The 227,646-nt window shown below is 68.1% G+C and carries 207 protein-coding genes, 3 tRNA genes and 3 pseudogenes (1 of these 213 only partly in view); 97 read left to right on the top strand and 116 right to left on the bottom strand.

Going from position 1 to position 227,646, the window contains the following annotated elements; all coding sequences use genetic code 11:
- On the bottom strand, positions 1-206 hold the start of the coding sequence (gene secA, locus Q1B08_RS10230; RefSeq protein WP_299817824.1) for a preprotein translocase subunit SecA. Its footprint begins 2,497 nt before the window's first position; the window shows 206 of its 2,703 coding nt (coding positions 1-206); its start codon is at positions 204-206; its stop codon lies beyond the left edge, outside the window.
- 182 nt (positions 207-388) lie between these two features.
- Between secA and Q1B08_RS10225 the strand changes: the two genes are divergently transcribed.
- The 4 genes from Q1B08_RS10225 to Q1B08_RS10210 all read left to right on the top strand — a co-directional run bounded on the left by Q1B08_RS10225 (position 389) and on the right by Q1B08_RS10210 (position 3,232).
- Positions 389-1,213, top strand: a complete 825-nt coding sequence (locus Q1B08_RS10225) for a peptidylprolyl isomerase (protein ID WP_299817821.1) — start codon at positions 389-391, stop codon at positions 1,211-1,213.
- A 3-nt stretch (positions 1,214-1,216) separates the two neighbouring features.
- The gene (argJ, locus tag Q1B08_RS10220; RefSeq protein WP_299817819.1) at positions 1,217-2,569 is read left to right on the top strand and encodes a bifunctional glutamate N-acetyltransferase/amino-acid acetyltransferase ArgJ; all 1,353 of its coding nucleotides are present in this window, start codon (positions 1,217-1,219) and stop codon (positions 2,567-2,569) included.
- A 22-nt stretch (positions 2,570-2,591) separates the two neighbouring features.
- Positions 2,592-2,990, top strand: coding sequence for a (deoxy)nucleoside triphosphate pyrophosphohydrolase (locus Q1B08_RS10215; RefSeq protein ID WP_299817857.1), 399 nt, complete (start codon positions 2,592-2,594; stop codon positions 2,988-2,990).
- 113 nt (positions 2,991-3,103) lie between these two features.
- A complete protein-coding gene (locus tag Q1B08_RS10210; RefSeq protein WP_299817816.1) occupies positions 3,104-3,232 on the top strand; it encodes a hypothetical protein in 129 nt (42 codons plus the stop codon).
- A 25-nt stretch (positions 3,233-3,257) separates the two neighbouring features.
- On the opposite strand, the gene hemH is transcribed toward Q1B08_RS10210, so the two are convergent.
- Both hemH and Q1B08_RS10200 read right to left on the bottom strand, forming a co-directional pair.
- Positions 3,258-4,301, bottom strand: a complete 1,044-nt coding sequence (gene hemH, locus Q1B08_RS10205) for a ferrochelatase (RefSeq protein WP_299817854.1) — start codon at positions 4,299-4,301, stop codon at positions 3,258-3,260.
- Positions 4,302-4,306: 5 nt separating this feature from the next.
- Entirely contained in the window at positions 4,307-5,137 is an 831-nt protein-coding gene (locus Q1B08_RS10200) for a methyltransferase domain-containing protein (RefSeq protein WP_299817813.1), read from the bottom strand.
- Between Q1B08_RS10200 and Q1B08_RS10195 the strand changes: the two genes are divergently transcribed.
- The 3 genes from Q1B08_RS10195 (at position 5,136) to Q1B08_RS10185 (ending at position 6,745) form a co-directional block, all read left to right on the top strand.
- Positions 5,136-5,894, top strand: a complete 759-nt coding sequence (locus Q1B08_RS10195; RefSeq protein ID WP_299817810.1) for a ComF family protein — start codon at positions 5,136-5,138, stop codon at positions 5,892-5,894. The genes Q1B08_RS10200 and Q1B08_RS10195 overlap by 2 nt on opposite strands.
- Before the next feature lie 37 nt (positions 5,895-5,931).
- Complete coding sequence (gene grxC / locus Q1B08_RS10190; protein WP_299817807.1) at positions 5,932-6,189, top strand: glutaredoxin 3; 258 nt, start codon at positions 5,932-5,934, stop codon at positions 6,187-6,189.
- A 103-nt stretch (positions 6,190-6,292) separates the two neighbouring features.
- Positions 6,293-6,745 carry a MarR family transcriptional regulator gene (locus Q1B08_RS10185; protein ID WP_299817804.1) on the top strand — a complete coding sequence of 151 codons (453 nt, stop codon included), beginning with the start codon at positions 6,293-6,295 and terminating at the stop codon, positions 6,743-6,745.
- A 13-nt stretch (positions 6,746-6,758) separates the two neighbouring features.
- Here Q1B08_RS10185 and Q1B08_RS10180 read toward each other — a convergent pair whose 3' ends face one another.
- Both Q1B08_RS10180 and Q1B08_RS10175 read right to left on the bottom strand, forming a co-directional pair.
- A complete protein-coding gene (locus tag Q1B08_RS10180; RefSeq protein WP_299817801.1) occupies positions 6,759-7,904 on the bottom strand; it encodes an MFS transporter in 1,146 nt (381 codons plus the stop codon).
- A gap of 95 nt (positions 7,905-7,999) precedes the next feature.
- Positions 8,000-8,749 (bottom strand): NYN domain-containing protein, encoded by a 750-nt coding sequence (locus Q1B08_RS10175; protein WP_299817799.1) that lies wholly within the window; start codon positions 8,747-8,749, stop codon positions 8,000-8,002.
- An 87-nt stretch (positions 8,750-8,836) separates the two neighbouring features.
- Here Q1B08_RS10175 and Q1B08_RS10170 point away from each other — a divergent pair, with 87 nt between their 5' ends.
- Complete coding sequence (locus Q1B08_RS10170; protein WP_299817775.1) at positions 8,837-9,076, top strand: I78 family peptidase inhibitor; 240 nt, start codon at positions 8,837-8,839, stop codon at positions 9,074-9,076.
- On the opposite strand, the gene Q1B08_RS10165 is transcribed toward Q1B08_RS10170, so the two are convergent.
- Entirely contained in the window at positions 9,073-10,587 is a 1,515-nt protein-coding gene (locus Q1B08_RS10165) for an FAD-dependent oxidoreductase (protein WP_299817770.1), read from the bottom strand. The genes Q1B08_RS10170 and Q1B08_RS10165 overlap by 4 nt on opposite strands.
- A gap of 157 nt (positions 10,588-10,744) precedes the next feature.
- Between Q1B08_RS10165 and rimP the strand changes: the two genes are divergently transcribed.
- Genes rimP through infB form a run of 4 tightly spaced genes read left to right on the top strand, consistent with a single transcriptional unit; the run spans position 10,745 to position 16,196 of the window.
- Positions 10,745-11,329: a ribosome maturation factor RimP gene (rimP, locus tag Q1B08_RS10160; protein ID WP_299817765.1), complete on the top strand. Its 585-nt coding sequence runs from the start codon at positions 10,745-10,747 to the stop codon at positions 11,327-11,329.
- A 2-nt stretch (positions 11,330-11,331) separates the two neighbouring features.
- On the top strand, positions 11,332-13,098 hold the full coding sequence (nusA, locus tag Q1B08_RS10155; protein WP_299817762.1) for a transcription termination factor NusA: 1,767 nt from the start codon (positions 11,332-11,334) through the stop codon (positions 13,096-13,098).
- Between the two features lie 15 nt (positions 13,099-13,113).
- The gene (locus Q1B08_RS10150) at positions 13,114-13,746 is read left to right on the top strand and encodes an RNA-binding protein (RefSeq protein ID WP_299817759.1); all 633 of its coding nucleotides are present in this window, start codon (positions 13,114-13,116) and stop codon (positions 13,744-13,746) included.
- Complete coding sequence (gene infB, locus Q1B08_RS10145) at positions 13,743-16,196, top strand: translation initiation factor IF-2 (protein WP_299817756.1); 2,454 nt, start codon at positions 13,743-13,745, stop codon at positions 16,194-16,196. The genes Q1B08_RS10150 and infB overlap by 4 nt, the downstream gene beginning before the upstream one ends.
- A 1,419-nt stretch (positions 16,197-17,615) precedes the next feature.
- On the opposite strand, the gene Q1B08_RS10140 is transcribed toward infB, so the two are convergent.
- The 7 genes from Q1B08_RS10140 to dapF form a co-directional block, all read right to left on the bottom strand.
- A complete protein-coding gene (locus tag Q1B08_RS10140) occupies positions 17,616-18,383 on the bottom strand; it encodes a cytochrome c1 (protein ID WP_299817852.1) in 768 nt (255 codons plus the stop codon).
- Positions 18,384-18,437: 54 nt separating this feature from the next.
- A complete protein-coding gene (locus tag Q1B08_RS10135; RefSeq protein WP_299817753.1) occupies positions 18,438-19,799 on the bottom strand; it encodes a cytochrome b N-terminal domain-containing protein in 1,362 nt (453 codons plus the stop codon).
- Positions 19,800-19,811: 12 nt separating this feature from the next.
- Entirely contained in the window at positions 19,812-20,399 is a 588-nt protein-coding gene (gene petA, locus Q1B08_RS10130; RefSeq protein WP_299817750.1) for a ubiquinol-cytochrome c reductase iron-sulfur subunit, read from the bottom strand.
- A 155-nt stretch (positions 20,400-20,554) separates the two neighbouring features.
- Positions 20,555-20,992, bottom strand: coding sequence for a GNAT family N-acetyltransferase (locus Q1B08_RS10125; RefSeq protein WP_299817747.1), 438 nt, complete (start codon positions 20,990-20,992; stop codon positions 20,555-20,557).
- Positions 20,989-21,588, bottom strand: a complete 600-nt coding sequence (locus Q1B08_RS10120; RefSeq protein ID WP_299817743.1) for a glutathione S-transferase family protein — start codon at positions 21,586-21,588, stop codon at positions 20,989-20,991. The genes Q1B08_RS10125 and Q1B08_RS10120 overlap by 4 nt, the downstream gene beginning before the upstream one ends.
- An 80-nt stretch (positions 21,589-21,668) precedes the next feature.
- Entirely contained in the window at positions 21,669-22,919 is a 1,251-nt protein-coding gene (mtaB, locus tag Q1B08_RS10115; RefSeq protein WP_299817740.1) for a tRNA (N(6)-L-threonylcarbamoyladenosine(37)-C(2))-methylthiotransferase MtaB, read from the bottom strand.
- Positions 22,916-23,737, bottom strand: a complete 822-nt coding sequence (dapF, locus tag Q1B08_RS10110; protein ID WP_299817737.1) for a diaminopimelate epimerase — start codon at positions 23,735-23,737, stop codon at positions 22,916-22,918. Before dapF ends, mtaB begins: the two co-directional genes overlap by 4 nt.
- An 84-nt stretch (positions 23,738-23,821) precedes the next feature.
- On the opposite strand from dapF, the gene Q1B08_RS10105 reads away from it, so the two are divergent.
- Positions 23,822-23,897 (top strand) — tRNA-Lys (locus Q1B08_RS10105).
- A 27-nt stretch (positions 23,898-23,924) separates the two neighbouring features.
- On the opposite strand, the gene Q1B08_RS10100 is transcribed toward Q1B08_RS10105, so the two are convergent.
- A complete protein-coding gene (locus Q1B08_RS10100) occupies positions 23,925-24,515 on the bottom strand; it encodes a lytic transglycosylase domain-containing protein (RefSeq protein WP_366140000.1) in 591 nt (196 codons plus the stop codon).
- A gap of 122 nt (positions 24,516-24,637) precedes the next feature.
- Between Q1B08_RS10100 and Q1B08_RS10095 the strand changes: the two genes are divergently transcribed.
- The gene (locus Q1B08_RS10095) at positions 24,638-25,507 is read left to right on the top strand and encodes a lysophospholipid acyltransferase family protein (protein WP_299817734.1); all 870 of its coding nucleotides are present in this window, start codon (positions 24,638-24,640) and stop codon (positions 25,505-25,507) included.
- Positions 25,508-25,532: 25 nt separating this feature from the next.
- Complete coding sequence (locus tag Q1B08_RS10090) at positions 25,533-26,933, top strand: L-serine ammonia-lyase (RefSeq protein ID WP_299817731.1); 1,401 nt, start codon at positions 25,533-25,535, stop codon at positions 26,931-26,933.
- Positions 26,934-27,054: 121 nt separating this feature from the next.
- Here Q1B08_RS10090 and Q1B08_RS10085 read toward each other — a convergent pair whose 3' ends face one another.
- The 5 genes from Q1B08_RS10085 to Q1B08_RS10065 form a co-directional block, all read right to left on the bottom strand.
- Positions 27,055-27,606 carry a class I SAM-dependent methyltransferase gene (locus Q1B08_RS10085; protein WP_299817728.1) on the bottom strand — a complete coding sequence of 184 codons (552 nt, stop codon included), beginning with the start codon at positions 27,604-27,606 and terminating at the stop codon, positions 27,055-27,057.
- Positions 27,607-27,616: 10 nt separating this feature from the next.
- Positions 27,617-29,155, bottom strand: a complete 1,539-nt coding sequence (locus Q1B08_RS10080; RefSeq protein ID WP_299817725.1) for a glycosyltransferase family 2 protein — start codon at positions 29,153-29,155, stop codon at positions 27,617-27,619.
- Positions 29,152-30,303 carry a GSCFA domain-containing protein gene (locus Q1B08_RS10075; protein ID WP_299817722.1) on the bottom strand — a complete coding sequence of 384 codons (1,152 nt, stop codon included), beginning with the start codon at positions 30,301-30,303 and terminating at the stop codon, positions 29,152-29,154. The genes Q1B08_RS10080 and Q1B08_RS10075 overlap by 4 nt, the downstream gene beginning before the upstream one ends.
- Positions 30,304-30,306: 3 nt before the next feature.
- A complete protein-coding gene (locus Q1B08_RS10070; RefSeq protein ID WP_299817719.1) occupies positions 30,307-30,951 on the bottom strand; it encodes an FkbM family methyltransferase in 645 nt (214 codons plus the stop codon).
- Between the two features lie 72 nt (positions 30,952-31,023).
- Complete coding sequence (locus tag Q1B08_RS10065) at positions 31,024-32,043, bottom strand: LacI family DNA-binding transcriptional regulator (protein ID WP_299817716.1); 1,020 nt, start codon at positions 32,041-32,043, stop codon at positions 31,024-31,026.
- Positions 32,044-32,137: 94 nt separating this feature from the next.
- On the opposite strand from Q1B08_RS10065, the gene Q1B08_RS10060 reads away from it, so the two are divergent.
- From Q1B08_RS10060 to Q1B08_RS10040, 5 genes are all read left to right on the top strand, one after another.
- A tRNA-Arg gene (locus Q1B08_RS10060) sits at positions 32,138-32,214 on the top strand.
- A 444-nt stretch (positions 32,215-32,658) separates the two neighbouring features.
- Positions 32,659-33,084: a hypothetical protein gene (locus Q1B08_RS10055; RefSeq protein WP_366139999.1), complete on the top strand. Its 426-nt coding sequence runs from the start codon at positions 32,659-32,661 to the stop codon at positions 33,082-33,084.
- Positions 33,085-33,115: 31 nt separating this feature from the next.
- Positions 33,116-33,754: an ATP-binding cassette domain-containing protein gene (locus Q1B08_RS10050; protein WP_299817713.1), complete on the top strand. Its 639-nt coding sequence runs from the start codon at positions 33,116-33,118 to the stop codon at positions 33,752-33,754.
- Positions 33,747-35,060 carry an ABC transporter permease gene (locus Q1B08_RS10045; RefSeq protein WP_299817710.1) on the top strand — a complete coding sequence of 438 codons (1,314 nt, stop codon included), beginning with the start codon at positions 33,747-33,749 and terminating at the stop codon, positions 35,058-35,060. Before Q1B08_RS10050 ends, Q1B08_RS10045 begins: the two co-directional genes overlap by 8 nt.
- 71 nt (positions 35,061-35,131) lie before the next feature.
- A complete protein-coding gene (locus Q1B08_RS10040; protein WP_299817707.1) occupies positions 35,132-36,037 on the top strand; it encodes a CHAD domain-containing protein in 906 nt (301 codons plus the stop codon).
- 5 nt (positions 36,038-36,042) lie between these two features.
- Here Q1B08_RS10040 and Q1B08_RS10035 read toward each other — a convergent pair whose 3' ends face one another.
- Positions 36,043-36,510, bottom strand: coding sequence for a CYTH domain-containing protein (locus Q1B08_RS10035; protein WP_299817705.1), 468 nt, complete (start codon positions 36,508-36,510; stop codon positions 36,043-36,045).
- A 444-nt stretch (positions 36,511-36,954) separates the two neighbouring features.
- Here Q1B08_RS10035 and Q1B08_RS10030 point away from each other — a divergent pair, with 444 nt between their 5' ends.
- Together Q1B08_RS10030 and Q1B08_RS10025 are read left to right on the top strand one after the other, a co-directional pair.
- Entirely contained in the window at positions 36,955-37,338 is a 384-nt protein-coding gene (locus Q1B08_RS10030) for a hypothetical protein (RefSeq protein WP_299817846.1), read from the top strand.
- Positions 37,339-37,424: 86 nt separating this feature from the next.
- Entirely contained in the window at positions 37,425-38,081 is a 657-nt protein-coding gene (locus Q1B08_RS10025) for a hypothetical protein (RefSeq protein ID WP_299817702.1), read from the top strand.
- Here the strand turns inward: Q1B08_RS10025 and hpnE are convergent.
- Genes hpnE through Q1B08_RS10010 form a run of 3 tightly spaced genes read right to left on the bottom strand, consistent with a single transcriptional unit; the run spans position 37,980 to position 40,966 of the window.
- The gene (gene hpnE, locus Q1B08_RS10020) at positions 37,980-39,230 is read right to left on the bottom strand and encodes a hydroxysqualene dehydroxylase HpnE (protein WP_299817699.1); all 1,251 of its coding nucleotides are present in this window, start codon (positions 39,228-39,230) and stop codon (positions 37,980-37,982) included. The two genes, Q1B08_RS10025 and hpnE, sit on opposite strands and share 102 nt — an antisense overlap.
- Positions 39,231-40,097, bottom strand: coding sequence for a squalene/phytoene synthase family protein (locus Q1B08_RS10015; protein WP_299817696.1), 867 nt, complete (start codon positions 40,095-40,097; stop codon positions 39,231-39,233).
- On the bottom strand, positions 40,094-40,966 hold the full coding sequence (locus tag Q1B08_RS10010; protein ID WP_299817693.1) for a squalene/phytoene synthase family protein: 873 nt from the start codon (positions 40,964-40,966) through the stop codon (positions 40,094-40,096). Before Q1B08_RS10010 ends, Q1B08_RS10015 begins: the two co-directional genes overlap by 4 nt.
- Positions 40,967-41,194: 228 nt before the next feature.
- Here Q1B08_RS10010 and crtI (Q1B08_RS10005) point away from each other — a divergent pair, with 228 nt between their 5' ends.
- From crtI (Q1B08_RS10005) to Q1B08_RS09980, 6 genes are all read left to right on the top strand, one after another.
- On the top strand, positions 41,195-42,763 hold the full coding sequence (gene crtI / locus Q1B08_RS10005; RefSeq protein ID WP_299817690.1) for a phytoene desaturase family protein: 1,569 nt from the start codon (positions 41,195-41,197) through the stop codon (positions 42,761-42,763).
- On the top strand, positions 42,760-44,271 hold the full coding sequence (gene crtI / locus Q1B08_RS10000) for a phytoene desaturase family protein (protein ID WP_299817687.1): 1,512 nt from the start codon (positions 42,760-42,762) through the stop codon (positions 44,269-44,271). The genes crtI (Q1B08_RS10005) and crtI (Q1B08_RS10000) overlap by 4 nt, the downstream gene beginning before the upstream one ends.
- Positions 44,258-45,055, top strand: a complete 798-nt coding sequence (locus tag Q1B08_RS09995; RefSeq protein WP_299817684.1) for a lysophospholipid acyltransferase family protein — start codon at positions 44,258-44,260, stop codon at positions 45,053-45,055. Before crtI (Q1B08_RS10000) ends, Q1B08_RS09995 begins: the two co-directional genes overlap by 14 nt.
- A 10-nt stretch (positions 45,056-45,065) precedes the next feature.
- Positions 45,066-46,205 carry a glycosyltransferase family 2 protein gene (locus Q1B08_RS09990; RefSeq protein WP_299817681.1) on the top strand — a complete coding sequence of 380 codons (1,140 nt, stop codon included), beginning with the start codon at positions 45,066-45,068 and terminating at the stop codon, positions 46,203-46,205.
- Positions 46,202-47,572, top strand: coding sequence for an aldehyde dehydrogenase family protein (locus Q1B08_RS09985; protein WP_299817679.1), 1,371 nt, complete (start codon positions 46,202-46,204; stop codon positions 47,570-47,572). Before Q1B08_RS09990 ends, Q1B08_RS09985 begins: the two co-directional genes overlap by 4 nt.
- A gap of 176 nt (positions 47,573-47,748) precedes the next feature.
- Positions 47,749-47,907, top strand: a complete 159-nt coding sequence (locus Q1B08_RS09980) for a hypothetical protein (protein ID WP_299817676.1) — start codon at positions 47,749-47,751, stop codon at positions 47,905-47,907.
- Positions 47,908-47,922: 15 nt separating this feature from the next.
- On the opposite strand, the gene Q1B08_RS09975 is transcribed toward Q1B08_RS09980, so the two are convergent.
- The 9 genes from Q1B08_RS09975 to Q1B08_RS09935 all read right to left on the bottom strand — a co-directional run bounded on the left by Q1B08_RS09975 (position 47,923) and on the right by Q1B08_RS09935 (position 57,691).
- A complete protein-coding gene (locus Q1B08_RS09975; protein ID WP_299817673.1) occupies positions 47,923-49,614 on the bottom strand; it encodes an ABC transporter ATP-binding protein in 1,692 nt (563 codons plus the stop codon).
- 4 nt (positions 49,615-49,618) lie between these two features.
- The gene (locus Q1B08_RS09970; protein WP_299817670.1) at positions 49,619-50,680 is read right to left on the bottom strand and encodes an ABC transporter permease; all 1,062 of its coding nucleotides are present in this window, start codon (positions 50,678-50,680) and stop codon (positions 49,619-49,621) included.
- Positions 50,681-50,690: 10 nt separating this feature from the next.
- The gene (locus Q1B08_RS09965; RefSeq protein WP_299817667.1) at positions 50,691-51,647 is read right to left on the bottom strand and encodes an ABC transporter permease; all 957 of its coding nucleotides are present in this window, start codon (positions 51,645-51,647) and stop codon (positions 50,691-50,693) included.
- A gap of 105 nt (positions 51,648-51,752) precedes the next feature.
- Positions 51,753-53,360, bottom strand: a complete 1,608-nt coding sequence (locus Q1B08_RS09960) for an ABC transporter substrate-binding protein (RefSeq protein ID WP_299817665.1) — start codon at positions 53,358-53,360, stop codon at positions 51,753-51,755.
- 225 nt (positions 53,361-53,585) lie between these two features.
- Positions 53,586-55,319 (bottom strand): ABC transporter ATP-binding protein, encoded by a 1,734-nt coding sequence (locus Q1B08_RS09955; protein WP_299817843.1) that lies wholly within the window; start codon positions 55,317-55,319, stop codon positions 53,586-53,588.
- A 132-nt stretch (positions 55,320-55,451) separates the two neighbouring features.
- Positions 55,452-56,381 carry a Stealth CR1 domain-containing protein gene (locus tag Q1B08_RS09950; RefSeq protein ID WP_299817663.1) on the bottom strand — a complete coding sequence of 310 codons (930 nt, stop codon included), beginning with the start codon at positions 56,379-56,381 and terminating at the stop codon, positions 55,452-55,454.
- On the bottom strand, positions 56,378-56,713 hold the full coding sequence (locus tag Q1B08_RS09945) for a hypothetical protein (protein ID WP_299817661.1): 336 nt from the start codon (positions 56,711-56,713) through the stop codon (positions 56,378-56,380). The genes Q1B08_RS09950 and Q1B08_RS09945 overlap by 4 nt, the downstream gene beginning before the upstream one ends.
- A gap of 17 nt (positions 56,714-56,730) precedes the next feature.
- Positions 56,731-57,432 (bottom strand): hypothetical protein, encoded by a 702-nt coding sequence (locus Q1B08_RS09940; RefSeq protein WP_299817659.1) that lies wholly within the window; start codon positions 57,430-57,432, stop codon positions 56,731-56,733.
- On the bottom strand, positions 57,404-57,691 hold the full coding sequence (locus tag Q1B08_RS09935) for a hypothetical protein (protein WP_299817657.1): 288 nt from the start codon (positions 57,689-57,691) through the stop codon (positions 57,404-57,406). The genes Q1B08_RS09940 and Q1B08_RS09935 overlap by 29 nt, the downstream gene beginning before the upstream one ends.
- Before the next feature lie 144 nt (positions 57,692-57,835).
- On the opposite strand from Q1B08_RS09935, the gene Q1B08_RS09930 reads away from it, so the two are divergent.
- The 3 genes from Q1B08_RS09930 to Q1B08_RS09920 all read left to right on the top strand — a co-directional run bounded on the left by Q1B08_RS09930 (position 57,836) and on the right by Q1B08_RS09920 (position 60,272).
- The gene (locus Q1B08_RS09930; protein WP_299817655.1) at positions 57,836-58,381 is read left to right on the top strand and encodes a hypothetical protein; all 546 of its coding nucleotides are present in this window, start codon (positions 57,836-57,838) and stop codon (positions 58,379-58,381) included.
- Positions 58,382-58,430: 49 nt separating this feature from the next.
- The gene (locus Q1B08_RS09925) at positions 58,431-59,054 is read left to right on the top strand and encodes a ribonuclease HII (RefSeq protein ID WP_299817653.1); all 624 of its coding nucleotides are present in this window, start codon (positions 58,431-58,433) and stop codon (positions 59,052-59,054) included.
- A gap of 111 nt (positions 59,055-59,165) precedes the next feature.
- Entirely contained in the window at positions 59,166-60,272 is a 1,107-nt protein-coding gene (locus tag Q1B08_RS09920; protein ID WP_299817651.1) for a site-specific DNA-methyltransferase, read from the top strand.
- 102 nt (positions 60,273-60,374) lie between these two features.
- Here the strand turns inward: Q1B08_RS09920 and radC are convergent, their stop codons facing one another.
- The 3 genes from radC to Q1B08_RS09905 form a co-directional block, all read right to left on the bottom strand.
- Positions 60,375-61,070, bottom strand: a complete 696-nt coding sequence (gene radC / locus Q1B08_RS09915; RefSeq protein ID WP_299817840.1) for a DNA repair protein RadC — start codon at positions 61,068-61,070, stop codon at positions 60,375-60,377.
- 452 nt (positions 61,071-61,522) lie between these two features.
- The gene (locus Q1B08_RS09910) at positions 61,523-61,711 is read right to left on the bottom strand and encodes a ferrochelatase (RefSeq protein WP_299817649.1); all 189 of its coding nucleotides are present in this window, start codon (positions 61,709-61,711) and stop codon (positions 61,523-61,525) included.
- Positions 61,712-61,864: 153 nt separating this feature from the next.
- On the bottom strand, positions 61,865-62,452 hold the full coding sequence (locus tag Q1B08_RS09905; protein WP_299817647.1) for a L,D-transpeptidase family protein: 588 nt from the start codon (positions 62,450-62,452) through the stop codon (positions 61,865-61,867).
- A gap of 195 nt (positions 62,453-62,647) precedes the next feature.
- On the opposite strand from Q1B08_RS09905, the gene Q1B08_RS09900 reads away from it, so the two are divergent.
- Positions 62,648-63,163 (top strand): CAP domain-containing protein, encoded by a 516-nt coding sequence (locus tag Q1B08_RS09900; RefSeq protein WP_299817645.1) that lies wholly within the window; start codon positions 62,648-62,650, stop codon positions 63,161-63,163.
- A 133-nt stretch (positions 63,164-63,296) separates the two neighbouring features.
- Here Q1B08_RS09900 and Q1B08_RS09895 read toward each other — a convergent pair whose 3' ends face one another.
- From Q1B08_RS09895 to Q1B08_RS09855, 9 genes are all read right to left on the bottom strand, one after another.
- The gene (locus Q1B08_RS09895; protein ID WP_299817644.1) at positions 63,297-63,800 is read right to left on the bottom strand and encodes a L,D-transpeptidase family protein; all 504 of its coding nucleotides are present in this window, start codon (positions 63,798-63,800) and stop codon (positions 63,297-63,299) included.
- 85 nt (positions 63,801-63,885) lie between these two features.
- On the bottom strand, positions 63,886-64,749 hold the full coding sequence (locus Q1B08_RS09890) for an SDR family oxidoreductase (RefSeq protein ID WP_299817642.1): 864 nt from the start codon (positions 64,747-64,749) through the stop codon (positions 63,886-63,888).
- The gene (gene queG, locus Q1B08_RS09885; protein WP_299817640.1) at positions 64,746-65,762 is read right to left on the bottom strand and encodes a tRNA epoxyqueuosine(34) reductase QueG; all 1,017 of its coding nucleotides are present in this window, start codon (positions 65,760-65,762) and stop codon (positions 64,746-64,748) included. Before queG ends, Q1B08_RS09890 begins: the two co-directional genes overlap by 4 nt.
- Positions 65,763-65,778: 16 nt before the next feature.
- Positions 65,779-66,444, bottom strand: a complete 666-nt coding sequence (locus tag Q1B08_RS09880) for a glutathione S-transferase family protein (protein WP_299817836.1) — start codon at positions 66,442-66,444, stop codon at positions 65,779-65,781.
- Between the two features lie 32 nt (positions 66,445-66,476).
- Positions 66,477-67,214: a monofunctional biosynthetic peptidoglycan transglycosylase gene (mtgA, locus tag Q1B08_RS09875; RefSeq protein WP_299817638.1), complete on the bottom strand. Its 738-nt coding sequence runs from the start codon at positions 67,212-67,214 to the stop codon at positions 66,477-66,479.
- Between the two features lie 126 nt (positions 67,215-67,340).
- Positions 67,341-71,879 carry a glutamate synthase large subunit gene (gene gltB / locus Q1B08_RS09870; protein WP_299817636.1) on the bottom strand — a complete coding sequence of 1,513 codons (4,539 nt, stop codon included), beginning with the start codon at positions 71,877-71,879 and terminating at the stop codon, positions 67,341-67,343.
- On the bottom strand, positions 71,876-72,313 hold the full coding sequence (locus Q1B08_RS09865; RefSeq protein WP_299817634.1) for a GFA family protein: 438 nt from the start codon (positions 72,311-72,313) through the stop codon (positions 71,876-71,878). Before Q1B08_RS09865 ends, gltB begins: the two co-directional genes overlap by 4 nt.
- Positions 72,310-73,029 carry a hypothetical protein gene (locus Q1B08_RS09860; RefSeq protein WP_299817633.1) on the bottom strand — a complete coding sequence of 240 codons (720 nt, stop codon included), beginning with the start codon at positions 73,027-73,029 and terminating at the stop codon, positions 72,310-72,312. The genes Q1B08_RS09865 and Q1B08_RS09860 overlap by 4 nt, the downstream gene beginning before the upstream one ends.
- A gap of 209 nt (positions 73,030-73,238) precedes the next feature.
- A complete protein-coding gene (locus Q1B08_RS09855) occupies positions 73,239-74,774 on the bottom strand; it encodes an NAD(P)-dependent oxidoreductase (RefSeq protein WP_299817631.1) in 1,536 nt (511 codons plus the stop codon).
- Between the two features lie 209 nt (positions 74,775-74,983).
- Between Q1B08_RS09855 and Q1B08_RS09850 the strand changes: the two genes are divergently transcribed.
- Complete coding sequence (locus Q1B08_RS09850; RefSeq protein ID WP_299817629.1) at positions 74,984-75,784, top strand: undecaprenyl-diphosphate phosphatase; 801 nt, start codon at positions 74,984-74,986, stop codon at positions 75,782-75,784.
- On the opposite strand, the gene Q1B08_RS09845 is transcribed toward Q1B08_RS09850, so the two are convergent.
- Entirely contained in the window at positions 75,779-76,765 is a 987-nt protein-coding gene (locus tag Q1B08_RS09845; RefSeq protein WP_299817627.1) for a complex I NDUFA9 subunit family protein, read from the bottom strand. The two genes, Q1B08_RS09850 and Q1B08_RS09845, sit on opposite strands and share 6 nt — an antisense overlap.
- Positions 76,766-76,895: 130 nt before the next feature.
- Between Q1B08_RS09845 and Q1B08_RS09840 the strand changes: the two genes are divergently transcribed.
- Positions 76,896-76,982, top strand: a tRNA-Leu gene (locus Q1B08_RS09840).
- A 30-nt stretch (positions 76,983-77,012) separates the two neighbouring features.
- Here Q1B08_RS09840 and Q1B08_RS09835 read toward each other — a convergent pair.
- From Q1B08_RS09835 to Q1B08_RS09825, 3 genes are read right to left on the bottom strand one after another with little or no spacing between them, the layout of a single operon-like run.
- On the bottom strand, positions 77,013-77,834 hold the full coding sequence (locus Q1B08_RS09835; protein WP_299817625.1) for an amidohydrolase family protein: 822 nt from the start codon (positions 77,832-77,834) through the stop codon (positions 77,013-77,015).
- Positions 77,831-78,262, bottom strand: a complete 432-nt coding sequence (locus Q1B08_RS09830; RefSeq protein WP_299817623.1) for an RbsD/FucU domain-containing protein — start codon at positions 78,260-78,262, stop codon at positions 77,831-77,833. The genes Q1B08_RS09835 and Q1B08_RS09830 overlap by 4 nt, the downstream gene beginning before the upstream one ends.
- On the bottom strand, positions 78,252-79,301 hold the full coding sequence (locus tag Q1B08_RS09825) for an aldo/keto reductase (protein ID WP_299817833.1): 1,050 nt from the start codon (positions 79,299-79,301) through the stop codon (positions 78,252-78,254). Before Q1B08_RS09825 ends, Q1B08_RS09830 begins: the two co-directional genes overlap by 11 nt.
- A 97-nt stretch (positions 79,302-79,398) precedes the next feature.
- Here Q1B08_RS09825 and Q1B08_RS09820 point away from each other — a divergent pair, with 97 nt between their 5' ends.
- The 5 genes from Q1B08_RS09820 to Q1B08_RS09800 all read left to right on the top strand — a co-directional run bounded on the left by Q1B08_RS09820 (position 79,399) and on the right by Q1B08_RS09800 (position 87,670).
- Positions 79,399-80,991 (top strand): sugar ABC transporter ATP-binding protein, encoded by a 1,593-nt coding sequence (locus Q1B08_RS09820; RefSeq protein WP_299817621.1) that lies wholly within the window; start codon positions 79,399-79,401, stop codon positions 80,989-80,991.
- Positions 80,988-81,995, top strand: a complete 1,008-nt coding sequence (locus Q1B08_RS09815; RefSeq protein ID WP_299817619.1) for an ABC transporter permease — start codon at positions 80,988-80,990, stop codon at positions 81,993-81,995. The genes Q1B08_RS09820 and Q1B08_RS09815 overlap by 4 nt, the downstream gene beginning before the upstream one ends.
- 32 nt (positions 81,996-82,027) lie before the next feature.
- On the top strand, positions 82,028-82,969 hold the full coding sequence (locus Q1B08_RS09810; RefSeq protein WP_299817617.1) for an ABC transporter substrate-binding protein: 942 nt from the start codon (positions 82,028-82,030) through the stop codon (positions 82,967-82,969).
- 252 nt (positions 82,970-83,221) lie between these two features.
- Positions 83,222-84,529: an efflux RND transporter periplasmic adaptor subunit gene (locus Q1B08_RS09805; RefSeq protein WP_299817615.1), complete on the top strand. Its 1,308-nt coding sequence runs from the start codon at positions 83,222-83,224 to the stop codon at positions 84,527-84,529.
- 3 nt (positions 84,530-84,532) lie between these two features.
- The gene (locus Q1B08_RS09800) at positions 84,533-87,670 is read left to right on the top strand and encodes an efflux RND transporter permease subunit (RefSeq protein ID WP_299817613.1); all 3,138 of its coding nucleotides are present in this window, start codon (positions 84,533-84,535) and stop codon (positions 87,668-87,670) included.
- A 446-nt stretch (positions 87,671-88,116) separates the two neighbouring features.
- Here Q1B08_RS09800 and ligD read toward each other — a convergent pair whose 3' ends face one another.
- The 6 genes from ligD to Q1B08_RS09770 form a co-directional block, all read right to left on the bottom strand.
- Positions 88,117-90,534 (bottom strand): DNA ligase D, encoded by a 2,418-nt coding sequence (ligD, locus tag Q1B08_RS09795; protein WP_299817611.1) that lies wholly within the window; start codon positions 90,532-90,534, stop codon positions 88,117-88,119.
- Position 90,535: 1 nt separating this feature from the next.
- Positions 90,536-91,396: a Ku protein gene (locus tag Q1B08_RS09790; protein ID WP_299817609.1), complete on the bottom strand. Its 861-nt coding sequence runs from the start codon at positions 91,394-91,396 to the stop codon at positions 90,536-90,538.
- 74 nt (positions 91,397-91,470) lie between these two features.
- Complete coding sequence (locus Q1B08_RS09785) at positions 91,471-91,593, bottom strand: hypothetical protein (protein WP_299817607.1); 123 nt, start codon at positions 91,591-91,593, stop codon at positions 91,471-91,473.
- Positions 91,590-92,342, bottom strand: a complete 753-nt coding sequence (locus Q1B08_RS09780) for an SDR family oxidoreductase (RefSeq protein WP_299817604.1) — start codon at positions 92,340-92,342, stop codon at positions 91,590-91,592. Before Q1B08_RS09780 ends, Q1B08_RS09785 begins: the two co-directional genes overlap by 4 nt.
- Before the next feature lie 301 nt (positions 92,343-92,643).
- Positions 92,644-94,284, bottom strand: a complete 1,641-nt coding sequence (locus Q1B08_RS09775; RefSeq protein WP_299817602.1) for an alpha-amylase family protein — start codon at positions 94,282-94,284, stop codon at positions 92,644-92,646.
- Between the two features lie 9 nt (positions 94,285-94,293).
- A complete protein-coding gene (locus Q1B08_RS09770) occupies positions 94,294-95,946 on the bottom strand; it encodes an alpha-glucosidase (RefSeq protein WP_299817600.1) in 1,653 nt (550 codons plus the stop codon).
- Positions 95,947-96,127: 181 nt separating this feature from the next.
- On the opposite strand from Q1B08_RS09770, the gene Q1B08_RS09765 reads away from it, so the two are divergent.
- Both Q1B08_RS09765 and Q1B08_RS09760 read left to right on the top strand, forming a co-directional pair.
- Positions 96,128-96,874 (top strand): SDR family NAD(P)-dependent oxidoreductase, encoded by a 747-nt coding sequence (locus Q1B08_RS09765; RefSeq protein WP_299817598.1) that lies wholly within the window; start codon positions 96,128-96,130, stop codon positions 96,872-96,874.
- A 276-nt stretch (positions 96,875-97,150) separates the two neighbouring features.
- Positions 97,151-98,089: an SMP-30/gluconolactonase/LRE family protein gene (locus Q1B08_RS09760; RefSeq protein ID WP_299817596.1), complete on the top strand. Its 939-nt coding sequence runs from the start codon at positions 97,151-97,153 to the stop codon at positions 98,087-98,089.
- A gap of 63 nt (positions 98,090-98,152) precedes the next feature.
- Here Q1B08_RS09760 and Q1B08_RS09755 read toward each other — a convergent pair whose 3' ends face one another.
- Complete coding sequence (locus Q1B08_RS09755; protein ID WP_299817594.1) at positions 98,153-98,935, bottom strand: IclR family transcriptional regulator; 783 nt, start codon at positions 98,933-98,935, stop codon at positions 98,153-98,155.
- A gap of 13 nt (positions 98,936-98,948) precedes the next feature.
- Positions 98,949-99,682, bottom strand: a pseudogene (locus Q1B08_RS09750) (TRAP transporter large permease subunit); the annotation flags it as partial.
- A 175-nt stretch (positions 99,683-99,857) separates the two neighbouring features.
- Here Q1B08_RS09750 and Q1B08_RS09745 point away from each other — a divergent pair.
- From Q1B08_RS09745 to Q1B08_RS09650, 20 genes and pseudogenes are all read left to right on the top strand, one after another.
- A pseudogene (locus Q1B08_RS09745) lies at positions 99,858-101,489 on the top strand (GMC family oxidoreductase N-terminal domain-containing protein).
- A 200-nt stretch (positions 101,490-101,689) separates the two neighbouring features.
- The gene (locus tag Q1B08_RS09740) at positions 101,690-102,679 is read left to right on the top strand and encodes an ester cyclase (RefSeq protein WP_299817592.1); all 990 of its coding nucleotides are present in this window, start codon (positions 101,690-101,692) and stop codon (positions 102,677-102,679) included.
- Between the two features lie 258 nt (positions 102,680-102,937).
- Positions 102,938-104,176: an extracellular solute-binding protein gene (locus Q1B08_RS09735; RefSeq protein WP_299817590.1), complete on the top strand. Its 1,239-nt coding sequence runs from the start codon at positions 102,938-102,940 to the stop codon at positions 104,174-104,176.
- Between the two features lie 82 nt (positions 104,177-104,258).
- Entirely contained in the window at positions 104,259-105,287 is a 1,029-nt protein-coding gene (locus Q1B08_RS09730) for a sugar ABC transporter permease (RefSeq protein WP_299817588.1), read from the top strand.
- Positions 105,288-105,300: 13 nt separating this feature from the next.
- Positions 105,301-106,182: a carbohydrate ABC transporter permease gene (locus Q1B08_RS09725; protein ID WP_299817586.1), complete on the top strand. Its 882-nt coding sequence runs from the start codon at positions 105,301-105,303 to the stop codon at positions 106,180-106,182.
- Positions 106,183-106,190: 8 nt separating this feature from the next.
- Positions 106,191-107,243: a sn-glycerol-3-phosphate ABC transporter ATP-binding protein UgpC gene (ugpC, locus tag Q1B08_RS09720; RefSeq protein ID WP_299817584.1), complete on the top strand. Its 1,053-nt coding sequence runs from the start codon at positions 106,191-106,193 to the stop codon at positions 107,241-107,243.
- A 163-nt stretch (positions 107,244-107,406) separates the two neighbouring features.
- Entirely contained in the window at positions 107,407-107,529 is a 123-nt protein-coding gene (locus tag Q1B08_RS09715) for a hypothetical protein (RefSeq protein WP_299817582.1), read from the top strand.
- A 201-nt stretch (positions 107,530-107,730) separates the two neighbouring features.
- Complete coding sequence (locus Q1B08_RS09710; protein ID WP_299817580.1) at positions 107,731-108,747, top strand: tripartite tricarboxylate transporter substrate binding protein; 1,017 nt, start codon at positions 107,731-107,733, stop codon at positions 108,745-108,747.
- A gap of 68 nt (positions 108,748-108,815) precedes the next feature.
- Entirely contained in the window at positions 108,816-109,301 is a 486-nt protein-coding gene (locus Q1B08_RS09705; RefSeq protein ID WP_299817578.1) for a tripartite tricarboxylate transporter TctB family protein, read from the top strand.
- Positions 109,298-110,821 (top strand): tripartite tricarboxylate transporter permease, encoded by a 1,524-nt coding sequence (locus Q1B08_RS09700; RefSeq protein WP_299817576.1) that lies wholly within the window; start codon positions 109,298-109,300, stop codon positions 110,819-110,821. Before Q1B08_RS09705 ends, Q1B08_RS09700 begins: the two co-directional genes overlap by 4 nt.
- 119 nt (positions 110,822-110,940) lie before the next feature.
- Positions 110,941-112,101 carry a Gfo/Idh/MocA family oxidoreductase gene (locus Q1B08_RS09695; RefSeq protein WP_299817574.1) on the top strand — a complete coding sequence of 387 codons (1,161 nt, stop codon included), beginning with the start codon at positions 110,941-110,943 and terminating at the stop codon, positions 112,099-112,101.
- A complete protein-coding gene (locus tag Q1B08_RS09690; protein ID WP_299817572.1) occupies positions 112,098-113,243 on the top strand; it encodes a dihydrodipicolinate synthase family protein in 1,146 nt (381 codons plus the stop codon). The genes Q1B08_RS09695 and Q1B08_RS09690 overlap by 4 nt, the downstream gene beginning before the upstream one ends.
- Positions 113,240-114,067 (top strand): sugar phosphate isomerase/epimerase family protein, encoded by an 828-nt coding sequence (locus Q1B08_RS09685; protein ID WP_299817570.1) that lies wholly within the window; start codon positions 113,240-113,242, stop codon positions 114,065-114,067. The genes Q1B08_RS09690 and Q1B08_RS09685 overlap by 4 nt, the downstream gene beginning before the upstream one ends.
- Before the next feature lie 81 nt (positions 114,068-114,148).
- Complete coding sequence (locus tag Q1B08_RS09680) at positions 114,149-114,796, top strand: TetR family transcriptional regulator (RefSeq protein ID WP_299817568.1); 648 nt, start codon at positions 114,149-114,151, stop codon at positions 114,794-114,796.
- 95 nt (positions 114,797-114,891) lie between these two features.
- On the top strand, positions 114,892-115,506 hold the full coding sequence (locus tag Q1B08_RS09675) for a ribonuclease D (RefSeq protein ID WP_299817566.1): 615 nt from the start codon (positions 114,892-114,894) through the stop codon (positions 115,504-115,506).
- Between the two features lie 13 nt (positions 115,507-115,519).
- Positions 115,520-116,134: an LPS export ABC transporter periplasmic protein LptC gene (gene lptC / locus Q1B08_RS09670; protein WP_299817564.1), complete on the top strand. Its 615-nt coding sequence runs from the start codon at positions 115,520-115,522 to the stop codon at positions 116,132-116,134.
- Between the two features lie 13 nt (positions 116,135-116,147).
- Entirely contained in the window at positions 116,148-116,624 is a 477-nt protein-coding gene (gene lptA / locus Q1B08_RS09665) for a lipopolysaccharide transport periplasmic protein LptA (protein ID WP_299817562.1), read from the top strand.
- Entirely contained in the window at positions 116,621-117,367 is a 747-nt protein-coding gene (gene lptB, locus Q1B08_RS09660) for an LPS export ABC transporter ATP-binding protein (RefSeq protein WP_299817560.1), read from the top strand. The genes lptA and lptB overlap by 4 nt, the downstream gene beginning before the upstream one ends.
- 112 nt (positions 117,368-117,479) lie before the next feature.
- A complete protein-coding gene (gene raiA / locus Q1B08_RS09655; RefSeq protein ID WP_299817558.1) occupies positions 117,480-118,058 on the top strand; it encodes a ribosome-associated translation inhibitor RaiA in 579 nt (192 codons plus the stop codon).
- Positions 118,059-118,094: 36 nt separating this feature from the next.
- Complete coding sequence (locus Q1B08_RS09650; RefSeq protein WP_299817556.1) at positions 118,095-118,559, top strand: PTS sugar transporter subunit IIA; 465 nt, start codon at positions 118,095-118,097, stop codon at positions 118,557-118,559.
- A gap of 7 nt (positions 118,560-118,566) precedes the next feature.
- Here the strand turns inward: Q1B08_RS09650 and Q1B08_RS09645 are convergent, their stop codons facing one another.
- From Q1B08_RS09645 to cysQ, 6 genes are all read right to left on the bottom strand, one after another.
- On the bottom strand, positions 118,567-119,940 hold the full coding sequence (locus tag Q1B08_RS09645; protein WP_299817554.1) for a nodulation protein NodH: 1,374 nt from the start codon (positions 119,938-119,940) through the stop codon (positions 118,567-118,569).
- Complete coding sequence (locus Q1B08_RS09640; protein WP_299817552.1) at positions 119,930-121,615, bottom strand: beta-1,6-N-acetylglucosaminyltransferase; 1,686 nt, start codon at positions 121,613-121,615, stop codon at positions 119,930-119,932. Before Q1B08_RS09640 ends, Q1B08_RS09645 begins: the two co-directional genes overlap by 11 nt.
- Positions 121,612-122,622 (bottom strand): glycosyltransferase family 2 protein, encoded by a 1,011-nt coding sequence (locus Q1B08_RS09635; protein WP_299817550.1) that lies wholly within the window; start codon positions 122,620-122,622, stop codon positions 121,612-121,614. The genes Q1B08_RS09640 and Q1B08_RS09635 overlap by 4 nt, the downstream gene beginning before the upstream one ends.
- 133 nt (positions 122,623-122,755) lie before the next feature.
- The gene (locus Q1B08_RS09630) at positions 122,756-123,772 is read right to left on the bottom strand and encodes a glycosyltransferase family 2 protein (protein WP_299817548.1); all 1,017 of its coding nucleotides are present in this window, start codon (positions 123,770-123,772) and stop codon (positions 122,756-122,758) included.
- A 6-nt stretch (positions 123,773-123,778) separates the two neighbouring features.
- Positions 123,779-124,666: a UTP--glucose-1-phosphate uridylyltransferase GalU gene (gene galU / locus Q1B08_RS09625; protein WP_299817545.1), complete on the bottom strand. Its 888-nt coding sequence runs from the start codon at positions 124,664-124,666 to the stop codon at positions 123,779-123,781.
- Positions 124,667-124,687: 21 nt separating this feature from the next.
- Positions 124,688-125,485 (bottom strand): 3'(2'),5'-bisphosphate nucleotidase CysQ, encoded by a 798-nt coding sequence (gene cysQ, locus Q1B08_RS09620; RefSeq protein ID WP_299817543.1) that lies wholly within the window; start codon positions 125,483-125,485, stop codon positions 124,688-124,690.
- A gap of 89 nt (positions 125,486-125,574) precedes the next feature.
- Between cysQ and Q1B08_RS09615 the strand changes: the two genes are divergently transcribed.
- A complete protein-coding gene (locus Q1B08_RS09615; protein WP_299817541.1) occupies positions 125,575-126,390 on the top strand; it encodes an ABC transporter permease in 816 nt (271 codons plus the stop codon).
- 7 nt (positions 126,391-126,397) lie between these two features.
- On the opposite strand, the gene Q1B08_RS09610 is transcribed toward Q1B08_RS09615, so the two are convergent.
- Positions 126,398-127,009 carry an alpha-ketoglutarate-dependent dioxygenase AlkB gene (locus Q1B08_RS09610; RefSeq protein ID WP_299817539.1) on the bottom strand — a complete coding sequence of 204 codons (612 nt, stop codon included), beginning with the start codon at positions 127,007-127,009 and terminating at the stop codon, positions 126,398-126,400.
- A gap of 168 nt (positions 127,010-127,177) precedes the next feature.
- On the opposite strand from Q1B08_RS09610, the gene dnaK reads away from it, so the two are divergent.
- Positions 127,178-129,094: a molecular chaperone DnaK gene (gene dnaK / locus Q1B08_RS09605; protein WP_299817537.1), complete on the top strand. Its 1,917-nt coding sequence runs from the start codon at positions 127,178-127,180 to the stop codon at positions 129,092-129,094.
- A 70-nt stretch (positions 129,095-129,164) separates the two neighbouring features.
- Positions 129,165-130,325, top strand: a complete 1,161-nt coding sequence (gene dnaJ / locus Q1B08_RS09600) for a molecular chaperone DnaJ (protein WP_299817535.1) — start codon at positions 129,165-129,167, stop codon at positions 130,323-130,325.
- Positions 130,326-130,744: 419 nt separating this feature from the next.
- Here the strand turns inward: dnaJ and Q1B08_RS09595 are convergent, their stop codons facing one another.
- A complete protein-coding gene (locus tag Q1B08_RS09595; RefSeq protein ID WP_299817533.1) occupies positions 130,745-131,800 on the bottom strand; it encodes a PHB depolymerase family esterase in 1,056 nt (351 codons plus the stop codon).
- 181 nt (positions 131,801-131,981) lie between these two features.
- On the opposite strand from Q1B08_RS09595, the gene mutS reads away from it, so the two are divergent.
- Positions 131,982-134,606: a DNA mismatch repair protein MutS gene (gene mutS, locus Q1B08_RS09590; protein WP_299817531.1), complete on the top strand. Its 2,625-nt coding sequence runs from the start codon at positions 131,982-131,984 to the stop codon at positions 134,604-134,606.
- Here the strand turns inward: mutS and Q1B08_RS09585 are convergent.
- Together Q1B08_RS09585 and hrcA are read right to left on the bottom strand one after the other, a co-directional pair.
- Positions 134,583-135,155, bottom strand: coding sequence for a nucleotide exchange factor GrpE (locus Q1B08_RS09585; RefSeq protein WP_299817529.1), 573 nt, complete (start codon positions 135,153-135,155; stop codon positions 134,583-134,585). The genes mutS and Q1B08_RS09585 overlap by 24 nt on opposite strands.
- A gap of 9 nt (positions 135,156-135,164) precedes the next feature.
- A complete protein-coding gene (gene hrcA / locus Q1B08_RS09580) occupies positions 135,165-136,229 on the bottom strand; it encodes a heat-inducible transcriptional repressor HrcA (protein WP_299817527.1) in 1,065 nt (354 codons plus the stop codon).
- Between the two features lie 128 nt (positions 136,230-136,357).
- Between hrcA and rph the strand changes: the two genes are divergently transcribed.
- From rph to hemW, 3 genes are all read left to right on the top strand, one after another.
- Positions 136,358-137,071, top strand: coding sequence for a ribonuclease PH (gene rph / locus Q1B08_RS09575; RefSeq protein ID WP_299817525.1), 714 nt, complete (start codon positions 136,358-136,360; stop codon positions 137,069-137,071).
- The gene (locus Q1B08_RS09570; RefSeq protein WP_299817523.1) at positions 137,068-137,688 is read left to right on the top strand and encodes a non-canonical purine NTP pyrophosphatase; all 621 of its coding nucleotides are present in this window, start codon (positions 137,068-137,070) and stop codon (positions 137,686-137,688) included. The genes rph and Q1B08_RS09570 overlap by 4 nt, the downstream gene beginning before the upstream one ends.
- Before the next feature lie 84 nt (positions 137,689-137,772).
- Positions 137,773-138,924, top strand: a complete 1,152-nt coding sequence (gene hemW, locus Q1B08_RS09565; protein ID WP_299817522.1) for a radical SAM family heme chaperone HemW — start codon at positions 137,773-137,775, stop codon at positions 138,922-138,924.
- Here hemW and Q1B08_RS09560 read toward each other — a convergent pair.
- From Q1B08_RS09560 to hemJ, 7 genes are all read right to left on the bottom strand, one after another.
- Positions 138,916-139,818, bottom strand: coding sequence for a ParB/RepB/Spo0J family partition protein (locus Q1B08_RS09560; RefSeq protein ID WP_299817521.1), 903 nt, complete (start codon positions 139,816-139,818; stop codon positions 138,916-138,918). The genes hemW and Q1B08_RS09560 overlap by 9 nt on opposite strands.
- Entirely contained in the window at positions 139,811-140,599 is a 789-nt protein-coding gene (locus Q1B08_RS09555) for a ParA family protein (RefSeq protein ID WP_299817520.1), read from the bottom strand. Before Q1B08_RS09555 ends, Q1B08_RS09560 begins: the two co-directional genes overlap by 8 nt.
- Positions 140,589-141,200 (bottom strand): 16S rRNA (guanine(527)-N(7))-methyltransferase RsmG, encoded by a 612-nt coding sequence (gene rsmG, locus Q1B08_RS09550; RefSeq protein WP_299817519.1) that lies wholly within the window; start codon positions 141,198-141,200, stop codon positions 140,589-140,591. The genes Q1B08_RS09555 and rsmG overlap by 11 nt, the downstream gene beginning before the upstream one ends.
- Entirely contained in the window at positions 141,190-143,043 is a 1,854-nt protein-coding gene (gene mnmG, locus Q1B08_RS09545; RefSeq protein ID WP_299817518.1) for a tRNA uridine-5-carboxymethylaminomethyl(34) synthesis enzyme MnmG, read from the bottom strand. The genes rsmG and mnmG overlap by 11 nt, the downstream gene beginning before the upstream one ends.
- A gap of 11 nt (positions 143,044-143,054) precedes the next feature.
- Positions 143,055-144,341: a tRNA uridine-5-carboxymethylaminomethyl(34) synthesis GTPase MnmE gene (mnmE, locus tag Q1B08_RS09540; RefSeq protein ID WP_299817516.1), complete on the bottom strand. Its 1,287-nt coding sequence runs from the start codon at positions 144,339-144,341 to the stop codon at positions 143,055-143,057.
- A 10-nt stretch (positions 144,342-144,351) separates the two neighbouring features.
- On the bottom strand, positions 144,352-145,665 hold the full coding sequence (rho, locus tag Q1B08_RS09535) for a transcription termination factor Rho (RefSeq protein ID WP_299817514.1): 1,314 nt from the start codon (positions 145,663-145,665) through the stop codon (positions 144,352-144,354).
- Between the two features lie 137 nt (positions 145,666-145,802).
- A complete protein-coding gene (gene hemJ / locus Q1B08_RS09530; RefSeq protein ID WP_299817512.1) occupies positions 145,803-146,240 on the bottom strand; it encodes a protoporphyrinogen oxidase HemJ in 438 nt (145 codons plus the stop codon).
- 390 nt (positions 146,241-146,630) lie between these two features.
- Between hemJ and Q1B08_RS09525 the strand changes: the two genes are divergently transcribed.
- The 4 genes from Q1B08_RS09525 to dnaQ are packed head-to-tail and all read left to right on the top strand — an operon-like array spanning position 146,631 to position 149,264.
- Positions 146,631-147,212 carry a nucleoside triphosphate pyrophosphatase gene (locus tag Q1B08_RS09525; protein WP_299817510.1) on the top strand — a complete coding sequence of 194 codons (582 nt, stop codon included), beginning with the start codon at positions 146,631-146,633 and terminating at the stop codon, positions 147,210-147,212.
- Complete coding sequence (locus Q1B08_RS09520) at positions 147,209-148,024, top strand: shikimate dehydrogenase (protein ID WP_299817508.1); 816 nt, start codon at positions 147,209-147,211, stop codon at positions 148,022-148,024. The genes Q1B08_RS09525 and Q1B08_RS09520 overlap by 4 nt, the downstream gene beginning before the upstream one ends.
- Positions 148,021-148,587, top strand: a complete 567-nt coding sequence (gene coaE / locus Q1B08_RS09515) for a dephospho-CoA kinase (protein ID WP_299817506.1) — start codon at positions 148,021-148,023, stop codon at positions 148,585-148,587. Before Q1B08_RS09520 ends, coaE begins: the two co-directional genes overlap by 4 nt.
- On the top strand, positions 148,584-149,264 hold the full coding sequence (dnaQ, locus tag Q1B08_RS09510; protein WP_299817504.1) for a DNA polymerase III subunit epsilon: 681 nt from the start codon (positions 148,584-148,586) through the stop codon (positions 149,262-149,264). Before coaE ends, dnaQ begins: the two co-directional genes overlap by 4 nt.
- A gap of 1 nt (position 149,265) precedes the next feature.
- Here the strand turns inward: dnaQ and secB are convergent, their stop codons facing one another.
- Both secB and htpX read right to left on the bottom strand, forming a co-directional pair.
- The gene (gene secB, locus Q1B08_RS09505) at positions 149,266-149,811 is read right to left on the bottom strand and encodes a protein-export chaperone SecB (RefSeq protein ID WP_299817502.1); all 546 of its coding nucleotides are present in this window, start codon (positions 149,809-149,811) and stop codon (positions 149,266-149,268) included.
- A gap of 140 nt (positions 149,812-149,951) precedes the next feature.
- Complete coding sequence (gene htpX, locus Q1B08_RS09500; protein ID WP_299817500.1) at positions 149,952-150,923, bottom strand: zinc metalloprotease HtpX; 972 nt, start codon at positions 150,921-150,923, stop codon at positions 149,952-149,954.
- Positions 150,924-151,123: 200 nt separating this feature from the next.
- Between htpX and Q1B08_RS09495 the strand changes: the two genes are divergently transcribed.
- Positions 151,124-151,993 carry a DMT family transporter gene (locus Q1B08_RS09495; protein ID WP_299817830.1) on the top strand — a complete coding sequence of 290 codons (870 nt, stop codon included), beginning with the start codon at positions 151,124-151,126 and terminating at the stop codon, positions 151,991-151,993.
- Between the two features lie 72 nt (positions 151,994-152,065).
- On the opposite strand, the gene Q1B08_RS09490 is transcribed toward Q1B08_RS09495, so the two are convergent.
- From Q1B08_RS09490 to Q1B08_RS09480, 3 genes are all read right to left on the bottom strand, one after another.
- Entirely contained in the window at positions 152,066-153,892 is a 1,827-nt protein-coding gene (locus tag Q1B08_RS09490) for a DEAD/DEAH box helicase (RefSeq protein WP_299817498.1), read from the bottom strand.
- A 40-nt stretch (positions 153,893-153,932) separates the two neighbouring features.
- Positions 153,933-155,225, bottom strand: coding sequence for a sorbosone dehydrogenase family protein (locus Q1B08_RS09485; RefSeq protein ID WP_299817496.1), 1,293 nt, complete (start codon positions 155,223-155,225; stop codon positions 153,933-153,935).
- 246 nt (positions 155,226-155,471) lie between these two features.
- On the bottom strand, positions 155,472-156,857 hold the full coding sequence (locus Q1B08_RS09480) for an aspartate aminotransferase family protein (RefSeq protein ID WP_299817494.1): 1,386 nt from the start codon (positions 156,855-156,857) through the stop codon (positions 155,472-155,474).
- Positions 156,858-157,448: 591 nt separating this feature from the next.
- On the opposite strand from Q1B08_RS09480, the gene Q1B08_RS09475 reads away from it, so the two are divergent.
- From Q1B08_RS09475 to Q1B08_RS09450, 6 genes are all read left to right on the top strand, one after another.
- Positions 157,449-158,660 (top strand): spore photoproduct lyase family protein, encoded by a 1,212-nt coding sequence (locus Q1B08_RS09475; protein WP_299817492.1) that lies wholly within the window; start codon positions 157,449-157,451, stop codon positions 158,658-158,660.
- A gap of 502 nt (positions 158,661-159,162) precedes the next feature.
- The gene (locus tag Q1B08_RS09470) at positions 159,163-159,885 is read left to right on the top strand and encodes an SRPBCC family protein (RefSeq protein ID WP_299817490.1); all 723 of its coding nucleotides are present in this window, start codon (positions 159,163-159,165) and stop codon (positions 159,883-159,885) included.
- A gap of 1 nt (position 159,886) precedes the next feature.
- A complete protein-coding gene (locus tag Q1B08_RS09465; RefSeq protein WP_299817488.1) occupies positions 159,887-161,080 on the top strand; it encodes a zinc-dependent alcohol dehydrogenase in 1,194 nt (397 codons plus the stop codon).
- Between the two features lies 1 nt (position 161,081).
- The gene (locus Q1B08_RS09460) at positions 161,082-161,876 is read left to right on the top strand and encodes an SDR family NAD(P)-dependent oxidoreductase (RefSeq protein WP_299817486.1); all 795 of its coding nucleotides are present in this window, start codon (positions 161,082-161,084) and stop codon (positions 161,874-161,876) included.
- Positions 161,877-162,053: 177 nt separating this feature from the next.
- A complete protein-coding gene (locus tag Q1B08_RS09455; RefSeq protein ID WP_299817484.1) occupies positions 162,054-162,611 on the top strand; it encodes a methanogen output domain 1-containing protein in 558 nt (185 codons plus the stop codon).
- Between the two features lie 31 nt (positions 162,612-162,642).
- Positions 162,643-163,719: a sensor histidine kinase gene (locus Q1B08_RS09450; RefSeq protein WP_299817482.1), complete on the top strand. Its 1,077-nt coding sequence runs from the start codon at positions 162,643-162,645 to the stop codon at positions 163,717-163,719.
- A 70-nt stretch (positions 163,720-163,789) separates the two neighbouring features.
- Here Q1B08_RS09450 and Q1B08_RS09445 read toward each other — a convergent pair whose 3' ends face one another.
- From Q1B08_RS09445 to coxB, 7 genes are all read right to left on the bottom strand, one after another.
- A complete protein-coding gene (locus Q1B08_RS09445; protein ID WP_299817480.1) occupies positions 163,790-164,827 on the bottom strand; it encodes a sodium:calcium antiporter in 1,038 nt (345 codons plus the stop codon).
- A 10-nt stretch (positions 164,828-164,837) separates the two neighbouring features.
- On the bottom strand, positions 164,838-167,375 hold the full coding sequence (locus Q1B08_RS09440) for an NAD-dependent epimerase/dehydratase family protein (protein WP_299817478.1): 2,538 nt from the start codon (positions 167,373-167,375) through the stop codon (positions 164,838-164,840).
- Positions 167,376-167,458: 83 nt separating this feature from the next.
- Entirely contained in the window at positions 167,459-168,505 is a 1,047-nt protein-coding gene (locus Q1B08_RS09435) for a c-type cytochrome (protein WP_299817476.1), read from the bottom strand.
- Positions 168,502-169,068: a cytochrome c oxidase assembly protein gene (locus Q1B08_RS09430; RefSeq protein WP_299817474.1), complete on the bottom strand. Its 567-nt coding sequence runs from the start codon at positions 169,066-169,068 to the stop codon at positions 168,502-168,504. Before Q1B08_RS09430 ends, Q1B08_RS09435 begins: the two co-directional genes overlap by 4 nt.
- Entirely contained in the window at positions 169,065-169,511 is a 447-nt protein-coding gene (locus tag Q1B08_RS09425; protein ID WP_299817472.1) for a hypothetical protein, read from the bottom strand. Before Q1B08_RS09425 ends, Q1B08_RS09430 begins: the two co-directional genes overlap by 4 nt.
- Positions 169,508-172,081: a cytochrome c oxidase subunit I gene (ctaD, locus tag Q1B08_RS09420; RefSeq protein WP_299817470.1), complete on the bottom strand. Its 2,574-nt coding sequence runs from the start codon at positions 172,079-172,081 to the stop codon at positions 169,508-169,510. The genes Q1B08_RS09425 and ctaD overlap by 4 nt, the downstream gene beginning before the upstream one ends.
- Positions 172,078-173,127 carry a cytochrome c oxidase subunit II gene (gene coxB, locus Q1B08_RS09415; protein ID WP_299817468.1) on the bottom strand — a complete coding sequence of 350 codons (1,050 nt, stop codon included), beginning with the start codon at positions 173,125-173,127 and terminating at the stop codon, positions 172,078-172,080. Before coxB ends, ctaD begins: the two co-directional genes overlap by 4 nt.
- A gap of 224 nt (positions 173,128-173,351) precedes the next feature.
- Here coxB and Q1B08_RS09410 point away from each other — a divergent pair, with 224 nt between their 5' ends.
- Both Q1B08_RS09410 and Q1B08_RS09405 read left to right on the top strand, forming a co-directional pair.
- Positions 173,352-174,851, top strand: a complete 1,500-nt coding sequence (locus Q1B08_RS09410; RefSeq protein WP_299817466.1) for a CoA-acylating methylmalonate-semialdehyde dehydrogenase — start codon at positions 173,352-173,354, stop codon at positions 174,849-174,851.
- 166 nt (positions 174,852-175,017) lie between these two features.
- Positions 175,018-176,190 carry a hypothetical protein gene (locus tag Q1B08_RS09405; protein WP_299817464.1) on the top strand — a complete coding sequence of 391 codons (1,173 nt, stop codon included), beginning with the start codon at positions 175,018-175,020 and terminating at the stop codon, positions 176,188-176,190.
- A gap of 28 nt (positions 176,191-176,218) precedes the next feature.
- Here the strand turns inward: Q1B08_RS09405 and ugpC (Q1B08_RS09400) are convergent, their stop codons facing one another.
- The 4 genes from ugpC (Q1B08_RS09400) to Q1B08_RS09385 are packed head-to-tail and all read right to left on the bottom strand — an operon-like array spanning position 176,219 to position 180,643.
- Positions 176,219-177,274: a sn-glycerol-3-phosphate ABC transporter ATP-binding protein UgpC gene (gene ugpC, locus Q1B08_RS09400; RefSeq protein ID WP_299817462.1), complete on the bottom strand. Its 1,056-nt coding sequence runs from the start codon at positions 177,272-177,274 to the stop codon at positions 176,219-176,221.
- An 8-nt stretch (positions 177,275-177,282) separates the two neighbouring features.
- The gene (locus Q1B08_RS09395; RefSeq protein WP_299817460.1) at positions 177,283-178,338 is read right to left on the bottom strand and encodes a carbohydrate ABC transporter permease; all 1,056 of its coding nucleotides are present in this window, start codon (positions 178,336-178,338) and stop codon (positions 177,283-177,285) included.
- Positions 178,335-179,345, bottom strand: a complete 1,011-nt coding sequence (locus Q1B08_RS09390; RefSeq protein WP_299817458.1) for a sugar ABC transporter permease — start codon at positions 179,343-179,345, stop codon at positions 178,335-178,337. The genes Q1B08_RS09395 and Q1B08_RS09390 overlap by 4 nt, the downstream gene beginning before the upstream one ends.
- An 8-nt stretch (positions 179,346-179,353) precedes the next feature.
- Positions 179,354-180,643, bottom strand: a complete 1,290-nt coding sequence (locus tag Q1B08_RS09385; RefSeq protein ID WP_299817456.1) for an ABC transporter substrate-binding protein — start codon at positions 180,641-180,643, stop codon at positions 179,354-179,356.
- A gap of 301 nt (positions 180,644-180,944) precedes the next feature.
- Here Q1B08_RS09385 and Q1B08_RS09380 point away from each other — a divergent pair, with 301 nt between their 5' ends.
- Together Q1B08_RS09380 and Q1B08_RS09375 are read left to right on the top strand one after the other, a co-directional pair.
- Complete coding sequence (locus tag Q1B08_RS09380; protein WP_299817454.1) at positions 180,945-182,114, top strand: FAD-dependent oxidoreductase; 1,170 nt, start codon at positions 180,945-180,947, stop codon at positions 182,112-182,114.
- Positions 182,115-182,306: 192 nt separating this feature from the next.
- Positions 182,307-183,421: pseudogene (locus Q1B08_RS09375) on the top strand (M24 family metallopeptidase).
- A 330-nt stretch (positions 183,422-183,751) separates the two neighbouring features.
- Here the strand turns inward: Q1B08_RS09375 and Q1B08_RS09370 are convergent.
- The 4 genes from Q1B08_RS09370 to Q1B08_RS09355 form a co-directional block, all read right to left on the bottom strand.
- A complete protein-coding gene (locus Q1B08_RS09370; protein WP_299817452.1) occupies positions 183,752-184,603 on the bottom strand; it encodes an ABC transporter permease in 852 nt (283 codons plus the stop codon).
- Between the two features lie 9 nt (positions 184,604-184,612).
- Positions 184,613-186,316: an ABC transporter permease gene (locus tag Q1B08_RS09365; RefSeq protein ID WP_299817450.1), complete on the bottom strand. Its 1,704-nt coding sequence runs from the start codon at positions 186,314-186,316 to the stop codon at positions 184,613-184,615.
- Positions 186,317-186,373: 57 nt separating this feature from the next.
- A complete protein-coding gene (locus Q1B08_RS09360; protein WP_299817447.1) occupies positions 186,374-187,486 on the bottom strand; it encodes an extracellular solute-binding protein in 1,113 nt (370 codons plus the stop codon).
- Between the two features lie 79 nt (positions 187,487-187,565).
- Entirely contained in the window at positions 187,566-188,657 is a 1,092-nt protein-coding gene (locus tag Q1B08_RS09355; RefSeq protein ID WP_299817445.1) for an ABC transporter ATP-binding protein, read from the bottom strand.
- A gap of 235 nt (positions 188,658-188,892) precedes the next feature.
- Here Q1B08_RS09355 and Q1B08_RS22015 point away from each other — a divergent pair, with 235 nt between their 5' ends.
- The 4 genes from Q1B08_RS22015 to Q1B08_RS09330 are packed head-to-tail and all read left to right on the top strand — an operon-like array spanning position 188,893 to position 192,684.
- On the top strand, positions 188,893-189,903 hold the full coding sequence (locus Q1B08_RS22015; protein WP_366140002.1) for an ABC transporter ATP-binding protein: 1,011 nt from the start codon (positions 188,893-188,895) through the stop codon (positions 189,901-189,903).
- Positions 189,900-190,811 (top strand): ABC transporter permease, encoded by a 912-nt coding sequence (locus Q1B08_RS09340; protein ID WP_299817443.1) that lies wholly within the window; start codon positions 189,900-189,902, stop codon positions 190,809-190,811. The genes Q1B08_RS22015 and Q1B08_RS09340 overlap by 4 nt, the downstream gene beginning before the upstream one ends.
- Positions 190,808-191,614, top strand: coding sequence for an ABC transporter permease (locus tag Q1B08_RS09335; protein WP_299817441.1), 807 nt, complete (start codon positions 190,808-190,810; stop codon positions 191,612-191,614). Before Q1B08_RS09340 ends, Q1B08_RS09335 begins: the two co-directional genes overlap by 4 nt.
- Positions 191,615-191,664: 50 nt before the next feature.
- Complete coding sequence (locus Q1B08_RS09330) at positions 191,665-192,684, top strand: extracellular solute-binding protein (protein ID WP_299817439.1); 1,020 nt, start codon at positions 191,665-191,667, stop codon at positions 192,682-192,684.
- 90 nt (positions 192,685-192,774) lie between these two features.
- Here Q1B08_RS09330 and Q1B08_RS09325 read toward each other — a convergent pair whose 3' ends face one another.
- Positions 192,775-193,044, bottom strand: coding sequence for a hypothetical protein (locus Q1B08_RS09325; RefSeq protein WP_299817437.1), 270 nt, complete (start codon positions 193,042-193,044; stop codon positions 192,775-192,777).
- Positions 193,045-193,076: 32 nt separating this feature from the next.
- A complete protein-coding gene (locus Q1B08_RS09320; RefSeq protein WP_299817435.1) occupies positions 193,077-194,105 on the bottom strand; it encodes a glycosyltransferase in 1,029 nt (342 codons plus the stop codon).
- A 221-nt stretch (positions 194,106-194,326) separates the two neighbouring features.
- On the opposite strand from Q1B08_RS09320, the gene Q1B08_RS09315 reads away from it, so the two are divergent.
- The gene (locus Q1B08_RS09315) at positions 194,327-195,112 is read left to right on the top strand and encodes a ZIP family metal transporter (protein ID WP_299817433.1); all 786 of its coding nucleotides are present in this window, start codon (positions 194,327-194,329) and stop codon (positions 195,110-195,112) included.
- Positions 195,113-195,119: 7 nt separating this feature from the next.
- Here the strand turns inward: Q1B08_RS09315 and Q1B08_RS09310 are convergent, their stop codons facing one another.
- From Q1B08_RS09310 to Q1B08_RS09285, 6 genes are all read right to left on the bottom strand, one after another.
- The gene (locus tag Q1B08_RS09310; RefSeq protein WP_299817432.1) at positions 195,120-195,623 is read right to left on the bottom strand and encodes a 2'-5' RNA ligase family protein; all 504 of its coding nucleotides are present in this window, start codon (positions 195,621-195,623) and stop codon (positions 195,120-195,122) included.
- Positions 195,624-196,075: 452 nt separating this feature from the next.
- Positions 196,076-197,044: an L-histidine N(alpha)-methyltransferase gene (gene egtD / locus Q1B08_RS09305; RefSeq protein WP_299817431.1), complete on the bottom strand. Its 969-nt coding sequence runs from the start codon at positions 197,042-197,044 to the stop codon at positions 196,076-196,078.
- Positions 197,041-198,303, bottom strand: a complete 1,263-nt coding sequence (egtB, locus tag Q1B08_RS09300) for an ergothioneine biosynthesis protein EgtB (protein ID WP_299817429.1) — start codon at positions 198,301-198,303, stop codon at positions 197,041-197,043. Before egtB ends, egtD begins: the two co-directional genes overlap by 4 nt.
- A 291-nt stretch (positions 198,304-198,594) precedes the next feature.
- Positions 198,595-199,143 (bottom strand): DUF1190 domain-containing protein, encoded by a 549-nt coding sequence (locus tag Q1B08_RS09295; RefSeq protein WP_299817427.1) that lies wholly within the window; start codon positions 199,141-199,143, stop codon positions 198,595-198,597.
- A gap of 19 nt (positions 199,144-199,162) precedes the next feature.
- Entirely contained in the window at positions 199,163-200,365 is a 1,203-nt protein-coding gene (locus Q1B08_RS09290) for a glutathionylspermidine synthase family protein (protein WP_299817426.1), read from the bottom strand.
- Positions 200,366-200,436: 71 nt separating this feature from the next.
- The gene (locus Q1B08_RS09285) at positions 200,437-200,847 is read right to left on the bottom strand and encodes a DUF2141 domain-containing protein (protein WP_299817424.1); all 411 of its coding nucleotides are present in this window, start codon (positions 200,845-200,847) and stop codon (positions 200,437-200,439) included.
- 209 nt (positions 200,848-201,056) lie between these two features.
- Here Q1B08_RS09285 and Q1B08_RS09280 point away from each other — a divergent pair, with 209 nt between their 5' ends.
- A complete protein-coding gene (locus Q1B08_RS09280; RefSeq protein ID WP_299817423.1) occupies positions 201,057-201,959 on the top strand; it encodes a DNA/RNA non-specific endonuclease in 903 nt (300 codons plus the stop codon).
- A gap of 177 nt (positions 201,960-202,136) precedes the next feature.
- Here the strand turns inward: Q1B08_RS09280 and Q1B08_RS09275 are convergent, their stop codons facing one another.
- From Q1B08_RS09275 to Q1B08_RS09235, 9 genes are all read right to left on the bottom strand, one after another.
- Positions 202,137-203,639, bottom strand: coding sequence for an amidase family protein (locus Q1B08_RS09275; RefSeq protein ID WP_299817421.1), 1,503 nt, complete (start codon positions 203,637-203,639; stop codon positions 202,137-202,139).
- On the bottom strand, positions 203,636-205,222 hold the full coding sequence (locus Q1B08_RS09270; protein WP_299817419.1) for a gamma-glutamyltransferase: 1,587 nt from the start codon (positions 205,220-205,222) through the stop codon (positions 203,636-203,638). The genes Q1B08_RS09275 and Q1B08_RS09270 overlap by 4 nt, the downstream gene beginning before the upstream one ends.
- Entirely contained in the window at positions 205,222-206,361 is a 1,140-nt protein-coding gene (locus Q1B08_RS09265; RefSeq protein ID WP_299817417.1) for a M20/M25/M40 family metallo-hydrolase, read from the bottom strand. Before Q1B08_RS09265 ends, Q1B08_RS09270 begins: the two co-directional genes overlap by 1 nt.
- Positions 206,362-206,428: 67 nt before the next feature.
- Positions 206,429-207,607 (bottom strand): M20 aminoacylase family protein, encoded by a 1,179-nt coding sequence (locus Q1B08_RS09260; RefSeq protein ID WP_299817415.1) that lies wholly within the window; start codon positions 207,605-207,607, stop codon positions 206,429-206,431.
- Complete coding sequence (locus Q1B08_RS09255) at positions 207,604-209,286, bottom strand: ABC transporter ATP-binding protein (RefSeq protein WP_299817413.1); 1,683 nt, start codon at positions 209,284-209,286, stop codon at positions 207,604-207,606. Before Q1B08_RS09255 ends, Q1B08_RS09260 begins: the two co-directional genes overlap by 4 nt.
- A gap of 1 nt (position 209,287) precedes the next feature.
- Positions 209,288-210,175 carry an ABC transporter permease gene (locus tag Q1B08_RS09250; RefSeq protein WP_299817411.1) on the bottom strand — a complete coding sequence of 296 codons (888 nt, stop codon included), beginning with the start codon at positions 210,173-210,175 and terminating at the stop codon, positions 209,288-209,290.
- 1 nt (position 210,176) lies between these two features.
- The gene (locus Q1B08_RS09245) at positions 210,177-211,118 is read right to left on the bottom strand and encodes an ABC transporter permease (RefSeq protein WP_299817409.1); all 942 of its coding nucleotides are present in this window, start codon (positions 211,116-211,118) and stop codon (positions 210,177-210,179) included.
- 70 nt (positions 211,119-211,188) lie between these two features.
- Positions 211,189-212,799, bottom strand: coding sequence for an ABC transporter substrate-binding protein (locus Q1B08_RS09240; RefSeq protein ID WP_299817407.1), 1,611 nt, complete (start codon positions 212,797-212,799; stop codon positions 211,189-211,191).
- Entirely contained in the window at positions 212,796-214,370 is a 1,575-nt protein-coding gene (locus Q1B08_RS09235) for a M81 family metallopeptidase (protein WP_299817405.1), read from the bottom strand. Before Q1B08_RS09235 ends, Q1B08_RS09240 begins: the two co-directional genes overlap by 4 nt.
- Before the next feature lie 122 nt (positions 214,371-214,492).
- Between Q1B08_RS09235 and Q1B08_RS09230 the strand changes: the two genes are divergently transcribed.
- Positions 214,493-215,305: an IclR family transcriptional regulator gene (locus Q1B08_RS09230; RefSeq protein WP_299817403.1), complete on the top strand. Its 813-nt coding sequence runs from the start codon at positions 214,493-214,495 to the stop codon at positions 215,303-215,305.
- Between the two features lie 42 nt (positions 215,306-215,347).
- Here the strand turns inward: Q1B08_RS09230 and Q1B08_RS09225 are convergent, their stop codons facing one another.
- Complete coding sequence (locus Q1B08_RS09225; RefSeq protein WP_299817401.1) at positions 215,348-215,818, bottom strand: FxsA family protein; 471 nt, start codon at positions 215,816-215,818, stop codon at positions 215,348-215,350.
- A gap of 101 nt (positions 215,819-215,919) precedes the next feature.
- Here Q1B08_RS09225 and Q1B08_RS09220 point away from each other — a divergent pair, with 101 nt between their 5' ends.
- The 3 genes from Q1B08_RS09220 to Q1B08_RS09210 are packed head-to-tail and all read left to right on the top strand — an operon-like array spanning position 215,920 to position 218,052.
- Positions 215,920-216,579, top strand: a complete 660-nt coding sequence (locus tag Q1B08_RS09220; RefSeq protein WP_299817399.1) for a Tim44/TimA family putative adaptor protein — start codon at positions 215,920-215,922, stop codon at positions 216,577-216,579.
- Between the two features lies 1 nt (position 216,580).
- Positions 216,581-217,471, top strand: a complete 891-nt coding sequence (locus Q1B08_RS09215; RefSeq protein WP_299817397.1) for an MltA domain-containing protein — start codon at positions 216,581-216,583, stop codon at positions 217,469-217,471.
- Entirely contained in the window at positions 217,468-218,052 is a 585-nt protein-coding gene (locus Q1B08_RS09210; RefSeq protein ID WP_299817395.1) for a Smr/MutS family protein, read from the top strand. Before Q1B08_RS09215 ends, Q1B08_RS09210 begins: the two co-directional genes overlap by 4 nt.
- Here Q1B08_RS09210 and Q1B08_RS09205 read toward each other — a convergent pair.
- From Q1B08_RS09205 to idi, 4 genes are all read right to left on the bottom strand, one after another.
- Positions 218,020-219,270 carry an MFS transporter gene (locus Q1B08_RS09205; protein ID WP_299817393.1) on the bottom strand — a complete coding sequence of 417 codons (1,251 nt, stop codon included), beginning with the start codon at positions 219,268-219,270 and terminating at the stop codon, positions 218,020-218,022. The genes Q1B08_RS09210 and Q1B08_RS09205 overlap by 33 nt on opposite strands.
- A complete protein-coding gene (gene hslU / locus Q1B08_RS09200; RefSeq protein WP_299817391.1) occupies positions 219,267-220,568 on the bottom strand; it encodes an ATP-dependent protease ATPase subunit HslU in 1,302 nt (433 codons plus the stop codon). Before hslU ends, Q1B08_RS09205 begins: the two co-directional genes overlap by 4 nt.
- 66 nt (positions 220,569-220,634) lie before the next feature.
- Entirely contained in the window at positions 220,635-221,183 is a 549-nt protein-coding gene (gene hslV, locus Q1B08_RS09195; RefSeq protein WP_299817389.1) for an ATP-dependent protease subunit HslV, read from the bottom strand.
- Positions 221,184-221,196: 13 nt separating this feature from the next.
- Positions 221,197-221,763, bottom strand: a complete 567-nt coding sequence (gene idi, locus Q1B08_RS09190) for an isopentenyl-diphosphate delta-isomerase (protein ID WP_299817387.1) — start codon at positions 221,761-221,763, stop codon at positions 221,197-221,199.
- A gap of 249 nt (positions 221,764-222,012) precedes the next feature.
- Here idi and Q1B08_RS09185 point away from each other — a divergent pair, with 249 nt between their 5' ends.
- Together Q1B08_RS09185 and Q1B08_RS09180 are read left to right on the top strand one after the other, a co-directional pair.
- On the top strand, positions 222,013-223,362 hold the full coding sequence (locus Q1B08_RS09185) for an FAD-dependent oxidoreductase (RefSeq protein WP_299817385.1): 1,350 nt from the start codon (positions 222,013-222,015) through the stop codon (positions 223,360-223,362).
- Between the two features lie 2 nt (positions 223,363-223,364).
- Entirely contained in the window at positions 223,365-223,823 is a 459-nt protein-coding gene (locus Q1B08_RS09180) for a TspO/MBR family protein (protein WP_299817383.1), read from the top strand.
- A gap of 553 nt (positions 223,824-224,376) precedes the next feature.
- On the opposite strand, the gene Q1B08_RS09175 is transcribed toward Q1B08_RS09180, so the two are convergent.
- Positions 224,377-225,708 carry a dicarboxylate/amino acid:cation symporter gene (locus Q1B08_RS09175; protein WP_299817381.1) on the bottom strand — a complete coding sequence of 444 codons (1,332 nt, stop codon included), beginning with the start codon at positions 225,706-225,708 and terminating at the stop codon, positions 224,377-224,379.
- 144 nt (positions 225,709-225,852) lie between these two features.
- Here Q1B08_RS09175 and aroC point away from each other — a divergent pair, with 144 nt between their 5' ends.
- Both aroC and Q1B08_RS09165 read left to right on the top strand, forming a co-directional pair.
- Positions 225,853-226,956: a chorismate synthase gene (aroC, locus tag Q1B08_RS09170; protein WP_299817379.1), complete on the top strand. Its 1,104-nt coding sequence runs from the start codon at positions 225,853-225,855 to the stop codon at positions 226,954-226,956.
- A gap of 121 nt (positions 226,957-227,077) precedes the next feature.
- Positions 227,078-227,646, top strand: a 569-nt coding sequence (locus tag Q1B08_RS09165) for a CAP domain-containing protein (protein WP_299817377.1), incomplete at its 3' end; no start/stop codon positions are given.

Genomic DNA, 227,646 nt, shown 5'->3' with positions numbered 1-227,646 from the left:
GCCTCGGGCAGAAGGTCGTCGAGGCTTTCGCCCCCCTTCGCCCGCGTCTTCAGCGCGTCCGTCCGCGCGACGATCTCCTCGTCCGACAGCGCCTCGAACTCGGGTTCCAGAGCGTTGACGCGCTCGACGATCTTCAGCGTCGTCTTGACCTTCCGGTCGTTCGGCGTGCCGAAGACCTTCTTCGCGATTGCACCAAGTCCCAGCATGTCCGTCCTGTCCTCGCGCCCTTGCCGACCGCGGGAAGGCCCCATATCAGAGGGGTAAATCACGGGGAGGGCGCGGTCAAAATTCGTCTTGGCCGCACTTAAGACCCGCCCCGACGGGTGTCAACGAACGCCCATTGGGACGCCATGACTGTCTGGCTCGAGGGAGCCTGAAAGGAAATCCGATGAAACATCTCCTGACCGGCGCCGCGATCGCGATGGCGCTTGCCACGCCGCTGAAGGCGCAGGACGCGTCTACCGTTCTCGCCACCGTGAACGGCACCGACATCACGCTCGGCCACCTCGTCGCGCTCCGCGCCCGCCTGCCCGAGCAATACCAGCAGATGCCCGACGAGGCGCTGTATCAGGGCATGCTGGAGCAGATCATCCAGCAGCAGGCCCTCATGGATGCCTCCGAGACCACGGAGACCGACCGGCTCGCCGTGGACAACGAGACGCGTGGCCTCCTCGCCAATCGCGCGATGGAGCGCATCGCGGCGGAGCCCGTGGACGACGCCGCCGTGCAGGACGCCTACGATGCGCAGTTCGGCGACGCCGAGGGCGGCACGGAATACAATGCCAGCCACATCCTCGTGGAAACCGAGGAGGAGGCGCAGGCCATCGCCGAGGAGGTCCGCGGCGGCGCCGACTTCGCCGAGGTCGCCCGCGAGCGTTCCACCGGCCCGTCCGGCCCGAACGGGGGCGAGCTCGGCTGGTTCGGCGCCGGCATGATGGTGCCCGAGTTCGAGGAGGCCGTCGCCGGCATGGAGCCCGGCTCGGTCAGCGATCCGGTCCAGACGCAGTTCGGCTGGCACGTCATCCGCCTCAACGAGACGCGGCAGCAGGAGGCGCCGAGCCTCGACGAGGTCCGCGCCGAGCTCGAGGCGCAGGTCCAGGGCCAGCGGCTGCAGGAGGAGGTGGCCCGCCTCGTCTCCGAGGCCGACGTGACCCGCACCGAGCAGGAGATCGACCCCTCCCTGATCCGGGATGACTCGCTTCTGGAGAACTGAGCGATGGGGAAGTCCGGCAAGAAAGACACGGATTCCGGGAAGGAGTCGAAGGCCAAGGGGTCGAAGAAAAAGCTCAAGGCCAGGGTGAAGGAGCTGGAGGCGCGGCTCGACGCGCCGAAAGGCCCGCTCGTCTCCCCGCTCGCGCCGGACTTCCCCGACCTGCCCGCCATCGACGGCGTGCGTTTCGCGACCGCCAAAGCGGGCGTGAAGTACAAGGACCGCACCGACGTCATGCTGGTCGAGATCGAGGCCGGGGCCTCGGTCGTCGGCATGTTCACCCGCTCGGCCACCCGGTCGGGCGCGGTGCTCGATTGCCAGAGCAAGCTCAAGTCGCGCGACGCCTCGGGCGGCTGGGCGATCCTCGTCAATTCCGGCAACGCCAACGCCTTCACCGGCGCGGCGGGAACGGAATCGGTCGCGGCGGTCTGCAAGGGCGTGAGCCAGGCCCTCGGCCTGCCCGCCAGCCGCGTCCTGACGGCCTCGACCGGCGTGATCGGACAGCCGCTGCCGCACGACCGCATCGTCGATGTCCTTCCTGACATGGCGGGACGGCTCGATCCGAACGGCATGGCCGGGGCCGCCGAGGCGATCATGACGACCGACACCTTTCCGAAGGGGGCCGCCCGGACGGTGGAGATCGACGGGACCGCCGTCAGGATCGCCGGCATCGCCAAGGGCTCCGGCATGATCGCGCCGGACATGGCCACGATGCTCGCCTACGTCTTCACCGACGCGAAGGTGAGCGAGCGGACCCTGCAATCGATGGTCAGGGACATCACCTCCCGGACCTTCAACGCCGTCACCGTGGACAGCGACACCTCCACCTCCGACAGCCTGATCGTCGCGGCGACGGGCAAGGCCGACCATGCGGAGATCGCCTCGGCCCGCACGGCCGCCGGGCATGCCTTCAAGACCGCGCTGCACGAGGTCATGCACGACCTCGCGCTTCAGCTCGTCATGGACGGCGAAGGCGCGACCAAGCTGCTGGAGGTCCGCGTGACCGGCGCCGCCAACGGGCCGGATGCCCGCCGCGTCGCCTCCGCCATCGCCAACTCGCCGCTGGTCAAGACCGCCGTCGCGGGCGAGGATCCGAACTGGGGCCGCGTCGTCATGGCCGTCGGCAAATCCGGCGCGAAGGCCGAACGGGACCGGCTGACCATCCGCTTCGGCGAGATCACGGTGGCCGAAGAGGGACAGGTCGCCCGGACCTACACGGAGGAAGCGGGCGTCTCCTACATGAAGCGCGACCGGATCACGCTGTCGGTCGATCTGGGTCTGGGCGACGCGGAGGATACGATGTGGACCTGCGACCTGACCTATCGCTACATCGAGATCAACGCCGATTACCGATCCTGACGCCCCGATGACGGCATCGTCCGTGAAGGTCGTCCTCGTCTCCGCCGTCGCGCTGGTCGACCCCGACGGCCGCGTGCTTCTGGCGCAACGGCCGCCGGGCAAGTCCATGGCCGGCCTGTGGGAGTTCCCGGGCGGCAAGGTCGAACCCGGCGAGACGCCCGAGGCGGCCCTGATCCGCGAATTGCAGGAGGAGCTCGGGATCGACACCTGGGCCTCCTGCCTGGCCCCGCTCACCTTCGCGTCGCATGCCTACGAGACGTTCCACCTGCTCATGCCGCTCTTCGTGTGCCGAAAATGGCACGGTCGGCCCGCGGCGCGGGAAGAGCAGGTCCTGAAATGGGTACGCCCCGGAAATCTCAAAGATTTCCCCATGCCGCCCGCCGACGTGCCGCTCGTCCCGGTGTTGCGCGATTGGCTCTGAATCACAAATTGTCACGCAAAGTTATGCCCGGTTAGGGACGAATTAACTTTCATGCCCAATGCTGATGCGTAGGTTCGGAGTTCTGGAACCGGCTCGTTCATGAGGGACGCATCATGTTGAAGACCATCATCATCGGAAATCACCTTTCGATCCAGGGAAGGTTCGTGAAGATGCTGCAGGACGGGCTCTGCCAGGTTCGCGTCGGCACCCGCACCTTCACGGGGCGCCTCATCAGCGCCTGATCCATCCGGGGGACCTCGGTCGGGCTCAGATCCAGCCCGACAGGTTCTCCGCCACGATCTCCGCCAGCGCGTCCACATGCGCGGCGTCGTCGTTGAGGCAGGGAATGTAGGCAAAGCGCTCGCCGCCGGCCTCCTCGAAGCTTTCCCGGATCTCCTCGTTGATTTCCTCCAGCGTCTCGATGCAGTCGGCCGAGAACGCGGGCGCGATCACCGCGATCCTCCGCTTTCCCGCCTCTGCCAGCCGCGCGACCTCCTCCACGGTGTAGGGCTTGAGCCACTCCTCCGGCCCGAAACGGGACTGGAAGGTGGTCGTGATCCGGTCCTCGCCCCAGCCCAGCCGCTCGCGCAGCAGCCGCGTCGTCCTCCGGCACTGGCAATGGTAGGGGTCGCCCTCCATCAGGTAGCGCTTCGGCAGCCCGTGATAGGAACACACGAGGATGTCCGGCTCGAACTCCGCGGCGGCATAGGCCCGCTCGACCGACGCGGCGAGCGCGTCGATGTAGCGCGGATCGTCGAAATAGGGCGCCACGGTGCGCGCGGCCGGCTGCCATTTCAGCTTCATCAGACCCCGGAAGAACTGGTCGTTCGCGGTCGCCGTGGTCGCGCCGGCATATTGCGGGTAGAGCGGGAAGAACAGGATGCGTTCGCAGCCCGCCGCCTGCATCTCGCGCACGCGGTCGATGGTCGAGGGCTTGCCGTAGCGCATCGCGTAATCGACCACGACGCGGTCGCCGAAACGCGCCCGCATGCGCTCGGCCATGGCGGCGGTCTGCGCCTTGGTGATCGTGGCGAGCGGGCTCTCGTTCGCCTCCCTGTTCCAGATCGAGGCGTAGGCCTTGCCGGACCGGGATGGCCGCGTCGACAGGATCACGCCCTGCAGCAGCGGCTGCCAGATGAGGGGCGAGTAGTCGATCACCCGCCGGTCGCTCAGGAACTCGCTCAGGTAGCGACGCATGGGCCAGTAGCTCGTGCCTTCGGGCGTGCCGAGATTGGCGAGCAGGATCCCCACCTTGCCGGTCCGGATCGGCGGATGGTCCGCCGGGGCATGCGGCAGGGGCCGCGTCTCCATCTTGTTCACCGCTTCGTCTCCAGTTCGGGTACGGCCAGGGCATCCGCCAGCCGCGTCCGCGCCGATCCCGGACGGAGCGGCTTCTGTTGCGTGTCGGACGGCGCCCATCCCGTGAGGAACAGCATCTGGAACGTGGCCGAGATGCCGTCCGCGTCGGGAAAGGCGTCGCGATAAAGCGCATCGGCCCGCGCGAACATCGCCCGCGGCGCCGTCGCCCGGTGACGGGCGGCGAGCGCGTTGGCCTCCCCCATCGCGCGAAGGTCGCCCGCCAGATGCCGCAGATCCCGGTAGCGCACCCGGAGCGTGGACACGTCCGCCACCGGCAGGGCCAGCCCCGCCCGCCCCAGCAGCGCGCCGAGCTCGCGGATCTCGCCCATCGGCGCGACGCGGGGGCTCATCCCGCCCGCGACCTCCGCCTCCGCCTGTCCGAGCACGGCGCGCAGCTCCGCGAGCGTTTCGCCGCCCAGCATCGCCACGAGGAGCAGCCCGTCCTCCCGAAGCGTCCGGCGGCACTGGATGAGCTGGCCCACCGGATCGTCGGCCCAATGCAGGCACATCGCGTGGATCACGAGGTCGTGCGCGCCGGGCGCGAGGTCCAGCACCTCCGCCTCCGGCACGACCCGCGCGCCGGGAACCGCGTCCCGCCAGAGTTCGGGATGCGCGGTCACGATCGCGGGCGCCGTAAACGACCTGTTAACGTCTTTCAGTCTCTCCTGCACCTCGTCCATCGCCGCCTCGTGCAGGAACCAGGCGGACCCGTCCGCGCGGGCGCGATGCAGGGCGAGGGCGGTGCGATCAGTCAGGGGCGGCTGCGACATGCCCGGGAGATAGGCCATGGCCACGGTGATGCAAAGGGCGGGTCCGGTCCTGCGGGCGGGCGCCAGGGTCGCAGGGACGCTGCGTCAGGCGCTGTATCCGGCGACCTGCATGATGTGCGACGCGCGGGTGGATCTGCCGGGCGCGATGTGCCCCGCCTGCTGGACCGATACGCCGTTCCTGTCGGGGGCCTGCTGCGACCTTTGCGCCGTTCCGCTGCCCGGTCAGGACACGGCGGCGCGCTGCGACGAATGCCTCCGCGTGCCGCGCCCCTGGGACGAGGCGCGCGCGGCGATCCTCTACGGCGGGACCGGCCGCAGGCTGGTGCTCGCGCTCAAGCATGGCGACCGGACGGAGCTGGCCCGGGGCGCGGGCCGCTGGATGGCCCGCCGGGCCGGCGATCTGCTGTCGTCCGACACCGTGATCGCGCCGGTCCCCGTCCATCGCTGGCGCCTGCTCCGGCGGCGCTACAACCAGGCGGCGCTTCTCGCGATGGAGGTGGCGCGCCAGTCGGACGGGATCTTCGCGCCGATGACGCTGGTGCGCCACCGGCACACGCCCATGCAGGACCACCGTTCCGTGACCGACCGCGCAGCCAATGTCGCCGGCGCCATCGCGCTCGGCCCGATGGCCGAGGTGGAGGGCCGCCACGTCGCGCTGGTCGACGACGTGTACACGACCGGCGCCACGCTCACCGCCTGCGCCGGGGCGTTGCGGCTGGGCGGCGCGCGCCGGATCACCGTTCTCGCACTGGCCCGCGTTGCGAAGGGGCGGTGAAGGCCTATAACGCGAGGGGAACCCTCGGAGTCCCGCCATGAAGCCTGTCGACGTCTACACGCAACCCTTCTGCGGCTTCTGCACCGCCGCGATACGCCTGCTCGCGACCAAGGGCGCCCCGGTCACGGAGATCGACCTCGGCCGGCACCCGGACCGCCGGGCCGAGATGAAGCAGCGCGCGAACGGCGCCCATACCACGCCCCAGATCTTCGTGGGCGATCACCATGTCGGCGGCTGCGACGACCTTTACGCGCTGGAACGCACGGGCAAGCTCGACGCGCTGCTCGACGGCTGATGGCCGCCGGCCCGTCGCGACCCGCACGCCGGGGCGATCCGGCCCCGCCTCGATCCGCCCGCACGGCCCCGGACCGGTCCGTCGCGCGGGGCGTCGTCGGCCCGTGAGCGACGATGCCGAAAAGCTCGCCGTCGCCCTCTTCTCCGAGATGCTCACGGCCGATCAGCTCGTCCGCGCCCGCCTGCGCAGCGCGCTGCCGAAGGGGATGGAGCTGTCGCATTTCATCGTGCTGAACTACCTCGCCCAGCACCGGGAGGAGCGCAGCCCGGCGGAGCTCGCCCGCCTGTTCCACCTGACCCGGGGGGCGCTGACGAACACGCTGAACCGTCTGGAATGGGCGGGGTACATCCATGTCCGCCCGGACTGGGACGATGCCCGGCGCAAGCGGGTCGCCATCTCCCCCGCCGGCCAGACCGCGCGGGAGGCGGCGCTGGCCGCGATCCGCCCGATCATGACAGAGGCCGTCCGCGAGATCGGCCTCGCCCGCACCCGCGCCGCCATCCCCGTGCTGCGCGAGATGCGGGTCCAGTTCGGCACGCGGGAGGGGGAGGACTAGCGCCCCGCCGCCCCTATCTCCGCATGAACCCCTCGTAGGCCGCGAGCAGCAGCAGCGTCGCCGCGAAGATCGCCACCCCGATCACGTCGAGCCCGAGCTCGTCGGCGAGGAGCCCCAGCGTCGCCGTCACGACCGCGCCCCCGAGGCCCGCCGCGGCGATCTGGTAGCCGATGGCGCTGTCGGCGTGGTCGCGGCCGACGCGGCCGGGCGTCAGGCTGATGAGCGAAGCGAAGATCGGCGCGAGCGAGAACCCCATCAGCATCAGTCCGGCGAGCGACAGGGCGGGCGTGCCCAGCCAGAACAGGAGCGCCCCGAGGACGCTCGCCGCGATGCAGGCCCGCAGCGTCGCCACCAGCGGCAGGCGGTCGGCGACAAAGCCGAACAGCACGCGCCCGACCATCAGGCTCCCCCAGTAGAGGGTGACGAAAAGTCCCGCTATCGTCTCATCGACGCCGCGCTCCTGCGTCAGCAACGAATAGCTCCATGTCGCCGTGGCGAGCTCGACGCCGCTGTAGAGGAAGAACAGCCCCATCCCCAGCCAGACGACCGGGCGTCGCAACGTCTCCACCGACCCGGCGGAGGCGAGGGGCGCCGTGTCTTCCACCTCGACCGGCCGCCAGCGGTCGCGCGTCACGAGGAAAGTGATCGCCAACGCGATCTGCGCGCAACCGACGATGGCGTAGCTCCAGCGCCAGATCAGGCCCGAGCTCAGCACGCCCGTCACGATCAGCGGCCCGAGCGTCGTGCCGAGCCCGAAAAACGCATGCAGCCAGTTCAGGACGCGCGCCGAGAAATGTACCGCCCCGTAGGCGTTCAGTCCTGCGTCGATCGCCCCGCCGCCGAGACCCGCGAGGAACGCGGCGAACAGGAGGACCGGCCAGACCGGCGCCGCCGCGACGAGGAGGAGCGCCGTGGCGGCCGCGCCCGTCGAAAGCGTCAGCAGCGCGCCGAGCGACACGTGCCGCAGGACCGCCCCGCTCACGAAGCTCGACAGCAGATAGCCCGCCGTCGCGAACCCGACGAACAGGCCGAGCGCGTCGAGCGGCAGGCCGAAGCTGTCCCGCATGGAGGGCCACGACACGCCAAGGAGGCCGTCCGGCAGGCCGAGGCTGACGAAGGCCAGAAAGGCGAGCAGCGCCACGAGGGTGCGTCTGGACATGGCTGGCCTGTCGATGGGGGAGAGCGATGCCGTCCCACGGCTGTGCCACAGCCGTAACACAGCCGTAACACGGCCGTAACACGCGGCGGACGGCGTCAGTCCCGGCGCCGCACCATGACCTGCGTGCCGTCCATCCGCGTCTCCAGCCGCTTGATTTCGCCCACAAGATCCGAAAGCTTGCGCTTGCCGTAGGTGCGCGTGTCGAAGTCCGGCATCTCCGCCATGATCTGGCTGCCGAGCGCGCCCATCGCGTACCACTCGTCGTCCTGATCCATCCGCTCCATCGCCCGCAGGATCAGCGGCAGCGCGTCGAGCGGCAGCCGCTTGGTCGGCGCGTCCTTCTGCGCCGCCGGCTCGTCGACGAGGTTCTCGATCAGGATAAAGCGATTGCAGACATTCCTGAGCGATTCCGGGGCCTTGCCCTCGCCGATCCCGATCACGTCGAGCCCTTCCTCGCGGATGCGGGAGGCCAGCCGCGTGAAGTCGCTGTCGGAGGAGACGAGCACGAAGCCGTCGAACCGGCCCGAATGGAGGATGTCCATCGCGTCGATCACGAGGCCGATGTCAGAGGCGTTCTTGCCCTTGGTGTTCGCCGTTTCCTGATGCGCGACGAGGCCAAGCTCCAGCACCTTATCCGCCCAGCTCCGAAGATGCCCGCCCGACCAGTCGCCGTAGACCCGCCTGAGCGCCGGTTCGCCCAGTCCGGTGATCTCCTTCAGGATCGCCTCGGCGTATTTCGCCGGAATGTTGTCGGCATCGATCAGCACGGCAAGGAGGGCGCGGTCCCGCGCGGGCCCCGAGCGGCTCCTCCGACCTGCCGGACCGTCGGCGGCGTCCCTTCGCATCGTGAATTCCTTTCGTTTCTGCGTCGCCGCATCGTGACGACGCGGCAGGGTCATTGCAATCCGCGCCGGGGCGGGAAATCGTTCATCATGAACCGCGCGCTGCTGATCCCGATCGCCATTCTGCCGGCCTGTCAGGAGGACGGTGGCTGCGGCGCGGAGGGGTATGCCGATCTGATCGGCCGGCCCGTCGCGGCGATCACCCTGCCCGCCGACCTGCCGCACCGGGTGGTGGGACCGGACGACATGGTGACGATGGACCACCGCCCGGACCGGCTGAATATTCGCACCGATGCGGACGGCACGGTCGTTCTGCTGGCGTGCGGCTAGGCCGGCAGCGGCCCGCCCGCGGCCTTCATGTCGAGATGCAGCCGTGCGAGATCCGCGTCCCGCCCCGCGCCGACGGCGGCCATGATCCGCCCGTTCTTGACGTAGCGCGCGAGGAAGGCCTCGGCCGGGTCGCCGTCGAAGAAGACGTCGTCCCATCCCTCCGCATGGCCCACATAGCGATATTGCCGGCCGAGCGCCGTCCAGAAGAAGGGGATGTCGTCCGGCGCGGCGGGTTTGCCCAGCATGGCGCGGGCGGCGCGGATGCCGTGCTGGCGGGCGACGCGCCAATGCTCGATCCGGGCCGGACCGAAGGGCGTCGGCGCAACTGCGCAGTCGCCGCCGACAAAGACGCCGTCGAGGCCGGGCACCGAAAGGTCGGTCGCGACCGTAACCGCGCCGTTCTCCTCGCGCGGCAGACCCTCGATCGCGCCGGTGGCCGGGCAGACCCCGACGGCCAGGAGGACGAGGTCGGCCTCGCGCCTCGTGCCGTCCTCGAGCGCGACGCCCGTGGCGCGGTCCGTCCCCTCGATCCGCGCGACATTCGCGCCGGTCTGGACGCGCACACCCTTCGCCTCGAGCTCGGCCGCGATCGCGCGGCCGATCCGCTCGCCCAGGACCTTCGCGAGCGGCACGGCGCCGCGGACGACCACCGTGACGTCGATCCCGCGCTTGGCGAGCGAGAGCGCCGCCTCCAGTCCGATGAATCCGCCCCCGACGAGGACGGCCTTCGACGCTCCGGCGGCGGCCCCGGCGATGCGCTGTCCATCCTCGGCGGAGCGTAAGGTGTGGACGCCGGGCAGGTCGGCGCCGGGCAGGTCGGGCCTGATGGGCGCCCCGCCCGGGGCAAGGAACACCGCGTCGAAGGCGTGCCGGCCGCCATCCTCCAGCACGACGAAATTACCTTCGATCGCCGAAGCCGTCCCGGCGATTCGCGTCACGTCGCGTGCCGCGAGCGCGTCGGCGGCCTCGAGCGTCAGCGCATCGACGCTCTTGCCGCCCGCCAGCACCGCCTTGGAAAGCGCCGTGCGGTCGTAGGGCGCGCGGGTTTCGGGGGAGATCATCTCGACCTGCCCCTCGAAGCCCTGCTCGCGCAGGGCGAGGGCGCAGGCCTCCCCCGCCGCGCCGCTGCCGACGACGACGAAACGCCGCGGGTCGAGGCCGCGCCGCGCATGAACGGGAAGCGGATGCGGCGCGACCTCGTCGTCGGGCACGTCGACCCAGACGCGCCCGTCCTCCACCGTCACGTCATAGCGCCGCAGGTCGCCATGCCCCGGCGGTTGCGCCTGCTGTCCGGTCCGCGTGTCGAAACAGGCGTGGTGGAAGGCGCAAATGAGGGTGCCGTCCCGCACCACCCCCTTCGACAAGGGCAGCCCGAGATGGGGGCAGGCATGGGTGAACGCCCGGACCGCGTCGCCCTCCCGGACGAGCACGAGGTCGGTCTCCCCGGCACTGGCCTTGACGGGCGTGTCCTCCGGAATGTCGCCAAGCGCGGCGGTGTCGAAGCGGGGCATGGGCACTCTCCTGCGGATGGGTCGCGGATCAATCCCCCCATCCGCTTGCATGTTCCCGGTCCCCTCCCTATATGACTTCTCAACAGCGGCGCCCCGCCGGGCTCCACCGGGAAAGATCGACGGGCCGCGCGCCCGTTTTTTTGTGTCTGGAAATGTCATGTCCGACCTCATCGCCAAGACCGCGCTGGACAAGCGTCTGGCCGAGATCGTCGACCCCATCATCGAGGATATGGGGTTCGAGCTCGTGCGCCTGCGCCTGATGTCTGGCAGGACGCCGACGTTGCAGATCATGGCCGACAGGCCCGGAGGCGGAATCGAGGTCGACGATCTGGCGCGGATCAGCACCGACCTGTCCGCGAATCTCGATGTGGAGGATCCGATCGACGGGGAATACACGCTCGAGGTATCGAGCCCGGGCATCGACCGGCCACTGACGCGGCTGAAGGATTTCGACATCTGGTCCGGCTACGAGGCCCGGCTCGAGACGACGGAGCTGATCGACGGGCAGCGGCGCTTCAAGGGCATGCTGCAGGGCATCGAGGGCAGCGAGGTCCTTGTCGAGATCGAGCGCGGGACCGAGACGCCGACGATCGGGCTCGAGTTCGAATGGCTGTCGGATGCCAAGCTCATCCTGACCGACGAGCTGATCCGCGAAGTGTTGAACGCCCGCAAGGACAAGGGTCAGATCGACGAGGCCCGGTTCGACGAAGTGACGACTTTCATGGACGGTGAGGAAGACTGAGAATGGCCATCACATCCGCAAACCAGCTCGAGCTGCTGCAGACCGCCGAGGCTGTCGCGCGCGAGAAGATGATCGACCCCGCCCTCGTGATCGAGGCGATGGAGGAGAGCCTCGCTCGGGCCGCGAAGTCGCGCTACGGCTCGGAGATGGACATCCGCGTGTCGATCGACCGCAAGACCGGCCGCGCCACGTTCACCCGCGTCCGCACCGTCGTCGACGAGGATCTGCTCGAGAACGAGAAGTCCGAGTCCACCGCCCAGGGCGCGGCCAGTGCCGTCGCCGTCGCCCGGCCGAACTTTTTCGTCACCCGCGCCAAGTCCACCACGATCGACGAGGAGGGCGTGAGCCACACCCGCGACGTGCATGCGTTCCACCTGCGCAGGCCGACTGATGCCGACCGCGGCCGGATGGACAATGTGGACCAGTCGCGCGCCCCCGAGGAAGGCGACATGCTGGTCGACATCGTTCCGCCCGTCGACATGGGCCGGATCGCCGCGCAATCCGCCAAGCAGGTCATCCTGCAAAAGGTCCGCGAGGCCGAGCGCGACAAGCAGTTCGAGGAATACAAGGACCGTGTCGGCACAATCATCAACGTGGCCGTCAGGCGCGAGGAATACGGCAACCTCATCGTCGACCTGAACCCCGGCGAGGGCGTGCTGCGCCGCAACGACAAGATCGGCCGCGAGAGCTACCGCCCCGGCGACCGCATCCGCGTTTACATCAAGGACGTGCGCCGCGAGGTGCGCGGCCCGCAGATCTTCCTCAGCCGCACTGCGCCTGAGTTCATGGAAGAGCTGTTCAAGATGGAGGTGCCGGAGATCTACGACGGCGTCATCGAGATCAAGGCCTGCGCCCGCGATCCGGGGTCGCGGGCCAAGATCGCGGTGATTTCCTACGACAGCTCGATCGACCCGGTCGGTGCCTGCGTCGGCATGCGCGGCTCGCGCGTGCAGGCCGTCGTCAACGAGCTACAGGGCGAGAAGATCGACATCATCCCCTGGAACGACGACGCGCCGACGTTCCTCGTCAACGCGTTGCAGCCCGCCGAGGTGACGAAGGTCGTCCTCGACGAGGAAGCTGAACGGATCGAGGTGGTCGTCCCCGAGGAGCAGCTCTCGCTCGCCATCGGCCGGCGCGGACAGAACGTGCGTCTCGCATCGCAGCTCACCGGGCTCGACATCGACATCCTCACCGAGGAGGAGGAGTCGAAACGCCGGCAAGCCGAATTCGAGGAGCGCACGAAGCTCTTCATGGACACGCTCGACCTCGACGAGTTCTTCGCCCAGCTGCTGGTGTCCGAGGGGTTCACCAATCTGGAGGAGGTCGCCTATGTCGATCTCGACGAGCTTCTGGTGATCGACGGCGTCGACGAAGGCACGGCGGAGGAGCTTCAGGCCCGCGCCCGCGACTACATCGAAGCGCAGAACGCCAAGGCGCTGGAGACGGCGCGCGAGAACGGCCTGCAGGACGATCTCGCCAATTTCGAGGGACTGTCGCCGCAGATGCTCGAGGTGTTGACCACCGACGGCGTGAAGACGCTCGAGGAGTTCGCGACCTGCGCCGACTGGGAGCTGGCCGGCGGCTGGACGATGCAGAACGGCGAGCGCGTGAAGGACGACGGCCTGCTCGAGAAGTTCGACGTCTCGCTGGAGGAAGCGCAGGATCTGATCATGACCGCCCGCGTCATGCTGGGCTGGGTCTCGCCGGAGGACGTGGTCGGCTCCAGCGAGGACGACGCCGAGCCCCAGCCCGAGGAGGCCGGGGCGTGACCGCCCCGGATTCGCTTGAGCCGCGGGGGCCGAAACAAGTCGCGCGACGAACCTGAACGTCGCTGCATCGTAACGGGCGAGACCGGTCCGAAGTCCGGTTTCGTGCGCTTCGTCGTGGGACCGGAGGACGTGATCTTTCCGGATGTGACCGGCAAGCTGCCAGGGCGCGGAATCTACGTGTCCGCGGACCGGGGGGTCTTGGAAAAGGCCGTCGCGAAGCGCATGTTCTCGAAGGGCGCGAAAAAACAGGTACGCATTCCCGAGGATCTGGTCGATCAGGTCGAGGCCGGCCTTCTGAAGCGTCTTCAGGACGCGATCGCCATCGCCCGCAAGGCGGGACGCGCGGTCGCGGGCTACGAGAAGGTCAAGGCAATGCTCGACCGGGAGGAGGCGCGGGTCCTCCTGCAGGCGACCGACGGATCGGAGCGCGGCAAGGGCAAGCTGTCGACGCCGCAGGGCGGAAAATGGATCGGCTTCCTGACCGCCGACGAGCTCGGCCAGGCCTTCGGGCGCGACCGCGTGATACACGCTGCGGTGGCATCTGGAACCTTGGCGCAGCGTATTGTAGAGGAAGCCGCGAGGCTTCAGGGCATGAGACACACAGAAGGCGGCATTCCGGCCGCCGAGAGGGAATCGAAGAACGCATGAGCGATCAGGACGGCAAGAAACCACTTGGCCTAGGCGGCGGTTCGAGAAGCGGAACCGTGAAGCAGAGCTTTGCGCGCGGACGCACGAACAACGTCGTCGTCGAGACCAAGCGCAAGCGCGTGCAGGTGCCGAAGCCCGGCGCCCAGAGCGCCGCCGCGGTGAACGCCCAGGGCGGCCGCCAAACCAGCACCACCGATGCGGAGATGGACCGCCGTCTCCGGGCACTGCAGGCCGCCAAGGCCCGCGAGGCCGAGGACAACGAGCGCCGCGCCGCCGAGGAGCGGGCCCGCGAGGAAGAGCGCAACCGTCGCCGCGCCGAGATCGAGGCCAAGGAGCGCGAGGAGCGCGAGCGGGCGGAGCTTGCCCGCCAGCGCGCCGAGGAGGACGAACGCCGTCAGCGCGAGGCCGTCGAGGCCAAGACGCGCCCCGCCGAGCCGACGCCCGCGCCGGCGGCCGCGGAACCGCGACAGCGCAATCTCGGACCCGATGCGCGCCCCGGCCGCACCGATGCCCCCCGCAAGCGGGACGACGATTCAGGCAAGCCTCGCGGCTCCGACCGCCGTGTCGGCAAGCTCACCGTGAACCAGGCGCTCGCCGGTGGTGAAGGCGGTCGGCAACGCAGCCTCGCGTCCATGCGCCGCAAGCAGGAGCGTCAACGCCGCAGCGGCGGCGGCGCGCAGCAGGAGAAGGTCACGCGCACGGTGCAGCTTCCCGAGACGATCGTCGTCTCCGAGCTCGCCAACCGCATGACCGAGCGGGTTGCCGCGGTCGTGAAGGCTCTGATGCAGAACGGCATGATGGTCACGCAGAACCAAGTGATCGACGCCGACACGGCGGAACTCATCATCGAGGAATTCGGCCACCGGGTGCAGCGCGTCTCCGAGGCGGATGTGGAACAGGTCATCGACCAAGTCGAGGACAAGGCCGAGGATCTGCAGCCGCGCGCGCCGGTCGTCACCATCATGGGCCATGTCGACCACGGCAAGACCTCGCTTCTGGACGCGATCCGCAAGACCAAAGTCGTGTCCGGTGAGGCAGGCGGCATCACGCAGCATATCGGTGCCTATCAGGTCGCCGTCGGCGATACGAAGCTGTCCTTCCTCGACACGCCCGGTCACGCCGCCTTCACCTCCATGCGTGCCCGCGGCGCGCAGGTGACGGACATCGTGGTTCTGGTCGTGGCCGCCGATGACGCGGTCATGCCGCAGACGATCGAGGCCATCAATCACGCCAAGGCCGCTGGGGTCCCGATGATTGTGGCGATCAACAAGATGGACAAGCAGGGTGCGGATTCGAACCGCGTGCGGACCGAACTGCTTCAGCACGAGGTCGTCGTGGAGGAAATGTCCGGCGACGTGCAGGACGTTGAGGTGTCCGCCCAGACCGGAAAGGGTCTCGATGGGCTTTTGGAGGCGATCGCGCTGCAGGCGGAGATCCTCGAGCTGAAGGCCAACCCGAACCGGGCGGCCCAGGGGGCGGTGATCGAGGCGCGGCTCGACGTGGGACGCGGTCCGGTCGCGACCGTCCTCGTTCAGAACGGCACGCTCCGCCGGGGCGACATCTTTGTCGTGGGCGAACAATGGGGCAAGGTCCGCGCGCTGGTCGACGATCAGGGCAACCGCGTGGACGAGGCCGGGCCGTCGGTCCCCGTGGAGGTCTTGGGCCTCAACGGGACGCCCGAAGCGGGCGACGTGTTGAACGTCGTCGAAACCGAGGCGCAGGCCCGCGAGATCGCCGAATACCGGGAGCATGCCGCCAAGGACAAGCGTGCCGCCGCGGGTGCCGCGACCACCCTCGACCAGCTCATGGCCAAAGCCAAGGAGGATCAGGGCGTCAGCGAACTGCCGATCCTCGTCAAGGCTGATGTGCAGGGTTCGGCCGAAGCGATCATGCAGGCGATGGAGAAGGTCGGCAACGAGGAGGTCCGCGTCCGCGTGCTTCATTCGGGCGTGGGCGCGATCACCGAGAGCGACATCACCCTTGCGGAGGCCTCCAAGGCGCCGGTCATCGGGTTCAACGTTCGCGCCAACGCGCCGGCGCGCGCGGCGGCCAACCAGAAGGGCGTGGAGATCCGGTACTACTCGGTGATCTACGACCTCGTGGACGATGTGAAGCAGGCGGCGTCCGGTCTTCTCTCTGCGGAGATCAAGGAGACCTTCATCGGCTACGCCGAGATCCGGGAGGTCTTCCGCGTTACCGGCGTCGGCAACGTGGCGGGTTGCCTTGTCACCGAGGGAGTCGCGCGGCGCTCCGCCGGCGTGCGTCTGTTGCGCGACAACGTCGTTGTGCATGAGGGCACGCTGAAGACACTGAAGCGATTCAAGGACGAGGTCCGTGAGGTCCAGTCCGGTCAGGAATGCGGCATGGCGTTCGAGAACTACGACGATGTTCGTCCGGGCGACGTGATCGAGATTTTCGAGCGCGAGGAGGTCGAGCGCAGGCTCGACTAATGCCTGCCTTGCCGGAGCACGACGAAGGGCCCCTTGAGGGCCCTTTTTCGTGTCCGTGCCCTACTGCGGCGGGTGCGCCGTGAAGACCGCGCGCGTCCGACCGGATCTCTCAGGGCGTGGCCGGGCCCCGATCGACGGGTTCGTCGCGGCTGCGTCAGTTCGGCCTGCTCCCGCAAGCTGAACGCAATGGGGCCAGCGCCTCTACCCATCTGGGGCGGTCGACCAGCACGGCGTTCGCGATCTCCCACGCCGTCGACGCAAGCCGACGTCACAGAAGGACGAGAAGCTCTTACAAGAGTTCCGTGTTCCCGAAGGCCGCCCTGGTCATGTTCGACAACGTGACGAAAAGGGACAGAGGAAGGCCAAGGCGGGGCCGACCGACGCGGCAAGAACCTAACCGGGTGGCTTAACCGAAGCCCGGGGAACCCGGCACCGCGCCCGTCGACCGACGCCAAATACCAACGGCATCATCTGTTGACCTGCGCCCTGCCGCGCAAGTGTGATAGAGGGGACGTGCTCTGGGGTGGCGAGGAGAGCGTTTCAGGGGTTGCCGCAGATATCGACGATGGCGTCGTAGCGGTCGAAGACGCGGTTCGCGAGGCGGTTCTGGCGGAGCTATTGCCAGATGTTCGACCGGGTTCAGCTCCGGGCTGTAGGGCGAGAGCGTCAGCAGCGTGATGATCCCCGGCACGACGAGGTCCCTGAAGCTGTGCCAGCCGACACCATCGAGGACGAAGATGGTATGCGCGCCGGGCGAGACGTGCCGGCTGATCTCGGCGAGGTGTGCGCTGATCGCACCTGTATTGACGTAGGGCATGACGAGCGCGGCGCTGGCGGGGCAGACGGCGCCCTGGCCGGCTCCGTCAGGGTCCGGGTCCTTCAGGGCGGTGTCCGGCGCAACACGAACGTTCCCGGCCGGGAACGCCATGGGCGGTGCGGGCTCGCCCGATATTCCCGGTGCGCGACCCCGCCGCTTCGGGGCGATCGCCCCACCCGTTCACGGCGATCGGGCACCGGCCGGATGGCCGGACTTGTGCCGACCCCGACCCCCCGCGCCGCCGCCCGGCGCGAATGACCGGCGGAGATGCGGGCGAGGATCCGCTTGCGACGATCCATCGTGTAGAATGCGTCCATGTTCGATCTCCCGCCGAAAGCGAACCGCACGGACGACCCCGCGGGAATCCCCCGTGAGTCGGGACGGAGGCAAACCGCTTTGAAGCGGCCAGCAGACCCACGACGATCACGATCCGTCCTGCGGCAGGGCAGGCCGCCCGGATCGCGCGGGCCGTGGAAGGCAGTCTACGAAACTTCGACATGCGGACACTATCTCGGCCCGCAGGGCGATATCACCAAAAATTGCGAACGAGAAAGGCCGGCCTCGACGGAAGCCGGCCCGACCGATGCCGTTGGCGGCGCGTCTTAGGACTTCTTGGAACCCTTTACGCGCGACCAGACGCGCTTGTTCGTCAGATACAGCAGAACGGACAGCACACCGAGCGCGACGATGGCCGTCATTCCCATCTGCTTCCGCGCGGCGAGCTTCGGCTCCGCGGTCCACATCAGGAACGCAGCGACGTCCTTCGAGGCGTTCACCAGATCGGCGGGGGCGTCGTCGTCGAAGGTGACGTAGTCGTCGCCCAGCGGCGGCGGCATGCTGATCCATCCGCTCGGGAACGCGGTATTCTCGTAGAGGATCGTGCCCGCCTGTTCCCGCTCCTCTCCGGTGTAGTTCACGAGCAGCGAGGCGATGTATTCCGGTCCGCCCATCCCGTTCACGATCTGGCTGAGACCGAGGTTGTACGGCCCGTGGAAGCCGGCTCGTGCCTTCGCCATCAGCGACAGGTCGGGGGCGCCCTGAGAGTTGTTCTCCGGAAAGTTGTCCGTCGGCGTGGCCGGGCGGAAATCGCCGACCGGATCGGGGTCGTTGAGCGCGGGATCGTAGACCTCGATCGTGGAAGCGTAGGCCTTCACCTGTTCTTCCGAGTAGCCGAGCGCGCCCTCGTCGCCGAGCGTCCGGATCGGAACGAACTTCAGCCCGTGGCACGACGCGCAGACCTCGGTATAGACCTTGAGGCCACGCTGCAGCTGGTTCTGGTCGTAGGTGCCGAACAGTCCCTCGAACGAGAACTCGTAATCGGTAATTTCCTGATGCACCCCCTCCTCGGCCGCGACGGCGACCGAGGTCATGAATGCGAGAGCCGCGAGGGCTTTGGTGCAGGTCGACAGCATCTGTCCCTCTCCTTATTCGGCCGGCTTGGCGGATTTCTCGCCCGGCAGGCGCATTCCGGTCGCGTCACCCGTCTCGCCGTAATGGCTGGCGAAGTCGGCCTCGATGGTTTGCGGCCGCGCGGTGGGCTTCTCGATCACGCCAAGCAGCGGCAGGATCACGAGGAAATAGGCGAACCAGTAGGCCGAGGCGATCAGCGAGATCGACGCCCACGGCTCCTCCGCCGGCATGGAACCGAGCCACATCAGCAGGATGAAGTCGAAGACGAGAAGCCAGAACCACCACTTGAACATCGGGCGATAGCGGCCGGAGCGGACCGACGACGTGTCAAGCCAGGGCGCGAGCGCCATGACCACGATCGCGCCGAACATCGCGAGCACGCCGAAGAACTTGGCGTCGACGATGCCGCCGGTCAACCAATTCGCCGCGATCACCACCCAGACATCGCCGGTAAAGGCCCGCAGGATCGCGTAGAACGGCAGGAAGTACCATTCAGGTACGATATGCGCCGGCGTCGCGAGGGCGTTCGCCTCGATGTAGTTGTCGGGGTGGCCGAGATAGTTCGGCATGAAGCCCACGATCGCGAAGAAGGCGAGCAGGATCACGGCGAGCGCGAACAGATCCTTGATGACGAAGTAGGGCCAGAACGGCAGCGTGTCCCGGGCCGCTTCCTCCTTGGAGGTACGGCGCACCTCCACACCCGTCGGGTTGTTGTTGCCCGTGGAGTGGAACGACCAGATATGCACGATCGTCAGGCCGAGGATCAGGAACGGCATCAGGTAATGCAGCGAGAAGAAGCGGTTCAGCGTCGCGTTGTCGACCGCCGGTCCGCCCAGCAGCCAGGCCTGGATCGACTCGCCCACGAAGGGCACCGCACCGAAAAGGCCGGTGATCACCGTGGCGCCCCAGAACGACATCTGCCCCCAGGGCAGGACGTATCCCATGAAGGCCGTGCCCATCATCAGCAGGTACATGACGATGCCGATGATCCACGTGACCTCCCGCGGCGTCTTGTAGGACCCGTAATAGAGATTGCGGAAGATGTGCGCGTAGACCGCGACGAAGAACAGCGACGCGCCGTTGGCGTGGATGTAGCGCAGGGCCCAACCGCCGTTCACGTTGCGCATGATATGCTCGACGCTCGCGAAGGCGTAGTCGACATGCGGCGTGTAGTGCATCACCAGCACGATGCCGGTCACGATCTGCAGAACCAGCGTGAAGGTCAGGATGATGCCCCAGATCCACATCCAGTTCAGGTTCTTGGGCGTAGGGATGTAGAGCGTGTCGTAGATCAGGCTCAGGATCGGGATGCGCCTGTGCACCCAACGCTCGGCGTCGGAATGCGGTTCGTAATGGTCGTGCGGAATGCCAGCCATGTCGGTGTCCCCTCAGCCAAGCCTGATCGTGGATACGTTCGTGAACTCCGCCAACGGCACCGGAAGATTGGTCGGGGCAGGTCCGCGCCGGACACGGCCGGCAGTATCGTAATGGGAGCCGTGACAAGGGCAGAACCATCCGCCGAAATCGCCCGCATCGCCAAGCGGCACGCATCCCAGATGCGTACAAACGCCGATCATGACGAGCCACTCGCCGTCGACCGCCTCGCTTCCGGTTGCCTCGAACGCCGCCAAGGCGCGGTTCTCGTCGACGGCGGGGACACCCGCCTCGAGATTGGCGTTCTGCGCATTCGGATCCGGCAGATCGGAAACGTCCACCCCCCGGGCGTCCGCAATCTCCTCGGGCGTGCGCCGGCGGATGAAGACCGGCTTGCCCAGCCATTTCACGGTCAGCTGCGTGCCCGGCTCCAGGCCCGAGACGTCCACGTCGATGGAGGCCAGCGCCTGCACGTCGGCGGAGGGGTTCATCTGGTTGACCAGCGGCCAGACGGCGGCGCCGCCGACCACGACGCCGGCAGCGGCCGTCGCGTAGTAGAGAAAGTCGCGGCGGGTGCCCGCGTGATCGTCGGCATGTGACACGAAGCCATCTCCCGGTCTGGTGTCGGCCCCGATGGAACCGATCGTCAAAGCAGCGAGTCGGGCATGGGGATGACCCCCATGCCCGCATTTCGTTTCCTTTAGCGCAAGGTCGGGGCGGAGTTCCAGCGGACAAACGCGCGCATCCGCGTCGAATGTCAGCCTATGGCCCCGAGGTCGCGGTCCATGTCGCGGTGCGGGATGCCCGCGTCGTCGTAGACCGGCCCCCGCGCCACGAAGCCCAGTCGCGCGTAGAAGCCGATCGCGTCGGTCTGCGCGCCGAGCGTTGCGCGGCGAAACCCCCGCGCCGCGAGCGCGGCCATCGCATGCCGCATCAGCGCCGCGCCGAGCCCCGTGCCCCGGGCCCGGCGCAACACGGCCACGCGCTGGATCTTGGCCACATCGCCCTTCGGCAGGACGCGCAGCGTGGCGACCGGCCCCTCGGGGTCCGTGACGAGCCAATGCAGGCAGTCGCCATCCCGGCCGTCCACCTCGTCGGCGAGCGAGACATTCTGCTCCCCGATAAAGACCGCTGCCCGGATGGCGAGCGGCGCGGCGAGGTCGGTGACCTCTTCGATCGTCGGCCCCTCGGTCAAGCGGGCTTCGTCACCTGCATCGCGTCGCGCGCCGCGAAGCGCGCCTCCCAGGCGGCGAGCGTCGGCCGCCCTTCGCGCCAGGCCCGGTCGTCCAGCCGGAAATCGAGATAGCCGAGCGCGCAGCCAACCGAGATTTGCGCCATGTTGAGCGGTCCTTCCAGCAGCGGCATGGAGCGGTGCTCCAGCGCGTCGAGCGAGCGGGCGATCTTGGTCCACTGCGCCTCGAACCAGTCCGGCCACCAGAGGGTCTCCGGCCGCAACCGCTTCTCGTAGACGATAGCGAGCGCCGCCTCCAAGATCGCGTCGGCATTGGCCTCGAGCGCCAGCACGTCCCAGAGCCGCGCCTCCGGGTAAAGCCTGGCGCCCGCCCGGTGGTCGAGGAATCGACAGATCACGCGGCTGTCGTGGATCGCGGGACCGTCGTCGCGCACGAGGACCGGGATCTTGCCCGACGGGTTCGCCGCGTTCAGCACGGCCTCGCCGCCCATCGGGCTCGAGGTGACGGCCCGGATCTCCACGTCGGTCTGCTTCGTCTCGAGCAGGACCACGCGGACCTTCCGCACGAAGGGCGAGGCAGGGGAGGACAGGACGTGCATGCGAGATCTCCGGATCCTTGGCCGGCGGAGCCTAGCGCCGGGTCGGACCGGGTCCAAGGTCCAATCCGGGTCCGACCGCTTCAGACACTCGCCGTCAGGGACCGCCCCGCGACGCCGGTGATCCGCGCGGGAATGATCGCGCCAACCGGCTGATCCGTGTCGAAAGCCACCTCTGCGAATTGCGCCGTGCGGCCCATCCGGGGCGATTCCATCAGAACGGCGTGGTCGCGGCCCACCTGCGCCGCGAGGTGCCGCGACACGGCCGCCTCGCCCGCCGCGCGCAAACGCGCGGCCCGCGCTCGGATCGTGGCCCCGTCGACGGCCGGCATCCGGGCGGCCGGCGTGCCCGCGCGGGGCGAATAGGGGAACACGTGCAGCCACGTCAGGTCGCACTCCTCCACCAGCCGCAGGGAGTCCGCGAACTGCGCTTCAGTCTCCGTCGGAAAGCCCGCGATGATGTCGGCGCCGAAGGTCATGTCGGGGCGGAGCCGCCGCGCCGCCTCCACGAAGCGGATCGCATCGTCGCGCAGGTGCCGCCGCTTCATTCGCTTCAGGATCAGGTCCGCGCCGTGCTGTAGCGACAGGTGGAGATGCGGCATCAGCCGATCCTGCTCGGCGATGGCACGCATCAGCGCGTCGTCCACCTCGATCGAGTCGATGGAGCTGATCCGCAGCCGCGGCAGGTCGGGGACGAGCCGCAGAATGCGCAGGACAAGGTCGCCCAGCCGCGGCCGCCCCGGCAAATCCGCGCCCCAGGAGGTGAGGTCCACGCCGGTCAGCACCACCTCGTTGAACCCCCGCTCCGTCAGGCGCCGGATCTGGTCGACCACGACGCCGGCGGGCACGGAGCGGCTGTTCCCGCGTCCGTAGGGAATGATGCAGAAGGTGCAGCGGTGGTCGCAGCCGTTCTGGACCTGCACGTAGGCGCGCGAGCGCGTGCCGAACCCGTCGATCAGGTGACCGGCGGTTTCCGTCACCGACATGATGTCGTCGACCTGCACCGGCTCGGTCCCGCCGGTGGCGAGGCCGGCCCAGGTCTCGCGGCGCATCTTTTCCACGTTGCCGATCACCGCGTCCACCTCGTCCATCGCGGCGAAGCCGTCGGGGTCGGTCTGCGCGGCGCAGCCGGTCACGACGATGCGCGCACCCGGATGGTCGCGACGCAGGCGGCGGATGTCCTGCCGTCCCTTGCGCACCGCCTCGGCGGTCACGGCGCAGGTGTTGACGATCACCACGTCCTCGAGCCCGGCCCCGGCGGCCAGCTCGCGTATCGCCTCCGTCTCGTAGGCGTTCAGGCGGCAGCCGTGATTCGACAGGATCGGCGCGCTCATGCCGCACCCCGGGGCCAGACGCCCTCGAAGACATGCGCGGTCGGGCCGGTCATCCAGACGCCGTCCGCGCGCCAGTCGACATGGATCGTCCCCCCATCGAGGTCGATCCGCACGGACCGCCCCGTCAGCCCCCGGCGCGCAGCGGCCACCGCCACGGCGCAGGAGGAAGAGCCGGAGGCGAGCGTCGGGCCCACGCCCCGCTCCCACACCCGCATCCTGAGGTGGTCGGGCGCGACGCAGTGCGCGACCTGCACGTTGGTGCCCTCGGGGAACAGCGCGTGCCGCTCGAAGGCGCCGAAGGCGGCGAGGTCGGCGGCCTCGGCATCGGTGACGAAGAACGTGCAATGCGGGTTGCCCATCCCCGTCGCGACCGGATCGCCGTCAAGCGGCAGGTGCAGCAGGTCGACCTCGCGCGCCAGCGGCACGTCGCGCCAGTCGAGGATCGGCGCGCCCATGTTCACCGCCGTCAGCCCCGCGTCGCGCACCTCGGCGCGAAGCAGGCCCCGTTCCGTCCGGATTGTGAGCCGTTCCGTTCCCCGCCGCGCCATCTCCCGGGCCGCGACGCAGCGCGTGGCGTTGCCGCAGGCGCCAGCCGTGCTGCCGTCCGCGTTCCAGAAGACGAGCGCGAGATCCGCTTCCGCGTCGTCACGGATCACGGCCAGTTGATCGAAGCCCACGCCGAAATGCCGATCGCCCATCGCTCGCGCCAGCGCGGTGTCCACGGCGGGTCCGGTCGCGCGCTCGTCCACGACGACGAAGTCGTTGCCGAGGCCGTGCATCTTCATGAACGGCAGGCCGTCTCTGGGGGTGCGGGTCATGGGCGCGCAGATACGCGCCGCGTCGCGATTTTGAAAGGGGGCCGCTTGACGGCCCCCGACCCCCCGTTTAGGAGCCGCTTCAGAGAGCCGATAGCTCAGTTGGTAGAGCAACTGACTTTTAATCAGTAGGTCCAGGGTTCGAGCCCCTGTCGGCTCACCACTCCCCCCGAAGGCGTCGCCCGTAGTTTCAGTCGCAGGTTTCCGCGCCGATCAGGGCCGCGAATCCGACGGCCGGCTTGCAGGTCTCCGACACCGCGACGATTCGGCCATGCCCGTCGAGCGGGGGCAACTCCCGCAGACCGGCGTCGTAGTTCCTCCACAGCGCCCCGCGCAACCCTGTGGCCAGAAGCAGGCCGCGCCGCTTGGCCTCGTGGTAGAAGCCGCGGGCGTACCACATCATCGCCGCCTCCTCGTCGCCGTCCGCGACCATCCACGCGCCGCGCAGATAGCGGGTGGAGTATTTCAGCGCCGTGTCCGCCTCGAGCAGATCCTGCGGACTGCCCTCGAAGTTCATGTTGCGCGCCGTGGCGGGCAGGATCTGCATCATGCCCCAATACGGCCCGTTCCGGGCGCCGACGCGGTAGTCGCTTTCCCGCTGGATCACCCGATGCACGAGGCTGCGCGGGATCTCGTAATGGTCCGCCCACTTGTTGATCAGGGTCCGGATCTCCGGCGTCTCGCCCGGATGGAGGCTGTGGGTCCGGAAGGACATCTCCGGTTCGGGTGCGCTCGCGCAGGCGGCGAGAAGAAGCAGAACGGAAAAAAGGACGTAGCGCATCGGAACCCCCGGTGTTTCCGGTTCCGGTAGCAAATGCCCCCGCCCCCCGGGAGTCCCCGGATTCGGCATCGGCGGCGCTCCGCGCTTGAAAGGCGCGCCCCGATCGGTCAACCCCGGCAGCCATGAGAGATCTCGTCTACCGGCTGCAGGCCTACGCCCTGCGCGGGCTCCTTGCCTGCCTCCGTCCGCTGTCCATGCCCGCCCGCCGGCGCATCCTTGGCACGGTGACGGAGTGGGTCGTGCGCCTTTCCCCGCTCCGCCGCCGGGTGCGTGCGAACCTGCGCCGCGTCTGGCCCGACATGGCCGAGGCAGAGCGCCGCCGGCTGTCGCACGAGGTCGCCCGAAACGTCGGCCGCACCCTCGCGAGCGTGTGGTTCAACGAGGACTTCGCGAAGGAGACGGCGGTTCTCGACGCGCATGGCGACGGGCTCGCCGCCCTGCGCGCCGCCCGGGCGGAAGGGCGCGGGGCCATCCTCCTGTCGGGCCATTACGGCCAATGGGAGGCGGTGCGCGCGATCCTCCGGCGCGAGGGGATCGAGGCGGGCGCGATCTACCGGCCGAACAACAACCCCTATTACGACCCGATCTTTCGGCGCGGGCTGGAAGCCGGGGGCCGACCGATCGTGGCCAAGGGCCGTGCCGGCAACCGCGACCTTCTGCGCGCGCTGCGGGGCGGCGCGGTGATGGCCATCCTGCCCGATCAGTACGTGAAGGGCGCGCCCTATCTGGATTTTCTCGGTCATCCCGCGCGCACTTCGCTCGCAGCGGCCGAACTGGCGCTGCGCTACGACCTGCCGCTGATCCCGACCTTCGCCCCGGAGATCGACGGCCGGCCCGTCGTCACGCTCGAGGCGCCGATCCCGCATACCGACGCGGCGACGATGATGCAGGTCTTCAACGACCGCCTTTCGTCATGGGTGGCGCAGCATCCGTCGCAATGGTACTGGCTCCACCGTCGCTGGAAGAGCAAGGGCGGGCGTGCGGCCCGCTAGCCCGCCGGCCGATCCCGAGGCGCCCATGTTCCTGAGCATCTTCGACATCTTCAAACCGGGCATCGGCCCCTCCTCCTCGCACACGATGGGTCCGATGGTCGCGGCCCTGCGCTTTCTTCGCGCGCTCGCGGGCGGGGCGGAGCCGGAGCCGGGCGCGGGCCCGCCCGCGCATCTCACCGCGACGCTGCACGGCTCGCTCGCCTGGACGGGCAAGGGCCACGCGACGGATCGGGCGGTCTGCCTCGGTCTGCTCGGCTTCGACCCGGCGAACATGGACATGGACCGCGCGGAGACGGCGCTGGACCGGCTCGCGGCAAACCGGACGCTCGCGCCCGAGGGGCTGCCGGAACTGCGTTTCGACCCGGCGGAAGACGTGGTCTTCGACTGGGGTCCGCCGCTGCCGGGCCATGCCAACGGTCTCGCTTTGCGCGCCTTCGACGCGGCGGGCCACCTCCGCATGCAGGAAACGTATTATTCCGTCGGCGGCGGCTTCGTCGTCACCGCGCGCGAACACGAGGCGCCGCCCGATCTCGGCACGGCCAAGGCCGAGGCGGGCTTCCCCTACCCGTTCGGCACCGCCGCCGAGATGCTGGCCATGGGCGCGGAATCAGGTCTCGGCATCGCGCGCATGAAGTGGCGCAACGAGGCGGTGCTGACATCCGAGGCGGAGCTCGGCCGGCGGATCGACGCGATCTGGTCGGCGATGAACGACTGCATCGACCGGGGCCTTCGGCAGGACGGCATCCTGCCCGGCGGCCTTTCGGTCCGGCGCCGCGCGCGCGCGATTCACGCGCAACTGCAGACGGAAGCGGGCCGCAACCTCGCGCAGCCGCATGTCTGGAGCGACTGGCTCTCGGTTTACGCGATGGCCGTCAACGAGGAGAACGCGGCCGGCGGCCGGGTCGTCACCTCCCCCACCAACGGAGCCGCCGGCGTGGTACCCGCCGTGATCCGCTATTACCGCGACCATTGCGTCGGCGCGACGCCGGAAGGCATCCGCACGTTCCTTCTGACGGCGGCGGCCATCGGCGGACTGATCAAGCACAACGCCTCGATCTCGGGCGCCGAGGTCGGCTGTCAGGGCGAGGTGGGCAGCGCCTCCGCGATGGCGGCGGCGGGGCTCTGCGCGGCGCTCGGCGGCAGCAACGCGCAGGTCGAGAACGCCGCCGAGATCGCGCTCGAGCACCATCTCGGCATGACCTGCGACCCCGCGGCGGGTCTGGTGCAGGTTCCCTGCATCGAGCGCAACGGACTCGGTGCGATCAAGGCCGTCTCCGCCGCCTCGCTCAGCCTGCGCGGCGACGGCGCGCATTTCATGCCGCTCGACAATTGCATCGAGGCGATGCGACAGACCGGGCGCGACATGTCGGAGAAGTACAAGGAGACGAGCCAGGGCGGCCTCGCGGTGAATCTGCCGGAGTGTTGATCCTTTCGGACGTCGGTCGCGTCCTCGCAGCATCGGCGCGGATCCTGCGACGGTCCCGCCCGGCGGCACGTCGAGCAGCCCCCAAACCCGACGCGGAGGTCCGGTATCGCCATCCGACGCCCTAGCCGGCCAACCTGATCACGTATTGCTGCCCCATCGTCTCGAGCGCGGCGCGATCGCCCAGCCGCGCCACGAGGCGGCCCACGGCGTCCTTCACCGGCGTCCCCTCCCCGTCGCTCCAGTGATAGTCGTCGCCCGCGATCACGCCGCCGGGGCGGACCTTGCGCGAGGCCAGATCGAGATCGGTGTCGACGAAGGGCGCGTTGTGGTTGCCGTCGATGTAGATCCAGTCGAGGCTTCCGTCCGCCATCTCCGACAGCGCCGCCTCCGACGTGGCGCGTTGCAGCACGACGCGGTCGTCGCCGGCAAAGCGCGCGGCGACCGTCTCGTACATTTCCGGCATGCGCTCGGCGTTCTTCTTTCGCCCGAAACCGGTATTGTTGAAGCGCGGATCGTATTCCCAAGGGTCGATCAGGTGCAGGCGCGCCGGTGCGCAAACCTCGAGGATGATCTCGCTGAACCGTCCCTCCCATACGCCCACTTCCGCGCCGGTCCCGCCCTTCGGCAGTGTCTCCAGCATCCTCCGCCGCGTCTCGTCGCGCTTTCCGGCCATGATCGTCCTTTCAGGCGGTCCCGTCCGCCGGTTCCGTCGCGCCGAGCGCCTCGCGCAGTGCCCGGTAGGCGGGCACGTCCATCAGCGCGGCGTATTGCGCGCGGTGCCATTCCACACCCCGCCGATGCAACTGCCGCACGCCCCGGTCGGCCCGCAGCTCCGCCAGCGCATCCTCGAAGCCGGGCACGACCGGCGGGGCGTCGCGACCGCCGCCCATGTTCCACTTTTCCCAATAGTCCCGGCCCAGATCCTCGCCCACATGGTTCGCCCGGCCGCGGTTCTTCTTGAGGATATACGCCTCCAGCGAGCGGAGCGGATAGTGCCGCAGATAGGCCGCGTCCTGGCAGCCGCCCCAGGGCATGGCCCAAACCTGCCCCCGGTTCATGCGCCCGGAAAGGTCCGTCCCGTCGGGCGCTTTCCAGACGATCCGATCCACCCATTCGTCTCGGATTCGAGGACGATGCAGTCCGAGATGATACATTGTTTCCAATTTTCGGAAGAGCGTCTTGACCTCCCGCGCTGGTCGGCCGCCCCGGCGGGGCAACGGCTCGCAGCGTGTGAACTGCGCGGTCACGAGCCGGTCGGCGAAGGCGGTGACGCCGCCATTGCCGAAGACCTTCCACGGAAAGCTCACCACGTCCGTCTCCGGCCCGAGTGTGCGCAGGAGCCCCGGAACCGTGCCGTCGCCCGCGCGGATGTCAAGGAACTCGTCCACGTCGGCGATGAAAATCCATTCGGCCCGAAGGGTCGCGATGTGATCCTTCGCCCATTTCAGCGCCGACTTGTGCGGTCCGCGCCGCAAAACGCGGTTCGGCTGATGGGTCAGCACGCCCCGCGCCTGCAGCCGATCGAGCAGCGCGGTGGTGCCGTCCTCGCAATCGTTGGTGAAGATCAGGAAATCGTCGAACCCGAGCGCGCGGTGATGGGCGAGCCATTCGAGAATGTAGGGCGCCTCGTTCTTCATCGTCGAGACGACGAGGAACCGTCCCTCCGGCCGGGGCGCGAGCCGGACGGCATCGGGCAGGCGGAGCGTCCAGTATTGCCCCCGCGTCTCCACCGTGGCGCCGGGCAGGCGAGCGGCCAGGTCGGTCACGGCGGCGCGGACCGGGTGGCCGAGTTCCGCGCCCCAGTGCCAGCCGGCCCCGGCCACGATGCCCCCGGGCCGCACGACGCGCGCGGCGACCTCCAGATCGGCCAGGATCGTGTCGTAATGCTTGCCGCCGTCGAGCCAGAGCCAGTCGAGCGCGCCGTCCCCCATTCCGGCCAGCGCCTCCGCCGAGGTCGTGCGCAGGATCGTCGCGTCCGGATAGGCGGTCGCGACCGCCGCCGCCTGCGCGTCCCGCGTCGCCTGCGGGATCGCCTGCGCCAGCGCGCGGGCATCGCGCACGGCGTCCTCGGTCCAGGGATCGACAAGGGTCAGTGCGGCAGGTCGCGCGATCTCCATGAGCGCGGCGGTGTGATGGCCCGCATGGGTGCCTGTTTCCGCCCCCCGCGCCGCTTTCGGCAGCGTTTCCATCGCCGCGCGGGCGTTGTCGCGCACCGGCTTCACGCGCGCAGCGTCTCGGCCAGACGCTCGACCTCGGCGCGGATCCCGGCCTCCATCTCGGGATGCCGCGCGATCCTGCGTTTGGCGAGCACGCGGGCGACCTTGCCACTGTCGGCCTCCCGGATGGCCGTCTCCAGCCGGTCGGAGACGAGCCCCGCTGCCGAAAGCGCGGCAAGCCAGTGGCGGCGCATCTCGTCCTCGCTGGGCTGCCGCTCGCACCAGACCTGCTCGAAGAGCATCATGATGTAGTCGAGGACCGCCTTGGGGAGATGCCGCCGGTCACCCTTGAATGGCGAGTGGAAGACGTCGGTGACGATCTCGTAACTCGGCCAGTAATGCAGCACGCCGTCGCCGCTCGCCTCGGGGCCGAGTTCGCGCATCAGCTCGTCGATGGCGACGCGCAGGACGCTCTTCGACACGGCATTCGCGCTGATGCAGGAGACGGGGCGGAACGTCGCGATCAGCGGCACGGGCGACAGCGTGCAGATGATCCGGGCTTCCGGGCGATGGCGGCGGATCAGGTCGTGGATCGCGCGGATGTTGGCCTTGTTCTCCTCGACGGTGGTGACGCGGAACTTGTGGCGCGACGGGTCGTAGACGTCCTGCGGGATCGACCGCCAGAACACGCCGCCCGACACCTCGTCGTACCACACCTCGGACAGTCCGAAGGTCAGGATGAACAGGTCGGTCCGGGCGAAGATCTCCTGCGTCTGGCGCCGCACTTCCTCGTCGTAGCCGTAGCTCTCGGCGGAATAGCCGTGCCAGAGCTCCTCCTCGAAGCGCGCCCCCTCGAAGGCCCACTCGAATTGCTGGCGGATGACGAAGGAGTTCACCATCCCTTCGCCGCACTTCACGACATAGGCGTTCGAGCCCTCGTCGCGGGTCAGTACCGAATAGTTCCGCGCGGCCAGCCAGTTCGAGATGTTGGCCGCGAAGCAGGAGCCGAAGGCGGTGATCCGCGTCTCGGGCGTGATCATCGGCTGCTCCGGCTGCCAGCCGTCGACGACCCATCGGCGCGCGGCGTCCGGCGTGGCCATTCCGGCGCGGTCCGGCGTGAAGTTGGTATGCGCGCCGCGGAACCACGTGCGGTGCACGCCCTCCTTCCGGGTATGCTGGAACTCGAGTGCGTTGGCAGCGGGCGTGTCGTTCATCGCTCAGCTCCGTCCCGGCGGCATGTCGAAGCGCGGATCGTCCGCGGGCAGGAACAGCACGTCCGACATGCGCGGCGCACGCGTGAGACCGGACAGGAAGGAATGTACCTCGAAGCCATGCACGGCCATGAAGGCGATCACCTGCGAAAAGCGGTAGCCACCCGCGAAGCGCTTCTTGATCGAAATTTCGGCTACGACGAACTCGCAGCGGGCGAGCGTGGCCGTCGCGCCCTGCAGCACCTCCAGCTCGTGCCCCTCCGTGTCGATCTTGAGACCGATGGGCCCGGGCAGGCCGTCGGTCAGGCTGTCGAGCGTGCGAACCTCAACCTCGCGCCGCTCCAGCATCGCCGTCTCGCCCGTCCGCGCGCCCCCGGTGCTTCGCGCCAGCCGCCGACGGTCGACCGAAAGCGTCATCCGGCCCGGCGCCGCGCCGAGCGCGCAGACGTGGAACGCATGGTCGAGCCCCGGCCATCGCCGCGCCACGGTGTCCCGGCTCTCCTCGAGCGGATCGACTAGAAGGAACCGCCGGTCGGGGAAGCTCTCGTAGAGGAAGGGCGTGCCCGCGAGGACACCGACGTCCACGATCGTAGGCGCGGCGAAATCGTAGCCGCGGAAGTAGCTGGCCTGCATCTTGTCCGGCATCGCCATGGCGTGATCCTCGGGGCATCGACGCGCAATCGCGCCTCCACCCCTCGCTCGCGGAAGATCGTTAACCTGAGGTTAACGCATCGTGTCGCCGGGCAGGAACGTCGGCACCAGTTCCACACGTCGGTCCTCGCCGGCGAAGCCGTGCTCGCCAAGGATGATCCGTGCCGCGATCTGACCGGCCTCGCGGCGGCGGCTGTTTACGGTGGCCAGCTGCCTCGGCAATCCGTCGAGCAGGGCGAAGGCGTTGAACCCCACGAGGCCCAGCGCATTCCCCACGTCGAACCCTTTCTCCAAAACGTAGAGCAATCCGCCCCCACCGGTCAGATCGTTGGTGTAGAACAGGAAATCGAGGTCGGGCGTGCGCGACAGCATCTCTGCCGTCATTTCGCGCCCCTTGCCGAAGGCGGATTGCCCGGAATAGGCCATCTGGTCGACGACCGGCACCTGCGCCTCGCCCAGCGCACGCTCCAGTCCCTCCAGCCGCTTCCGGGCGCGATGGTCGCCGTCCACCTTCGTTCCAAGCACGCCGATCCGCCGATAGCCGCGCCGAACGATCTCCATGCCGACCTGATAGCCCGCGCGCCAATGGCTGATTCCTACGGCGGCGTCGACCGGCTCGCCGTCGACATCCATCACCTCGACGACGGGAACGCCGGAATTGGCGAGCATCGCGCGGCTGGCCTCGGAATGTTCGAGCCCCGCGACGATCACGCCGGAGGGCCGCCAGGACAGCATTTCGAACAATGTCCGCTCCTCCTTTCCGGGGTCGTAGCCGGTGGTGCCGACGACGGGCTGGAGGGCGGTGTCGCCCAGCACCTCGTCAACACCGGCCAGCATCTCCGGGAAGACGAGGTTCGACAGCGACGGCACGACCACTGCGACCAAATTCACCCGGTTCGACGCGAGGGCCCCGGCGATCTTGTTGGGGACGTAGCCCAGCCGTCGCGCCGCCTCGAGCACCTTGGCCCGCGTGCGGTCACTCACGTCGCCGCGGTTGCGCAGGACGCGGCTGACCGTCATCTCGCTGACTCCGGAGGCTTCGGAGACGTCCCGAAGCGTCAGGTGCCGGTGTCGGTCGTTGCGGCGCGTCACGCGGGAAACCTCATCGAGCGGGATCGGAAATCCCGTGTTACCGCGCTGCCCCGGCTGTGGACAAGCAGACCCGTTGGCGGCTATTCGGGCGCGGGGTCCCGTGGCTCAACTGGATAGAGCAATCCCCTCCTAAGGGATAGGTTGCAGGTTCGAGTCCTGCCGGGATCACCAGCCCAAGTGTTACGGTATAACATCTCTACTGTTACAGTGTAACTTCCAGGCTCGATGTCAGGTTTCGTTCAGACGAGTCACGTCTTGGCGATCGCCCCGATCTGGAGCGACGGCGCGGACCATCGGGACAGACAGAATGACCAGGTACACACGCATCCCGACAGCCGCCGAACGACGCCATGGAGATTGCAGGGTGTGACATCGACGACCTCCAGTTGGCGCCGATCCCGATGAGCTCTGAAACCCGTTCGGACGGGACGTCCCGGTCTTCGACAAGAAACCTTTCGCACGGCTTTTCGACGGCAGGCCGAGCAGAACGTGATATTTGCCATCTTGCACCCCGTCGTCACGGCCGGGTGAAATCGCCTCGAATTTGCGTCGAGCCCCTCGGGATCCGCGATCTTTCGTGCTATATGGTCCTCAGTAAATCTGGGAGATTCACCAATGATGAACCGACGCCAGACCCTCGCGCTCGCCACCGGCCTTCTGGCCGCCCCGTCCGTGCTTCGGGCTGGAACCGCCCCCATCAGGATCCGCGACCTTTACAACAAGGACCGGACGATGTCGGATCTCGCGCTCTCGCTCGTCGACACGCGGACGACCTTCGAAGGGTTCATGGCCCCGCCGCTGAAGGCCGATTCCCGGTTCTTCGTGATGACGAAGATGCCGATGTCGGTCTGCCCGTTCTGCGAGACCTCGGCCGAATGGCCCGACAACATCCTCGCCGTCTATACCAAGCGCATCGTCGACGTGGTTCCGTTCAACGTCGGGATCGAGACGCGCGGCGTGCTCGAGATCGGCGAATACCGCGATCCCGATACCGGCTTCGTCTCGATGGTACGCCTGGCCGACGCCACGTATGGGCGCTAGCGGGCCAGGCCTGCGCGTCGAAGATCTGATCGTGCGAGGCGACAGGGGCCGCGAGCTCCTGTCGGTGCCGCGCCTCGACCTGACGCCCGGGGGATCGCTCGGCATTTCCGGCCCCTCCGGCTCCGGCAAGTCCACCTTTCTCTTCGCCGTGGCGGGCCTGCTCAAGGCCGCGTCCGGGACGGTGGCCTGGGGGGACGCGGCGATCACCGCCATGGGCGAGGCGCGGCGGGCGGCGTTCCGCGCCGAGCGGATCGGCATCGTGTTCCAGGACTTCCTCCTCTTCGACGAACTCGGCGCGGCCGACAACGCGGCCATCGCCGCGCTCTACGCGCCGCGCGGTGCGCGGGACGGCATCCGGGCGCGGGCCGGCGACCTGCTCTCGCGGCTGGGCCTCGCGGACGAAGACCGCCCCGTGCCCGGCCTTTCCGGCGGCGAGCGGCAGCGGGTGGCCGTCGCGCGGGCGATGGCGGGGAACGCGGATATCCTGCTGGCCGACGAGCCCACGGCCAATCTCGACCGTCCCACGGCGACGCGTCTGGTGGACGACCTGCTCGTGCGATGCCGGGAGCGTGGCGCGAGCCTAATCGCCGTCAGCCACGACGAAACCCTGCTCGCGCGGCTCGACCGCAGGATCGAGATTCGGGACGGAAAGGTGCGGCTGGATGGTTGACCTGTGGGACGGCCTGCCGGTCCTCGCGCAGGACGGACTCGTCGCGCTCGCCTGGGCGCTGCCGCTCCTCGTGGTGGGCGCCCTGCTCCTGCGCGGGCTTGCCCCCTGGCCGCTCGTGCGCGCTCTGCTCGCGCGGTTCCGCGTGCCGGTCGCGCTCTTCGTGCTGCTGATCGCCGTTTCGGTCGGGACCGGGATCAGCCTCGTCGCGTTCGAACGTGGCCTCCGGGCCGGCACCGCGCGGGCGGCGGACCGGTTCGACCTCATCGTCGCCGCACCCGGAAGCGACATCACCGCGCTGATGGCGACGGTGTTTCTGCAACCCTCCGACATGCCGCTCCTCGACGGCGCGACCTACGCGGAGGTCACGGGCCACCCTGCGGTCGCCTTCGCCGCGCCGCTCGCCTTCGGCGACAGCGCGGACGGCGCGCCCGTCGTGGGCACCACGGCGAACTTCCTCGACCATCTGTCCGCGGGCGCGATCGAGGGCCGCGCCTGGACCGCGCATGGGGAGGCCGTGGTCGGCGCCGGCACGCCCTTCGCCATCGGCGACGCGCTGCACCCCGCGCACGGGATCGGGGACTTCGCCGATGCCGAAGCGCACGAGAGCCACGAATACCGCGTCGTCGGCCGCATGGCCCCGACCGGCAGCCCCTGGGACGGTGCCGTTCTCCTCCCCATCGAGACGGTATGGGAGGCGCATGACCTGCCCACGGGCCACGCCCCGGAGCGTGCGGAGCAGATCGGCCCGCCCTTCGACGCGGCGCTGTTTCCCGGCACGCCCGCGATCCTGCTACGGGGCCATACGCTCGCGGACACCTACGGTCTGCGCGCCGCGTTCCAGGGCACGGAGGAGACGATGGCGTTCTTTCCGGGCACCGTCCTGTCGCGGCTCTACAACGTGCTGGGCGACATGCGGCAGATCGTGTCCGCCCTGACGCTCGTGACCCAGGTCCTCGTCGCGGCGGCGGTGCTGACCGGTTTCGCGCTGCTGACCCGCCTCATCCGGCGACAGATGGCGGTGCTGCGCGCGCTCGGCGCCCCGGCGCGCTTCGTCGTCGCGGTGGTCTGGAGCCTTGCGGTAACGCTGATGGCGAGCGGCGCGGTGCTGGGCGTCGCCCTCGCGGTCGGGCTCGTGGCGGTGCTCGCGTCGGTCGTCGGCGCACGCGCCGGTCTCGCGATCGACGTGTCCCTCGGTCTGCCGGACGTCACGCTCGCGCTCGCCTTCGTCAGTCTCGCCTCGCTGATCGCGCTGCTGCCCGCGCTGTCGATGCGACGTCAGGACATCGTCGCGGGCCTGCGGGGCTGAGGATTGAACCACGCGGGCACCCAGACGTTCTGGACGGAGCGCGACCGCAGTCCCAAACGCAATGTCATAACATGCCATTCCGCATCGAGACGCATGACGACGACCTGCAGGCGGCCCTGCGCCGGATCGCGACCGAGCAGATCGACCGGGCGCTGCGCGAGATCGAGCATCCCGATCTTTCGCTGGCCGAGCGGGTGCATCAGGCCCGCAAACGCTGCAAGAAGCTTCGCGGCCTGATCCGTCTCGTCCGCCCCGTCATGGGCGGGTACAAGCGGGAGAACGCGGCCTTGCGCGACGCGGCACGACGCCTGTCGGGCATGCGGGACACGCAGACGCTCATCGCCACCTACGACGCCGTGTGCGAGCAGTTCGCGGACGAGATCGACCGCCGCGCCTTCGGGCCGATCCGCGCGAAGCTGACACGCGACGCGAAGGCCGCCGCCGCGGACCCGGAGCTTGCCGTGCGGTGCGACGCGTTCCGGGACGCGATGCAGGCGGTGCGAGCCCGCGCCTCCGTCTGGACGCTGGAAGACGAGGACTTCGAGGCGATGGCCGCCGGCCTGCGCAAGACCTACAGCCGCGCGCGGAAGCGGATGAAGTGCGCCCGGTCCGATGGCGGCGACGCGACGATGCACGAATGGCGCAAGCGGGTGAAGTACCACTGGTACCACGCGCGCCTGCTGTCGCCCGTCTATCCCGCGATGATGGCCCCCTGGGCGGAGGAGGCGGACCGGCTGTCGGATCTTCTGGGCGACCATCACGACCTCGCCGTGTTCGAGGCGCGCCTGGCCCGGACGCCGGAGGCGTTTGGCGATGCCACGTCGCTTGCGGCGTTCCGGGCGCTTCTCGGCAAGCGCAAGGCGATGCTCGCGGACAGGGCGCTTGTTTCAGGGCGGATGCTCCTGGCCGAGGAACCGGACGCTCTGGTCGGCCGCTGGGCGCGCTACCTGTCGCTCTGGCGGGCCGGGACGGCGTAGCGTCTTCAGGCGTCGTCCGCAGGGTCCAGCCCGGCGAGCGTGACGTTGTAATAGCGCGGATCGCCCGTCACCTCCCGGCCAAGCCAGTCGGGGCGGACGATCTCCGCCGCTTCGTCCTCCAACTCCATCTCGGCGAGGATCAGCCCGGCCTGTGCGCCCTCGAACACGTCGACCTCCCAGGTGCCGGGATCCCCGGGGACGATGTGTCGCCGCTTTTCGATGGGAACGCCCTGCGCGAGGTCGAGGAGTTCGCGCGCCTCCTCCACGGGAATGGCGTATTCGTATTCCGCCCGGGTGGTCGCCGTTCCGGTCGCCTTGATGGTGATCACCGCCGAGGCGTCGTCGGCGATGCGCACGCGCACCGTGGCCGCCCCGGTCCGTGCGAGGTAGCCCTGACGCAGATGCTTGTTTCCGGTCGCCGCGTCGCGCCAGCGATCGTCCGTCACGAGGTACTTGCGCTCGATCTCCGTCACCACGGCATCCTCCGGCGGTTTCCGTAAATCTCTCTACCGCATTGCCGCCGCGCCGCCAGGCCCGGCTGCGCCGTAACGGAACCATGATCGAACCGTCGCAGAGCCGACGCCGCGTAAGGTCCGGCCGCACCGATGGTCCAGGCCGGGCATGACGATCCGCCTCGGCATCCTGACGGCCATCCTCTCTCATCGTCGCCGGTCCGGCCTTTGCTCAAGACCTGGCGTTCGACCGTATCGCCAGCTTTCCGGTCGCGGGGAACCGAAGGCGCGGCGGAAAGCCCGGCGGAGATCGTCTTCGCCTGAGAAGGACGGCATGAGGCCCGTTCGTTCCGACAGTCTTCCCTGCGTGCTCGGCATGACCGACTTCATAGGTGAGACGCTCGACTGCGACAGCCCGCGCTTCCGCGCGGCGGGGTGAGGAACACGGTCCGGCTGACCGCGGACATGCACGACACCGCCGCGCATCACTACAGCGCCGACCGCGCCGCCTTTCAGGCGTTCGAACCGTTCCGGGAGTTCGTTTCCGGCCCGATCCATGCTGGAACGTTCGGGGCCGACGACCTCGACACGACGTTGGGGCCAGAGGTCCGCTCCGTGAAGGCGCCGCCGGAGGATCAGGCCAACCTGCCCCCTCGCTCGCGACCCGTCGATCGACCTTCTGGACATCGAGGGGTCGAGCGAGCGGTGACAACGTGGCTGACGGATCGCGACGACACCGAACTCCGGTCGACCCCGACCCCGGTGATCCGAGGCGGAGCGGAGCGGGCCGTCCGGGCCTGTCTTGCTGGACGCGCAGGAACCCTTCCCGCACGGCAGGCATTGCCCTGAAAGGCACCGGCCCGTACCAATGCGGAGCCTGGCCCCGAAAGAAGCCCGAGGATGTCGTCGCGATGCCGGTCGATACGTTCTGAACGATGCTGCCGGCTCTCGGGATAATCCTCGTCTGTGCCGCGCTGGCGGCGCTTCTGCCGATCTTCACGGCGGTCTCGGGCATCCGCTTTCCACGGCGCCTCGTGGCCGGCGTCTTCGTCTTCGCGCTGACCGCACTTCTCTTCGGCGAGGTCGCCGACGGCTACGAGAAGCTCCCGTGGTGGGACCTGCTGCTCCACGCCGTCAGTGCGGCGGCGTTGTCGATCGTCGGAATGGGGCTGGCGCTCCTGCCGACGGCGGGGGGCCGGGCGCGCACGGCGGTGTGGATGCTCGCGGTGCTGGCCTTCGGTTTCTCGATGATGGTCGGCACGATGTGGGAGATCCTGGAGTTCACGCTCGACCGGTTCTTCGGCTTCAATACGCAGGTCGACGGCCACATGGACACGATGACGGACACGATCGCCAATCTTGTCGGAGCGGTCTACGGTGCGGCGGCGGCGCATCTGGCCGTGACGTTCGGACGGCGGCCGCCGCCGGCGGGCGTGCTCCTCGACTTCGTCGCGGCGAACCCGGTGATCTTCGGGGCGTGGCAGGGTCCGTCAGGCGGCCTGCGCGGCGAGCCGTGCAGCGGCGAGGCCGGAACGGACCGCCCCCTCGAGCGTCGCGGGCAAGCCCGTTCGGACATGATCCCCGGCGAGTAACAGGTTCGGCCATGGGGTGCGGACGACGGGCCGGCGGGCCGCGCCGGCGGGCGACTGGTCAAAGGTCGCGGCCTTCTCCCGCAGCAGGCGTGCGACCGGCATCGCGTCGGGGACCATCCCGCCATGCGCGAAGATCGCGCCGGCCACGTCGCGCCAGAGCCGGGCGAGCGTCGCCTCGCGCGGCAGGCCCTCCACCTCCGACGCCTCGGCCGCCGAGACGGTGACGGAAACGACGTCGCCGCGCCGGAACAGCCATTGCGCCGCGCCGCCGAGAAGGGCGAGCACCGGCGGCAGACCGCTTTCCGGCGCCAGGAAATGCGCGTTCACGATCGTGCGCCCCGGCCCCGGCATCTCCACCCGCGGCAGGAGCGCCGCCGCCTGTCGCGCAGGAACGGCGAGGATGGCCGTATCCCCCGAGCCGAACGTGACGGGACCGTCCGCAGTTTCGATGACCTCGAGGCGATCCGCGCCACGCAAGGCGGTGACGGGGCTGCGATAGCGAATGCGGACACCGCGACCCTCGAGAAGCGGCAGCGCGGGATCGACGAGCGCGGGGCCGAGCCCGTCCGGCGCGAAGACGGGCCGCACCGCGCCCGCCCCCCGCGCGAAGCTTCGCAGGAACGCGGCGCGCAGGAGCGGGGCGCTGCCCGTCTCGGGCGGCTCGTTCAGGACGGCGCGGGTCATCGGATCCCAGAACGCGGGCCAGGCCGGACCGCGCGCGATGACGTCGGCCACGCTGGCCGTCCGGCGCGCGGCGAGAAGGCGGGCAGCGTCCCGGCCGAGCGCCGCAGCGGAGATGCCGGGCGGGCGTGCGGCGCGACGGAGGATGCCGAGCGGGCCCGCGCCGGGTCGGATCGTCCACCGCGCCCCGCTGGCGAGGTCGAGAAACGGATAGACCGCCTCCCCCGTCACGAGCCGGTCCGCGCCGCCGATGCGCGCGGCCCAGTCCAGCACGGCGCGGTTGCCCGACAGGATCAGGTGGTTGCCGTTGTCGATCACCCGGTCGAGCCTCGTGTCCCGATAGGACCGGCAGCGCCCCCCGGCCTTCGGCGAGGCCTCGAGCACCTCCACCGCGTGGCCCGCATCCGACAGACGCTCGGCCGCGACGAGGCCGGCGAGCCCGGCGCCGATGACGAGGATGCGCCCCATTCAGACGGGACGCGCGACCGCGGCCAGCCCGTCTGCGACCTTGCCAAGCCGCGAACGAACCGGCGGCGGGCGGGACCAGTCGGCCTCCCACCGGCGGAGCAGCCGCTCGTAGGGGCCCATCATCATCAGCGCGGGCAGGAGCAGCGTGCGGCGATGCGCGCCGATCTCCACGGCGGCGGCGTCGAAGGCCTGTCGCGCTTCCCGGCCGAGGAGCGCGCGCGCATCGGAGAGTTTCGGGTGGCGGACGATCTGCGCGGGGTCTTCGGGCAGGCCGGCGGCGCGCAGCACATGCGCGGGCAGGTAGAGGCGGCCCATCTTCGCGTCCGCCTCCACGTCGCGCAGGATGTTCATCACCTGCAACCCGCGCGCGAGGTTGAGCGCGAAACGCTCGGAGCAGGCGCCGCGCCAGGCGCCGAAGCAGATCATCGAGAGGATGCCGACGGAGCCCGCGACGCGGCGGATATAGGCGGAGAACAGCTCTGCATCCGGAGCGACGATGGCGGCGGCGTCCATCCGCATCCCGTCGAGGACCATCACGAATTCCCGCTTGGGTAGGTCGAGCCAGTCGAGCGTGCGCGCGATCTCCGCGCCGATGGCGGTGCGGGGTGTGCCGTCGAAGACCGCATCCAGCTCCCCCTCCCAGCGATCGAGGAGCGCGGCGCGGGCGGCGACGTCGCGCGCGTCGGGCACGTCGCCGTCGGCGATGTCGTCCACCGCCCGGCAAAGCGCGTAGACGGCGTGGATCGCGCGGCGGCGCTTTTGGGGCAGGACGCGCATGCCGGCCGCGAAGCTCGATCCGGCCGTTGCCACGACGCGACGCACCTCCTCCCGGTCGGCCCGTTCGCTGGTCGTCCGGGCAAAGCTCATGGGACGAACCGCAGGCATGACAGGCCGGCCAGGGCGAAGTCGGTGCGGCGAAGCGCCACGCGCCGGGTCAGCGGATCGCCCCGGCGCAGCCGCGCCTGCAAGCGCCGGGCCAGCGCGAGAGTGGCCGCCGCCTGGAGGCGCAGGCCGCGCGCGGCGACGAGGCCGGGCAGCGGGGCGGCCCGCGTCAGAAGCACGTCGGACGCGTCCAGCGTACGCGCGACCACCCGTCCGAGGGCGGGCGTCAGGAACGGGCGGCCCAGATCGGCATCGGCGGCCCCCTCGGCCGCCATCCAGTCGCCGGGCAGGTAGCGGCGGTCGAGGGCGCGATGGTCCGGCCCGAGATCCTGCAGGTGGTTGAGGACCTGCAGTGCGGCGCAAAGGGCGTCGGACGGTCCGTGGGTCGCCGCGTTTTCGCCGTGGACGGCCAGAAGGAACCGGCCGACGGGCACGGCGGAGGCGTCGCAATAGGACATCAGATCGGCCCAGTCGGCGCAGGCGATCCCGCGCGCGTCCCGGCGGAACGCCACGAGCAGGTCGCCCGCCGCAGCGAGGGCGACGGCATCCGGGGCATCGCGCCCGTCGTGGAGCGCGTGACGTAGCGCCGCGGCCGGACCTGCCCCGTCATCCCCCGCGAGGCCGCGCGCGAAGTCATCGAGCCGGGCGAGCTTCGCCTCCGGCGTCGTGTCGGGGTCGTCGGCGATGTCGTCAGCGGCGCGCGCGAACCGGTAGAACGCCACGACCTTGCCGCGAATGCCCGACGGCAGCAGGCGCGAGGCCACCGGAAAGTTCTCCCGACGCGCCGCACGGTCGAGATCCGACGACGACCGGTCGATCCGGGTCTCGGTCCAGCGTTCCTCGGCGAGCGTCATGTGCGTTCGGCCCCCTCAGGTGATGGTTGCGTGACAATTCCCGGCATCGACTTAGATCGCCGGGTGTTCCGGAGAAGATATTAACATGTGCCGCTCCCCCGCCCTGCGACCCGGTGTCCTACCAGACGGCACGGCGTCTGGTCTCGGGGGAACCATCAGGCCATTGTCCGGATTTGGCAATCCGGGTTCGCGACGCATCCGGACCGCAACGACGACGGGAGACGATCGATGAACGCGCTGGGTGGACGTTTCGCGGGGCGCCGGGCGGGTGCCCGACGCGTCGTGGTGATCGGGGCGGGCCCCGGGGGACTGGCCACGGCGATGCTCCTGCGGGCCTCGGGCGCGGAGGTGACGCTTCTGGAGCGCGAGGACCGCGTCGGCGGCCGCACCGCGAGCTTCACGCAGGACGGCTTCACCTTCGATTACGGCCCGACCTTCTACCTTTACCCCGAAATCCTGCGCGAGATTTTCGGCGCCTGCGGATACGATCTGGATGCGGAGGTGGATCTGCGCCGGCTCGACCCGATGTACCGGCTGCACTTCCACGACGGCAACACCTTCGACGCCACGCCCGACATCGAGCGCCTGACGGCGGAAGCCGCGCGGATCAGCCCGGAGGATGCGCGCAGCGTGCCGCGCTATCTTGCCGCGAACATCGCCAAGTTCGACGCGTTCCGGCCCATCCTGCAGCGTCCGTTCCACGGCCCGCGGGACTTCCTGCGCGGCGACATGGTGCGCGCGCTGCCGAAGCTGCGGCCCTGGGCGACGGTGGATCAGGACCTGCGCCGCTGGTTCAAGCATCCCGACCTGCGCCTCGCCTTCAGCTTCCAGTCGAAATACCTCGGCATGAGCCCGTTCAAGTGTCCGTCGCTCTTCACGATCGTGGCACATATCGAATACGGCTTCGGCGTGTTCCATCCGATCGGCGGCTGCAACGCGATCCCGCGCGCGATGGCTCGTGTGGCGCGCGAGATGGGCGTGGACATCCGCCTGTCCGCCCCCGCCCGCGAGATCGCGTTCGACGGCCGCCGCGCCCGCGCCGTGCGTATCGACGACGAGACGATCGAGGCCGATGCCGTGGTGATGAACGGCGACTTCGCGACCTCGGCCAAGACGCTGATCCCCGACCGCCTGCGTCGGCGCTGGACCGACGCCAAGATCGACTCGAAGAAATATTCCTGCTCCACCTTCATGCTCTATCTCGGGCTCGAGGGGCGGCTCGACGACCTGCACCATCATTCGATCCACATGTCCTCGAATTACGTGGAGAACATCCGCGAGATCGAGGCGGGACTCGCGCCGGAGGAGCCGACGATCTACGTCCAGAACGCCTCCGTCACCGACCCCACGCTCGCGCCCGAGGGACATTCGACGCTTTACGTGCTGGTGCCGACGGGCAACCTCAACGGCGCGGTCGATTGGGACGAGATGGGACCGCGCTACCGCGAGAAGATCCTCGACCGCCTGTCGCGGCTGACCGGGCACGACATCCGTCCGCGCATCCGGACCGAGCGGATGATCACGCCGGCCGACTGGGAAAGCCGGATGGGCATCTTCCGGGGCGCGACCTTCAACCTCGCGCACAACCTGGGGCAGATGCTGCACTGGCGGCCGCGCAACCGGTTCGAGGACGTCGACGGCGTCTATCTCACCGGCGGCGGCACGCATCCGGGCTCCGGCCTGCCCACCATCTTCGAGAGCGCGCGGATCGCCTCGAAACTCGCGGCCGAGGATCTGGGCTTGCCCGTCCCGAACGTGCAAAGTCTTGGCGAATCCCTCGAGGAGGCAACGGAATGAGCAGCGTCGGCATCATCGGAGGCGGCCTGGGCGGGCTGGCCGCTGCGGCGACGCTGGCGGCGCGGGGCCATAAGGTCACGCTCCTGGAGAAGAACGCCTGGCTGGGCGGCAAGGCGGCGGAGCTTTCCGAGAAGGGGTTCCGCTTTGACATGGGGCCGACGATCCTGACGATGCCGCGGGTGCTCGAACGCGTGTTCGCGGAGGCGGGGCGCGATCTTTCCGACTATCTCGACCTGCGGCGGCTCGACCCGCAATGGCGCTGCTTCTACGACGACGGCACGGTGCTCGACCTGCGCGACGACCCGGCGGAGGCGGCGCGCGAGATCGGCAAGCTCAGCCCGGGCGACGAACAGGGCTTCCAGCGCTTCATGGAGGTCGCCGACCGCCTGTCGGACGTGTCGGACAAGTTCTTCTTCTGGCGCTCGGTCGAGGATCTGCGCGACACGATGAACCTGAAGGAGAACATGACGCTCTCGACCCTGTCGGACGTCATGGCGCTCCGCATGCACCGCACCGTGGCCGGGCAGATCAAGCGCAACGTCCGCGACCCCCGCGTGGCACAGATGCTGGAGCATTTCATCCAGTATATCGGCTCCTCCCCCCTGGCCGCGCCCGCCGTCCTTTGCGGCATCGCGCAAATGCAGCAGGGCGAGGGCGTGTGGTATCCGATCGGCGGCACCCGCGCCGTGCCCGCCGCCCTCACCCGGCTGGGCGAGGAGCTGGGCGTGGATTACCGCACCGGCGTCGACGTGGAGCGCATCGAGGTCGAGGGCGGCCGCGCCGTGGCAATCGTCGCGAACGGCGAGACGTTGCGCTTCGACAAGGTCGTCTCCAACATGGATTCCGTGCGCACCTACCGGGAGCTCGTCGGCGGCAAGGCCTGGCAGAAATTCGGCTACAAGTCGCGCGAGGCGGCCTGTTCCGGCATCGTGCTCTATCTCGGGCTCGACCGAGCCTACGAGCATCTGGCGCACCACAACTTCGTCTTTTCCCGCGACCCGAAGGAAGAGTTCGGCGCGATCTACGACCGGGGCGTGCCCGCGCCCGACCCGACCGCCTACATCGCCGCCCCCGCGCGGACCGAGCCCGGCGTCGCGCCGGAGGGGGGCGAGGCGCTCTACATCCTCGTCCACACGCCGCATCTGCGGCCCGGCCACGACTGGTCCCGAATGCTGCCGGTGGAGCGGGCGAAGATCATGGACAAGCTCGCCCGCGCCGCCGGCATGGACGACCTCGAAGAGCGGATCGTGTTCGAGCGGGCGCTGACCCCGCAGGACATCCACGACCGCTACAAGGTGCTCGACGGGGCGATCTACGGGCTGGCGAGCCACGGTCGCATCAACGGCGCCTTCAAGCCCGGCAACCGCTCGCGGCAGGTGCAGGATCTCTACCTCGCCGGCGGCAGCGCGCATCCGGGACCGGGCATGCCGATGGCGCTGATGTCGGGCTGGATCGCCGCCGACAGCCTGCACCGCGACGCCACCGCCAATACCCATGCCGCCGAATAGCGGCGGCACGATCCCGGGCGATCCGGTGGCGATGCTGTCGCCCCGGATGGTCCGGTTCTTCGACAGCGTCATGCGACGACAGATGCGTGGCGCCTTCCGCGGCGTCCGCGTGCTTCGGGACGGGAAGCCGGACATACCTGCCGACCGGCCGGTCGTCGTGTTCGGGAATCATCCCGGATGGTGGGATCCCGCCTTCTTCCTCGTCTTGCGACAGACGCTGTTCCCCGACCGGCAGGGCTACGGTCCGATGGAGGTCACGGCGCTCGAGCGCTACCGTTTCATGAAGCGGATCGGCATCTTCGGCGTCGATCCCGAGGGCCGGGCCGGCGCGGCGCGCTTTCTCCGGGTCGGCACGCATCTGCTCGGCGACCCGAAGCGCATGCTCTGGATGACCGCGCAAGGCCGCTTCGCCGATCCACGCGAACGCCCCGTCGCGCTCCGGCCCGGTCTCGCGCATCTGATGGCGCGGGTGCCGGGTGCGATGGCCCTGCCGCTGGCGATCGAATATCCGTTCTGGTCCGAGAAGCGCCCCGAAGCGCTCGCGGCCTTCGGTCGGCCACTCGCCGATCTCGGTCCGGTCGGGGCGTGGCAGGACGGGCTGGACGCAGCGCTGACCGCGACGCAGGACCGGCTCGCCAAGGCGGCGATGGCGCGCGAGCCCGCCGCCTTCGAGACCATCCTCGGCGGCGCCCGGGGGGTCGGCGGCGTCTACGGGTTGTGGTCGCGGTTGCGCGACATGGCCGCGGGGCGCGGACACGATCCCGATCATCTGGCTAGCGATTGAAGGCGTGCCGATGAGTTCCGTCCTGACCTTTCTGGCCCTCGTCGCCCTCGTCCTGGGATCGCTCTACGCGGCCGTCACGCTCGTCAACCTCGTCATCTTCCGCGCCCCGGCGCGGGCGAAGGGTCCGGCTGCGCATCCGGTCTCGATCCTGATTCCCGCCCGCGACGAGGCCGGCAACATCGACGCGGCCCTGGACGCCGCCCTGTCGCAGGACGGCGCGGAGATCGAGGTCGTCGTGCTCGACGACGGGTCCACCGACGGAACGGATCGCATCGTTGCGCGGGCCGCGGCGGCCGATCCGCGCGTGCGATTGATCCGCGGCGCCCCCCTGCCCAAGGGCTGGAACGGCAAGCAGCATGCCTGCCACCAGCTTGCGGCGGCGGCGAACCATCCTGTCCTCCTCTTCGTCGATGCGGACGTGCGCCTCGCGCCGGATTGCGTCGCGCGGATGCTCGGCTATCTGGAGCGCCGTTCGCTGGACCTCGTTTCCGGCTTTCCGCGGCAGATCACCCGGACGCTGGGCGAGCTCATCGTCATTCCGCAGATACTGGTCCTGCTGATCGGCTACCTGCCGCTGCCGATGGCGCGGATGGCGAAGTCCGACGCGCGCTTCGCGGCGGGTTGCGGCCAACTCCTCATGGTGCGGGCGACGGCATATCGGCGGGCAGGCGGACACGCCGCGTTCCGCGACCGGATGCATGACGGCCTGAACCTGCCGCGCAACGTCCGCGACAGCGGCGGCCGCACCGATATCCTCGACGCGACGCCGCTCGCGCATGTGCGGATGTACGACAACTGGGCGGATATCTGGGGCGGGTTCACCAAGAACGCGACCGAGGGGATGGCGACCCCTCGCGCCCTGCCGGTCTGGACCGTTCTGCTGGCGGGGGGTCACCTGTTGCCCCCGCTCGTCCTGCTTCTGGCCCTGTCGACCGGCGCGGACCTCGCCGCGGCGCAGGCGGGCCTCGCGACGACGGAGGTTCTGGTCGCCCGGATTCTTCTGGCGGCGAAGGTGCGGCAGGCGCCGTTGGCCGTGCTTCTGCATCCGGTCGGTGTCGCCGTGACGCTGTGGATCCAGTTTTCCGCCCTGCGCGCGGCGCGGCGGGGCCATCGGGCCGTCTGGCGCGGCCGGACTTACGACGTCCATTGACCGGGGCCGTCCGCGATGCCCATGCGCGCCTTCGGGGGGCTTTCTCGCTCGATGACGTGCCGCCCGTCGCGGCGCGGATCGCCCGGCTGGAGCGGTTGGGCGCGGCGCTTCGCGCCCGGCGGGCCGAACTGATCGCCGCCATCGGCTCCGATTTCGGCCCGCGAGCCGAGAGCGAGACGATGACGGCGGAGCTGGCCTTCCTGCTGACCGGCCTCAGGCATACGATTCGCCACCTGCCGGGCTGGTCGCGGCCCCGAACCCGTCGCGTGCTGCAGCCGGTGCCGGGGCGGACCGACATCTGGACGGAGCCGAAGGGGGTCGTCGGCATCCTGTCGCCGTGGAACTATCCGCTGCAACTGGCGTTGATGCCGCTCATCTCGGCCGTCGCGGCGGGCAACCGCGTCCTGCTGAAGCCCTCGGAGCGAACGCCGGCCACCGCGACGGCGATGGCCTCGCTCATTGAGGAGGTCTTCCCGCCGGACGAGGTCGCCGTCGTGACCGGCGGGCCGGAGGTGGCGCAGGCGGTCACGGATCTCCCGCTCGGGCACCTGTTCTTCACCGGCTCGACGGAGACGGGGCGCAAGGTCGCGCAGGCCGCCGCGCGCACCCTGACCCCCGTCACGCTGGAGCTTGGCGGGCGCAGTCCGGCGGTCGCCCTGCCGGGCGCGTCGCCGAAGGACCATGCACCGATGATCGCTTGGGGCGCATGGCTCAACGCGGGGCAGACATGCGTCGCACCCAATCACGTCTGGGTTCCGCAGGCGGATGTGGCGCGATGGGTCGACGCGCTCTGCGGCGCGGCGCGGGGCTTCCTCCCCGACGATTACAGCGCGATGATCGACGCGACGGCCATGGCGCGCATCGAACGCCTGATCGCGGAGGCGCGGGCGGGCGGCGCGGCGATCCACGTGGCAGAGGGCGAGCTTCCGAGCGAGGGTTCGATCGCGCCCACCATCGTCGTGGACCCCCCGGCGGACTCCGCGTTGATGACGGAGGAGATCTTCGGCCCGGTTCTGGTGGTGCTGAGCTATTGCGACCCCGAGGCGGTGCTTCGCGCCGAGGCCGGCGCCACCCCGCTGGCCGCCTATGTCTTCGACACCGACGCCGCGCGGGCCCGCCGCTTCCTTGCGCGACTGCGGTCGGGCGGGGGCGCGGTGAACGCGACCGTGCTGCATCTCGCGGCGCACGACCTGCCTTTCGGCGGCATCGGGGAAAGCGGTCACGGGGCCTATCACGGGCATCGCGGGTTTCGGGAGTTCAGCCACGAACGCGCCGTGTTCACCGCCTTGCGCGGCCCGTGGCTCAAGCTGCTGCTGCCGCCCTATTCGCCGGTCGCGCGGCGTATCTTCCGACGGATGACGGACTAGGTCGGTCGCGTCCTGCCGCTCTTGCCCCCTGGTGACGGGGCGGAACGGGGCGGGGAACTACGTCGCCCGACCGCGCTGCAGTTCCATGTCGCCACCGCAGACGCGTGGTTGCGATAATTGCCGGAAATCGGATCTTGCCCGGCGAAACACGTTCTAATAACGGCGAAAGAGGGGCCATGCCGAAATGGCTGCCGATTCTCTCGGAGGATGCCATGTTGACGCGCAACGATCTCATCCGCGAATACCGCAACCGGGCCGGCAGCCTGCCGGCGCTGGTGCTCGTTTATGCACTCATCGTTGGGACGATGGCACTGACGGCGATGACCATCGTCTGAGGTCGCGCCCCGCCGTCAGGCGGAGCTTGCCTTCTCGGACCCGTCCTTCGTTTCGCCGGCGGCCTCGCCGATGTTGTCGACGCCCCGCTCCTCCAGAAGCGTGGTGAGCCAGTTCGGATCCATCTCCGGCACGGAGGACAGGAGAAGGTCGGTATAGGGATGGTGCGGGGGCGTGAACATCTGCTCCTTCGGACCCTGCTCCACCACACGGCCGTTCTGCATGACCACCACCTCGTCGGCGATCGAGCGGACGGTGGCAAGGTCGTGGGTGATGAACATGTAGGCCAGGCCGAGCTCGTTCTGCAACCGGTCGAGCAGCTTCAGGATGCCTTCGGCGACGAGCTGGTCGAGCGCGCTCGTGACCTCGTCGCAGATGATGAAGTCGGGCTCCGCGGCGAGCGCGCGGGCGATGCCGATCCGCTGCTTCTGGCCGCCGGACAACTCGGGCGGGTAGCGGTTGTAGTATTGCGACGGTTCGAGCTCGATCAGGTCGAGAAGCTCGTCCACGCGCTGCTTCAGGGCCGAGCCCTTCAGACCGGAATAGAACTGCGCGGGCCGGCCGATGATCTCGCGGATGCGGACCTTCGGGTTCAGCGCGGTGTCGGCCATCTGGTAGATCATCTGCGCCTGGCGCAGCTGGTCCCGGGACCGGTCCTCGTAGCGCGGCGGCAGGGGCTCGCCGTCGAAGAGCACCTCGCCCTTCGAAGGCGGAAGCAGGCCGGTGATGACCCGCGCGGTGGTGGACTTGCCGGAGCCGGACTCGCCCACCACGGCCACGGTCATGCCCGGGTAGATGTCGAAGGACACGTCGTCGAGGACCTTGTCGCCCCCGGTATAGGACGCGTCCACGCCCCGCACGGAGACGATCGGCTTCGTCCCGTCGGTCGGCCGGGCCTTCTGGGGGCGCTTGAAGCTGCGCACGGCCCAGAGCGACTTGGTGTAGTCCTCCTGCGGATCGGTGAGCATGCGGTCGGTCGTTGCCTGCTCCACCTCCTCGCCCTTGAGGAGCACCTTGATGGTGTCGGCCATCTGCGCGACCACGGCGAGGTCGTGGGTGATGTAGATCGCCGCCGTGTTGAACTGGTCGACGATGTCGCGGATCGCGGCCAGCACCTCGATCTGCGTGGTCACGTCGAGCGCGGTGGTCGGCTCGTCGAAAATGATCAGGTCGGGGCGGCAGGACATCGCCATCGCCGTCATCGCGCGCTGCAGCTGACCGCCGGAGACCTGGTGCGGATAGCGGAACCCGATCTCCTGCGGGTTCGGAAGGCGCAGGCGCTCGTAGAGCTCCTTCGCGTCCTCCTGCGCCTCCATCCGCTTCTGGATGCGGTAATGGACGGGCGCCTCGGTGTGCTGGTCGATGATCTTGTGCGCCGGATTGAACGACGCGGCCGCCGATTGCGCGACATAGGCGATGCGCGAGCCGCGAAGCGCGCGGCGCTCCCCCTCCGAGGCGGTGGTGAGCTCCATCCCGTCGAACTCGATGGAGCCGCCGGAGATCCGCGTGCCGTCGCGGGCGTAGCCCATCGCGGCGGCGCCGATCGTGGACTTGCCCGCGCCGCTTTCGCCGATGAGGCCGAGCACCTCGCCGCGGTGCAGCTTCAGATCCACGCCCTTGATGATCGGGACCCAGGTCTCGTCGGAATAGCCCTCGATCTGCAGATCCGTGATGTCGAGGAGGACGTCCTTTTCGCTGAATCGGCCCATGCGATTACCCTTTCAGACCGGTGGACCGGAACAGCATCCAGTCGACCACGAAGTTGACCGCGACCGTCAGCAGCGCGATGGCCGCCGCCGGGATCAGCGGGGTGATGTCGCCGAAGGAGATCAGCGTGGCGTTCTCCCGCACCATGGATCCCCAATCCGCGGTCGGCGGCTGGATGCCGAGACCGAGGAAGCTGAGGCCTGCGATCAGAAGGAACACGAAGCAGAACTCGAGCCCGAACTCGGCCACGAGAGGCGCGGTGGAATTCGGCAGGATCTCCCGGCGGATGAGGTACCAGTCGCCCTCGCCGCGCAGCTTGGCCGCCTCGATGTAGTCCATCACCACCACGTTGCCCGCGACCGCGCGGGTCAGGCGGAAGACGCGGGGCGAGTAGATCACCGCGACCACCACGACGATGACGAGGAGGCTGGTGCCGAAGATCGACAGCATCAGAAGCGCGAAGATCAGAGAGGGGACCGACATGATGACGTCGGCGAAGCGGCCCATGAACTGGTCGAACCAGCCGCCTTTCACCGCCGCGAGCAGGCCCGCCAGCGCGCCCATCACGAAGGCCAGGACCGTCGCGGCGAGGGCAAGGCCCACTGTGTTGCGCGCGCCGTAGACGATGCGGCTGAAGACGTCGCGGCCGAGCTGGTCGGCGCCGAGCAGCATGTTGGCGTCCGGCGGCGCGAAAGAGGTGGAGATCACCTCCGCCTGCCCGTGCGGCGCGATCCACGGCGCGAAGATCCCGGCGATGGCATAGGTGAAGATCACGAACATGCCGAACGCGGCGGTCAACGGCGCCGTCCGCAACTCCCGCGCGAGGCCGGGCCGGGAGATCTGTATCAGGAACTCCTTGAAAGCGTAGGACACGCCCGCCGCCAGCGCGAACACGGCGACGAGGATCGTGATCGTCCTGAGCGCGCTCACGCCACCGAGGATCCCCGCGACGAAAGAGATCAGCGTCAGCGAGAACAGCAGCATGAAGACGCGCCGTCGCTCGAGATAGACGGCGAGGCAGGAGGCGGCGATCAGGACGGAGTAGTAGCCAATTACGAAAACGCTCATCGGGCCGCCTTCACTTGGGATGCCGCAGACGCGGATTTGTCAGGATGGACCCCACATCGGCGGCGAGGTTCAGCAGGATGAAGGTCGCCGCGAAGATGAGGCAGCACGCCTGCACGATCGGGAAGTCGCGCTTGGACACCGCATCAACCAGGAGCTGGCCGATGCCGGGATAGACGAACACGACCTCGACCAGCACCACCCCGGTGATGAGGTAGGCGAGGTTCAGGGCGACGACGTTGATGATGGGCGCCCAGGCGTTCGGAAGCGCGTGCTTCACGATCACCTTCCAGGGCGGCATCCCCTTGAGGCGGGCCATCTCGATATAGGGGGAGGCCAGAAGGTTGATGATCGCTGCCCGCGTCATCCGCATCATGTGCGCGGTCACGACGAGGACGAGCGTCAGCGCCGGCAGGAACGTCCGCTCGAGAAGCTCGCCGAAACCCATGCCCGGCGACAGACTGGAGATTGCGGGGAACCAGCCGGTCTTGACCGACAGGTACAGGATCAGGACGTAGCCCAGGAAGAACTCCGGCGAGGAGATCGAGGTGAGCGTCAGCACGTTCGCCGCCCGGTCGAAGAGCGTGTCCCGCATCAGCGCGACGAGCACGCCCAGGATGATCGCGAAGGGCACGGCGATGACCGCGGCGTAGGCGGCGAGGAACAGCGTGTTGAGGAACCGCTGCGTGATCGCCTCGGTCACGCTGGTGCCGGAGATGAGCGACACTCCGAAATCGCCCTGGAGCGCGCCGCCGAGCCAGTTGAGATAGCGCATGATCGCGGGATCGTTGAGCCCCATCCGCTCGCGCAGGCGCGCGACCGTCTCCTCCGTCGCGCCCTGGCCCAGTACCGCCTGCGCGATGTCGCCGGGCAACAGCTCCACGGCGAAGAAGATGAGGATCGAGACGACGAACAGCGTCACGAGCCCGAGCCCCAGTCGCTTCGCCACCAATTTGAAGATGTCAGACATCCGTGCCTCCGGCCTGCCGATCCGGCGTTGGCATGCCGGCGTCTTGTTGTCCGTAAGGAATGATCGTGTTGCGGCCCGGCCGAAGCCGGGCCGGACCTTTCGCGATCAGTCGTTGAACCACCAGCGGCTCGCGGCGCGGGCGCCGTCGTTCTCCCAGCTCGCGGCCAGCTCTTCGGGCGTGCCGACATTGGCGCGGTTCGCGTAGACGAAGTTGTTGAAGAACGGGATGATGGTGCCGCCGTCGTCGCGGGCCAGCATCGCCATCTCAGCATACATCTCCGCGCGGAGCGAATTGTCGAGTTCCGACTTCGCCGCCAGCAGGAGCTCGTTGAACCGCTCGTTCTGCCAGTGGCTCTCGTTCCAGGCCGCGTCGTCCTTGTAGGCCAGCGTGTACATCACGTCCGGCGTCGGGCGCGCGCCCCAGGAGACGAGGCAGAACGGCTTCTTCAGCCAGACGTCCGAGTAGTAGCCGTCGTTCGGCTCCCGCACGACGTTGACGTTGATGCCTGCGGCCCGCGCCTGTTCCGCATAAAGGACGGCCATGTCGACCGCGCCCGTATAAACGCTGTCGGCGGCGCTGAGGCTGATCGTGAGTCCCTCGGCCCCCGCCTTCTTCAACAGCGAGCGTGCCTGGTCGGGATCGTAGTCCCGCTGGGGGATGCCCTCGGGATAGTAGGGCTGCGCCGGCGAATGGTGGAAATCGTTGGCCTTGGTCGCGGCGCCGAAGGTGATCTTCTCGATGATCTCGTCGCGGTTCATGGCGAGCTTCAGCGCGTTGCGCACGTCCACGTTGTCGAACGGCGCCTGGTCGCAGAACATCGGCATGGTGATCGCCGCGGCCGAGGGCACGTTGTGGATCACGAGGTTCGGATCGCGCTGCAGGAGCGCCATCGTCTTGAGCTCGATCAGCGATACCGCGTCCACGTCGCCGGTGACGAGCGCAGTCTGGCGCGCGTTCGGGTCGTTCAGCGTCAGGAGCTCGACCGTGTCGAAATAGGCCCCCTCGCGGTGCCAGCCGTCGTGCCGGCTCAGCGTGAACTGCACGCCCCATTCGCCCGAGTCGATCTTGTAGGGTCCCGAACCGTCGCCCGATTGCCATTCGATCGTGCCGTCGTCGTTGGCCGGGCAGACCGCGAAGTGGTAGTCGGTCATCAGCCAGGGCAGGTCGGCGTTGCCGCGCGACAGGGTGACGACGACGGTGTGGTCGCCGTCCTTGGTGATGTCGGACACGTCGGTCAGAAGCGCCTTCGCGGCGGAGGTCGTGTCGTCGCCGCGGTGGTGGTTCAGCGACGCGATCACGTCGTCGGCGGTCACCGGCTTGCCGCTATGGAAGCTGGCGTCCTGGTTGAGCTCGAAAATCCACTGGGTCGCGTCCTCGTTCGCCTCCCAGCTGTCGGCGAGGTCCGGCCCGAGGGAGCCGTCGCCCATGATCATCGTCAGGTAGCTGCGATGGGTATGGGCGAGAAAGATATTCTGGCGCGTCACGTAGGTGCCCGGATCGTGCGTGTCCGAGGTGTTGCCGTCATGGAGACCCCAGCGAAAGTTGCCGCCCGATTTCGGCTGGGCCGCGGCCTTCGTGGTCCAGAGACCCGTTGCCGTGGTCGCGGTCAGGCCGGCGGCGACGGAATAATGCATGAAGTCGCGGCGCGAGAGGCCGCCGCGGCGGGCGGCGTCGGCGAGGCGATCGATCTGTTCCTGGTTCTTCTTCGACATGGTGTCTCCCAAATCTCGGACGCGCTCCAACGCACGCCTTCTCATACGTATCGGGCCCGCTGGCGCAGGCCCGGTCGACACAAAAGAACATGAAGGCCGCCTCAATGCCACCGGGTTTCTGCCGGGAACGGGGGTTATGGACGCCGCGCGACGCGGACCGGCGCAAGATAAGTTCGGAATTATGCTTTCCGGGCAGTCTCCTGCGGGAGTTCGGGCGCTTGGGGCCTAGCGGTTCGATTGCAGCGCGTGCAGGCCCGCGAAGATGCCGCCGCGGGTCAGGAGTTCCGCGTGCCGACCCATATCCTCCACCTGTCCGCGATCCATCACGACGATGCGGTCGGCGTCGGTGATGGTGGAAAGCCGGTGCGCGATGACGAGAACGGTGCGCCCCTTCGAAAGCGTGGCGATCGCGTCCTGCACCTTGGCCTCCACCGCCGCGTCGAGCGCCGAAGTCGCCTCGTCAAGGAGCAGGATCGGCGTGTCCCGCAGGAGCGCGCGGGCGATGGCCACCCGCTGTCGCTGCCCGCCCGAAAGGTTCGACCCGCGCGGCCCGGCGGGGGAGTCGAGCCCGTTCGGCAGTCCGTCCAGGAAGTCGCTGACATGCGCCGCGTCGAGGGCGGCCTGCAGCTGCGCCTCCGTGACGTGCTTCTGTCCGAGAAGGATGTTCTCCCGCACCGTCTCGTCGAAAAGGAGCGCGTCCTGGCTCACCACGGAGAAAAGCGCGCGAAGACTTCCGACCTCGATTTCGGAAATGTCCCGCCCGCCGATCGTGACGCGTCCGCCCGACGGCTCGACGAGCCGGGTGAGGACGTTGAACACGGTGCTCTTGCCCGCCCCCGACGGCCCGACGAGGGCCGTGGTCCCCCCGGAATCCGCGATAAAGTCGAGACCGCGCAGCACCTCGGCGCTGCCGTAGGACAGGCTCACGTTCTCGAACCGGATCTCCGTGTCGGGCAATTCGGGCGGACGCGCGGCGACCTTGGGGATCGGCACGGTCGGCGGCGTGTCGAACAGCTCGAACACCCGCTCGAGGCTCGCGGCGGCGATCTGCCACGTCCCCGCGAGCGTGCCCAGCCGGCGCAGCGGCTGGAACGCCAGCGCCATCGCGGTGAAGAACGACATGAAGTCGCCCACCGTCTTGTCGCCGTCGATGATCTCCTGCCCGCCGTAGAGCAGCACGCAGAAGAAGCCGAGGCCGATGGCGATGTCGATGAAGCCCGGGATCATCGCCGAGCCGCCCGCCGCCTTGACCTTGGCGGAAACGAAGGCGTCGGTCAGCGCGGCGAACCGGCCGTTCTGATAATTCTCGAGCGCGTTCAGCTTGACCGGGGTGACGCCGTGGAAGATCTCGTCGAGCCGGGTCGTCCGGGCCGCCGAGATGTCGCGCAGCCGGGCGCTCTTGCGGCGCAGGTAGCGTTGCAGGACGAGACTCGGCAGGACGAGGAGCGGCGTGCCGACCACCGCCACGAGCGTCCAGAGCGGATCGATCACGACGGCCACCACGACGAGTGAGACGAGCGCCACCGCATCGCGTCCCGCGCCGAGGATCAGCGCCGACCAGATCCCTTGCGTCGCGTTGGCGTCGGAGGAGACGCGGGAGATCAGCGTGCCGGGCGACATCGACTGGAAGAAGCCGCTGTCGAGCGTCAGCACGTGGCGCAGCAGGTCGACCTGCATCGCCGCGCTGGTCCTGTTGGAGATCCGCGTCATCACGATCCGCTGCAGCACCCCCGTGACGGCGCGCATCAGGAACAGACCGAAGATGCCGAACCCCACCCACAGGATCGCGCTTTCGCGTCCGTCGACGAAAACAAGGTCGAACATCGGCTTCAGCATCCAGGACAGGATGCCCAGCGTGCTGCCCTCCATCACCATCAGAAGCGCCGCGAAGGCGATCATCGGGGCGTGCGGGCGCAGGTATTCGCGCCAGAGACGGGCGAACATCTGGCGGTCGGTCATCGCCCGCTCGGCCTTGGGGCGCCGTTTGATGGAACTGACCTTGGGCAAGTCCTGCGCCTTTTCCTGTTCGGCATCGTCGGGATCGCCCCGGCGTCTAGCCGCTGCGCCGGCTCCGGTCCAGCGACGGGGCGCTCAGCCGTAGCGCGCGGCGAGCCCCGACAGGACGGTGGCACGATCGGCCTCCGGAAAGCGGTCGAGGCTCTGGACACAGAAGGAGGCGTAGGCGTCCGCCCCCAGCCGCGCCATGACCTGCGCGAGCGCGGCCCCGCCCGGGCGGCCCGGGCGGACATAGCCGATGTCGCGCGGCGCCATCGTCCGGGCGCCGGCCGCGATCTCCAGATGCGCGGCGAGGCCAAGGGGCGAGACCTGTTCGGGCGAGCGGAAGCGGTGCCCCGCCTGTTGGCGCAGGACTGCGGGATCGCCGGCATAGAACCCGGCGAGCGTGGACCGGCGCATCGGCTGCGGCTGATGCTCCAGCAAGAAATACCGCCCGCGCGCCCCGGCCAGACGTGCGGCCTGCCGTTGCGCGGCGCCGAAGCCGGGACGCTCCGACCGGACGCGCCTCTTGAGCCACGCGACGGCGGGGTTCGGGAACCGGCGCCAATGGCCCTGCAGAATGGGACGGTCGCCGTCGAAGTAGTCGCGTTCGCGCATCGGGCGTCCGACGAAGATGTCGTCGTTGAGATACAGGAATCGCTCCGCGAGGTCCGGGATGCGGTGGATCATCGTCTCGATGGAGCGCGAGGAGAAGACGGGCAGCAGGTCGGCATGGACCCCGAACGCCGCCCGATGGTCGACCACGCGGATCCGGGCGGCATCGGCGGGGACCGAGCGCAGCGTATCGAGGCAGGCCGGGTGTTGCGCATCGGTCACGACGTGGATCCGACGCACGAAGGGACAGAACCGCAGAAGCGACAGGACGGCGAAGCGAAGCTCGCCCGAGCTGGCGAAGCGCGTGGTGGCGGTCGCCTCGGGGTGGGCGCCGCGAGCCTCGTACCGCGCCCGCCGCGCGCGGTGGGCCGGATCGTCGCCGTCCACCCAGGTGATGACGGCGTCGATCATTCCCGCCCCTGCCCCTGCGCCGCGGTGTCGAGCGATGCCCACCATTCCGCGTAATCCGTGTTCCACGGCGCGTGCCGCGTTCGGTCCGGTGCGCCGTCGTCCCACCAGACCGGTCCGCGTTCGCCCAGCCGTTCCTTCGCCGCCTGCACGCGGTCGCGGGCGGCGCGGGTCTCCGCCTCGTCGACTGCGTCGCGAACCGCCCGGCGCGCGTCCATCAGCGCGCGCACCGCCGCCTTGCGGTCGGGCTCGGACAGGGAGGGATCGCTGCACCGCCAGAGGCGGCCCTTGGCGACGAAATAGCGGCCGTCGGGGGTTCGGGGATAATCGGGCATGACGGATCACTAGCCCGTCACGTCATCCGGATCACCTTCGGATCGAGTGCCAGAACGTAGCCCTGCCGCGTGATGTTGCGGATCAGGAGCTGCGTCACGATCTGGTTGCCGAGCGCGTCGCGCAGCCGCTTGATCCGCGTGGCGCCCGCCGCCTCCTCGCAATCCGCTTCGGGCTTGCCGGTGATGACCGATTCGATCTGCGCGCCGGTCAGCATGTCGCCGTCGAGCCGGGCCTCGGCCAGAACGCTCAGCGTTTCCATCGCGGCGTCGGTCAGCTTCAGCTCGATGTCGTTCAGCATCACCGCGTTCTCCGCCCGCGCGAGGATCAATGACGTGACCTGGATGCCCGACCGCTCGATCTCCCCCATCCGCCGGTTCAGCGTGACGATCGCGACCAGCAGCACGACGCAGGCGATGAGAAGCGCGGTCGCGAAGACGAGAAGGACGAAGATGATGACCCGGTAGCTCGCCAGCACGTCGCTGAACGCGGTCCCGGACTGGGCCAGCACCTCCAGAAGCCGGATTTCCGCGCGCTGCGTCAGGTCGGATTCGATGAAGAGCCGCTCCACCCGGGCGTTGAAGGCGTTGCCGTCGGGCAACGTCGCGAACAGGAACACGGCCGCCGCGGCGAGGATCACCACGATGGCCGCGATGCCGAAGCCCACGATCCTGGCCGAAACGGCCCGGGTTTCAGTAACGGAGGAAGAACTCGCCGGCACGACCCTTCCTTTGTTCCAGGCCTTCGGGGCCAAAGACGGATTCGACCTCCAGAAGCTGCCAGCCGTCGCCGAGCCGGCCCCGGATCACCGAGGCGGCGGCCCCGGCCGAGCAATTGCCGTCCCCGACCTCGATCACGCCGTAATGCAGCCGGAGCGGATCGTCCTTCTTGGCCTTGTAATCGGCGTAGCATGCCGCCCCCGCCGCATCGGCGAGCGTCAGAGCGGCGACAAGAGCCAGAGGAAGAAGCGCGATCCGCATGCGATCTTGATGCGTCAGCGGGCGCTGACAGGCAATGGGAGCCGTCGGTTATTTCATGACAACGCCCTGTCATTGCCCGTCCGGCCCCCTGACGGCGAGGAGGCCGTTGCCCCGTTCCATATTCCGACCGCGAGGAGACGCGCCATGTTCCGCTGCCCGATCGCCGCCATCGTCGCGCTGGCGCTGGCCCTGTCCTTCGCTGCGCCCGCGCAGGCCGACAGGAAGGACGCGCTGCGGGTGATCGGCGGGCTCGTCGCGCTCTACGCACTGAGCGAGATCATTGAGCGGAACCGCGACGGGACGGCCCCGGACGTACCGGTCGCCCGGTCCCGGCCCGCCGAAGTCGTGCTCGGCCGGGCCGCGCCGACCGCCCCGAACCGGAGCCCCCGCCCCGTCGCGCGCATCGAGGAGGACAGGTTGCCGCCATGGGATCCGCCTTTTCCCTACGACACGATGCCCGCGCCCCGCGAAACGCGCATCCTGCCGGAGCAATGCCACGACGCGGCCCGCGTCCCGGACGGCCCCGTTGCGGGCTACGAGGCTGCCTGCATGCGGAACGCCGTGGCCCGGCCGGGCCTTCTGCCGCCGCGATGCCTCCGCCGCATCGGCACCGAAACGAACCCCAAGGCGCTCTACGCGGCACGCTGCCTCGAGGCCGAGGGCTGGACTCCCCGCACCGCACGGCGTTGACGCTCCCCCCGCGTTGACGCCACGCCGGGAGGGGGGCAGGGTCCGGCCGATGCCGACCCTGCCCCCAAATCTCGACTACGAACACGACGCCCGCCGGCGCGGCGCCCGCATCGTCGTCGGGCTGGACGAGGTCGGCCGCGGTCCCTGGGCCGGGCCCGTCGTCGCCTGCGCCGTGCATCTGATCGGACCGGCGCCCGACGGGCTCGACGACAGCAAGAAGCTGAGCGCGGCGCGGCGGGAGGCGCTCGTTCCCTTCCTCGCGGCCTGCTGCGAGATCGGCTTCGGCGAGGCCAGCGTGGAGGAGATCGACATCCTGAATATCCGTCAGGCCACTCATCTCGCCATGCGCCGCGCGGTCGCGGCCTTGCCCGCGCCGCCCTGCCATATCCTGATCGACGGCAACGACAAGCCCGGCTGGGTGGCCTGCGCGCACGACCTGATCGTTGGCGGCGACGCCCGCTCCCTTTCCGTTGCGGCAGCGTCGGTCCTCGCGAAATCGCGGCGGGATCAAGGCATGGTGGCGCTGGCGCAACAATTTCCCGGCTACGGCTGGGAGTCGAATGCCGGCTACGGCACGGCGACACACCGCGCAGGATTATTGCAGCATGGGGTGACACAACATCATCGGAGAACCTTCGCGCCGATCCGCAAGATGTTGTGCGTCGAGGCGTGACACATTTCTGCCTCAATCAGTCTGTGGAAAGTTAACGCCGCCGCCGCCATCTTCGCCTCACAACAACAAGGCGACCCCGGAAAACGAGGGCGCCGTTCGAGGCGAGAGACGATGGCAGTACAATCCCCGGAGGCGTGCGCGCTTCCGCTCGATACGATCATGTCCGGCGACTGCGTGCAGGCGATGGACTCCCTTCCCGAGAATTCGGTCGACCTGATCTTCGCGGATCCCCCCTACAACCTGCAGCTGCGCGGCGACCTCCATCGGCCGGACATGAGCCGGGTCGACGCGGTGGACGACGACTGGGACCAGTTCGAAAGCCTGAAGGCCTACGACGCCTTCACCCGGCAATGGATGCGGGCGGCTCGCCGCATCCTGAAGCCCGACGGGGCGATCTGGGTGATCGGCAGCTACCACAACATCTTCCGTGTCGGTGCCACGCTGCAGGATCAGGGGTTCTGGCTTCTCAACGACGTGGTCTGGCGCAAGACGAATCCGATGCCGAACTTCCGCGGCAAGCGCCTGACCAACGCACACGAGACGCTGATCTGGGCGTCGAAATCGGAACGGTCGAAATACACCTTCAACTACGAGGCGATGAAGGCCCTGAACGAGGGCGTGCAGATGCGCTCCGACTGGACCTTCCCGATCTGCACCGGGCACGAGCGGCTCAAGAACGCGCGCGGCGAGAAGGCGCATCCGACGCAGAAGCCCGAGGCGCTGCTGCACCGGCTTCTGGTGGCGACGACCAATCCCGGCGACGTGGTGCTGGACCCGTTCTTCGGCACCGGCACGACCGGCGCGGTCGCGACGATGCTGGGCCGGCACTTCATCGGAATCGAGCGCGAGGCGGAGTACCGACAGCTCGCCGCCGAACGCATCGCCCGCGTCCGCGTCGCCGACACGCCGGCGCTGGAGGTCACGGCATCCAAGCGCGCCGAGCCGCGCGTCCCCTTCGGCCAGCTCGTCGAGCGCGGCATGCTGCGCCCGGGCGAGGAGCTGTCATCCGGCAACGGCCGCTTTCGCGCCAGGATCCGCGTCGACGGCACGCTGAGCGGCGACGGCGTGAAGGGATCGATCCACCAGGTCGGCGCCGCCTACGAGGGCGCGCCGTCCTGCAACGGCTGGACCTACTGGCACTTCAAGCGCGAGGGGAAAATCGTCCCCATCGACACGCTGCGCCAGCAGATCCGGGCCGAGATGGTCAAGACCGGCTGAGGACGACACGAGTTACCGCCTGCGCCCGCTGTCCAATGTCCGGCGGGCGCGACTTGAACCCCTGTTCCCGCCTGTCGGGTTCAGGGGTTTCTTTTCCCTGAATCAGATCAGCCCGGCGGAACGGAACGACGTCTCGGTGTTCTTGCCGATGATCATATGGTCGTGCACGACGATGTCGAGCGCGCCGCAGGCCGCCATGATGCGCCCCGTCATCTCGATATCCTCCTCGCTCGGCGTCGGATCGCCCGAGGGATGGTTGTGGATGAGGATCAGGGCGCTCGCGCTCAGTTCCAGCGCCCGTCGCGCCACCTCGCGCGGATAGACGGGAACGTGGTCCACGGTGCCGGAGGCCTGCTCCTCGTCGGCGATCACGGTGTTCTTCCGGTCCAGGAACAGGATGCGGAACTGCTCCGTCTTCAGATGCGCCATCGTGGTGCGGCAATAGGAGATCACGTCCGACCAGGAGGACAGGACGTGGCGGTTGAGCACCTTCGCCTGCCCCATCCGGTGCGCGAAGGCCTCCGCGAGGCGAAGCTGGTAGAAGACCTTCGACGTGGCCCCCTCGATGCGGAGGATCTGCGGCTCGGTCGCGACGATGACCCCGTTCAGGTCGCCGAAGGCCGCCAGAAGGCGCTTGGCGAGCGGCTTCACGTCGATCCGCTCGATCGCGTTGAACAGGAGCAGCTCCAACAGTTCGTATTCCGGCATCGCCTTGTGGCCGCCGGCGAGGAACCGGGTCCGCAGACGCTCGCGGTGCCCCCAGTAATGCGGCCTGCGGGAGCCGTCCGGCTGCGTCACGAGGCCGCCGCCGGCGCTCTCCTCGGTCGAAAGCTTCCGGTTCGGGTAGTAGCCGGGCGTGGAAACGGGGGGCAGCTCGGGCCGGACATCGATCGGGATCGAGCGCGCCTCGAGGTCCTTCAGGCCCTGCTCGGCATCCTCCGCAAACCCCGTTCGCCGCTCCCGCGGCTTCGCCGGCGGTGGCAGAAGCCGCTCGTTGACCGCCGGAGCCGGCCTCGACGCCTGCGGCTGGCGGGTCAGCCAGCGCGCGTAGTTGGCGATACCCGCAAGGCTCAGGGGATCGGTGGATCGCTGCCGCTTCATGTCCGTCTCCGTCCGGTCATGCGGCGGGAGCTAGGCCATCAGGGTAAACGGAGCGTTAAGGACGTTTCGTCCCTCGCCCGCGGAAAGACCCCCGCGAAACGAAAAAGGGCGTCCCGAGGACGCCCTTCCTACCCTCGATCCCGATCGGATCAGTCCGACGCGGCAGCCGCGGCGAGCAGGATCAGCGCGAGGATCGGAACGATGATGCCGGTCGAGGAGGACGAGGTGTCCTCGACAATCACGACGGGCTCGGGCTCGACCGGAGCCGGCGCGATGTTGCCCGCGAACGCGGTACCGGCGGTGGCCGCGAGAACGGCGGCGAGTGCGATTTTCTTCATAGGTCATTATCCTCCAAGATACGCCATCGGTGAGGCGACAGTTGCCACACCATATGGCACCCAAGACTGTACCTCGTGACTTTCGATAAACAGTCGGACCAAGCGCTTGCAACGAAGCCGAGGACGGCGCCCCGCGCTTTCGCCCGCACCTCGTCAAATAAGCAACACTTGGGTTCCCACGTCCGTCATCGCGAAAACCTGCGCGATATGGGCATTGTAGAGCCCGATGCATCCCGAGGAGGAGCGCCGCCCGATCTTGCGGTTGTCGTGCGTGCCGTGAATCCGGTAATAGGTCCAGCCGAGATAGAGCGCATGCGTGCCCAGCGGATTCTCCGGCCCCGGGGGCACCACGGCGGGCCATTCGGGGTTGCGGCGGCGCATGTTGGGCGTCGGTCGCCAGGTCGGTCCCTCGACCTTGCGCACCACGCGGGTCCGCCCCTTGCGGGTCATCTCCTCCGATTGCGGAACGGAGGACGGATACAGGTGATAGGTCCCCGATTCCTCCCACATGTGCAGCGCCCGGCTGTCGATATCGACGAGGATGGCGCCCTTGCGGAGGTTGCTGAAATGGTCGCGCCAGTCGACGGTCCGGAAGCTCGCCGTGTTGCGCATCGTGCTGGCGCCGATCGGCTCCTCCATCTGCACGGTGTCGGGCACGGACTGGGCGCGGGCGGGGATTGCGAGGGAGGTCGCGGCGGCGGCACCGGTCGCGAGGAACGCACGGCGGTCGAATTGGCGCATGGCTGATACTCCTGACGTCGGAAGGTTGCGGGGCGTCGCCCGAGAGGTGTCCAATCCCAGAATAGGGGGACGGGCCGGCAAATCAAACGCGCGGCCACGCGCGACCCCGCCGCCGCCAAAGCGTCTAGGCATTTGCACCGCGAACCGCTCCGCTATACTCGCGAAACGAGTGCCTGATATCGCCGGAGGATTCAGATGAACCGACGCACCGCCCTGGTCCTCCTCGGATCGACCGCCCTGGCCGCCTGTTCGACGCCGCCGCCGGCGCCTGCGATCGGGCCCGACGGGCGACCGCTGCCGCCGGTCTACCGCATCTCCGGCGCCGACAAACGACGCATCCCGTTTCGCGCGCTCGACGCGGTGAACGCGCTGCGCGCGGGGGCGGACGTCGCGCCGCTGACCCTCGACTCGACGCTTTCGGCCGCGGCGGAGACCCATTCGCGCGACATGTCGTTGCAGAACCGCCCCTGGCACTTCGGCTCCGACGGATCTTCCCCCATCGACCGGGCGCAGCGGGTCGGCTTCGACGGCCGCCTGCTCGGGGAGGCGATCTCGGAGACCTACGAGACCGAGCTCGAGACCGTCGCCGCCTGGCTGGAGGAGCCGGGACCCCGCCGCGTCCTGCTGGATCCGGAGGCGCGCCGCATGGGCTTTGCCTTCTTCCAGGAGCCCAACGGCAAGATCTGGTACACGCTCAACGTCGGCACCTGACGGGCCCGCGGTCCGGTGCGCTGGACCCGTCCGTAATCGTTCGACGGCAAGATCGGGCGCGGCACGATACTTTCTGCCGCGCCCGCATGGGAAACCTTCGAAACTTTGGCCGGGGGTCGCTCCCGTCCCTGTCTCAGGCGTAGATGTCGACCGGCGTCCCGTTCCGCACCATCGCGTAGACGTGACGCATCTCCTTGTTCGTCACCGCGACGCAGCCGGCGGTCCAGTCCCTGCTGCCGCGCTTCTTCTCGCCCCAGCCGTGGATGAAGATGTCGCCGCCCGGCCGCTTTCCGAGGCTTTCGGCATAGGCCCGGTCGAAGGCGTTGGGATAGTCGATCCCGATCGACAGGTAGAAGGCGGAGTTCGGGTTGCGACGATCGATGAAGTAACGCCCCTCCGGCGTGCGGCCATCGCCCTCGAACCGCTTCGGGCCGTGCGCCGTGAAGCCGAGCTGGACCGGACAGGCCTTCAGCGCCGTCTGCCCGTTCAGCAGGTACATCTGCCGGCCCGACTTGTGGATGATGACCCGCGTGACCGCCGGGCCGTCATACGTCATGAACTTGCCACCGCACCCCGCGAGCATCGCGGCTGCACCGGCGCCGAGGGCGAGCGCGCCCCGGCGGGTAATGTTCTTCATGGCCTGTCTGCACTCTTGTCGTTGCACTGTCCCGAGCGCCTTCTAGCGCGTTTCCGCCCATCCGGGAACGCGGTTCTTGCCAATCTCAGAAATCGCGCTCGCGCCGCAACAGATCCGCCAGCCCGGCCCGGTAGTCCGGGAAGCGCAGCCGCACGCCGAGCTCGTCCTTGATCCGGTCGTTCCGGACCCGCTTCGACTCGGCGTAGAAGCTGCGCGCCATCGGCGTCATTTCGGCCTCCCCGAACACGACCTCGGGCGGCGGCGGCAGGTCGAGCAGGTCGGCCGCGTGACCGATCACGTCCTGCGGCGGCGCCGGGTCGTCGTCGCAGAGGTTGTAGACCGCGCCCGCCCGGGGACGCGCGATCGAGGCACGCAGCACCCCCGCGATGTCCTCGACATGGATGCGGCTGAAGACCTGGCCCGGCTTCACGATCCGCCGCGCCGTTCCGGCCCGCACCTTCGCGAAGGGCCCCCGGCCCGGCCCGTAGATGCCCGCGAGCCGGAAGATGTGCAGCGCCGCCCCCGTCTCGGCGGCGAATCCCTGCCACGCCGCCTCCGCCGCCACCCGCCAGCGCCCGCGTCGCGTCGTGGGGGCGAGCGGTGTCGTCTCGTCCACCCAGCCGCCGTCGTGGTCCCCGTAGACGCCCGTGGTCGAAAGGTATCCGATCCAGGCCATACGCCCGATATGGGGGGCCAGCGCGTCGCGATAGGCGTTCAGCACCGGATCGCCGTCCTCCCCCGGCCCGGCCGAGACGAGGACATGCGTCGCGCGCGCGATCTCCGCCGATAGGTCCGCGCCGAAGATCGCGGGCGTCACGCCCTCCGCGCGCAAGGCGTGCGCCTTCTCCTCCGACCGGGTCGTCCCGATCACCTCCCACCCCTCCGCGAGGAGCGACGGGGCCAGCGACCGGGCCGAATAGCCGTGCCCGAAGCTCAGGAGCACGCTCACAGCCGCGCCGCCGCCCAGCGGGCGGCCTCCGCCACGACCGGGTCGGCATCCTCGCAGAGCGCCTGCGCCGCAGGCTTCAGACGCGGGGCGCCGGAATTGCCGATCGCGTAGCAGACGTTCCGCACCATCCGGTTCCGCCCGATCCGCTTGATCGGCGAGCCGGAGAACCGCGCCCGGAACTCCGCATCGTCCAGCGCGGCGAGTTCCGCCAGCGGCGGCGCGCGGTGCGGCCCGTGATAGCGCAGGTCGGAGGCCCGGGCCGCGAACTTGTTCCACGGGCAGATCGCGAGGCAGTCGTCGCAGCCATAGATCCGGTTGCCGAGCGCCGGGCGGAACTCTTCGTCCACCGGCCCCGCATGCTCGATCGTGAGGTAGGAGATGCAGCGCCGCGCATCGAGCCGGAACGGCGCGGGAAAGGCGTCGGTCGGACAAATGTCGAGGCACCGCGTGCAGGAGCCGCAATGCTCCGCCTCCGCCGCGTCGGGGGCCAGATCCAGCGTCGTGAAGATCGCGCCCAGGAACACCCAGTTGCCGAACGCCCGCCCCAGCACGTTGGTGTGCTTGCCCTGCCAGCCGATCCCGGCAGCCTGCGCGAGCGGCTTTTCCATGACCGGCGCCGTGTCGACGAAGACCTTCACCTCCGCCCCGGCCTCGGCCACGATCCAGCGGGCCACGCGCTTCAGCGCCTTCTTGACCACGTCGTGGTAATCCCGCCCCTGCGCGTAGACGCTGACCGCGCCGTCCTCCGCGCGGTCGAGGTCGTCCAGCGGGTCGTGTTCGGGCGCGTAGGAATGGGCGAGCATCACCACGGAGCGCGCCTCGGGCCAGAGCGACGCCGGATCGCCGCGCCAGGCGACGCGCTCGCCCATCCACGACATCGTGCCGTGGTGTCCGTCCCGGAGGTACTGGCGCAGCCGCACGCCCGCATCCGGGATCGCGTCGGGCCGGCAGACCCCGCTCGCGACGAAGCCCGCCGCGCGGGCCTCCGCGTCGAGCCGCGCCCGGAAGCTCAAGGCGCCCCCGGCGCCATCAGAAATCCAGATCCGCGTAATGCTTCGCCGGCCGGAACCCGGGCACCACGTCGGCCAGGACCGACCGGAAGGCCGGGCGCGACTTGATCTTGGCGTACCAGGTCGACACCGCCTCGTTGCGGTTCCAGTCCACGTCCGACGAATAGTCGAGGCAGCTCAGATGCGCCGCCGCCGCGAAATCGGCCATCGACAGGCTCGACCCGGCGAGCCAGCGGTTCCGGTCCAGAAGCCAGCCCATGTAGTCGAGGTGGAACTTGATCGCCCGCACCCCCTGCTTGATGCTGGCGCCGTCCGGGTAGCCCGCGCGCGTCAGCTTCTTGTGGATGCGCTCGTAGACCAGCTTGGACGTCACCTCCTGATGGAACTTGTCGTCGAACCACGCCACGAGGCGCCGAACCTCGGCCCGCTCCGCCGCCCCGTCGGGCATCAGCGCCGGCTCGGGCCGCGTTTCCTCGAGATATTCGCAGATCGCGCCCGACTCGGCGAGGGTCAGCCCGTCGATCCTGAGGATCGGCACCTTGCCCGCGGGGTTGCGGCGCAGGAACTCCGAGCCCTGCTCCCAGTAGCGCTCGTCGACCAGCTCCACCTCGAGCTTCTTCTCGGCCAGCACGAGCCGGACCTTGCGGCAAAAGGGCGACAGGGCGAAATGGTAGAGCTGGATCATGGCCACGGGCATGCCCGCTCCCGCGGGCGGTTTCAATCCTCGAAGCAGGCCGCGCGGCCGTCGGCGCGTATCGTCGCCGCCCCGTCCGCGATGGACCGGGCCCGGCGGTCCACGAAGTCCGACGGGCGGGTCGGGTCGCGCCGCTTCGGCGCGGGCAGGATCGCCGCGATGAGCGACGCCTGCCGCGCCGTCAGTTCCCCCGCGCCGATCCCGAACCAGTGCCGCGCCGCCGCCTCCGCCCCGAAGACGCCCGGCCCCATCTCGGCCACGTTGAGGTAGATCTCCACGAGGCGCCGCTTGGGCCAGACCGCCTCCGCGACCGGGGTCAGCAACGCCTCCAGCGCCTTGCGCGGCCAGGACCGGCCCTGCCAGAGCACCGCGTTCTTGACCACCTGCTGGCTGATGGTGGAGGCGCCGCGATCGCCGCCCGCCGCGATCGCCCGGCGGATGGCCACGATGTCGAAGCCCCAGTGGCGACAGAAATTGGCGTCCTCCGCGGCGACCACGGCGCGCGCCATCACCGGCGCGATGTCCTCCAGATCGGTCCAGCGTCGCTCCACCCCGCCCAGCCGCGCGGATTCCGCCACGATGTAGGGCGTCGTCGGCGGGTCGATCCAGCGATAGGACAGCACCCAAAGCACGGCCAGAACCGCGAGCGCCGCCGCGACCCGCAGGGCGATGCGCAAGGCCGAACGCAGGCGTCCGGCCACGCCCGGGCCGCCCGTCGCGTCCCCCTTGCCCTTGCGTCGCGTGTTCGTCCTCGCCGCCATGGCGTCACGCCCTAACCCGTGGGGCGGCCGCGGAAAAGCGGCAAAGGGCCGGATCCGCGGACCCGCGCCCCGCCGGACAGGGAACGGGCCTTGCGCGGGGGCCCGTTCGCGCCGCGTCGTCCCGGCTCACTCCGCCGGGATCGCGTCGACCTCGGTGCTCAGGGGCGCGGACAGGTGGGTCAGCATTTCCTTCGGGCAGACCTGGAGGAAGTTGCCGATCTCCACGCTCCAGTCCGACAGGAGCGCGCGCGCCTTTCTGGAGCCGGTCTCCTCCGCGTGCCGCTCGACAAGGCCGCGAAGCTCCGCCTGCCAATGCGGCACGGTGACCGGGCAGATCACCAGCGTCTCCATGTTCATCAGCGCGGGGGCGGCGCCCTCGGGGTCGTACAGATAGGCCATGCCGCCCGTCATCCCGGCCCCGAAATTCGCGCCGATCTCGCCCAGGATCACGGCGATTCCGCCCGTCATGTACTCGCAGCCGTTGGAGCCGCAGCCCTCGATCACCACCCGCGCGCCGGAATTGCGCACCGCGAAGCGCTCGCCCGCGCGCCCGGCGGCGAAAAGGTGGCCGTCCGTCGCGCCGTAAAGCACCGTGTTGCCGATGATCGTGTTTCGGTCCGCGCGCAGCGGGCTCGCCATCTGCGGCCGCACGACGATGATGCCGCCCGACAGGCCCTTGCCCACGTAGTCGTTGGCGTCGCCCGAAACCTCGATCTTCAGCCCGGGCGCGGCGAAGGCGCCCAGCGACTGCCCGGCGGAGCCGTGGAGCTTCACCGTCAGGTGGTCGGGCTGGAGCGTGTTGCGCATCCCGAACCGCGAGACGATGTGGCTGGAGATCCGCGTGCCCACCGTCCGGTGCGTGTTCTGCACCGCGTAGGAGACCTGCATCTTCTCGCCGTCGTCGAGGAACCGCGCCGCGTCCTGGACGATCTGCGCGTCGAGCGTGTCCATCACCGGGTTCCGCGCCTTGTCGCGGTCGTAGACGATCCGGTCCGCCCCGTCGACGGTGATGAGCAGCGGGTTCAGGTCGAGGTCGTCGAGATGGGCGGCGCCGCGCGACACCTGCGTCAGGAGGTCCGCCCGCCCGATCACCTCGGAGAGGCTGCGCGCGCCGAGCGCGGCCAGCACCTCGCGCACCTCCGTGGCGTAGAAGGTGATGAGGTTCACCACCTTGTCGGCCGTCCCGGTGAACTTCTCGCGCAGGCGCGGATCCTGCGTGCAGACGCCCACGGGGCAGGTGTTCGACTGGCATTGCCGCACCATGATGCAGCCCATCGCGATCAGCGCGGCGGTGCCGATGCCGTATTCCTCGGCTCCCATCATCGCCGCCATCACGATGTCGCGCCCGGTCCGGAGCCCCCCGTCGGTGCGCAGCGTCACCCGTTCGCGCAGGTTGTTCATCGACAGGACCTGATGCGCCTCGGTCAGGCCCATCTCCCAGGGCAGGCCGGCATACTTGATCGAGGTCGCGGGGCTCGCTCCCGTCCCGCCGTTATGGCCGGAGATCAGGATGATGTCGGCCTTGGCCTTCGCCACGCCCGCCGCGATCGTGCCCACGCCGGAGGACGCGACGAGCTTCACCGTCACCTTGGCCCGCGGGTTGATCTGCTTCAGGTCGTAGATCAGCTGCGCCAGATCCTCGATGGAGTAGATGTCGTGGTGCGGCGGCGGCGAGATCAGGGTCACGCCCTTGGTCGAATGCCGCAGCCGCGCGATCAGGTCGGTGACCTTCATGCCCGGAAGCTGGCCGCCCTCGCCGGGCTTCGCGCCCTGCGCGACCTTGATCTCCAGCTCCTCGCAATGGTTGAGGTATTCGGCCGTCACGCCGAAGCGCCCCGACGCGACCTGCTTGATCTTGGCCGACGGGTTGTCGCCGTTCGACTCGGGCACGAAATGCGCCGGATCCTCGCCGCCCTCGCCGGAATCGGACTTCGCGCCGATCCGGTTCATCGCCACGTTCAGGAGCTTGTGCGCCTCGGGGGACAGCGCGCCGAGCGACATGCCGGGCGTCACGAACCGCTTGCGGATCGCCGTGATCGACTCGACCTCCTCGATCGGCACCGGCTCGCCCAGCGGCTTCATCGCCAGAAGGTCGCGCAGGTGGATCGGCGGGTTGGCCTGCATCGCGCCGGAAAACTGCTTCCAGAGCTCGTAGCTGCCCCGGTCGCAGGCCGCCTGCAGCATGTGCATCGTCTGCGCCTCCCAGGCGTGCCGCTCGCCCGAGCGCCGCGCCTTGTAGAAGCCGCCGATGGGCAGGATGTTCGTGGCCCCGTGCCAGCCCGAGGCATGGACCGCCTCGACCTTCTTCTGCAGGCCGTTCGTGCCGATCCCGGAGATCCGCGACAACATGCCGGGGAAGAATTCCGCGACCATCGCGCGGGACAGGCCGACCGCCTCGAAGTTGAGCCCGCCGCGATACGACGAGACCACCGAGATCCCCATCTTCGCCATGATCTTCAGCAGCCCCGCGTCGATCGCGCCGCGATAACGCGCCACCGCCTCGTCGAGCGAGCCGTCGAGCAGCCCCTTCCCGATCCGGTCGGCCAGCGTGTCCTGCGCGAGATAGGGGTTCACCGTGGTCGCCCCGCAGCCGATCAGCACCGCGAAGTAATGCGGGTCGATGCATTCCGCCGAGCGCACGTTGATCGAGCAGAAGGTCCGAAGGCCCTTGCGCGTCAGCCACGAATGCACCGCGCTCGTGGCGAGGATCATCGGCATCGGCACCCGGTCCGGCCCCTGCATCCGGTCGGTCAGGACGATGTGCCCCGCCCCCGAGCGCACCGCGTCCTCGGCATCGGCGCGCAGCCTGTCGAGACCCGCGCGCAGCGCGCCCATCCGGCCGCCCGCCGGGAAGGTGCAGTCGAGCGTGACCGCGTTGTCCTCGAAATGCCCGAACATCGCCTCGAACTGGGCGTTGCCCACGAACGGACTGTCGAGGATGAGGATCTCGGTCTGGCTGCCATCCTCGTCGAGCACGTTCTTGAGGTTGCCGAACCGCGTCTTGAGGCTCATCACCCGGAACTCCCGCAGGGAGTCGATGGGCGGGTTCGTCACCTGGCTGAAGCTCTGCCGGAAGAAATGGCTCAGCGGGCGGTATTTCTCCGACAGCACGGCTGAGGGCGTGTCGTCGCCCATGGAGGCCAGCGTCTCCTTGCCGTCCTCGGCCATGGGCGCGAGGATCTGCTCGATCTCCTCCACCGAATAGCCCGCCGCGACCTGCCGCGCGCGCAGCTCGTCGCCCGAATGCACGGCGAGCTCGGCCACGCCCTTGGTGACCGCCTCGAGGTCGGTGATCCGTCCGACCCAGTCGCCGAACGGCCGGTCCGCCGCCAGCTTGTCCTTGATCTCGCGGTCGTGGAACAGCTTGCCCGTCTCCATGTCGACGCCGATCATCTGGCCGGGGCCCAGCGCGCCCTTCTCGACCACCGTCGCCTCGTCCACCGGCACCATGCCCGCCTCGGACCCGGCGATCAGCATGCCGTCGCCCGTCACCGTGTAGCGCATCGGGCGCAGCCCGTTGCGGTCCAGCCCCGCGCAGACCCAGCGCCCGTCCGACATGGCCAGCGCGGCCGGCCCGTCCCACGGCTCCATCACCGCGTTGCAATAGGCGTACATGTCGCGCCACGCATCCGGCAGCTCCACCGCCTGCCGCGACCAGCTCTCGGGCACCAGCATCGTCTTCGCCATCGGCGCCGTCCGCCCCGCGCGCACCAGCACCTCGAACACCGAATCGAGCGCCGCCGAGTCGGACGCGCCCATCGGCACGATCGGCTTGATGTCCTCGGCCCAGTCCCCGAACGTCGCCGAGGCCATGCGGATCTCGTGGCTCTTCATCCAGTTGATGTTGCCCTTCAGCGTGTTGATCTCGCCGTTATGGGCCAGCATCCGGAACGGCTGCGCCAGCCACCATTGCGGGAAGGTGTTTGTCGAATAGCGCTGGTGGTAGATCGCGAAGGCGCTCTCGAAGCGCGCGTCCTTCAGGTCCGGATAGAACTCGGCCACGTGCTGCGCCAGCATCATGCCCTTGTAGATGACCCCCCGGCAGGACAGCGACGCGAGGTAGAGCCCCGCCACCTGCGCGGCCAGCGCCGCCTTCTCGATCCGGCGGCGGATCACGTAGAGCTCGCGCTCGAACGTGTCCTCGTCCACGCCCTTCACGTTGGAGATCAGGATCTGCTCGATCTCGGGCCGGGTCGCGTTCGCCTTGTCGCCCAGCACGCCGATATTCACCGGCACGTGGCGCCAGCCGTAGATGTAGTAGCCCATCCGCAGGACCTCGCTCTCCACGATGGTCCGGCAGACCTCCTGCGCGCCGAAATCGTTGCGCGGCAGGAAGACCTGCCCCACGGCGATGCGCCGCCCCTCGTGCGGCTCGTGTCCGGTGCGCCGGATCTGGTCGCGGAAGAACTCGACCGGGATCTGGACGTGGATGCCCGCGCCGTCGCCGGTCTTGCCGTCGGCATCCACCGCGCCGCGGTGCCAGATCGCCTTGAGCGCGTCGATCCCGGCCTCGACCACCCTGCGGGACCGCGAGCCGTCGATGTTGACGACCAGCCCGACCCCGCAGGAGGCGTGCTCGCTCTCCTCGCGATAAAGGCTCGTGGCCTCCATCGCCCCGCGCCGGGCCACTTCGTCGCGTTCCCAGTCCGTGAAGTAATGCGTCATGGGTCGTCTCCTTCGACGAATTGAGTCTGCGCCTCCACCTCGGCGCGGGTCTTGCGGGCGTGATCGCCGGACAAGGTCGCGTAGAGGGGCCGGCGATCGACGTAGATTTCGGATGTCAGCGGGAAGTCCGCGGCCTCCCGGAAGAGGCCCGGCATCAGCTCGTAATCCGCGTCGGTCGAACCCGTCTCGCGGAACCACAGATGGCTGCCGCAGGTCGCGCAAAAGGCGCGCTCCGCGAAATCCGAGGAGGCATGGCGCGTGACCGGCCCCTCGACGCGGACCGCCGCCGCCTCGGCCGTGAAGGCCGCGAGGAACATTCCGGTCCAGCGCTGGCACATGGCGCAGTGGCAGGCGCCGACGGCCGCCTCGTGGGCACCGCCCACCGTGATGCGGCAGGCACCGCACAGGCACCGCCCCTCGATCGTGTCGGTCATCCCAATCCCTCCGCGTAGCGCCGGCAGAGCGTGTCGACCCGCCGTTTCCGGCCCCGGATGATCGCGCCGATCACCTGACGCAGCAATCCGGCCTCCTTGAAGGCCCGCGCGATGTTGTGGCGCCCGTCCGGCAGGATCCAGCGATGCACACGCCGCGATTCGGGCACGAGCGCCAGATGCGCGACATCCCCGGCGCAGGCCCCGCCCGCCAGCAGGTAATATTGCGTCCGCGTCGCGGCGAAGGTGTCGGCCACGCTCAACGCCGGCGGCGGCCCGAACCGGGCGGCCACGTCGGGCCAGCGCCGGTCGCCCGTCGCCCGGGCATCGAGCGACACCTGCGGCGAGAAGGCGACGGCCCGCACCACCCGCAGATCGCGCGGCAGCAGCAGCGCCCCGTAGCCGCCCATCGAGTTGCCGAGCGAGACGATCTCGTCGATCCGCGCCCGCGCCTTCAGCTCGTCGATCAGCGCGACGATGCGCCGCCAGAGCCCCGGCGCCGCGTACCAGCTGCCGCGCCGGTCGGTCACGAACAGGACATTGTTCTCTCCGCTCCGCGACGCGCTGCCGGCGAATTCGTCGAGCGGCTCGCCGCCGAAGCCCGCCCGGATCCCGGTGAACACCACGACCAGTCGCCGTGCCCGCCCCGGAAGCCAGCGCAGCAGCAGGTCGTCGTCCCGCAGGATCGTCTCCACCTCGGGGGCCGGAACGGCGTTCACGTCCCGCCCCGCCCGGTCGGGACAGCGGTGCTGACCCATTGCGCCGCGCGCAGGGCACGCGCCGTGTCACAGCCGTAACACAGCCGTAACACAGCCGTAACACGCCCCCGGTCCCGCCCCGCGGCGGTGGCCGATGCGCGGAACGCAGAGCTGCGCCGGCTCCGTCCCGCGACGGCGCGGCGCCTCTTCGGGGGCCTGGGGATCAAGGCTTACTCCGCCGCGATATGCGACGGCGGGATCGCGATCGCCGCGTCGAACCTGGTCAGGATCGCCTCCGCCGCCTCGCGCCCGTCGCGAATGGCCCAGACCACGAGCGACGCGCCCCGCACGATGTCGCCGATGGCGTAGACGCCGTCGAGCGGGGTCTCGTGCGTGCGGAAATCCGCCTTGATCGTGCCCCAGCGCGTCACTTCAAGCTCCGGCTTGGACCACAGCGTCGGCAGCTCCTCCGGCTCGAAGCCCAGCGCCTTCACCACGAGGTCGGCCTCCTCCACATAGTCGCCGCCCTCGATCACCTCGGGCGACTGACGACCCGTGGTGTCCGGCTCGCCCAGCCGCATCCGCTGCACGGTGACGCCGCTGATGATGCGGTGGACATTTGCGACAGGCTCGTCCTCCTGCGCGATCGCGCCGGGTCCGAGCGCCACGCCGCCGGCGATGGCGTCGCCCGCGCCGGCCTCGAAGCCCGCGGGCGCGGTCTGCCAGACGAACTCGACGCCCTCCTCCTCGGCATTGGCGACCTCCCGCTGGGAGCCGGGCATGTTGCTGCGGTCCCGGCGATACAGGCACTTCACGCTCGTCGCGCCCTGCCGGATGGCGGTGCGCACGCAATCCATCGCCGTGTCGCCGCCGCCGATCACGACGACGCGCTTTCCCTCCGCGCTGAGCTCGCCGGACTCGAATTCCGGCACCGCGTCGCCGAAGCTCTTGCGGTTCGACGCGGTCAGGAAGTCGATGGCCCGCACGACCCCGTGCGCGTCGTGGTTCTCGTGGTCGTGCAGATCCCGGGACTTGTAGACCCCGGTCGCGACGATCACCGCGTCGTGCGCCTCGCGGATCTCGTCGAAGGTGATGTCGCGGCCGACCTCGCAGTGAAGGCGGAACGTCACGCCCCCCTCCTCGAGCTGCCTGTTGCGGCGCATCACCACGTCCTTCTCCAGCTTGAAGCCGGGAATTCCGTAGGTCATCAGCCCGCCCGCGCGGTCGTAGCGGTCGTAGACGGTGACCTGCACGCCCGCGCGGCGCAGGATATCCGCCGCGGCCAGCCCGCCGGGGCCCGCGCCGATGATGCCGACGCTCTCCTCGCGCTCGGCCACCGGGACGATCCGGGGCACCCAGCCCTCCGCGAACGCGGTGTCGGTGATGTACTTCTCGACCGCGCCGATGGTGACGGTGCCGTGGCCGGATTTCTCGATGACGCAGTTGCCCTCGCACAGCCTGTCCTGCGGGCAGATGCGGCCGCAGATCTCGGGAAAGGTGTTCGTCGCCTGGCTGACGTCGTAGGCCTCGCGCAGCCGCCCCTCGGCCACGAGGCGGAGCCAGTCGGGGATGTTGTTGTGCAGCGGGCAATGCGACTGGCAATACGGAACCCCGCATTGCGAACACCGGCCGGCCTGCTCGGCGGCCCGTTCGGCCGCGAACTCGCGGTAGATCTCGCCGAAATCCACCCGACGGCTCTCCGCCTCCCGCTTCTCCGGCGTCCGCCGCTCGACCGTCACGAACGTGAGCATGTTGCTTTTCGCCATGAACCCCTCCCGAAACGCCTCCCCGCCGCGCTACGCGAACCGGGGGGGATTAAAAAGACAGCACCATTGACATATTATCGGAAAGGTTGCCGGTCAATCTGGTCTGCGTCCGATGTGCCGCGACGGATAATGTCCGTTCCGGAACAATTCGACGGCTTCAACCTGTCATCACCGTGAGGCATTGAGCGGCGAACTTACAGGTGACTCGCATGGCCCTTTGGCATCTCATCCTCCTCGCGCTCGTGCAGGGCGTGACGGAATTTCTGCCGATCTCCTCCTCGGGACACCTGATCCTGCTGCCCGTCCTGACCGGCATGGCGGATCAGGGCACGGCACTCGACGTCGCGCTGCATTTCGGGACGCTCGGCGCGGTCATCCTCTACTTCCGAGACAACGTGGCAAGAGCCTTGCGTGGATATGCCGGCCTCGCCCGGCGGCAATGGGGCCCGGACGAGCGTCTCGCGGCAGGCCTCGCGGTCGCCACCGTGCCGGTCATCGTCGCCGGACTGCTCCTCACGGTGACAGGTCTGAGCGAATTGCTGCGGTCGGTCGCGGTGATTGCCTGGGCCACGATCGGCTTCGGGCTCCTGCTGTGGTGGTTCGACCGGCGGGGGGCGGATACGAAGACGCTCGGGGATTGGTCGCTGGGACAGGCGCTCAAGCTCGGCCTGTGGCAAGCGTTGGCTCTCGTCCCCGGTACTTCCCGCTCGGGGATCTGCATCACCGGCGCGCGCGCGATGGGCTACGAACGGGAGGATGCCGCCCGCCTCGCGATGCTCATGTCGATCCCGACGATCCTTGCCTCCGCCGCGCTGCTCAGCCTCGACCTGATCGGCGAAAGCGACGCGGAGCAGCTTCGGGATGCGGGCATCGCGGCGATCTTCGCCTTCTTCGCCGCGCTGGCAGCGCTCGCCCTGATGATGCGGCTCCTGCGCTCGGTCAGTTTCCTGCCCTATGTGATCTACCGGATCGCTCTCGGGCTCGTCCTGCTGGGCTACGTCTATCTATAGGTTGCGCAGGTTCTTCGCGCTGTCCTTGATCTCGGCGTATTGCCCCGAGGGACGAAAGCGCCAGAGATAGCCGGGCAATACCGCCTCCATGGGCGTGGGCGTGATGCCGAACGCGTCGAAACCGGGATGCTTCCCCGATACGACATTGTCGCGCGCGAGGTTGCGGACCTGGTCGCGCGTCAGCAATCCGTTGTGGAACAGCCCCCCGGTGATCGTCTGTCCGAGGTCGAGCCCCCAGGCCATGATCCGCGCGCCGAAGAACGGCACCGGCAGGATCAAAGCGCGGCGCCGGATCGTGCGGAGCATCTGGCGCATGAGCTCGCGGAACGTCTCGGTGTCCGGCCCGCCGAGCTCGTAGACACCGCCCCGCACCCGGCCCTCTGCCGCGGCCTCCGCCGCGGCCGCGACGTCGTCGACATAGACCGGCTGGAACCGCGTGTTCGCCCCCACCACCGGCAGCACCGGCGCCCAGCGGGCCATGGTGGCGAAGCGGTTGAAGAACTCGTCTTCCGACCCGAACACGATGGACGGGCGCAGGATCACGGCCTCCGGCATGTGGTCCCGCACGCCTGCCTCGCCCAGGGCCTTCGTCCGGGCGTAGTCGCTGTCGCTGTCGGCATCGGCACCGATCGCGCTGATCTGCACCATGCGCTCGAGTCCCGTCCCTGCGGCAAGCCGGGCGATCCGCGCGGCGCCGTCCGCCTGCACGGCGTCGAACCCGTTGCGGCCCGAAGGCGCGAGGATGCCGACGCAATTCACCACAACCGACGCCCCGGTAAGCGCCGCGGCCACGGAGGCGTCGTCGCGGATGTTGGCGAAGACCGGCTCCACCTGGCCGACGCTGCCGTACATGCGGACGAAATGCGCCTCGTTCGGGCGGCGGCAGGCGACCCGCACGCGCCAGCCCGACTTGGCCATGCGCCGCGCGACGTAGCGCCCGATGAAACCGGAACCGCCGAAGATGGTGACGAGCTTCTGCATGGGCGTTCCTCCGGGGATCCGTGTCGGTTCCGGATACCGCCGGCGGTCCCGACCGGCAAGGGCACGGGTTTTCGCGATCAGCCCGATTGACACCGATTTCCACTGCGGCTACGCACCGCCCACCGTGGATGCCCAGGTGGCGGAATTGGTAGACGCGCTGGCTTCAGGTGCCAGTTCTCGCAAGGGAGTGGAAGTTCGAGTCTTCTCCTGGGCACCACGGTCTACCACCCGGACAGGACGAGGCCGGTCACGGTAGCCGGTACGCCCGGATGACCGTCTTCTCCGAAATCGTTTGCCACGCCGCCGCGTTCCCCACCAGGTCCCGCGCTGTCGCGAGCCACGTCCCGTAATCGCAGGCGAGCGTCGCCACCGGCCAGTCGCTGCCCCAGAGCATCCGGTCCGGCCCGAACGCGTCGAGCAGATGCGCCACGAAAGGCACGAGGTCGTCCGGCGTCCAGCCCGGCCCCGCCTCCGTCACGAGCCCCGACAGTTTGCAGAAGGCCGCCGTCTCCCGCGCGAGGCGCGTCATGTCCGCGGCCCAGTCGGCGGACGCGCCCTCGGCGATGCGCGGCTTGGCGCCGTGGTCGATCACCATCCGCAACTCCGGGTGCCCCGCCATCAGCGTCGCAAGCCGTCCCAGATGGCGGGGCAAGACCAGCGCGTCGAAGGTCAGGTCGTGCGCGATCATGGCCTCGAAAGCGGGGGCGAGATCCGGACGCAGCATCCAGTCGTCGTCGGCGAGATCCTGGATCATTGGCCGAAGCCCGACAAGCTTGGGGTCGGCCGCAAGCCGCGCGATCTCCGCTGGCGCGTCCGGGCGCTCGAAGTCGGCCCAACCGACGACGCCGCGGACGAAATTTTCCCGCCCGGCAATGTCGAGCAGGAACGTCGTTTCCGCCGCGCTCGGCGCGGCCTGCACGAGGATCGTGCCGCCGATCCCGTTCGCGGCCATCAGCGGGCGCAGATCCTCCGGTCCGAAATCGCGGTAGATCGGCCCCGCCTCCGGCGTGAGCCAGCCGTAATCGCCGCGGTCGAGTCGCCAGAAATGCTGGTGCGCATCGACGATCACGGCGCGATCACCCCTTTCTTGAGGATGATGTTGCCGTAAAGCCGCGTCTCGCCGGTCTGCACGATGGCGAAGGCCCCGCGCGCCCGCTCGTAGAAGGCGAACCGTTCCAGCGAGGCGAGCGTCGCGGGCCGGTCGGCGCGGCGGTTCACCAGATCCTGGAACGTCCCTACAACCTCGGGCACCGCGTCGGGGTCGTCCACCACCTGCATCACGCAGGCCGGGTCGGGCACGAAGGTGTCGAGCGGCATCACGGCGAGCACCGCGTCGAGCACGTCGGTCGCGGGGATCCCGTCGAGCCGGTGGCACCGCGCGCCCATCGCCTCGGCTGGGAAGTTCGCGTCGGCGAGGACGATGTCGTCGCCGTGGCCCATCGCGCGCAGGGTCCAGAGCAGGTCCGGCGACAGGATCGGTGGAACGTTACGCAGCATGGGATACCTCCCCCGGGATCGGCGCGTCGGGTCGGATCAGCCCCTCGCCCTTCAGGTCGGCCCAGAGCGCATCGGGCACGACGGTTTCGAACACTTCGACATTGGCGGCCACCTCGGCCGCGTTCGCCGCGCCGGGGATGATGGATTTGACGGCCGGATGCGCGAGCGGAAATTGCAGCGCGGCGGCGATGAGCGGCGTGTCGTGCGCGGCGCAGACCGCCTCCAGTCGTCGCACCCGCGCGAGAATCCCGGACGGCGCGGGCGCGTAGTCGTAGCGCGCGCCTTCCACCGCGCCGGTGGCGAGGATGCCGGAATTGTAGGGCCCACCGAGGACGATGCCGACATCGCGCGCCACGCAGAGCGGCAGCAGGCTCTCGAGCGGCTCCTGCTCCAGAAGCGTGTAGCGCCCGGCAAGAAGGAACCCGTCGAAATCGGCCTCGCCCAGCAGGCGCTCGCAGATCGGCCAGGTATTCACCCCGGCCCCGATCGCGCCGACCGTCCCGCTTCCGCGAAGCTCGTCCAGCGCGGCGTAGCCGCCCCCCGCGAAAAGCTCGCGCAGTTTGGCCTCGCTCTCCGCCGCGCCGTGAGTGCCGGCGTCGATGTCGTGAATGTAGAGGATGTCGAACTGCTCCGTGCCGAGCCGTTTCGCGCTCGCCTCGAAGCTCCGCATAACGCCGTCATAGGTATAGTCGAAGACGATGCGTTTTTGCGGCACGTCCACGAAGGCCTCCGGCGTCACGTCCTCGGGCACGCAATCCTCAAGCAGGCGACCGACCTTGGTGGACAGCGTCACCCCGTCCCGTCCGAACCGCGCCAGCGCCGCCGCCACCCGCATCTCCGACCGGCCGAGACCGTATTGCGGCGCCGTGTCGAGATAGCGGATCCCCGCCCCCCACGCCGCGTCGAGCGCGGCCTGCGCGTCGGCATCGCTCACGGCGCGGTAAAGGTTGCCCAGCGGCGCGGCGCCGAATCCCATCCGCGTCAGTCTGACCGGCCAAGCGCTTCGCCCGTTCAGATATCCGGTCTCGTCCACCCGCATGCCGTCGCCCCCCTTCGTCGCCACGAAGCCTAGCGCGGCCGCCCCCGCGCAGCCAGAGGCACGAGAACCCTTGGCACCGGCCTCCGGGAGTGCTTGCATGTCGCCGCGTCGCGACGTGCGGCGCCCGAGGGGTTTGGGAGGGCCGTCGCGGGTGGAGCACCTTGTCGAGATGCGGGGGATCGGGAAGCGGTTCCCGGGCGTGCATGCGCTTCGGGACGTCCGGTTCGACCTGCGCCCGGGCGAGGTGCACGCCCTGATGGGCGAGAACGGCGCCGGCAAATCCACGCTGATGAAGATCATGGCCGGCATCTACGCCCGCGACGGTGGCGAGATGTTCGTTAACGGCCGGCCCGCAGCCCCCGACAGCCCGCGCGCGGCGCAAGCCCTCGGGATCGGCATCATCCATCAGGAACTGAGCCTGATGAACGACCTGACCGCGGCGCAGAACGTCCTGATCGGGCGGGAGCCGCGACGCCGGTTCGGCCGGCTCGACGAAGCGGAGCTGAACCGCCGCACCGCCGCCATCTTCGCCGACCTGCATCTGGACATGGACCCCCGCGCCCGCGTCGGCGGCCAGACCATCGCCCGCCAGCAGCTCATCGAGATCGCCAAGGCGCTGTCCTACGATCCGCGCGTCCTCGTCATGGACGAGCCGACCGCGGCGCTCAACGACGCGGAGATCGCGGAGCTGTTCCGGGTGATCCGCAAGCTGCGCGCGGACGGCGTGGGGATCGTCTACATCAGCCACCGGATGGACGAGATCAAGCGCATCGCCGACCGCGTCACGGTCCTGCGCGACGGCGCCTGGATCGACACGCTCGACGCCGCGGAAACGCCGCTCTCGCGGATCATCCAGCTCATGGTCGGGCGCGAGGTCGCGCAGACCGCGCCCGACATCCCCGACGTCGCGGGCAACCCGGTCGCGCTGGAGGTGCGCGGGCTTCGCCGCGGGACGGAAATCCGCGACGTGAGCTTTTCGGTCCGCAAGGGCGAGATCCTGGGCTTCGCGGGCCTGATGGGCGCGGGCCGCACGGAGGTCGCGCGCATGATCTTCGGCGCCGACCCGCGCGATGCGGGCGAGATCGCCGTGGCCGGCCGGCCGGTCGACATCCGCAGCCCGCACGACGCCGTGCGGGCCGGGATCGGCTACCTCTCGGAGGACCGCAAGCATTTCGGCCTCGCCCTCGACATGAGCGTGCGCGCCAACATCGCGATGGCGGACATGACGCGCTTCACCGGCCCCGCCGGCACGCTGGACGAGGCCGGAATGAAGCGGACCGCGGAGGACTACATCGCGCGCCTCGGCATCCGCACGCCGTCCGACATGCAGGACGTGCGCCTCCTGTCGGGCGGCAACCAGCAGAAGGTCGTGATCGCCAAGTGGCTCCTGCGCGACTGCGACGTGCTGATCTTCGACGAGCCGACGCGCGGCATCGATATCGGCGCGAAGTCGGAAATCTACACCCTGCTCGAAGAGCTGGCCGCGCAGGGCCGGGCGATCGTCGTGATCTCCTCCGAACTGCCCGAGGTGATGCGGCTCAGCCACCGGATCGCGGTGATGTGCGAGGGGCGATTGACCGGCATCCTGCCCGGAGGGGCCGGCACCACGCAGGAGCGGATCATGGAACTGGCGACACGGCGCGAGGGCGCGGCGGCGGGCACGGCGCCCCGCATGAAGGAGATGGCATGACCGCGACGACGACCACCCGGCCGCGTTCGGCGCTCGCCCGGCTGGTGTCGAGCGGGGCGCATCAGCGGCTGCTCGCCTTCGCCAGCCTCGTCGTCCTGCTGATCGGCTTCTCGCTCGCCTCGCCGAACTTCATGCAGACCTCGAACATGATCGCGATCCTGCAGGCGACCTCGGTGAACGGGGTGCTCGCGGTGGCGGTCACGCTCGTCATCATCACCGGCGGCATCGACCTGTCGGTGGGCACGATGATGACGTTCTGCGCCGTCATCACCGGGGTCGTGCTGACCTATGCCGGCCTGCCGCTTCCCTTCGGCGTGCTCGCGGCCATCGGCACCGGGGCGCTTTGCGGTCTCTGCTCGGGCACCTTCGTCGCCAAGATGAAGATCCCGCCCTTCATCGCCACGCTCGGCATGATGCTGATCCTGCGGGGCCTGAGCCTCGTGATTTCGGGGACGCGGCCGATCTATTTCAACGACACGCCGGGCTTCTCGGAGATCTCGCGCGGGTCGATCATCGGCGCGGTGTTCCCGGCCCTGCCGATCCCGAACGGCGTGCTGATCCTGTTCCTCGTCGCCGCGGCCGCGTCCTGGGTGCTCGGGCGTACCGTGCTCGGCCGTTACACGTTCGCGCTCGGCTCCAACGAGGAGGCGGTGCGGCTTTCGGGGGTGAACACCGACCGCTGGAAGATCGCGATCTACGCGCTCTCGGGCGCCATCGTCGGGATCGCCGGCCTGCTTATCGCGTCGCGCCTGAACTCGGCGCAGCCCGCCCTCGGCCTCGGCTACGAGCTCGAAGCGATCGCCGCCGTGGTGATCGGCGGGACCTCGCTCTCGGGCGGGCGCGGCTCGATCCTGGGCTCGCTCATCGGCGCATTGATCATGGCGGTGCTCACGAACGGCCTGCGTGTCCTTTCGGTCGCGCAGGAATGGCAGACGGTCGTGACCGGGGCGATCATCATCGTCGCGGTCTATGCCGACATGATGCGCCGCCGCAGGGCGACCTGACACGACCACGACAACCAAGGGAGGAAACCATCATGTTGTCACGCCGCACGCTCCTCGGAGCCGCCGCCCTGGGCCTCGCGCTCGCCGCGCCGCCGGCCTTAGCGCAGGACACGTTCATTCCGCTCGTCTCCAAGGGCTTCCAGCACCAGTTCTGGCAGGCCGTAAAGGCCGGCGCCGACCGCGCCGCCGAGGAGGAAGGCGTCCGCATCACCTTCGAGGGTCCGGACAACGAGACGATGGTGGACCGCCAGATCGACATGCTGTCGGCCTCGCTCGCCAACAACCCCGCGGCCATCGGCTTCGCTGCGCTCGACAGTCAGGCGGCGATCCCGCTCCTGCGACAGGCGCAGGAGGCGGGCATCCCCGTTGTCGCCTTCGACAGCGGCGTGGACAGCGATATCCCGGTGACGACGGCCACGACCGACAACGTCGCCGCCGCCGCGCTCGCCGCCGACAAGATGGCGGAGCTGATCGGCGGGTCGGGCAAGGTCGCCGTCGTCGCCCATGACCAGACAAGCCGCACCGGCATCGACCGACGCGACGGGTTCCTCGACCGGATGGAGAGCGAATACCCGGACATCGAGGTCGTTTCCGTCCAGTACGGCGCCGGCGATCAGCTGCAATCGACCGAGGTGGCGAAGGCCATCCTGACCGCCAACCCCGATCTCGACGGCATGTTCGGCACCAACGAGGGTTCCGCCATCGGCGTCGTCAACGCGGTGCGCGAGATGGGGGCCGAGGGGCTGACGGTGATCGGCTACGATTCGGGCCAGGCGCAGATCGACGCCATCCGGGAGGGAATCATGGCCGGCGCGATCACGCAGAACCCGATCGGCATCGGCTACGAGACGGTGAAGGCCGCGGTCGCCGCCATCAACGGCGAGGAGCTGCCCGAGGTGATCGACACCGGCTTCTACTACTACGACCAGTCGAACATCGACGATCCCGAAATCCAGGAGGTTCTCTACGAGTGAGGGACCGCGGTGCCATGGCCCGATGCGGCCGTGGCACCGGACGTGGCGAAATCTGACGGGCGGGAGGACGACCGGCAAACACGCGCGGCCGACGCCGTCGCTGCGGACGCAGTGTGCACTCGCGCACTTTCTGCGGAGCAGCGTTGCAATTGCAAAATGACGGGCCTGCTATAGGTTCCATCGCGACCGTTTTGCGACGGCGTGGAGGATTCATAGCCGGCCGCGTCGTTTTGCGTGCAAAGGATTTGCCTGATGTTCCGTTCCGCCGTCGCCGCTCTCGTCCTGTTCGTGCTTCCCGTCGCCGCCCAGGAGGAAGGGCAGGATCGCCCGCCCCCCGCCGTCACCGTCGAGACGCTGCAACCGCAAAGCGTCACGCTGACCACGACGCTGCCGGGTCGCGTGCATCCGTCGTCCGAGGCGGAGGTGCGGCCACAGGTCAACGGCATCGTCATTGAACGGCTGTTCGAGGAGGGCTCCGAGGTCGAGACAGGGCAGATTCTCTACCGCGTCGATCCCGCCACCTACGAGGCCGGCGTCGCACAGGCCAGCGCGTCCGTCCGTCAGGCCGAGGCGCAGCTCCGCGCCGCCGAGCGCGAGGCCGGGCGGATCACCACGTTGCAGGAGCGCGGCATCAGCAGCGCCGCGGTCGGCGACGACGCCGTCGCCGCGCGAGACAGCGCCGCCGCCGCACTGGAGCTTGCGAACGCGCAGCTCGAATCCGCCGAGCTCGAGCTCGACCGCACGGAAGTACGGGCGCGCCTGTCCGGCACGATCGGGTTCTCGGAGGCCAGCGAGGGGGCGCTCGTCACGGCGAGCCAGGCCACGCCGCTCGCCGTGATCCGGGACATCGATCCCGTCCATGTCGACGTCACCCAGTCCGCCGCCGAGTTGCTCACGTGGCGCCGCCGCCGCATGGAAGGCGGCGCGGGCATGGCGACCGAGGTGCGGCTGACGCTGGCCGACGGCTCGCTTTACGAACAGACAGGCGAGCTGACCGCCGCGGAGCCGCATGTCAACGAGACCACCGGAGTCGTCGTGCTGCGCCTCGAATTCGCCAATCCCGACGGTCTGCTCCTGCCCGGGATGTACGTACAGGTAGATATGCCGACCGGCACCGTCGACGACGTGTTCCTTGCCCCGCAGGAGGGGGTGAGCCGCGACCGCCGGGGCAATCCGACCGCGCTCGTGGTCAATGCGGACGGCGTCGTGGAACAGCGGGCGCTGACCATCCTGCAGGATCGCGGGTCGGACTGGATCGTTCAGGAAGGGCTCGAGGCGGGCGACCGCCTGATCGTCGCGGGCGGCCAGAACGTCGCTCCCGGTGCAACGGTTACACCCGAGGAACGGGAAAGCATCGAGTCGCCCCAGGAGACGCCGGCCGCCGCGACGATGCCCGCGGACGACGCGCCGACCGAGGGCGCAAAAGGCCCGCCGCCCGCCGACGCCGCACCGGTCCCCGCATCCGAGGCGACCGGCGCCACCGACACCGCACGCGCGCCCGCGGGGACGGCCGCTGCGGCAACGCCGAAGTTCGCCTCCACCGCCGGCGAGGACGGATAGACCATGTCACGCTATTTCATCGACCGGCCCGTTTTCGCCTGGGTCATCTCCATCTTCGTCATGGGCGTCGGCATCCTGTCGATCTTCAACCTGCCGGTCGCGCAGTACCCGCAGATCGCGCCGCCCACCGTCACCGTCTCGGCGACCTATCCTGGCGCCTCGGCCCAAACGCTCGCGAACACTGTGACGCAGGTCATCGAGCAGCAGATGACCGGGCTGGACGGGCTGAGATACTTCTCCTCGACCTCTTCCTCCGCCGGCACCACGCAGATCACACTGACCTTCGAGACCGGAACGGACGCCGACATCGCGCAGGTTCAGGTCCAGAACAAGCTCGCGCAGGCCTCGCCGCTCCTGCCCGAGCCGGTGCAGCGGCAGGGCATCACGGTCGAGAAGTCCGCCTCGGGCTTTCTGCAGGTCGTGGCCCTCATCTCCGAGGACGGCACCTACGATCAGGCCGATCTGTCCGATTATCTCGACAGCAATATCGTCGACGAGATCAGCCGGATCGAAGGGGTCGGCAGCGTCCAGGTCTTCGGCTCGCCCTATGCGATGCGGATCTGGCTCGACCCGTCCAAGCTCGCCGCCTTCGAACTCGCCCCCAGCGATGTCGTCGCCGCCGTGCGCGAGGAGAACGCGCAGATTTCGGCCGGCGCGTTCGGTACCCGCCCGACCGCCTCCGATCAGGCCCTGACCGCCACGATCACCGCGCAATCGCTCCTTTCGACCCCCGAGGATTTCCGTCAGATCGTGCTGCGCGCCGAAACCGACGGGGGCCTCGTGCTTCTCGACGACGTGGCGGAGGTCGAGATCGGCGCCGAGAACTACAGCACCGAGAGCCGGTTCAACCGCGCGCCCTCGACGGGCATGGCGATCAGCCTCGCCTCCGGCGCCAACGCGCTCGACACCGCCACCGCGGTCGAGCAGCGGATGGAGGAGTTCGCCCGGAGTTTCCCCGAGGGGATCGACTACGTCATCCCCTACGACACGACGCCTTTCGTCGAGATCTCCATCGAGGAGGTCGTCAAGACGCTGGGCGAGGCCATCGTGCTCGTCTTCCTCGTCATGTTCCTGTTCCTGCAGAACTGGCGCGCGACGCTGATCCCGACGCTCGCCGTGCCCGTCGTGCTCCTGGGCACGTTCGGCGTGCTGGCCGCGGCGGGCTACACCATCAACACGCTGACCATGCTGGCCATGGTGCTCGCCATCGGCCTGCTCGTGGACGACGCCATCGTTGTGGTCGAGAACGTCGAGCGGGTGATGGAGGAGGACGGGCTCGGCCCGCGCGAGGCGACGCGCAAGTCGATGGGTCAGATCACCGGCGCGCTCATCGGTATCGCGATGGTGCTGTCCGCGGTGTTCGTCCCCATGGCGTTCTTCGGCGGCTCGACCGGCGTCATCTACCAGCAATTCGCGGTCACCATCGTCTCGGCGATGGCCCTCTCCGTCGTCGTCGCGATCACCCTCACGCCCGCGCTCTGCGCGACGCTCCTGAAGAAATCCGACCATGCGAAGACGCGCGGCCCCTTCGGCTGGTTCAACCGGGGCTTCAACGGGACGCTCCGGGGCTATGCCGGCAGCGTGGGCTGGATCATCCGGCGCCCCCTGCGGGTGGGCCTGATCTACGTGGCGCTCGCGGTCGGCATGGTCTTTCTGTTCCTGCGCACGCCGACGGGCTTCCTGCCGGACGAGGATCAGGGGATCATGTTCACCCTGATCCAGACCCCGACCGGCGCAACCATCGACCGGACCATCGACGTGCTGGAACAGGTCGAGTCGTACTACCTCGAAGCGGAAGGCGACATCGTCGAGTCGGTCTTCGGCGTTGCCGGGTTCAGCTTCGCCGGTGCCGGCCAGAACATGGGCCTCGCCTTCGTCCGCCTGAAGGACTGGGAGGAACGCACCGCGCCGGATCAATCCGTGCAGGCCCTGCAGGGCCGCGCCTTCGGGGCGTTCAGCCAGATCCGCGACGGCATGGTGTTCCCGATCGTGCCCCCCGCCGTGATCGAGCTGGGCAACGTGTCCGGCTTCGACTTCTACCTGCAGGCTCGCCTCAACCAGACCAACGACGAGCTCTACGACGCGCGCAACCAGCTTCTGGGCATGGCCGCGCAGAGCCCGCTCATCGCCTCGGCCCGGCCGAACGGGCTGGAGCCGGCGTCGCAGTACAACATCGACATCGATTGGCGAAAGGCCGGTGCGATGGGGGTTTCGGCGACCGATGTGAGCACGCTCCTCTCCATCGCCTGGGCCGGCAACTACGTGAACGACTTCGTCGACCGCGGCCAGATCAAGCGGGTCTACGTTCAGGGCGAAGCCGAGGCCCGGAGCACGCCGTCTGACATCGAGCAATGGCGCGTCCGCAACGCGAACGGCGAACTGGTGCCGTTCTCGAACTTCGCCACCGGCAACTGGACGCAAGGCGCACAGGGCATCTACCGCTACAACGGCGTGCCGGCCATGCAGATCCAGGGATCTCCCGCGCCCGGCGTCTCCTCCGGCGAGGCGATGGCGGAGATGGAACGTCTGGTCGCGCAGCTCGACGGCTACGACATCGCCTGGACCGGCCTCTCGCTCGAGGAAATCGAGAGCGGCAACCAGGCGCCGCTTCTCTACGCACTCTCGCTCGCGGCCGTGTTCCTGTCGCTGGCGGCGCTCTACGAAAGCTGGACGATCCCCTTCGCGGTGATGTTCGCGATGCCCATCGGCGTGCTCGGCGCGCTGGTCGGCGCGTGGCTCGGGGGCTACCAGAATGGCGTGTTCTTCCAGGTCGGCCTGCTCACGGTGATCGGCCTGACCGGCAAGAACGCCATCCTGATCGTCGAGTTCGCCCGCGAGCGCATGAACGCGGGCGAGCCGCGGTTCGAGGCGATCAAAGAAGCCGCGCGGCAGCGGTTCCGTCCGATCATCATGACGTCCATGGCCTTCTCGCTCGGCGTGCTGCCGCTGGTCCTGAGTTCGGGGGCCGGGGCGGGCGGGCGCAACGCCATCGGCGCGGGCGTCCTCGGCGGGACGATCTCGGCCACGGTGCTGGGCGTGCTTCTCGTGCCGCTCTTCTTTTCGGTGGTGATGCGGGTCTTCGGCGGCAAGAAGGTCGACCGTCCCGCCACCGCCGAGGGGGCGGACCAGCCGGCAGAGTGACGTGGCCGTCTGGGCGGGACCGAGAGCCCGTCCGGAACGGCCAGGAGGCTCTGCCGCGCAGGCGGATGAGGTTGGTCTTTACGCTGGTCTCGTCCACGAAGACGAGCCAATGCGGCTCCGTCCGCATTCGCGGCAGGCGCCGGCGGACCCGGTCCCGCCGGGCCTGCCGGATCGCGGGCCGCCGGGTCTCCGTGGCGATCAGCGACTTTTTTGACCCTGAACCCCCAGCGGCACAGCGCCCGGCGCAGCGAGGCAGGCGCCGTCTGCACGCCGGTCGCGTCTTCCAGCGCGCAGGCTAACTCCGGCATCGTGATGTCCGCGTTCGCCCCCACATCTCGCGCAGCGCGTCGCGATGGGGGCCGAGCTTGCCCGCGCCCGTAGGGGAGTGCCACCCGGATCGCCCAGCGGGGAGACTGGCAGGAATATTCGGGAAGCGAGGACGCGGTCTAGCCGGCCACCCATTCCTCGAAGGCCGCGATCACCGTCCCGGTGATGCGCTGCGGACCCGGTCGGTCGGGCCAATCGCGGTCCTGCGCGGAGCGGATGTCGAAGGCAGCGGCGCTTCGAACCTTCGCGAGCTCGTCCCATGTCACCGGAACGGCCGCCGGCGCCCCGGCCCGGGCCCGGAGCGAGAACGGCGCGATGGCGGTGGAACTGCGCTCGTTGCGGAGCCAATCGACGAAAATCTTCCCCTGTCGGCGCTTCTTCGACATCTTCGCCGTGAAGCGGTCGGGCTCGGCTTCGGCGAGATGCGTGGCAAAGGTCTGCGCGAAGCCCTTCATCGTGTCCCAGCTCGAAGAGCGGTGCAGGTCCACGACGACATGCACGCCCTTGCCCCCGGTCAGGAGCGGCCAGCTTTCGAGGCCCAGCCGCGCGAGCACGTCGCGGATGTGGGCGGCGGAGTCCCGGACCTTCGCGAAACCCACCCCATCGTCGGGGTCGAGGTCGAAGACCATCCGGTCGGGCCGATCCATCCGGTCCCGCCGCGCGCCCCAGACGTGGAACTCGACCGCGCCCATCTGCGCCGCGCCGACGAGGCCGGCGGCGCTGTCGAGGTAGATGTAGGGTTTCGTTTCGCCGTCGCTCTCCTCGATCTCCACCACCTTCACCGCGTCGGGGAATCCCTTGCCCGCATGGCGCTGGAAGAACCGCTCGCCCTCCAGCCCCTCGGGCAGGCGGACGAGAGAGACGGGGCGATCGGCCACGCAGTCGAGGATGCGGTCGGCCATGGTCGCGTAATACTCCGCCACATCGCCCTTCGTGATCCCCGCCTCGGGGAAGACGACGCGCTCGGTGGAGCTGACGGCGATGCCGGCGATCCGGGGCCGGTCCGATTTCGCGTCGCTCTTCCTTTCCGTCTTTTCCATGCGAACCTCCCCCGCGGGTTTGTCCTCGCGCAGGCCGAGGAACACCGCCTGCCGCAGACGCCCGTCGCCCGTCATCTCGGCGTATTTGACCTCGGCGACGAGTTCGGGCGTTACCCAGACCACGCCCCGCGCCTCGTCGCGGGGGGCCTTCACCGGCGCGGTCCCGCGTTCAAGCGGCGCGAGCCTGTCGGCCACCTCCCGCATCGCGTCGGCGTCGAAGCCGGTGCCGGTCTTGCCGACGTAGCGCAGGGCCTCCCCGTCGCGTGCGGCCAGCGCGAGGGAGGCAAAGGGACGGCTGCGCTTGTCGCTCCGCTGCCAGCCGACCACGACGAACTCGGCCCGCTGCTCGCACTTGACCTTCAGCCAGTCGCGTGAGCGGCCGGATGCGTAGGGCGTGTCGAGGCGCTTGGCGATCAGCCCTTCGCCACCGGCCTTGCAGATCGCCGCGAAGACCTCGTCCGCCGCGCCCCGGATCACCGGCGAGGCCTGCAGCAGGCCAAGCGGCGGCGCGTCCTTCAGGAGCGCATCAAGCGCCGCCCGCCGCACCTCCAGCGGCTTGCCCGCGAGATCCTCGCCGTCGTGGTGCAGGAGATCGAAGGCCTGAAACGTGAAGGGCCCGCCCGCTTTTATCGCCTTCTGCAATGTGCCGAAGCCGCTCAGGCCCGCGCCCGCGGCGATCTCCCCGTCGATCAACGCGGTATCGCAAGGCAGATCCTCGAAGGCCGGCAGGAGCGGCGCGAAACGGTCGGACCAGTCGAGGCCGCTTCGGGTGAGGATGCGCGCGCCCCCCTTCCCGATGGGCACGAGCGCGCGATAGCCGTCGAACTTGAGCTCGTGCCAATGCGTCTCGGGGTCGGCGAGGTCGTCGGTCAGCGTGGCGAGCTGCGGCTTCGGCACCTTGGGCGCGGACGCCTTGCGCGCGGGCGGATCGCCGGGCGCGTCCCCCCGGCCGATCGCGGTCATGGTCCGGCGCGTGCCGACGCTCCGGGTGTAGCGACGCACCGGATCGCGCTTGCCCGCCGCCTCGTCGCGACCCTTGATGAGGAGCCAGTTCTCGCGTTTGCCCTCGCGCCGCATCCGCACGAGCGTCCACCGGCCGGTCAGGCGCTGCCCGTGGAGCGCGAAGGAAAGGTGGCCCTTCGCCAATCCCTTCGCGGCCGGTTCCAGCGGCTGCCAATGGCCGAGATCCCAGAGCATGACGCGGCCGGCGCCGTAGCTGTCCTCCGGGATCACGCCCTCGAAGCCGAGATAGCCGATCGGGTGGTCTTCCGTGCGGACCGCGAGCCGCTTCTCCCTCGGGTCGAGGGACGGCCCGCGGGTGACGGCCCAGCTCAGCAGCGCCCCCTCCCATTCGAGACGCAGATCGAAATGCAGGCGCGTCGCGTCGTGCTTCTGGATCGAGTAGCGCAACGCCAGGCCTTCGGGGCTGCCGGCATCGCGCGGCTCGGGGGTCCGGTCGAAGTCGCGTTTGGCGAGGTAGGCGTCGAGGCTGGTCATGTCAGGCGGACTTCTTGCGGCCGGAGGTCCCCTTCTTCGCGGCGGCGTCCTTGGCCTTGCTCCCGCCCTTGTCGGATTTGAGGCTTTCCTTCAACGCGGCCATCAGGTCGACGACGTTGCCCTCGTCGCCCGTTCCGCCGCCGTCGCCGGTGGCGCTCGCGCGCTTCGTCTTCTTGTTCTTGCGCTTCGACTCGATCAGCGCGCGCAGGGCGGCGTCGTAATGGTCCTCGAAGCTTGCCGCGTCGAAAGGCGCCGTCTTGCGCTCGATGAGCTGGGTCGCGACGTCCAGAAGTTCTTCGTCGGCAGGCTCGTCCTCGATGTCATGAAACAACGGATCCGCCTCCTTCAGCTCGTCGGCGTAGAACAGCGTCTCCATCACCAGACCGTCGCCCGAGGCCTTGATGGCGCAGAGATATTCCTTGCCCCGCATCGTGAGTTGCCCGAGCCCGATCTTTTCGGTCGCGCGAAGCGCGTCGCGGACCACGCGATAGGCGTCCTCGGCCAGGTCGTCGGCGGGGACGATGTAATAGGGCTTGTCGAAATAGAGCGGGGGGATCTCGCAGGCGCCGACGAACTGCACGAGTTCCAGAGTTTTCTTGGTTTCGAGCTTGATCGCGTCGATTTCCTCGGGTTGCAGGAGGAGGTATTCGCCGTCGCCGACCTCGTAGCCCTTCATGATCTCGTCGCTCTTGACCGGACCGACGCCCGCGACCGTCTTTTCGTAGCGGATGCGCTTGCCGGTGGGTTCGTGAATCTGACGGAAGCTGATCCGCGCGCCGGACCGCGTGGCGCTGTGGATTTCCACCGGGATCGCGACCAACGACAGACGGAGCTGTCCTTTCCAGACTGCACGGGATGCCATGACGTCGTCCTCCGAATCCGGGACAAACGCCGCAACGGTCCAATTGGTTCTGCGCCGGACGGCGGCCGTTGCCGTCAGGTCACGGTCTGTGACCCGGCGATCTCCAGCAGCGAGCCGCACCCGAACGCTGCTGCGTCGAAGACGAGCAATGCGTCGCGCGCGCGCCGGTCGACGAACTCGCACGGCGTGCCGGTCATCGCAGGTAGCTCGCGCCATTGATGTCGATCACCGCCCCGGTCAGCGAGACGTTGCGACGGTCGAGTGCGAAGGCCACGGCACGCGCCACCTCGGCCGGCTCGGCCAGCGCGCGGATCGGGATCTCCCCGAGCGCGGCCGCCTCCCCGTTCTCGGCGATGTAGGCCTCAGCCATGGGCGAGCGGACCCAGCCGGGCGAGATGGCGACGCAATGGATGTTCTCGGTCCCGAAATTGCGCGCCACGGTCTTGGTCAGGTTCATCAGCGCGGCCTTGCCGCAGCCATAGGCCATCGCGTCCGCGGTGTATCCGCGCTGCCCGGAGCGGGAGCCCATGTTGACGATTCGCCCGCCGCCGGTCTCGAGGAAGTGCCGGATCGCGGCGCGGGTCAGGTCGGCCGCTGCCTGAAAATTCACCTGCATCTCCCGCGCCCAGTAGGCGTGCCAGGCGTCGAGGTCGGCATCGATCGTGAGCTCGCTGCGGATCGCGGCATTGTTCACCAGCCCGTCGATGCGCCCCGCCAGCGAAACCGCATCCTCCCAGAGCGCGGTCGCCGCGACGGGGTCGGTGAGATCGGCGCGCAGGGCGCGGGCGCCGCCACCGATCTCCGTCGCCAAGCGCTCCGCCGCGTCCGCGTTCGAGACGTAGTGCAGAAGCACCCGGGCCCCGTCGGCGGCAAGGCAGCGGGCGATCTCCACCCCTATGGTTCCCGTCGCCCCGGTCAGCAGGATCGTCTGGTCGTGAAACGGCAAGGCAGCCTCCCTATGGATCGAGGCCGAAGGTAGGCCGGGCATCCGCTGGCCCGCAACGGGAATACGGGTCTCAGGCGGCTTTGTATCCGCACGAGACGCTCCGCAACTGGTCCCGCAAAAAAGCCTGCGCGACATCTGGCGGAGCCAGAGGACGCGCAGGCCACGGTCAAGGGAACTGGATACGCACTGAAACGTTGGAACTCGTCCTGACCGATACGAGACACTAAATAACTTAACGGAAATTAATCGTCACGTAAAGGTGAGGAAACCCTTACTTGTGCAATTCCGGGCTCCGGCCCATTCAGCGTCGTTCCCCGCCAACGCGAAACCAGCGATATTCGTAGGGTTCGAGTTCGACCGCGTCGGTCTCAACCCGTGAACCCTTCGCGCTCGGCTGCAGCAATTCGGTGAGCGATCCGGAAGCCAGCTCCGCCGCCGCGACCTGAATGGCTTCGTCGCGAAGGTTGTGCAGCGTGACGATCTCCCCGTTCTTCCACCGGCTTCTGAGGCCGAGCACGCCATGGGGGAGGTCCGGCACGAGGCTCCATTCGCCCCAGCCGATCTCGGGGCAAGCCCGGCGCGTGTCGATCAGCGATCGGACCTCCGTCAGCAGCGCGCCGTGGCGGTTCCGCTGCGCCGCGACGTTGGTTTGCCGGTAGCCGAGCGGACCGTCGGCCACCGGCGGACGCACCGGCGCGTCGGACGTGGAAAACCCGCCGCCCGGCTCGTCGGCCCATTGCATCGGCGTGCGCACCGGATTTCGCTCCGGAAGGGACAGATCCTCGCCCATTCCGATTTCGTCCCCGTACCACAGGACCGGCGTGCCGGGCAGCGCGAAGAGCAGGGATTGCGCGAGCAGGATGCGTCGCTGGTCACCGCCGAGCATGGGCGCGAGCCGCCGACGGATGCCGCGGTCATAGATCCGCATGTCCTCCTTGGAGCCGAAGGCGTCGAAAACCTCCTGCCGTTCGCTCTCGCTGAGCTTGTCGAGCGACAGCTCGTCGTGGTTGCGCAGGAATGTCGCCCATTGCGCCTGTAGCGGGGGTTCGGTCGGACGGGAGCGCAACGCCTCCTCGATCGGCCCGGCATCGCCCCGCGCCATGGCGAGCCAGATCGCCTGGTTGAGCGGAAAGTCGAACAGCATGTGCATCCGCTCGTCCGTCTCGAATCCGCGGCCGCCGAAATATTTGGGCGCCTTATCGCGGACGATGTTGGCCTCCGCCAACAGGATCGCCTCCGCCTTCCGCCAGGACAGGAAGTCGCGGATCTCCGACAGGAGCAGCAGCGGATCGCGGTCCGGCTCCTCGTCGAGACCCTTGTACTCGACGAGAAACGGCACCGCGTCGATGCGAAAGCCCGACACGCCGAGTTCCAGCCAGAACCCCATGATCCGTTCGATCTCCTCGCGCACGGCGGGGTTGGCGATGTTGAGGTCGGCCTGGAACTGATAGAAGCGGTGCATGTACCAGGCCTGCGCCGTCTCGTCGTAGGTCCAGACCGCTTCCTGCACGCCGGGGAAGATGATGCCCTTGGCGATGTCCTCCGGCTTCTCCTTCGACCAGACGTACCAGTCCCGATAGGGCGAGTCGGGCGAGGACCGGGCCGCCCGAAACCAGGGATGCTCGATGGAGGTGTGATTGACCACGAGGTCGACCAGAACGCGCATCCCGCGATGACGCGCCTCGCGGATGAAGTGGACGAAGTCGCCCAGACTGCCCAGCCGCGCGTCGACCGAGTAGAAGTCCGAGATGTCGTAGCCGTTGTCCTTGTTCGGCGTCGGATAGAACGGGTTGAGCCAGATCGTGGTGACGCCCAGTGCCTCCAGATGGTCGAGCCGGTCGGCGAGCCCCTGGAAATCGCCCACGCCGTCGCCGTTCGAGTCCATGAAGGTCTCGGTGTCGAGGCAGTAGATGATCGCGTTCTTGTACCACAGGTCGAGCATGCGGAGGCCTCAATCGGGTTCGTACAGAATGGCGAAAGCCTCGTAGGGGGCGAGCGTCACGGTCCCGTCGATCCGCGTGCGCGGCGCCACGTTTCCCACGAGACAGCGACCCTCGGCCTCCATCCCGCCGGGCGGATCGAAGGCCACCTCCTCCGCCGTCCAGTTGGCGACGACGACGAGGGCGCGACCCTCCAGGTCGCGGCGATAGACGAAGACGTTCGGGTGGTCCGGCGCGATCGGAGTGTAGCTGCCGAAGACCACGATGTCGTGCTCGCGCCGGAGCCGCACGAGATGGCGGTAATAAGCAAGGACGGAGTCCGGATCATCCTCCTGCGCGGCGGCGTTGATGGTGGCGTGGTTCGGGTTGACCCCGATCCAGGGTGTGCCGGTCGTGAAGCCGGCCTCGGGCCCGTCGGTCCACTGCATCGGCGTTCGGGCGTTGTCGCGGCTCGACCGTCGCGCGCCGGCGAGAAACTCCGCCTCGGACATGTCGGCCGCGCGCATCAGCCGATGCTGGTTCAGCGTCTCGACATCCCGATACTGCGAGATGTCGTCGAAACCGGCATTGGTCATGCCGAGCTCCTCGCCCTGATAGATATAGGGCGTGCCCTTCATCAGGTGCAGGACGGTTGCGAGCATCTTGGCCGACCGCACCCGCCATTCGCGCGCATCGCCATAGGTCGACACGGCCCGCGGCAGGTCGTGGTTGCTCCAGAAAAGCGAGTTCCACCCGTCGTCGGAGAGCGCCGCCTGCCAGCGGTCGAACACGGCCTTGAGCCCTGTGAGCTCGATCGGATGCGGCTCCCATTTCCCGTGCGCGTCGTCCCAGAAGCGGGTAACATGCGCGAACTGGAACACCATGGACAACGCGTCGCGATCCCGCCCGCAATAAAGAAGCGCGTTCTCCGGCGTTGCGCTCCAGGCCTCGCCCACGGTGACGATGTCGCGGCCCTGCGCGGTGGCCGCCATCATCTCGCGGATATGCGCGTGCAGATGCGGGCCGTTCGCGGTGACGCCCTCGTCGACCTCCTTGCCGATCAGGTCGATCACATCCATCCGGAACCCGGCGATCCCGCGGTCGAGCCACCAGTTCATCGTCGCGTGGATGTCGGCGCGCATCCTGGGATTGTGCCAGTTTAGGTCGGGCTGGCCGGGATCGAAGAGGTGCAGGTAGTATTGCCCCGATCCGCCCGGATCGAGGCTCCAGGCCGGGCCGCCGAAGCTCGATTCCAGGTCGTTCGGCGGCCCCCCGTCCGGCGCCGGGTCACGCCAGACGTAGTAGTTCCGATAAGGCGCGTCCGGCCCGCCCGTTGCGCTACGGAACCACTCGTGCTCGCTGGAAGTGTGGTTCACCACGAGGTCCATGACGATGCCGATGCCCCGGGCCCGGGCCTCCGCGATCAGCCTGTCCATGTCCTCCATCGTCCCGAACTCGGCCGCGATGGCGCGGTAATCGGCGATGTCGTAGCCGTTGTCGCACATGGGCGACGCGTAGACGGGCGAGAGCCAGACGAAGCCCACGCCGAGCCGTTCGAGATAGTCGAGCTTCGAGACGATGCCGGGGATGTCGCCGATCCCGTCGCCGTCGCTGTCGGCGAAGCTGCGCGGATAGATCTGATAGGCGGTGGCGCGGGTCCACCAGGGTGCGGTCGCAGGGTCCATTCCGGCAACCATAGGGCGGGCGGCGCCCAACGCAACGCCGCGGCGCGGGCATCGGCGCGTCACCCCGCGATCATTCTCGACAATCCGACGCGGGGTTGCGAAGTCAGAACGCAGGCGAGGAAGGCGTTTGCGAACCGGACGGCACGACCGCCCGGCTTCGACGAACAGAGGGAGAACACGGATGAACCGCGAGGATTTCGAGAACCGCACCGCCATCGTCACCGGCGGCGCGCAGGGCATCGGCCGCGCCGTGGCCGAACGGCTCCGCCGCGGCGGCGCGCGGGTCGCGCTGTGGGACATGGATGCGGATCTGGCCCGGACGGCGGCCGGCGAGATCGGCGGCGGGGCCATCGCCGTGCGCGCCGACGTGGCCGACTGGGACAGCGTCGAACGGGCAATGGCCGAGACGCTGGAGACGTTCGGACGCCTCGACATCGTGGTGAACTCCGCCGGGATCGCGGGCTCCAACACCACGGTTGAGACCTACGACGTGGCCGAGTTCCACCGGATCGTGACGATCAACCTGATGGGCACCTTCCACGTCAACCGCGCCGCGGTGCCCGCGATGCGCGAGGCGGGCTACGGCCGGATCGTCAACATCGCCTCCGTCGCGGGCAAGGAGGGCAACCCGAACGCCTGCGCCTATTCCGCGTCAAAGGCCGGCGTGATCGGGTTCACCAAGTCGCTCGGCAAGGAGCTGGCCGATCTCGACATCGCGGTGAACTGCGTCACGCCCGCCGCGGCGCGGACCCGGATCTTCGACCAGATGAGCCAGGAGCATATCGACTACATGCTCTCCAGGATCCCGCGCGGACGGTTCCTCGAGACGGGCGAGGCCGCCGCGATGATCGCCTGGCTCTGCTCCGAGGAGAACAGCTTCACCACGGCATCCACCTTCGACCTGTCGGGCGGACGGGCCACCTACTAAGGCGAAAGACGGGGATCAGGGGGTGATCGCCTTCGACGTGAAGCGCCCCGGCCATGCCGCCACGCCGACGCGAAGCATTACGCGGTCCGCCTTCGACGAGCGGGCGAAGGCTGGTCGTCGAAGGCCGAGCCGCAAAGGCCGTCTCCGGGCAATGTGCGCAAGCGTACGGCCGGAACACCGGCTTTCGCGCGCGCATTTGTCTCGGTCGGTCGGGCACGCCGCCGGACCGAGGGCAATGCGGGCGCGGCCGGGGCCGGCCCGCGGATCGGGGGAGCGATGCCGAATTTCGTCGATGCCGACGCGACCGGGGTGGAGGTTCACGACGACCGCTTCCTTGGCGCGGTGCTCGGCAACGCCTGGCTCGAGCGCCTCGCCACCGGCTTCCGCTGGGTCGAGGGGCCGGTCTGGATGGGGGACTGGAACTGCCTGCTGTTTCAGGACCTGCCGGCGAACCGGACGATGCGCTGGTCCGATGGCGTGTTCGGCGCGGAGGGACGGGCCGAGATCTTCCGCGCGCCCTCCCATTACGCCAACGGACAGGCGCGCGACCGGGAGGGGCGGCTGCTCACCTGCTCCCACGGCCTGCGCGCGGTGACGCGGACGGAGCGGGACGGCAGCGTCACCGCGATCGCCGACAGCTACGACGGCCGGCCGCTCAACACGCCCAACGACATCGTCGTGGCCCGCGACGGCACGATCTGGTTTTCCGATCCGCTTTACGGGCTCCTGTCCGACTACGAGGGCGGCCGGCGATTGAGCGAGCAGACGCCGGCCGTCTACCGCATCCCCCCCGGCTCCGACCGGCCCGAGCGGATGATCGACGACCTCGCCGGCCCGAACGGCCTTGTCCTGTCGCCCGACGAACGGCGGCTTTACGTCTCCGAGACGGGCGACGAGACGCGGGCCGATCCGGACCAGTTCATCCGGGTCTACGACCTGACCGAGGATGGCGCCCTCTCGAACGGACGGGAGTTCGCCCGCGTCGCGCCGGGCTGCTCGGACGGCATGGCGATCGACGAGAGCGGCTGGCTCTGGTCGAGCGCACGGGACGGGGTGCATGTTTTCGCGCCGGACGGCACGCTTCTAGGCAAGGTCTTCGTGCCGGAACGGGTCTCCAACCTCGCCTTCGGCGGGCATCTTCTGAACCGTCTGTTCATCACGGGGGCGACGTCGCTCTACGCGCTGACGGTGAACGTGCGCGGCGCTGCCGCCTGACTCCCCCGAAAGATGCGGAGCGCGGCCCCGCCCCGCGCGGCGGCCCGCGGGCATCGGACCGCTCTATCCGGCCGGCGCGTCGTCCGCGATCAAGCCCGACAGGGCCGTCGCCGCGGCCTGGAGGTCCGGCAAATGGGCAAGCATCGCATCGCTGTCGAACCGCTGCCGGGGCGCGTGAAAGGACAGGGTCGCGACGAGCCGGCCGTGCGCGTCCGGGATCGGCACGGCGAGGGCCACCATACTCGACATGAACTCCTCGCGGTCGAGCGAATGGCCCTGCCGCCGGATCTCGCCCAGTTCCTCCCAGAGCCGTTCGCGGTCGGTGATCGTATGTTCCGTCCGCGCCACTAGGTCGGTCGCGTCGAGGTATTGCCGGCGATGAGCCGCGTCGAGCGAGCTGAGATACATCTTGCCCGAGGCCGTGCAGTAGAAGGGGACCGTGGTGCCGATGGGAAGCTGGATGCGCAGCGGCCACTCCGTCTCCACCCGCTCGATGTAGCGCATGGCGCCGCGGTCGGGCAGCGCGATGTTGCAGGTTTCCCCGACCTGAGCGCTCAGCCGCCGCAGGACAGCGAGCCGCGCCGTGCGGATGCGCAGCGAAGCCAGAATGCCGCCCGCCATGCTGCGCAAACGCTGGCCGGGCGAATAGGTCCGTCCGTCGAGATCGCGCTGCAGGAACCCCTCCTCCTCTAGCGTGGCGAACAGGCGGTGGATGGTGGGCTTCGGCAGGCCCAGCGACTCGTTCACGCTGGTCGGCGTGACCGGAACGCCCGCACGCGCGACGTGCTCGATCACCGTCAGCAACCGGAGGTTCGTAGGTATCTTTCCGCTTTCGGGGCCGTCCATGTTCCTCGATCCCTCAGCGGCCGGGCAGGAGCGCGGTCGACAGCGTCGGCACCAAGGCCACGGCGCTCCAGACCGCGACGAGCGCGGCGAGATAGGCCAGCATGTAGCGCAACAGGCGGAAATAGGGAACGCCCGTCACCCCGGAGGCGACATAGAGGTTGAGCCCGTAGGGCGGAGTGATGAAACCGATCGAGGCGCCGACCGGGAAGATGACGGCGAACTGCACCGGCTCCACCCCGACCGACTGCGCGACGGGGCGAGGATGGGCACGAGGATGATCGTGACCGGCAGGCTTTCGAGGACCATGCCGGCGGCGAAGACGATGGCCATCGCGGTGAAGAGTACGGCGTGGTAGCCGCCCATGCCGGTCACGAAGTCGCCGATCACCTCCTGCGCGCCGAGCACCGAGAGGAACTCCTGCATCACGATGGAGACCGCGATGAGCGGGGCGAGGATGCCGGTGATCCGCGCCGAGGGCATGGTGATCGATGGCAGCTCCAGCGGTCCAAAGCCGCGCACGACCAGCATCTCGGCGTAGCCGCGCTCTTCGATGCCGGGCCGCTCGCCGCCCCGGCCGCGGTTCACGGGGCGGTAAAGCGGCAGACAAAGGGAGCCCACGATCACGCCGAAGCCGACCGTCACCCCCGTCGCCTCCGTCGCCTCCGTCGCCTCCGTCGGGGAGAACGTGCCGGTATAGATGTCCCAAAGCACGAGGCCGATGGCGAAGAAACCGAGCCATGCGCCGATCTCCGACCCGACAGGCGGAACAGATCCCGTCGCGATATGCCGCTGAGCGCACTCGCGTAATTCATTGAAATTCCTCGGTATATAGACTTGTGGTATCAATACTGGGCCGATGGAGGCTCTCGAACACGAAACAGTTTCGCAGCAGGTGGATACGACAGGCGAAGGAACCGGCAGCATGCGCGATATCGCGGCAGATTACGTGATCGTCGGTGCCGGGTCCGCCGGCTGCGTCCTTGCCAACCGCCTGTTCGCCGACCCCGCGAACCGCGTCGTCCTGCTGGAAGCCGGGGGACGGGACTGGAACCCGTGGATCCACATTCCGGTCGGTTACTTCAAGACGATGCACGACCCCTCCGTGGACTGGCGCTACCGGACCGAAAGCGATGCGGGGCTGAACGGCCGCCGCCTCGATTGGCCCCGCGGCAAGGTGCTGGGCGGGTCGTCCTCGCTCAACGGCCTGCTCTACGTGCGCGGCCAGGCGGAGGATTACGATCGCTGGCGTCAGATGGGGAACACGGGCTGGGGCTGGGACGACGTGCTGCCGCTCTTCAAGCGGTCGGAGGCGCAGGAGCGCGGCGCGGACGACCATCACGGCGTGGACGGCCCGTTGTCGGTGTCGAACATGCGCCTGCAACGGCCGATCTGCGACGCATGGGTCGCCTCCGCGCAGGCGGCGGGCTACCCGTTCAACCCGGACTACAACGGCGCCGAACAGGAGGGCGTCGGCTACTTCCCGCTCACCACCCGGAACGGACGGCGCTGCTCCAGCGCGGTCGCGTTCCTGAACCCGGCCCGGTCGCGGCCCAACCTGACCATCGTGACGCACGCACAGGCGCAGCGCGTGCTGGTCGAGGGACGGCGGGCGCGCGGCATGATCTATGCCGACCGCAGCGGCAAGGCGCGGACGGTCCAGGCGCGCGCGGAGGTCATCCTCGCCTCCGGCACCATCGGCTCGCCGCAGCTTCTGAAGATGTCCGGGATCGGCGCCGGCGCGGAGCTGTCGCGGCACGGAATCGAAGTCGTCCACGACCTGCCCGCCGTGGGAAAGAACCTGCAGGACCACCTTCAGGCCCGGCTCGTCTTCAAATGCAACGAGCCGACGTTGAACGACGAGGTGCGCAGCCTCGCCAACCGGGCCCGGATCGCCCTGAAATACGCGATGTTCCGCTCGGGGTCGATGGCGATGGCGGCGAGCCTCGCCGTGGGCTTCGTCCGCACGGGCGAGCATGTCGCGACGGCGGACATCCAGTTCCACGTCCAGCCCTGGTCCGCCGACAGCCCCGGCGAGGGCGTGCACCCGTTCTCGGCCTTCACCACCTCCGTCTGTCAGCTCCGCCCCGAAAGCCGGGGCGAGATCCGCCTGACCTCCGCCGATCCGGCCTCCTACCCGACCATCCATCCGAACTACCTCGCGACCGAGACGGATCGCCGGACCCTCGTGGCGGGCGTCCGGATCGCGCGCCGCATCGCCCGGCTCGACCCCCTGCGGGGCAAGATCGCGGAGGAGTTCCGCCCCGGCGCGACGCTCGATATCGACGACGACGCGGGGACATTCGACTGAGCGCGCAACAATTCCGCCTCAATCTATCACCCGACGGGTACCTGCCGCATGGGGCCGGACGCGGGCGCCGTGGTCGATCCACGGCTGCGGGTCCGGGGGATCGAGGGGCTCCGCGTGGCGGATTGCTCGATCATGCCGGAGATCGTGTCGGGCAACACCAACGCCCCGGCGATCATGATCGGCGAGAAGGCCTCGGACATCATTCGCGAGGATGCCCGCGCCGGCGCGATGGCCGGAACGGCCTGAGGCGGGCCGGCATCCTCGTCGGCTCCGCCGCTCCGCCGCTCCGCAGGCGGACGACGCGGACCCGTTGCCCCGACACGGGAAGGACTACCTTCGACCACGGATGGAAAGGCTGCCTGCCCTCGATGTCGCGCGGAAGAGCGGCGCTCGGCGCTCCCGGACGAGCATCCGTGGCGTCAGGAAAGCGGTGAAAGGAAATGCCTATGTCGTTCCGGACCGAGAAGTCGCTCGTGCGCGACCATTTCGCGGCGCTCGAACGGGCGCATCCGGAAACCGTCGTCGGAATCCTGTCCGCGCGCACGTCGCCGGACTGGCTCTGGCGCGGCGTACATCCGTTTCAAGAGCAGCGCGGCGCGGCGGCGGTGGCGGACACGTTCTGGCAGCCGTTCCTCCGCGCGATGCACGCGGTGCAGCGTCGACCCGACATTTTCTTCGCCGGACGCAGCGAGCTCGCGGCGGGCGGGGTCTGGGTCGTGCAGATGGGCCACTTGATGGGCCTGTTCGACGCGCCCTTCCTCGGCATCCCGCCCACCCGGCGGATCGCAATGTTACGCTATGCGGAGTTCAACCGCGTCGACGACGGCCGCATCGTCGAGACGGCGTTCTTCTGCGACCTGCCCCACCTGATGCGTCAGGCGGGGCTCGACCCGTTTCCCGAACAGACGGCCCAGCACCTCGTCCAGCCGGGGCCGCGCACGCATGACGGGCTCCTGCTCGCGGATGCCGACCCGGCCGAGGGCGCGGCGACGCTCGCGCTGATCGAGACGATGATCGGCGACATCAACACCCGGACGCGCCTCGACGGCCCGGAACGGGAGCTTGCCCGGTGCTGGCACGACGACATGGTCTGGTGGGGCCCCGAGGGAATCGGCGCGACCTACACGATCCCGCGCTACATCGCGCAGCACCAGCGGCCCTTCCGGGAGGAGCTGTCGGGCCGGACCTTCAACGGCCACGTCGCGCGGCTCGCGGAGGGTTTCTACGGCGGATTCTTCGGCTGGCCGAACCTGACGCTCACGAATACCGGACGCTATCTCGGCCTCGACGGCGACGGCACGACGCGAGCCGACATGCGGGTGGTCGACCTTTACCGCCGCGACGGGGACAAGCTGGCGGAGAACTGGATCTTCATCGACGTCCTGCACTTCCTGCACATGCAGGGCGTCGATGTCCTGCCCGGACCCGCCGGTTGACCGGGCATCCGGATTGGTTCGCAACAGCGCCGTCGGACGCATCCGACATAACGTCGCAGGCGGCGAACCCGGACCGTGTTCCGTTTGTCTACGGAAATACGCGGATTGTCCGGATCGTGCCCGCGAGGCATCGCGTTCGGGACGGAACGCACGAAGGTTCAGACGGCGGTCGGGCATGTTGCGGTGATACCCGGCCGCCCCAGCGTCACGCGAAACGCGCCGAGACACAGGTCATCCGGCTTCGACGGGGAGAATGGAATGAGCACCACCACGACGGCGACCCTCGCGGCCTGCGCCCTTCTAGCGACCTCCGGTCTGGCCACGGCCGAATGCGGGATCGAGAGCGGCTCCGTCCGGATCCTCTCGAACGATTTTGCCGCCCTCCATGCCGTCGCGGATGCGGCGGAGACCTGCGCGAGCGACAGTGTCGAGGTGACCCGGAACCAGACGGAGGAACACAAGAATCTCCAGGTGCCGGCGCTGTCGATCAACCCCGCGACCTACACCGTCGCGATCGTCGCCACGAACTCGATCGTGCCGCTGCTCAACGACGACCTGATCCGCCCGCTCGACGACCTCGTGGCCGAGCACGGGCAGCAGCTCACCGATCAGCAATTGATCCGCGTCGGCGGCAACGTCATGGCCATTGCCTTCATGACGAACGCACAGCACCTGTTCTACCGGGAGGACATCCTCGAAGAGCATGGCATCGCGGTGCCCACGAGCTACGAAGAGGTCTTCGCCGCGGCGGAAACCCTGCGCGAGGCCGGTGCGATGGAGACGCCGCTCGCGGCGAGCTACAAGCCGGGCTGGGATCTCGGCGCGGAATTCGTGAACACCTATCTCGGCACCGGCAACGACTTCTTCGTCCCCGGCTCCGCCGAGCTCGCCATCGACAACGAGGACGGCCTGCGCACGCTGGAGACCATGAAGCGGATGGTCGATTACATGGACGCCGACTGGGCGACCTACGACAGCAACGGCCAGAAGCCCGCCTGGGAGGCCGGCGACGTCGCCCTGTCGATCCAGTGGGGCTCGCGTGCCGGGGCCTACATCGCCGACGACAGCCCGGCGCCCGCGATCGCCGAGGCCACGGCCTTCGCCGCGTCGCCCACGATCGCGGACAACGCGATCCCGGCGGTGGCGATGTGGTGGGACGGCTTCGCCATCGCGAAGAACATCTCCGACGAGGACGCGGAGGCGTCGTTCATCGCGATGATGGAGGGCATCTCCCCCGGAATGATGCAGGAGAACGCCGATGCGGCGGTCTGGCTGATCGACGGCTACGCGCCCACGCCGGCCTCGGAGGGCGTGATCGCCAATCTGCAGGGCGGTGCGCGGCCCTTTCCGATGCTGCCCTATATGGGCCTGCTGCACACGGCGCTCGGCGACAACCTCTCCGAGTACCTGCAGGGCGGCGAAAGCGCGGAACAGGCGCTGGCCGACGTGACCGCGGCCTACACGACGGCCGCGCGGGAAGCCGGGTTCCTGAACTGAGCCGACCCTCGCGGAGCCGGGAGGCCGGCTCCGTCCGCTTCGACCCGATCCGCGCCGCAGGACGGTCCGGAAGGAGACGGGGATGCCGCACAAGACCTTCCTCGCCTTCATCTGGCCATCGCTTCTGGCGATGGTCCTGTTCATCGCCGTGCCGATCGTCTCGGTCGCCTACCAATCGCTCTTTATCGAGCACGAGCAGATCCTGATCACGTCCGAGAATTGCGGGCCCTTCGGCTGCACCTCCTCCGTCAGCGTCGACCGCGCCGCGATGGCGCGGCTGGCGGAGGAGCAGCCGGCCGGCCGCTACAACGGGCTCGGGACCTACACCAACAGCAGCCATCTCGCCACGGACGAGATCGCCGGGATCGTCGCGACCAGCGAGAACTTCAACGAGATCCGCAACCGGATCATGAACCTGCCCTTCTACAAGGCGCTTGTCTTCACGCTGACCTACACGTTCGTCGTGACGCCGCTGGTGATCGCGCTCGGCTTTGCCATCGCGGTGGTCGTGAACGCGATCCCGCAGATGCTGAAGGGGCCCGTGATCTTCTTCTCGCTCCTGCCGATGCTGGTGACGCCCCTCGTCGGCTCGCTCGTCCTGTTCTGGATGATCGACAGCCGCGGCATCATCGGGGCGGGGCTGCAATCGCTGTTCGGCGATCCGGACCTGTCGCTCAAGGCGTCGCCGACGCTCACCTGGATCACGCTCTTCACCTACGGCGTCTGGCATTCGGCGCCCTTCGCCTTCGTCGTCTTCTACGCCGGGCTCCAGACCGTGCCCACCGACACGCTGGAAAGCGCGATGGTCGACGGCGCCAGCCGGTGGGAGCGGGTCCGCTTCGTGGTAATGCCCTACCTGCTGCCGCTGGCGAGTTTCATCGCGCTGATGCAGCTCATGGACAATTTCCGCATCTTCGAGCCGATCATCGGCTTTTCCGCCGCCGCGAGCGCGACGTCGCTCAGCTACCTCATCTACAACGACCTGCGCGCCGGAAACTCGCCGCTCTTCGGGTCGGCGGCAGCCACCTCGATGCTGACGATCGTGGGCGTCGTCATCCTTCTGCTGCCGGTGCTTCGCCGCAACTGGCGCGAATTCAACCGCAAGATCTGAGGGAGGCGCCCGTATGTCGAAACCGTCGCATCGCAAGCCGCTGCCGCTCGCCCTCCTTTCGACCGGCTTCGTGATCGTCTGGCTCATCGTCGCCGCCTTCCCGTTCCTCTGGACGATGTGGGGATCCTTCAAGGTCGAGGGCGATTTCTTCTCCCGCGCGAACTGGGCCGACGCGATCACCGGGCCGGTGACGATGCGCCAGACCGGGTCGCCCTTCACCATGGCCGGCTACGAGGGCGCGTGGATCGCGCAGGAGTTCTGGCGCGCGGTCGCCAACACGGCGATCGTGACCGTTTCCGTGGTCGTGATCTCGCTCACGCTGGGCACGCTCGGCGGTTACGCGCTGGCCCGGTCGGGGTTCCGGTACACGTTCTGGCTTCTGATGGCGGCGCTCGTGTTCCGCGCCATGCCGCACGTGACCCTCGTCTCCGGCTACCTGCTGCCGTTCTTCGAACTCAACATCTGGGGCGTCCTGCCGACCACGATCATCGTTCTCGTGGCGATCAACCAGCCCTTCACGCTCTGGATGCTGCACAGCTTCTTCCTGTCGATCCCGAAGGATCTCGACGAGAGCGCGATGGTCGACGGCTGCACCCGGTTCCAGGCGTTCCGCCTTGCGGTGATCCCGGTGATGTGGCCGGGCGTCGTGACCACGGGGCTCTTCAGCTTCCTGCTCGCCTACAACGACTTCACCGTCACCTCGATGCTTCTCACGCAGGAGAACACCACGATGGTCCCGAAGATCAACTCGTTCCTCGGCTCGACGCAGGAGGAGGGCAAGGTGATGTACGCCGTGGCCGCCGTGGTGTCGGCCATCGTGCCGCTTTTCGCGCTGATCCTGTTCTTCCAGCGCCAGATCGTCAGCGGGCTGACCGCCGGCGCGGTCAAGGGCTAGGGGGCGGCATGGCACGGTTGCAGCTCAAGAACGTCCATAAGCGTTGGGGCGACTTCGTCGGGGTGGAGGATTTCGACCTCGACATCGCCGACCGGGAATTCCTCGTCCTGCTCGGCCCGTCGGGCTGCGGCAAGTCCACGACGATGCGGATGATCGCGGGGCTCGAGGACGTGACGGAGGGGGAGATCTGGCTGGGCGACCGCATGGTCAACAAGCTGGAGCCGAAGGACCGTGACGTGTCGATGGTGTTCCAGTCCTACGGCCTCTACCCGAACCTTTCGGTCTACGAGAATATCCGCTTCCCGCTCCGCGTCCGGAAGGTCCCCAGGGAGAACCACGAGGAGATGGTGATGAAGGCCGTGCGCATGGTCGAGCTCGAGGCATTCCTCGACCGCCGTCCGGCGGAGCTTTCCGGCGGCCAGCGACAGCGCGTGGCGCTCGGCCGCGCCATCGTCCGCAAGCCGACCGTGTTCCTCATGGACGAGCCGCTCTCGAACCTCGACGCGAAGCTGCGCGTCTCCACCCGGGCGCAGATCAAGAACCTCCAGTCGAAGCTCAAGACCACCACCGTCTACGTCACCCACGATCAGATCGAGGCGATGACGCTTGCGGACCGGGTCGTGGTGATGGACGCGGGCCGCATCCAGCAGGTCGGCACGCCCACGGAGATCTACGACCGCCCGGCGAACGCCTTCGTGGCGAGCTTCATCGGCTCGCCGGCGATGAACCTCGTCGAGGGGCGGCTCGCGGACGGCACGTTCGAGGCCGAGGGGATCCGCGTCCACGGACTGTCCGCGCGGCATTCCGGTGCCGTCACGCTAGGCTTCCGGGCCGAGGACGCGGAACTCGTGCCGGAGGGCGGCGAGATCGCGGCCCCGATGTACTCGATCGAGCTTCTGGGCGAGGCGTCGATGATCACCTGGCGGCTCGGCGGGGCATTGGTCTCGGTGAAGGCGGGGAAGGAGTTCCGCGCCGAGATCGACGACACCGTCCGCGCCCGCATCCCCGCCGGGATCTGTCACCTGTTCGACACCGCCAGCGGCGAAAGGATCCCCGCGTGACCCCGACCGAGCGGGCCGACGCGACGCGACGCGACAGGTCCGTCTTGACACAGCTCGGCCGCGGCTGTCCGGCACGGCGCCGTCCGGCCGCTGGAAGCCGCGGACCTTCCTCGCCGGGCTCGCCCGCGACGCGGGGATCGCGCCCCGGGCGATCGGGGGCGCGATGGAACGGGCCGCGTTCGGCATCCACGTCGAGACCCGGCTCGCCCCGGCCCTGTCGCCCGCCACCGTCGTGATCCCCGACAACCTCTCCACCCGCGAGGGCCCGAAAGCGCCCGGGAGCTAAAATGGCCAAGGATACCGGATGCCGGTTCGGCCCGCTCGCGCGCCAGACCCGACCCCGATCGAAAGGGCCTTCTCCGGGTCGAAGGCTCCCCCGCTCGCAGACGTCGATGCCGCCTTACGAGGGGCCTTCCGAACCGCGTCCTCTTGACAGACGTCCTCCCCGCTGCCCTCCTACCGAATGGTAGAAACGGGAGGATATACCATGAGGACATCGCGTGTCGCCGTGTCGCTTGCCGCTGGCCTGATCGCCGCGCCGGTCGCGGCGCAGGACTACAGCTGGCAGCCGGACCGTCCGATCAACATCATCGTGCCGTGGTCCGCTGGGGGATCGACCGACCAGGTGACGCGCGTCGTCGCGCCGATCATAGAGGAAGCCCTCGGCACGGAGGTCGTCGTGGTGAACCAGCCGGGCGCCTCGGGCTCGACGGGCACGAAGGCCGCGCTCGACGCACCGCGCGACGGCTATACCTGGACGGCGAACGCGATCGCCAACAACGCGACCTATGCGGTGACCGGCCTTGTCGAGGACACCTCGATCGAGGACTACCACATCTATCTGCACGTCGCGAACGTTCCGCTGGTGAGCGTCAACGCCGACACGGAGTATCGGTCCTTCGGCGAGTTGCTCTCCGCGATGGAGGAAGGCCCGGTCACGGTCGGAACCGCGGGCATCAACAGTTCGGGCGGCATGGCCCTCGCCGCACTCAAGGAAGGCGCGGACGGGGAGCTGGGCGGTGCCCGGATGATCACCTACGACGGGGGCAACCCCGCCGTGATCGCCGCCGCGAGCGGCGAGGTGGACATGACCACGCAGCTTGCCGTCGAGCAGACGGAGATGATCCGGGCCGGCCGGTTGCGGCCGCTCGCCGTTCTGTCGGACAGCGCGCTCGAGGTGGAGGGAATCGATCCCGTCCCGCCGATCACCGATTTCCTGCCCGAGTTCGAGGTCGCGGCCGACTATTTCGGCGTGTTCATTCCCGTGGGCGCGCCCGACGAGGTCTACGAGACGATGGATCAGGTCTGGCAGGACCACGTGATGAACAGCGAGGAACTGAAAACCTATGCCAACGACCGCGGCGCGGTCTTCGCTCCGGATTACGGCGAGGCGGCGCTGGAAAAGGCGATGCCGGTCGTGATCTCGGAAGCCTGCGCGCGCGTCGAACGTGGCGAGGCGGTCATCGATCCGTCCGAGATCGGGATCGACTGCCCGTCGGAATAAGGCTCTTCGGCGGCGGGGCGGCCCGCGCGGCCCCGCCGTCCGACCTTCGCAGCTGATTGGGTGGCGTCATGTTGATGGCTAAGGCCGACCGATACACGGCGGTCGCGTTGCTCGCGCTTGGCGCGGCGATGCTCGCGGGGGGCTGGACGATGGATCGGCTGGAAATCCGCCAAATCCATCCCGCCTCCATTCCCGGCCTCGTTCCGATGATTCTGGGCGGCCTGCTCGCGGTCTGCGCGGGCCTCCTGTTCCGCGCGTCCTACGCGGATGCGAAGCGGGGGCCTGAGGCAATCATGGTCGGCGGATCCTGGTCGCGGCTGGGGATCACGACCGCGACCTGCCTTGTCTACGCGCTCGTCCTGATCGGCTGGGCCAGTTATTTCTGGGCCACCGCGATCTTCACCGCCGTCTTCGCCTTGCTTTTCTCCTATCCGGCCGGCGGATCGTCGCGGGAGAAGGCGATCGCGGTCGCCGGGGCCGTGATGCTGGGCTTCGGCATCGGCTTCGGCTCCGCCCTCCTGTTCGAGCGGCTCTTCCTGGTGCGCCTGCCATGAGCGGCCTGCAGGATCTCGTCGCCGGGCTGACGATGGTGATGACGCCCGGCATGCTGTTCCATGCGGCGTGGTCGACCCTGCTCGGCATCGTCGTCGGCAGCCTGCCGGGCCTGACCGCGACCATGGGCGTGGCGCTGATGACGACGCTCACCTATTCGCTCGAAAGCGAGGCCGCGATCCTCGTGCTGATCTGCATGTATGTCGGGGCGATCTACGGCGGCTCGCGCAGCGCGATCCTGCTCAACATCCCCGGCACACCGGCGAGCGCCGCGACCTCGCTCGACGGCTACCCGCTCGCCAGGGCCGGACGCGCCGGCTACGCGATGGGGCTCGCCACCGTGGGTTCGGCGCTCGGCACGCTCGCGGGGATCGTGATGCTGGTGATGATCGCCCCGCCGCTCGCCGAAGCGGCGCTCAATTTCGGCAGCTTCGAGTTTTTCTGGCTGGCCGTTTTCGGCATTCTCATCTCGGGTCAGCTTACTGCCGACACGACCCCGCTCAAGGGCTACATCGCCGGCATTCTCGGCCTGATGGCCGCCATGATCGGGTCGGAGGGCATCCACGCGCATGTCCGCTTTTCCATGGGCATCTCCGACCTGAACGCGGGCATCGCGCTGATCCCCGCCATGGTCGGCGCCTTCGGCTTCGCGGAGGTGCTGACGGCGATGTGGAACAAGGCGGGCGTGCTCGCCGTCGCGAAGGACAAGAGCGACCGGACGATCCCGGAATTCCACGACCTCTGGCGCTACAGGGTGACGATCCTGCGGTCGGGCGTCATCGGTACGCTCGTCGGCATCATTCCGGGGGTGGGCGAGGATATCGGCGCCTGGGGCAGCTACGCCGCCGCCAAGCGCGCCTCGAAGGAGGCTGACAAGTTCGGCACGGGCAGCCACGAGGGATTGATCGCCGCGGAAACAGGCAATTCCGCCGTGGTGCCCGGCTCGCTCATCCCCGCGATCACGCTCGCCGTGCCCGGTTCGGCCAGTTCCGCCGTGCTGATCGCGGCGCTCTTCATCCACGGCATCCGCCCCGGCCCTCTCATCATGATCGAGCAGCCGCATTTCGTGGGCCTGATCGGCGCCATGCTCGTTGTCGCAACCCTGTTCATGGCGATCTACGGCCTGTCGATGACGCGTCTCTTCATTCAGGTCCTGCGCGTGCCCTACGCCTATCTGATGCCGGTGGTTTTCGTGCTCTGCGTGATCGGCACCTATGCGTTGAGCCAGCGGCTCTTCGACGTCTGGGTCATGGTCGCGTTCGGGCTGATCGGGTTCGTCTTGCGGCAGATGAAGTATCCGATGGCGCCGCTCGTGCTCGGCATCATTCTCGGCGACCTGCTGGACAAGAGCCTGCGCCGCGGGCTGACGCTCACGGACGGGGACCTGCTGCCGTTCTTCATGCGGCCCGTCTCGGCGATCTTCGTCGCGCTCATCGTGCTGTCGATCCTGTTCAACGTCCCCCCGTTCCGCAGGGCCGTCACCGCGCCGCTGCGCCGCATCGGACGAAGGCGCGATGCCTGAGCCGTGCCGCACGAATTCATCTCACACCGATGCCCGCAGGCAAATATCCGCGTTGACACGATAAACCAATATTATCTACTTATCGGTAGGTAATTGGCTCGGATCGAGGAGAGTCGAGAGTGAAACAGGAACGCATCGGGATCATCATGCATGGCGTGACCGGGCGGATGGGGATGAACCAGCATCTGATCCGTTCGGTCCTCGCCATCCGCGACCAGGGCGGTGTGGTCCTGTCGGACGGTACGCGGCTCGTGCCGGACCCGATCATCGTGGGTCGCAACGCCGACAAGATCGAGGCGCTGGCCAAAACGCACGGCGTGGAGCGGTTCACGACCGACCTCGACGCCACGCTCGCCAATCCGGACGACACGATCTTCTTCGACGCGGCCAGCACGCAGATGCGGCCGGGGCTGCTGCGCCGGGCGATCGACGCGGGCAAGCACGTCTATTCCGAGAAGCCGATGAGCGAGGGTCTGGAGGATGCCGTGGCCATCGCGCGTCACGCCAAGGCCAAGGGCGTGAGGAACGGCATCGTCCACGACAAGCTGGACCTGCCCGGTCTGATCAAGCTGAAACGGCTGCGCGACCTCGGCTTTTTCGGACGGATCCTCAGCGTGAAGGGGGAGTTCGGCTACTGGGTGTTCACCGGCGACGACCTGACCCCGCAACGGCCGAGCTGGAATTACCGGGCCGAGGACGGGGGCGGCATGATCTCCGACATGCTCTGCCACTGGCGCTACGTGCTCGACAACGTGATCGCGCCGGTGAGATCGGTGTCCTGCCTGGGCTTCACCCACATTCCCGAGCGCCTCGACGAGACAGGCGACCGCTTCAAGGCCACCGCGGACGACGCCGCCTACGCGACCTTCCTGCTCGACGGGCCGGAGGGGGAGATCGTGGCGCATATCAATTCGAGCTGGTGTGCCCGCGTGCGCCGCGACGACCTCGTGACCTTCCAGGTCGACGGCACCCACGGATCGGCCGTCGCGGGCCTGCACAAGTGCCTGAGCCAGCATCGCGTCAACACGCCGAAGCCGGTCTGGAACCCCGACCAGCCGCAGGTTCTCGACTTCTTCGCGGACTGGGAGGAGGTGCCGGACAACAAGGTTTTCGACAACGGCTTCAAGGTGCAGTGGGAGCAGTTCCTGCGCCACGTCGCCGAGGATGCGCCGTTCTCCTACACGCTCGAGGAAGGCGCGAAGGGTGTGCAGCTCGCGCAGGCCGGCTACCAGAGCTCGAAGGAGCGCCGCTGGGTCGATCTCGCGGATCTGGACATATGAGCACGGTTCTGAACCTGCCGGGCGGCGCCGTCACGCTGCGTGCCGGGCCCGCGCCGGAGGCGACCGGCGACTGGACGCGCACGGTCTATGCCGCCGCGCATGTCGTGGCCGATCCGTTGGCCGACGTCGATCCGTGGCTCGACGTGACCGTGGACTGGGACCGCACCCTCGCCTTCCGCGAGCATCTCTGGAGCCTCGGCCTCGGCGTGGCGGAATCGATGGACACGGCGCAGCGCGGCATGGGGCTGGACTGGCCGACCTCGCTGGAGTTGATCCAGCGTTCGACCGAGATGGCGCGCGCCGGCGGTCACCTGATCGCGAGCGGGGCGGGGACCGATCACCTCGCGCCCGGGCCGGACGTGACGGTGGACGACGTGATCCGCGCCTACGAGAAGCAATGCGAAGCGGTCGAGGCCGCGGGCAGCCGCGTGATCCTGATGGCGAGCCGCGCGCTCGCCCGCGCCGCCACCGGACCGGAGGACTACGCCCGCGTCTACGGCCGCGTCCTGTCGGGCCTTGAGCGGCCCGCGATCCTGCACTGGCTGGGCGAGATGTTCGACCCCGCGCTCGCGGGCTACTGGGGCTCCGGCGACCACATGGCGGCGATGGACACCGCCGTCTCGGTGATCGCGGACAACGCGGCCAAGATCGACGGGATCAAGATCAGCCTGCTGTCCGCAGAGAAGGAAGTCGCCATGCGGCGGCGCCTGCCCGAAGGCGTGCTGATGTATACGGGCGACGACTTCAACTACCCGGATCTGATCGCGGGCGATGCGGATGGTCATTCCCACGCGCTTCTGGGCATTTTCGATCCGATCGCGGGCGCGGCCTCCCGGGCGCTGTCGCAACTGGCGAAGGGGGAGGTGGCCGCCTACCACGAAACCTTCGCCCCGACCGTCCCGCTGTCGCAGCACATCTTCAAGGCACCGACGCGGTTCTACAAGACGGGCGTCGTCTTCATGGCTTACCTGAACGGCCATCAGGACCACTTCACGATGATCGGCGGGCAGGAGAGCACGCGTTCCACGCTGCATCTGGCGGAGATCGTGCGTCTGGCCAACGAGGCGGGACTCTTCACCGATCCCGACCGCGTGGCAGCCCGGGCGCGCATCGTCCTGTCGGCCCGGGGGCTCGACGCATGAGCGGGCTCGAACCGGCGCGGCTGTCGCTCAACACGGCGACGGTGCGGGAGCGATGGGGGCTCGCCGATTGCATCGAGGGCTGCGCCCGGCACGGGTTCGGCGGCCTCTCGCCCTGGCGGGACAAGCTGCACGAGATGGGAGTCGAGGCCGCGGCGCAGGCGATCCGCGATGCCGGCCTGCGGGTCTCGGGCCTTTGCCGCGGCGGCTGGTTCACCGAAAGCGGATCACTCGACGTCGCGGTGATCGACGACAACCGGCGCGCGGTGGATGAGGCGGCGACGCTCGGCGCGGAGTGCCTCGTCATGGTCGTGGGCGGGCTGGCGCGGGGCAGTCGCGATCTGCCCGCCGCGTGGTCGCTCGTGGAGGAGGGGCTGGCCCGGACGCTGGAACATGCGCGGGGTGCGGGCGTGCGGATCGCAATCGAGCCGTTGCACCCGATGTACGCCGCCGACCGCGCCTGCGTGAACACGATGGGCCACGCGCTCGACATCTGCGACCGACTGGGAGCCGGGATCGGTTGCGCCGTGGACGTCTATCACGTCTGGTGGGATCCGCAGCTCGAGGCGCAGCTCGCCCGCGCGGGCCGGGACCGGATCATGGCGTTCCACATCTGCGACTGGCTGGTGCCGACCCGCGATCTGCTGACCGACCGGGGTCTGATGGGCGACGGGGTGATCGACATTCCCCGCCTGCGCGGTCTGGTCGAGGCGAACGGCTTCGACGGGCTGAACGAAGTGGAGATCTTCTCCGCACTCGACTGGTGGCGGCGCGACCCTGACGAGGTGCTCGCCACGATCGTGGAACGCGGACGCTCGGCTTGCTGATGAGCTGCTAGCGCCACACTGGCGCACCGGGGGCCGAAACGTGATAGGCCCCGGATGCGGCACAACGGGACGAGGGGGTCGATGACGATCGAGGCGGGGCCAATCCGGAAGGGCAGGAAGCGCAACCCCGAGGTCACGCGCGCCGCGATCCTTCAGGCCGCGCTCGAGGAGTTCGGCGAAGTCGGCCATTCCGGCGCCCGCGTCGACCGTATCTCCGAGCGGGCGGGTGTCAGCAAGCCGATGATCTACGATTATTTCGGCGACAAGGACGCGATCTATGCCGCCGCCCTGCGCGAGGCCTATGTGCAGATCCGCGAGGGCGAGGCCGCGCTCGAGCTCGACATGCTCGATCCGGCGGCGGCGATCCGGACGCTTGTGCGCTTCACCATGAACCATTTCCGCGAAAAGCCGTGGTTCATCCGCATGCTCAACACCGAGAACCTGCGCGGTGGCAGGACGATCCGGAACATGGAGGACACGGTCGAGATCCAGTCCGTCCTGCTCACGCGGCTCCGCACGATCCTGCGGCACGGGGCGGAGCAGGGCGTGTTCCGGAACGACATCGACGCGGTGGAGCTCTACATCTTCATCGCGTCGCTTTGCTACTTTCCGATCTCGAACATCCACACCCTGAGCACCGTGTTCGAGGTCCCGATCTCGCAGGACTGGCTGGAGCGTCATGCGGACCGGGCGAGCGACATGATCGTGGGCTACCTGTCGGCCGCGTGACCGATCATCGTTTGCCATCGCACGACCGCGCGGTCTAAACGCCGGGCACCCGGCCCGATGGCCGGCCGTCACGCGCCGCGCCCCGGAGGTCGAAGATGAGCGTCACCCTGTACCAGAACGACCTGCCCGACGACCTCGATCTCGGGTCCTCCGTCGCCATCGACTGCGAGACGATGGGCCTGAACCCGCATCGCGACCGCCTTTGCCTCGTCCAGCTGTCGGCGGGCGACGGCAACGCGCATCTCGTGCAGATCGGCATCGGTCAGACCTCCGCTCCCAATCTCGAGCGTCTCCTGACGGACATCTCGGTGCTGAAACTGTTCCATTACGGTCGCTTCGACATCGCCGCGATGTTTCACGTGTTCGGCGCGCTCGCGGAGCCGGTCTGGTGTTCCAAGATCGCGAGCCGTCTGGTGCGGACCTATACCGACAGGCATGGGCTGAAGGCGCTTCTGAGCGAGATGGTGGGCGAGGACATCTCCAAGCTGCAACAGACCTCCGACTGGGGCGCGCCGGACCTGACCGAGGCGCAGCTGGCCTATGCCGCCTCGGACGTGCTCTATCTCCATCGCCTGAAGGTCGAACTCGACGCGCGGCTCGAACGCGAGGGGCGCATGGAGATTGCACAGGCCTGCTTCGACTTCCTGCCCACCCGTGCCCGGCTCGACCTGATCGGCTACCCGGAGACGGACATCTTCGCCCATTCTTGACAGGAGGGCCGGAATGGCCCGCGTCCCGCATCGTGCCGACAACCTGCACAGCCGCGTCATCCGGCTGATCCGCATTCTGTTGCCGATCACGGCGCTCGTCCTTCTGTCCACGATGTTCCTGCTGGCCCGTCGGGTGAACCCGGAGGACGCGATCCCGATCGCCGAGGTGGACGTGTCCGAGCGCGCCCGGGAGCGGCAGCTCACGCGGCCACGCTTCACCGGCGTCAGCCAGGAAGGGACGAACTTCGACCTCTCCGCCCGCGTCGCCCGCCCGGATGCGGACGATCCCCGACGGATGAGCGCCGACGCGATGGAACTCGTCCTGTCGGACCCGGCGGGCGGCCGGTCGCAGGTCCGGTCGGATCGCGGACAGATCGATACCGGCACCCGGCGGATCGCGCTCGACGGCGCCGTCCGGATCGAGACCTCGACGGGCTACCGGGTGGATACCGACCGGCTCGAGGGCACGCTCGGCCGGCTGGACGTCGTCGCGCCGGGCGAGGTGACCGGCGAGGGACCGCTCGGCACCTTTCGCGCCGGCGCGCTTCGCATCGACGAGGACGAGGGCGGCGCGGTACGCATGGTCTTCACCGACGGCGTGAACCTGCTATACCGCCCCCCAACCTGACCGGACCCGCCGCATGCTCCTCCGCGCCATAGCCCTCGTCCTCCTCGCCCTGCCGGCCGTCGCGCAGGAGGCATCCGTCGGTTTCGGTCGCGGCGAGTTCGACCGCTCCGCGCCGGTGGACGTGGCGGCCGACAACCTCGAGGTGGACCAGGCCACGGGCCGTGCGGTGCTGCAGGGCAACGTCGTCGTTGCGCAGGGCGAGTTGCGGCTGTCCGCGGATACCGTCGTCGTGGACTACGCGACCGACGCCGCGGGCGAGCGCCGGATCGACCGCCTCAACGCCTCGGGCAACGTGCTTATCGTCGCCGGGGAGGACGCGGCCGAGGGGCAGGAGGCAGTCTATACGCTGGGAACGTCCGAGATCCTGATGACGGGCGACGTCCTCGTCACGCAGGCCGGGAACACGCTGGCGGGCGACCGGCTCGCGATCAACCTCGCCTCGGGGGCGGGGACCGTCACGGGACGGGTGCGGACGACCCTTCAGCCGTGACCCTGTCCGTGACCGAGGGAGAGGGCGGCCTGTCGATCCGCAATTTGCGGAAATCGTATCGCAAGCGCCCCGTGATCCGCGACGTATCTATGGACCTTGCGCGTGGCGAGGTCGTGGCCCTGCTGGGGCCGAACGGATCGGGCAAGACGACGACGTTCTACTGCGTCGCCGGCCTGGTCACGCCGGACGGGGGGCGCGTCACGCTCGACGGGCGGGACGTGACGTGGCTGCCGATGTACCGCCGCGCCAAGGCGGGAATCGGATATCTGCCACAGGAGATGTCGATCTTCCGCGGCCTGACCGTCGAGCAGAACATCATGGCCATCCTGGAAGTCTCCGAGACCAAGCGCCATCGCCGGCGCGAGCGCCTCGAAACGCTTCTGGGCGAGTTCCATATCGGCCACCTGCGCCGCGCATCGGCGCTCGCCCTGTCGGGGGGCGAACGGCGGCGGGTGGAGATCGCCCGGTGCCTGGCCGCCGATCCCCGCTACCTGCTCCTCGACGAGCCCTTCGCGGGCGTCGATCCGATCGCCGTCGGCGATATCCGGTCGCTGGTGGTCGATCTGCGGTCGCGGGGCATCGGCGTCCTCATCACCGACCATAACGTGCGTGAGACGCTGCAGATCGTCGACCGCGCCTATATCCTTCACGACGGCGGCGTGCTGATGTCGGGCTCCCCCGAGGAGGTCGTGGCCCACGAGGACGTACGCCGCGTCTATCTCGGCGAAACGTTCTCGCGCTGACCGGCGTTTGTCTGCGTTCGGCCTCCGCCATTGACACGAGACGACGTTGCGTCGCCTCATGGGAGATCCGATCAGACCCGCGGGGCATCGCCCCGTCATCCCAGGAGGAACCATGCGCTATCAGATCACCGGTAAGCAGATCGACATCGGCGAAGCGTTGCAGACGCATGTCCGTGCGGAACTCGGGCAAGTGATCGAGAAGTACTCCCAGCGGCCGACCGACGCGCAGGTCGTGTTCTCCAAATCGGCGCACGAGCATGTCTGCGAGGCGACGGTGCACCTCTCCACCGGCCTGACCACGACCGCGAAGGCCAAGGCCGTCGAAATCTACGCGGCCTTCGACGCCGTCACCGAGAAGATGGACAAGCAGCTGCGTCGCTACAAACGCCGCCTCAAGAACCATCATCAGGAGCGGACGACGCCGGTTGAACTTTTCGGGGCGGCTTCGTATATACTCGCCGCCGATGCGGGCCAGGACGACGAAGAGGAGCCTGACAGCCTCGCACCGGTGATCGTGGCCGAGATGGAGACGCGGATCCCTTCGCTCTCCGTCGGGGAAGCGGTCATGCAGATGGAGATTGCCGGTGCGCCGGTGCTGGTATTCAAGAACGAGAAGGGCGGCGGCCTCAACGTGGTTTACCGGCGCGATGATGGAAACGTTGGCTGGATCGACCCTGCCGTAAACGGCTGAGACGTCTCGAACGGGGCGCGAGCAAGGACAGAGCAGATGCAGGTAAGCGAAATCCTGGCCTCCGGGTCCGTGAAGGCGTTGCCGAAGGCGTCCAGCAAGAAGCGCCTGTTCTGCGATCTCGCGGAGATCTCGCGCGAGCGCCTCGCCATCGACTATGCCACCGCCTTCTCGGCCCTGCAGGACCGGGAAGCGCTCGGCACGACCGCCGTGGGTCGCGGAGTCGCCCTGCCCCACGCGCGGATCGGCGGGTTGGACAAGGTCCACGGCGTGTTCGTCCGTCTCGAGGCGCCGCTCGATTTCGACGCGACGGACCGCAAGCCGGTCGACCTGATCTTCGCGCTGTTCGCGCCCGACGGCGCGGGCGTCGCGCATCTGAAGGCGCTGGCCCTAGTATCCCGCACGCTCCGCGATCCGGGGCTTTGCACGAAGCTCCGGGCCAATTCCGACCCGTCGATCCTCTACACGCTTTTGACCGAGGGCACGGCGTCCGAGGCCGCCTGAACCCGGTTCAGCGCGCGGTCCATTTCGGAAAGCCGAAGGCGAGGTAGTCGCGCCGATAGGCCTGAAGGCAGGCCGCCTCCACCTCGTCGTCCACGAGTCCGTCGGGCACCGATCCCCCGGTCGTGAATAGCGCGGGCGGGCGGTCCACCGACGCGGCGATCGCGTCGAGCTCCGGCTGGGCCGTGTCCTCGCGCAGGATCCGGTGCGGCAGGACGACCTGCGCCATTCCGGCCAGGATGGCACTCTGGCTGGCCCAGCGCGGCGCGACCGGAAGCACGGATCGCCCGCCGAGATTGACCGCGAGGAACCGCAGGAAGCCGAGGAACGCCGCCTTGGGATCGCCATGGGGATCGGCGCCGTGCTGGTCCGCGAGAACCTGTCGGATCGTGTCCGCCTGCGGTCCGGTCGCCGTGCGCATCTGCTCGAAGACGTGATGGGCGCGGGCGACCGGGTGACGGACGATCGCCAGGCTCGTGAAGCCCGGCCGGGTCCGCATCCAGGGCCGGAGCGCCTTCTGCGTCATCCCGTCCACGGGCGGCGCCCCGTCGAGTGCCGTGAGCCAGTCACGCAGGGCCGCGTTCGGGCCGCCGGGCACGGGCAGGGCGAGGAGCGCACTCCTGGCCGCCGCCATCATCGTGGGCACCGCGGGACCTCGCGTCGGTTCGTTTTGAAGGTGATCGGCAAGCAGGAACGGATCGAGCGTCGCCAGATGCGCGCGCATGACCTCCGGGTTGGCGATCTTCTCCTCGACCGTTCCCGGATTCTGCCGCTTCAGCCGTCCGGGCACCGCGACGAGCCGGCCGGCCACGCCCAGCCATGCGGCGAGCCCGTTGAGCACGGACAACTCCCCGATCTCCTCGTAGGCGATCCAGAACGCGCCCTGCCCCGTCACCTGCAAACGCCGGTGCAGGCGCTCGCGGAACGTCCGCTGCCGGGCGACGAGGTCGTCGAAGGCCTGCGGATCGAAGACCGCCTTCGTCCTGCGCGCCATCCTCGCATCCGTCAGGCGCCATTGCCCCGTCTCCTGCGCGATGCCGAGCGACACGTAGCTGTCGAGCGGATTGCGGGTCAGCACGACCTTCGCGATGCGGGGATCGTCCAGCACGGCGTCGAGGATCCGCGGATCGTGATCGTGAAAGAAGCGGAAGCCGCTCAGGCCCTCGGCTTCCCGCACCGCCCGCAGCAACGGCATCGGATCCGCCGCGCGGGCGGCGATGTCGATGCCGAACATTCCGGTCCCGCCCTGCTCGCCGATGAAGACCGGATTGAAGACCTCTCCGAAGCTCTGCACGCCCGGCAGCGCATTCAGCGAATCCTCGAGCTGGTTCGACCCCGTCCGCATTTCCGCAAAGAGCACGAAGGCATCGTATCTAGCCGCCACGACGATCGCCTCCGCCCTTCACGAAATCGGGGAACAGCGCGACGTCGCCGATCACCTTCGGCTGCACGCCACCGTTGCGAAGACGCAGGAGAAAGTCGGCGAACCCGCCGAGTTCGCGCATCTTCGGCAGGTCGGTCAGGCGACGCGGCCCGGCGCCATTGATCTCGTCGATGACGTTCTGCAGCTTTTCGACCGGCTGCGCGACGAAGTCGGCGAGCGGCCAGTGATGGATGCGTGCGGCCACGCCGGGAAGACGGAACGAGCGGAGGAACTCCAGCTCCACGCGTTGCAGACGGGCCGCCTCGAGCTTCAGCGCCTCGATGGGCTGCCCGGACAGGAACATCGGCACCGTCCAGGCGCCCGACACCACGACGAGGGTCGCATTCGGATCGTGAACCAGCAGCCCCGACACCTCCTGCTTGTCGCTCGGGCCGAAGAAGAAGGTCTGCCGCTGCCCCTTCGTCGACCAGAGGAGATTGGTCAGGAACTGCGTCGGACGGTAGTCCCGCAGGGTGGCCGAATCCGACAGGCAGCCGGCCACGATGCGCGCGCCGCCTGCGAACTCGGCCCGCTCCGACGCGTAGAGATGGCCATGGACGCATCCGCCGATCTGGCGGTCGAGCCAGCCGTCGAACTCCTCATAGAGATCGTCGAGGCCGCAGAACACGTTGTAGCGGGCGCAGGTCAGGACGCTGCCTTGCGGGGACAGGGGAAAACGCGCCTGCGAATAAAGCCCGGCCCGCCCCGAGGCCCGTCGCTTGTTCGCCTTGGAGAAGACGCGGTCGATCCGGCCCGGATTGGGTTCCGTCCGCTTCACCGTAGGGCGCGTGTCGTCGAGGAAGGTGCGGTACAGTCCTTCGGCGCGCGGCCAGACCTTGCGTGCCACGAAGCAGTCCGATCGCTGCAGAAGGGGGAGATGGTCGTCGTAGAAGACATGCGGTTTGCCGTAGATGTCGAACTTCGACAGTGTCAGCGACCGGCTCTCGATCGTCGTCGAATAGCGCCGAGCGAGCGACTGGAAGTAGCTTTCGTCGGGAATCCAGACCTTCGAGAAGTAGGCGTCCGTCGCCCGGCGGTCGGGCGCGCTCAGGATGGAATCGAGCGTCCGCCGCGTGAGGCACCACCACTGGCTGCCCAGATGCGGCACGATACCCTCCGGGATGCGCCGCTTCAGGCCCAGACGCCGCTGGAACTTCACATAGGCGTCGAACAGGCGCCGCTGTCGCCGCCAGGAGAACGGGAACCGAAGGGTGAACCGTTCCGCCTCGAGGCCGTCGACCGTCCAGGCGACGTGATCGGTCGTGACGCTCTCGATGAAATCCGTTTCCGGATTCGCATCGAGATAGGCCACGAGTTCCCCGACGGGACGCAGCGGCAGACATGAGCCGGAGGCAAGAAAGACATGACGAAGGTCCGGGAACGCGCCGAGCAGCCGTTCGGCACCTACCTGAGTGGCCTTCACGATGGACCAGGTGCCCCATTCGACGCGGCTGCGGGCGGAGAAGACGATCCGTGGCTCGTTCGCGAAACGGTCGCGAAAAGCCCGGAACCGGCGGGGCGGCACCTTGCCGTCGACATGGATGGCGACGGGGCAATCGTGGTCCGCGAAGTAACGCGCGACCTGCTCGGCGCGGTCGAAGGCCGTATGGACCAGCATGACGAAGCCCAGCGTCATGCCCAGTTCCCCTTCGACATGAGGCCCATCAACTCCAGCTGCTTCCAGTTGACGAACCGCTCCGACGCGCGGCACCAGAGGTCGGATTCCGCCTCGAGGCCTTCGGCATAGGCCTCGTATTCGGCGGCGTTTCGGTAATGCTCCGCCCGGCCCGCCTCTTCCTGCGCGCGGTCGAGGAAGGTGCTCAGGAACTTCGCATGGAGCAGCAGCCCGGTCGTCTTTTCGCCCCCGCCGGCATCGTAGGTCAGGTTCAGCCCCCGCGGCAGAAGCGCATGGGTCGAGCTGACATAGACGTAGTCGCGGTGCCAGCGCACCAGCGGCACCTTGTTCAGCGCGGGCGCCTTCCCGGGATCGTCGCCGAAAAAGCGCCGCGCGCGGACGCCGCCCTGAATCCACAGGTTGCCGTAGAGGTTGTTGCGCTCGATCATGTAGTTCCCGGCATCGAACCACGACGCGATCCCGAACGGATCCTGCCCCTCCAGGTAGGGGCGGCGTCCGATCGGGCCTTTGGGATACATGTCGAGCAGCATTGCACCGAAGCTGCGGACCTGTCCGGCATCGAGCCAGTCCGTCAGCGCGCGCAGCGGACGCGTGTCGCAGAACGGATAGAGCAGGAACTCGTCCACGTCGACGGTCAGGCACCAGTGCCGATGCGCGTGCTGCCGCAGCACCCAGTTCAGCCAGTCCACCCCGAAGGCGGCGCCGGCATAACTCGCACAGGTCGTCCAGAGCGAGACGTCCGGCTGCTCCCGGAGGTAATCCTGCGATCCGTCCTGGCTGTCGTTGTCGACGATGAGGAAGTGCTCCACGCCCAGACGGCGGTAATAATCGAGGAAGTAGGGCAGCCGGATCCGTTCGTTGCGCATGGTGGACGCCGCGAGGATCGCGCCGGCGGGGATCGCGCGCGTGAGATCCCGCACGGCCGTCAGTTGCCGCCGCCGCCGCAGCGCGCGCAAGCGCCAGTACCGGCGGCGCAGGCGCATCCGGTAGGACGAGATCAGTCCCATCGCCCTTGCCGTGCCGAAACCGTCATGCCACCCCTCGCTGTGCCGAGAGGTGTTTGACCATTCTTATGACGTTGCGTGAAGCGTGGACCGCATCGACGGCCACCGATGAACCCATTTCGCAACGGATCCGGGATCACTCCCAGCCGCCCCGGGACATCAGCCCCAGCGCTTCCAGTTGTCGCCACCCCTCGTAGCGCGTCGAGGTCGGATGCCAGAGTGTCGGTCCGGCGCAGAGCGCCTCGTAGTAGTCGTCGTAGAGGTCGGGATCCGCCCGCATCTGTCGGCGGGACAACTCCTCCGCCGACCGAACACCGATATCGGGCAGAAACTTCGTGTGGAGCAGCGCCCCTGTCGGCGTCTCGCCGCCATCCGTCGCATAGACCTCGTTCAGGCGCGGCGGCAGAAGCGCGTGGGTCGACGCGATATAGGCATAGCGGCGGTTCCAGCGGACGAGCGGCACCTTGGACAGCGTCGGGGCGCGCCGCGGATCGTCAGCGAAGAAGGCGCGAGCGCGCGGTCCGCCCTGGATCCGGAGTTCCCGACGGTCCGGGTGACGCGTCGTGACGTAATTGCCGGCATCGAACCAGGTCAGGTGGTCGAGCGGGTCCGTGCTCCGTCCCGGAGCGTTCAGAGATCCACCGGGGTAGAGATCGAGCATCAACGCGCCCATCGCGGGTCGGCCGGTCAGGTCCAGCCAGTCGGTCAGCGCCCGAAGGTCGCGGCTTTCGTGATGCGCGTAGATCAGCAACTCGTCGGCATCGAGGGTCAAGCACCAATGGCCGTGTCCATAACGCGCCTGAAGGCAGGTAAGCCAGTCGACCCCGAACCTGGCATCGCGGTAGCCGTCGTCCGTCGACCAAAGGGATACGTCTGACTGATCGGCAAGAAAGGGAGTGGCGCCGTCCGTGCTGGCATTGTCGACGATCAGGAAGTGATCGACACCGAGATCGCGATGATGGGTCAGGAAACCCGGCAGGCGCGCAAGCTCGTTGCGGACGGTCGCGAAGACGAGGATCGCGCCGTCCCGGATGAAGCCCGTCCGGTCGATGCGGGGCAGGAGGCGCGCGTGCCGGGCGAAGGAGCGGGCCAGAAGGAACCGTCGACGCCAGCGCAGCCTGTAGGCCGCCCAAAGCGCCGCGGTTCCGTTCATGTCGCCTCAGGCTTGGCTCTGGCTCAGGCGGAGGTCGGCGATGAACCCGGCCAGCTCGTCGCGCAGATCCTCGCGCGCCAGGCCGAAGGCCACGGTCGCCTGAAGAAACCCGGCCTTGGAGCCGCAATCGTAGCGCTGACCCTCGAAGCGGAAGGCGTGGACGCCCTCGCCGTCGATCTCGCGGGCGATGGCGTCGGTCAGCTGAATTTCGCCACCGGCCCCGGCGCCGAGACCGGACAGGCTGTTCATGATGTTCGGGCTCAGGATGTAGCGACCGATCACGGCCAGGTTGGAGGGCGCATCCTCGCTCCTGGGCTTCTCGACCATGCCGCGGACCTTCATCGCCTGGCTCGCCGTGTCGTCCACCTCGAGGATGCCGTAGGACGACGTCTCCTCCGGACGGACCTCCATCGCGGCGACCATGCTGCCGCCCGTCTCCGCATGCGCCTCCATCATCTGCGCGAGGCAGGGCTTGTCGGACATGATGACGTCGTCGGGCAGGATGACGGCGAAAGGCTCGTCGTGGACGAGGCGGCGCGCGCAGGACACCGCATGGCCCAGCCCCTTCGCCCCGGCCTGCCGGACATAGGCGATCTGGCCGCTTTCCATGTTCGTGGTGCGGAGTACCTCGAGCAGTTCGGTCTTGTTCTTGCGCTGCAGCTCGGCCTCGAGCACCGGGCTGTCGTCGAAATAGTCGCTGAGCGCCGACTTGCCGCGCGATGTGACGAAGATGAACTCCTCGATCCCGGCGTCGCGAGCCTCGTCGATGGCATACTGGATGAGCGGCCGGTCGACGAGGGTCATGATCTCCTTCGGGATGGACTTCGTGGCGGGAAGGAAACGGGTGCCGAGACCGGCCACGGGGAAGATGGCCTTCGTAACTTTCTGGTTCATGAGAAATCTATCCTGTGCAGGTCATCCGGCCATGAGCCGCACGCCGGGCGCGTGCGCGATGAAGAACGGATTTTCGAAACCGATCTTTCCGTAGGCCAAAGATTGATGGTTGTCGAACCGTACGACCGATCCGCCGGCCCCGCGAAGCACCGCGTCCCCGGCGGCGGTGTCCCATTCCATTGTCCGGCCGAGGCGCGGGTAGAGGTCCGCCTCCCCCGTCGCGACGAGGCAGAACTTGAGCGAGGATCCCGCCGACGTCATGTCGGCGACCGCGTACTTGCCGATATAATCGTCGGTTGCCTGATCCCGGTGCGACTTGCTGGCCACGACCATCAGCGCGCTTTCGTCGGGGGTGGACACGTGGATCGGGCGGCACTCGCCCGGCTGCGCCTTGTCGAACGGGCCCACCTCCTCGACGGAGGTGCCGTCGTCGCGGGTCCAGAACAGACGCGCCTTGGCTGGCGCGTAGACCACGCCGCGCACCGGCACGCCGTCCTCCACCCAGGCGATGTTGACCGTAAAATCGCCGCGGCGCTGCACGAATTCCTTGGTGCCGTCGAGCGGATCGACGATGAAGAAGTCTTTCACGTCGAGGTCGTGGGTCCCCGACTGCTCCTCCGTCACGATCGCCGCGTCCGGAAACGCTTTCGCCAGACCGGCGGAGATCAGCGCATCGGCGGCCTCGTCGGCTTCCGTGACGGGGCTTGCGTCCGCTTTCGTACGGACCTCGAAATCCTCGGCCTGATAGATTTTCATGATGCGATCCCCCGCCTCGAGGGCCAATCGACGCAGAATGGGCATCATTTCGTTAACGTTCATCGCGTTAGGTACCTCGAGCGGAGACTTTCGACGCGGCGAAGGCTTATGATATCCCTCCGCGCAGGGAAAGGCGTCACGACGGAGTAAGCATGTTCAGGATCGAACGCCGGGATAACGCCGCCACCCGGACCTTCAAGCTGATGGAGCTCGTGTTCCACGCGACCGTCCGCAACATCCGCAAGGGTCAGAGCAGCGGCGGGATCGCGCTGTTCATGAACGTGCTGCAGACGCTGATCTTCATCGGCGCCTTCGCGCTGTTGCTGATCGTCGTGAAGCCCACCGCCATCCGCGGCGACTTCATCCTTTATATAATGACGGGCGTCTTTCTGTTCATGACCCACGTCAAGGCGATGGGGGCCGTCGTCGGCAGCGAGGGGCCAGCCTCGCCGATGATGAAGCATGCTCCGATGAACACGGCCATCGCCATCGCCGCCGCGGCGCTGTCGTCGCTTTACCTGCAGACGCTGTCGATGATCATCGTGCTTTGCGGCGTCCATGTCGCGTGGCATCCGATCGAGATCTCGGAACCCGGCGGCGCGGCGATGATGTTCCTGCTCGCCTGGTTCACCGGAGTCGCCATCGGGACGGTCCTGCTGGCGATCAAGCCGTGGGCGCCGAACTTCGTGCAGATCGCGAACACGATCTACAGCCGCCTCAACATGGTCGCGTCCGGCAAGATGTTCGTCGCGAACACGCTGCCGACGGCGGTGCTGCCGTTCTTCGACTGGAACCCGCTTTTCCACGCCATCGACCAGGCGCGCGGCTACACCTTCATCAACTACAACCCGCATTTCACGACCTGGACCTACCCGGTCATCTGCGGTCTGGCATTGCTGACGGTCGGGATGATGGGCGAGTTCTACACCCGGCGGCATACGTCGCTGTCCTGGTTCGCGGCGCGCTGATCGCGGGTCAGGTCACGACCCGCAGCGTCAGATTGATCCGGCCCGGCACGTCGAGCAGGTCCGACGTCCCGGCCTTGATCCGGTCGATCCCGTGATGCAGGCGCCGGGCCGCGCCGCCCATGACGATCACGTCGCCGGAGCGGAGCCAGACGCTCTCCGTCCGGCCGCCGCGCTCCTCGTTGCCGATCCGGAACAATGCGTCATCCCCGAGCGAGACCGAGACGACCGGCTGCGCCATGTCCGCCTCGTCGCTATCCTGATGCAGGCCCATCCGCGCGTCCGGCCCGTACCAGTTCACGAGACAGCTTTCCGGCGGCCGGGCCTCGGGCACGAGCTCGCGCCATAAAGCGACGACGCGCTCCGGTATGGGGGGCCAGCCGACGCCGGAGGGATGCACGGGCTCGTAGCGGTAGCCACGCCGGTCGGTGATCCACCCGAAGGCGCCGGCGCTCGTCATGCGGACGGACATCTCCGTGCCCCGCCGCGTGACCGGCACGAGAAACGGCGCGGCCCGCGCGATGGCGCGGACGTTCTCCACCAGCGCGCGCTGCGCGGCGCGGTCCAGAACGCGCTCGTAGAGCAGGAATCCTCGTATTTCCCTCGCGGCACGGTCGGCCAAATTTGTGCCCCCTCACGTTCTTGCGACCCCAAAACCCGCCCCCTATATACCCTCCGAACCGCGGGCCGGAACCTACCGGGGCACCGACCGCAACTCACCATGGGATGAGGACCGGAGTGCCTGACAGGGCTCTGGGACGAACCAATCGCCAAGAGAGGACCATTCGCAATGGCAAAAGTCATCGGTATCGACCTCGGGACCACGAACTCCTGCGTCGCGATCATGGACGGTGCGCAGCCCCGCGTGATCGAGAACGCCGAGGGCGCGCGCACGACGCCGTCGATCGTGGGCTACACCGAGTCCGAACGTCTTGTCGGCCAGCCTGCCAAGCGGCAGGCCGTCACGAACCCCGAGAACACCGTCTTCGGCGTGAAGCGCCTGATCGGCCGCCGCGCCAACGATGAGGATCTCGCCAAGGACAAGAAGAACCTGCCATACTCCGTGATCAACGGCGGCAACGGCGATGCTTGGGTCGAGGTGCGCGGCGAGAAGTATTCGCCGGCGCAGGTCTCTGCCCTGATCCTTCAGAAGATGAAGGAGACCGCCGAAAGCTATCTGGGCGAGGAAGTCACGCAGGCTGTCATCACGGTGCCCGCCTACTTCAACGACGCCCAGCGTCAGGCCACCAAGGATGCCGGCAAGATCGCCGGTCTGGAAGTGCTGCGCATCATCAACGAGCCGACGGCAGCCGCGTTGGCCTACGGGCTCGACAAGAAGGAATCCAAGACGATCGCCGTCTACGACCTCGGCGGGGGCACGTTCGACGTGACCATCCTCGAGATCGACGACGGCCTGTTCGAAGTGAAGTCGACCAACGGGGACACGTTCCTCGGCGGCGAAGACTTCGACATGCGGATCGTCAACTACCTCGCGGACGAGTTCAAGAAAGAGCACGGCACCGACCTGACGCAGGACAAGATGGCCCTTCAGCGCCTGAAGGAGGCGGCCGAAAAGGCCAAGATCGAGCTGTCCTCGTCCAGCCAGACCGAGATCAACCAGCCGTTCATCTCCATGGGTTCCAGCGGCCAGCCGTTGCACCTCGTGATGAAGCTGACGCGCGCCAAGCTGGAATCGCTGGTGGGCGATCTCATCAAGGCGTCGATCAAGCCGTGCCAGGCCGCGCTCAAGGATGCGGGCCTCACCAAGGACGGCATCGACGAGGTGGTTCTCGTCGGCGGCATGACCCGCATGCCCAAGGTCGTCGAGGAAGTGACCAAGTTCTTTGGCAAGGAGCCGCACAAGGGCGTGAACCCGGATGAGGTCGTGGCCCTCGGCGCCGCCATCCAGGCGGGCGTGCTGCAGGGCGACGTGAAGGACGTGGTCCTGCTCGACGTGACGCCGCTGTCGCTCGGCATCGAGACGCTGGGTGGCGTGTTCACCCGTTTGATCGACCGTAACACGACGATTCCGACGAAGAAGTCCCAGGTCTTCTCCACCGCCGAGGACAATCAGAACGCGGTGACGATCCGGGTCTTCCAGGGCGAGCGCGAAATGGCGGCCGACAACAAGATGCTCGGCCAGTTCAACCTCGAGGAGATCCCGCCGGCGCCCCGCGGCCTGCCGCAGATCGAGGTGACGTTCGACATCGACGCGAACGGCATCGTCTCGGTCAGCGCCAAGGACAAGGGCACCGGCAAGGAGCAGGCGATCACCATCCAGGCGTCCGGCGGTCTGACCGATGAGGACATCGAAAAGATGGTCAAGGATGCCGAGGCCAACGCCGACGCGGACAAGAAGCGCCGCAATCTGGTCGAGGCGCGGAACCAGGCCGAGAGCCTCATTCACGCGACCCGCAAGTCGGTCGAGGAGCATGGCGACAAGGTCGACCCGTCCACCGTCGAGGCGATCGAGCTCGCGGTCAGCGCACTCGAGGAATCGATGGACAGCGACGATCCCGAGAAGATCCGCTCCGGCATCCAGAACGTTACCGAGGCGTCGATGCGGCTGGGCGAAGCCATCTACAAGACGCAGGCCGCGTCCGAGGATGGTGACCCGACCGAGACGGCTGAACGACCGAAGGGTGACGACGACGAGATCCTCGACGCCGATTTCGAGGACCTCGACGACGATCAGAAGCGGGCCTGATTGCACGGGCCGATGAGGACGCAAGGCCGGCCCGTTCCACCGGGCCGGCCTTCTTATTGGAGAGTGTATCATGGCGAAACGTGACTACTACGAGACGCTGGGTGTCTCGAAGGGTGCCAGCGCCGACGAGATCAAGAAGGCCTATCGCACGAAGGCCAAGGAGCTGCATCCCGACCGCAACTCGGATAACCCGAACGCCGAAGCGCAGTTCAAGGAAGCGAACGAGGCCTACGACGTCCTGAAGGACGCGGAGAAGAAGGCGGCCTACGACCGGTTCGGCCATGCGGCCTTCGACGGCGGCATGGGCGGGCAGCGTCGTCCCGGCGGCCCCGGGGCCGGCCCGGGCCAGGGCGATTTCGCCTCGGCCTTCTCGGACGTCTTCGAGGATCTGTTCGGCGACTTCATGGGCGGCCAGCAGGGCCGCGGTGGCGGACGCGCGCGCGCGACCCGCGGCGCGGACCTGCGCTACAACATGCGTATCTCGCTGGAGGAGGCCTATTCCGGCCAGCAGAAGTCGATCAACGTGCCGACCGCGGTGAAATGCGGCAAGTGCAACGGCAAGGGCACGGAGGGGGCGAGCGAACCCGCAACCTGCCCGACCTGCTCCGGCATGGGCAAGGTCCGCGCGCAGCAGGGCTTCTTCACCGTGGAGCGCACCTGCCCGACCTGCTCCGGCGCAGGCCAGATCATCAAGAACCCCTGCAACGTCTGCCACGGCGTGGGTCGCGTCGAGAAGGAGCGTCAGCTGTCGGTCAATATCCCCGCCGGGGTCGAGACAGGCACGCGCATCCGTTTGTCGGGCGAGGGCGAAGCCGGACTGCGCGGGGGGCCGACAGGCGATCTCTATATTTTCATCGAGGTGGCCGATCACCCGATCTTCCAGCGCGACGAAGCGAACCTTTACTGCTCCGTGCCCGTGTCGATGACAGCGGCCGCGCTCGGCGGCGAGGTCGAGGTGCCGACCATCGATGGCGGCCGCTCCCGTGTGAAGGTGCCTGCCGGCTCGCAGACGGGTCGACAGATGCGGCTGCGCGGCAAGGGCATGCCTGCCCTGCGCGGCGGCGGCACCGGCGACATGATGATCGAGCTCGCAGTCGAGACGCCGGTCAACCTGACCTCCCGCCAGAAAGAGCTCCTGCGCGAGTTCGAACGGGTCGATGCGGACAACAACCCGCAGGGCGACAGCTTCTTCCGCAAGGTGAAGGGCTTTTGGGATGGAATGACCCAATGAGACGCCGTGCCGCGCCGGACTACATCGGCGCGGCGCTGGCGCAGACCATCGTCCTTCGGGCGTAGGGGCGCGCTGCCGTACGGAACCTGGCGGCGGGCTAAGACCAGCTTTATCCGCTCGTCGCCTTCCGCGACGGCGGAACGGCGCACCGAGGCGTTCGGGAGCCTCGACCGCATCGCCAATGTCGAGTCGGCCGTCCGAGACGGTCCTGTCACTGCGTGTCGGCGACGGCACCGATCGCGGCGTACCCAGCACCGACGACGATCTATGCGCGTGCCTATGGCGAACAGGTACTTGCCACGCTGTCGGAGCGGGACATGGTCATCGCGATCACGTCCGATCCGAACCGCCTTGCGCGGTCCGGCGGCTATGGCGGCAACCTAAGGTAACTCAAGGTCGAGATTGCCGCCACCTGATACTCAATCTCCGACGAAGAACCGCATCATTTCCGCGGTAGCGTCCGGCCCTGCGGGGTCGGCATAGCTTCCGGCGGCGTCGCCGCCCGACCAGGCATGGCCGAGCTCCGCGATCTCCCACAGCTCGGACGGATGCGGCTGGCCCGGAATCGTCACCGTCGCGATGCTGACTTGTCGCCCCCCGATCCGTTCCCGCCGAAGGGGCGCGTCCGATGGAAGTTCGCCTCCGGGCAGAAGCGCTGCGGCATTGGCGAAGGCGACGGTGCGGTCCGCTGTGCCATGGAACACGATCGCCGGAACGGCCAGCGCGGTGCCGGCGCGGCCACCCGACCCCATCGCCGCGAAGGCCGAGGGGACGTCCTGCGCTGATCCGGCAGGCAATCCGGAATGAATGCCGATCGACGTGAAGACCTCCGGATACTGCGCACCAAGGATCGCCGCCATCGCCCCGCCGGCCGACAGGCCCGCAGCGTGAACCGTCCGTCGGCCGCCGATCTCGTCGAGCACTTGCGCGACGATCTCGACGATCCGGGCCGCCTCGCCCGAACGCCCCTGATGCGCGGGCTCGAACCAGTTCCAGCAGCGGTTCATGTTGGCGCGGTTCGACTGCTCAGGCCAGATGACATGTGCGCCCGCAACCTCGGCAGCGGCTTGCATCCCAGTGCCGGCCGCGAAATCCTCAGGTGTCTGGGTGCAGCCATGCAGCATCACGATAAGCGGCGCACCGGCCTTCGGCGCGGAGGGCACGAAGAGTCGATAGGCCAGGTCGCCCTGACGGGCGAGCCATTGCGATCCGGCGGGAAGCGGCGGTTCCGTCGCGGGGCGGCGGGGCTTTCCTGTCCAAGCCTCGCGCTTCGGCCGGACGGACTTACCGCGCGCCTTCATCCGCGTCGCAGTGCCCGATTCCGGCAGGATACCCGACGGGGGCGTGACGTCCTTCATCGGACCCGTTTCCGGGGAGGCCGTCGCATTGTCGGAAAGCCGGCGCTGGATCGAGGCGGTCGCCTCGTTCAGTCGGCCTTCGCGCACCATGTTCAGAATTTCGGACATATCGGCCATGCGGAAGTCTCCTGTCGGACCCGCCGGGGTGGAGAGCCTGATCCCAATCTTATGCTGCACCGCAGCGAAAACAAGTGCAGTTGCAGCAAATCAGAGCGCCGGTACGATGGCGTCGGCCGTTTGCTTTTACCCTGCCGCGGTGATTGCTATGCCCTCCGAACGTCGAAGCGCGGGAGGGGTCATGAATACCAGCGTCACGCCCATGATGGCCCAGTATCTCGACATCAAGGCAGAGGCGCCGGATGCACTCCTGTTCTACCGGATGGGCGATTTCTACGAGCTGTTCTTCGAAGACGCGGTCGCGGCTGCTGCCGCGCTCGACATCGCGCTGACGAAGCGTGGCAAGCATCTGGGCGAAGATATCGCCATGTGCGGCGTGCCGGTCCATTCCGCCGAAAACTATCTGATGACGCTAATCCGCAAGGGCTTCCGGGTGGCCGTGGCCGAGCAACTGGAAAGTCCCGATGCCGCAAGAAGGCGCGGCTCGAAGGCTGTGGTCGAGCGCGGCATCGTACGGCTCGTGACCCCGGGCACGTTAACCGAGGATACGCTTCTCGACGCACGAACGCACAACTATCTTGCCGCATGGACCGAAGTACGGAGCGAAGGGGCGCTGGCCTGGGCAGACATCTCGACGGGCGCCTTCCGGGTCGCGGCGTGCCCCCGCGTGCGGCTCGGACCGGAACTGACGCGGCTGGGCGTACGGGAGATCGTCCTGGCCGAGGACTCACCCGTAGCCGCAGTTGCGGAGGAACTCGGGACCGCCGTCACCCCGCTCGGTCGCAGCGCATTCGATTCCGGCTCTGCGGAGGGACGGCTTACCGGCTTGTTCGACGTCGGCTCGCTGGAGGCGTTCGGCACCTTTTCCCGCGCCGAGCTTGGCGCGATGGGGGCCCTCGTCGAATACGTGGAGATCACGCAGCGGGGCAAGCTACCGTTCCTGCGGCCGCCCCGACGGGAAGCGGCGGATCGGCTGATGACGATCGATGCGGCCACGCGGCGCAATCTGGAGCTCGTCCGGGGCATGTCGGGCGGGCGCGAGGGTTCGCTCCTCTGGGCCATCGACCGCACCGTGACGGCGGGGGGCGGCCGCTTGCTCGAGCGGCGCGTGGCGGCCCCTTCCACCGAGCTGGGAACGATCCGGGATCGGCTCGACGCCTTGGACTGGGCGGTAGAGAACGCGCCCCTGGCCGAGGCGATCCGCGCAGAGCTTCGCCGTGTCCCCGACATGGATCGCGCGTTGTCGCGGCTGTCGCTGAACCGGGGCGGCCCGCGCGACGCGGCGGCGATCCGGGGCGGTCTGGCGGCAGCAGAGGCGCTGTTCGAAAAGCTGACGGATACCGATTTGCCGCTCGACGTCAGCGGGTTGGTCGGTGTGGAAGAGTTGCTTGCCCTGCTTGACGGCGCGCTGGTGGCCGAACCGCCGATGCTGCTTCGCGACGGTGGCGTGATCGCGCAGGGTTTCGACGGGGAGCTCGACGAGGCGCGCCGCCTGCGCGACGAGGGTCGCGGCGTGATCGCGGGGATGCAGGCGGAGTTCGCCGGCGCGACGGGGATCACCTCGCTCAAGATCAAGCACAACAACGTGCTGGGCTACTTCATCGAGACGACGGCGACCCACGCGGGGAAGATGCACGCCGACGACCGTTTCATCCACCGCCAGACTACAGCCAATCAGGTGCGCTTCACGACCGTCGAGCTGTCGGAGCTGGAAACGCGCATCCTGAACGCCCGTGGCCTCTCGCAGGAGATCGAGGAACGCATTTTCGCCCGCCTGCGCGACGCGATCCTCATGGCCTCCGACGAGATTTGCGCCGCCGCCCGTGCTTTGGCGGAACTCGACGTGACGACCGCGCTGGCCGACCTCGCGCGGCAGGAAAACTGGACCCGACCCCGCGTCGACGACAGCCGCGCTTTCGAGATCGAGGGCGGGCGCCATCCCGTGGTCGAGCGGGCGCTGAAGCGCGAGGGCGCGCCCTTCGTTGCCAACGACACGCGGCTTTCGGCCGGGGCCGGCGCGGCGATCCGGCTGCTGACCGGGCCGAACATGGCGGGAAAGTCGACCTGGCTTCGTCAGAACGCCCTGATCGCGGTGCTGTCGCAGATGGGGGCCTTCGTGCCCGCCGACGCGGCGCATGTCGGCCTCGTCAGCCAGCTCTTCTCCCGCGTGGGGGCCTCCGACGATCTCGCACGGGGGCGGTCGACCTTCATGGTCGAGATGGTCGAGACGGCGGCGATCCTCAATCAGGCGGACGACCGCGCGCTGGTTATCCTCGACGAAATCGGGCGTGGTACGGCGACCTATGACGGCCTTTCCATCGCCTGGGCGACGCTCGAGCATCTGCACGACGTCAATCGCTGCCGCGCGCTCTTTGCCACGCATTACCACGAGATGACGGCACTGGCCGGCAAGCTCGACGGGGTGGAGAACGCGACTGTCGCCGTACGCGAATGGGAGGGGGACGTAATCTTCCTCCATGAGGTCCGCGAGGGCGCTGCCGACCGGTCCTACGGGGTGCAGGTCGGGCGGCTCGCCGGTCTGCCCGAGGCGGTGGTCGCGCGGGCCCGGAACGTGCTGCAGGCGCTTGAGGAAGGAGAGCGGGCGGGAGGCGGGAAACCGAAAGCGCTGATCGACGACCTGCCGCTCTTCAGCGCGATCCCAGCCACGGCCCCGGCGCCCATGTCCGAAACGCAAAGCGCAGCCGAGGCACGGCTGCGCGAGGTCTTCCCGGACGAGCTCACCCCGAAGGATGCGCTCGCGCTGGTCTATGAGTTGAAGGCCCTAGCCGGCGGCGGGAGTGCTTGAAACGCCGACCTGAGCGGGCCGCAACAGCCGGTCGTGAAGCTTGAAGCCCTCGGCCGCGACCTGGATGACGTCGCCGGCCTTGGTATCCGGCACCGGCGCCTCGAACATTGCCTGATGGACCTGCGGGTCGAAACGATCGCCGATCGCCGGCGATACGAGCGTGACGCCGTGCTTCTCCAGCACGTTCAGAAGCTCCTTCAGGGTCAGCTGGATGCCCTCGATGACCGCGTCGTTCGCTTCCCCCGCCGCATCGAGCGCGCGGCGCAGGTTGTCATAGACGGATAGCATGTCGCGCGTGAGCTTGGTTCCGGCATATTGCTCGGCCTCCACCCGATCCCGCTGGGCGCGCTTGCGAATGTTCTCCGTCTCGGCGAGCGCGCGCATCAAACGGTCCTTCAGCTCGTCCCGCTCCGTCACGATGGCCTCGAAGCTCGCACGGGCGCGGTCCGGGCCGGCGTCCGGATCCTCGTCGATCGCGGCGTCGAGGTCGAACTCCTCGTCCATCGTCTCGGGGTCGTCGAGGAAGGGGTTTTCCTTCGGCTCTGCCATGCTCGTCCTCTATCTTCCGGGGCCGGACAGCATCCGTCCGACCAGTTGAGCGGTGTAGTCAACGATCGGAACGATCCGACCGTAATTCAGACGGGTCGGGCCGATCACGCCGACCGCGCCCACGATTTTGCGATCCGCGTTCATATAGGGGGAAACCACCAGAGATGAACCGGAAAGTGAGAAAAGCTTGTTCTCCGAGCCGATGAAGATCCGGACCCCCTCGCCCGATTCGGTCAGCTTCAGGAACTCGGTGATGTCACGCTTGCGCTCCAGGTCGTCGAACAGACTGCGGATGCGTTCGAGCTGTCCGGCATCGGCCCCCTCACCCAACAGATGCGCCCGCCCGCGCACGATCAGCCGCTCCGTCCAGTCGCCCTCGTTCTCCCAGGCAGCGAGCCCCTTGGAGATCAGATCGTGAGCGAGCTGATCGATCTCCTGCCGGCGCGCGGCTACCTCGCCGGCCATCACCTCGCGCAGATCGGAGATCGTGCGGCCGTCCATCAGCGCGTTGAGCAGGTTTGCCGCCTCCCGCATCGAACTCGGCGTCTGGCCGGGCGGCGGGACGAAGACCCGGTTCTCGACAGTGCCGTCCGCGAAGACGAGCACGACCAGGGCCCGGTCCGCAGCGAGCGAGACGAACTCGATATGCTTGATCGGCGCCTCGCGCTTGGGCGCCAGCACGAGCGAGGCGCCCTGCGTGATGCCCGACAGCGCGCTGCCCACGCGGTCCATCATCGCGGTGACGTCATCCTCCGACGCGCCGACGCTCGCCTCGATGCGCTTCCGGTCCTCGTCGCCGAGCTTGGCCTCGAGCAGGCCGTCCACGAACATGCGGAGTCCCGCCTGCGTCGGGATGCGTCCGGCGCTGACATGCGGCGCCTCCAGCAGCCCATGGAACTCCAGATCCTGCATCACGTTGCGGATCGTGGCGGCCGAAACCTTTTCCGACATGCTGCGCGTCAGGGTGCGGCTTCCCACAGGGTCGCCCGTGCCGAGATAGCCCTCCACCACGCGGCGGAAGACCTCACGGGAACGATCGTTCATCTCGGCAAGGATTTCGGCGTAGTCGGGCATCGGCACTCGGTTCGGGGCGTAACGGATGTAAGAACCGCAACCGGGGCGGTCAATCGCGGGGTTGCACCATAGCATGTGGAAAGGCATGTGATCCCGATAGAAAAGCGGATGCGAGCAGGAGAGAACAAATGCGACCTTCGGGCCGAGACCTCGACCAGATGCGCGGTATCTCCATCGAGATCGACGTGACCCGCCATGCCGAAGGCTCCTGCATGATCCGCTGCGGCGACACGCATGTGCTTTGCACGGCGTCGCTCGAGGAACGGGTGCCGCCGTTCCTGCGCAATTCCGGGCAGGGTTGGGTGACGGCCGAATACGGGATGCTGCCCCGCGCGACGAACACGCGGATGCGCAGGGAAGCGGCCGCCGGCAAGCAATCCGGCCGCACGCAGGAGATTCAGCGTCTGATCGGGCGGTCCCTGCGGGCCGGTGTGGACCGCAACGCCATGGGCGAGCGGCAGATCACCGTCGATTGCGACGTCATCCAGGCCGACGGGGGCACGCGCTGTGCCTCGATCACCGGGGGCTGGGTCGCACTTCGGCTCGCGGTGAACAGGCTGATGAAGTCAGGCGACATCGTCACCGATCCGCTGACCGATCACGTTGCCGCCGTAAGCTGCGGCATCTATGCGGGTCAACCCGTACTCGACCTCGACTATCCGGAAGACAGCGAGGCGGGAACGGACGGAAATTTCGTGATGACCGGGGCCGGGCGGCTCATCGAGTTGCAGGCAAGCGCCGAGGGTTCGACCTTTTCGCAGGACCAGTTCCTCGAGCTCATGGCGCTGGCGCAAAAGGGCGTGGACGAGCTCGTCGCGGCACAGAAGGCCGCCGTGGCGTGAGACGGTTCGAGGGCAAGGAGTTGCTGATCGCGACGCACAATCGCGGCAAGCTCGAGGAATTCCAATCTCTGCTTGCGCCCTACGGCATCACCTGCCATTCGAACGCCGATTACGATTTGCCGGAGCCCGAGGAGACCGAGAATAGCTTCGTCGGCAACGCCCGTATCAAGGCGCGCGCGGCCGTGACGGCGACGGATCTCCCTGCTCTCGCCGACGATTCCGGTCTGGAGATCGACGCTCTCGACGGCGCGCCTGGCGTCCATACCGCTGATTGGGCGGAGACGCCCTCCGGACGAGACTTCCGCATCGCCATGACGCGGGCCTGGAACGAACTCGAAGCGCGCCGTGCGCCCGAGCCGCGCACCGCCCGGTTTCACGCGACCCTGTTGCTGCTATGGCCCGACGGGCACGAGGAAGTGTTCGAGGGCAACGTGCCTGGCCGGATCGTTTGGCCGATGCGCGGCGTGGCGGGACACGGCTACGACCCGATCTTCATGCCGGACGGCCACGACATCACGTTCGGCGAAATGCCGATCGAGACGAAGAACGTGTTGAGCCATCGCGCCGTTGCCTTGCGCAGGATGCAAGCCTGTTTCGGGACAGACGCCTCGGGATAGCACCGCGGACACGTTCGGGGCGATCCCTTGCGTGCTCCTGATCCGTTGTTATCTGGGCCGTATCCCGGTGATCGGAGTTCCATCATGGAAAACTGGCAACGCGGCGGGTTCGGCCTTTACGTCCATTGGCCGTTCTGCGCCGCGAAGTGCCCCTATTGCGATTTCAATTCGCATGTCGTGTCCGAGGTGGACCACGCCTGCTGGCGGGACGCGCTTCTGCGGGATCTATCTGCCTGGATCGAGCGCACGCCGGGGCGCATCCTCGGATCCATTTTCTTCGGCGGCGGCACGCCGTCCCTCATGGCCCCGGAAACCGTCAGTGCCGTGGTCATGGCCGCTCGGAAAGGATGGCTCCCTGCGAACGATCTCGAAGTGACGCTCGAGGCGAACCCGACATCCGTCGAGGCTGGTCGATTCGCCGAGTTCGTCGACGCCGGCGTGAACCGGTTTTCGGTTGGTTTACAAGCATTGAACGACGGGGATTTGCGGCGATTGGGGCGTCTCCACACCTCTGCGGAGGGTCGAAGGGCATTCGACATAGCGCAGACGCTGACCGAACGTGTCTCGTTCGATCTCATCTATGCCCGACAGGATCAGGCCGTCGTAGAGTGGGAGCGGGAACTTTCCCTCGCATTGTCTTTTGCCGGCGAACACCTATCGCTCTACCAACTTACCATCGAGGACGGGACGGCCTTCGGAGCCCGGCGCGCCCAGGGGCGCCTGCATGGATTACCGGATGAGGATCGCGCCGTCGATCTCTGGACTGTCACGCAGGACCTCACGAGCGCAGCCGGCCTGCGTCGGTACGAGACGTCGAACCATGCGCGGCCCGGTAGGGAGGCGCGGCATAATCTCGTTTACTGGCGCGGCGGCGACTGGGTCGGAATCGGGCCCGGGGCACACGGACGATTGACGCTACCCGACTGCCGGTTCGCGACAGAAGCCTTGCGGATGCCGCAAGCGTGGCTTGACGCGTCCACCTCCCCGCTCGCGACGACACGGCAGCAGCGACTTTCTCCTACGGACAGGGCTGAGGAATATCTGCTAATGAGCCTACGAATGGCCGAGGGCACGGATCTTTCGCATTTCACGGCGCTCGACGGTTACTTGAACGAGCGTCATCTTTCGGAATTGATGGCTGACGGTTTTCTCTCTGTCGAAGGGAACTTCCTCAGGACGACGGAGTCGGGCGCCTTGCTCTTGGATACCATTCTGTCGCGGCTCGTATCAGACTGACACCTTCGTAAGTTGCGAACAGAGCCGGTCGAGATCTTCTAGAGATTTGTAGCGGATCGTCACAATACCTGCCTGCGTGCCCGCATCGTGACGGATATCGACGGAAAGCCCGAGTGCCGCCGTGATGTCTCCCTCAAGCGCCCGCGTGTCAGCATTTTTTTCCGAAGCTTGGGTTGGCCTCGTAGGTTTAAGAGCAGTACCGGATGTCTGCGATTTCACCAGCCGTTCCGTTTCACGTACGGAAAGGCCCTTCGCAATAACTTGCCTTGCCAGACCTTCCGGGTCTTCGACCCCGATCAAGGCGCGCGCGTGCCCTGCCGACAATGCGCCATCTCTGAGATGGTCCTGAACGACATCCGGCAACTTCAGGAGGCGCATGACGTTAGCGATGTGGCTACGAGACTTTCCAAGGACGCTTGCCAGCTGTTCCTGGGTATGGCCAAAGCGTTCCATGAGCTGCCTGAACCCGTGCGCCTCTTCCATCGCATTTAGGTCTGCTCGCTGAATGTTCTCGACGATGGCAATTTCCAGAACCTCGGTATCGTCTAATGCCCGAACAATGACGGGCAACTCATGCAGACCGGCGCGTTGGGCAGCACGCCACCGCCGTTCGCCCGCGACGATCTGGTAGCATGCCGGTCGAGTCGGATCCGGCCGCACGATAAGGGGTTGTAAGACACCCTTCTGCGCAATCGAAGACGCAAGATCCGATAGATCTTCTTCTCTGAACGAGCGCCTCGGTTGTTCCGGGTTTGGATGGATCGCTTCGATTGGAATTGATCGATCTGGGTTCGACTCGCGTGTCTCGGACATCTCCGTCGCCGTTACGCCTACATCGGCCATCAATGCGGAAAGGCCGCGCCGCATCGGACGCTTTTGTGCGCTTTCAGACATGCGTCGTCTCCTTTACTCGGTTGCGCTGCAAAAATTCTCCGGCCAGCGTTCGATAAGCGATCGCTCCACGCGATGTTGGATCATAGTTCAAGACCGGCATCGCGTAGCTTGGTGCTTCGCTTAACCTAACGTTACGTGGGATCTTCGTCTCGAGTACCAGTTCTCCCAAGTTCTGTCTGGCATCGTCTTCGACCTGCTGACAGAGATTATTCCGGCGATCAAACATCGTAAGCAAGACGCCTTCGATCCTGAGATCCGGATTCGCCGAACTGCGAACCTCGCGGGCGGTTAGGAGAAGCTGCGATAGACCTTCCAGAGCGAAGAATTCGGCTTGTAGCGGGACCAAAATTGTATCCGAAGCAACAAAAGCGTTTATAGTCAACAGGTTAAGTGAAGGGGGGCAGTCAATGAAGACATATTCGAAGGATGTTTCCCGGTCGCGCAACGCAGTTCTGAGATGACCGACGCGTCGGCTACTCGACATTAACTCGCTGTCAGCAGAACTTAGATCCATCGTTGCCGGAATAATATTTAGACCGTCGATTTCGGTACTTTGTGACGCAATATTTGCAGAAACGTCACTTAACAGCAAATCGTAGGTGCTTAGATCCCGTGTATCCCGACTCACCCCTAGTCCAGTCGACGCGTTTCCCTGCGGATCAAGGTCAACGATCAGGGTACGGTGACCGCGCATTGCGAGTGCCGCCCCAAGGTTGATCGCCGTCGTCGTTTTCCCAACACCGCCTTTTTGGTTGGCGACAGCAACAACCTTAGCTTGCATTTTGCTTCTGCCTTACATTTGTCAATCGAAGTATAGGCACTTCCGCCGTTGGACTCGGGAGCATTTCTAGCGCAAATTCCCAACCTTGGCGAGCGGTACCTACCTCTTCAGCCCAGTTTCTTCCCTTAAAAAAAAGGAACTCGGTACGTTCCGTTCTAATTTCTCCGGTCATTTCGAGGAGCTTCCAGAGCGGGGCGAGCGCACGAGCGCTTATCGTTCCAGCGTTATCCACGCTTAGATTTTCAACACGGTCATTAATTACGGCAAAATCGATCCCCAATTCCCTACGAACATTCCTGAGGAACGCACACTTTCGTCCATCGGATTCCACGAGAGAAACACTACGCGTTTTACCCAGGATGACTGCGACTATGACGCCCGGAATGCCACCGCCTGATCCGATGTCGTACCATGAACGCTTCGTTTTCGACGCCCTTATGACATTGAGTCCGTCGACTATATGCCTGTCCCAGATCTTGTCAGTTGTCCCGGATCCGATAAGATTGATATGCTTGTTCCAGCGTTCTAGAAGCTTGGTATAGAGAATCAGCTTCTCTGTTGTTTCACGTGAAACGTTCCTGTCATTAAAATCAGGCAGCACGGTACGCGGCTTTCCTGACTACCGAGAGAATCAGTAAAAGGGCAGCAGGCGTCATACCCTCGATTCTTGAAGCCTGATCAAGATTTCGTGGTTGCACGAGCTCCAGCTTTTTCTTCAACTCGTTAGAGAGCCCGGCGACATTATTAAACGAGATCCTAGAGGAAATCTCAACCTTCTCATTCTCTCTCAGTTTCTCAACATCTCGAATCTGGCGCTTGATATAGGGGCCGTACCGGACATCCGCCTCAACTTCACGCCGAATGCCGATTGCCAGATGGCGCACCGCAGGAGAATTTCTATTATCATCTTCTACTCGCCGACTGAGAGATCGTGCGTTCGATGTAACAGCTCCAGAAGCCGTTTCGTAGTGATCCGCGGATAATTTTTCTTGAAGAAACTCGTTTTTAGAGGTGTCAGCGCGATAAGCCGCTAATACCTCCTGCCTTCTATAGAAGGCCAATCGTCTTTCTCTGGAGACGCAGCCTATTTCTATCCCTAACAAAGTAAGACGAGTATCCGCGTTGTCCGCTCTCAACGAGAGCCTGAACTCTGCTCGAGACGTGAACATTCTGTATGGCTCAGTGACGCCGCGTGTAGTAAGATCGTCTAAGAGGACGCCGATATACGAAGTCGTTCGCGAAAATAGAACCGGTTCTTCCCCCCTCACGTACTTCGCGGCGTTTAGACCTGCTACCAATCCCTGAGCTGCTGCTTCTTCATATCCCGTCGTACCATTGATCTGACCCGCGAAATATAGTCCTGCCGCACCGGGAACCGCTAGCGTGTTATCGAGCGATCGGGGGTCAATGTAACTATACTCGATCGCATATCCTGGTTGAATTATCTGCGCATTCTCCAAGCCGACGATCGTACGTATATAAGCTTCTTGAACATCATCTGGGAGCGATGTGGAAACTCCGTTTGGGTACACCCAATCGCTCTCCAATCCCTCCGGTTCGAGAAAGATTTGATGGGAGTCTTTATCCGCAAAACGCGTCACTTTATCTTCGATCGAAGGACAGTATCGTGGACCTACACCGTCGATAGCGCCTCCGAAGAGAGCCGATGACGCGAGATTCTCCCTGATGATGTCATGGGTGCGTGTGTTGGTATGCGTTATGTGACAAGGAACCTGCCGCATAACCGGCTTGTTACCCTCAAACGAAAACAAAAACGGCTGATCGTCACCTGGTTGCGACTCAAGCTCGTCATAATGGATCGTGTGCTTATTAAGACGCGGGGGCGTCCCGGTTTTTAATCGGCCGACCCGGAGACCTAGGTCAGATACACTCTGGGCCAATCGCGTTGAGGCAGCCGCGCCCGCCCGGCCGCCCTCGATGACGCGTTTGCCGATATGTATCTTTCCCCCCAGAAACGTTCCCGTGGTAATTATAACCGCCGGTGCACGGATCGTTGAATCGTCGTTGAGTGTTACTCCGCGGATTGTGTGGCTTAGGAAGTCTAGTCCAGTTACCTCGCCCTCAATCACCGTTATGTCCGGGCAATTCTCCGTCATCCGTTGAATCACCCGCGCATACTCTGCGCGATCAGTTTGGGCTCGGGGTCCCTGCACGGCTGGTCCCTTCCGCCTGTTCAAAAGGCGAAATTGGATGCCGGACCGATCAGCGGCCTTTCCCATCACACCATCTAACGCGTCGATCTCGCGAACGAGATGCCCTTTACCAAGCCCGCCGATAGCAGGATTGCAGGACATAGCGCCAAGGTCCCCTTTTCGAAACGTCACAATACCCACACGAGCACCCATCCGGGCCGCGGCGTGTGCGGCCTCACAGCCCGCGTGCCCGCCGCCAACCACGACAACATCGTAATCCGATTGTTTCACGTGAAACGCTCCTATTTGCCAAGGCAGAACGAACTGAAGATTTCCCCCAAGATCGTCTCGACATCAACCCGACCGACGATCCTATTTAGGTATTCCGTCGCAGCACCGATATCACTTGCTAGGAGTTCCACCTCGGTGCTCGTCAGTGCATGAAGCACTTCCTTGAGAAGGCCTAAGGCCCAAGAAATCGCCTGTTGATCACGACTTCGAGAAACGAGGCCGGCCTCCCGAGATATTTTGGAAAGACGATGTGAAATATCCAGTAAAAGCTCAGATACGCCTTGGCCGGTTACCGTCGATATCCCGTCGGTGTGTCCGGATATATCTGACTTCGTACGTAATTTTATATCACCAGCGACATAGGTTACGTCTTCCGGAACAGGCTTACTGTCCTCATAGAGGAATATTCGTAAATCGGCCCGAGCGGCGCGGTCGCGAGCGCGCTCAACACCAATTCGCTCGACCACATCATTTGTGTCGCGAAGTCCAGCGGTATCAATTAAGTTGATCTGGAAGCCGCCAACATCCAAACGGACCTCAATCAAATCCCGAGTGGTTCCTGGAATCTCAGAGACGATCGCGGCATCGCTCTTGGTTAAGGCGTTTAAAAGAGAACTTTTACCCACATTTGGAGCGCCGACAATCGCGATATCGAAACCGTCCCGTATTCGTTCCGCGCTTCCGACGCCTGACAGCTGTGCCTCTAGAGAAGTAATAACGCTTAGGATGAGCTCTGAGACTTCTGGCAAAACGTCTTGGGGTACGTCCTCGTCGGCAAAATCAATGGTCGCTTCTAAAAGCGCCCGAGCTCTGATGAGGTCCCGCCGCCAACTTTCGACCACTTGCGTCAGCTCCCCGTCGAAAACGCGCATAGCATGACGGCGCTGAACTTCTGTGTCGGCATCAATCAGATCGGCCAGACCCTGCACCTGCGTCAGATCCATCCGATCGTTCAGCAATGCCCGCCGGGTAAATTCGCCGGGCTCCGCCAACCGAGCCAACCCCGTTTCCTCGATTGCACTGAAGATTGCCTTCACGACGGCCATACTGCCGTGGCACTGAAATTCCACGATTTCTTCGCCCGTAAAACTCGCTTTCTCAGCGAAACGCAGGACAACGGCCTGATCGAGGATTTCACCGGCCTGATCGCGCAAGAAATAGAGTTGCGCCTTGCGCGGCTCGGGTACAGGCCCACCCAGAGCGGTGAGGACAGCTATACTTGCTGGACCAGATAACCGAATGATCGAGACACCGGATTTCCCAGCCGCAGTGGCGAGAGCGTAGATCGTGTCAGACACAGTGATACCATTACGAGTTCATCGACTCGAAGAAGTCGGAATTCGTCTTCGTCTGTTTTAGTTTCCCAATCAGGAATTCGATCGCGTCCGTCGTTCCCATGGGGTTCAGAATCCGGCGAAGTACAAATGTTTTCTGCAGATTCTTCGGATCGACGAGAAGCTCCTCCTTCCGTGTTCCGGATTTGAGAATGTCCATGGCCGGGAAGACGCGTTTATCAGCGACCTTTCGGTCGAGCACGATCTCACTGTTACCGGTGCCCTTGAATTCCTCAAAGATCACTTCGTCCATCCGGCTTCCGGTATCGATCAGGGCCGTCGCAATGATCGTGAGGGAACCGCCTTCCTCGATATTCCGGGCCGCCCCGAAGAAACGCTTGGGCCGCTGCAATGCGTTGGCATCGACGCCGCCGGTAAGGACCTTGCCCGAGGACGGAACAACGGTGTTGAACGCACGACCGAGGCGTGTGATTGAGTCGAGGAGGATTACGACGTCGCGTTTGTGCTCGACAAGACGCTTCGCTTTTTCGATCACCATCTCGCTTACGGCGACGTGGCGCGTAGCCGGCTCGTCGAAGGTCGAGGAAATGACCTCGCCCTTCACCGAACGTTGCATGTCGGTCACTTCCTCAGGACGTTCGTCAATCAACAGAACCATGAGATAACACTCAGGATGGTTCGTCTCGATAGACTTCGCAATATTTTGCAGCAAAACCGTCTTGCCGGTTCTCGGCGGCGCAACGATCAGGGATCGCTGACCTTTACCGATCGGCGCGACTAGATCGATGATCCGCGCCGAGCGATCCTTGATCGTCGGATCCTCGATCTCCATCCGGAACCTCTCGTCCGGATAAAGCGGTGTGAGGTTATCGAAGCTGACCTTGTGCTTGGCCATTTCAGGATCAGCGAAGTTGATCTGCGTCACCTTGATGATCGCGAAATACCGTTCGTTCTCCTCAGGCGCCTGAATGACGCCCTCGACCGTATCACCGGTTCGCAGGGAATGCGCGCGAATCACATCCGGCGAGACGTAGATGTCGTCGGGACCTGGCAGGTAGTTCGCCTCGGGCGCACGCAGGAAGCCGAACCCGTCCTGGAGAACCTCGAGCACGCCTTCGCCGGAGATCTCCCAGCCCTCGTCAGCACGTTCGCGCAGGATCGAGAACATCATCTCGCCCTTACGCATGGTCGAGGCGTTCTCGATCTCGAGATCTTCGGCCATGTCCACGAGCGCCTTCGGCGACATCGCCTTCAGGTCACGGAGGTTCAACGTTTCGACTGTGCCGGTCTCGGAGGTCGATTCAGTCGGGAATTCGTCGTCACGCATGTCGATGTCTCGCAGCGGCCAATCCAAGCCCCGAGGTCCGGAGCGGCGCCTGTATTTGAAGAGTATGGGAACCGGCATTCCGGGCCAGGACGGCCCACCAGTGAAGGACAGCTAAGTGCTGGAGTCGGAGAAGTCAATCAGAACGGTCGTACGATCACCGACACGACGATCACTATGAGGAGGCCGGTCGGCACCTCGTTCATCATCCGGTAGTGTCGCCCGTCGTGGACGGAGGTCCCGGACGCAAGTCGCTTCCGCTCACCCACGCACCACATATGAAAGGCCGTCATGCCAAAGACGCTCGCGGCTTTCGTCCAAGGCCATACGGCACTCCAATCGACGACACCAAGCGCGATCAGCGAGAGTCCGAATACCCAGGTGGCGATCATGGCGGGCGTCATGATCGCCCGCAGGAGCCGCCGTTCCATCACCTCGAGGACCGGCATCATGCCCGGGACCACGGACCGCTGCTCCGCATGATACACGAAGAGCCTCGGCAGATAGAAGATGCCCGCCATCCACGCGATCACCGAGATCACATGGCCCGCTTTCAACCAGAGATAGAGATCCGCCATTGCGTGATCCTCCTGCGGTCCTCCTACCAATCAAGAAGGAAGAAAGAAGATGAAGTTGTTTGTAGGACCTGTGAATGACGGGGATTAACCGTTCTCCACAGGGATCCCACAGATGGGGAGAACTTTGTATTCGGGATCCGGTAGACGGGGGATAAGCACTGCCCAGTCGAGATCGCAAGGCGCTACCGCTTGTGGAGAAGTCCGGGGAAGAACCGGAAGACACCCTGCATGGATCCGTTGCTCCACACCCAGGGAGAAAAGTTTCCACCGGCGGACAAGATGCGCGGGAATCGCGGAAAGCGGCCGACTTGTCCTCCGGCGCCGGGGCGGCCATTCGTGTCACATGCTTTCCGACAGGCTTCTCCTGACGGTTCCTCACAGGGTTCTCCCATGTTGATCCTCGCCTCCACCTCCGAGACGCGACGCAAATTGCTCGCCGATGCGGCAATTCTATTCGAAGCGCGTCCGTCGCGGGTGGACGAGGCGATGGTGAAGGACGCGCTGCTGGCCGAGGGCCACGGACCGCGCGCGGTGGCTGACGCGTTGGCCGAGCTGAAGGCGCTTCGAATTCGCGCACCGGGACTGATCCTCGGTTGCGATCAGACCGCCGACCATGAGGGAACGCTTTTTTCCAAGCCCGGAACGCCGGAGGAGGCGGTGGCGCAGCTCCGGGCACTGACGGGACGAACCCACAGCCTCCACTCCGCCGCGGTCGTCGCGGAGGCGGACCGGCCGGTCTGGCGCCATATCGCAAGCGTGCGGATGGTCATGCGCCGCGTCTCCGAGGCCTATATCGAGGACTACGTTGCCCGGAACTGGGACCAAATCCGTCATTCGGCTGGCAGTTACACGCTCGAGGGCGAGGGCGCGCGATTGTTTCACCGCGTCGACGGCGACTATTTCGCCGTCTTGGGCCTCCCGCTGCTCCCGCTCATCGATTACCTGATCGCACGAGGGGAGATCGCGGCATGAGCATTCTGGCCGGCGTTATCGGCGATCCGATCGGGCACAGCCGCTCGCCGCGACTGCACGGACACTGGCTCGCACGCTACGGTATCGACGGGTATTACGTGCCGCTGCATGTCCGGGCGGCCGATCTCGACGAGATGTTGCGCCTGCTGCCCCGGCTCGGCTTCGCCGGCGTCAACGTGACCATCCCGCACAAGGAGGCGGTCTTCGCGCGCGCGGATGAGGTGACGGAACGCGCCGGGGCTGTGGGGGCTGCGAACACGCTTTCCTTCCGGCAAGGTCGCATCCTCGCCGATAACACCGACGGGATCGGCTTCATCGAGAACCTGCGGCAAGGTGCGCCGGGTTGGCGCGCGGACCGGCCGGCCCTGGTGCTCGGCGCGGGCGGCGCGGCGCGGGGAATCGTCGATGCGCTGCTCCGGTCCGGCGTTCCACGAGTCACGCTCGCCAATCGTACGACCGAACGGGCGGAGGCGCTGGCGGTGACCTGCGGCGAACGTGTCGATGTCATACGGTGGGAGGAGATGCCGACGGTGCTCGGAGCACAGGGTCTGCTGGTCAATGCGACGAGCCTCGGCATGACCCGGCAACCACCGCTGACGCTCGATTTCGACGAGCTGCCGACGGACGCGCTGGTGACGGATATCGTCTACACACCGCTTGAGACGCCGCTCCTGCGGTGGGCCGCCGCACGGGGCAATCCGATCATCGACGGACTCGGAATGCTCCTGCATCAGGCCGTACCGGGCTTCGCCGATTGGTTCGGCACGACCCCGGTGGTGGACGACGCGCTCCGGCGGGCGGTACTTTCGTGATTCTCGGTCTGACCGGCTCGATCGGCATGGGAAAGTCCACGACCGCGGGAATGTTCCGCGAGTTGGACGTTCCGGTCTGGGACGCGGACGACACCGTTCATCGGCTTTATGCGAAGGGCGGGGCGGCGGTCGCACCGATCGCCGCGGCATTTCACGAAGCGGTGCGGAACGGCACCGTGGATCGCAATGCGCTGCGCCGCATCGTTGCCGAAGACCCCGACGCACTCGGGCGGATCGAGGCCATCGTGCATCCGCTCGTCGCGTCGCGTCGCACGGCGTTCCTCGAGAGGGACGCGCCCCTCGTCGTGCTCGACATCCCGCTTCTCTTCGAGACCGGCGCGGAGGCAGGCGTGGATCGTGTCGCCGTCGTGAGTGCGCCGCCCGCGATGCAGCGCGACCGCGTCCTCGGTCGCGGCACGATGACGGAGGCGCAGTTCGAGGCCATCCTCGCCCGTCAGATGTCCGATGCTGACAAGCGTGCCCGCGCCGATTACATCATCGAGACGATCGACATGGACTCGGCACGCGCTGCCGTCCTGGCAATCGTGAAGGAGCTGACGTGAGAGAAATCGTCCTCGACACCGAGACCACCGGGTTCGAGCCGGAGACCGGCGACCGGATCGTGGAGATCGGCGCGGTCGAGCTTGTCAACCACGTCGCCACGGGCGAGGTTTACCATCAATACATCAATCCCGAACGCAGCATGCCGCAGGGCGCGTTCGAGGTGCATGGGCTCGGCGATGACTTCCTGAAGGACTTCCCCGTCTTCCGGCAGGTCGGACAGGCGTTCCTCGACTTCATCGGCGACGCGAAGCTGGTGATCCATAATGCCGCCTTCGACATGAAGTTTCTGAACGCGGAACTCGAATGGATGGGCCTGCCGCGCTTGCCGATGGACCGGGCGATCGACACGCTAAGCATCGCCCGTGCAAAATTCCCGGGCGCGCCCGCCTCGCTCGACGCGCTTTGCCGGCGGTTCGGCGTCGACAACTCCTCGCGGACGAAACACGGTGCGCTTCTCGACAGCGAGATCCTGGCGGAGGTTTATCTGGAGCTGATTGGCGGGCGTCAGCCTACCATGTCGCTTGTCGCCCAGGGAGCGGCGCGCGAGACGGGACAGGGCAACTGGACCCCCGGGTCCAGGCCTGCGCCCTTGCCCCCGCGTTTGACGGAGGCGGAGCTCGTCGCCCATGCTGCCTTCGTCGACGGTCTGGGCGACGGCGCGCTGTGGAGGCGCTAGCTCAGGACGGCTTTTGCTGGCCGGTTTCGGCTTGCATGCGGCGCGTGACTTCGTTGCGGTAGAGAGCGACGAAATCGATGTTCTCGAGGTTAAGCGGCGGGAAGCCGCCATCGCGCGATACGTCGGAAACGATGCGACGCAGATACGGGAACAGCATCCGCGGGCATTCGATCATCAGATACGGGTGCATCTGGTTCTCAGGCACGTTCGAGATCGCGAAGACGCCCGCATAATCGAGCTCCATCGCGAAGATCGGCTCGTCCGCGCCCTTCACCTTGCCAGTCACGTTCAGCTTCACGGCGACCTCGTACTGGCCCTCCGCGCTGCGCTTCTTCGCCTCGAGTCCGACCTTCACGCTGATATCGGGTTGCCCTTCCATCGCGCGGCCCTTCTGGACGGCCACGTTCTCGAAGGAGAGGTCGCGGATGAATTGGCCGAGCACCTGCATCTGCGGCATCTGCTGCGGCTGCGCCGCGCCGTTCGGGCCACCCTCGGGTTTGGCTTCGTCGGTCTTGGGCGTATCGGTCGTCTGGTCTTCGTCGGCCATCTGGCATCATCCTCGGGTCAGAATTGGGTCATGTTCCGTTACCAGAGGGGTGGGGACGTCACAACCGAGGGTCGCCGAGGGTGCAGATGGACGCACCGCTCGATGCGTGCTGGAACCTGTCGCCGTATCGGCGACGTCGCTCAGTCGTCCCGCCTTCGTCCGACCTTCGGCACCCGGCTCGAACCGGCGCGGCGCGACCCTCCATCCGTAGGCCTCTGCGACCAGGGCCCGCCGTGCGGCGAACGGGACGGGCGCTCGAAATTTCGCGACGTCGTCCCGCCCTCCGCCATCTTCCGCAGCTCCGCGACACGCGCTTCCGTGGGCGGATGGGTCCGGAACAGGCCGTCGACGGCATGGGCGTGGAGCGGATTGACGATGAACATATGCGCCGACGCGGGATTACGCTCGGCGGTGTGGTTGTCGATCCCGGCCGCCGCGCCCGCGATCTTCCCGAGCGCCGAGGCGAGCCAAAGCGGTTGGCCGCAGATCTCGGCGCCAACGCGATCCGCCTCGAACTCGCGCGTAAGGGAGATGGCGGTCTGAACGAGCATCGCGGCGAGGGGCGCGAGCACCATCATCGCCAGCGTGCCGACGAGGCCGACGGGATTCTCGCGCCGTCCGCCGAACAGGAGCCCGAAATTGGCCAGAACGGAGATCGCGCCGGCAAAGGTGGCGGTCACCGTCATCAGAAGCGTGTCGCGGTTGCGGATATGCGCCAGTTCATGCGCGATCACGCCCGCGACCTCTTCGGACGAAAGGCGCCGCAACAGGCCGCTCGTCACCGCCACCGCGGCATTCTCCGGAGAGCGGCCTGTGGCGAAGGCGTTGGGCTGCGGCGTGTCGATCAGGTACAAGGCCGGCGCGGGGAGCCCCGCATTCCGGGCCAGACGCGCCGTCATGTCGTGCAAGCCCGACCGGTCGCCGGGCGGCACGGGCCGGGCATTGTGCATCCGAAGCACCATCTTGTCGGAGTTCCACCAAGAGACGACGTTCATCGCCGCCGCGATCGCGAGGGCAATCGCGGCACCAAACGTTCCCGCCAGAAGCCAACCGACGCCGACGAAAAGCGCCGTCATGACGGCCATGAGAAGCGCTGTACGAGCGTAGCTCACGAGACCACCCCCAATCCCTGATTCAGCCAAGATATGGGAACGGGGCGGCGTCCTGCCTAGTCCGACGTAGATAGTGACGAGCCATGTCAGCCCATCACAGGCGGGCTCGAGCCGTCCCCTCGGTGGGGAAACGGCCAACGGCCGGCTTTGCCGCCGTATCGGGCCTTGCGGTGGCCGCTGCCGCTGCCGCACAGACGCGCATGATCTCGACCGGCCCCGCATACAGACTCGCCGCCCTCTGGATGATGGGTGCCGTCGCCTCGTTCACTCTGATGGCGGTGGCGGGGCGGGCGGTCTCCTCCGAACTCGATACGTTCGAGCTCATGCTCTACCGTTCGATCATCGGCATCGTGCTCGTCCTGGCGGGCGCCACGCTGTTCGGCCGCCTTCCGGACATCCGGACCCGTCGGCTGGGCCTGCATCTCGCGCGGAACCTGTCGCATTTCGTCGGACAGAACCTGTGGTTCCTCGCGCTCACCCTGATCCCTCTGGCGCAGGTCTTCGCGATGGAGTTCACGACCCCGCTCTGGGTCGCCCTCGCCGCGCCGCTTTTCCTGTCGGAGCGGTTGACGCGGACAAAAGCTGCGGTGGCCGTTGCGGGGTTCGCGGGCATCATGATTATCGTGCGACCGAGCCTTTCGGGAATCGCCCCCGGACAGGCGGCGGCGGCGCTGGCCGCAATCGGCTTCGCCGGCTCCGCGATTCTGACGAAGATCCTCACCCGGACCGAGTCGATAACGTCGATCCTGTTCTGGCTGACCGCGATGCAGGCGGGAATGGGCTTGGTCGCGGCAGGATATGACGGCGCCATCACGCTCCCCTCGTCGACGCTCTGGCCGTGGCTGCTGGTCATCGGCATGGCGGGATTATCGGCCCATCTCTGTCTGACCACCGCGCTGAGCTACGCGCCGGCCTCGTTCGTGATGCCGTTCGATTTCCTGCGTCTGCCCGTCGCGGCCATCACCGGCGCGTTGGTCTATTCGGAGCCCTTCGATCCCGTGATCCTTGCCGGTGCAGCGCTGATCCTCGCGGCGAACTACGTGAACCTGCGTGCCACTGCGGGAAGGTAGGGCCGGCGGACATGGGCCGCGAACGTTCTCGTTTCACGGGCGTATACCATAGATCAGCGACGCCCTTGCAGCTCAGCGCTTCGGGGCGGGTTTCGTACCCGGCTTGCCCTTTGCCTTCGCTTTTCCGGCGCGCGGCGCGCTTCCTTTCGCGCCGGGTGCCTTGAACGTCGGCTTGGAGGTCCGCTCCGAAGCGTTCTTGCGATCCTGCGACGGTCGCGCCCCGGTCTTCGACCCGGCTCCGGACGGTTTCGCGCGTGATTGCTTGCTTGCGGGCGGCCCCGCGCGCTTCGCAGATGCGCCCGGCGTCGGCGCGTCGATCCGGCGGACCCGGATGCCTTCCTCCAGCGTACCGCCGTCTCCGAGGCCTGCGAGGAAGTCCGGCACGCGCCCCTCGGCAAGCTCGACGAAGGTTTCCGTGTCCTGGACGCGGATCGCACCGATCGCGTCCCGGTCGAGCCCGCCCGCCCGGCACAGAAGCGGCAGCAGCCATCGCGGCTCGGCGCGCTCGTCGCGGCCGACCGAAAGCGCGACCCACGCGCTCGGCCCGAAGGGCGGACGCGCTGCGGCGGCCGGGCGCGCATCCGGCAGAGTGAGCTCTTCGGGCGCCGAACGGCCAGCGCGCCAGAGGCGTAGATAAGCTGCGGCGATGATTTCGGATGAATGAAGGTCGAGGAGCCGCGCTCCGAAGGCCGCGTCCTCCTCGGGGATGGCGGCGTCCCAGACCGGATCGGCCAGCAAACGCTCCTCGTCGCGGCGCAGGATCTCCTCGGCCGACGGCGCGGCGATCCATTCGGCGGAGATGCGCGCCGCCTTCAGGATGCGCTCGGCCTTTTTCGCGGCCTTGGGCGGCACGATCAGCGCCGAGATCCCCTTGCGTCCGGCGCGCCCCGTCCGACCGGATCGGTGCAGGAGGCTGTCGGGACTGGACGGAAGCTCCGCGTGGATCACCAGTTCGAGGTTCGGAAGGTCGATGCCCCGCGCCGCGACGTCGGTGGCCACGCAGACCCGCGCCCGCCCGTCGCGCATCGCCTGCAGGGCATGCGTCCGTTCGGTCTGGCTCAGCTCGCCGGACAGGGCGACGACCTGGAAGCCGCGATTGGCGAAGCGCGCGGTCAGCCGGCTCACCGTCGCGCGCGTGTTGGCGAAGACGATGGCGTTCTGCGCCTCGTGAAAGCGCAGAACGTTGACGATGGCGGTCTCGGCATCCTGCGCGGCGACGCGGAGGGCCTGATAAGCGATGTCGGCGTGCTGGCTGCGACCCGTCTGGGTCGTGACACGTCGCGCGTCGCGCTGGTACTGCCGCGCCAGCGCCTCGATCGCCGGCGGCACGGTGGCCGAGAACAACAGCGTGCGTCGTTCGACCGGCGCCGCGCCCAGCATGAACTCGAGATCCTCGCGGAAGCCCAGATCGAGCATCTCGTCCGCCTCGTCGAGGACGACGGCGCGCAGGTCGCCCATCTCGAGCGTGCCGCGTCCGATATGGTCGCGCAACCGGCCGGGCGTACCGACAACGATATGCGCCCCCCGCTCCAGCGTCCGGCGCTCGTCGCGCATGTCCATGCCACCGACGCAGGTCGCCACGCGCGCGCCGGCCTTCGCATAGAGCCAGCCGAGCTCGCGCGCGACCTGGAAGGCCAGTTCCCGCGTCGGCGCGACGATCAGCGCGAGTGGCGCCGCCGCCGGACCGAGCCTGTCAGCTCCCCCGAGCAGCGTCGATCCGATCGCGAGGCCGAAACCGACGGTTTTGCCCGAGCCTGTCTGAGCCGAGACGAGGAGGTCGGCCCCTTCCAGCGCGCGGTCGATGACCGCCTCCTGCACGGGGGTCAAAGTGTCGTAGCCGCGTTCGAAAAGCGCGTCGGAAAGAGACTGGATCACCGGGTAACCGATCTGTTGTTGCATGCGTCGCTTCGGATCATGGGCGCCGCGGCGCAACCCCCGATCATGCCGCGCCGGACACGCGCCAGATCACGTCCCCGACATCGTCGGCCATCAGCAGCGACTTGCCATCCGGCCCGATCGTCACGCCGACGGGGCGACCATAGGCGATCTTCTCGTCCTCGGAAAGGAACCCGGAAAGGATGTCGCGCGGCGGCCCCGCGGGCTTGCCCCCCGCGAAGGGCACGAAGATGAGCTTGTAGCCGCTCAGGGTCGACCGGTTCCAGGAGCCGTGCTGTCCGATCACCATCCCGTCCGGGAAGCCCGGCAGCGTCCCCGCCGGCATCCAGCAGAGGCCGAGCGAGGCGGTGTGCCCGCCGAGCGCGTAGTCCGGCGTAATCGCGGAGGCGACGAGCGCCGCATCCTGCGGCACGCGGTCGTCGACGATGCGGTCCCAGTAAGCGTAGGGCCAGCCGTAGAAGCCGCCGTCGCGGACCGAGGTCAGGTAGTCGGGCGGCGTTTCGTCGCCGAGGCCGTCACGTTCGTTCACCACGGTCCAGAGCGTCGACGTCGACGGCTCCCACGCCATGCCGACGGGATTGCGCAGCCCGGACGCGAAGATGCGGGCCTTCTCCGTCGCGAGGTCGAGCTCCCAGATCGCCGCGCGTCCCTCTTCCGCCGCCATGCCCTGGTCGGCGATGTTGGTGAGCGATCCCACGCCCGCATAGAGCTTGGAGCGGTCGGGCGAGACGATCAGGCTGCGCGTCCAGTGGCCGTGCGGCTTGAACTCGACGAGCCTGCGGCCGGTCCCGTCCAGCCGCGTCGCGCCGTCCGTGTAGGGAAAGGCCACGATCCCGTCCGTGTTGCCGATATAGAAGGTGCCGTCCACGAGGGCCATGCCGAAGGGCTGTCTCTGGTTCTCCACAAAAACTTTACGCGTCTCCGCCACGCCGTCGCCATCGGGGTCGCGCCAGAGCGTGATGCGGTCGGCGCTGTCGCCGATGGCTCGGGCGCGCCGCATCGTCGCCTGCGCCGCCCGGTCGAACAGGGTCTTGGGCTTGCCCGGTTGCTCCTTCGACTCGGCCACGAGGACGTCGCCGTTCGGCAGCACTTCGATCCAGCGCGGATGGTCGAGGCCGGAGGCGAAGGCGTTGACCGCAAGACCCGGCGCCGCTGTCGGCACGTGGCCCGGTTCCCAGCCCTTCGCGAGCGGCATCTTCAGCGTCATGATCCCCTGCGACTTCGCCTCGGGGATCGTCGGCGTCGTGCCCACGGCCTGCATGCCGGGCGCGGCGAACCGGCGCAACGCGACCATCGTGCCGCCGACCAGTGCCGTCGTCCGTGCCAGAATATCCATCTTGCCCTACCGCCTCCTTCGTCGATTTACCGGCCTCGCGCGACGAGGCCCTGCCCGTCCGTGCACGATCGGGCGGCGCTTGTCGAACGATGTTCCCCGACGAAGGGCGCGCCTGCGATCGCCTTTGCCCGTCACGCCCCCGCATCCGAGGGTGGTCGGTCCTTCAGGAAGGGAGGTCGGGTAATCTCCGAACGGGCCGTCCCCGGCGGACCGGGGATGGCGACGTAGTGTGAATGGGCCTCGACCTCAGATCAGGCCTTCGGTCCGGGCCCAGTCCGCCGTCTGCTCGATGGCGCCGCAAAACCGGTCGAGGATGCGGCCGATATCGTCCTCGCTCACGATCATCGGCGGGCAAAGGCAGACCGTGTCGTAGACCGGCCGGCAGATCAGTCCTGCCTCCTGCGCGAAGCGGGTCACGCGGGCGGGCATGCCGAGCTTCGGATCGAAGGCAGCCTTCGCATCGCGGTCGGCCACGATTTCAGCCCCCGCGATGAGGCCGACGCCCCGGATCTCGCCCACGAGCGGGTTGTCCGTCAAACGCTCGCGCAGCCCGTCCTGCAGGATCGGCGCCAGACGGGCGGCGTTCCCGATCAGGTCGCGCTCCTCGATGATCGTCAGGTTCTCCAGCCCGACGGCGGTGGCGACCGGGTGCCCGGAGCCGGTGAAGCCGTGGCCGAACGTCCCGATCCTGTCGGTGTTGTCCGCGATGGCGTCGTAGACCTTGTCGGATACCATGATCGCGGCCAGCGGCATGTAGGAGGAAGTGAGTTGCTTGGAGGTCACCATGATGTCGGGCACGAAGTCGTAGCGCTCGCAGCCGAAGGTGGTGCCGAGCCGCCCGAACCCGTTGATGACTTCGTCGGAGACGAGAAGAATATCGTATTTTCGGCAGAGTGCGGCGATGCCCGGCCAGTAGCCCTCGGGCGGGGTTATCACGCCGCCCGCGCCGATCACCGGCTCGCCGATAAAGGCGGCGATGGTGTCCGGCCCCTCGGCGAGGATCGTGTCCTCCGCCTCCTTCAGGAGCCGCGCGGTGAAGGCGGCCTCGTCTTCGCCGGCCTGTCCCTCGCGCCAGAAATGCGGGCAGGTCAGGTGCGTTACCGGGATCGCCGGCAGGTCGAAGTCGCGGTGGTTCGACGGCAGCCCCGTCAGCGAGCCGGAGGCGACCGTGATGCCGTGATAGCCGCGATTGCGGGCGAGGAACTTCTTCTTCCCGGGCCGGCCGAGTGCGTTGTTCATGAACCAGACCATCTTGACGACGGTGTCGTTGGCCTCGGACCCGGAATTGGTGAAGAACACGCGGTTCAGATCGCCCGGCGACATTTCCGCCAGCTTCTCGGCCAGCAGGATCGCCGGTTCATGCGCCTTGTGGGCGAAGCTGTGGTAGTAGGGCAGCGCCTCCATCTGCCGGGTCGCGGCCTCCCGCAGACGGGGCTCAGAGAAGCCGAGCGCGACCGACCAGAGCCCTGCCATCCCCTCGATGTATTCCTTGCCGCCCGCATCGTAGACATGGATGCCGTCGCCGCGGGCGATGATCATCGGCCCGTCGCGCTCGTGCGCTCGCATGTTGGTGTAGGGGTGCATCGAATGCGCCATGTCCGAGGCGACGAGGGAGTTGGACATCTTGGTCATGAGAAGCTCCGTGACATGAGGTTCAGACGGCAAAACAGGCGGGGCCGGAGCGGGCGGCCGGCGCCGCTCTCGCAGGCCGGAAACGAAACCGGCGCGGTCCGTCGAACGTCCTTTCGAAAAGGGGCCTCATCCCGTCGAACCCTGTGCCTCGACCCGTCTCCTTCCCTTTCGCATATCGCGACGCGATAGGACAGGCGTCTGCGCGCCGCGCCGCGCCTCGCTCCGGCCGTGGTGACGATCCCTGGGCGCCATTCAGGGGCGCCGATCAGGTCGGTCAAGCGCTCGTCCCCGATGACCTCGGCCGGCACGACCAGGGGCTGGCGAGCGCAATCGCGGCGTTCTGCCCGAACCTCGTCGCGGTGGCGACCAGCGCACCGAGGTCGACCTGCGTGTCGTTCCACAGGTCGAAGTGGCGAGCACCGCCCCGCAAGGCCGATCCTCAGCAATCCCTTCCATCCGCCTTGCGCCCTTTTCAGTCGTTGCACGTCGTCCTTCTTCGTTTGTCGACCCTTTCGAAGTTCACGGCAACAAAAACCCTGCGAATATTGGAGAGTTGCAACCGCGATCGGTACAGTCATCGCGGTCCAGACCGTGCTCCGGTCCCTGTGCCCGATTGCCGCTGGATCCGACCTGCTCACCTCCGTGTTCGTCTTCATGGTAGATGCCCCTCATATCGCGCCGTCGCGCACGACCGGCGCGCGCGAGGATCCCGAGACTCTCGCCCGTCGCTTGCCGCGCGGACAGGCCGCGCACCGCCCGTTCCGCCCGCGCCGCGTGCTGCTCACCCGCGCCGCCCGAGACTGGCCAATGGCTGCCCGTGTCGCCGAGCGCGCCGCTGCGATGGGTGCTGAAATCGTCGAGCTCAAGGGCGACCGCATCACCGGCCTGAAGGATGACGACCCCCGGGCCGAGTATCGCCGCGCCAAGACCACGCTCGCCGTCACCGTCGCGTCCGAAAGCGCCATGCGGCCCGAGCCGATCCCTCCCTCGGCCGACTGGCGCTTCGACCTTGCCACCGGCTGCCCGGCGCATTGCCAGTACTGCTACCTCGCCGGTTCGCTGAAGGGACCGCCCGTTACCCGCCTGTTCGCCAATCTGCCCGAGATCCTCGACCGCTTGCCGCCGCTCGAGGGGCAGGGCAGGATCACCTCGACCGATGCCGCCCGCGCCGCCGAGGGCACGACCTTCGAGGCGTCCTGCTATACCGATCCTCTCGCGCTCGAGCCGTTGTCGGATTGCCTGTCGGAGACGGTCTCTTGGTTCGGGGCGCGGAACGAAGACCTTTCGCTCCGCTTCACCACCAAATTCGCCGACACCGCCGCGCTCGAAGCTGCGCGGCATGGCGGCCGAACCCGCGCGCGCTTCTCCGTCAACGCGGACGACATCGCGCGCCGCTTCGAGGGCGGCACCGCACCGCTGCAGTCCCGGCTCGACGCGATGGGCCGCCTTGCCCGGGTGGGCTACAAGGTCGGACTGACCGTCGCCCCGATCATGCCAATCGCCGATTGGGAGGCGGCCTACGACAGCCTGTTCGCCGCCGCCGCCGCCGCTCTGCCGTCCGGCACGGACGTCACCGCCGAGCTCATTACGCATCGTTTCACACCGGGCTCCCGCGAGGTTTTGCTGGGATGGTATCCGGCCACCGATCTGGAGATGGACGAGGCCGTCCGCACGGTAAAGCGCAACAAGTTCGGCGGTCGCAAATACGTCTATCCCGCGCCCCTCATGCGCGAGATGCGGAATGTGCTGGAAGGACAGATCGCCCGCCATCTGCCCGATGCGCAGCTTCTCTACTGGACCTGAGCCCTGTGCGATGCCGCGGTGGCCCATGCTCGGTGGCTGGACCTACCCAAAGCCGGGTGCGATAGGCCCCGTCGCGACCGGCGTCGAGCGCCTCGACTCTGTGGGCGAGCGCGGGCTGATCCTTGAGGATCTTGCCCGGAAGTTCATCCCTCGTGTTCCCCGCCCGCTTCCCTGGACAGGACCACGCTCCGCCGCGGAAGAGGCGTCGAGGGTGGCAGAGCCCCTTAGCAACTTGCGGTTCTGCAAGAACGGGGGGGACATCCCGATGGACGTTCGCAGCACCGCCTTCGCGGATCGGCGGGGAACTTCGCCCGGCCGGACGGGTTGCGACGACACGGAACTAGCGGTCCCGAACGAAGCCACACCGATCGCATGCCTCGGTCGCCCGGCCCGGCAGATGCCCGGTTCGAACTGACAGGCGTAGCCGCAGCGGTGGGCCCTGCGCCGGCGCCCCGGTGGCGGTTTCAAGGCCGGACCCAAGGACGAAAGAGTGGAGACTGATATGGAACGCGACGAGAGATACATCATGCGCGACCCGCCGGAGCGGCGGATCTATCCGGTGACCGTTCCCGAGCATCGCGGCGACTTCTGGCGGAACCGCGGCATTTCGCCCGCGACGGGGGTCGCTGTAGGCGTCGGCGTGGCCGCGCTCGCCGCGTTGGCGGGGATGGCCTATATCCGCAACCGCCCCGACACGCCGCGTCCGCCGGACGATGCCGAGCCGCGCTTCCGCGAGGGCGGCGCCTGGAAGGGTCGCTTCGCCGTGGCCGGAAAGTCGATCCTTATCGGCAAGCCGCGCGCAGAGGTCTACGCCTATTTCCGCGATCTCTCGAACCAGCCGAAATTCATGGAAAACCTTCGCACCGTGCGGGCCGAGGGAACACGCTCGCACTGGACCTTCGCGGGGGCCTTCGGACAGGAAATCGAGGTCGAGGTCGAACTGACCGACGACCGGGAGAACGAGCGGCTGGCCTACGCCTCCGTGCCGGGTTCACCGATCGAGATGCGCGGCGAGGTCACGTTCCGCGACGCGCCTGCCGGACGCGGCACCTATGTCGAGTTCGACCTGGTCTACGTGCCGCCCGCGGGCGCCGCCGGCCGTGCCGTCGCCAATCTCGTCCGCCGTTCGCCGCAACAGCAGCTCCGTCACGGGCTGAAGCGGCTCAAGATGCTGATGGAAGCAGGCGAGGTCGCGACCTCGGCCAACCGGAAGGAGAACGCCTGACATGCGCGCACTGACCTATCACGGCAAGCACGACGTCCGCGTCGACACGGTTCCCGATCCCGAGATCGTCAATCCACGCGACGCGATCATTCGCGTCACTTCGACGGCGATCTGCGGCTCGGACCTGCATCTCTACGATGGGGTGATCCCGGCGGTGCTGCGGGGCGACATCCTTGGCCACGAGTTCATGGGCGAAGTCGTCGATGTCGGGTCGAAATCGACCCTGAAAAAGGGCCAACGGGTGGTGGTGCCGTTCACCATCTCCTGCGGGGGCTGCTTCCATTGCAAGGCGCAGCAATATTCGGCCTGCGACAACGCCAATCCGGTCGAGAAGCAGGACATGAGCGAGGAGCTCTACGGTCAGGCGATGGGCGGATTGTTCGGCTATTCGCACCTGACCGGCGGCTTTCCCGGCGGACAGGCGGAATACGTGCGCGTGCCCTATTCCGATATCGGTCCGATCGTCGTGCCGGATCATCTGGAAGACGACAAGGTTCTGTTCCTGTCGGACATCCTGCCGACGGGGTGGATGGCTGCGGACAACGCCGACATCGAGGATGGCGACACGGTCGCGGTCTGGGGCTGCGGGCCGGTGGGCCTGTTCGCGATCCAGTCGGCGCTCAAGATGGGCGCGCATCGGGTGATCGCCATCGACCACTACCCGAACCGGCTGGCGCTGGCGAAGAAGCTGGGCGCGGAAATCCTCGACTACAAGCAGACCGACATCTCGGAGGCCTTGCGCGAGATGACCGGGGGGCTTGGCCCCGACGCGGTGATCGACGCCGTCGGGATGGAGAGCCACGGCTTCTCGCCCGACACGCAGACGCATCTCTTAAATATTTCCGACACGGTGAAGCAGAAGATCGGCATCGGCGCGGATCGCGGTGGTGCCCTCCGTGAGGCGATCTTCGCGTGCCGCAAAGGCGGCCGGGTATCGCTGCCGGGCGTGTATGGGGGGTTCCTCGACAAGTTCCCGCTCGGCGCGATGATGGAGAAGGGGCTGCAGATAAAGACCGGACAGACCCATGTGCAGGCCTACCTGAAGGAGTTGCTGGGTTTGATCGAGACAGGTGATCTCGACACCGAGTTCATGATCTCGCATCGCCTGCCGCTGGAGCAGGCGCCGACGGGATACAAGAATTTCAAGGACAACCAGAACGACTGGACCAAGGTCGTCCTGAAACCGGAGGTCTGACATGGCCGAGCATACTGGAGAACTGGCGGTCGTCACGGGCGCCTCGACGGGCATCGGATACGAGCTTGCCAAGATCGCGGCGACCGACGGCTATGACCTGGTGATCTGCGCCGACGAGGCGAAGATCGAGGAGGCGGGACGCAAGCTCGCTCAGCTCGGCACCAAGGTCGAGGTGGTGCAGGCCGATCTTGGAACGGAGCATGGCGTGACGGTGCTGTGGGAAAAGATCGCGGACCGGAAGGTGGACGTGCTGATGGCGAATGCAGGCCGCGGGCTCGGCCATGCGTTCCTCGACCAGGACTTCGAAGAGGCCAAGCGCGTCGTCGATACCAACGTGACCGGAACGATTTCGCTCGTCCACAAGGTCGGGCGGCAGATGCGCACCCGCGACGCCGGACGCATCCTGATCGTCGGCTCGATCGCGGGGTTCATTCCGGGGGCCTTTCAGGCAGTCTACAACGGGACCAAGGCGTTCCTCGACAGCTTCTCGGAGGCTTTGAGCAACGAATTGAAGGAGACGAACGTGACCGTCACCTGCCTCGAGCCGGGGCCGACGGACACGGAGTTTTTCGCCCGCGGCGAGCTGATGGACAGCTCGGTCGGGCAGGACGATTCCAAGGACGATCCGGCGATGGTCGCGCGAACCGGCTATGACGCGATGCAGAAAGGCACGCGGCAGGTCGCTTCCGGGTTCATGAGCAAGGTGCAGGCGACCTTCGCGGGTATCATTCCTGATTCCGTGCTGGCGCAGATGCACCGCAAGATGGCGGAGCCGGGGACGGCTGAGAACACCTGATCCGGGACCGTCCGCCAAGTTACATCGATCATCCGGGGCGCAGGACGCCCCGGCTGCAACCGTATTTGCATTTTTTTGGCGCAAAGCCGCTTTCGCTCATCTTTGTCCGGGAACGGACAGCTGGACTATGAAATAAAGGGAATCCCTTGTTCGCTATAGCCAAGCAGGATGATCGTTATGCGGGACAACCCCTCGTGCGAAGCGCAGCAAATCGTCTCCCAGGCGGAAATCGCTCTTGACCGGGATCTGTTTTTCCGACGGATGCTGCGTGAGCTGACTGGCACGATCGAAGCCATCGTGGGCGTCGAAGAGGCAAGTGGCTATGTCGCGACCGTAGGTGCGGCGATCGGCGACTGGATCAACACGGCCTATCACGCGAAAGCAGGACCTGAGGATTTCGACATCCGCACGGTTGCCGCTGTTCTGGTCCATCTAAAGCAGCGTCTCGAAGGCGGATTCTATATCAAATCGATCGATGCCAAGCAGATCGTGCTCGGCAACACGAACTGTCCATTCGGACATTACGTACAAGGCCGGACCTCGCTCTGCATGATGACCTCCAACGTGTTCGGGCGCATCGCCGCAGACAATCTCGGCTATGCGCGCGTCGGACTTGAGCGGACGATCGCTCAGGGGCACGGGGAATGCCACATCGTCGTACATCTCGTGCCGAGGGAGAACGTCATGCCGGATGAACGCGAATATTTCCGGGTTCCTGCAGACCTAAGTATATAGGACGTTGATACCGGACCGCACGGAGCGGACAATGTCAGATATGATCTGCCTGAAGGCGCTGGATCTGCTCGATCGCGAGATCACGATCATCGACATCTCCGGAACCGTGATCTTTGCCAATGAGGAGGCTCGCGATCTGATTGGGGCGAAACCGGGCGATACCGAAGCGTTCGGGCAGTTCGCCGGCCTCTGGTCGGAACCCGCCGAGGAAGTCCGTGCCGTCATACGTCGGCTGGCTGGCAGTTCGGGTTGGCAGCCGATCACGCTGACCCGCAAGTCCGGGCGCCATGCGGGGCTTCGCATCCCGATGCGAGGGCGTGCCTTCCTGATCGAGCCGAATGACCCACGAAGCCTGTATATCCTCGTCACTTCCGACAGGCATCGCGAACGCTCCTTCGAGCATCATCGACGCCTGATCCGGCATCTCAATGTTCAACTGGCGGAGGGGTCGCGAAGCGAAGTGCTGCTGACCGGCCTGCTCGAAAGCGAGCGACGCATGCGGCAGGAACTGGTCCACCGGGTCAAGAACAACCTCGCGCTTCTGCTCAGCCTGATGCGGCTCAACCGGAACCGGCTCGACGATCCCGAGATCGCCGGTCCGCTCGAGGATATGGAGCGACGGATCCTCTCAATCGCCACGGTGCACGACCTCCTCGACCGCAATCAAGAGACCGATTTCGTGCGCGCGGACGAACTCATCGACCGGATCTGCGCGGAGCTCGAAACCGCGTTGGTGCCGGGTACGGTCCGCATTCAACGCGATCTGACGCCGGTGCGACTGCATATTTCGGATGCGACCCCGCTTGCCTTGATCATCAACGAACTGATTACCAATGCGCTGAAGCACGCCTTTCCGCAGGGTATCGGCACGATCCGGATCCGGCTGGGCAAGAACGGCGGCAAGACGCTCAAGGCGGTGGTGCAGGACGACGGGGTGGGCGCCACCGCGGATACCTGCGAGAGCGGGCAAGGGACACGCATCCTGCAAGCGCTTGCACAGCAGATTCGCGGCGAGATCGTGCGGAGCGTCGAAAGCGGCACCACCTGGCAACTCACCTTCACGCCACGTGAAGCGGACGAGTACCCATTGAGCTCCCGCGTTCACTGACACGCGCGAGCCGGGACGCGATGGAGCAAAACGGTTCGGATCTCGTGCAGGCATCAAGGCCTCCGGCCGGTCAGCGCAGGGTGAAGAGGAGACCGAGCCCGCCGAGATAGACCGCGATCACCGCCCAGCTGTCGAGGCCGAGCCGGCCCAGCGTCTCGTCCCGCCGCTCGATCAGGCCAGCGACGTAGAGGAGTGTGAGGATCGCGCCGAGAACGGCGGCGACCTGACTGAACGGGCCAACCTCCAAAAGGACCGGGCCGCCCGGATAGGCGAGATCGATCAGCCAGATCAGCGCGACGTTGAGGATGTTCGTGCCGAAGATGTCGCCGAAGGCCATCGTGTAGCGTTTGAGCCGGACCGCGGCCACAAGGGTCGAGACCTCGGGCAGGGAGGTGGCAAGGCCGACGAGCGTGAGGCCCATGAAGGATTGCCCGAGTCCTGTCTGCTGCGCTAGGGCGTCGCCGGTCTGCGACAGCAGGAAGCCCGCGACGAGGATGATCGCGGCCATCGCGCCGGTGAGGAGCAGCGCCTTCTTCAACGTATCCGGCGGCTCGCCCTCGCCGGTGACGTCGCCCAGATCGGGCATGTTCGCCGGCGTCCAGCCGAGCTCGCCCCTGTTGGCCTCACGGGCGGCGAACCACATCAGACCGACTGCCGCGGCCGCGAGGCCCAGAGACCAGACACCCGCACCGAGGAACGCAACGTCGCCCACGCCGACCGCGCCGGCGAGCGCGGCCATCAGGAGGGCGCCGAAGATACCCTGCAGCAGCACGACCGGGTTGCCGATCACGAAGGAGAGCGCCCGACCCCCCAGCACCCAATCGCCGATGGCGAGCACCACCACCTGTAGGGCGATGGAGCCTAGGAGGTTGTTGACGGCGAGGGCGGCCGACCCGGTGAAGCCCGCGCTGACAGAAACGGCGATCTCGGGCAGGGAGGTGATGCCCGCAAGAAGGATCATGCCCACTGCGGCCGACCCGATGCCGGTGAGCTCTGCGATCTCGTCGGCATAGCCCGCCAGCCGAGTGCCGGCGAACCAGACGGCGCAAGCCGCTGCGGCGAAGATGCCGAGGTTGGCGAGAATAGGCAGGGCGGTGAAGTCGATCATGCGGCGCGCGTCACAGGATCATCCGCTCCATCGCGCCGTAGCGGTTCGTCACCCGCCCGCGCGGGATCGCGCCGACGATGAGCGCGAGACCTGCCAAGACGCCGAAGACGATCTGCAGCAACCCGCCGCCGTCGAGGATCAGCGGGGTCAGACAGGCGGCGAGGCCGAGGGGGATGTTGAGGAACCGCACGATCCGGCCGAGCTCCGCCGTGGCGGTGACGGACACGGTAATGGCGAGCGCGCCGATTAGGTGGTCGGCATTGGCGAGCTGCCCCTCGGTGCCGAGGAGAAGGCGGGTCAGCATCAGGAACAGGCCGGCGGCAAGGCAAAGGCCGAGGCCCCAGTTCACGCTGACTCCGCCCTGCCACATGTCGGCGAAGGCCGCGCCAGGGCCGCGGTCGAACTCGTCCGCGCGGGTCTCGGGCGCCGCGCCCTCATCGGTGCCGCCGCGCAGGAACACCCACAGGATCGGATCGCCCGCTTTCCAGCGCCGCCAAAGGTAGCCCACGCCCGCGATCAGCTCGTCCAGCGAGTAAGGGATCTGCACCAGCATCGCCGCCGCGCCGATCAGCGCGAGCGTGGACCAGGTGCCGATGACGAGCGGCTGGATGATGATGAAGGTGATCGACACCGCGCCGAGCGGCACGATCATGATACCGAACAGGAGGACGAGCCACGGCATCGTCCGCCAGCGGCGCACCGATCCGATCAGGCCCACGATGATTTCGAGGACGTAGGTGATGGCGCCCAAGCCGGCATCGGGGATCGGCCAGGCGCGGGACACGTCGGAGGTGATGATCTCCTCGGTGCCGTTCTGCAGATCCGCCGGGTTGCCGGTGAAGAACGGCTCCCACACGCCGTCGATGAGCTCGAGCTGGTAGGCGCAAAGGTAGAGCGAGACGTAGAGGCCGACGAAGGCGAGAAGGATGACCGGCGCCCGCTGCGTCCAGCTCGACGGATTGAAGCTCCAGCCCGGGGGCATGTCCGGCCCGGTCCGCGAGGCGGCGGGGGAGACGCCGGGGATCGGTTTCAGCGAAACCGCGAAGCCCGCGATCAGGCTGCCGACGAGGAAGGCATTGATATAGGCGCCCGCTTCCCGCGCCCAAAGAATGATGGGGGAAGCCATGACGAGCACGCCCACGACGGCCATCGCCCAGCGGGCGATCGGAAGCCGCCAGGACAGCGACAGGAAGCCCAGGATCAGGACCGCGAGCCCGCCCAGCACACTCGACGCCGTCATCCAGGGCGAATGGTAGCCCAGCATCGGCGGCGCGACCATCAGCCATGAGCCGAGGGCCATGCAGAGGAAGTAAGCCCAGCGGTTCTCTGCATGCTGCGCTCGGGCCCAGGCGTCGTGCTGCGCCCGGAGGTCGGTCGGGTCGTCGGCGACCTCCGCTTCCGCCTCGAGTTCGCGGCCGGGCGTGACGCCGTTCGTCTTGTACCAGGCCACCGGGTCGAGCTTCAGCCGCGCGATCATCGCGGGCAGCGTGTCGAGGATGAAGTGTCTGGGCTCCCAGCCGAGCAGGTGCCGCGCGCGGGAAATGTCGAGCGCGTAATGGTCGCGCGACAGGTCGATCATGAAGGGGCGCAGGAACGGCTTCTTGCCCTGGTCGATGTCGTCGGGGACGACCGGTTCCGACGCCACTTCAAGCTTGGCGCCGAGCTTGGCCACCGATTGCGGCAGGGTCAGCGTCTCCCACGTCTCGGCGCCATGGATCTCGCGCCCGATCGCGTCCTGCAGGCGGCGGTAGCTCACCGCCTCCTCCTCGCCGGCGAGGATCGCGATGTCCGGGGGCAGGTCGTCGCGCCGCTCGATCACCGCCTCGAACAGGTCGAGCATGTCCTCCTGGTGAATGAAGGCCTGCCCGGCATCGAGGTCGCCGGAATGCAGGTGGCTCTTGAGCCCCTGCTCGTAGATGCGCGCGATCTGATGGGACAGTGTGGGGACCGCGTTTTCCTCGTCGTAAAGTCCGGCGAGCCGCAGGATCGCGACGGGAATGTCGCCGCGGGCTTCGGCGATGGCCTTCTCGGCGCCGGCCTTCGACTTCGGATAGGCCCAGCCGGGTTCGATCGGGGTATTCTCGTCCACGCGCTCGCCGGGGGAAACGGCGCGGTGGACGAGCATGGTCGAGGAATAGACGAAGCGACCGATCTCGAAACCCTGCAGCGCGTCGAGTAGGTGCCGCGTGCCGTCGATGTTGACGGCCTGATAAAGCGGGTTGTCCTTGCCGGTGAAGTCGAAGAACGCCGCGAGATGGATCACGGCGGCGATCCGGTCGCCGTGATCGCGTCGCAACTCCGCCATCGCCTCGCGCAGGGAGTCGGGCGAGGTCAGGTCGAAGACGATCAGCGGGCAATCCGCGCCCTCCCCGTCGCGGTCGAGGCCGACGACTCGGTAGCGGTCCTGCAACCGGCGGACGAGGGCGGCGCCGATCGACCCGCTCGCGCCGGTGATGAGGACGAGCGGGCGCTCGTCGGTGCCGTTCCCCGGTCCCGTCGCCGGTCCGGTTCGCGTGTCGGCCTGTGGCGCGGTCTCGGCTGGCGGCATGCTTTCCCCGTCATCGGCATCGGTTTCGTCGATCTCTCAGGGGCGAACGCGAGGCCCGCGCCTCCGTTCCGAGAACGGGCGCGTCAGTTTCCTCCGGGAGGCAGCGAGGCGTACCACGCGGCGAGCGCGTCGATGTCGGAATCCGCGAGATCCTGCGCCGCCTTGACCATCAGGTTCGCCCGCGTTCCGCCGCCCCGCCCGTCGTCGCGCCAGAGGTGGAGCTGGGTGCGCAGGTAGGTCGCGTGCTGTCCGGCGAGGTCGGGCATCGCGGGCTTGTCCTCGCGGGCACCGGGCCCGTGGCAGACGATGCAGGCGGGGATCTCGCCCGTGCCCTGCCGCGCGAGTTCCTCACCCGCCTCGACGAGGGCCGCGTCGCCGCCGAGGCCCGGCCCCGCCGCGTCTTGCGCGGCGAACCATGCGGCAAGCTCGGCCAGGGCGGGTTCGGGCACGGCGGTCGCGGCGTGCTGCATGAAGCCGCTGCCACGGATGCCGTCGCGATAGGCGGAGAGCGCGGAGGTCATGTAATCGCCGTCGAGGATGTCGAGGCGGGGCACCTGTGGCCAGTCGCTGCGGCCGTCGATATTATGGCAGGTTGCGCAATACGCGAGCGCTTCGGGGGCGTCGGCCGGTAGTTCAGTCGGTGGCGCGACGTCCGGCGCGGTCCCGGCCCTTACCCGCTCCAGATAGGCGACGACGGCCCACGGCTCGTCGGCGCGGGCGGCGGGCCATTGCGGCATGCCGCTCATCTTCACGCCTTCCTGCAGAATCCAGTGCAGGTGACGCGGCTCCCAATGCTCCATCGTGTCGGTCACGTGCGGCGGCCGGGGCTTCATTCCGGTGGCGGTGGCGGTCTGCATCGTGTCGGGAGTGGCATGGCAGAAGACGCAGGCGCTCTCGAAATGGCCGGCGCCGAGCTCGGCCAGACCCGGGGCGCTCAGGTCGGGGACTTCGCCCTCCGACGGCGCACGCAGGCGGACCGACTGGTTGTAGGTCGTGTGAAGGACCCATGGGACGCCCGGCCAGTGCCCGGCACGGGCGGAGACGTTGTAGAGGCCCAGCCCCACGACGGCCCCCGCGCCGACGAGGCCGAGCGCCGCCAGCGCGGCGAGGGTGAGGAGGACATATCTCATGCCGGTTGCTCCCTGAGCGTGCCGGCGACCCGCGCGAGCCCGGCCAGGAGGTAGATTGGCGTGCCGATCACCAGCATCAGCAACCCCCCGGCCTGCTGTCCGGTCAGGTCGGGCACGGTGCGGCAGATTTCGGAATAGACGTCCGTTTGCGCCAGCGTGAGCAGCGCGCCGAGCGCGGTCATGTGCATCGAGGTGAGGAGCAGGACGCCCGCCCCGGCGAGCGGCGGCGCCGTGAGCGCGCCGGCCCAGACGGCGAGCCCGACGAGAAGGAAGCTCGCCTGTTCCGCAACAAAGCCCGGATGGGTCGTGCGCGCCCAGCCGTGCAAGGCCGGCAGGTGCCAGCCCCAGACGACGGCGAATTCCGCCGCTGCCGCGAGGATCGGGGCGCCGCCGAAGAGGGCCGCGAGGCGGGGCAGGCCCAGCACGAGAAGCGGCGCGGCCACCGCGACGAGGCCCATGTGCCGCAGCATGTGAACCGGAAAGGCCCGGCCGATCAGGAGGTCGAGCGGCAGGATCCAGAGCGCCGCCAGCACGGCTGTCCCGGAAATCGCGGCCCATCTCACCGGCAGCTCTCCACGAAAAGCACCGGCAGGCCGGTATAGATCACGCCGACGAAGCTGACGATCGACAGCAGGAACGCGGCGTGGCCCAGGAATTCCGTCCGGTCCTCTTCGTTGGCGAGGGCGTTCTCGTAATCGCCGGTCTGCAGGTAGCCCCATTGCTGCCAGGAGCGCCAGCCGAGCCAGGCGATCGCGGCGAGGACGAGAAGGGTCGCGGCGCCGACGGAAAGGCGAAAGGGCAGGATGCTCTCGGTGCCGTGGCCGAACTTGGCGCAGAACACGGCGGTGGCCCCGTAGCTCGCGACGAAGTGGATCGCCCAGATCGCTGGCCCGAAAGTGATCCGCCAGAGGCTGGCCTTCTCTTCCGCGAAGGCACGCTTCTCCTCCTTCGGGCGGGGGGCGGCCCGGTCCTCGGTATGGGAGGTGTCGTGGCTGCCGTCGATCATCCGAACAGCCTCGGCGCGATGCCCAGCACGGCCCCGACCGTCACCGCGGTGAGCGCGAGGAAGTGCCAGAAGAGGGTGATGTTGCACAGATCGGCGTCGAAGTCCCGCGTCAGCTTGCCCGCGGCGAGCCCGGCCACGCAGTAGAGCTGCATCACCAGCCCCACGCCGCCATGCGCGACGAGCCAGACCATCAGCGCCCACATCAGCGCCGGATAGACATGCGAGACGGGGTCGAGCGCGAGGACCGAGAGGATCACCGCGGCGCCGCCCAGAACCGTGAGCGCGGCGCCGCCGGCGAGAAGCGCCATCGCCCGGCCCTCCGCCCCGTCCCGATTGACACGGCGCGCCGCGACGGTGGCGCCCCACGAGAGCGCGAAGGCCCCCGTGGCGAGCGCGACCCAGACCGGCGCGGCGTGGAGTGCGCCCTCGGGCGGGAAGTCGGGGCGGGCGGTCCAGTAGAAGAAGAACCCGAACACGAGCGAGGCGAAGGCGGTCGCGTCGCCCAGCATGGTGATCCAGACGCCCCACCAGCCCGGCGCGTTCACCCCGCTCGCATAGGTCGGCAGGCGCAGGCCGAGTCCCGCGTCACGCATCCTTTGCGCAGGGGGACGAGCGGTGGACGTCCAGAGCCAGTAGATGATCGCCGCCACCGCGAGGACGGCGCAGACGATGGCGGGCGGGTAGAGGTGGAAGGTCGGGAAGATGAACGCGCCGCCGGTGAAGCCCGCCGCGACATGGGTGATCCAGGCGGGGCCGGTCACCGGCTGGATGTGAAGCGGCCGCGCGTCGATCACGCTCGTCACCAGCGTTTCCCGCTCGCCCGTCTCGGCGTCGGGGAGGTAGTAGCGTCCGGCATCCATGCGCTCGACGATCTGCTCCTGATCCCAGAGCGGATAGCGCGAGGTGATGTAGGGGATCGAGCGGACGCCCCAGGCCTCGTCGGGGATCTGGTGCGACCATTCGAGTGTGCCGGCGCGCCACGGATTGCGCGGGATGATCCCCTGGTGCCCTTTCGGGCGGAACAGGTCGTAGACGAACACCGCGAACCCCGCAGCCACGACGAACGCGCCGAGGGTGGAGACCATGTTCCAGAAGCCCCAGCCCGCGCCCTCGGGATAGGTGAAGACGCGGCGGGGCATGCCCTCGAGCCCGACGATGTGCATCGGGAAGAAGGTCACGTTGAAGCCCACGAAGACGAGCCAGAAGGCGATCCGGCCCAGCCGCTCCGACAGGATGCGCTTCGCGATGAACGGAAAGAAGTAGTACACGCCCGCGATGACCGGGAAGACCATGCCCCCGAACAGCGTGTAGTGCAGATGCGCGACGATGAAGTAGGTGTCGTGGACCTGCCAGTTGAACGGCACGATGGCGAGCATCACGCCGGTCAGCCCGCCGGCCACGAAAATGGCGAGCGCGCCCGAGATCCACAGCATCGGCAGCGACATCTTCACCCGCCCCACCATCAGCGTCGCGACAAAGGCGAAGAGCTGGATGCCGGTGGGGATCACCACCGCCTCGGAGGCGGCGGAGAAGAACCCGAGCGAGATCGTCGGCAGGCCGGTCGTGAACATGTGGTGGACCCAGAGCCCGAAGCTCAGGAAACCGGTGCCGACGGCCGAGAGCACGATCCACGAATAGCCCACGATCGGCCGCTGCGCGACGGTCGGCACGATCATCGCGGCGATGGCGATGGAGGGGAGGAACACGATGTAGACCTCCGGGTGGCCGAAGATCCAGAACAGGTGCTGCCATAGAAGCGGATCGCCGCCGCGGGTCGCGTCGAAGAACGGCCAGTCGAAGGACCGCTCCAGCTCGAACAGGAAGTCGCCGGCGATAAGCGGCGGAAAGGCGAAGAGGATCATGCCGCCCACGACCAGCACGTACCACGCGTAGAGCGGCATCATGTTGACCCGCATCCCCGGCGGCCGGCATTTCAGCGTGCCCACGATCAGCTCCACCGCGGCGGCGATGGAGGCCACCTCGATGAACGAAAGGCCCAGAAGCCAGATGTCCGACCCGATCCCCAGTTCCTCCGTGGCAAGGGGCGGATACATGAACCACCCCGCCTTGGGCGCAGCGTCGAAGAGCACGGAGCCCAGCACGAAGACCCCGCCGATCAGGAAGGACCAGTAGCCGTAGGCCGAGAGCCGGGGGAACGGCATGTCCCGCGCCCCGAGAAAGGCCGGCAGGATCAGGATCGAGAACGCCTCGAACATCGGCACGGCGAAGAGGAACATCATCGCCGAGCCGTGCATCGTGAAGAACTGGTTGAACCGATCCGCGTCCAGGATGTCGTTGTCGGGCACGGCGAGCTGCAGCCGCATCAGAAGCGCGAGGATGCCCGCAAGCAGCATGAAGCCGAAGGCGGTCAGCGTGTACCAGACGCCGACCTCGGAATTGTTCACCGCCGACCAGTAGCGCCAGCCTTCGGGCGTCTTCCACGGCGCACGGAGGCGCTCGCGCTGGCCCTTCTGGACGTCCTCGGGAACCGGCTCGGCCAGCATCTCCTCGGTGGGGGGGTACGGCCCCTCGGGGCGCAGATCGCGGGGGGCGCGCGTTTCCTCGGTCATTCGAGCCCCTTCAGGTAATGGCCGAGATCGAGAAGCGCTTCGCGCGAAAGATGGTCGTATTGCGGCATATCGACCTCCGGCTTCAGATGCTCGGTTCGTTGGATCCAGTCGGCGATGGCCTCCACTTGGTTGGGCAGGATGCCCGCCCCGATCGAGTGACGGCTGCCGACATGTGTGAGGTCGGGGCCGACCCGACCGATGGCGTCGGTCCCGCGCACCGTGTGGCAGGCGCCGCAACCCTCGGCCGCGAAGATCGCCGCGCCGCGTTCGGCGGCCGCGCTCGCGGGGGGCACGGCATCCTGCGCCTCGCGGTCCAGCCAAGCCTCGAAGGCTTCCGGCGCCATCGCCTCGACCTCGAAGGCCATCAACGCGTGGCTCGCCCCGCAGAACTCGGCACATTGCCCGCGGAACACGCCGGTTTCTATGGGCTTGAGCGACATCACATTCTCGCGTCCGGGGATCATGTCGGTCTTGCCGCCGAGCGCGGGGATCCAGAACGAATGGATCATCTGGTTCGTGGTCAGGCGGAACGCCGTGCGCTCCCCCACCGGCAGGCGGATCTCGTTGGCCGAAACGACGCGTGCGCCTTCCGGCGTTTCGTAGACGACGCGCCACCACCATTGCTCGCCGGTGACGTGCACCACCAATCCGTCGCCGGCCATGCGCTGCGTGGCCATCAGCGGCAGCGAATAGGCCAGAAGCCCGGCCAGCACGGTAGCGGGGAACACCACGCCGCCGCCGATGATCAGCGCCTCTGCCCAGCGGCGCGACATCTCGGCCGTGCGGAAGCGGGTGACGTAGATGAACAGCCCCGTGACCAGCAGCCAGAGCACGACCGCGCCGCCCAGCATCACCCAGAACAGCGTGGCCAGATCGACCGCGTCCTCGCCGATCGGGTTCAGCACGGATTGCCGACCCTGACACCCGGCCAGCGCCACGATCAGGAGCGGCGGCAGAACCCGTCGGGCGCGGCCCGGGCGGCGTGCCCGGTGATGCCCCGCCCGGGTCGCACCGCAATGGTCGGAGGGATCGATTGCGAACGACATTCGCAGGATGTCGCTCATTCCGGCCGGGCCGCGCAAGAGCGGGGACGCATTTCGTCAGCCGCAGCGTCAGGGCACCGCATCCCGGCCGGAGGGCGGCGGCGATGGCCCGGTTCGGCAGGGTCGCGCCGGCCCGGCGGAGGGTTCGGCTCCGGTTCGTCGCTCGTGACGCTTCATAAGCCGTTTCGGTCATGCAACAGAGGGACGACGCACTGGAGGAGCATACAATGACAGAGATCGCCCACTACATCGACGGCACCCGCACGCCCGGCTCGTCCGGCCGCAGCCAGCCGGTCTACGACCCCGCCACCGGCGAAAGCGCCAGCACGGTCGCGCTGGCCTCGCCGGAGGAGGTGGACCGTGCGGTCGCTGCGGCGAAGGCCGCCTGGTCCGACTGGTCGCGCACCCCCGCGCTGCGCCGCGCGCGCATCCTCGACCGGTTCAAGACGATCCTGTGGGACCGCATGGACCAGCTTGCCGAGGCGATCTCCGCCGAGCACGGCAAGACCCACGACGACGCCGTGGGCGAGGTCACGCGCGGGCTCGAGGTGGTGGAGTTCGCGGTGGGCGCGCCGAACCTCCTGAAGGGCGAGATCACCGAGAACGTCGGCACGGGCGTCGACAGCCACTCGCTGCGCCAGCCCCTCGGCGTGGTCGCCGGGATCACGCCGTTCAACTTCCCGGCGATGGTGCCGATGTGGATGTTCCCGGTCGCGCTGGCCGTGGGCAACACCTTCGTGCTGAAGCCCAGCGAGCGCGACCCCTCCGCCTCGCTCCTGATCGCCGACTGGCTGACCGAGGCGGGGCTTCCGGCAGGCGTCTTCAACGTCGTGCAGGGCGACAAGACGGCGGTGGATGCGCTTCTGGAACACCAGGACGTGAAGGCGGTGAGCTTCGTCGGCTCCACGCCGATCGCGCGCTACATCTACGAGACGGGGACCAAGGCCGGCAAGCGCGTGCAGGCGCTGGGCGGGGCCAAGAACCACATGGTGATCCTGCCCGACGCCGATCTCGACATGGCGGCGAACGCGCTGATGGGCGCGGCCTACGGCTCGGCGGGCGAGCGCTGCATGGCGATCTCGGTCGCGGTGCCGGTGACCGACCAGGTGGCGGACGCCCTGATCGAGCGGCTGGTGCCGAAGATCGAGGCGCTGAAGGTGGGGCCGGCCGCGGACCGCGCCTCCGACATGGGGCCGGTGGTGACCAAGGCGGCGCGGGAGAAGATCCTCGGCCTGATCGACAAGGGCGAGGCCGAGGGCGCGAAGATCGTCGTCGACGGCCGCGGCTTCAAGGCGCCGCAGGGCTATGAGGACGGCTACTTCGTCGGGCCGACGCTGATCGACAACGTCACCCCCGACATGACGATCTGGCGCGAGGAGATTTTCGGCCCCGTCCTGTCGATCGTGCGCCGGAAGGACTACGCCCAGGCGGTCGAGCTGATCGACCGGCACGATTATGCCAACGGTGTCGCGTTGTTCACCCGCGACGGCGACGCGGCGCGCACCTTCGCGCATGACGTCGAGGTCGGCATGGTCGGCGTCAACGTCCCGATCCCGGTACCGATGGCGTTCCACTCGTTCGGCGGCTGGAAGCAGTCGCTCTTCGGCGACCACCACATGCATGGCCCCGAGGGCGTGCGCTTCTACACCCGGCTCAAGACCATCACCACGCGCTGGCCCACCGGCGTGCGCACCGACCCGGAATTCGTCATGCCGACGATGGGGTAGGGGACGCCACGCCCCGAACGGGTCCGGCGCGCGCCGGGCCCGCAAACCGGCCTCGGCACGCCGCCGGGCGCAACCGCGGAACGTCTGGACAGGGAGGTGCGGGGTCGGATCAACGGAACCCGCGCCCCGGTCGCGAATTATTCTCGTTGAACCCGGGGGAATGCCAGTGGCCACGACATCGAACATTCGGCGCGAATTGCGACGTCCGATCACCTTCATCCTTCTTTTCGCCGCAGCGCTCGGCTGGATCGCGGTGATTTTCCTGCTGATCTCGCGCGCCGAGATGCGCACGGAGCTCGAGGACGAGCTGCGCATCGCGGAGGAAGGGCAATTGCAGGTCGCCCAGCAGCTCGAAAGCCTCGAGGCGGCCGGCGGCGCGCTGGAGGAGATCGAAGGCAATCTGGCCACCGCTCGCAACGACCTGTCGCAGACCGGCGAGGAGTTGCAGGCCACGACGGAAGAGTTATCTGCCCGGACCGCGGAGCTCGAGGAGGTGCGCGGGGCACTGCCGGAGGAGCAGGCGCGGCTGGAGCGGATCCGCACCGAAATCGCGCCGATCGACGAGCGTCTGGCAAATCAGGACCGGCTGATCGCTGAGGCCGAGCAGAACGTCGCCGAGCGGACGAAAGAGCTGGCCACGGTCGGGGCCCGGCTGGAGGAAGCCCGCGCGCAGGAAGCGACGTTGCAGGAAAACGTCGCGGAGCTGACCGCCGAGGCGGCGGATCTTTCCGAGCAGGCGGCGCAATCCGAAGCGGAGGTGCAGGAAGCGCGCGACGCCGAAGCGTCGCTGCGCGCGGAACTGGACCGTGCGCGGTCCGAGCTGAACGCAATCGCCGAGGAGCGCAGCGGTCTCGAAGCCGCCGTGGCCGAACTCGCCGAGCGTCGCGAGGAACTCGCCGGCGACACCGCCGCGGCACAAGCCCAGAGGGATGCGCTCCAGCAGGAGGTGACGGATCTGTCGCAGACCCTGTCGACGCGCTCGGACGACCTGCAGGAGATGGAACGCCGCATCTCCGAACTGCAGGAGCAGGGGGCCGCGATCACCGACCGACGTGCCGTCGGCCTCACGCCGGGGAATTACACGGCCGACGGGATCGCCGCGACGTTCGATGCGGAGGGCGGATTCACCATGACGCCTGAGGGCGGCGCCGGAATGGCCGGACGATATGGCTATGAGAACGACATGCTGACCCTGAGCGAGGTCGCGTCGCCGGCCGAAGGCTTCGCGTTTCCGATGACCTGCGCCATCGTGTTCGAACCGACGGGGTTCCGCCTCGACACGCCGGACGGGTCCGAGGATTGCCAGACGCTTTCGGGCCGGGCGTTCGACCGACAATAGCACCGCCTTCCACGGGAGGGCGGGTGGCTCAGACGTTGTTGTCCATCCGATCCCCGTCGGCGTCGAACAGGTGGATCTGGCCCGGATCGGGCGCCAGCCGGATCGTGTCGCCGAGGCGGATGCCCGGCTGACCGGCCATGACGGTGATGACGTCGGTGCCGTCGGCGGTGCGGAAATGAACGACCGTTTCCGTGCCGAGCGCCTCGACCAGCGTCACGCGACCTTCGAGTGCCGACGCATCCGCTTCGGCGGGATGCAGGTGCTGGGGGCGGATGCCGATGGTGCAGGGCCCGTTCCGCGGCACCGGAACGGCGAGGCCGCCGGGCAGCGCCGCTTGCCCGTCCTGCGCGGTCGCGGTGAAGAGGTTCATGTTCGGCGCGCCGATGAAGCCCGCGACGAACAGGTTGGCCGGCCGGTTGAAAAGGTCGAGCGGGGTGGCGACCTGCTCGATCCGGCCATGGCGCAGAACGACGATCCGGTCGGCGAGCGTCATCGCCTCTACCTGATCGTGGGTGACGTAGATCATGGTGGTCGTCAGCCGGTCGTGCAGCTGCGCGAGCTCGGCGCGCATCGTCACCCGAAGCTCCGCGTCGAGGTTGGAGAGCGGCTCGTCGAGCAGGAACGCCGCCGGCTCGCGCACGATGGCGCGGCCGATGGCGACGCGCTGGCGCTGTCCGCCCGAAAGCTGCGTCGGGCGGCGTTCGAGCAGCGGCTCGATCTCCAGCATCCGCGCGGCCTCGGACACGCGGCGCCCGACCTCGTCCCGGGCCATCTTCGTGTTCTGCAACCCGAAGGACAGGTTCTGCTGCACCGTCATGTGGGGGTAGAGCGCGTAGGACTGGAACACCATGGCGAGGCCACGGTCGGCCGCCGAAACCCGGGTCACGTCGCGTCCGTCGATCTCGATCGTGCCGGATGTCGGCTGGTCGAGCCCTGCGATGAGGCGTAGCAGCGTAGATTTGCCGCAGCCCGAGGGCCCGACGAAGACGACGAGCTCGCCCTCTCCCACCTCGAGGTCGACGCCGTGGATGACCTCGGTCGTGCCGAAGCGCTTGCGGATATCGTTGAGCGTGATGCGACCCATGTGGTCCCTTACTTGATCCCGGCGCCGGCGATGCCGGTCGTGATGAACCGCTGCAGGAAGACGAAGACGAGCACCACCGGGATCATCGTCACGACGGTCATGGCGAGGATGTAATGCCACTGCACGTTGAGTTCCCCCGCATAGGTGTTGAGCCCGACCTGCAACGTGTAGGTCTCCCGCCGGGACAGCACGATCAGCGGCCATAGGAAGTCGTTCCAGCGCCACACGACCGAGAAGATGGCGAGTACGGCGAGCGCGGGGGCGGCGAGTGGCAGCACGATCCGCCAGTAGATCTGCCATTCGGAGGCATGGTCCATCCGAGCGGCCTCGAGAAGCTCGTCGGGGATGGTCAGCATGTACTGACGCAGCAGGAACACACCGGTCGGCGTCGCCACGGTGGGCAGGATCACGCCCCAGAGCGAGTCGAGAAGGCCGGTCGCGTTCACCACCGAATAGAGCGGCACGAGGATGACCGAGAGCGGCACCATCAGCGTCGCGACGATCAGGAGCATCACCGCGTCGCGGCCGCGGAAGCGGTATTTCGACAGCGCGAAGGCGGCCATCGAGTTCGTCAGCAGGGTGATGAGCGTGGCCATCACCGTGACGAAGACCGAGTTCCACAGGAACCGCAGGAAGTCGTTGGCGACGAGCGGCTGGACATAGTTGTCGAGCGCGAGCCCGATCTCGCGGATGGGGGTGCGCGCGGCGATGTCGACGTTCAGGCGCGTGTCCGGGTCGGTCGGATCGACCATCTGCGCGTTCGTGCCGATGCGGCGGATCTCGGCCAGCTGCCGGGTCGTGCCGTGGGGTCCGGCCACCTCGTAGAGCGGCAGCGGCGCGTCGTGGCCCTCCACCTGCACGACGATCTGCTCGTAGGGCAGGAGCGTCGGCGGGAATTCGGCGAGTTGGGCCGGGCCCTTGAAGGAGGAGGCGACGAGCCAGAGCGCGGGCCCGAACATCAGCACCGTTCCGCCCACAAGCCAGAGCCACGTCACCGCATCGGTCCAGTGCCAGCGCCCGCCATGGCCGCGGCGGCGCGCGAGGAAGGAGACGACACGCCTCATTTCGCGCCTTTCGCCTCGCCCCGCCGCGACAGCCAGAGCTGGCACAGCGTCAGGACCACGAGGACAAGTCCCATGAGGATCGAGGCGGCCGCGGCCAGTCCCGGGTTGCGCAGGACCGAGGCGAAGCCGACCTCGTAGATGTATTGCGTCAGATAGAGCGTCGAGGTGCCCGGCCCGCCGCCGGTCAGCACGTAGACCTCGTCGAAGATCTGCACCCCGCGGATGAGGGCCAGGACGAGGACGACGGCGAGGTTCGGCCCCAGAAGCGGCAGGGTGATGCGCCAGAAGACACGCGCGGGCCGCGTGCCGTCCATTTCGGCCGCCTCGTAGAGATCCTTCGGAATGGCCTGCAGCCCCGCGAGCAGGATCAGCGTGTAGAAGCCCATATGCGCCCAGACCGATACGCCGATCGTGGCGGCGAAGGCATAGGTCCGGTCGTTGAGCCAGACCTCCGGTTCCAGGCCGAGCGAGACCATGACGAGGTTCAGAAGGCCCTGCCGCTGGAGGATCCAGCGCCAGATCAGGCCCACGACCACGGGCGAAAGCAGGACCGGAAAGAAGAACACCGCGCGGAAGAAGCCGCGAGCGCGGATCTCGCGGTTCAGGATCAGCGCGGTGATCGTGGAGACGACCACCATCATCGTGACCTGGAGGACGACGAAGACGAGGGTGTTGGCCGCCGCCGTCCAGAACGTGTCCTCCCGGCAGGTGAGCGGGTCCAGGTAGTCCCGGCATTCGAGCAGTCGCGCGTATTGCGCGCCTCCCACGAAGCTGCGCCCCTGAAGGAGGATGTCGGTGCCCGCCGTGGTCGAATAAACGAAGTTCAGCGCGAGCGGGAACAGCACGAAGACGCCGAAGATGGCGAGGTTCGGCAGCAGGAACACGGCCGCCATCCCGCCCTGTCCCGCCATGCGCTGCCACCACCGGAGCGGGGGATCGACGGCGCGGGCGAGAAGGACGAGCGGCGCCGTGACGACGACGCCGAGCTTTGCGGGGAGGGCGGCCATGCGCGGGACTATTGCGACGCGTTCTCGACAGCGTCGGCGATGTCCCGATCCATCAGTTCCCGCGCCTGTTCCATCGAGATCTCGTCCGCCATCACCTGACTGATGCGTGCGACGAGGGCGCCGTAATAGATGCCCGCCCATTCCCATGCGGGAAGCGCGTCGGCCAGGGGCAGGGTCTCGCCCGAGGCCTCAACGAAGCGGTCGAGCGCGGGCGGCACGAGGGGATCCTCGGAGGCGAAATCGAGCCCCCCGGCCTCGACGATGCCGGCATGGGCCGGCAGGAACAGCGTCCGCTTGGAGAATTCGCGGACGATCTCCTCGCCGGCGAGCCAGTCCATCAGCGTCGCGACCTCTTCGGGGTGGTCGGTGTACTTCACCGCCACCAGCCCGGCGCCGCCAGCGAGGCCGGAGCAGCCCTCGGGCCCGCAGGGCGAGCCGACGGCCACCCAGTCGAAGGCGTCGCCGATCGATTCCGACAGGAAGGCGACCTGCCACGAACCCGAATACCAGAACGGCACCTGCGCGTTGACGAAGCTCTCCCGCGCGTCGCGATAGGTGGTGCCGGCCGCCGACACCCAGGTATCGGGCAGCATCGTTCCGTCCTCCGCCCAGCTCACGAGGCGGCCGGCGAATTCGAGCGTTGCCGCGTCGACCGGCGCGGGGGACCCGTCCTCGGCGATGTAGTCGGCCCCGAACGAGGCGTTCGGCCCGGAGATGCGGTGCCCGGAGCGGTCGATCGCGAAGGCGGCGGGCAGGCCCTGATCCTCGGCCACGGCCCGGGACGCCTCGATCCAGTCGTCCCAAGTCGCGTCCGGGCCGGGCAACTCGACGCCCGCCTGCTCGAAGAGGGTGGCGTTGGCGAAGCCGCCCGTCAGTGTGAGCTGGGTCAGGAAGCCCGGGATCGCGTCGGAGCCGTCGGGCCGCATCCAGTCGAAGCGCGCGCCGAAGTTCTCCTCCCAGTAGGCGGTCTCCTCGTCCGAGAGATAGGGGCGCAGGTCGAGCCAGTGCTCGCTGTCGCTCTTCAGGTTCGACGCGACGCGCGCGATGTCCGGACCCTGCCCGGAGGCGAGCTGGATGGGCAACTGCTCCTGCGTTACCTGATAGGCGACGTTGTCGAGAACCACGTCGATCCCGGGATGCTCCGCTTCGAATCGCTCGAGCAGATCCGCCATGATCTCCCCTTCGATCCCGTCGGAATACCACATCATGCGCAATTCCGTGGCGTCCTGCGCCGATGCGGCCGTGCCGAGTCCGGCCAGCGCCATCGCCGCGACGCAGGTCAGTTTCGTTTCGGTCATGGTCGTCCTCCCTGTTGTTGCATCGTCGCTCCGTCCGCGCGGCCCGGTTCGCTTCCGGGCAGGCAGCGGCGGAGGATCGTATGCTCCCCGGCGACCGTAAAGGCCCTTCGACGCTTTTGTCGCCCCCCTGTGTCCCGCGCTCGATTCGAACCCGGGGCGGCAAGGGCCGGGTGCCGGTTGCCTTGCGGCAGGCGGCATGCTGTTTCAGACCCCATCCGGTTTCGCCGAAGGGGGGCAGTTCGATGGTCGGGAAAGCGCATCGCGGTTCGGGAATGGTCCGGCGGCAGGGCGGGGCCGGGGCATGACGGCCGTCGTCATCGTCGGCGCCGGGCAGGGCGGATTGCAGGCCGCGATCAGCCTGCGGCAGGAGGGCCATGCCGGCCCGATCACCCTGATCGGCGCCGAGCCGGGCCTGCCCTATCAGCGACCGCCCCTGTCCAAGGCCTATCTCAAGGGCGGCGAGGCGGAGGCCCTCGCCCTGCGACCGGCGGTCTTCTTCGATACGCAGAACATCCGGCTCGTCCCCGACACGCGGGTCGAGCGCATCGACCGCGACGGGCGCATCGTCCATGCTGGCGGGTCGGACTATCCCTACGACCACCTGATCCTCGCCACGGGCACGCGCAACCTGAGGCCGCCGATCCCCGGCCTCGAACGCGCGCTCGACCTTCGAACGCTCGAGGACGCGGTTCGCCTGCGCGCGCTTCTCAACCGGCCACGGCGCTGCGCGGTGATCGGGGGCGGATTCATCGGGCTCGAATTCGCGGCGGTCGCGCGCGGGCTCGGCCATGCGGTCGCAATCGCGGAGGCGGCGCCGCGGCTGATGGCGCGCGTGGTCTCGCCCGAGATGTCCGAGCGATTCCTCGCGCTGCACCGCGACCTCGGCAACGACGTCCATCTCGGCGACCCGGCCGTCGAGGTGACGGCGGACGCCGTGATCCTGCAGAGCGGGGCGCGGATCGAGGCGGATCTCGTGCTGCTCGCCACCGGAGTGGTGCCGAACGCGGAGCTCGCGGCCGAGGCGGGCCTGCCGGTCAGCAACGGCGTCGTGGTGGATGCGCGGATGCTGACGGTCGATCCGGCCATCAGCGCGCTGGGGGATTGCGCCGTCTTTCCCGATCCGGCCACCGATCGCCCGGTCCGGCTGGAAAGCGTGCAGGCAGCGACCGACCACGCCCGCCTGATCGCGAAACGGCTCGCCAAGGACGCGACGGATCCCTATGACGCGGTGCCGTGGTTCTGGTCCGATCAGGCCGATGCCAAGCTGCAGATCGCGGGGCTGGCGGAGCCCGGGGACGGAAGCGTCCTGCGCCCGAACGGCGCGGTGTTCCGCTTCGCGGGCGACCGGCTGGCCGCGGTCGAAACGGTGAACGACGCGCGCACCCACATGCAGGCGCGGCGGCGGCTGGCCTCGGGACCGGTGTCCCGCGCCGCGCTCGACGCCGCCGGCTACGACCTCGCCGCCGTCTGAGCCGCGGTGGCGCTTGAACCGGGCGCCCCGGATGATAGCGTCGCCCGGACAGGGACGCGACCGGAGGGCCGACAGGCGTCGTCAGACACGCCCTTCGCCGCTGTCGCTGCCGATCACGGAAGCGTCCGGCCAGCGGGGCGTCGACCCGACGGCACATCCCTGCAGGACGCCAACTTCCCGACGGCGGAATACCTGAACCGCCTGACCAAGGCGCGAACGGCGATGGAGCGGTGGGGACTGGCGGCGGTGCTGGTGACCGACCCGTCGAACATGAACTGGCTGACCGACTACGACGGGTGGTCTTTCTACGTCCATCAGGGCGTCGTCCTTTCGCTGGACGCGGATCCCGTCTGGTGGGGACGCGGCATGGATGCGGCGGGGGCGCTTCGCACCATCTGGATGGCGACGACCCAGATCGAGAGCTATTCCGACATCTACGTCCAGAATCCCGATGCGCATCCGATGAAGACGCTCGCCCCCTTTCTGCGCCGCGCGGCGAACGGCGGGACGATCGGCGTGGAGATGGACAATTACTATTTCTCCGCCAAGGCTCATGCCGTCCTCGCCGGGAGGCTGGGCGCGTTGCGGGACGCGACGGGGCTCGTGAACTGGTGCCGGGCGCGCAAGAGTCCGGCGGAGCTTGTCTATCTGCGCCGCGCCGGGCCGCGCGGATCGTGGAGCGGATGCACGCGGCCATCCGCGAGATGGCGGCACCCGGCCTGCCGAAGAACACGCTGGTCGCCGAGATCTATCGCGCGGGAATCGAAGGGGCGGATGGCCATTGGGGCGACTACCCCGCGATCGTGCCGATGGCGCCCTCCGGGCTCGACGCGACGACGCCGCACCTGACCTGGGACGACCGGCCGCTCGCGCCGGGGGAGGCCACGTTCTTCGAGATCGCCGGCGTGCATCGCCGTTACCATTGCCCGCAATCCCGCACCCTGTTCCTGGGCGAGCCCGCCGCGCATTTCCGCCGCGCGGAGGAGGCGGTGCTCGCGGCGCTCCGCCCCGGCAATACCTGCGGCGACGTCGCCCGGGCCTTCAACGGCTGGCTGAACGCGGCGGGCTTCGAGAAGGAAAGCCGATGCGGCTACTCCATTGGCCTGTCCTACCCGCCCGACTGGGGCGAGCGGACGATGTCGTTCCGCGGGGACGACATGACCGTGCTGGAGCCGGGCATGGTGTTCCACTTCATGCCCGCCCTCTGGCTCGACGACGGGGGGATCGAGATGACGGAACCGGTCCTCGTGACGGAAAACGGCGCGGAGCGGCTCTGCCGCACGCCGACAGGGTTGTGGGTCAAATGACCCGGCCAAGTCCGATCACGACCGACGTGCCCTTCGACGTGGATGGGGCGCGTCACGGCCATCCCGTCCTGCCCTGGAGCCGGGACGAAAGCGCATGGGGAACCCTACGCATCCCCCACACACGGTGGCGCGGGGCGGCGGGATCGCGCGGATCCGGATCCTGCCCGAGACCGGCTTGGCGCCGCCGGAAGTCGCAGCAAGGATAAACGGTTTCCTCATGGCGCGCCATGTCCGGGAGTGGTGCGGCTTGGCATTGCGTGGCCGCGCTGGCCCTGCCGGGGATATGACGCGGTGGCCGTGATGCGCGATGCGCGGTCGCGGACAAAGCGATCAGGCCGGCGACAGGCCCCGCAGGCGCTCCGACCGGCGGCGGAGGATCTCGACGGTCGCGAGCAGCAGGATCGAGACCGCCACGAGGATCGTCGCCACCGCGAGGATCGTGGGCGAGATCTGCTCCCGCAGGCCGATGAACATCTGCCAGGGCAGCGTCTTCTGCCCGGCCGAGCCGACAAAGAGCACCACGACCACCTCGTCGAAGGAGGTAATGAAGGCGAACAACCCGCCCGAGATCACGCCCGGCAGGATCAGTGGCATCTGCACCTTGAAGAAGGTCCGGACCGGCCCCGCGCCGAGATTGGCCGCCGCGCGGGTGAGCGAGCGGTCGAAGCCCACGAGCGTCGCCGTCACGGTGATGATGACGAAGGGCGTGCCGAGCGCGGCATGGGCCAACACCACGCCGAGATAGCTGCCCTGCAGGCCGACGCGTGAGTAGAAGAAGTACATCCCCGCCGCCGAGATGATGAGCGGCACGATCATCGGCGAGATCAGCACCACCATGATCGCCCGGCGGAACGGAACGTGACCTTGCGACAGGCCGATCGCCGCCAGCGTTCCGAGCCCGACCGAGATCAGCGTCGCGGCGGGCGCGATCCGCACCGAGTTCGACAGCGCCTGCTGCCAGTCGGGGTTCTGGAAGAAGTCGCGGTAGTGCCGGAGGGAATAGGCGTCGCCGTCCAGGGCCAGCATGCCGGGGGTGAAGGTGAAGAAGTTCTCGGCGTTGAAGCTGAGCGGGATGATGGTGAGGATCGGCGCGATCAGGAAGAAGAAGATCAGACCGCAGATCACGAGGAACGTGTAGTGCCAGATCCGCTGGCCCAGCGTTGCGTAGGGGGGAAGTACCATGCGCCGCTCCTAACCCAGCGAGACGTTGTCGATGCCGACGATGCGGTCGTAAAGCCAGTAGAGCACAAGCACCACGGCGAGCAGGATCGTTCCGAGTGCGGCGGCAAGGCCCCAGTTCAGCGATTGCGAGATGTGGTAGGCGATCCGGTTCGAGATGAACGTGCCGGTCGTGCCGCCGACCAGCTCCGGCGTGATGTAGTAGCCGATCGACAGGATGAAGACGAGGATGCAGCCCGCGCCGATCCCCGGGACGGATTGCGGGAAGTAGACACGGCGGAAGGCGGTGAAGTTCGTGGCGCCGAGGCTTTTGGCGGCGCGCACGTAGGAGGGCGGGATGGTCTTCATCACCGAATAGAGCGGCAGGATCATGAACGGCAGCAGGATGTGCGTCATCGCGATGATCGTGCCGGTCTGGTTGTTGATGAGCGCGAGCCGTCCCCCGTCCGAAATGATCCCCGACCAGACGAGGAGGTCGTTGATGACGCCTTGCTGCTGCAAGAGCACCTTCCAGGCCGAGGTCCGTACGAGGAGCGAGGTCCAGAACGGCAGGAGCACGAGGATGAGGAGCAGGTTGGCGCTGCGCATCGGCAGGTTGGCGAGCAGGAACGCGATCGGATAGCCCAGCAGCACGCAGCAGCCCATGATGGTGAGCGACATGAACAGCGTGCGGCCGAAGAGCAGGCCGTAGATCTGCCGGTCCTCCGGCTGCCGCGCGACGCCGTCGGCGGTGAGCTGGAGGTCGACGGCGGACAGGAAGTAGCCGGCGGTGTAGGGGCTGGAGAACGCCTTGATGGTCTCCCAGATCGTCGTGTCGCCCCAGTCCTCGTCGATGTCGAGGAACGTGTCGCGGAACCCCGTCACCTCGAAGGCCGGCGCCGCCTCGGCCGCCGCTGCGAGCAGCTGGGCGTTCGCGCCATCGAAGCCCGCGGCGGCGTCCGGGTTCGCGATGAGGTCGCCGTGGAGCGCGCGGCAGACGATGGGCCAGGGCTCCTCCTCGGTCGGGCTGTCGCCGTCCTCGGTGCGGATGACGCGGGCGAAGGCCGCGTACATGTCCGCCGCGCGCGGCAGGGCGTCGGCCACGCCGTCGCGCAATTCGAAGCGCGGCTCGGGGCCCGCATCGTCGTCGGCCCCGGCGGCCCATTCGGCCTGCGCCTCGATCCAGTCCGGGCTGGCCATCAGTCCGACCCAGGTCGCGGGCTCCTCCCAGGCGGGGTCGAGCGCGACGAACCGGTCGGCCGCGTCTTCGCCGATATCGTCCGCGCCGCGCCCCGTTCTGCGAAACAGCGAGGAGGCGGCGGTCGTCTCGTAGTTCAGGCGGGAGCCAAGGCGGGTGTGGTTCTTCAGCTCGACGGCGATCGCGAGGTCCTGCGCCAGCGCAGCGAAGACCGGCTCCTCCGGCATGTCGTCCCCGTCCCAATCCTCCAGCGCGACGACGGTGCGGGGCAGCGTCTCGCTCACGATCTGGTTCTCGACCGAGCGAAACAGCATGTCGGCGATCGGCGCGATGAAGGTCACGACGATGAACAGGAAGAGCGGCGCGACGAGCGCGAGTGCGCGCAGCTTCTCGCGGCGCAGGGCGCGGTTCAGGCTCCGCTTCAGGGGCGTGCCGTCGGCGGCGACCATCTCGCCGCCCGCGCGCTGTTCCGCGATGCGGAGGCCGGTATCGGGCGTCACTCCGGTGACGGCGTCCGGCCCGTGCGTGGCGTCGGTCATCGGTGGGCCCTCCCGCGCGGGGTGCGGGGGCGACGCGCGCCGCCCCCGCCGGTTGCCTTACTGGGCGAGCCAGGCCTGGAACTTCGAATCCAGGTCGTCGCGGTAATCGGCCCACCATTCGTAGTTCTGCACGAAGGCGTTGGACGCGTTGTCGGGGTTGGTCGGCATGTGCGGCGCCATGTCGATGCCGAGTTCGGCGTGCTGACCCACGAGTGGGGCCGAGGACTTGCGCGCCGGGCCGTAGCTGATCCAGGCGGCCTGGTCGGCGAGCCGCTGCGTGTCGGTAGCGAAGTACAGGAAGTCCTTCACGCGGTTCAGCGCCGGCTCGTCGAGGCCCTCGGGGATGACCCAGCCGTCGAGGTCGTAGGATTGCGCGTCCCACAGCATCGCGACGGGCTGGTCCTGCTCCTCGATGACCGAGAAGAGGCGCCCGTTATAGGTGGAGCCCATGACCACCTCGCCATCGGCGAGAAGCTGCGGCGTGTCGGCGCCGGCCGTCCACCAGACCGTCTGGTCCTTGATCGTATCGAGCTTGGCTAGGGCGCGGTCCTGCCCCTCCTCCGTCTCGAGCGTGTCGTAGATGTCCTCCCAGGCGACCCCGTCGCAATAGAGCGCCCATTCCATGTTGTTGTGCGGCCGCTTCTCGAGGCTGCGCTGGCCGGGGAACTCCTCGAGGTTGAAGACGTCGCAGATCTCGTCGGGCGTGCGCCCTTCCCACTCCTCGACATCGGTACGGTAACCGAAGGTGTAGGAATAGGCGATCTGCGGGATGAAGCATTCGGAGACGAGCATCTCCTCGCCGAAATCCTCCGACGCGGGCGTGCCGTCGGGGGCGGGGGCCAGGATCTCGTCCGGGTCGACCTCCATCGCGAGCCCCTCGTCGCACAGGCGCATGGAATCGGCGGCGGTCACGTCGACGAGATCCCAGGTGATGTTGCCGGCCTCGGACTGCGCGCGCATGCCGGCCACGGCCTCGCCCGAACTCTCGTCCCAGATGACTTCCACCTCCGGGTGCATCTCCTGGTAGGGCTCCACATAGGCCTTGAGCTGGCTGTTCTGGTAGGCGCCGCCCCAGCTGACGATCGTCATCTCGTCGGCCATCTCCTGCGCGAGGGCCGGCACGGCGATGAGCGCGGCGCCCGTCGTGAGCATCAGTGACTTCAGTTTCATGTCGCAAAACTCCCGTTTGTCTTCGCCCTTGTGTTCTCCGTTCCACCCTGGGCGCGGGCGAAACGCGTCCGTCCCGGTCTCAGACGTTCAGCGCGCGGCAATCCGCGGGCAGCCATCCGATCCGGACCTTGTCGCCCGGCGCAAGCCGGGTCTGGCCGGCGCGGTTGCGCGTCTTGACGACGAAATCGTCCCGTCCGGCGACGCGCAACCGGGTGCGGAAGACGTCGCCCATGTAGATGAACTCGAGCACCTCCGCGTCGAGCGTGTGCGCGCCCGGGCCGAGTTGGGGGTCGATCTCCACCCGCTCGGGCCGGATCGACACGAGCGTCGGATCCCCGACCTTCGCGACGTTGACCGGCACCGCGTCGATTTCGCCGCCGCCGTCGAGCGCCACGACGCAGGTGCCGCCGTCGATGGCGCTGACCTTGCCCCGGAGCGTGTTGTTCTCGCCGATGAACTGCGCGACGAAGCTGTTCTCCGGCCGCTCGTAGAGCTCGTCCGGCGTGGCGAGTTGCTGGATGCGGCCGTCGTCGAAGACCGCGACCCGGTCCGACATCGTCAGCGCCTCGGTCTGGTCGTGGGTGACGTAGACCACGGTGATGCCGAGCTCGTGCGCCAGCCGCGTGATCTCGAACTGCAAGGTCTCGCGAAGCTGCTTGTCGAGCGCGCCGAGCGGCTCGTCCATGAGCACCAGCTCCGGCTCGAAGACAAGCGCGCGGGCCAGCGCGATGCGCTGCTGCTGACCGCCCGAAAGCTGCGCCGGACGGCGGCCGCCGAACGCCCCCATCTGCACCATGCCGAGCGCGCGCGAGATCTTCGACTCCTGCTCGGCCTTCCCGACCTTGCGGACCTCGAGCGGAAAGGCGAGATTCTCGGCCACCGTCATGTGCGGGAACAGCGCGTAATTCTGGAACACCATGCCGATGCCGCGCTTGTGCGGCGGGATGCCGTTGATCCCGCGCCCCTGCAGCCGGATCTCCCCGTGCGTGGCCGTCTCGAACCCGGCGAGCATCATCAGGCAGGTCGTCTTGCCGGAGCCCGAAGGCCCCAGCATCGTCAGGAATTCGCCCTTGCCGATCGAAAGGTTGAGGTCCTTCACCACCAGCGTCTCGCCGTCGTAGCTTTTCTGCACGCGGTCGAATTCGACGAATGCTCCGGTTCCGTCCAACACCTGATCCGGCTCCTCCCTTGCTTCGGACCTGTGTGCCACTTCCGCAGCCGTTGGCCAACCGTTTCGTCGGGGCGTCCGGGCACGCCCCCGCGCCGGGGGACCGAATGCCCGACCATCGGGCATCGCACGCGCCCGCGGCCCGCCGGACCGGCGATGGCGCTTGCGTAGCGTTTCGTCGCGGCGCAGCATCGGCCGCGTGACAGAACCGGGACATTCCGACCCGCCCGCCGTCGAGGTGGTCCGCGCGGGCAAGCGCTACGGCAGCGTCGACGCGCTTCTCGGAGTGGATCTGACGATCGCGCGGGGGACGTTCTTCACGCTTCTCGGCCCGTCGGGCTGCGGCAAGACCACGCTGTTGCGCCTCGTTGCGGGGTTCGAGGCGCCCAGTTCGGGCATCGTGCGGATCGGCGGCATCGACGTCACCGGACGCCCGCCGCACCGCCGCTCCGTCAACACCGTGTTCCAGTCCTACGCGCTCTTTCCGCATCTGACCGTGGCGCAGAACGTGGCCTTCGGGCTCGAGATGCTGGGTCGCGCCGACGCGCGGGACCGGACGCGCGAGATGCTGGCGCTCGTGCGCCTCGACGGGTTCGCCGACCGCCGCCCCGCGCAGCTCTCCGGCGGGCAGCAGCAGCGCGTCGCGCTCGCTCGCGCCCTCGCGCCCTCGCCCGAAGTGCTGCTTCTCGACGAACCGCTCAGCGCGCTCGACCTGAAGCTGCGGCGCGAGATGCAGCGGGAGCTGAAGCGCCTGCAGCACGAGACCGGCATCACCTTCGTCTTCGTCACCCACGATCAGGAGGAGGCACTGACCATGTCGGACCGGATCGCGGTCATGGAGGGGGGCCGTGTCCTGCAAGTCGGCCCGCCGCGCGAAATCTACGACGCGCCGGCCACGCGCTTCGTCGCGGGCTTCATCGGCGAGTCGAACGTGCTGGCGGGAGAGGTCCGGGAGGGCCGGGTGCATCTGCCGGGCGGCTCGGTGCCGGCGCCGGACGGCGCGGCGGGACCGGTCACGCTCGCGATCCGGCCCGAGCGGGTGACGCTTGCCGCGTCCGGGGCGCCCGACACGCTGGCGGCGGTGCTGGCGACGACGATCTATCAAGGTGCCGACCTGACCGCCCATCTGCGCCTACCCGACGGGACCGAAATCGCGGCGCGCCTGCCCGCCGACGCCGCGCCGGGCCCGCCCGGCACGCCGCACGGCGTGGCCTTCGCGCCCGGCGCCCTGCGGGTGTTGGCGGAATGACGGACCGCGCCGCGCCGACGCCTGCCGAGCGGTCCGGGGCACGGTCGGGGTGGCTCCTGTCCGCGCCGGCGCTTCTTCTCCTGGCGATCGGGGCGACCGGCCCGCTCCTCGTGATCGTGGTCTATGCGTTCCTCGAGAAGGGCTCCTATTCCGGCGTTCAATGGGCCTTCTCGACGGAGGCGTGGTTCCAGGTCCTCTTCGAGCGGGACATCTTCGACGACACCGTGACCCTGGCCGACGCGCATCTGACGATCTTGTGGCGGTCAGTGAAGCTTTCGCTCGCGACCACGGCGCTGGCCTTCCTGCTCGGCCTGCCGACGGCCTGGTTCATCGCCACGCGGCCGCCGGAGTGCCGGGCGGTCTGGCTCTTTCTGGTGACGATCCCGTTCTGGACCAACCTCCTCATCCGCACCTTCGCGATCATGGAGGTGATCCGGAACGGCGGGATCCTGAACTCCGCGCTCATGGGTCTCGGCCTGATCGAGACGCCGATCCAGATCCTCTATACCGACGCCGCCGTGCTGATCGGGATGGTCTATGTCTACCTGCCGCTCATGGTCCTGCCGCTCTACGCGGCCGTGGAGCGCTTCGACATGCGACTTCTCGAGGCTGCGCACGACCTCTATGCCTCGCGCTGGCAGGCGCTGCGCCGGGTCGTCCTGCCGGTGATCCGGCCCGGCATCGTGGCCGGCTCGATCCTCGTCTTCGTCCCCTCGCTCGGGGCCTATGTCACGCCGCGGCTGCTGGGCGGAGGCAAGAACATGATGATCGGTAACTTCATCGAGCTGCAGTTCGGGCAGGGCCGCAACTGGCCGCTCGGCGCGGCGCTGTCGCTGATCCTGCTCCTCGTCGTGCTCTGCGCCCTTGTCCTGCTCACACGCCTGACCCAACGGGAGGCGGAGGAATGAGGCGCTTCGATCCCGCCGCTTTGCCGGGCTTCGCCTGGATCGCGGTCGGCGCGCTCATCCTTCTCTGGGCGCCGATCGCGACCATGGTGGTCTACAGCTTCAACGCCTCGCAATCGGTCGCGCTCTGGGGCGGGTTCAGCCTTCAATGGTACGCCGCCGCCGCCGGGAACGCGGCGGTGCAGGCCGCGGCGCTCCGCTCCGTCGTGATCGCGCTTTCGGCCGCGGCCATCGCCAGCGCCGTCGCGAAGATGGCCGCGCTGGGCACCACGCGGCGGGGCGGCTTTCGCGGCCGGCGGGTGATCTATCTCGTCATCAACCAGCCGCTGATGGTTCCGGAGATCGTGACTGCCGTGGCCCTGCTCATCGTCTTCGCCTCGGTGAAGGTCGCGACCGGCTATGCCGGGCTGGGCTACCTCATCCTCGCGCATTCTGCCTTTTGCGTGCCGTTCGCCTACCTGCCGATCCGCGCCCGGCTGGAGGGCATGGACCGAAGCCTCGAGACGGCCGCGGCCGACCTCTACGCCACGCCCTGGCAGACGTTCCGCCACGTGACGCTGCCGATCCTCGCGCCGGGCATCGCGGCGGGCGCCATGCTCGCCTTCGTCATCAGCCTCGACGACGTGATCATCACCGAGTTCGTCAAGTCCGCCGGGCAGGACACGCTGCCCACCTACATGCTGGGCCAGCTCCGCCGCGCCGTGACGCCCGAGGTCAACGCGATCTCGACCGCGCTGCTGGCGTTGACCGTGACGCTTCTGACGGCTTTCTTCGTCCTGACCCGACGAAGGGACACGAAACCCTGATCGCAGACGCCGCGAACCGGCGCGCCCCCACCCGACAAGGAAAGACCGAAATGCGCCTGATCCTGTTATCCGCCCTGACCTGTGCCGCGACCGGCGCCCTGGCCCAGGGACAGCTCAACATCTACAACTGGGGCAACTACACTTCCCCCGAGCTGATCGAGAAGTTCGAGGCCGAGACCGGCATCGACGTGACGATCACCGACTACGACAGTAACGACACCGCGCTCGCCAAGGTCGAGGCGGGCGGCCACGGCTTCGACATCGTCGTGCCGACCCATTCCGTCCTGCCGGTCTGGATCGAGAAGGGGCTGCTCCAGAAGCCCGGCATTCCGCAGATGGAGAATTACGGCAATATCGCCGAACGCTGGCGGACCATTGAATGGGATCCGGGGCGGGAATGGTCGGTGCCGTGGCTATGGGGCACGACGGGGGTCGCGGTAAACACGGCGGTCTACGACGGCGACATCAACACCTCAGCGATCTGGCTCGACCCGCCGGAGGCGCTGGCGGGCAAGGTGAACGTCGTCCCGGAAATGGAGGACGTGATCAACCTCGCGCTCCTGTATGTCGGATCCAAGCCCTGCACCTCGGATCGCGAGAAGCTGCGCGCCGCGCGCGACGTCCTCGCCGCCGCCAAGCCGCATTGGATGAGCATGGATTACGGGATGACCGAAAAGCTGGGCAACGGCGACGTCCCGGCAAGCGTCAACTGGAACGGCTCGACCTTCCGCGCCCGCGCGCAGAACTCCGACGTGGCCTACGGCTATCCGAAGGAGGGCTACGTCGTGTGGATGGACAACGCCGCCCTGCTCGCCGATGCGCGGAACGTGGAGGAGGCGAAGGCCTTCCTGAACTTCATCATGGACCCGGAGAACGCGGCGATGATCTCGTCCTTCGCGCGCTACGCCAACGGGATCGAGGGGTCGGAGCAATATCTGCCCGAGGACATGCGGACGGCCCCGGAGATCGTCGTGCCGGAAGAGCTTCGGGATGCCGGCGTCTTCTCGCTCGCCTGCCCGGACGAGATCAACGAGTTCTACACCGCAATCTGGACCGAGCTTCAGAAATAGCGCAGCGCGGGTCGGGCCGGGGGGCTCCGGCGGGCGTGTTTTTGGCCAGGAGGAAGGGGCGCGGCCGGTTCGGCCCCGGCCCCGGCGCAGTCAAAGCTCGAAGCGGACGTCCGGCCGGGCGAGTCCGCCGTCCCGACCGATGACGGTGCCGTCGGCGCGCCAGCAGGCGGCGCCGGTCATGGTGCCGTTCGGCTCGAAGGCGATGGCGTTCCTGCCACCGCCACCGCCACCGCCACCGCCGCCGATCGTGCGGACCGTGCGCACGTCGTGGCCTCTGGCCGCGAGCGCCTCCCGCATCGGCGCATAGGCCTGCTCGAGTTCCAGATGCGCGCCGTCGGTCCGAAGCCGTGGCGCCTCCACCGCTTCCTGAAGGGGGGGCCGGACGGGCGGGATCAGCGCGCGGGGCTGGCGCCCGTGGTCTCCGTCGGCGTGGCCCCGGTGCGGGGCGGGGTGAGCAGCCGGCGCCATCTCTCGACCACCGCGGCGTGACGGAACTCGGGGCGGGTGGCGACGTCCGGGCGCCGCGCCCGCCAAGCGAGGATGCGCGCCGCGATGGCGTCCGGATCCGTCGCGTCGAGGAGTTGTTCCGGGTCGGAGGCGACCTCGTCGTTCGCGCCGAGCCCGCGATGGAGCAGCGCCGGGCAGCCGAGCGCGTTCGCCTCGGCGATGACCAGGCCGAAGGTCTCCGCGAATTCGGTCTGCGGGTAGAACAGGCAAAGCGCTTGCCGCATCCGGCGGTGCAGCTCGTCCTGTCCGAGGCGGCCCAGTCGCTCCACGCCTTCGGGCGGACGGCCGGCGTTCCAGGGCAGATAGCCGGGATCGGCGACCGCAAGGGTGAGCGAGGGGATCCGCGTATGCAGATCCCGGAAGGCGGCATAGACCTCGCGCAGACCTTTGTGCGGCGCGCTCGCGAAGAGGAGGCGGTCGCGGTCCGGCACGGTGTCGTCGGGCCGGAGCGCGTCGTCGATCGCGTTGTGGACGAAGCCGATCGGCGGGCGCGGACCGGGCAGCCACGCGGCGAGCCATGCCGCGTGGCTCGCGGAGACGCAGACCACCTCGATGCCGGCCGTGCGGAGCGCCGCACCCATCCCGCGATTGTGGCGCCCGGGAAAGACGTGGAGCCAAAGGAGGATGCGGGCGTCGGGGTGGTGCCGGCGCAGCTTCACCGCGACCTTCCTGGAGTTGACGACGACGAAGGTTTCGGCCGGCAGCGCGGGGTCGAAGGGGCGGAACGCGACGCCGCGCTCGTCGATGGAGACGTCGCGCCGCGCCTGCCGCACCTCGACCGTCGCCCCCTCCGCCAGCGCGCCCGCCAGACGGGCCACCATCTGCTCCGTGCCGCCCAGCCCTTCGAGCGTCTCGCGCCCGAGCGCGTAGGGACGCGGGGCGAGCGTGTCGACGAAGGCGAGGTCGGGCGTCATCCCGAACCGGCTCCGCCCGGCCGGCGCGGTCCGGCACCGGAAGCCGCGTCCGCGAACGCCGCTCCGGGCGACCCTGCCTGCCCGCGATCGCATGCGCGCGTTCCTGTCGCGTCCGGGGGATCCGGCCAGACGGATCGCCCGGACCAGAAGCATCCGGGGGTGGCGCGTCGGGCCGGGGCATCTAAGTGGCGGGGCCTGAAGCGACGGAAAGGATCCCCGACATGGACGCCTCCCTCTCGCCCGTCCTCCTCGGGTTTCTGGGCAGTTTCGGCGCCGGCGCGCTGACCGCCGTGGGGGCGCTGCCGGTCCTGTTCGGCCGGACGCCGTCGCAGGGCTGGCGCGACACCTCGCTCGGCTTCGCGGCGGGGGTCATGCTGGCGGCGTCGTTCTTCTCGCTGATCATCCCGGCGCTCGACGCGGCCGAGCTCCGTTACGGCGCGGGCCCCGTTCCGCCGCTGATCGTCTGCGCGGCGATCCTTTTGGGGATGGGCGTCATCTTCGCCGTGAACGAGATGATTCCGCACGAGCATTTCACGTCCGGACGCGAAGGCCCGGAGGCGGTGTCGTTGCGGCGGGTCTGGCTCTTCATCGTCGCGATCGCCATTCACAACGCGCCCGAAGGGCTGGCGGTGGGCGTGGCCTTCGGCGCGGACGGCGTATCCGGTGGCCTGCCAGTCGCGCTCGGCATCGGGCTGCAGAACGCGCCCGAGGGACTGGCGGTGGCGGTGGCCCTGCTGGGCGAGCGGTATTCTCCCGCTCGAGCCTTCGCCGTCGCGGCCATGACCGGTATGATCGAGCCCGTCGCAGGCCTCCTCGGCGCGGCCGTGATGACCGTGACGCAGCCGCTCCTGCCCTGGGGACTGGCCTTCGCGGCGGGGGCGATGCTCTACGTCATCAGCCACGAGATCATTCCGGAGACGCATCGCAGCGGCCATCAGCGGCGCGCAACATCGGGCCTCGCCATCGGTCTGGTGGTCATGCTGTTCCTCGACGTCTGGCTCGGGTAGCGCCACGTCATGCCTCGTCGAACGGGTAGCGGCCCGCCGCGTCCCACGGTCCGCCGCGATACCACCACAGGCGCAGGGCCACGGCCTCGCCGTCCCAGGGCGCGAAGCTTGCGCGGAGCGCTTCCAGCGTCGCGGTCGCCGTTTCGCGCGAGACCTTGTTCTGCACCGTGACATGGGCGCGCAGGCCGCCCCGATCCTGCGCGGTAAGCTCGAACCCCGCGCCGATCTCGCGTTTGAGCGTGTCGCCCGCGGGCAGGTCGAGCCGGTAGGCCGCGCCGCGTCCGAGCGGCATGACCGACGCCACGCGAAACGCCGGCCGCGGCCGCGCTGCCACCTTGGCGAGCCGCGTCGCCACGTCGACCGCGCGATCCCCGGGCAGGTGATGGTACAACGTCACATGCGCCGGCACGAGGTTGCGTTCGGACGGGAACCAGCGGCCCCGGTCCGCGTCGAAGCGCGCCTGGCTTTCGGGGTCGGCTTCCAGCGTGACGATGAGGGGCGCGGCCTGCATGCCGGTCCATCTAGGCCGCCGGACGCATCTTCGCCAGCAGGCTGTCGAGCCGTTCGATCCGGTCGGCGGTGGAGGCCGTACGTCGAACGTCAGGGCGCTGCCCCCGGCGAAAGCCGGCCGGGCGTCTTCGAGAATCCGGCCGGGGACGCCAACCTTGCCGAAATCATGGAGCGGGGCACCGATACAGACGTTGTGGCAACGCTCCGGCTCGGGTTCGATCGCCTCGGCAGTGATCCGGGAAACGGCGGCCCGGACGATATGCAGCGCAGTCGATCGACCAGGGCGCGATCGATCCCGGCGCCGATCGACACGACCCCCTTCGGCCGCGCGAAGCGCGCGACGCCGCCGGGCCGGGGCCGCCGGACGATAGGGCAGCGCGCCGCGTCTGGCCCTTTCCTGCGTCGGCGCCGGCTCAAGTCCGGGCGCGAAACCGGTCGTCCAAGCGGCCCCGGTCAAGGGGCCAGGCGCGCGACGGCGAACCGGTCCTCCCTGTCCGTGAGGACTCGGTCGAGCTTCCAGCCAGCGCTCCGGGCGAGCGCGCCGAGGTTTTCCACCGTGTACTTGCGCGCGGCACTGACATGGATCGCCTCGCCTGCCGCAAAGCCGATCCGCGCGCCCGGCAGCGTCACGACCTGATCCCGCCGGGAGACGAGACGCATGTCGATCCGCGTGGCGACCGCGTTCCAGGACGCTTCGTAGGCGAAGGCGTCGTGCGCGAAGTCCGCGCCCGTTTCACGGTTGAGCCGGGTCAGCAGGTTGCCGATGAACGCCGCCGTCACGCCCTGCGCGTCGTCGTAGGCCGCCACGAGCTCGTCCGTGTCCTTGACCAGGTCGACGCCGAGGATGAAGCCCTCCACGTTCGGCCAAGCCCGGGCGCCGGCGAGGAGGTCGCGCGCAATCTCGGGTTCGAGATTTCCGATGGTCGAGCCCGGAAAGAACCCGACCTTCGGTACGTCGCGGAGCCTGGGCGACAGCGGCACCGGGCCGGTGAAGTCCGCCGCGACCGGCACCACGTCGAGCCGGGGATATCGGCGCCGAAGGTCGGCCGCCGTCTCCTCCAGGAATCCCGCGGCGATGTCCACGGGCACGTAGGCCGACAGATGCGGCGCCGCATCGAGCAGCGTGCGCGTCTTGACCGAGGCACCCGAGCCCAGCTCGACGAGCGCGCCGCCCGGCGGAATGGACGCGCCGAGCGCCGCGGCATGCGTCTCGAGGATCGCGGCTTCCGTCCGGGTCGGGTAATATTCCGGCAGGGTCGTGATCCGCTCGAACAGGTCGCAGCCCTGCCGGTCGTAAAGCCATTTCGGCGGCAAGGTCTTTTCGGCCCCCGAAAGCCCTTCGATGGCGTCGCGGAGAAGCTCCGGATTCGTCACCGCATCGTTCGGACTTTCGTCGATGCGGGCGAGGCTGTCCTTCGTCACGTCAGGTCCCGCGCGAGCCGCAGACCCATCATCTGCCATCTCTGGTGCGGGTAGAAGAAGGTCCGGTAGGTCGGGCGAAGCTGTTCGCGCGGCGTCGCGCAGGAGCCGCCGCGCAGGACGCGCTGGTTCACCATGAACTTGCCGTTGTATTCGCCAAGCGCGCCCTCGGGCGGCCGGAAGCCGGGATAGGGCGCGAAGTCGGAGGCGGTCCATTCCCAGACATCGCCCCAGATGCCGGGGCCGGGCAGGGGCCGCAGGGCGCCGGTCGCGCCGGCCTCGCCCATCAGGTTGCCCGAGATCGGGGCATCGCGGAACGCGACCTCGTGCTCGGCCTCCGTCGGCAGGCGCGCGCCGGCCCAGCGGGCGAAAGCCTCGGCCTCGTAGTAGCTGACATGGACCACCGGCGCGTCGAGCGCCACGGGCTGCGGGCCGCGCAGCGTGTAGGTCCACCATTCGTCGTCCTGCTTCCACCAGTAGAGCGGATGCGCCCAGCCTTCGCGGGCGGCGACGGCGTGGCCCTCCATCAGCCAGTGCCGGGCGTCGGCATAGCCGCCGTCCTCCATGAAGGCGATCCAGTCGCGGTTGGTGACCGGCCGGTCCGCGATCTCGTAGGGGTCGAGCCAGACCTTGTGGCGCGGCCCCTCGCAATCGTAGGCGAAGCCCCCGCCGTCGTGCCCGATCTCCACGAGGCCGCCGTCGTGGCGGGTGTAGGACAATGCCACCTCGGACGTGACCGCCAGCGGCTCCGGATCCTTGTAGGCGGGCAGGAGGGGGTTGAAGCTCAGCCCGTGCAGCAGGTCGGTGACCAGAAGCTCCTGATGCTGCATCTCGTGGTGGCAGCCGAGCTCAACGAGCGCGGCGATGTCGTCGGCATCGTCCCGCGCGGCGGACACGAGACCGGCGAGGCTGTCCTCGACATGCGCGCGGTAGTCCCGCACCGCCTCGCCGCCCGGGCGGGAAACGAGCCCGCGCCGGTCGCGCGCGTGACGCGGCCCGGCCTGCGTGTAGTAGGAGTTGAAGAGGAACGCGAAACGATCGTCCGGCGAGGCGTAGTCCGGCAGGCGCGGCTTCAGGATGAACTCCTCGAAGAACCACGTCGTATGCGCCAGGTGCCATTTGGCGGGCGAGGCGTCCTCCATGCTTTGCAGCATCGTGTCCTCGGGCGCGAGCGGCGCGACGAGCGCGTCGGTCCGCGCCCGTGTCCGGGAAAACATCTCGAGGGCTTCGTTGGGCGCCAATGGCACGGGGGCGGTCTTCATCTGTGGCCCTTCCTTTCCGGGTCGAGACATGTCCGTCACGCTTTCAACGCCGCGGGGTCCTGTCCGGTCGCATGCAAAGTTCAGCCCTCCGCGACTTAGCGCGGTTTCGCTCGCGATCGGACGAACGGCGCGGCGTCCGTCATGTATGATCGAAGCAGGATGCCTCGCTCCGGGGCCAACCGGCAACCGTCGAGCCGCGGGTCGGATCCGCCCGCGTCGAAGCGGCATGGCCAGGTCCGCACGCCGCACCGGCCTTGCCGGTCACATGTGCCACCGGACCGATGCGGAGCGTCAGCCTCCCGCGCGGAACCCGCCGGTGCGCGAGGCGCCGAAGCCGCCGCTGCGGGCGACCGAGGACCGGGTCAGGGGCGCCGCGTTGCGAGTGCTCGCGGCCTGCGTCGTCAGCGACGAGGCGGCGACGTTGCCCCGGCCCGAAAGGCTGCCGGCGCGGGTGCCGCCATCGGTGGTGGCGTAGCCCGAACCAGCGGCCGGCACCATCGCCCGGGAGGCGAAGCCGCGGCCGGACAGGAGCTGCCCCATCAGGAAGCCCGCCATCAGCGGCATGAAGACCGAGGAGCGGTTCTCGTCCTCGATGCAGGCGCCTTCGCCGTGTTCCGCCTCGCAGACGGCGAGGGCGTCGTAGCGCGGCGCCGTCTCCTCGTGTTCGGCCTGCGCCTCGGCGTATTGCGCCTCGCAGGTTTCCGTGTCCATCCCGCTGGCCTCGCAGGTGGAGGGGTCGTCGAACATGACGACCTCCGTCTGATCCTCCTGACAGCCCGCGAGCACAATGACCGAGGCCGCGCCGAGGAGCATGATTCGTCTGGGTGCCGATGCCTTCATGTCCCGATCCTTTCCTTCGCTACGGCTCTATATAGTGCGGCTTGAAGCGGCTGAGATCCTGCGTGATGCGCGACCGATCCTCGCGGATGCCGAGCGCGACGCAGGTCTCGCCCACGATCCATGTTCCCATGACCGGGCGGAAGCCGTCCATCTCCGGAAGCGGGGCATAGGCCTGCACGAGCCTCGGATGCGCGTCGTAGGACACGTCGCGCGACGCCTCGATCGCCGTGCCGTCGGATCCCTCGATCCGCACCCCCGCGCCTTCGCGCGAGAAGATGGGCTTCGTGACCTTGCCGCGCGCGAAATGCCCGGCGGCGACGGCCCGGTCCCACGCCGCCGACCCGTCCGCGAGCTCGTCCGCGAAGAAGGCCGGCAGGAGGTTCGGATGCCCCTCGAACATCTCCCACATCACGGCCAGAAGGCCCTTGTTCGAGACCAGCGCCTTCCAGGGCGGCTCGAGGAAGCGCGTGCCGGATGTGGCAAGCGCGGCAGCCTCCTCGTCGCGCAGGAAGTCCTCCCACGGGTAGAGCTTGAAGAGCGTCCCGATGATCCGCTCCTCCCCGTCGACAAGCCGCCCCGTCGGGTCGATGCCGATGGCGTTTACCGGCACGAAATGCGCACCGAGACCGGCATCGCGCGCGGCATAGGCCAGCGTCTCGACATTCGCGTAATCCTCCTCGACGCCCTCGATGGCCGCGAAATGCACGTCCTCGCCGGGCGCGCAGATCTCCGCGAAGCGCTCGGTCAGCGCCTCCTGCAGCCGGTTGAGCTGGTCCGACCCGGCGGGGATCAGTCCGGCCTCGCGCGCACCTTCGAGCCAGTCCCACTGGAAATGCCCCGTCTCGTAAAGGGAGGTCGGCGTGTCGGCGTTGTATTCAAGGAGCTTCGCCGGACCGGTCCCGTCATAGGCGAGATCCATCCGTCCGTAGAGTTCCGCCTCGCCCGTGCGCCACGATTCCGCGACAAAATCCATGTGCGGCCCGGGGATGCCGAGACGGTGCATCGCCGCCTCGTCCTCCACCACGCAGGCCACGGCCTCCCGCGCCATCGCATGGAGCGCGGTGGACGGATCCTCGAGCCGCGTCTCGATCTCCTCTAGCGAAAAGGCGTAGGCGGTCGTCTCGTCCCAATAGGGCTCGCCGTACATGGTATGAAACTTGAAGCCCGCCTCCTCGGCACGGTCCTTCCAGTCGGGCCGCTCGACCCCCGGTACCTTTCGCATGGTTCCCTCCCCGTTCGCCGTCGAAGCCAAAGCCGCGCGGCATACGCGTCCGCAGCGTCCCCGGATGCGTTTCAATCCTGGAAATACTCCATATCGAACGACACGACGCCGTCACCCCGGATCTCGATCGCGGCTTCGGCGAAGCGGGGCGGGCCACGACGCATCCGGGCGTTTCGGGAAAAGCCGATCCCCTCGAGCGGGATGAACATCATCCGGCGGTCGAGCGTGCCGTTGCCGTTCTCGTCGTGGATCGCCTGGATCGCATAGATACCCGGCGGCACGTCGCGGATCGTCACGACCCCGCCGGAGGCCGGGGCACGCCCGATATGGACGCAGTCCGACGTGGTGAACTGCGCCTCGTCGCAGATCGCCACGAGAAGTTGGCCCTCGTCCGACCGGAGGTTTCCGATCCGGATCGTCAGATCCGCGGCGGTGGCCGGCACCGTCGTCAGCATGCAGACAATCGTGAGAGCGAAGCGCATGACGCGATGATCCCTTAATGACACCGGTCGGACGTAGCCCGGCGGAGCGAAAGGTCATGGTGTCCGGTCGCGCCGCCCGGATCGTTCGGTTCTTCGCGTTCCCGCACGGCCATGCCCGGGAAGATATCGCTACGGGCGGGAAGCGACACCCCCATGCGTGGGTCGGATCGGCCCTGTGACGAGGCGGTCATGCGCGATATACGTCTCCCGTGACCGCGTTCGACACGACCTCGCCCGACGCCCTCGCGGATCGTCGCGGCTACGACCCGGCGTTCCTGGGCGACGGGGCGTTTCGGGTGGACTTCCCGGGTCTCGGGCCCCGTACGGACGACCTCGCGCCCGTCGCGGGGGTGTCTGACGCGGTGCTGCGCTACCAGAACTTCTCGATCCTGCAGTCCCGCTCCCGCCGGCTGCCGATCCTGGCAGCCGTCAACGTTGACGGGGGGCGCGCCTTCGACCTGCCCCGGCGCGGACGATGGCGGCTCGACGGGCGGCTCGCGCCGGAGCACCAGATCGGCAACGAACTCTACCGCGACAACCCGCTCGACCGGGGGCATATGGTCCGCCGCAAGGATGCCGGCTGGGGCGCGACCCGGGCGGAGGCCGAGCGGGGCGAGGCGGACACGTTCCACTACACCAACGCGGCGCCCCAGCATGCGGACCTCAACCAACGCGACTGGCTCGGACTCGAGGATTACATTCTCCGCGCGGTCACGACGCGGGGGCTCCGGGCGTCGGTCCTGACCGGGCCGGTCCTCGCCGACAGCGACCGACCGCTCGATCCGCGACACGGCGCAGACGGCGTCGCCATTCCCGCGGCCTTCTGGAAGGTCGCGGCGGTCGTGGACGATGCCACAGGGCGGCTCTCCGCGACGGGCTACCTTCTCGCACAGGACGATCTTATCGACGACCTCGTCCGGCCGGGCTTCGCCTTCGGGGGCTACGGAGCCTATCAGGTGCGCCTGTCGCGCCTGTCGGACCTGTCGGGGCTCGATTTCTCGGCCCTCGACGCGAGCGATCCGATGGCGGAGCGGGCGCGGTTCGTTCCCGACGCCGGCATCCACCGCGTGGACGGGCCGAACAGCCTGCTACTCGGGTTCGACGCGCGCTAGGGGCGCCCCGAGGCCCCTTGCCGACCGGGCCCGAGATGATGCCCGGGGGGTCGACGCGGCTGCGTCGCCCGCCGTGGCCGAAACCTCGATCTCGCCGTAGCGCGAAAAGGCCGAGGTCAGCCTGAAGAACAGCGGCGGGACGATCCAGGGCAGGGCGGCGATCGCAATGGCCGCCCATCAGTTCGCCGGTACGAACCCCTCCGTCCTTTCGAGCGGGGGAGACCCGGCGAGCGCGTCCAGATCGGGCCGGTGCGGCGCCAGTTCGCTGTCGCCCGCGATGATCCGCTCGAGTTCGGCGGCGGCGGCCAGGAGCGCCGCATCTCCGTGTCGCGGACCCACGAGCTGGATGCCGAAGGGCAGCCCCCTCTCGTCGTGGCCGCAGGGCAACACGATCGACGGATGGCCCGGAATCGTGGAGGCGTAGGCCAGACCGAGCCAATGGTAGTAGCTTTGGGTCGGCCGACCGTCGATGGCGGTCGGATAAAGCTCGTGCCAGTCGCGGGGCTGCACGGTGACCGCCGGCGAGATCAGCAGGTCGCAGGTATCGAAGAAGCCCTGCCAGCGCCGGTGATAGGCGCCCTGCGCCAGAAGCGCGCCCGCCACATCCTCGGCGCTGTAGCTTCGGCCCTCGGCGACGTTGTCGGTCACGTTGGGCCCGACGAGATGCGGCGTCGCGTCGACATGGGGCGCATGGGTGGCAAGGAACATGACCGCCCTGAGAACGGCGAAGATCCGGTCGGCATCGGCGCAATCGGGGCTGCGCGCCTCGAACGTGGAAAAGGCCGGCGCGAGTCGGGCGAGGACGCGTCGAAAAGTCTCGCGCGTGGCGCTCTCCACCGGAGCGAACCCGAAATCCTCGGTCCATGCGACCCGCAGCGATCCGGTGTCGCAGGGGGCGAGGCGCGCGAAATCCGCCGGGTTCCACGCGGCGCGGCCGCCCACGGTCGCGGTGAACGGATCGTCGCGGTGCGGTGCAGCCATCACCGACAGCATCAGCGCGCAATCGCCCACGTCTCGCGCCATCGGGCCCGCGGTCGATTGCGGAAGGAGCGCGGTCGCCCGGGTCGGGCCCGGCACGACGCCGAAGCTCGGGCGGAACCCGACCACGCCGCAATAGGCCGCCGGTGTGCGCAGCGACCCGCCGAGGTCCGACCCCGAGGCAAGCGGCGCGTAGCCGCAGGCGAGCGCGACGGCCGACCCCCCGGAGGAGCCGCCGCAGGATCGGGTGACGTCGTAGGGGTTCGCCGTGGTGCCGTAGACGCGGTTGCAGGTATTGGCCCCGGCGCTCCATTCGGGATTGTTCGTCTTGCCGAGCGGCAGGGCCCCGGCGGATCTCAGGCCGGCGACGAGCGCATCGTCGCAACCGGGAACGTTGTCGCGGAAGATCTCGGAGCCATAGGTCGTCGGAAGGCCCGCGACGTCGTTCATGTCCTTGATCGCCACAGGCAGCCCGTGCAGGGGGCCGAGGGCGCGACCCGCCGCGACGTCCGCATCGGCGGCCCGCGCCCCCGCCAGCAGCCCGTCGAAATCGCGGGCGACGATCGCGTTCACGGCATGGTCCAGACGTTCGATCCGCGCGATGCAGGCCTGCGCCAGCTCCAAGGCCGAAAGCTGCCGGCGCGCGATCAAACGGCGTGCCGCCCGCGCGCCCAGATCGGCGGGGTCCGTCGCGTCGCTCATGGCGTTCCCTCCTCTGCCGGTTCCCCTTCGGCCACCGCGTCGCCCCAGGCGGTGAAGGTCTCGGTCGCGCCGAAGCGCGTCGTGCCGTCGTCGAGAACGCCGGCCGGGCAGGCGAACGGGTAGGGCAGCAGCGACCGCCGGGCCGGCGTCACCGGCGCCACCGCCGCGAGGTGCCGCTTCACCGTGTCGGGCAGCGCGTCGTCCGCCACGATCCGATCCCCGCCGGACACGTCGATCCGGGGCCGTGCGAAGGCCTCGCCGAGATCCATCCCGAAATCGGCGAGCGACGAGGCGAGCTGCACCACCGCGGACACGATCTTGCGCCCGCCCGACGCGCCGAGCGCGAACCGTCTGCCGCCGGACTGGCCGAGCGCGGGGCACACGTTCATCAGGCAGGGCTTGTCCGGGCCGAGCGAGTTCGGCCGGCCATGCGCCGGGTCGAACCACATGATCCCGTTGTTGAGCAGGAACCCCGTCGAGGGCGAGACGATCCGCGCCCCGAAGAGCGACAGGAGCGTCTGTGTCTGGGCGACCATGTTGCCGTCGCGATCGACGACCGAGAAATGCGTGGTGGAGCCGGGCGCGGCCGGGACCTCGCCGTCGTGGCCCATGCGGTCGAGGCGTTCGCGATAGGCGACGGCGAGCGCCTCGGCATAGGCGGGAAACGCCGCGTCGGGGTCGCCGAACGACGCCGTCCCCAGATGCGTCATCGCCCTAGCGAAGGTCGGACCGGCGGTCAGGCCCGGCATCACATGGAACACGGCGTCGCGATACGGCACGGAGAGCGCCGCCTCGAAGCGCGCGCGATTGGAGGCGAGATCCTCGCGCGACAGATATCCGCCCTTGTCGGCCACGTCCGCGGCCATCGCGGCGCCAAGGTCGCCCCCGTGCATCGCCGCCGCCCCCTCGCGCGCGAGCGTCTCCAGGCTGTCGACCATGCGGGACATGTCGATCCGGTCCTCGCCCAGTCCCGTCCAGGAGAAGGGGCGTGGCCACAGGCCGTCCGCGAGGAACATCGCCGCGGCGTCCGGATCCCGGGCGAGGTCGCGCGTCGCGCTCGCGATGATGAGCGCAGCGTACCAGTCGACCGCCATTCCGCGCCGCGCGTGATCGACCGCCGGCTGCAGAAGCTCCGCCCAGGGCATGCGCCCCCAACGCCGGTGGGCCGCCTCGAGCCCGTCCACCATCGCCGGGACCGCGACAGCCCGCGCGCCCCGCACATTGCGATCGTCCACGACGCGGTCCCAGGGGAACAGGTCGTCGGCCACGCCCTCCCCGGACAGCGGAAAGTCCTCGACCCGAAGGGCCGCCGGCGCGCGCATGCCGAAGTTCAGCGCGTTGGCCTCGCCCGTATCGGCGCGCCAGTGCATCGCCGCGCCGCCGCCTGCGGGCCCGGACATCCAGGGTTCCAGCACGCCGCAGACGAAACCGCAGGCGACGGCGGCATCCACCGCATCGCCGCCCGCCCGCAGGATTTCGGCGCCCGCCTCGGCCGCCTGCCGGTGCTGCGAGGCCACGACGCCGCGCGAGGTCTTCACCACATGCTTGCGGATCTGCATCGTTCCGGAAAGCGCGTCGGACATCATGCCTCCAGCCGGCAAAAAAGTGCCGCGGCGAGCCGGGCGCGCTCCACGAGGCTGTCGACGGCGATATGCTCGTTGAGGGTATGGAGATCCGCGCCCCGCACCCCGATGGAGTCCAGCGTCGGGATCCCCAGGGCGCCGGTGAAGTTCCCGTCCGAGCCGCCGCCCGCGGAGGCGCCGCTGATCTCGAACCCGATCTCGCCGGCGATCTCCTGCGCGAGCGAGAGCATCGCCATCGTGCCGGGCTGGTCCGGCGCCCAGACCGGACGCGTGACGCCGCGGCGCACCTCCAGCACCACGTCGCCGCCGGTCTCGCCGAGGGCGAGCATCCGGTCCACGCCCTCGTCCAGAAGCTCCTGCGTCTTGGCCATTGTCAGGACCTCCGCGTCGCAGACCGAGGACACGCAGTTCACCCATTTGCCGCTGTGGAAGACGCCGATGGAAAAGGTGCAATCCTCGGTCGTCATGCCCTCGATCTCGCTCACGGCCCGGGCCATCCGCGCGATGGCCGAACGCCCCTTCGACAATTGCCAGCCCGCATGGCTCGGCCTGCCGCGGGTCTGGAGGTCGAACCGCGCGATGGCGTAGCGGCCGATCACCGCGCCGCCGTCGGGCCGGGCCGGTTCGGGCACCAGCACGTATCGGTGCCGCCTCGCCTCCGCCTCGATCAGCTCGCGGGTGGACGGCGTGCCGATCTCCTCGTCGGGCGTGAAGAGGACCGTGACCGGAAGCGGGGTCTCAACCCCTGCGGCCAGAAGTTTGCGGAGCGCGTCGAGATAGACGTAGTTGCCGCCCTTCATGTCCATAAGGCCCGGCCCGTAGCAAAGCTCGCCGTCGCGGCGGAACGGCAGGGCGTCCAGCGTGCCGAGCGGATGCACGGTGTCGAGATGGCCGAGCAGCAGGATCCCGCCCTGTCCGGCCCGGGGATGCGGCATCGCGGCCCGCACGCTGTCGCCGAGGTCCATGCGGCCCGGGATGCGTTCGGCCCGCGCGCCCAGCGTGGCCAGGTCGTGCTGCACCAGATCCATCATCCGGTTGACCGCCGCCGCGTCGAAGGTCGGGCTTTCGGTCTCGATCCAGGGTTTCAGCCCCGCGAGCATCTCGTCGGTGTCGAAGGGCAGGTCGAGCGGGTTCGTCATTAGGGGGGCTCCTCGCGCCCCGACCGCGCGACGCGCCGACCGGGGGGATTGTGGTTCGGTCGTAGGGTCAGCTCGCGGCGGGGCCGCCGGCGGGCAGGCGCGTCTCCACGATGCGCGCATAGACGGCGGCGCCCACCGGAAGGATCGCGTCGTCGAGCACGAAGGCCGGATTGTGCAGCGGCACCGAGCCGGCATGCCCCACCCGGCAATAGGCGCCCGGCACGACCTTGAGCATGTCGGCGAAGTCCTCCGACCCGGTCATCTGGCTATCGCTGATCCGTGCGCCGTCTCCGACCACGTCCGCGGCGGCGGCGACATAGGCGTCCGACAGGTCGGCGTCGTTCAGGAGCACGTCGAAGACGTTGCGCAGCTCCACCGTGATCTCGACACCGTAGGCCTGGGCCAGACCCGCGCAGAGCTCGCGCATGCGCGTCTCGGCGATCGCGATCACGTCGTCGTGGAAGTAGCGGATCGTGCCCGTGATCGTCGCGCTCCCGGGCACGACGTTGTAGGCGGATCCCGCGTTGAACGTCGTCACCGACAGCACGACCGGCTTCGTCGGCGGCGTGTTGCGGCTGACCACGCTTTGCAATTGCTGCACCAGCGCGGTGCCGATCACGATGGGATCCTTGGACTGGTGCGGCATGGCGGCGTGGCTGCCGCAGCCCTTCACGACGATGTCGAAGAAGGCGGCGCCGGCCATCGCCGGTCCCGGCGTCACCGTGACCACGCCCGGATCGGCGCCCGGATCGTTGTGCATCCCGTAGATCTCGTCGCAGGGGAACCGTTCGAAAAGGCCCTCGGCCAGCATCCGGCGCGCGCCGCCCAGACCTTCCTCCGCGGGCTGGAAGATCAGCACGACGGTGCCGTCGAAGTTCCGCGTCTCCGCCAGATAGCGCGCCGCGCCCAGAAGCATCGTCGTGTGTCCGTCGTGGCCGCAGGCATGCATCCGTCCGGGATTGGTCGAGCTGTAGGGCACGCCGGACACCTCCTGGATCGGCAGGGCGTCCATGTCGGCGCGCAGCCCGACGCGACGGTTGCCGCCGCCCGCCCCCCGGACGAGGCCGATGACGCCGGTGCCGCCGATTCCCTCGTGCACCTCGTCGACGCCGAACTCGCGCAGCTTCGCGGCGACGATGCCGGCGGTGCGGCGCTCCTCGAAGCCCAGCTCCGGGTGGGCGTGGAAATCCTGCCGGATCGCGGTGAGGTCTTCGGTGAAGGCTTCGATCTGCGAGACGAGGCTCATGCGGTGGTTCCCTGTTCTGCTTGTGCGCCCCCGAGGGCGCGGAAATTCGCGAAGTCCCAGTTCCGGCCGGGCGCCGCCTCGATCAGGCTCCGGGTGTAGGAATGCCTCGGGTTCGTCAGGACGTCCGTCGCCGCGCCCTGCTCGACGACCCGGCCCTTCTGCATCACGACGACGTCGTCGCAGATCTGCGCCGCGACGCGCAGGTCGTGCGTGATGAAGAGCATGGCGATGCCGAACCTCTTCTGTACATCCTCCAGAAGGCCGAGCACCTGCGCCTGCACGCTGACGTCGAGCGCCGAGACGGCCTCGTCCGCGACGAGGAGGTCGGGCTGCATGGCCACGGCGCGGGCGATGGCGATGCGCTGGCGCTGCCCGCCCGAGAACTGGTGCGGATAGCGCGTCATCGCGTCGCGCGGCAATTCCACGAGTTCCAGCAACTCGGCCGCGCGCGCCATCGCCTCGGCCTTGGGGGTGCCGAAATTGATCGGCCCCTCGCAAAGCGAGCGCGCCACGGTCCAGCGCGGATTGAGGGATCGATACGGATCCTGGAAGACGATCTGGAAGTGCTTGCGATGCGGCCCGAGCTGGCGCCGCGACATTTGCGCGATCTCCGTTCCGGCCACGACCACCTCGCCGCCTGTCGGATCGATCAGCCGCATGATGCAGCGGGCCACGGTGGACTTGCCCGAGCCGCTTTCGCCGACGATGCCGAGCGTGCGGCCGGGGGCGATGTCGAAGGTCACGTCCTGCGCGGCCCGCACGCCCCCGGCCGTTCGGAACCAGCCCCCGCCATAGGTCATCTCCAGCCCCTCGACGCGGAGCACCGCCGCCGCGTCCGGCGCGGCGCGCCCGGCGCGGGGGGCGAGGTTCGGCACCGCGGTCAGGAGCTTGCGGGTGTATTCCTCCTTCGGTGCGGTGAGCAGCGTCCGGATCGGCGCGCGTTCGACGATCCGCCCCTTCTGCATCACGCTCACGGTATCGGCGATCTCGGCGACGACGCCCATGTCGTGGGTGATGAACAGGACGGCCGTGCCGTGACGCTCCTGCATCTCCTCGATGAGCTTCAGGATCTGGAGTTGCGTGGTGACGTCGAGCGCGGTGGTCGGCTCGTCCGCGATCAGGAGGTCGGGGTCGAGCACCAGCGCCATGGCGATCATGATCCGCTGCCGCTGCCCGCCCGACAATTGATGCGGAAAGGCCGCGTAGATCCGGTCCACGTCCGGCAGGTGGACCTGTTCCATGATGTCGAGCGTGCGCGCCTTCGCGTCGGATTGAGACAGATCGGTGTGCATGGCGAGCACCTCCTCGATCTGTTCTCCCACCCGCAGCACGGGGTTCAGCGCCGTCATCGGCTCCTGGAAGATCATCGCGATCCGCTGGGCGCGGAGGCGGCGCATCTGCTGCGGCGTGGCGCTGGTGATCTCGAAACCTTCGAGGTCGATCTGCCCGCCCTGCACCTCGAGCGCGTCCTTGGGCAGAAGCCCCATCGTGGCGAGCGAGGTGACGGACTTTCCCGATCCGCTCTCGCCCACGAGGCAATGGGTCTCGCCCGCATGGATGTCGAGGTCGATCCCGTCGAGCACCGGCTCGGCGTCCGGCCGTCCGGACAGGCCGACCCGCAGGTCGCGGATCTTGAGGATGCGTCTGGCGGCGGACAGGTCGCGCGACTTGAACTTCATCTCAGCCCTCGCGCTTCTTCATGCGGGGATCGAGAAGATCGCGCGCGGTATCGCCGAGGAGATTGATGCACAGGATGCACAGCGACAGGAGCAGTCCCGGCCAGAAGATCAGCCCCGGCTTGATCTGGAAATAGCTGCGCCCCTCGGCCATGATGTTCCCCCAGGTCGGAATCTCGGTGGACACGCCCGCGCCGAGAAAGGACAGGATCGCCTCGATCAGGATCGCCGAGGCGCAGATATAGGTCCCCTGCACGATGAGGGGCGCCAGCGTGTTGGGCATCAGGTGCTGCAACAGGATCTTGGGCATGGACGAGCCGAGCGCGATGGCGGCCTCCACGTAGGGTTCCTCGCGCGCCGAAAGGACGACCGACCGGACGAGGCGGACGACGCGCGGCACCTCGGGGACCGTGATGGCGATGATGACCGAGCCGAGCGACGGCCCGTTCAGCGCCACCAGCGCGATGGCCAGAAGGATCGCGGGGATCGCCATCAGGCTGTCCATGATCCGCATGACGATCCCGTCCACGGTCCGGAAGAAGCCCGCGACGAGGCCGATGGCGAGACCAACCGTCACGGACACGATCGCCGCCCCGACGCCGATCAGGAGCGATACCCGTCCGCCCGTCATCACGCGGCTGAAGATGTCGCGCCCGTAGGGGTCGGTGCCGAGGAGATGCTCCGACGACGGCGGCCGCAGACGGGCCATCGCGTCCATCGCCAGCGGATCGTGGGGCACGTAGAGCGGTGCGCAGATCGACGCGACCACGATGGCCACGAGCACGAGCGCGGCGAGGCCCGGCCCGATGCCGACCCGCGCGCCCGCGGGCAGCGAAAGCATCCCGGAGAGGACCTGGAACGCGCTATGCCGGGAGCCGGGGAGTTCTGTCATGTCAGTACCGGATCCGTGGGTCGAAGAAGGAATAGGAGACGTCGACGACGAGGTTCACCATCACGTAGATGCCCGCCGTCAGCAGGATCATCGCCTGGATGACCGGGTAGTCGCGCGCCAGGATCGCATCGACGGTCAGCCGACCGATGCCGGGGATGTTGAACACGCTCTCGGTGACGACCACGCCGGAGATCAGGAGCGCGAAGCCCGTGCCGATGATGGTCAGGATCGGCACCGCGGCGTTGCGGAGCGCGTGCCGGAACAGGACCACGTTCTCGCGCACGCCCTTGGCGCGGGCGGTGCGCACGTAATCCTCGCCCAGAACCTCGAGCATGGAGGCGCGGGTCATGCGCGCGATCAGCGCGATGTAGATCGTAGCCAGCGTCAGCGACGGCAGGATGGCGCGGCTGAAGAACGCGCCGACGCCGTCGGTGGGCGCGGCGTAGCCCTGCACCGGGACCCATCGGAGCTCGATCGCGAAGATCTGGATGAGGATGTAGCCGATCACGAAGACCGGCACGGAAAAGCCGAGCACGGAGAAGCTCATCACCGCGACGTCGATCCAGGTCCGGTGGCGCCACGCGGCGATAACGCCCATCGGCACCGCGAGCAGGACCGAGATCACGATGGTCATCAACGCGATGTTGATGGTGGGGCCAAGGCGGGCGGCGACCATGTCCACCACATCGGTGTTCGAGATCAGCGACGTGCCGAGATCGCCCTGCAGCATCTGGCCGAACCAGGTGAAGAACTGGACATGGAGCGGGTCGTTCAGCCCCAGCCGGTCGCGGATGCGCTCGAGCTGCGCCGGCGTCGCGGCGTCGCCGGCCAGGATCGCCGCGGGATCGCCGGGGGTGAGCCGCAGCAGCAGGAAGACGAAGATCGCGACGATCAGCAGGACCGGGATCGTGGCGAGCAGCCGCTTCAGAATGTAGGCGATCATGGACAACCGCTCCTGCGGAACTTGTCGGGGAGGTGCCGGGTCCGCGACGGCGCGCGGACCCGGCGGCGGATCACTCCGCTTCCTTGGTCAGGTTCCAGAACACCGGCACGGGCGACTGGATCATGTTCTGGACCGTTTCGCGGCGGGCCTGCGGGATCAGGTACTCGCCCATCATGATGTAGTTGACGTTGTCCATCACGTGTTCCTGGATACGGACGGCGATCTCCTTCTGCTCCTCGGGCGATCCGGCCGCGACGAAGGCCGCACGCATCTCCTCGATCTCGGGATCGGTCGGCCAGCCGAACCAGCCGTCGTCGCCGCGTCCGTTGACCATCACGTTGATGAGGGGATCCGAGATCTCCGGCACCATCCAGTTCGTGAAGAACATGTTCCAGCCGCCCTCACCCACGGGGGCCTGCTGGGCGCGCCGCTGCACGACCGATTGCCAGTCCATCGACTGCATGTCGACCTCGAAGCCGCCTTCGCGCAGCGCCTGCGCCGCCACGACCGGCTGGTTGACGAGGCTGACGACGTCGGTCGGCGCCATCAGAACGATGGGCGTGCCGTCGTAGCCCGCCTCCTCCAGCAGCGCCTTCGACCGTTCCGGATCGGGCCCGCCGGTGACGATCTCGGCGCCCGTCTCGTCGGCGAGCGGCGTGGCGCATCCGAAGATCGAGCCGCAGACGTTGTAGTATTCCGGGTCGCCCTGCATCGTCGCCAGCATCTGCTCCTGACCCAGTGCGGCAAGCGCGGCCTGCCGGACGAGCTTGTCGTCGAACGGGGGGTGCAGGAAGTTCGGCCGGCCGATCGTGACGTAGCCCAACGGGTCGCGCATCTCGACGACCACGCCGGGCGCGCTTTCGAGGATGGGCATGAGGTCGATCTGGATCTGTTCGATGTAGTCGATCTCGCCTGCGGCCAGCGCGTTCATCGCGGTCAGGTTGTCCGGCATCGACGTCCAGACGACGCGATCGACGTTGACGACCTTGCCGCCGGCCATCCAGGAGGGCTCCTCCTCCCGCGGGATGTAGTCGTCGAATTTCTCGTAGGTCACCGAGACGCCGGGCTCATACTCGCTTTCGTTGAACACGAACGGGCCGGACCCGACATATTCGGTGATCGTCTCGTCGGGCGAGGTTTCCGCGACGCGCGCGGGCATGATGAAGGGCGGAACGGCCGATTGCTTCGAGATGACCTCGAGCAGCGGTGGAAACGGCTCGCTCAGGGTCCAGACGACGCTGCCGTCGTCCGGCGCCTCCAGGCTTTCGGTCACGTCGAAGATGAATTGCCCGCCCGAATCCCGCGCGCCCCAGCGGTTCAGCGAGGCGATCACGTCGGCGCCGGTCACGGGCGCGCCGTCGTGGAAGGTGAGTCCGTCGCGCAACGTGAAGGTATAGGTCAACCCGTCGTCCGACACCTCCCAGTCGGCCATCTGCGGCTGCGGCGCGAAGTTCTCGTCCATGGCGGTCAGGACGTCGTAGACCATGTAGCCGTGGTTGCGCGTGATGTGGGCGGTCGTGATGATCGGGTCGAGCACGCGCAGACCCGAATGCATCACGGCCGTGAGGGTCGTCTCGTCCTCCTGCGCCGGCGCGACGGCCGGAAGCAGCGTCGCGCCCCCCGCCAGCAATGTCGCGGCGAGCCTGTGCAGTCCCGGGCGCGTGAACCTTGCGAATGTCATGGACGTTTCTCCCTGTTGGATCTCACGTTGTCGGTATTGGCACGGCGCCGGGGCACACGGCGCGCGCGTATCCCCCCGAGGGTCGGTCCGTTCGGGGAAAGCCGGAGGTCCGGCCGCAGCCGCGTGAACGGCAGGGCGGCCGGGTCGAGGGGCATGGGACCGGGCGCCACGGCGACGAGGATACGGGTCGCGACGGGGGCGAAGTCGGCCCGGAAATGGGTCGAGCTCTTGACCGCGAGGATCGCCTGATCCTCGGGTGCGATGCCCACGAAACGGAACATCTCCCGGTCGGCCATCTGGGCGATCCGGCTCGTGACCACGACACGCACCCCGCCGATCCGCAGACAGGCCGAGGGCCCGAGGTCGAGCGCCGTGCCGCCGTAATAAGGCCCCGTCGCGCGGAGCTTGCCGTCCGACAGGGTCTCCACAACGGCTTCGGTCTCGACCGGCGCGTCGCCGGGCACGGCGGGATGTCCGCCGATGCGGAACCGCGCCCGCGCGCCCGTTCCGGCGGCATGGGCCTTTCGGGCGGTATCGGGATCGACGATCAGGCCGATCGCGGCCTTCGTCGCCCGCGCCGCGATCAACGCGCGCAGCAGGCCGGTCGTGGCGGAGACGCCGCCCGCGCCCGGATTGTCCTGCGTGTCCGCGAGGATCACGGGGCCGCCGGACGCGGCCGCGATCTCCATCGCGCGGGCGACGGCCTCGCCTGCCTCGTAGGCGTCCCCGTCGAACCGGTCCTCCGCCGCGGCGTAGGACGCGGCGATCCGGTCCGCCGCGGCATCCGCCGCCGCCTGCGTATCGGCGTAGACCACAGCCGAAGGCCCGCAATCGGGAATGTCGGCCGCCGGAAATCCGAGAAACAGCGATGCGGCCCGCACGCCCCGCCCCTCGCCTTCGATGGCGGCCAGTTCGGCATAAAGCGCGTCCGCCGGTGCCGTGTCCGTCGTCTGGAACGGGATCGGCACGAGGTAGGACATCTGCCGGAACGCCCGGGCAAGCGGCACGCCCCGTGCCATGATCGCGTGAAGGAGTTCGGCGGCGCGGCGCCCGGTCTCGGCCATGTCCACATGCGGATAGGTGCGGAATCCGAGCAGCGCGTCGACGGTCGTCACGAGCTCCCCGGACACGTTCCCGTGGAGGTCCAGGGCCGCCACGATGGGCACGTCGGGGCCGACGGCCGCGCGCATCCGGCGCGCGATCTCGCCCTCGCCGTCGTCGAGATGCTCGGCCACCATCGCGCCGTGCAGGTCGAGGAACACGCCGTCGAGCGTGCCGGCCTGGAGGATACCCGCGACGATCTCCCCGGCGATGGTTTCGAACGCGTCCCGCGTGACCGCCGCCGAGGGGATCGCACCGGCCCAGAGCACCGGGACGATGTCCCAGCCTCGCTCCCGCGCGACCGCCAGCGCACCGGCGATGCCAAGGTTCACCCCCGCCGCGCGCTCGGGCAGTTCGGCGCCGCGGCTCAACGGGATGTAACCCCCGCCCGTCTCGAACGTTCGAAGGCCGGCGACGACGGGCGCGAAGGTGTTCGTCTCGTGCAAGAAGCCGGCGAGCGCGACCCGCATGCTGCTTTCTCCCCGTTGCCGCTCCGACACCGTCGCGGTCATAAGTATCGCTGTGCGATAACTCTTATTGCTAGACGAGCGTAGATAGGCAAAGCTCGGTCCGTCAATAGGGTGGAGAGGTCGTGACAGGTATTCTTCGCGCCGAAGCGCCGACCGTGCCTGAATCAGAGGCCGGGGGCGTCGATGCGCTGTTCGTGCGGGCCGCGGCGCGCACGATCCAGCTTCTCGGCGCATTCCATCAGGCGGCCGGTCCGCTCACGCTGACCGAGATCGCGCAGCGCGCCGAGCTCGACCGTTCGGCGGCCCAGCGGCTCGTCCATACGCTCCTGAAGCTCGGCTACCTGCGACGCGGGCCGAACGGGCGCGGATATCTGCCGGGGCTGCGCGTCCTCGACAACACGCTCGACGTCCTGCGCCTCGACCCGACGGTGCAGAAGGCGACGCCCGTCCTGCTCGAGCTGCGCAAAACCGTGCGCGAGCGCGTCGACCTTTCGCTCTTCGACGAGACGCGGCTGATCTACGCGCTTCGGATGCAGAGCAAGCGGGAGACGTTCTACGCGACGCTGGTCGGCCACAGCGTTCCGACCTTCTGCACCGCCGGCGGCCGGGCCGTGCTGTCGGCCCTGCCGGAGGCCCGGGTGCGCGACATTCTCGATCGGACGCCGATCCAGCCCTACACGCCGCGGACGGTCACGGAGATCGACGAGATCCTGCGGCGGATCGACCGGGCCCGCCGGGACGGCTACGCGATCATCACCGACGAGTTCGTGCAGGGCGAGGTCGCCATCGGCGTTGCCGTGACGCAGGGCGACGGCGTTCCGCTCGGCGCGATCCACGTGGCGGGATCGCTCTCGGAATGGACGCCCGAAAGCTTCGCGGGCGCGGTCGCCCCCTTCGCCACCGAAGCCGCCCGCGCGATCACGGCAAGCCTCTGACGCAGGGTCATGCCTTCGCCGGAACGGTGGCGTCGGGCCGGATCAGTCGCGCCGCCAGCCGGAGGGGCCTTCGTGCCGGGGCACTTCCACGTAATCCCCCTCGACCACGTCGTCCCGGGCGGGCGGCGGCTCCCGCATCGGTTGTCCGCCGACGGTAAAGGCCTTGACCTCGATCCGCTTGCGGACGTGGTGCATCACCGCGTCCCGCACGCCCGGCACGAGAAGGGCGAACCCCACCGCGTCGGTGAAGAAGCCGGGCGTCAGCAACAGAAGTCCCGAGGCGAGGATCATCGCGCCGTGTGCGAGTGGCCGTGTCGGATTGCTCAGCCGATCCAGCGATTGCTGGATGCGGCGCAGCTCCGCCAGTCCCTGCTTGCGCACCAGATAGGTGCCGAGCGCCGCCGTGACGACGACGATGGCGAGCGTCGGAAACAGCCCGATCAGACCGCCCACTTGGATGAAAAGCGCGATCTCGATGATCGGAACGGCGACGAAGATCGCGAACAACCACATGGCATGGGCCTCCTTCGGTCGGGATCGCTTCCCTTGATCCCCTTGCTGTCTTACTTATGTGCGGGGTTCGGGATACCAAGCCCAAGCGCCCGGAGAGAAGGATGAACCATCCCGTGATACAGCTTCTTGTCCTCGCCGCGATCGCCCTGTTCCTCGTGATCCGGCTGAAGAACGTGCTCGGCACGCGAACCGGGTTCGAGAAGCCGCCGGCGGTGGACAATCCGCGCTCGGACGCCGTGCGCCGCGACTTCGAGGTGATCGAGGGCGGGCCGGACCGCGACATCATCGACCATGTGCCCGACGGCAGCGAAAGCGCGAAGGCGCTTGCCGCGATGAAGCAGGCCGAGCCGGGGTTCAGCGTGGACGAGTTCGTCGGAGGCGCCCGGCAGGCCTACGAGATGATCCTGATGGCCTTCGAGAACGGCGATCTTTCGCCGGTGCAGGATTTCCTGGCCGAAGACGTCTACGACGCGTTCCTGTCGGTCATTTCAGACCGGGAGGATCGGGGGCTGAAGGTCCATGCGAACTTCGTCGGCGTACGGGAAACCGTGCTGACCGATGCGGAGTTCGATCCGACCACGTCGGAGGCGGAGATCACGTTGCGCTTCGTCGGCGAGATGACGAGCGTTGTGCGCGACGCGGAGGGCAAGATCGTCGAGGGCGATCCGAACGAGATCAAGAAGAATCGCGACGTCTGGACCTTCGCGCGCATGATGGGCACCGGCGATCCGAACTGGAAGCTCGTCGCAACCGGGGGCTGAGATGGCCCCTTTGGAAGCACCGCATGCCGCCCCTGAAACGGGGCGGCCTTGTTTTGCGGATCTGCCGGGATGGACGCAGGACGACCTCGCCGCCGCGCTCGACGCGTATCGGCAGAACCCGCCCGGCCCTTTGTCGGAGATCGCCCGGGCCGCCTCCGACGCGAAGGCCCTTTTCGAGGCGCTCTTTCGACCGGGGTCAACGATACCGGGCCGTTTCACCGGCTATTACGAGCCCGAGCTTTCCGGCGCCCGTGCGCCCAGCGACGCCTTTTCCGTGCCGATCCATGCCATGCCGTCCGGCCCCGTCACAGCCCCCCGGGCGGAGATCGAGCCGCTGCTGGCGGGCCACGAGATCGCGTGGCTGCGCGACGAGGTGGATCGCTTCTTTCTGCAGGTGCAGGGGTCGGGGCGCATCCAGTTCGAAGACGGCGAAACGCTGAGGGTCGGCTTCGCGGGTCGGAACGGTCATCCCTATCGCTCGATCGGCAAGCTTCTGGTGGAGCGTGGCGTGTTCGATGCGGATATCGACGCCGAGGCGCTGAAGGCCTGGCTCAGGGCCGATCCCGAACGGGGTCGTGCCGTGATGGCGGAAAACCCGAGCTACGTCATGTTCGACGCGCTCGACTTGCCGCCCGGCGCGGGACCGATGGGGACGCTCTGCCCGTTGAGCGGCGGCCGCTCGCTGGCGGTCGATCCCGAGCAGTTGCCGCTCGGCACGCCGGTCTGGGTCGAAACGCAGGGGATCGCGCGTCTCTGTGTCGCGCAGGATACGGGCGCGGCGATCCGGGGCCCGGGCCGCGCGGACCTGTTCTTCGGAACGGGCGACGCGGCAGGCCGCGCGGCGGGGCGGCTCAACCATCCGGGACGGTTCACCCCGCTCCTGCCGCGATGAGGCGGCGCAGGCTGACACCCGAGGACCGGGACATCTGGTCCCGCTACACCCGCACCGCCGAGGCGCTGCCCCAGCCGCGGCACGGCCCCGCGGAGACGATGCCGTCGGGGCAGGACCGGACCACCGGCGGGGCCGGGCCGGAGGAGCTTTCGCCGTTCCGGCTGGGCGAGCGTGCGACGGCGCGGACGGGCGCTCATGCGCTTGCCCCGTCCATCTCCGAGGAGATCCGCGCTGCGCCGATCCGGATGGACGCGAAGGCGCACAAGCGCATGATAACCGGCAAGCTGCGCCCCGAGGGCAAGCTCGACCTGCATGGCATGACGCTGGACCAGGCGCATCCGGAGCTTGCGCGCTTCATCCTGATGTCCCACGCGGCTGGAAAGCGGCTGGTGATTGTGGTGACCGGGAAAGGCAAGTCCCGCCCCGTGGACGGGCCGATCCCGACCCGCCCGGGCGTGCTGAAACATCAGGTGCCGCAATGGCTTCGCATGGCGCCGCTCGCATCGGTCGTGCTTCAGGTCAGCGAGGCGCACAGGCGCCATGGCGGATCAGGCGCGTACTACGTCTATCTGCGACGGTAGGTCCGCCTTCGCGCGCTGCACCGCGATGGCCGCGATCAGCCCGGCGACGGCGAAATACGCCGCGATAGCGAGGGCCTGGTGAGGCAGGTCGATGCCGCGATCGATTGCCACGCCGGTCAGGCCGGGGCCGATGGCGGTGCCCAGCACCATGACCGACGCGCCGAGCGCCTTGATCGATCCGATATGCCGCGTTCCGTAGAATTCCGCCCAGAACGCCGTGGGGACCGTCGCCTGCATTCCGGATCCGGTCCCCATGATCACGAGGGCCACCGCCCCGGCCCAGAGCGACTGGGCCCCCGCCAGCAGGTAGAAGGCCACGACGAAGGGCAGCATGTAGACCTGGATCAAGCGCCCGGACCCGATCCGGTCGATCACCGCGCCGGAGAGCAGCGTCACGCTCACCACAGAAATCGTGTAGATCGGCAGGAGCGCGACGAAGGACGCGTGGGTCCAGCCCTTGGCCATCGCGAAATGCACCTGATGGAAGAACAGCGCCGTGCCGAAGGCCGGCGGGCCGAGCAGGAGCGGGATCATCGCCCAGAAGAGCGGATGGCGCAGCACCTCCATGCGGACCCAGTGGCGGTCGCCCATGCCGGTCGAGGACGACGCGTCGGCCAGCGCGGCCGGCGTGCGCTCGGCCCGGAGCAGCCGCAGCAGGACCGGGATGGACAGGAGGGTGAGGCCGGCGCAGCCGACCCAGAGCATTCGCCAGTCCGCGACTGACAACAGCCAGACGAACAGGATCGGCAGCGTGGCCTGTCCGAGCGCGAAGCCCAGCGAGGCGATGGAGAGCGCCTTGCCGCGCGAGGTAACGAACCATCGCGCCATCGCCACATTGGCCAGATGCGACATCATCCCCTGACCCATGAAGCGCAGCGCGAAGATCGCGAGCGCGAGGAGCGCGAGGCCGTTGGTCGCCGCCATCAGCAGGCAGGCCCCCGCCAGACCGCCGCAGACGAGCGTCGCGAGTCGGCGGATCCGCAGCCGGTCCGCGATGCCACCGGCGAAGATCATGGCCAGCGCCGAGGCGCAGGTCGCGAAGGTGTAGATCAGCCCCCAGGTCCCGTCGGTCAGGCCGAACGTGCCCATCACCTCGACGGCGAAGATCGCGATGAACACCGTCTGCCCGAACGACGAGGTGAACGCGATCAGCGCCCCTGCGGAAAGGAAAGCGGCGTTGTCGTGCAGGAACCGGGCGAAGCCGGCCTCTCGACTCAAAGAACGTATCGGGACAGGTCCGCGGACCGGGACAGCTCGCCGAGCTGCGCTTCCACGAAGCCGGCGTCGATCACGACATCGGTGCCGCCCTTGTCGGGCGCTTCGAAGGACAGCTCCTCGAAGACACGCTCGAGCACGGTGTAGAGCCGCCGCGCGCCGATGTTCTCGACGCTCTCGTTCACCTGCGCGGCGATCCGGGCGAGCGCCGCGATCCCCTCGTCGGTGAAGCTCACGGTGACCTGCTCCGTCGCCATCAGGGCGGTGTATTGCCGGGTCAGCGCGTTGTCCGTCTCCGTCAGGATGCGGACGAAATCGTCCTCGGTCAGCGCGCGAAGTTCGACGCGGATCGGCAGGCGCCCCTGCAATTCCGGCAGGAGATCCGAGGGCTTGGCGATGTGGAACGCGCCCGACGCGATGAACAGGATGTGGTCGGTCTTGACGGTGCCGTGCTTGGTGGAGACGGTCGTGCCCTCGATCAGCGGCAGCAGGTCGCGCTGCACCCCTTCGCGGCTCACGTCGGCGCCGCGGGCATCGGCGTTGCGGCAGACCTTGTCGATCTCGTCGATGAAGACGATGCCGTTCTGCTCCACCGCGCGAATCGCCTCGCGGGTGACGGTCTCCGCGTCCAGAAGCTTGTCGGCCTCCTCGTCGATCAGAAGTTCGTAGCTCGCCGCGACGGTCAGGCGCTTTTTGACGGTCCGCTGGAAGGCCTTGCCGAACATCTCGCCCAGCGAGGCCATCTGGTCGCTGCCCGGCTGGCCGGGGATGGCGAGGCCGCCCATCGGGTTGGAATTGTCGGCGAGCTCGAGCTCGATCACCTTGTCGTCGAGCTCCCCCGCGCGGAGCTTGCGACGGAACGACTCCCGCGTGCCTTCCCGCGACTGATCGCCGGCCAGCGCGGAGATCACCCGCTCCTCGGCGGCGGAATGGGCCTTCTCCTTGACGTCCTCACGCATCTGCTCGCGAATCATGACCTGTGCCGCATCCACCAGATCGCGGACGATCTGTTCCACGTCGCGGCCGACATAGCCGACCTCGGTGAACTTCGTCGCCTCGATCTTGAGGAACGGCGCGCGGGCGAGCTTGGCCAGCCGGCGGCTGATCTCGGTCTTACCGACGCCGGTGGGGCCGATCATCAGGATGTTCTTCGGATAGACCTCGTCGCGCAGGTCGTCGCCCAGCTGCTTGCGCCGCCAACGGTTGCGCAGGGCGACGGCGACGGCGCGCTTGGCGTCCTTCTGGCCGATGATGAAGCGGTCCAGCTCGGACACGATCTCGCGCGGGGTCAGGTCGGTCATTCTCGGTCTCCTTGTGCGCCTACCTAAGCGGCCTGCCGGCAAACGCAACGTGGGGCGGGCGGGCGATCAGCCGAGCGTCTCGAGCGTCAGGTTGCCGTTCGTGAAGACGCAGATGTCGGCGGCGATCGCCATCGCCCGGCGGGCGATCGTCTCGGCGTCGAGATCGGTCTCGATCATCGCCCGCGCCGCGGCCAGCGCGTAGTTCCCGCCCGATCCGATGGCGGCGACGTCGTGCTCCGGCTCGAGCACGTCGCCCGCCCCGGTGATGACGAAGAGGTCCCGGCCGTCGGTGACGATCAGCATCGCCTCCAGCTTCTGAAGATACTTGTCGGTCCGCCAGTCCTTGGCGAGCTCGACGCTCGCCCGGGCAAGCTGACCGGGCGTCGCCTCGAGCTTTTTCTCCAGCCGCTCCAGCAGGGTGAAGGCGTCGGCGGTGGACCCCGCGAAGCCCGCCACGACGTCGTGGCCGCCCGGCGACAGGCGGCGCACCTTGCGCGCAGTGCCCTTCATCACGGTGTTGCCGACGCTCACCTGTCCGTCGCCCGCGATCACGATGCGCCCGTTCTTGCGGACGCCGATGATGGTGGTCCCGTGCCAGCCCGGAAATTCGCTCATGCCGTCCTCCTGCTCACCCGTCGCCATATGTGACCGGATCGGCCGGCATGCCACCCCCCGCACGGATCCGGTCCCGGTGCTCGACCATGTAGATGCGCAGCCAAGGGGTGAAGCGCTCCGGCTCGGCGGCGATCTCCGCGGCGAGCGCGTCGAGGGCGATCCAGCGGTGGGCCTGCACCTCCTCCGGGTCGGGCTCGATGCGCAGATCCGGGCCGGCGAGGCCCACGAAGAGATCGACGACCTCGTGCTCCACCATGCCCCCGCCCACCTCGGCGCGGTATTCGACCGTGCCGCGCGGAACGAGGGGCAGGCCGGCGATCCCAAGCTCCTCCCGGAGGCGGCGCTCGGCGCAGTCCGCGGACGATTCCTCCCAATGCGGATGGGTGCAGCAGGTGTTCGCCCAGAGGTTCGGGGTATGATATTTTCCCTCCGCGCGCTGCTGCAGCAGCATCGCGTCGTCCCGAAGCACGAAGACCGAGATCGCCTTGTGGGGTAGCCCCCGTTCGTGCGTCTCGAGCTTGGGCATCGGCCGGAGCGTCCCGTCCACCCAGGCGGGGATCATCGTGTCGTCGGATGGCATGCATGTCCTCGTCGGCCGGGATGAACCGCGCCTGTCTAGACGGGCTGGACGAGGAAGTGAAACCCGTGCGGCCCGCGTCAACCGCATGAGGCTCCGGTCCCGCAGCGGCCCGCCCGGGCGGGCGCTGCATCCGGGGCGTGTGCGGCATGTCCGGCGCTTCGTGTCGCCGGGCAGGTTGCGGCGATCGGTCTTGTTGCATGTGGCGCCGCCGGAACGCTACGTGTCGTCCTTGATCCTCGAAAGACATCCATGACGCTCCCCTTTTCAGCAAGCGACGGATCCGGTCCGCATGCCATTGTCGTCGGTGCCGGGTTCGGCGGCCTCGCCGTCGCGATGCGGCTCGGGGCGGCGGGATGGCGCGTCACCGTCGTCGATCGGCAGGAGGCGCCGGGCGGGAGGGCGATCTCCGTCGAGTCCGGGGGCCATCGCTTCGATCTGGGGCCGACGCTGCTCAGCCATCCGGACGCGCTCCGGCGGCTGTTCCTCGAATGCGGGCACGATCCCGACGTGCTCGCCCTCGTCGCGCCCGATCCGCTCTGGTCGTTCCACTGGGAGGACGGGACCCGCGTCGAGGCCCGGGCCGAGGGAATGGAAGACGCGGTTCGGCGTATCTCGCCCGGCGACCTCGAAGGGTGGAACGCGCTCTGGAACGAGGCGCGCGCGCGGCCCTGGGGCGGGTTCCGCGGTCTTTTCGAGCGGTTCCGTTCGCGTGCCCGGGGCGGCGTCATGCGGCGCGTCGCGACCCATCTGAGCAACGAGAAGCTGCGCACGATGATGGCCTGCCCGCCGATTATGGTGGGTCAGAACCCGCTGACCGCCGATCCGGAGCTGTGCTTTCCGGCGATGACCCGCCACGGCCTCGTCGCCGCGAATGGCGGGCTGGGCGACGTCGCGCGCGCGATGGCCGACGCGGTCGAGGCGCAGGGCGGCGACTTGCGCGCCGGCGTCGAGGTGGTCGCGGCCTCCGCCCGGCATGTCGAGCTGGCCGGGGGCGAGCGGCTGGAGGCCGACGTCGTGATCGTGGGCACCGTCCCCCCGTCGCGCCGCGCGCCCGCGGAGGCGCTCGGCCTGTTCGTCTGGCATTTCGGCACCCGCGAGACGGCCGATCTATGGCCCGATATCGGGGCCAGCACGATGGTCGCGGGCCCTAACATCGCGGCGAACCTGCGGACGGTCGCGCGAGGCCGCGTTCCCGTCGAACCGCTGATCCATCTGCGGCGGACCTCGCTCGACGATTGCTCCGCCGCGCCGGAGGGCGGGGACACGTTCTACGCGCTGGTCCCCGTTCCGCATCTGGGCCATCGCGGCGGGCCGAAATGGTCCGGCGAGGCGGGGGCGCTCCGCGACCGTCTGCTGGCGCGGATCGAGGCGCAGGTCCTGCCGGGCCTCGCGCGGCATCTGACGGCGGAGATGTTGTTCACGCCCGAGGACGTGCGGCGCCGGTTCGGCACCCTGCACGGCCTGCCGGCCGGCGGGCATTCCGCCATGGCGGGGACCGGGTTCCTCCATCTGGTGCCCGGACCCGAAGGGGGCGTGGCGGGGGCGATCTCCGGCGCGGAGGCGCTGGTGCGGAACCTGCCCCTGCCGGCGGCGCTGTGACGATGGACTGGACCCTGTTCCCCGTCTTCCTCGGCGCCTGCGGTGCGGCTGCGGCGACGGGCGTGCTGTTCCGGCCGGGCGCTTGGTATGCGGGGCTCGCGAAGCCGGTCTGGACGCCGCCCGACCGGCTCTTTCCCGTGGCTTGGACGATCCTTTACGTTCTTCTGGCCTTCGCTGCGGCGCGCGTGGCAGGGCGCGAGGGGGCGGCGTTGCCGATGGCGCTCTGGTCGCTGCAGATCGCGCTCAACACGCTGTGGACCCCGGTCTTCTTCGGCTTGCACCGGATGCGGGCGGCGCTCGTGGTGATCCTGTGCCTGCTGCTGGCCGCGGTCGCACTTGCCGCCTCCCTGAGCCGGATCGATACGCTCGCCTGCTACGCGGTCGTTCCCTATGTCGCCTGGCTGATTTACGCGGCGGCGCTGAACGCGTCGGTGCTGCGCCGGAACCCTCAGCCCGGATAGTCGCGCATCGCCGTCGGCGGACCGGCGGAAAGCATCCGCCGGGTCGTGCGTTACCATCAGGACCGAAAGCCCTTCTGCCCGCGCCCTGTCCCGCAGGAGCGTCAGCATCCCGCAGGCGCGCGCGGGGCCGCGCGCCGAACGGTTCGTCGCGCAGGAGTCGGGGCTGCGCCGCAGGAGCGCGAGGGCGGCGCAGCCCTGCTGGGCCGCCGGACAGGTCGCCGGGCAGGCGGTCGTTCATCGCGCCCAGACCGATGCGGGCCAGCACGGCGTCGCGGTCGCGCCGCTGTTCGGCGTCGGGTCGCAGGTCCGGGCACAGGTCGAGCGCGACATTCTTCGCGACATTCAGGTGCGGAAACAGGGTCTGGTCCTGAAAACAGGATCGGGAGCGGCCGGTTGGCCGGGAACGGTGCCGTGATGCCCGTGCCGTTCACGCGGATATGCCCGTCCTCCGGGGCGGTTCAGCGGGTCCGCTTGCGCATCTCAGCCCTGTGCCGGACTCCCCGAGGCGGGAAAGGGTGTGGCCCCTGCCGCGGAGGGCGGCGAGGACGGTTGCTCATTGGGCCGGCTGCGCATGGGCCGGGATGTCGGTCACGTCCTCGGTCAGGACGCCCGCTTCCGGGTCGTCGAAGACGCCGAGGTCGACCTTGCCCTCGCCCCGGGCGACGATGGTGGTGACCACCGCATCGCCGGTGATGTTCACCGCGGTGCGGATCATGTCCATCAGGCGGTCCACGCCGAGGATGATCGCCACGCCCTCGATCGGCAGGCCGACCTGGGTCAGCACCATCGTGAGCATCACCAGACCCACGCCCGGCACGCCCGCCGTCCCGATCGAGGCGAGGATCGCCATGCCGACCACGGTAATGTAGCCGGTCAGGCCGAGGTCGATGCCATAGACGTTGGCGAGGAACACCGTCGCCACGCCCTGCATGATCGCGGTGCCATCCATGTTGATGGTCGCGCCGAACGGGATGCAGAAGGACGCGACGCCCTTGTCCACGCCGACCCGTTCGGTGACGGCCCGGTAGGTGACCGGGATCGTGGCGTTCGAACTCGCCGTGGAGAAGGCGAAGACCTGGGCCGGGCGCAGCTTCTGCATGAAGGTGATCGGGTTCAACCCCGACAGCGTCTTGAGCAGCAGCGACAGCGTCCCGAACAGGTGCAGGAACAGCGCCAGAACCAGCGTCGCGACATAGGCCATGACCGGGACGAAGAGGCCGATCCCCTGCTCGGCGAAGGTCTTGGCGATCAGCGCGAAAACCCCGTAGGGCGCGAAGGTCATGACGATGCCGACGACCTTCATGACCAGTTCGTTCATGAAACCGCACGCCTCGGTGAAGGGCTTGGCCGCGTCGCCCATCATCAGGGCGGCGATGCCGAGGATGACGGTGTAGAAGATCACCTGGAGCATCTCGCCCGAGGCGAAGGCCTGGATCGGATTGGTCGGCACGATGGCCGCAAAGGTCGACCAGACCGACGGCGCCTCGGCCCCGGTGACGCCGGAAGTGTCGACCCCCTCCATGTCGAAGCCGGACCCCGGCCCGATCAGGAGGGCGAGGATGATGGCCATGCCGATCGCGCAGGCCGTAGTGAAGATGTAGAGCGCGAAGGACTTGCCTCCGACCCTGCCCAGGATGCGGATGTCGCCGATCCCGGTGACGCCGGTCAGAAGCGAGAAGAAGACCAGCGGGACCACCAGCATCTTCAGGGCATTGACGAACATCGTCCCGATCATGCCGAAGAAGCCGGCGACGACGTGCGTGTCGACGAACGGGGAGTCGAGCATGTCGAGGAGGACCCCCACGACGATACCGAGCCCCATCGCAATCATGATCTTGGCTGTCAGGGACAGCTTTTCCGAACCCTTGACACGTGCATGAGCCATCTCGGCGCTCCCGTTGACGCAACGCCATCATGTTTACACAAATTATACGTTTGACCAAAGGCTGATGTGGCGCCGGGCGGGCGACATGGCGGACCGGCCCGGAATCGCCTAGTCAGGGGGGAATTGGGCAAATCGGAGGGGCTCATGTCCCTGAACTCTTTCGGACACCTGTTCCGCGTCACCACCTGGGGCGAAAGCCACGGCCCTGCCCTGGGCGCCACGGTGGACGGCTGCCCGCCGGGGGTGCCCATCGAGACAGAGGCGCTGCAGCGCTGGCTGGACCGCCGCAAGCCCGGCCAGTCGAAGCACACCACGCAACGCAAGGAGCCTGACGCGGTGGAGATCCTGTCGGGCGTCTTCGAGGGGCGGTCGACGGGCACGCCGATCCAGCTTCTCATCCGCAACACCGATCAGCGCTCCAAGGATTACGGGGAGATCGCGGAGAAGTTCCGCCCTGGCCATGCGGACATCACCTACTGGCAGAAATACGGCATCCGCGACTATCGCGGCGGCGGACGGTCGAGCGCGCGGGAGACGGCCGCGCGGGTCGCGGCGGGCGGCGTGGCGCGGGCGGCGCTCCACGCGCTCCTGCCGGACGTGCGGATCACCGGCTACATGGTGGCGATGGGGCCGCTCGACATCGACCGGGCGCGCTTCGACTGGGACGAAATCGGGCGCAACGACTTCTGGTGCCCGGACGCGGACGCGGCGTCGGCCTTTGCCAAGCATCTCGACTGGCTGCGCCGGGACGATCACAACTCGGTCGGCGCGGTCATCGAATGCGTGGCGCGGGGCCTGCCGGCGGGGCTCGGCGCGCCGGTCTACGGCAAGCTCGACACCGACCTCGCCGCCGCGATGATGTCGATCAACGCCGTCAAGGGCGTCGAGATCGGCGAGGGGATGCAGGCCGCGCGCCTGACCGGGCGCGACAATGCCGACGAAATCGGGATGGGGCCGGACGGACCGGTCTATTCCTCCAACCACGCGGGCGGCATCCTCGGCGGGATCAGTACCGGGCAGGACGTCGTGGTGCGCTTCGCGGTGAAGCCGACCTCCTCGATCCTGTCGGAGCGGCGCACGATCACGAAGACCGGCGAGGAAACGACGATCGTCACCAAGGGGCGGCACGACCCCTGCGTCGGCATCCGCGCCGTTCCGGTGGCGGAGGCGATGATGGCCTGCGTCGTGCTGGACCATTTCCTGCTCCACCGCGGGCAGGTCGGGGAGGCCGGCGGGCGGATCGGCTGACCCTCATTATGTGCAGACGCGGACCGCTCGACTGGTTAAGGTCGTGTTCGTCATGATCCTCTGCGAGCGGCGCGGCCGGGGCATGCGGGGATCGGCACGAGATCAAAGGGATTGTTCATAGATGTCTGCGGCAAGCGAACTCGAACGGTTGATGACGACGCTCGTCAACGCGGAGCGGATCGAGCGGGGATTCGACCCGCTCGACCTCGAATTCCGTCTCAACGCCTCGTCGGAGGACCATAGCGCCTGGATGCTGCAGGAGCAGACGTTCTCTCATGTCGGCGCGGACGGGGACGGGTCGAAGGCGCGCATGGAAACGGCAGGGTTCGAGTTCAGCGGTAATTCCGCCTCGGGGGAGAACATCGGCTGGCGGAGCGAGCGCGGCGACGACGGCTACGCCGACGATGTGGCGGCGCTCCACGCCGCACTGATGGACAGCGCGCCGCATCGCGCGAACATCCTGAACCCGGATTTCGACTATCTCGGAATCGGTGTCGAGATCGGGGAATTCGCCGGCTGGGACGCGATCATGGTGACCCAGCATTTCGCGACCACCACGGCAGACGTGGAGATCGATACTGGCTTGACGCCCGAGCCGGATCCCGACCCGCTTCCCGAACCCGAACCCGAACCCGAACCCGAACCCGAACCCGAACCCGAACCCGAACCCGAACCCGAACCCGAACCCGA

Source organism: uncultured Jannaschia sp. (genome assembly GCF_947494025.1).
Taxonomy (GTDB): Bacteria; Pseudomonadota; Alphaproteobacteria; order Rhodobacterales; family Rhodobacteraceae; genus Jannaschia.
Note: the sequence above shows the minus strand (reverse complement) of the source record. Positions and strands in the feature narration are given on the sequence as shown.

Coding starts and splice junctions, on each gene's coding strand:
- Q1B08_RS09895 (WP_299817644.1), bottom strand. CDS start 63,800: ATGAAGAACATTACCCGCCGGGGCGCGCTCGCCCTCGGCGCCGGTGCA.
- Q1B08_RS09705 (WP_299817578.1), top strand. CDS start 108,816: ATGTTGATGGCTAAGGCCGACCGATACACGGCGGTCGCGTTGCTCGCG.
- lptA (WP_299817562.1), top strand. CDS start 116,148: ATGCTCCTCCGCGCCATAGCCCTCGTCCTCCTCGCCCTGCCGGCCGTC.
- Q1B08_RS09210 (WP_299817395.1), top strand. CDS start 217,468: ATGAGGCGGCGCAGGCTGACACCCGAGGACCGGGACATCTGGTCCCGC.
- Q1B08_RS09700 (WP_299817576.1), top strand. CDS start 109,298: ATGAGCGGCCTGCAGGATCTCGTCGCCGGGCTGACGATGGTGATGACG.
- Q1B08_RS10140 (WP_299817852.1), bottom strand. CDS start 18,383: ATGACCTCGGTCGCCGTCGCGGCCGAGGAGGGGGTGCATCAGGAAATT.
- Q1B08_RS09450 (WP_299817482.1), top strand. CDS start 162,643: ATGTCAGATATGATCTGCCTGAAGGCGCTGGATCTGCTCGATCGCGAG.
- Q1B08_RS09275 (WP_299817421.1), bottom strand. CDS start 203,639: ATGAGCGACGCGACGGACCCCGCCGATCTGGGCGCGCGGGCGGCACGC.
- Q1B08_RS09740 (WP_299817592.1), top strand. CDS start 101,690: ATGTCGTTCCGGACCGAGAAGTCGCTCGTGCGCGACCATTTCGCGGCG.
- Q1B08_RS09830 (WP_299817623.1), bottom strand. CDS start 78,262: ATGCTGCGTAACGTTCCACCGATCCTGTCGCCGGACCTGCTCTGGACC.
- Q1B08_RS09790 (WP_299817609.1), bottom strand. CDS start 91,396: ATGGCATCCCGTGCAGTCTGGAAAGGACAGCTCCGTCTGTCGTTGGTC.
- hslV (WP_299817389.1), bottom strand. CDS start 221,183: ATGAGCGAATTTCCGGGCTGGCACGGGACCACCATCATCGGCGTCCGC.
- Q1B08_RS10075 (WP_299817722.1), bottom strand. CDS start 30,303: ATGAACGACACGCCCGCTGCCAACGCACTCGAGTTCCAGCATACCCGG.
- Q1B08_RS09880 (WP_299817836.1), bottom strand. CDS start 66,444: ATGATCCAGCTCTACCATTTCGCCCTGTCGCCCTTTTGCCGCAAGGTC.
- Q1B08_RS09950 (WP_299817663.1), bottom strand. CDS start 56,381: ATGATCGACGCCGTCATCACCTGGGTGGACGGCGACGATCCGGCCCAC.
- Q1B08_RS09920 (WP_299817651.1), top strand. CDS start 59,166: ATGGCAGTACAATCCCCGGAGGCGTGCGCGCTTCCGCTCGATACGATC.
- Q1B08_RS09235 (WP_299817405.1), bottom strand. CDS start 214,370: ATGCGGGTCGCGCTCGCCGGCTTCTTGCACGAGACGAACACCTTCGCG.
- Q1B08_RS10095 (WP_299817734.1), top strand. CDS start 24,638: ATGAGAGATCTCGTCTACCGGCTGCAGGCCTACGCCCTGCGCGGGCTC.
- Q1B08_RS09285 (WP_299817424.1), bottom strand. CDS start 200,847: ATGCGCTTCGCTCTCACGATTGTCTGCATGCTGACGACGGTGCCGGCC.
- Q1B08_RS09330 (WP_299817439.1), top strand. CDS start 191,665: ATGCGCCTGATCCTGTTATCCGCCCTGACCTGTGCCGCGACCGGCGCC.
- Q1B08_RS09485 (WP_299817496.1), bottom strand. CDS start 155,225: ATGGATATTCTGGCACGGACGACGGCACTGGTCGGCGGCACGATGGTC.
- hemJ (WP_299817512.1), bottom strand. CDS start 146,240: ATGGCGGATCTCTATCTCTGGTTGAAAGCGGGCCATGTGATCTCGGTG.
- Q1B08_RS09440 (WP_299817478.1), bottom strand. CDS start 167,375: ATGCCGCCAGCCGAGACCGCGCCACAGGCCGACACGCGAACCGGACCG.
- Q1B08_RS09175 (WP_299817381.1), bottom strand. CDS start 225,708: ATGGCTCATGCACGTGTCAAGGGTTCGGAAAAGCTGTCCCTGACAGCC.
- hslU (WP_299817391.1), bottom strand. CDS start 220,568: ATGACCGACCTGACCCCGCGCGAGATCGTGTCCGAGCTGGACCGCTTC.
- Q1B08_RS10225 (WP_299817821.1), top strand. CDS start 389: ATGAAACATCTCCTGACCGGCGCCGCGATCGCGATGGCGCTTGCCACG.
- Q1B08_RS09395 (WP_299817460.1), bottom strand. CDS start 178,338: ATGAGGCGTGTCGTCTCCTTCCTCGCGCGCCGCCGCGGCCATGGCGGG.
- Q1B08_RS09295 (WP_299817427.1), bottom strand. CDS start 199,143: ATGAAGGCATCGGCACCCAGACGAATCATGCTCCTCGGCGCGGCCTCG.
- Q1B08_RS09980 (WP_299817676.1), top strand. CDS start 47,749: ATGCCGAAATGGCTGCCGATTCTCTCGGAGGATGCCATGTTGACGCGC.
- mtaB (WP_299817740.1), bottom strand. CDS start 22,919: ATGAGCGCGCCGATCCTGTCGAATCACGGCTGCCGCCTGAACGCCTAC.
- Q1B08_RS09820 (WP_299817621.1), top strand. CDS start 79,399: ATGTCGCCGCGTCGCGACGTGCGGCGCCCGAGGGGTTTGGGAGGGCCG.
- Q1B08_RS09520 (WP_299817508.1), top strand. CDS start 147,209: ATGAGCATTCTGGCCGGCGTTATCGGCGATCCGATCGGGCACAGCCGC.
- Q1B08_RS10175 (WP_299817799.1), bottom strand. CDS start 8,749: ATGCGAAGGGACGCCGCCGACGGTCCGGCAGGTCGGAGGAGCCGCTCG.
- hpnE (WP_299817699.1), bottom strand. CDS start 39,230: ATGGGGCGCATCCTCGTCATCGGCGCCGGGCTCGCCGGCCTCGTCGCG.
- rph (WP_299817525.1), top strand. CDS start 136,358: ATGCGACCTTCGGGCCGAGACCTCGACCAGATGCGCGGTATCTCCATC.
- Q1B08_RS09845 (WP_299817627.1), bottom strand. CDS start 76,765: ATGCAGAAGCTCGTCACCATCTTCGGCGGTTCCGGTTTCATCGGGCGC.
- ctaD (WP_299817470.1), bottom strand. CDS start 172,081: ATGACCGAGGAAACGCGCGCCCCCCGCGATCTGCGCCCCGAGGGGCCG.
- Q1B08_RS10070 (WP_299817719.1), bottom strand. CDS start 30,951: ATGGCGATGCCGGACAAGATGCAGGCCAGCTACTTCCGCGGCTACGAT.
- Q1B08_RS09675 (WP_299817566.1), top strand. CDS start 114,892: ATGAGCGTCACCCTGTACCAGAACGACCTGCCCGACGACCTCGATCTC.
- Q1B08_RS10200 (WP_299817813.1), bottom strand. CDS start 5,137: ATGGCCTATCTCCCGGGCATGTCGCAGCCGCCCCTGACTGATCGCACC.
- Q1B08_RS10090 (WP_299817731.1), top strand. CDS start 25,533: ATGTTCCTGAGCATCTTCGACATCTTCAAACCGGGCATCGGCCCCTCC.
- Q1B08_RS09640 (WP_299817552.1), bottom strand. CDS start 121,615: ATGACGCTGGGCTTCGTCATGCTGGTCCATACGGCCTTCGACCGCGCC.
- Q1B08_RS09240 (WP_299817407.1), bottom strand. CDS start 212,799: ATGACATTCGCAAGGTTCACGCGCCCGGGACTGCACAGGCTCGCCGCG.
- crtI (WP_299817690.1), top strand. CDS start 41,195: ATGAACGCGCTGGGTGGACGTTTCGCGGGGCGCCGGGCGGGTGCCCGA.
- Q1B08_RS10100 (WP_366140000.1), bottom strand. CDS start 24,515: ATGCGCTACGTCCTTTTTTCCGTTCTGCTTCTTCTCGCCGCCTGCGCG.
- Q1B08_RS09245 (WP_299817409.1), bottom strand. CDS start 211,118: ATGATCGCCTACATTCTGAAGCGGCTGCTCGCCACGATCCCGGTCCTG.
- Q1B08_RS09825 (WP_299817833.1), bottom strand. CDS start 79,301: ATGCGGGTGGACGAGACCGGATATCTGAACGGGCGAAGCGCTTGGCCG.
- Q1B08_RS09815 (WP_299817619.1), top strand. CDS start 80,988: ATGACCGCGACGACGACCACCCGGCCGCGTTCGGCGCTCGCCCGGCTG.
- Q1B08_RS09340 (WP_299817443.1), top strand. CDS start 189,900: ATGACGGACCGCGCCGCGCCGACGCCTGCCGAGCGGTCCGGGGCACGG.
- Q1B08_RS10135 (WP_299817753.1), bottom strand. CDS start 19,799: ATGGCTGGCATTCCGCACGACCATTACGAACCGCATTCCGACGCCGAG.
- Q1B08_RS09970 (WP_299817670.1), bottom strand. CDS start 50,680: ATGAGCGTTTTCGTAATTGGCTACTACTCCGTCCTGATCGCCGCCTCC.
- Q1B08_RS10030 (WP_299817846.1), top strand. CDS start 36,955: ATGCACGACACCGCCGCGCATCACTACAGCGCCGACCGCGCCGCCTTT.
- Q1B08_RS09955 (WP_299817843.1), bottom strand. CDS start 55,319: ATGACCGACCGCCAGATGTTCGCCCGTCTCTGGCGCGAATACCTGCGC.
- nusA (WP_299817762.1), top strand. CDS start 11,332: ATGGCCATCACATCCGCAAACCAGCTCGAGCTGCTGCAGACCGCCGAG.
- Q1B08_RS10165 (WP_299817770.1), bottom strand. CDS start 10,587: ATGCCCCGCTTCGACACCGCCGCGCTTGGCGACATTCCGGAGGACACG.
- Q1B08_RS09555 (WP_299817520.1), bottom strand. CDS start 140,599: ATGCAAGCTAAGGTTGTTGCTGTCGCCAACCAAAAAGGCGGTGTTGGG.
- Q1B08_RS09425 (WP_299817472.1), bottom strand. CDS start 169,511: ATGATCGACGGCAGCCACGACACCTCCCATACCGAGGACCGGGCCGCC.
- Q1B08_RS09315 (WP_299817433.1), top strand. CDS start 194,327: ATGGACGCCTCCCTCTCGCCCGTCCTCCTCGGGTTTCTGGGCAGTTTC.
- rho (WP_299817514.1), bottom strand. CDS start 145,665: ATGCGTGACGACGAATTCCCGACTGAATCGACCTCCGAGACCGGCACA.
- galU (WP_299817545.1), bottom strand. CDS start 124,666: ATGAACCAGAAAGTTACGAAGGCCATCTTCCCCGTGGCCGGTCTCGGC.
- Q1B08_RS09760 (WP_299817596.1), top strand. CDS start 97,151: ATGCCGAATTTCGTCGATGCCGACGCGACCGGGGTGGAGGTTCACGAC.
- egtB (WP_299817429.1), bottom strand. CDS start 198,303: ATGAAGACCGCCCCCGTGCCATTGGCGCCCAACGAAGCCCTCGAGATG.
- Q1B08_RS09455 (WP_299817484.1), top strand. CDS start 162,054: ATGCGGGACAACCCCTCGTGCGAAGCGCAGCAAATCGTCTCCCAGGCG.
- hemW (WP_299817522.1), top strand. CDS start 137,773: ATGGAAAACTGGCAACGCGGCGGGTTCGGCCTTTACGTCCATTGGCCG.
- Q1B08_RS09635 (WP_299817550.1), bottom strand. CDS start 122,622: ATGGGACTGATCTCGTCCTACCGGATGCGCCTGCGCCGCCGGTACTGG.
- Q1B08_RS09615 (WP_299817541.1), top strand. CDS start 125,575: ATGTTCAGGATCGAACGCCGGGATAACGCCGCCACCCGGACCTTCAAG.
- Q1B08_RS09630 (WP_299817548.1), bottom strand. CDS start 123,772: ATGAACGGAACCGCGGCGCTTTGGGCGGCCTACAGGCTGCGCTGGCGT.
- cysQ (WP_299817543.1), bottom strand. CDS start 125,485: ATGAACGTTAACGAAATGATGCCCATTCTGCGTCGATTGGCCCTCGAG.
- Q1B08_RS09460 (WP_299817486.1), top strand. CDS start 161,082: ATGGCCGAGCATACTGGAGAACTGGCGGTCGTCACGGGCGCCTCGACG.
- Q1B08_RS09290 (WP_299817426.1), bottom strand. CDS start 200,365: ATGCGAAAGGTACCGGGGGTCGAGCGGCCCGACTGGAAGGACCGTGCC.
- dnaK (WP_299817537.1), top strand. CDS start 127,178: ATGGCAAAAGTCATCGGTATCGACCTCGGGACCACGAACTCCTGCGTC.
- Q1B08_RS09445 (WP_299817480.1), bottom strand. CDS start 164,827: ATGATCGACTTCACCGCCCTGCCTATTCTCGCCAACCTCGGCATCTTC.
- Q1B08_RS09910 (WP_299817649.1), bottom strand. CDS start 61,711: ATGAAGAAAATCGCACTCGCCGCCGTTCTCGCGGCCACCGCCGGTACC.
- Q1B08_RS09260 (WP_299817415.1), bottom strand. CDS start 207,607: ATGAGCCTCGTCTCGCAGATCGAAGCCTTCACCGAAGACCTCACCGCG.
- argJ (WP_299817819.1), top strand. CDS start 1,217: ATGGGGAAGTCCGGCAAGAAAGACACGGATTCCGGGAAGGAGTCGAAG.
- Q1B08_RS10195 (WP_299817810.1), top strand. CDS start 5,136: ATGGCCACGGTGATGCAAAGGGCGGGTCCGGTCCTGCGGGCGGGCGCC.
- Q1B08_RS09765 (WP_299817598.1), top strand. CDS start 96,128: ATGAACCGCGAGGATTTCGAGAACCGCACCGCCATCGTCACCGGCGGC.
- Q1B08_RS09990 (WP_299817681.1), top strand. CDS start 45,066: ATGAGTTCCGTCCTGACCTTTCTGGCCCTCGTCGCCCTCGTCCTGGGA.
- lptC (WP_299817564.1), top strand. CDS start 115,520: ATGGCCCGCGTCCCGCATCGTGCCGACAACCTGCACAGCCGCGTCATC.
- Q1B08_RS09180 (WP_299817383.1), top strand. CDS start 223,365: ATGGACTGGACCCTGTTCCCCGTCTTCCTCGGCGCCTGCGGTGCGGCT.
- Q1B08_RS09900 (WP_299817645.1), top strand. CDS start 62,648: ATGAACCGACGCACCGCCCTGGTCCTCCTCGGATCGACCGCCCTGGCC.
- Q1B08_RS09495 (WP_299817830.1), top strand. CDS start 151,124: ATGATCTCGACCGGCCCCGCATACAGACTCGCCGCCCTCTGGATGATG.
- Q1B08_RS10045 (WP_299817710.1), top strand. CDS start 33,747: ATGGTTGACCTGTGGGACGGCCTGCCGGTCCTCGCGCAGGACGGACTC.
- Q1B08_RS09270 (WP_299817419.1), bottom strand. CDS start 205,222: ATGTCCGACGCGCTTTCCGGAACGATGCAGATCCGCAAGCATGTGGTG.
- Q1B08_RS09255 (WP_299817413.1), bottom strand. CDS start 209,286: ATGAAGTTCAAGTCGCGCGACCTGTCCGCCGCCAGACGCATCCTCAAG.
- Q1B08_RS10010 (WP_299817693.1), bottom strand. CDS start 40,966: ATGACGCTCGCCGAGGAACGCTGGACCGAGACCCGGATCGACCGGTCG.
- Q1B08_RS09995 (WP_299817684.1), top strand. CDS start 44,258: ATGCCGCCGAATAGCGGCGGCACGATCCCGGGCGATCCGGTGGCGATG.
- Q1B08_RS09465 (WP_299817488.1), top strand. CDS start 159,887: ATGCGCGCACTGACCTATCACGGCAAGCACGACGTCCGCGTCGACACG.
- Q1B08_RS09310 (WP_299817432.1), bottom strand. CDS start 195,623: ATGCAGGCCGCGCCCCTCATCGTCACGCTGGAAGCCGACCCCGAAAGC.
- Q1B08_RS09800 (WP_299817613.1), top strand. CDS start 84,533: ATGTCACGCTATTTCATCGACCGGCCCGTTTTCGCCTGGGTCATCTCC.
- Q1B08_RS09320 (WP_299817435.1), bottom strand. CDS start 194,105: ATGACGCCCGACCTCGCCTTCGTCGACACGCTCGCCCCGCGTCCCTAC.
- ugpC (WP_299817584.1), top strand. CDS start 106,191: ATGGCACGGTTGCAGCTCAAGAACGTCCATAAGCGTTGGGGCGACTTC.
- Q1B08_RS10180 (WP_299817801.1), bottom strand. CDS start 7,904: ATGTCCAGACGCACCCTCGTGGCGCTGCTCGCCTTTCTGGCCTTCGTC.
- Q1B08_RS09480 (WP_299817494.1), bottom strand. CDS start 156,857: ATGACCAAGATGTCCAACTCCCTCGTCGCCTCGGACATGGCGCATTCG.
- Q1B08_RS09930 (WP_299817655.1), top strand. CDS start 57,836: ATGTTCCGCTGCCCGATCGCCGCCATCGTCGCGCTGGCGCTGGCCCTG.
- grxC (WP_299817807.1), top strand. CDS start 5,932: ATGAAGCCTGTCGACGTCTACACGCAACCCTTCTGCGGCTTCTGCACC.
- mtgA (WP_299817638.1), bottom strand. CDS start 67,214: ATGGCGGCGAGGACGAACACGCGACGCAAGGGCAAGGGGGACGCGACG.
- raiA (WP_299817558.1), top strand. CDS start 117,480: ATGCGCTATCAGATCACCGGTAAGCAGATCGACATCGGCGAAGCGTTG.
- Q1B08_RS09715 (WP_299817582.1), top strand. CDS start 107,407: ATGGAACGGGCCGCGTTCGGCATCCACGTCGAGACCCGGCTCGCCCCG.
- hemH (WP_299817854.1), bottom strand. CDS start 4,301: ATGGAGACGCGGCCCCTGCCGCATGCCCCGGCGGACCATCCGCCGATC.
- Q1B08_RS09775 (WP_299817602.1), bottom strand. CDS start 94,284: ATGCTCGACCTGTGGTACAAGAACGCGATCATCTACTGCCTCGACACC.
- Q1B08_RS10170 (WP_299817775.1), top strand. CDS start 8,837: ATGAACCGCGCGCTGCTGATCCCGATCGCCATTCTGCCGGCCTGTCAG.
- Q1B08_RS09250 (WP_299817411.1), bottom strand. CDS start 210,175: ATGACAGAACTCCCCGGCTCCCGGCATAGCGCGTTCCAGGTCCTCTCC.
- Q1B08_RS09265 (WP_299817417.1), bottom strand. CDS start 206,361: ATGACGAACCCGCTCGACCTGCCCTTCGACACCGACGAGATGCTCGCG.
- Q1B08_RS09360 (WP_299817447.1), bottom strand. CDS start 187,486: ATGAAACTGAAGTCACTGATGCTCACGACGGGCGCCGCGCTCATCGCC.
- Q1B08_RS09935 (WP_299817657.1), bottom strand. CDS start 57,691: ATGCGGATCGCGCTTCTTCCTCTGGCTCTTGTCGCCGCTCTGACGCTC.
- Q1B08_RS10040 (WP_299817707.1), top strand. CDS start 35,132: ATGCCATTCCGCATCGAGACGCATGACGACGACCTGCAGGCGGCCCTG.
- Q1B08_RS09225 (WP_299817401.1), bottom strand. CDS start 215,818: ATGTGGTTGTTCGCGATCTTCGTCGCCGTTCCGATCATCGAGATCGCG.
- Q1B08_RS09390 (WP_299817458.1), bottom strand. CDS start 179,345: ATGGCCGCCCTCCCCGCAAAGCTCGGCGTCGTCGTCACGGCGCCGCTC.
- idi (WP_299817387.1), bottom strand. CDS start 221,763: ATGCCATCCGACGACACGATGATCCCCGCCTGGGTGGACGGGACGCTC.
- Q1B08_RS09470 (WP_299817490.1), top strand. CDS start 159,163: ATGGAACGCGACGAGAGATACATCATGCGCGACCCGCCGGAGCGGCGG.
- Q1B08_RS09490 (WP_299817498.1), bottom strand. CDS start 153,892: ATGCAACAACAGATCGGTTACCCGGTGATCCAGTCTCTTTCCGACGCG.
- Q1B08_RS09680 (WP_299817568.1), top strand. CDS start 114,149: ATGACGATCGAGGCGGGGCCAATCCGGAAGGGCAGGAAGCGCAACCCC.
- Q1B08_RS09380 (WP_299817454.1), top strand. CDS start 180,945: ATGACGGCCGTCGTCATCGTCGGCGCCGGGCAGGGCGGATTGCAGGCC.
- Q1B08_RS10015 (WP_299817696.1), bottom strand. CDS start 40,097: ATGAGCTTTGCCCGGACGACCAGCGAACGGGCCGACCGGGAGGAGGTG.
- Q1B08_RS09810 (WP_299817617.1), top strand. CDS start 82,028: ATGTTGTCACGCCGCACGCTCCTCGGAGCCGCCGCCCTGGGCCTCGCG.
- Q1B08_RS09725 (WP_299817586.1), top strand. CDS start 105,301: ATGTCGAAACCGTCGCATCGCAAGCCGCTGCCGCTCGCCCTCCTTTCG.
- coxB (WP_299817468.1), bottom strand. CDS start 173,127: ATGTCGTTCGCAATCGATCCCTCCGACCATTGCGGTGCGACCCGGGCG.
- Q1B08_RS09805 (WP_299817615.1), top strand. CDS start 83,222: ATGTTCCGTTCCGCCGTCGCCGCTCTCGTCCTGTTCGTGCTTCCCGTC.
- Q1B08_RS10210 (WP_299817816.1), top strand. CDS start 3,104: ATGTTGAAGACCATCATCATCGGAAATCACCTTTCGATCCAGGGAAGG.
- Q1B08_RS09215 (WP_299817397.1), top strand. CDS start 216,581: ATGGCCCCTTTGGAAGCACCGCATGCCGCCCCTGAAACGGGGCGGCCT.
- mutS (WP_299817531.1), top strand. CDS start 131,982: ATGAATACCAGCGTCACGCCCATGATGGCCCAGTATCTCGACATCAAG.
- Q1B08_RS09965 (WP_299817667.1), bottom strand. CDS start 51,647: ATGTCTGACATCTTCAAATTGGTGGCGAAGCGACTGGGGCTCGGGCTC.
- ligD (WP_299817611.1), bottom strand. CDS start 90,534: ATGACCAGCCTCGACGCCTACCTCGCCAAACGCGACTTCGACCGGACC.
- Q1B08_RS09710 (WP_299817580.1), top strand. CDS start 107,731: ATGAGGACATCGCGTGTCGCCGTGTCGCTTGCCGCTGGCCTGATCGCC.
- Q1B08_RS09925 (WP_299817653.1), top strand. CDS start 58,431: ATGCCGACCCTGCCCCCAAATCTCGACTACGAACACGACGCCCGCCGG.
- Q1B08_RS09735 (WP_299817590.1), top strand. CDS start 102,938: ATGAGCACCACCACGACGGCGACCCTCGCGGCCTGCGCCCTTCTAGCG.
- Q1B08_RS10055 (WP_366139999.1), top strand. CDS start 32,659: ATGATGAACCGACGCCAGACCCTCGCGCTCGCCACCGGCCTTCTGGCC.
- Q1B08_RS09410 (WP_299817466.1), top strand. CDS start 173,352: ATGACAGAGATCGCCCACTACATCGACGGCACCCGCACGCCCGGCTCG.
- gltB (WP_299817636.1), bottom strand. CDS start 71,879: ATGACGCATTACTTCACGGACTGGGAACGCGACGAAGTGGCCCGGCGC.
- Q1B08_RS09690 (WP_299817572.1), top strand. CDS start 112,098: ATGAGCACGGTTCTGAACCTGCCGGGCGGCGCCGTCACGCTGCGTGCC.
- Q1B08_RS09755 (WP_299817594.1), bottom strand. CDS start 98,935: ATGGACGGCCCCGAAAGCGGAAAGATACCTACGAACCTCCGGTTGCTG.
- rimP (WP_299817765.1), top strand. CDS start 10,745: ATGTCCGACCTCATCGCCAAGACCGCGCTGGACAAGCGTCTGGCCGAG.
- Q1B08_RS09685 (WP_299817570.1), top strand. CDS start 113,240: ATGAGCGGGCTCGAACCGGCGCGGCTGTCGCTCAACACGGCGACGGTG.
- Q1B08_RS09335 (WP_299817441.1), top strand. CDS start 190,808: ATGAGGCGCTTCGATCCCGCCGCTTTGCCGGGCTTCGCCTGGATCGCG.
- Q1B08_RS10085 (WP_299817728.1), bottom strand. CDS start 27,606: ATGGCCGGAAAGCGCGACGAGACGCGGCGGAGGATGCTGGAGACACTG.
- infB (WP_299817756.1), top strand. CDS start 13,743: ATGAGCGATCAGGACGGCAAGAAACCACTTGGCCTAGGCGGCGGTTCG.
- Q1B08_RS09585 (WP_299817529.1), bottom strand. CDS start 135,155: ATGGCAGAGCCGAAGGAAAACCCCTTCCTCGACGACCCCGAGACGATG.
- Q1B08_RS10025 (WP_299817702.1), top strand. CDS start 37,425: ATGCTGCCGGCTCTCGGGATAATCCTCGTCTGTGCCGCGCTGGCGGCG.
- Q1B08_RS09730 (WP_299817588.1), top strand. CDS start 104,259: ATGCCGCACAAGACCTTCCTCGCCTTCATCTGGCCATCGCTTCTGGCG.
- Q1B08_RS09435 (WP_299817476.1), bottom strand. CDS start 168,505: ATGAGATATGTCCTCCTCACCCTCGCCGCGCTGGCGGCGCTCGGCCTC.
- Q1B08_RS09975 (WP_299817673.1), bottom strand. CDS start 49,614: ATGGGCCGATTCAGCGAAAAGGACGTCCTCCTCGACATCACGGATCTG.
- Q1B08_RS09770 (WP_299817600.1), bottom strand. CDS start 95,946: ATGGACCCTGCGACCGCACCCTGGTGGACCCGCGCCACCGCCTATCAG.
- Q1B08_RS09905 (WP_299817647.1), bottom strand. CDS start 62,452: ATGCGCCAATTCGACCGCCGTGCGTTCCTCGCGACCGGTGCCGCCGCC.
- Q1B08_RS09185 (WP_299817385.1), top strand. CDS start 222,013: ATGACGCTCCCCTTTTCAGCAAGCGACGGATCCGGTCCGCATGCCATT.
- Q1B08_RS09560 (WP_299817521.1), bottom strand. CDS start 139,818: ATGTCTGAAAGCGCACAAAAGCGTCCGATGCGGCGCGGCCTTTCCGCA.
- Q1B08_RS09650 (WP_299817556.1), top strand. CDS start 118,095: ATGCAGGTAAGCGAAATCCTGGCCTCCGGGTCCGTGAAGGCGTTGCCG.
- Q1B08_RS09365 (WP_299817450.1), bottom strand. CDS start 186,316: ATGACCGACGCCACGCACGGGCCGGACGCCGTCACCGGAGTGACGCCC.
- Q1B08_RS09595 (WP_299817533.1), bottom strand. CDS start 131,800: ATGGCCGATATGTCCGAAATTCTGAACATGGTGCGCGAAGGCCGACTG.
- Q1B08_RS09945 (WP_299817661.1), bottom strand. CDS start 56,713: ATGCCCGATTATCCCCGAACCCCCGACGGCCGCTATTTCGTCGCCAAG.
- Q1B08_RS09855 (WP_299817631.1), bottom strand. CDS start 74,774: ATGGCGAAAAGCAACATGCTCACGTTCGTGACGGTCGAGCGGCGGACG.
- crtI (WP_299817687.1), top strand. CDS start 42,760: ATGAGCAGCGTCGGCATCATCGGAGGCGGCCTGGGCGGGCTGGCCGCT.
- dnaJ (WP_299817535.1), top strand. CDS start 129,165: ATGGCGAAACGTGACTACTACGAGACGCTGGGTGTCTCGAAGGGTGCC.
- Q1B08_RS09850 (WP_299817629.1), top strand. CDS start 74,984: ATGGCCCTTTGGCATCTCATCCTCCTCGCGCTCGTGCAGGGCGTGACG.
- secB (WP_299817502.1), bottom strand. CDS start 149,811: ATGGCCGACGAAGACCAGACGACCGATACGCCCAAGACCGACGAAGCC.
- Q1B08_RS09220 (WP_299817399.1), top strand. CDS start 215,920: ATGAACCATCCCGTGATACAGCTTCTTGTCCTCGCCGCGATCGCCCTG.
- Q1B08_RS09960 (WP_299817665.1), bottom strand. CDS start 53,360: ATGTCGAAGAAGAACCAGGAACAGATCGATCGCCTCGCCGACGCCGCC.
- dapF (WP_299817737.1), bottom strand. CDS start 23,737: ATGACCCGCACCCCCAGAGACGGCCTGCCGTTCATGAAGATGCACGGC.
- ugpC (WP_299817462.1), bottom strand. CDS start 177,274: ATGGGTCGCATCACGCTCAACGATATCCGCAAGCGCTTCGGCACGACC.
- Q1B08_RS09385 (WP_299817456.1), bottom strand. CDS start 180,643: ATGACCGAAACGAAACTGACCTGCGTCGCGGCGATGGCGCTGGCCGGA.
- Q1B08_RS09525 (WP_299817510.1), top strand. CDS start 146,631: ATGTTGATCCTCGCCTCCACCTCCGAGACGCGACGCAAATTGCTCGCC.
- hrcA (WP_299817527.1), bottom strand. CDS start 136,229: ATGCCCGACTACGCCGAAATCCTTGCCGAGATGAACGATCGTTCCCGT.
- Q1B08_RS09865 (WP_299817634.1), bottom strand. CDS start 72,313: ATGACCGACACGATCGAGGGGCGGTGCCTGTGCGGTGCCTGCCGCATC.
- Q1B08_RS09370 (WP_299817452.1), bottom strand. CDS start 184,603: ATGGTACTTCCCCCCTACGCAACGCTGGGCCAGCGGATCTGGCACTAC.
- Q1B08_RS09785 (WP_299817607.1), bottom strand. CDS start 91,593: ATGACCGGCACGCCGTGCGAGTTCGTCGACCGGCGCGCGCGCGACGCA.
- Q1B08_RS10120 (WP_299817743.1), bottom strand. CDS start 21,588: ATGCACGTCCTGTCCTCCCCTGCCTCGCCCTTCGTGCGGAAGGTCCGC.
- aroC (WP_299817379.1), top strand. CDS start 225,853: ATGTCCCTGAACTCTTTCGGACACCTGTTCCGCGTCACCACCTGGGGC.